This window comes from Georgenia sp. SUBG003, from assembly GCF_000715355.2.
Classification (GTDB): domain Bacteria; phylum Actinomycetota; class Actinomycetes; order Actinomycetales; family Actinomycetaceae; genus Georgenia.
The window spans coordinates 3,742,380-3,956,388 of record NZ_CP180204.1 but is presented as its reverse complement, the minus strand read 5'-3'; the positions used below and the strand labels follow the sequence as shown (position 1 = coordinate 3,956,388).

Below are 214,009 nucleotides of genomic sequence, written 5' to 3'. Positions count from 1 at the left end.
GGCGAACCATCCGGGGCTCGCCGCCACGGGGCAGATGATCGTCTCCCACCCCGCCGTGGTGCTCGTCGAGGCGTCGAAGGAAGCGGCGGTCGTCGTCGTCGGGCGCGCGGGCTGGGCCGCTTCACCGGTCCGCTGCTGGGCTCGGTCTCGCAGAAGGTCGCCGCTCACGCGCACGGGCCGGTGATGGTGGTGCGCGAGCAGGTGGGCAAGCTGCCCGGCCCGGTCGTGGTCGGCGCGGACCCGCTCGACCCGTCCACCGAGGTGCTCCGGTTCGCGTTCGAGGAGGCGCGGCGGCGCGACGTCGGCGTGACCGTGGTCAAGGGCGCGGGACGCCGGTTCGCCGGCGGCGCCCAGGCCCCTGACTCCGCGCGCCTGAAGCTCGCCCGCCAACCGGTCGCAGGCGCCACCGGTGCGGGCGGTGCGTCGACCTCTCCCTCCGTGGCGGTGCCGACCGGGCGCTGTCCGGGGCGGTCTCGGCAGCGCCCGCCAGGTCGGCCGGGATCGGGTTCGTGGTCACGGCACTCATCGGGTCCTCCTGGAGCGGGAAAAGGCTCTGCTGCGTCTCCGGCAGCACGTCCTCGGGCGCGCGGGCGGCGGGGCGGGCACCCGGCGAGGGGTGCGCTGAGGCTCGGGCTGGTAGCGGGCGCAGGCGGGGTGCAGCACGAGCCCTGCTGCGGTGCACCGGGCCAGGCTCAGGTCCTCGAGCCGGGAGACGACCTCCTCCTGCAGGAACTCGGGGTCACGGGCGAACGCCTCGGCGAAGGTGGTGCCGTACTGCTCGACGAGCAGATCCACCGCGCCTGCACCGCGGCCCACGGGACGAGGAGTCCGGGCACGGTGCGGCCGCCGACGTCGGCGACGACGCCGGGGCCGCCGTCGAGTCCTTCGTGAAGGCGATTGCCTCCTCGGCGTTTGAGAACATCCGTTGGCTCCTTGAGGGTAGGGCTGGTGGGTCCGTGGGCGGCGACGCGTTCGGGCGGAACGGCTCCGGCCTGGCGGGCGAGTCGAAGGTAGCCCGCGGCAGTTTCCCGTGTGTCACCCGAATGTGTCCGGCGTGTTACGCGCGACGGCGGAGGGGATGACCCTCGTCACAGGGGGAGGTCGGCGCGAACGGACGCGTCCGTGTCTGTGCGCGTACCCGTGCCGCGTGCCGGGGGCCTTGCGCGTACCCGTGCCGCGTGCCGGGGGCCTTGCTTCCTCCCCGGTAGGCTCGTGCGGTGCCCGACCCCGTGTTCCCGCCTGTCGCCGGCCTCGGGCGACGCGTCCTCGCCCTCGCCGTCGACTGGGCCCTACATGTGCCGAAACATCCATCCGCTGCACAACTTCGCCCCACCCGCCACCACGGACGAGGTTCGCGCAGCGTCGCTGCAGTACGTCCGCAAGGTCGCCGGCATGACGAAGCCGTCGCAGGCGAACCAGGAGGCGTTCGACCGGGCCGTCGCCCACGTCTCAGCCACCCAGGAGCTGCTCGACTCCCTCGTGACCACGGCGCCGCCCAAGGACCGCGAGGTGGAGGCGGAGAAGGCACGCGAGCGTAGCCGCCGCCGCTTCGCGACGCAGCCGGCCTGATTCTGCTCGCGTACGGGACGCAGTCGGCCCTGAGCTGCTCGGGTCCCCGACGCAGTCGGCCTGTTCCGCCCAAGCACGTCACCGGCGTGACATCCGGCCAGCGGGCCCCCCGTTGACCGTCTGGACGTCCAGGCCTCGCAGCGGGCTGTTGTCGGTGCGCCGCTCGGTCACGACGCCGGTCGTCACGCCCTTGCCGTCCACGAGGACGGCGCGCAGGTCGTACAGGCCGTTCGGCACCGTGGTGGTGTCCCACGTGCACGTGTAGGGGGGCGGTCGCGGTCGTGCAGAGGTCGGTCCAGGCGGAGCTGCCCGTGGCGGCGGCCTGGATGGTGACGGAGCGGACGCCCGCCGTGGAGCTCGCCGTCGCCCGCACCGTGACCTGGCCGGCGAGGAAGGCGCCCGGGTCCTCGAGGGAGACCGCGGAGACGGTGTTGTCGACGACGCGGTTGGTCACGGCGGCGGACGTCGTGGTGTTGCCGGCGACGTCGGTGGCGACGGCGCGGAACGAGTAGGCGCCGTCGGCCAGCGTCGTGGTGTCCGCCCGGCTGCCTGCAGGACGACGGCATCCGGTTCCTCGGTTCCGCCATCGCCACGCTCCTGTCGGTCACGCTCTCCACCCTTTTCGGTCAGCGGCGGCTGGACCAGCAGGAGAAGAAGGCCCTCGTCTTCACCGACTCCGTCCAGGACGCTGCGCACCGCGCCGGGTTCGTCCAGAGCCGTTCCCACGCCCTCACACTCCGCGCCCTCATCCGGGCTGCGGTCGGCGAGGAACCGGTCAGCCTCGACGACCTCGTCGAGCGCATCATCGCGGCCGGCGACGACGAGTACCGCCGCTACCGCATCCTCCCGCCAGACCTCGCGACCGGGACGCCTTCGTCGACTTCTGGCAGGCCCCCACCCTCCGGCGGGTGCCGGCCAGTGTCCTACGTCGCGTCCGCCGTCGCCTCCTCCTCGACATCCAGCTCGAGTTCGGCCTCCAGTCCGGCGTCGGCCGCACCCTGGAGCCGGTCTTGTGCACGCCGTCGAACCGGATGATCGGGCTCATGCGCCCATCTTCCCGGGGACCGCCGTCCGCCGCCCGGGGGAGGTCATTCGCCCAGGCTCGCCTGGACCTCGGCGAGGATCTCCTGCAGCTCCTCGGGGCTCTGGTCCGCCATCGAGGCGGTGCCGCCCGCGGACTCCTGCAGCGCCTCGGTCACCTCGGGAGACTTGTGGATCTCGACGAGCTGCTGGAACGTCTCGTTGCCGGCGTCCTCGCGGGCCACCCACACGTTGATGTACGGGCGCGCACCCTCGGACTCGGCGCTGTCGGCGAAGAGCGCGTCCTCCGGCTTCAGGCCGGCGTCGTCGATGAAGTCGTTGTTGACGACGGACGCGTCGACCGAGTCGAGCGAGACGACGGTCTGGTTGGCGTCGACGGGCGTGACCGTGACCTTCGACTCCTCCTCGACGATGTCGGTGGGGTCCGGCACGACGCCTGCGTCGTCGGCCAGCGTGATGAGCCCGGCCGTGGGCGGCGGTCGTGCCGTGGTGCTCGTACCACCAGATGGAGTGGTGGATCTCGCCCTCGCCGGGCGGGGCGTGGCAGTCGGGGGTAGCGGCAGGTGCGGTCGCGGGCGATGATCGCGCGGGTCTGGGCGGGGGGTGAAGAGGCGTTCTTCGCGGCCGGTGTCGAGGATCTGGGGAGTCGGGGGCCGAAGATGACGCGGTGCAGGGCGCCGGCGCAGGTGAGGCGGGCGAGGAGCTGGGGGGGCGAGAGGGGTGCCGTCGGCCAGGGTGGCGGGGTTCGGCGCCGAGGAGGGCGGCGTGGTCGAGGTCGCCGGGGATGACGGACCGTAGGTTGGCGCCGTGGCGCCGTCGTCGTCGCGTGGAGTGGGTCCTCCCGCTCTTCTTCGCGTCCGGTTTGGCTGGCGGGCCGAAGGTGGCACCGGGGTGGTCGGTACTGGGCCGCTGGGCCGCGACGAGCCGGGTCAGGGTGTCGTAGGGGACGTGGACGGTCAGGTGGGGGCGGATGCGGGCGCTGGGTCTGAGGGTGCCGGTGTCGAGGGCGAGGCGGGCGAGGGCGGTCAGGGCGTGGGCGCGGCGTTGCGACCCACGAGCCCGGACGGAGTCGACCTCGAGCTCGTTTCATCAGCGCGACGACGTCGGCCGACGACGCTGGTCCGCCTCGTACCCGTGCGTGGGGCGTCGGTCCGACCCCGCACCGCGAACGGTCGGGGGCGGAGGAACGCGGTAGCGGGCCGCCAGGCCGGGGCAGGACCTTGGCGCCACGCCCACCAGTGCTGAGGGAAGCCGTGCAGGAGCAGCACGGGCTCCCCCTCCCCCGCCTCGGCGACGTGCATGCGGAGGCCTGGCAGGTCGGCGAAGCGGTGCCGCACCCCCTCGAGCGGCGGTAAGGAATCCCGGCCGGCGTCGACGCCGCGGCTTCTGCGCCTCGCGGGCGCCAGGTGCGCTCCATGACCGGAACGGTACTACTCTCGTAGTGCACTGTCACTACTCCTATAGTTACCGACATGACTCCCACCAAAGCCCGTGCCGTCGACGCGGCGGTCGAGCTGCTCAGCGCCCAGGGGCTCCGGGCGTTGACCCACGCACGCGTCGACCACTCAAGCGCGAGGGCATCCACACGGTGGGCGAGCTCGTCGCCCGCTCGGAGGCCGACCTCCTCGACATCCGCAACTTCGGTGCCAAGTCGATCGGCGAGATCAAGGAGAAGCTCGCGGGCCTGGGCCTGAGCCTCAAGGACAGCCCGGCCGACTTCGACCTCGCCAGCCACCCGGGCGCGGCCGACGACGAGGACGCCTACGGCGACATCCAGTTCAGCGACGAGCAGCCCAGCTGACCTGCTCACCCGACACCACTACCAGGAGAAACACATGCTCACCCCCGCAGTCCCCCGTCTGGGTGGCAGCCCCGCGCACGAGCGCCTCATGCTGGCCAACCTCGCCACCGCGCTGTTCGAGCACAAGCGGATCACCACCACCGAGCACCGCGCCAAGCGGCTGCAGCCGGTCGCGGAGAAGCTCATCACGCTGGCCAAGCGCGGCGACCTCCACGCCCGCCGCAAGGTTATGACGACCGTGCGCCGCAAGGACGTCGTCGCCGAGCTGTTCGAGGAGACCGCGCCGAAGTTCGCCGAGCGCAACGGCGGCTACACCCGCATCACCACTGGAGCTTGAAACCGTTGTCCAGGTCCGCGTTCGCGGGGACCTCGAGCCACTGGTCGCGGAACGGCTCGGTGACCGGAAGGTCCGGGTTCCACACCGGCTTGGGCGTGTGGGCCCGCTGCTGCGCGACGCACCCGCCGCAGGCCCGCCACCGCGGAGCCGTGCGTGCCGTCCACCTGGAACTCGACGAGCTCGTCGCGGAAGACTCGCACCGCCCATGAGGAGTTGATCTGGGCGACCGACGGGGTCCGCCCCGGGGTGGTGACCTCGAAGATGCCGTACGCGGCGTCGTCGGCCGTGGCCGTGTAGGGCCGGCCGCGCTCGTCCCAGCGGGTGGGGATGTGGGTGACGGCCTTCGCGGTCACCGCGTCCACCCGGCCGAGGATGCCCTCGAGGACGTAGTTCCAGTGGCAGAACATCGCCGGGGTGGAGCTGCTCGACATCTCCTGCGTGACCTCCGGCCCTGTGCCTCGCCACGCGCCTGGGTGCCGTGCCCGGCTATCGCGTCGTCCTGCTCGCCGCCGCGGGGGCGTCGAGTGCGACTCGGGCCTGTCGCTCCAGGGCCAGGAGTCCCTGCAGCGCTGGACCGCGCCGGTGGACACCGTCGTCGTCTCCGGGGGACTCGGGCACGAGGAGGCGGGCGCCGACCCGCTGATCGTCACCCACGTGCGCCGCATCGCCGCACTGAGCAGGAGGGTGGCCTCGGTGTGCACGGGTGCCACCGTCCTGGCGGCGAGCGGCCTCCTGGACAGGCGACGTTGACGACTGGGAGTCCAGGCGACCACGAAGAACCCGAGCATGGCGACGCCGAGCGCCGCTCGGGGGCTGCGATGAGTGCGGGTCACGGCGGCTCCAGGTCGAGGATGGTCCGAGTGGTGGGTCATGAGCTCCTCGAGGCGGCGCAGGGTGCATGGACGGCCCGCGACGTCGCAGCTCCGCGCCATCGCGTCGCCCCTCCGGTTGCAAGGCGTTCAGCCGGGGGGGGGCAGGACCAGCTTCCTGTCAAGGCCCGCGCGCTGAGCCACTGGTCGATTCGGTGTCAGCGTCGGCCGCGCTTTCACCGCGGATCGCGAGGCGTTCGCCAATCACGGCTCCGGGCGCGAGGTCGCCGTCCATCTCGGGGGCCTGCTGCCCGAGGACGTGCCGGCCGACGTCGCCGGGCTGCTGACCACGGAGCAGCACGGCCGTGCGGGAGCCTTCGCCGGCTGACACGTCCGCGGGACGTCCCCGGTGCCTCGGCGCCGGGGACGTTCCCGTCCCCACGGTCACGTGCTCAGCCATGGCTGCACCTTCGATCGCCCCGTTGCGCCGACGGTCGCAGTAGAACCGGCACGTAGCGGATGTCACCGCTCGAAGGTGAGTCGCTCCGTCCGGATGTCGGTGGCGGGGGTGACGATGGAACGGTCAGGAAGTAGGAAGCGGACGGAAGGGGCTGCCATGGCCGTCGCCACCATGACCGAGATCGAGCCGGACGTCGACGTCTTCGCGGACTGCGTGAGGCTGGTGCGAGGACTGCGACGGGCCCGCGCTGCGGACTCGTTCTGGGAATTTTCGGCACCTTCGCCCTCGGTGCGCACCTGGCGCCGGGCCGCGCCGGCCACCTGGGCATGTGGGCATGGTGCTCGCGGCATTCGGCCAGATGCTCTTCCTGTTCTTCGCCGGGCTCGCGTTCGGCTCGCCCATGGAGGGCCAGGCCTACCTGGCGGGCATGAATCTCGACGCGCTGCCGGAGAGCACCGCCGGAGACCTGCAGACGCTGGTCACGATGGCCGCCATCCTCCTGGGGTTCGTGGGCAACGTGCTGCTCGGTGCGGCGGTGGCGCGGTCGCAGGACCTCCCACTCTGGGCCGGCCTGCTGTGGATCGTCGCGGCCGTCCTGATGTACCCCTTCGGGATAGTCCTGGGTGCGCTCACCACCGGTGCAACGCCTCCCACGGTCCTGATCGGAGCTGGCCTCGTCGTCCTCAGCGGCGGCTGGATCGCCTGGCGCTCGCTCGGGGAGACGATGCCTGTGACGACCACCTTGCTCCGTACCGGCCGTCACGGGGGGCAGGAGCTGCCAGACGAGCTCCGCGGAGGCGCTGCGGGCGCCGGCGGCGGACCACGTCGAGCGCGTCACCGTACTTCGTCGTGGTGGTCACCAGGTGGCCGAGCAACGTCGCGAGCCACGTCAGCTGGGTGTGCAGCAGCCCGTCGTCCAGGTCCGCCACCTCTCCCGGGACGACCTCCAGCACCCCGAGGCGCTCGGCGCCGTCGATCACGGGCACCCAGAGCCGGTGCCCTCCGTCCGACCGCGCCGCCTTGATCTCGATGTCGCGGAAGGCGCGGCCCGCCATCGACCCGTCCACGCCGAGCCGTCGTCCCGCGCGCAGCGGACGCAGCTCGACGTGGTCGTCTGGCGTGGGTGACGGCGAGCGTGCGGCTCCACCGAGCCACCGGGGTACCGTCCAGCGGGTCGACCTCCGTGGCGTCGGCGTGACTCCCGTGGTCGAGCTGTGCGGCGGGGGCGCGGCGCTCACCTGGGCCGGATCGTTCGTCACCGGGGCGGGCGCCGTCCGCACCGTGTCCGAGTCGTGCACCGGGACGCTCCCGGAAGCGGCCGGTCCGGCGTCTCGCCCGTGGGTAGCCGCAGAGAGGCGCGTAGGTGCGCGACGGATCAGGCGCAGCGGGGCAAGGACCGCCCGTCCGGTGCGCATGGTGCGGGAGGAGCGAAGTGCCTGGAGCTGGCGGCGAAGCTCACGGAGCTCGGCCTCTGGCCCGTCGTTGTGGGGGCAGTGGCGGTGGAGCGGAAGGGGGCCGCTCGCCGTTCGACACCATGGTGAAGGTCTCTCTGGTGCTCGGGGGCGGAAATGGGGCGGATCGCTCCGCCCGTCGTCCCGCCGATCGTGATGGGACCTGGGCGGACGGTCGGACCGTTTCGGAAACGCCGAAGCGGGTCCCGGGCCCGGGCCTGAGTCCGGGGGTGGACCAGGCCCGGGCGGGAGCGAGACGGGCATCAGCCCGCGGGGGATGGCGCCATGGAGGAGGACGAGCTGATCGAGGCCCTCGACGGCGTGACGTGCTCGGCATCCGGTCCACCACCCACGTCACGGAGCGGGTGGCTCGCGGCACACCCGGGCCTGACCGCGATCGGCGCCTTCTGCATCGGCACGAACCAGATCGACCTCCGTGCGGCCGCTCGCCGCGGCATCGCCGTGTTCACGCGCCGTTCTCCACCCGCTCGTGGTGGAGCTCGCGGTGGCCGAGATCATCGCCCTCACGCGCCGGCTGACGGTCCGGGACAAGGCCCTGCACGCGGGTGTGTGGGACAAGACCGCATCGGGGTCGCACGAGGTCCGCGGCCGCACCCTGGGCATCATCGGCTACGGCAACATCGGCACCCAGCTCTCCGTGGTGGCCGAGGCGCTCGGCCTGCGCTCCTCGACGACCTCACCGTGCACCGTCTGGCCGTGGCTCGACCAGGTGACCTCGTCACCCTTCTGGAACTTCTCCTCACCCAGAACTCAGTCTGTGCCGTCCGGCCGCCCCCTCGCAGGCGGTCGGATGCGGGGTGCTCGTGGGCAGCACCCCCCGGGTGGGCGGGGGGCCCACGCAACGCCGCCCCGTTCCTACTTCGCGGCCCCGCGCCACGCGCCCCCGTTGTGCCGGCAGAGCGACCGGGCTAGAGGTTGATCCATGTGCCCCGTGAGGCCGTGGAACGCCTCCTGCAGGCTCCCCCCAGCGTCGGGTGCACGTGAACGTTGCGGGCCAGCTCCGCCGCGGTCAGGTCCCACTTCTGCGCCAGGGTCAGCTCGGGCAGCAGCTCGGCGACGTCAGCGCCCACAAGGTGACCGCCGAGCAGCTCGCCGTGGGTGCCGTCGGCGACGAGCTTGATGAACCCGGTGGCGTCGCCGAGGCCCTGCGCCTTGCCGTTGGCGGTGAAGGGGAACTTCGCCACCTTCACGTCGTAGCCCTCCTCGCGGGCCTGCGCCTCGGTGAGCCCGAAGCCATGTCCGACGTCGTGGCCGCCGTCGAGGCGGCCGACGTGGTGGTGGTACTCGTGGACCATTCTGCGTTCCGGACGCTTCCGCGGCCCGACCTGATGGGGAAAAACGTCGTCGACACCCGCGGTCTGTGGGGCGAAGAGTCCGTGGTGACACTCCCGGCGTAGTCCTCAGGTCACCGGAACGAGCGGCGGGGCGTACGTCGCCCTGGTGGCGGCCAGGATGGCGTCGGCCTCCTCCTGCCGGCCGTGCGCCAGCCGCCAGGTCCAGACCCGGTAGCGCCGCGCCGTCTCGGCCGCCGGTCCGTCGGCGACCACCTTGCCCCCTCGAGCCAGATGGCCCGGGTGCACGTCTCCTCGACGGTCTGCGCGGCGTGCGATACGAGGAAGACCGTGCCGGCCTGGGCCCGCGCCTCGTGCCAGGGCGTGTCGGTGGTCCCGATGATCCGAGTACCGGTCCCACGGGATGACGAAGAGCACCGACTTCTCCGTGCGGAGGAACAGCCCGGTCTGGCCGTTGATCCGCTCCCGGGGCACGACGATGTGCACGCCCTTGGAGGCGAGCACCTCGAGGCCCTCGCCCGTCCCGCCCAGCGCCTCGGTCTGCTCCGTCCACACGCCCGTGGCGTTGATGATGTGGGCGCGCACGGTGCGGGACTCCCCCGGTCTCGAGGTCCACCACCACGGCGCCGGTCACGCGGCCGCTCGCGTTCTTGGTCATCTCGACGACCTGGGTCCGGGAGGCTGCGAGCGCCCCGTAGCCGACGGCGGTGCGGATCAGGGCGAGCACCAGGCGCGCGTCGTCGACCCGGGCGTCGTAGAACCGGATCGCGCCGACGAGGCTGTACGAGTGGGGCCGGGAGGAGCTCGGCCGCATCGTCGCGGAGCAGCAGAACGTGGCCGACGAGCTCTACGGGACCGGCACGGACATCACCGAGGCGATGGCGCGCCTGGACAAGGACCCGGCGCGGATGCTGCACGGGACCGAGGCGCTGCGGGCCTGGATGCAGACCACCTCGGACGAGGCGGTCGCCGCGCTGGGCGGCGCGCAGTTCGACATCCCGGAGCCGGTGCGGCGCCTGGAGTGCCTCATCGCCCCGACCCACACCGGAGGGATCTACTACACCGGCCCGAGCGCGGACTTCTCGCGCCCGGGGCGCATGTGGTGGTCGGTGCCCGAGGGCGTCACGGAGTTCGCGACCTGGCGGGAGAAGACCACGGTCTACCACGAGGGGGTGCCCGGTCATCACCTGCAGATCGCGCAGACCGTCTACCGGGCGGAGCTGCTGAACCTCTGGCGCCGCATGTCGTGGGTCAGCGGGCACGGCGAGGGGTGGGCACTGTACGCGGAGCGGCTCATGGCGGACCTCGGCTTCCTGGACGACCCGGGCGACCGCATGGGCATGCTGGACGGGCAGCGGCTGCGCGCGGCCCGGGTGGTGCTCGACATCGGCGTGCACCTGGGCAAGCCTGCGCCCGAGGAGTGGGGCGGCGGCACGTGGGACGCCGCCAAGGCGTGGGAGTTCCTCAAGGGCAACGCGAACATGGCAGAGGGCTTCCTCGCCTTCGAGCTGGACCGCTACCTCGGCTGGCCGGGCCAGGCGCCGAGCTACAAGATCGGGCAGCGGCTGTGGGAGGAGACGCGCCCGCATCAACGGCGGCGGCATCTCCGGCCAGGCCGCGCCCTCCGCATGGGCATCGCCCGCGCCCTCAACGAGATCGACCGCGAGTCGAACCGTCCGGCGCTGAAGAAGGCCGGGTTCCTCCGCCGCGACGACCGTTCGGTCGAGCGCAAGAAGGCCGGTCTGAAGAAGGCCCGCAAGGCCCCGCAGTACTCGAAGCGCTGATCAGCGCCTCGTCCGCGGCCCCGCACCGAGCTGTCTCGGGCGGGCGCGGCGCGTTCCGGCACGTGCGTCCTGCCCGCCGACGAACTGGCACCATGGACGCCGCACAACCCACCCACTCGGAGGTAGAACCATGGCCCGACTCTTCGGCACCGACGGCGTGCGAGGCCTCGCCAACCGCGACGTCAGACGCACGCCAACGCGAGCGCGAGGATGAAGAGCCGTGACTTCGGCAGGGACAGCCCGAGGATTTCGACGGGTCCGGCGAGCCACGCGGGGCGGCGACGTCCACGTTCGGCGCGCCGAAGACGTCCCGGGCCAGCTGCTGGAGCACGAGCGCGACGCCCCAGGTGACCAGGAGCGTGTCCAGGGGCCGGCGGTGCATCCGCGAGATCAGCAGCGTCTCCAGCATCAGCCCCATCAGCCCGCCGACCAGGAAGCCCGCCGGGAGCGCGACGAGCAGGGAGACCCCGGCGTGGCCGACGACCTGCTGAACCACGAACGCGGTGTAGGCGCCGGCCATCATGAACTCGCCGTGGGCCATGTTGATCACCCCCATCTGGCCGAACGTCAGGGCCAGCCCGAGCGCGGCGAGGAGGCTCGTGCCCTCCGGCGAGTCGCTCGCCGGGCGCACCCGGCCGGCGCACCCGCGGGGACTGGTGCTCGCCCCCACCCGCGAGCTGGCCACCCAGATCGCCGAGACCATCACGCCGCTCGCGAAGGCCGCAGGCCTGAGCGTGACGACGATCTTCGGCGGTGTCAGCCAGAACCGGCAGGTGGGAGGCGCTCGACCGGGGCGTCGACATCGTCGTGGCGTGCCCGGCCGCCTCGAGGACCTCATGGGGAGCCAGCGGCTGGTCCACCCTCGACCGCGTCGCCGTCACCGTCCTGGACGAGGCCGACCACATGGCCGACCTCGGGTTCCTGCCCGGTGTCACCCGGATCCTGCGCGCGACGCCCCCGCGGCACCCAGCGGATGCTCTTCTCCGCGACGCTGGACAACGGCGTCGACAAGCTCGTGACCCAGTTCCTCGACGACCCGCTGCACCACGTCGACCCCGCCGCGTCACCCGTCGCAGCCATGGAGCACCACGTCTTCCTCGTCCCCACCACCGACGTCAAGAACGAGCTCGTCCGCACGCTCGCGTCCGGAGCCTCCCGCCGGCTGCTGTTCACCCGCACCAAGCACCAGGCGAAGAAGCTCGCCCGTCAGCTCACCTCGGCGGGCATCCCGGCCGTCGAGCTGCACGGCAACCTCTCGCAGAACGCCCGGGAGCGCGGCCTCGACGCCTTCTCGTCCGGCGAGGTGCGGGTCATGAGTTCAGGCGGCTTGCGGCATGGCTGAAGAGTGCTCCCAATTCTGCTCGGGAGCATGCTGCTCTGCGGATGGCTCGCCTGGTTGTAGGGACGGGCGATGAGGCGCTTGATTACTTGATGCATGCAGAAGTGGTTCTTCGGGAAACGGACTTGCCTCCTGCCGCTGCCGCAGGATTTGCTGGCGCGGCACTTGAGCGGCATCTCCGTCAACTAGTTTTGCAGTTGCGCGGTGACATTGAGGTCGACGGAAAAGCCGCCAAGCTTACTCGCTGGGCAGACCAGTTGAAGAAGGAGGGCGTCTTCACTGCGGCAGACGTCCAACTGGTCGCCAATATCCAGGGTTATCGCGATTCTGCGGCACATGGCTGGATGGAGCGCGTGTCGGCGAACGATGCAGCTTGGGTTATCGAGAACGCTCGGGAAGTCGTTCGCCGGTATCCGCTTGCCGGGCGCTTTCCTTAGTGCAAGCGAGGGATGCGTCCTGAATCGGCGGAGCCATCGACTAGATCGCACAAGAACGTCCCTTCGGACACGCACCTCTCATCTTGAAGGTTTGTTGCCGTTTTACGCTTCCGTCGTGGAGCAAGGACAGGGGGGCGAACAGCAACGACTGGAAGACATGCGCCGGAAGGCACTTGAGCAGGGTCGGAGAGCAGCTGCTTCAGGGGAGTTAACGGAGGATGCGAAGCAGGGCGTTGGACGAGTTCATTGCAAGGGTGCGGCGACAACTGCCACCAGCGGGCGATGAGTGGCGTCGCTCCAACGGTGCGCTACGGGTTCGACGCGGCTTCGCCGTCGCATGGTCGGAGCGCCAGCGATCCTGCTAGCTCGCATCTCCTGTCGCCCTCGACGCCGGATATGGCCTGCATCAGACCAGCGAAACTTATGCGCGGGCATGCGGTCAGAAAACTTTTGAGGGTGGCAGATCCACGGTTGCTAAGACGCGGCGGTGCCTCTCCGGTTAAGAAAGAGGTCATCCCCCCGCCGCGCGATGATGATCAGTTTTGGCGAGCGATATCGTCGCAGCCGAGCGTCACGCCTTACAGCTTCATGCGCTTTACGACCTAGATTGGCATGTTCTCGTAGAGTATTCGAGTCGCCAGCTCGGGCCCTGTTGCGGTAACTACGAAGGCCTCGTTGACCCAGATGACTTTTAAGAGTTGTGAGTCGGAATCTTCATAGAACCAAGTGTAGCCGGATCCGTCATCATAAAGGGCTCCTTCGCCTAGCAGTTCTGCACCGCTGTCCGCATACCCTTTTCGTAATTCTTCGACGTATGCATCCTGACGGGAAGCGGAACGGAACTCCGCCGCAGTTACGTAGACTTTTGATACCCCATTGGTAAAAGTGGCGTGCATGGCATCAAGGGCAGACCCCGGACCTTGCCGATGGCTTGTCCATCCTGGGGGTCGGAGCGTGAAAGCAGTGTCCTGAAGTGCTCCGTCAAGCCGTGCGCGAAGCTCGCCTCGCGAGGAATCGGAACCGACATCCTGCGGTGAAGTGCTGTCGTTGGAACCATTGTAGGCGTGTGCGATTCCGTAAATCATCATTCCTGAGATGATGAGGGCGGCAACGAGGTTCCACCATTTTCCAATGCCGCTGCTGGTCGGCGTATTTGGTACGTCTGAGGCTTGCGACGGACGCGGTTGGCTCGTGTCTCGACGGTGCTCGGCTTCAGGTTGCGAGCTCGGCGCTCCCTGTGTGCCTGAGTTTCTTGGAATGTCTTGGTCACGAGCTTCACGGGCCTCCCGGGCTTCACGAGCCTCCCGGGCTTCACGAGCCTCCCGGGCTTGCCGAGCCCGAGCTTCCCGAGCCTCCCGAGCTTCTCGAGCCTCCCGGGCTTGCCGAGCCCGAGCTTCCCGAGCCTCCCGAGCTTCTCGAGCCTCCACGCCACCGCCCGCGACGGCGACGAGCGCCCGTACCGTCTCCTCGCCCGAGGCCGGGTAGTGCAGGTGCACCCGGTGCTGCACGCCGTCGACGGCCATGCGCGAGAGCACGCCCGGCAGGCCGAAGCAGTGGTCGCCGTGGACGTGGGTAAGGCAGATCCTGGTCACCCGGGAGGAGGCCACGCCGGCGTGGATCATCTGCCGCTGGGTGCCCTCGTCCGGGGTCGAGCAGGCCCTCGCCGTCCCAGCTCAGGAAGTACCCGTTGTGGTTCCGGGCACGGGTGGGCACCTGGGAGGCGGTGCCGAGGACGACGAGCTCGCGCATGCGGCGAGTGTGCCGCACGTCCCCGCACCTGGCCCTGTCACGCCGGTCCGGGAAGAAGTCGGAGGCGGACGGCGTTCAACCGACGTGAGCGGCCGCGGGCCGGCGGACGTACAACCTGTCCGAGGCGGCAGTCGCCGAGCTCCGGGCGAGAGGTGTCGGCGCCACGGTCGTCAACGTCGAGCTCCGCGACGTGGCCCACGAGATCGTCAACGCCATGCTGACCGGATTCCCACCGGTGCGCTGCGGGAGGTGCTGGAGAAGGTGACCGGCGCGGACGGCCTCGTGCTCGTGACGCCGCTGTTCACCACGACCTACTCGGGCCTGTTCAAGTCCTTCGTGGACGTCCTGGACAAGGACTCCCTGACGGACATGCCCGTCCTGCTCGGTGCGACGGGCGGCACGCCGCGTCACTCCCTGGCGCTGGAGTACTCGATGCGGCCGCTGCTGACGTACCTGCGCGCCGACGTCGTGACGACGTCGGTGTTCGCGGCCACGGACGACTGGGCCGGCGAGGCCCGACACCGTCAAACCCCCGCTGCCCGTCGCGCATCCCGCCCGCACGGCGACCGAGAGCACCGGCGTTCTGCATGCTGAACTTCAGGTGGCGGTACCCGGTATAAGAGTCTGTCCGACTCTTATCTCACTCCGGTGCTGGCGAGAACGTGCCGGGCGAGCGCGGCCGCTGCGATGGCGAGCGGGATGCGTTCCTGCTCGACGCGGCGCACCTGGTCCCAGCCGGGTCGGTGAGCCGGTCGTACACGTCCTGCTCGTGGGCGGTGAGCGTGTCGAGCATCTTCGCGGCCGGTACGGGCAGCGGGTTGCCCTTGGCGTCGGTGGTGGCGCCGAACCGTTCGTAGGTCTCGTACGTGGTCAGGTCCATCAAGATGGTGCGCACGGGTACCCCGGACTGCCGGTACTGGTTGACGATCTCGAACCCGGCCGCGTCGATGTCGCCCCAGTAGAGCACGTGCGGGGCGTCGCGGAGCCAGTCGATGGCGGCGACCGCGGCCGCGCTCGCGAACCCGCCGCCCTGCACGGGGACGGACGAACCTCTGGTGTGCCAGTTGTTCCGCCAGGAGCATGGCTGGTTGGCTACGTTCGGAAGGGATAACCGCTGAAAGCATCTAAGCGGGAAGCCTGCTTCAAGATGAGGTTTCCACCACCCTCGTGGTGGGAAGGCCCCCAGCAGACCACTGGGTTGATAGGCCGGACGTGGAAGCGCGGCAACGCGTGGAGCTGACCGGTACTAATTGGCCGACAACTTGCCACAACACCAACACGTGTTGGAAGAAACGAAGAGTGCTACGCGTCCACTGTGCGGTTCCCGAGATACGCACCCCCGACCCGGCCGGTCGGGCACCGATATCTCCATAGAGTTACGGCGGTCACAGCGAGGGGGAAACGCCCGGTCCCATTCCGAACCCGGAAGCTAAGCCCCTCAGCGCCGATGGTACTGCACGGGAGACTGTGTGGGAGAGTAGGACACCGCCGAACACCCATCCCAGAAATGGCCCTCACCACCCGGTGAGGGCCATTTCTGCATCCCCGGCGCATACCCCCGGCCGAAATTCCCACGCCCATACGCCGGTGCGGAACCCCGGACCGCCGAACACGAGCGGACGTCGGGGCCGGAGCGTGAGGCAACCGGATTGCTGCGGACCCGGTCCGAGCGAAGGCGCCAGGCGGCGCGTCATGGAACGATGCGGCCAGGCGGCCCGACATGGAAGTGAGCCGTCCGCGAGACGCTGGGCCCCGGGTAACGCGAACCGCCGGCCGCCGGAGCGTGAGGCAACCGGATTGCTGCGGAGCGGCGACGCCCAGGCTGATCGTCCGGGCGGCGTACCGCGCAGCGGCCTGCGCCACCGCCGCGTCGACGAGCGTGCCGACCCGCACGGCCGCCGGTCCATCGTCAGCCTGCCCTCCTCCGCAGTGGTGACCAGGGAGATGTCCTGGGCCAGCCGCGCCAGACGGGAGACCTGGTCGCGCAGCATCCCGAGGGTCTCCTCGTCGGCGGGGACGACGTCCTGGATGCCCTCGAGGTAACCGTCCAGCGTCGCCACCGGGGTCCGCATCTCGTGGGCGAGGTCGCCGAGCAGACGGGTGCGGGTCTGCTCGATCCGGCCCAGATCGGCGGCCATGGTGTTGAACGAGCGTGCCAGGTCGTCGAACTCTGCCCCCATGCCGACGTCGGGTACGCGGACGGTGTAGTCGCCGTCCGCGACCTGGGCCGCGGCCTGGCGCACCCGGTCCAGCGAGTGCGCGATCCGCCTCGTGAGGAACACGCTGACCACCACCGGGAGGGTGTAGAACCATCCGCGCGTCTGGCCGATGTACTCGACGATGAAGTCGCCCGGGTAGTGGTGCTCGAACCAGTCGCGGTTCTCGAACGGGTAGTGCACCTGGGCGGAACGGCATCGACCCGGAGTCGAACCACACGTCGAGGCGTCGGGGATGCGGCGCATCGTCGACCGGCCCGTCGGGTCGTCGGGTTGGCGGTGAGGTCGTCGATGAAGGGCCGGTGGAGGTTGGGCTGGCCGTCCCGGTCGAGCGGGAGGCGGCCGAAGTCGGCCTCGAGCTGCTGGCCTGCTCGGTCCGGTTGGCCGCGGCCACGAGCGCGTCCTCGGGGTTGTAGACGCCCCTTCTCCTCGTCGGTGAGCACCCGGTCCAGCGCGTGGTCGCGCTCGATCTCCGAGCTCGTTCGCCAGCCCCAGCAGGTGCTGCACGGACGGGAGGAAGACCGACGCCGTCCTCCCCCGCGCGCGCGCACGAACCGCCCCACCGCCTGGGCGAAGAACAGCGGGGTCGAGGTGGCCGTGGCGTAGACCCCCACTGCGAGCCGAGGCACGTCGACCCCCTCCGACACCATGCGGACGGCGACCATCCACCGCTGGTCCCCGGCCGCGAAGTCCTCGATGCGCTGGTTGGCGCGTCGTCGTCGGAGAGCACGGTGACGGCCGGGTCGCCGGTGATCGAGTGCAGGATCTTGGCGTAGGCGCGGGCGGCCGTCTGGTCGGTCGCGATGACGAGGCCGCCGGCGTGGCGGTCTGCGGTCGCCGCGGCCGCGCGGGCGTACCGGCCCGGCCGCGGAACGCCACGCGGACGAAGAGGAAGAGCGTGGGCACCAGGTACAGCACCCAGGCCACCGCCTGGAGCCACGTGGTGGCGGGGGGAGAAGTTGAAGAGGCCCTTCAGCAGCGCGCCGTACCAGGACGACGGCGGTACCGGGCCGAGCGTCGGCCAGCGAGTTCAGCCCCGGCAGATCCCGGCCTCCTGCAGGTCGTGGACGCCGTAGGCGAGCACTCCGGCCGCGATCACGATCAGGAGCAGCCCGGTCCAGGAGAAGAACACCCTGAGGTTGAGGCGCAGCGCACCGTGGTAGACGAGCCAGCCGAGCACGACGGCGAGGGCGAGTCCCAGCACCGCGCCGAGCAGCGGACGGGTCGAGGTGCCGGTCGCCTGCGCGCCGGCCCAGAGGAACAGCGCCGTCTCGAGCCCCTCGCGGCCGACGGCGAGGGTCGCCATGACCGCCACGGCCCACCGGCGAGCGCTGCCCGAGGTCCCGGAGAGCGCACCTGGAGGAGCAGTGGTCCACCCGAGCCGCCCGCCGGAGGGTGGGAGCGACCGGAGAGACCCGGCAGATCGTGGACGAGCCGGCGTGGACCGAAGAGATCCATCACCCGGCCGTCTACGAGAACACGATGGTCGACCCGGGCGTCGTGTGCCCCGGACCTGATTCCGGCGGTGACACCGGTGGGGTCGGCGGTGACACGGGTGGGCCTGGCGTCCCAGGCCTGAGGACCACACGGTTGTCACGCCTCCGGAGCGGGACCTAAGGCACGGCGCAGTCCACCGCTGGGACGCCGTCGATTCCGTCCGGGTGAGCGACGAGGACCGGCAGCGGCACGTCGTCGCTTCCGGGGGGATCCGGCCACCTCCCGCTCGACGGGCTGCTCGTTCGGCGGAACTCGGACGCTCTCGTCGTCTCCCTGCACGGTGCGCTCGAGCGTTCGCTCTACGAGCTGCCCCGCTTCGAAAGGCTCACCACCCTCGCGGCCGGCCGGGCAGAGAAACCTGCTGTTCCTCGCCGACACCACGCGATGGTGGTCATGGCCTTCGACGAGCAGGGGCAGGCGGACACCTACCAGCGCCGCATCGAGGTGTGCGAGCGCGCCTACCGCCTCCTCACCGAACGCGCGGGCGGCGCCGCAGGACATCATCTTCGACCCCAACGTGCTCACGGTCGCGACGGGCATGAGCGAGCACGACCGCTACGCCCTCGACTTCATCGAGGCCACCCGCTGGATCAAGGCCAACCTGCCCGGCGCGCTGGTCAGCGGCGGCATCTCCAACGTCTCGTTCAGCTTCCGCGGCAACAACCCCCGTGCGCGAGGCGATGCACGCCGTGTTCCTGTTCCACGCGATCCGCGCGGGCCTGGACATGGGCATCGTCAACGCCGGGATGCTCGCGGTCTACGAGGACATCGACCCCGGCCTGCGCGAGGCCGTCGAAGCGCGTCGTGGACGGTCGGGACGAACCAGGCGTCCTTCGCCCCGACCGCGAGCGGCGTGACGCGGCCTCCTTCAGCGTGTCGTTGACGGCGATGAAGTCCTCCCAGGTCTCCGGCTCCTCGAGCCCGTGCTCCTCGAAGATGGCGGTGTTGTAGAAGACCTGGATGGTCTGCGCGGCCAGCGGGACGCCGTACAGGCTGCCGTCCCGGCCGCGGCGCCGTCGAGCGCGGCCTCGTCGAAGTCCGCCAGGGCGGGGACGACGTCGTCCAGCGGCGCGAGGTTGCCGCCCTCGACCAGAGGCTGGAGCAGGCCGTAGGAGCGCACCTGCGCGACGTCGGGGCCGTCGGAGCCGGTGAGCCCGGTCTGCAGGATCTGGTTGTACTCGGTGTTCTTGTAGGCCTGGAAGTTCACCGTGATGCAGGGGTTGGCCTCCTCGAAGACGTCGAAGATGGTCTCGTAGGCATGGCGCTCGCCTACCCCGGCTACCTCCAGGGCGTGCACGGCGGCGTGGTCCGGGCGACGGAGAGCCCGCGCGGCTCGGTCTCGGTCGTCATCGGCGGCGGTTCCGGCCACTACCCGGCGTTCGCCGGCTGGGTCGGACCGGGCTCGCCCACGGTGCCGTGTGCGGGAACGTCTTCGCGTCGCCGTCGGCGTCGCAGGTCTGCTCCGTGACCCGGGCGGCCGACAACGGCGGCGGCACGCTTCTGATGTACGGCAACTACGCCGGCGACGTCCTGCACTTCGGTCAGGCCGCCGAGCGCCTGCGGTCCGAGGGGCTCGACGTCCGCACGCTCGCCGTCTCCGACGACGTCGCCTCGAACACGCCCGAGAACCACCTGGACCGGCGCGGCGTCACCGGCGACCTCGTCGTCTTCAAGGTCGCCGGCGCCGCGGCAGAACGGGGGCGACGACCTGGACAGGGTACCGTACTCTCGCCGAACAGCGCCATGCGCCGGCGGCGCGGGCGTCGTCGATGTCCATGACGGCGTCGGTGTCGAGGTTCTCCGCGAGCTGGGCGTTGACCCGCTCCTCGATCTCGCCCAGGACGTTCGCGGGCACCGCGGAGCCGTGGCGGAAGTCGAAGCGCAGCCGCGACGGGGCGTTCTCCGAGCCCGCCTGGGTGGCCTGGTCGCCGAGGTGCTCGTGCAGCGCCTTGTGCACCATGTGGGTGGCCGTGTGCGCGCGGGCGATCGCCTTGCGCCGGGCGGTGTCGATGGACGCGACGCCCTTCTCGTCGAGGGTGAGCGTGCCCTCGGTCAGGCGCCCCCGGTGGACCGAGAGCCCCCGGATCGGGGCCTGGACGTCCGCGACGTCGACGAGGGCGCGGGTGCGTTAGTCGAGTGGTTCGCACCGGTGAGACGGAGCTCCTCGATGTCGAGCTGTGTCTGGATCTGGCGAGCGACGGCGTCATCGATCGTGCCCTTGCGTCTCAGCCGTTGGAGGACCTCGCGTTTGTGGTCGAGAACGGCCAGGTGCAAGCGTGAGTACTGCTCGTTGCGGGTGAGCAGCGAGGGTTCCTGTCCTCTGGCCGGTCCGGGCTCCGGGGCGGCGGTATCGGTTGCGAGTCCGGTCTCAGGCTCTGGCGCGGGGCGCCCGCGGCCGCAACGTCGTGGGCGGGGGAGTCGTCGGGTGTCGACAAGGTGGAGATGATCTCGGTAGTGGTTCGCGAGTCGGTCGCGCACCTCATCGCTGACCTCGTGCTGCGCCGCGAGTCGGGAAGCGCCGCGACGCCGGCCTCGGTAATGGCGCGTTCGGCGAGCCGGACGAGGCGGAGCCCGCTGCCGAGGAGCCCGAGGCGGAGGAGGGAGCCGGTCAGCAGTCTGACGCCGGCGGCTCTCAGCAGTCCGGCCAGCGCCGTGGGCGCGGCGGGTCCCAGCAGACCAGGCAGAAGGCCCAGCCGCGCCAGCAGGGCGGGGCGCAGCGGAAGTCCTCGTCCGGGACGGCGAGGAAGAAGCCGGCGGCGAAGAAGCCGCTGCCGACCCGCCCCCAGCCCTAGTCAACCCACTCGGCCGCGTCCACCACGGACAAGGTGAAGGAGCAGCCTCATGAACGACAAGACAAGCGAGCCCGGACCGGGTCCGGCCTCGCACAACCTGCCGCTTGCCGCGTTGAAGAGTTCTGCGGGCGGGTACGCCCCGCGCGCTGGGCGGCCGCGCCGTCGACAGGCTGACCGGGCGCGTGGGGAACCTGTCCGACCGGCTGACGGCCTATGCGAGCGGCGAGAGCGCCCGCGACCGCGACGACGACGAGGGCGGGGATGCGCCCACTTTCAAGGGTGCGGCCCTGGCCAAGAGTGCCGAGAAGCTCGCCGAAGGTCACCAGCGGCCGCACCTCGGTCACGATCGCGCACCGGCTCTCCACCGCCGAGGCCGCCGACCTGGTGGTCGTCGTCGACGAGGGGAACGTCGTCGAGGTCGGCGGGCACCACAAGCTCCTCGACGCCGGCGCCACGTACGCGAAAATGTACGGATCCTGGGTCGCGCAGACGCGCTGAGCCCGCGCGGCCGGCCGACCGACGGCTGAGCTCGCGCGCGGCCGGCGAGCCCGACGAGGTTGCGAAAACGGTTCGGATCGGGCGTCCCGGCGAACCATCTCCTCAACCTGGTGCTCGGATGGGGCGGCCGACGACGGCGCTCAGCCGGTCACGAGGTGGAGACGCAGTGCGGGCTGGCGTCAGGCCGAGGCTGCCACGGCTCCACGTGGCACCAGGGGCGGCGGAGGTCCTGCGGGAGAGTATGACGTTCCGTGGAGGAGTTGAGGTGCCATGGGTAGTTGACGTGCCACGGGGGGGTTGTCGTGCCATGGAGGAGTTGACGTCTCGCGGAGTAGTTGACCTCTCGCGGAGGGGTTGGCGTCTCGCGGCGAGGGGGCGTCTCACGTGCGCGAGGCGTGCGTGGCAAGATCGTCCGGTGCCCCCGAACACCACCCTCGACCCCGGAATCTCCGCCCGCCTCAAGCGTGACGAGCACGGCCTGGTCTGCGCCGTCGTGCAGCAGCACGACACCGGCGAGGTGCTCATGGTCGGCTGGATGGACGACGAGGCGCTCCACCGCACCCTCACCACCGGGCGGGCGTGGTTCTGGTCCCGCTCGCGGCGGGAGTACTGGCGCAAGGGCCGTCGGCACCGGCTGGTCCGACGGGCGCGGGAGGTCCGCCGGCACCAGGAGAACCGCCCCGGGACAGGTGACGCAGGGAGCGCGCGATCCGGCTCGCTTGTGTGCACGCCACGCCGACGTAACCCGAAACGCGCGCACCCGATGGTGCTTTGTATACAAAGTGCCCTTCGTGCGGCTACCGTTGACCCGTGCGCGCCAGCGAGCGGGTCTACCAGTCCCTCCGGGACGACATCGTGTCCTGGCGCCTGCGCCCCGGTGCGGTCCTCTCCGAGGTGGAGCAGGCGGAGCGGCTCGGCGTCTCCCGCACGCCGCTGCGCGAGGCCCTCGGCCGCCTGGCTGCCGACGGGCTCGCCGTCGTCGGGGAAGGGACGCACGCTCGTGGTCTCGGACCTGCGGGCCGGGGGACGCGAGCATCTCTTCGAGCTGCGGGAGGCCCTCGAGACGCAGGCCGCCCGGCTCGCCGCCCGCCGGCGCGACCCCGCCACCTTCGCCGCCCCTGCGCGAGCGGTTCGCGGCGGCGCCGGGGTGCGCACGCCGCGCGCGCGCACCCCCGCTGATGCACTGCGTCGTCAGAGCGGCGGCGCTTCGGCGGGCGGCAGCCGTTGTGCGCCTGCGGCGTGACGTCCTGGATCGAGCCGACCTCGAGGCCGGTGGCCTGGAGGGAGCGGATCGCGTCTCGCGGCCGGAGCCGGGACCCTTGACGAAGACGTCGACCTTCTTCATGCCGTGCTCCTGGGCGCGGCGAGCGGCGGCCGTCGGCGGCCATCTGCGGCGGCGAACGGGGTCGACTTGCGCGTCGAGCCTGAGCGACCTGGCCCGAGGAGGCCCAGGCGATGACGGCACCGGTCGGGTCCGTGATGGACACGATGGTGTTGTTGAAGGTGCTCTTGATGTAGGCGTGGCCGTGGGAGACGTTCTTCCGCTCCTTGCGGCGCGGCTTGCGCGCCGCGGTCGCCGTACGGGTCTTGGGGGGCATAGAGGGTTCCTACTCCTGTGAGGTCGTCGGACCGGTCCGGGCCGCCAGCCCGAGCAGCGCGAGAACCACCACCGCGACGAGCGCCACGACGCCGGCAGCAGGACCGAGACCAGGACGAGGGCCACCGAGGAGGCGTCCTCGACGGCGGAGCGACCGGCGCCCGTACCGGCCGTCGCCGTGTTCACCAGGGCCGGGCGGTCGCTTGGTGAGATGGATCGCCAGGGCGAGGAGCACCCCGAGCAGGACGGGCACCCACCGCCAGTCCTGCGCCAGCGTGCCCGGGTCGGTCACCGCCGCTGTCTCGGAGGCGGACCCGGCCGCGAACACGACGCCGCCCGCGGCGGGGCGCACGAGCGTCTGCAGGGCGTCGTTGGCGGAGTCGACCACCGGGACCTTGTCGGCGACCACCTCGGTCAGGAGCAGCACCGCGAGGATCACGAGCGCCGGCGTGCTCTCGAGCCACTGCCAGCCCTCGACATCTGCCTGAGAGCCGTCGGCACGGAGACCGAACGCGGCACCAGAGCCGTGCGTCTCGTCGACCTTGGCCGCCGTCGTCTCGTCGACCGCCTCGAGATGGGTCCGTGACGCCACCCAGCTCTCCTCGTCGATCACCAGCGCGACGTGCGGGCGGACCTGCGCTCCGTTGAGATCTGCGCCGACCTGCAACGCCCTCGACGCAAGCATGACGAGCGCGTCGGCGTGGCGTTGCTCACGGGAGCGCGAGTCGGCGGCGAGGGGGCCGGCGACGGTGTCGAGCGCCGTCTCGACCAGCACGCCACCGACTTCGTCGAGCTGCCACCGTCCGGACCGGCCGCCTCCGGCGGACCTCCCGAAGGACACCGACCTCCGACGCCAGGTCGCGTCGAAGGCTTCCTGAGCCGCTTCGGCGTCGATCTTCGCAGCCCGCCGTCGCGCCTCCTTGGCGAGTTCGGGCGCACTGAGGTTCTTGTTCTTCGCGTGCTCGACAAGGTCGGCGGCAACGCCGGAGTCGAGGGCCTTCTTCACCTCGTCGGAAGCACCCTCGCGCACGCGGGCCAACGCCCTCGCATGCTCGATGTTGAGGGCGCCTCGCCGTCGTCGCGGTCCTCGGCGTCTCGGCGATCCTGCTCACTTCCCCGGGCCGCCGCCGGGGCGTCCATCCTCGCCTCCGCGGGCGTCATCTCCCTGGTCGCCGGCCTGGCCGCCCAGACGACGCTCGGCAACGTGTTCGCCGGCCTGCAGCTCGCGTTCACGGACGCCATCCGCGTGGACGACATCGTCATCGTCGAGGGTGAGTTCGGGTACATCGAGGAGATCACCATGACGTACGTGGTGGTCCGCCTCTGGGACGACCGTCGCATGATCATGCCGTGGCGGCGTCCCCGGCGCCTGGGCGAAGGCGATGGACGCCTGCGTCCAGTCCTCCGAGCGAGGGCCGGCACCACGTCGTCACGCAGGAGCTGCTGCATCTCCTCGTCGCTGACGGGGGAGTCCGGGTGGAGGCCGTAGCCGTACGCCCCTTCGCCGACGGCGACCGAGAGCAGCACGTTGTCGGGGCCGAGGTTCGACTGGTTCGCGGTGTCGACGGACCACTGCTCCGCGCTCATGGCCGTACGAGCTGTCGACGAGCGACGAAGACCATCTGGCCCGTCTCGTTCTGCACCTCGTCGAAGGCGGCCTGGATCTCGGTGACGTCGCTGTCGCTGAGGACCTCGGCCGTGTCGGTGACCTGGTCCGCCAGGTTGGTGGGCGGCTCGGCCGCTGCGGGCCCCGCGACGGTGACGGCGGGAACGGTGACGAGGGCGGGGAGACCTCGACGAACATCTCCGGCTGCAGCTCGGAGAGGTACTCGAGAACCGGCTCATGCCGCCGGCCGTGTGGTGCTCCGTGAGGCGCGAGGTCGTGTAGACGAACGGGAAGGTCTCCGAGCGCTCCTGCGGCGGGCTGGGGTGGACCGGGTTGTCGGCCCGGCGGTACTCCACCCGGATGGGGTTGGCCTGCTGCCCGTACAGCGGGTTGCGGAACGGGACTCGACCGGTTCGTAGTGCGTGGGCAGCGGCCCGTCGAGCAGCCCCGTCGGCACGAAGAGCGCGCCCTTGCCGTCGCCCTGCATGATGAAGGCGTCGTCGCCAGATAGGCCCTCCACGCCGTCGGCACCCTCGGGCGGCCGGTAGGACGGCGGCTTGGTGCGCTCGAAGTCCGGCTCGTCGTGGCCGGTCCACCTCCCGGCCTCCTCGTCCCACCACACGTACGCCTTGCGATCGCTCCAGGGCCGGCTCTGCTCCGAGCGCCGTCCGGTGACCGTCGCGCGGCCGCCGTGCAGCACCATGCGGATGTCGCCGGAGACGTAGCGCTGGGTGTCGTCGACGACGTCGAGGGAGTGCTTGAGCGGCGAGAACCACTGGCGTCGTAGACCAGCTCGGTCCAGCGCTGGCCGACGCCCCGCTTGAACCGGGCCTGCTCGCGCTCGACGGTCACGTTCTCCAGCTCCTTGTGCGCGGCGATCAGCGCCATGGCGCCGGGAGCCTCGTAGACCTCACGGGACTTGATGCCCACCAGCCGGTCCTCGACGATGTCGATGCGGCCCACGCCCTGTGCGCCGGCGCGGCGGTTCATCTCCTGGATCGCCTGCAGCGGGTGACGGCGAGCGCATCTCGGGCGTGAACGAGTACGTGCGCCTCGAGCGGGAGCAGCTCGGGCCGATGGGCCGCGGCGGGCGCAACACCCTCATCGCGTTCGCCGTCGCCGTCGCGCTGTGGGTGACGCCCGGTGTCATCGCTCTCTTCACGGGCGGGGAGGGGAGTTCTACGAGAACGTGACCGCGCGGCTGAACGAGGGCGCCGTGGCGGTGGTCGCGGCGAGCCTGCTGTTCCTGCTTCCCATCGACTTCTCGCGCCGCCAGTTCACCATCAGCTGGAACGACGCCGCGAAGATCGACTGGGGCACCATCCTTCTCTTCGGGGCCGGCATCACCCTCGGCAGCCTGCTGGGGTCGACCGGGCTCGCCGAGACGATGGGCGGCGCCCTGAGCGACCTCCTCGGCGTGAGCTCGCTGCTCGGCCTCACGCTGCTCGCCACTGTCATCGCCGTCATCATCAGCGCCGCCCGCGCTGCGTTCGGGGCGTCAGCGCCCGGCGGGTACAGCCGCAGCCCCGATCCACATCCCAGACCACGCCGAACGCCATCGTGCCGACCGGCGTAGCCCCACGATGGCTCCGCTGAGTCCGCCGAGTATCCAGCCGAGCACCGGTCCCAGGACCGCAAGCACGGTCTCCACGAGGCCGGACCAGAGCGCCGCCCGGCCGGTGTGGAAGCGCACCACCATGTAGAAGAACTCACCGATCACGTTGCCGGCCACGTACAGGCCGGCGGGGACGGCGTACGGGCCGATCTCGGAGATGACCCCCAGCGGCAGCGGCACGAGCTCGATCCAGACCAGCGCCAGGGCCGAGGCCGTCCCGAAGAAGGCGGCCCCCCGCGAGCACGGCGCCCACCAGCGGGACCGAGTGCAGGCGCGACCGGGGTCATGCCGGGCGATGACGGGGGGCGCAGCGGGCGAGAGGCACCCAGCCCGGGGGCCCGGGGGGCGGGAGACGGTGGGAGACCGCCCCGGGTACAGGCCGAACTGGTGCAGGCTCATGGGGGGAGGAGAAGCAGGTACGGCGTGCCGATCGAGCCAATGTTCATCATCGTGGCGTCCCGCCCCCACGGCCACGGTGCACGAGGAGACGCTCACCGTCTCCGAGGTCGGCGCCGAGGTGGCACCCGGTGTCCGCCAGGAACGGTGGACCTTCGACGGCACCGCGCCCGGGCCCACGCTGCGCGGCAAGGTCGGCGACGTCTTCGAGATCACGCTCGTCAACGACGGCACGATCGGGCACTCCGTCGACTTCCACGCCGGCGCCCTCGCGCCGGACCGGCCCATGCGCACCATCGCGCCGGGGGAGTCGCTGACCTACCGGTTCACCGCCACCCGCAGCGGCATCTGGATGTACCACTGCTCGACGATGCCGCTGTCCATGCACATCGCCAACGGAATGTTCGGCGCGGTGATCATCGACCCGCCCGACCTCTCCTCACCACACGCGCGCCCGTAGCGGGGACGTGACGAGGCGTCGGCACCGTCACGACGACGCGGCCGGCCTCGGGCCCGACGACGGTCCGTCACATCGGGCGCGGGCGGTGTCCAAGTCGGTGACCGAACCGAGCAGGGCGGCGCCGCACGGCCCGCCCTCGGAGCCGAGGAGCCTGCCGTGTCCACCGTCTATGTCGTCGTCACCGTCTTCGCTGCCCTGTGGGTCGGCTTCTCCGCCGTCTCCCTCCTCCGCGGTGCGAGCTGGGTGACGGACTCGCTCACCGACTACGGCGTGCCCCGTGGCTGGTGGCGGTGGCTGGGCGCCGCGAAGGCCGCCGGGGGCGCTCGGCCTGCTGATCGGCCTGGTCGTGCCCGCCGTCGGCGTCGCGGCGGCCGTGTCCAGGATCGCGGTGCGCGCCTCGCCCGGCCCGGGGAGCACCACGTCGTAGGCGGCGTCGGGTCCGTCCAGCATCCAGGCGACGACGCCGTCCTCGCCCTCGTAGATCGGCGTCGGGGACGTCTGGCCCCGCATGGCCCGGTCGACGGCCTCGACCGCCACCTTGCCGGCGAACGCGCGCGTAGGCCTTCCAGGTCGAGATCTCGCCCTTGCGGGACTGCCGGGTGGCCGTGGTGGTGTGCAGGGCCTGCCCGATCGCGTGGAAGATCACCTCGGTGTCCAGGCCCAGCAGCGTGCCGATGCCCGCGGCGGCGGAGGGGCCGAGGTGGGCGACGTGGTCGATCTTGTGCTTGTGCAGGCTGATCGCCCTCGCGAGGCCGACCTGCGGGCCGGCACGCCGCCCAGCTGCCGCGTGCGACCCGCACCGAGATCACCGGCGGCGGTTCGTGCACCAGCGGTGGGTGCCGGTGCGCAGGGTCGGGCCTCTACGTTCCCGGCGGCCTGGCGGTCTACCCGTCCAGCGTCGTCATGAACGCGGTGGCCGCGCAGGTCGCGGGGGGTGGAGCAGCTCGCCGTCGCGTCGCCGCCGCAGAAGGACTTCGGCGGCCTGCCGCACCCGGTGATCCTCGCCGCCTGCGCACTCCTGGGGGTCGGGGAGGTCTACGCCGTCGGGGGGCCCAGGCCGTCGCCATGTTCGCCTACGGGGCGAAGGTTGAGGACGACGTCGACCGTGCCGACCTGGCCGCGGCCGGCGCTCCGGGCGAGCTGGTGTGCGAGCCGGTCGACGTCGTCACCGGGCCGGGAAACATCTACGTGGCGGCGGCGAAGCGTGCGGTCATGGGCACGGTCGGCATCGACGCCGAGGCCGGCACCACGGAGATCGCCGTCCTCGCGGACTCCACCGCCGAGCTCGTCCAAAAGGTGACGAGACTCGGCGTAGGTGCCGTGGACGGTGTCGCCGCGCAGCTCCGAGTGGTCGGCCACGGCCTGCAGCGTCTTCTCGGGCATGGTGTTGACCACGCCGTCGACGACGAGCTCGTCCACGTACATCGTGTCCGGGTACGCCGGGTCCTTCACGCCCGTGGACGCCCACAGGGGGGCGCTGCGGGTGGGCGCCGGCCGCGGCAAGCTCCTCCCAGCGCGGGGTGGAGAAGATCTCCTCGTACGCCTCGAAGGCGAGGCGGGCGTTGGCGACGCCGGCCCTGCCGCGCAGCGCCTTCGCCTCCTCCGTGCCGATCGCGTCGAGGCGCGCGTCGATCTCGGCGTCCACGCGGGAGACGAAGAAGGAGGCCACGGAGCGGATCCCGCTCAGGTCGATGCCCGCGGCGTGGGCGCGCTCGAGCCCGTCGAGGTACGCGGCGGCCACTGCGCGGTAGCGGTCGAGGGAGAAGATCAGCGTGACGTTGGGACCTGGTGGACGACTACGCCGGTCTGCGCCGGCACGCCGCCGAGCTGGGGGGTGAGTCTCGCGCGATCAACTCCAACGTCTTCCAGGACGACGACTACATGCTCGCCTCCTGTGCAACCCGCGCCGGGTGCGGCGCAAGGCCGTCGAGCACCACCTGCGGTGTGTCGAGATCATGCGGGAGACCGGGTCGCGGGACCTGAAGATCTGGCTCGCCGACGGGCTGAACTACCCCGGGCCAGGACGACCTGCGCGCCCGCCAGGAGCGACTCGCCGAGGGGCTGGCGGAGATCTACGCCGCGCTCGGCCCGGAGCACCGGCTGATCCTCGAGTACAAGTTCTTCGAGCCGGCGTTCTACGCCACCGACATCCCCGACTGGGGCACCTCGCTCCTGCACTGCCTCGCCCTGGGGGAGCGTGCGATGGTGGTCCTGGACACCGGCCACCACGGGGCCGGGCGTGACGGATGCGGGGGAACAGCCCGGTGCACACGATGAGGCTGAGGTCGGCGCCGTCGGCCTCGGCCCGCGCCACGGCCTTCTCCAGCAGGGGCACCGAGTGGCGTGCCCGAACGACGGCCCGATCCGCCGTCGCGCCAGCCGCGAGGTGAGCCGCCCCCCTCCCCGGGCCGGCGCGAGCGCGGCGATCTGGTCGGCGTCGAGGTCGTCGAGCGCGCCGTACTCCCGGATCGTGCACTCCGGGAGCACGGGCGACGATCTCCGGGGTGAGGTCGACGCGGGGGGCCTGCCCGATCGTGACGAGGGCGAGGGTGGTCATGGCGGGTCCTATCGTCGCAGGGTGGAGATGAGGGTGTCGAGCAGCTTCCGGCCGTCCATGCGGATGCCGTCGTGCTGGTAGGCGTTGGTGATCACCGGGCGGGCGCCGCGGATCGCGGCGGCCGTGGCGAGCGAGTGCTCGCGGGGGACGAAGCGCCTGCAGCGCTACCGACCGCCGACCGGCAGCACCTCGATCGCCACCGCGCCGGCTCCGCCGCACGCCCACGCCCCCGGCACCGGATCCGGATCCGTCCCTGAGCAGCCGCTGCAGCCTCGTCGTCGAACATGCGTACAACGTTAGCGGCGGCCTACGACATCGAGTGCTGCACCAACGTCCTCGCAGGTCAGGGCTGTGGAGAGCGTCCGACCGCCCGTAACGAGCCGTGCGGTGACGCGTATGACTCCGGCGCAGGCGACCTCGAACCACACCCGCCGGCGGCTCAGGCGACCTCGAACCGCACCCTAGAGCTCCGCGGCCTGGCGGCGGGCGGCGGAGATCGCCTGGCCCGACAGCGCCGAGGAGTCGGTACGCATGTAGGTGATGAAGCCGTTCTCGTACAGCCCCTGCGCGGTGCGCATGGTCTCCCGGGCGCTCATGCGCAGCTTGCGGGAGGCCTCCTGCTGGAGGGTGGAGGTGGTGAACGGGGCGGCCGGGCGGCGCGTGTAGGGCTTCGTCTCCATCGAGACGACCCGCGCCCGGACCGTCTCCAGCGCGGCGGCGACGTCGGTCGCGAGCGCCTGCTCGAGGTGCACGGTCCCGGCCTTGACGGCGGCCGCCCTGAGCTGGCCGTCGTCGCCGAAGTCGCGGCCGGTGGCCACGCGGCGGCCGTCGAGGGAGACCAGGCGGGCCTCGAAGCTGCGGCGGCGCCAGCCCGAGGAAGAAGACCGATCCCGAAGCGGTCTCGCTCGCCGTCCCGTCCAGCATGCCGGTCACCGCCAGTGTCACCAGCGCACCACCCGGGATGACCGCCCACCACAGCTCGTGCGAGCGCACGTACACCGCCCAGAACCCCAGGCCCCCGAGGCCGAGCAGCAACGCTCCACCTCGGTCGTCCTCGGCTCCGGCGATCTGCTCCCAGGCCATGACGGCGGACAGGCCGAAGAGCCAGCCCGCCGGGATGGCCGCCCACCAGTGCTGCGGCTGCGTGAGGAAGACGTACAGGAAGCCGGCCCCGCCACCCCGAACACGACGGTCCAGAGCGCCCAGGCGTCGGGCAGCACGTCCAGGTAGTCGAGCATGAGGAGCACACCGGCGAGCAGCAGCAGCACGCCCCACACGATGTTCGAGGGCGTCCCCCGTCGGACCGTTCCCGGGGTCCGCTCCGTGTCCTGCAGCCCCATCGCCACCACTTCCTCTCGACCGGCCGGGGAAGGTCCCGGCTCGCCTGCGAGGGCTGCTGCCATCGTCGCAACGGCTGGGAGGCACCGACAGGGGCCAACGTCCCGGAGATGGACAGAGGCCGAGGTCCCGGAGCAGGGCAGCCCCCGACGCCGGTCCGAGGCGCGGGGCTCGGCGGGTTCTGCCGCCGCAGCCGTCACAGGACTGCCCGTACGCAGGCTGACGCGATCGCCGACATCTGCTTTCATCGCCACAGAGCGATGCTAACTGCCGCGGGCGCTCGGCTGCTCAGCGGGCGCTGACCTCCGGCAGCGAGCGCCCCGCGAGCACCCCGGCCAGGCCCAGCACCGCCAGGAACACCAGCGCCACCTCGGCGCCGAGCAGGGCGAGGGCGCTGGAGAGGGCGCCCGCCGCGAGGAGCAGCACGCCCATCGTCGTGTTGGCGACGGCCACGTACTCCGTGCGCCGGTCGCCGTGGGCCAGGTCGACCACGTACGTCTTGCGTGCCACCCGCACCCCGGTGTGCGTGAGCGCGAGCAGCAGGTAGGCCGCGGGGTAGAGCAGCGTCCACCCGCGCGCTCCGGGCACGAGGAGCACGCGGTCCGTGGACGCCGACCTCGTCCTGGCCAACGACCCCGACGCGACCGGTGCACCATGGCGGTGCCCGACCGCAACGTCATCGGAGGGTGGCGTCAGCTCACCGGTGACGAGATCGGCGCGCTGCTCGGCGAGCAGACCGCCGCAGCGGCCGCGTTCGCCGGACGGGGGTCCTCGCCTGCTCGGTGGTGTCGTCGCGGCTGCTCGGCCGGATCGCGCAGGCGCACGGCCTGCAGCACCGGACCACGCTGACGGGGTTCAAGTGGATCGCACGCACCGAGGGCCTCGTCTTCGGGTACGAGGAGGCCATCGGGTACTGCGTCGATCCGGCGGCCGTGCGGGACAAGGACGGCATCTCCGCCGCCGTGCGCATCGCCTACCTCATGCTCGCGTACCTGCCGGCGAGGATGTCCGCCCACGCGGTGGCCAACCTCCGGCGCCTCCTGTTCGACTCCTTCATCGGTGCCGCCTGGCCCGTGAAGGCGTCGGAGCGCGACGGGCAGTTCCAGTCCGTCATGACCACGCACGTCAACTCCACCAGCTACGCGATCATCACGCTCGGCAGCGGGATCTCCGCCGCCCTCGTCTTCACCACGCTGCTGATCTCCGCCTTCGTGCTCAGCCTCCCCGCCGCCGTGGTGCTCACCGTCGTCTCCGCCGGGATCTTCCTGCTGCTGCGCCCCGTGGCGAAGCGGCTGCGGCGGCACGCCGCCGCGCTCAGCGCGGAGAACATCGAGTACGCCAAGGGCGTCCAGGAGGTCGTCCTCATGGCGGAGGAGACGGAGGTCTTCGGCGCCTCGCCGACCTACCTGGACGCGTTCCACCGCCAGATCGACGGGATCCGCCGGCCGATGCTGCGCACGCGTTTCCTCGCCCAGGGCGTGCCGGCTGTACCAGAGCATCGCGCTGTGCGGCGCACCGCGAAGGTCCCGCCCGAGAGGGCGGAGTCGGCGACCAGGTGGTGCGGCGCGCCGTGGGTGACCTCGACCGTGACCATGTCGCCGGGACGGGGCCGGTTCTCGCCCGGCAGGCCCGGGGGCAGCGCGGCGTGCACCAGTCGGTTGTCGGCGGCTCGTCCGGTGACCCGGCGGGTGGCACCGTCCTTGCGGCCCTCCCCCTCGGCCACGAGCACGTCCACGGTGCGGCCGACCTGAGCCTCGTTCTCCTCGGTGGAGATGCGCTGCTGCAGCGCGGCGAGGCGCTGGTAACGCTCGGCCACGACCTCGGCGGGCACCTGCGGCAGGTCGGCGGCGGGGTGCCGGGACGCGGCGAGTACTGGAAGGTGAAGGCGGAGGAGAACCGGCACGCCTCGACGCGTCGAGGGTGGCCCGGAAGTCCTCCTCGGTCTCCCCGGGGAATCCCACGATGATGTCGGTGGTGATGGCGGCGTCGGGGATGGCCGCCCGGACGCGCTCGATGATGCGAGGTACTTCGCCTGCCGGTACGAGCGCCGCATGGCGCGCAGCACCGTGTCGGAGCCGGACTGCAGCGGCATGTGCAGGCTGGGCATGACGTTCGGCGTGGAGGCCATCGCCTCGATGACGTCGTCGGTGAACGCGGCGGGGTGCGGCGAGGCACGACCATCACACCGAAACCGATCGCGAGGTTCCAGTTGCCGAGGCTGGGGACGGGCAGGCTGCCTTGGTCAGATAGGTGAGCACGACGGAGACGAGTCCGAGCACCATGAGGGTCACCATGGTGGGCGCCCACCACCGCGGGCTGGCGGCGGGTGTCGCCGCCGGACGCGGCTGGTCGCCGTTCGGGGTGGCCTTCTTGCGCTTCTTGGACTCCGGCATCCTGCTTCTCCTCACGGACGCTCCCCGAAGGGCCCACGTGTCTGTGCCCGGGGGGGCTCCCGGGCACACTTCACCAGGCGCGACCCTGAGGGCCGTGCCCGATCACCTACCGTAGTGTCGCATGCACGTCACGCGGCTCATCCACGGCGCCGCGTCGCCCGGGAGGAGAACTGTGGGGGGCTTCCGCCGCACCGGTGCCCGGCCGTGAGGTCGGAGGCCGTCCGCGCCGCCCGTGGCCCCGCATCTCCATAGGAACGGGCGTCGTCGGCCTCGTCGCCGGCCTGCTCTTCGCGGCGAACGCCTCTGTCTTCGCCGATGACGGGACACGCCAGCCGCAGCTCGGCCTCGCGCACGGTGGCCTGCTTGGGGCTGACCGGCTCGAGCACGAGCTCGATGACCGCCATGGGGGGCGTTGTCACCCTTGCGCGGGCCCACCTTGGTGATGCGGGTGTAGCCGCCGTTGCGCTCGGCGAACTTCGGCGCGGTCTCCTCGAACAGCTCGGCGACGACGTCCTTGCGGCGCACGGTCGTCATAACCTTGCGGCGGGCGTGGAGGTCGCCGCGCTTGGCCAGCGTGATGAGCTTCTCCGCGACCGGCTGCAGCTTGGCGCGGTGCTCGGTGGTGGTGATCCGCTTGTGCTCGAACAGCGCGGTGGCGAGGTTGGCCAGCATGAGGCGCTCGTGCGCGGGGCTGCCACCCAGACGGGGACCCTTGGCGGGGGTAGGCATGTGTTTCTCCTGGTAGTGGTGTCGGGTGAGCAGGTCAGCTGGGCTGCTCGTCGCTGAACTGGATGTCGCCGTAGAGGACGAGTTCTTCGTCGTCGTCCCCTGGCTACCGCCCTCCACCATGCGCGCGACCACGTGGGGATGGATACACATGGGCCTCGGCGCGCTCGTCCTGCTCGGCCGGCGTCGCGGTCCTGCTCGGGGCAGACCTGGGGCCGGGTCGTCGGCGTCGTGCTGGCGGTGTTCAGCGCGTTCGCCAACTTCATGTTCCATCCCGTACTACCCGCTGTGGTCGCTCGCGATCATCGCCCTCGACATCCTGGTCATCTGGGCTCTGGCGACGGCGCCCATGACGCCAAGGACGTCCAACTGAGGTTCTTCCCGGGCCGCTCGCGCACTGCGGGCCCGGCCTCCTCATGCCCGGCGGGGGGATGCCACGCGGCGGGCGGATGCGGTTCGGTGGGCGCATGTGCAGATGGATGGTGTACTCGGGAGACCCGATCCTCGTGGAGGAGCTGCTCTTCAGGCCGGAGCACTCGCTCATCGACCAGAGCCTGCACTCCCGGATGCGCGACGACCACGAACGGCGCCACCGCCTCCTGGAACCTGGAGCCGCTGTGCGACCCGGACCACGACGTGAAGACCGCAGGCGGGTTCCGTATCGAGACCCGGCTGGAGGGCGTGTACGTCTGGACGGCACCGTCCGGGCACCGGTACGTCAGGGAGGCGGACGGGACTCTCGTGCAGCTGGCGCCGCATTCGTGGCCGGACCCGGAGGAGATTCCCTTCTGATCCGCGATCCGAGTTCACTTGTGACCCTCGGGCGAGACGTGCCCGACCTGCGTGCGAGCCTCCCCCGACCGGCGGGCGAGGCCTCCCCCGACCGCGGGCGAGGTATTCCCGATCCGCGCGCGCATCTCGACGAAACGCTGCAGGGCGACGGTCGACGTCCTGCACCGGCAGCGCCCAGCTGAGGTCGGTCACCACGGACTCAACCGGACTCTGACGCCGCGGAACCGTCCACATCCGGCGGTTCACGCCGCTGACAAGCTGCCCGTGATCTGGCAGCTGCGCCAGAGCGTCGGCCTGCAGCGCGGCATGCTCGTCGCCGGCCTGCTGCTGTGCCTGATGTTCGTCCTCATGGCGCTCCTCGCCCCCGCGCTCGCGCCGTACTCCTTCAACCAGCTCTCCGACGACGGCGGCAGCTTCCCCGCACCGCCCCGCCCAGCGACGCGCATCCCTGGGGCACGACCGTCGGCGGCTTCGACGTTCTCTCCCGGGTCATCTGGGGCGCCCAGACCGCGATCTCGACGGTGGTCATCGCCATCGCCGCCTCGCTCTTCCTCCCTCCCACGAGGACCTCACCCGCTCGCGGGCGCAGGAAGCCGGCGACGACCCTCAGCAGTGTGGTCTTGCCGCTGCCCGACCCGCCGAGCACCGCCGTCGTCCTCCCTTCCGGCACGGTGAGGTCGACATTCTCGAGCACGGCTTCCCGGCCGTATCCGGCCGTCACGGCCCGCACTCTCAGCTCGCTCATCGTTCCTCCAGGATCTGCCGCCGCAGCAGCACCGTCAGCGGTAGGGACAGGGCGATCATCACGGCCGCGTACGGGCTGCCGCGGCGTAGTCGAGCTCGCTGGCCTCGCGCCAGAACGACAGGGCGAGGGTGTCGGTCCCGGTCGGGGCGAGCAGGAGGGTGGCGGTCAGCTCGTGCTGACCGCCAGGGCCACGAGGACGAGCCCGGTGAGCACCGACGGCGCCATGAGCGGCAGCACGACCCGGAGCAGGGTCGCAGGCCCGCGCAGTCCCAGCGACCGCGCGGCCTCGGAGAGCTCCGGCGACGAGACGGCGAGACCGAGGGGTTCTCGAGCTCCTCGCCGCACTCGGCGAGCCAGGCCGCCCAGTCGGTGCGTCGGGGTGACGGCGCAGCAGCGCGCGCCTCTCCCGCTCCGTCATGCCGCCCCACACACCGAACTCGGTGGCGGTCTCGAGCGCCTCGACGAGGCAGGCCTCGCGCACCGGGCAGCTGAAGCACAGCTCTCGCGCGGTGCGCTGCGCGGCTCCACGGACGAAGAGGGCGTCGGGGGCCTGCTGGGCGCAGGCCGCGCGGTTGGTCCACGTACGGTCTTCGGACATCGGGGGTCTCCTGTTACCAGGGGGCTGGCGAGGGGGCGCCTGCCCGTCGACAGGTGACGCTAACGCTGTGACAGCATTCACGGAATACTTGAACCGTAAATGCGCAACTGAGACGGGGTTTCGAGGGCTTCCGAACCGGAACTGCAACGATCCGGAACGTCCTGAAGAAGAATGCGCCGCCGTCGCCGCTCCGTTTCTCCACCGCGCGACCCTGCCCGCCGGGGCACGGCCCGGACCTCCAGCGAGCGCGGGAGGGAGATGAGGATCGAGTTGAGGCCGTACGGCTGGTCCAGCTGCTCCCAGACGATGGTGACCACGACGCCCAGCACCATGGACGTCACGGCGCCCCCACCTGCTGACCCGCCTCCAGAAGAAGATGGCGAGCACCGGCGGGGCGATGGCCACGCCGTAGACGGTGTAGGAGTACATCTGCAGCTCGAGCACCGTCGGGAAGTACCGGCCGAGCACGTAGGCGATCGCGATGCCGAGCACGGCGAGCCGGTGGACCCGCAGTCGCCCGCGGTCGTCCATCTCCCGGCCGAGCAGGCGCTGGGCCCCCGTCGTAGAGACGTTGCCGGCACCGGACAGCAGGAACGACGAGCCGGTGGTGATGATGAAGGCGAGCGCTCCGGCGAGCACCAGCCCGCCGAGGACGGACGGCAGGTGGCCCTCGCCGGCGAGGGACAGACGGTGACGGAGGAGGACGACCTCCGGATCACCGCGATCCGCGAGCTCGAGCAGCCGGAGCACGCCACGCCGGTGACTCCCGAGGGAGATGACGGATGACGGCGGCCCGGGTGCCGGGGGAGCCGGTGACCGTTGGACGGGTGTCCGCCGCACCGGTGTCGCCGGCGAAGGTCCTGGTCGGACGACCACGCTCGGCCCGCTCGTCCGGCATCGTCGGCGACTTGACCCCTATTGTTGACCACAGCACGTCGGCCGAGGGCCGGAGGACTGAGAGACCCAGGAGGTAGCCCTATGACCCACCCCGCAGCAGCGCGCCCGGGCGAGGACGGCGAGCGCAACGACGTCACCAGCACTGCCCGGTTCGGAGCCATCGGCGCGGAGCCCGAGAGCGAGCTGGTCTACCAGGGGCTCAGCGCGACGACGCGGCCGCCGTCGAGGCGCTGCCGCCGGGTTCCGCGCTCCTCATCGTCCAGCGCGGGCCCAACGCGGGGGCCAGGTTCCTGCTCGACGCCGATCGCACCACCGCGGGGCGTCACCCCAGCTCCGACAGTGCGTTCGCAGGCACCACCGAGGTCGCCTGCGGACCCGCCAGGCCGTCGGTGGAGGACCCCGGACCCCCGTCCTGGCCCCCGAGGAGTGCCAGGAGGATGGTGGGACTCCCCGGAGATGCAGGCGTGGCGTGAGGAGCACCGCGCGGAGATGCAGGAGCACCACGAGCAGCAGCGCCGGCGGTATGCACCGTCACGGTGCAGGTGACGGCCCGCGAGCAGGTCACATGTGGGATGGTGCCTGAGTCTGGTGGGAGGTCCGGCCGGGTCGCCCCTGCGGGCGGCCCGGCCCCGGCATGAGGGGGCTGGGATGGCACGGCGGGTCCTCGTCGTCGACGACGAGGCGGGCATCCGACGGGTGCTCCGCGGCTACCTCGAGGCCGACGGCCTCGAGGTGTTCGAGGCGGCGACCGGGGAGAGCGCCACCCTGCCGCTGCTCGACGTCTTCGGCGCGGCGGGTCGCTGAAGTCCTCCTGGTACGGCGACTGCCTGCCCGAGAGCGACTTCCCCATGCTCGTGGACCTCTACCTCCAGGGCCGCCTGCCGCTGGACAAGTTCGTCACCGAGACGATCTCGGCCGACCAGATCGAGGCCGCGCTTCGGCAAGATCCACGACGGCAGCGTGCTGCGTTCCGTGGTGAAGTACTGACGACCGCTCCGGCAGAAGAAGGAGGCGCCATGGCCGCCCGCATCGACAACCTCGTGACGTCCGGGACGTTCTCGCTCGACGGCGGAACGTGGGACGTGGACAACAACGTGTGGATCGTCGGTGACGCCGACGTGATCGTCATCGACCCGGCCCACGACGCGCAGGCGGTCGCCGACGCCGTCGCCGGCCGCACCGTCAGGGCGGTGCTGCTCACCCACGGCCACGACGACCACATCCGCGCGCCTTCGCAGCAGATCTCGATGCCGACGCCCTGCGCTCGATGTACCGGGACATGGTCCTCACGCGCGCGTTCGACACCCAGGCCACCTCCCTGCAGCGCCAGGGCGAGCTGGGCCTGTGGGCTCCGTGCCTGGGTCAGGGCGCCCAGATCGGGTCTGCCCACGCCCTGGCCCCGCGTGACTTCGTCTTCCCCTCCTACCGCGAGCACGGCGTCGCGCTCGTGCGCGGGGTCGACCTGCGCGACCTGCTCCCGCTCTTCCGCGGCACCCGCCACGGCGGCTGGGACCCGAGGGCGCACAACTTCCACCTGTACTCGATCGTCATCGGCTCTCACACGCTCCACGCCGTCGGCTACGCCATGGGGGTGCAGCGCGACGCGGGAGTGCGCACAGGCGGCATGCTACGAGGGATCTAGTCATTGACAAAATGAGAGCTGCGGGCGTACGTTCGTCGCGCTGGCAACTAGCCAGTGCCTAGTTCCCTCGAGGTGGAGGTCCGCATGCAACCGCTCATCGTTCTCGTCGTCGTCACGCTGGGACTCCGCGCGGCGGGGTTCGCCGGCGTCGCTCGACTGTCGTCCTGGCCTCCGGCGTCCGGGGCGGACTTGCGGCCATGTTCGTGATGACCGGCACCAGCCACTTCGTGGGGATGCGCGCGGAGCTCATCAGCATGGTGCCGCCCGTCCTCCCCCGAACCCCGGCCTGCTGGTCACCGTCACCGGCGTGCTCGAGCTGGCCGGGGCGGTCGGCCTGCTCGTGCCGCGCACCGTCCCATGGGCGGCGGGCGGCCTCGCCGCCCTGCTGGTCGTGATGTTCCCGGCCAACGTCTACGCCGCCGTCTCGGGCGCCGCCATGGAGGGAGCCCAGGGCAGCGGGCGGCCGGCGAGGGAGGCGAAGGCTGTGCGCCGAGTTCGCCAGCGTGTTGACCCGGATGCCGAACCACGGCCACCGAGTAGGAGCCCGCCATCCGACCAGGCTGAACGCGACGACGACCGCCGACCCTGCCCACGGCAGCGACCAGGACCCCGAAGTAGGTGACGATGACCGCGGCGATGAACGTCCACAGCAGGAGGAGGAAGCGGCCCTGCTGGACCAGGTAGGCCTTGCAGGTGGTGTAGATGAGCTCGGCGATCTCCCGCATCGAGGGGTGGTCCGGCAGAGCTCGTCCGTCGACCGCTCGCCCACCTGCTCCGCGACCGGCCCGAGCACCTCGTCGAGCGGCCGGTACCCCTTCTCCTCGCGCCCGCGGCAGCACGCGCGCGGACGGAGTAGTGGTTGACGAGATCCACGTCGGTGATCTCGATCCGGGCACGACGACCATGCCTCACAGGGTAACCCCGGCGGGCGACTCATAGGGTTACAGGCTGCCCCTGACGGGCCGTTCCCCCGGTGGAGCGCCGAGCCTGCGCCCCGACTCCCGGAGGGTTGACTCCCGGACGGGGCGGCCTATCGTCGAACCGTCAGTGTGCCGACGACGACGTGGTGGCTGATATGGGCACAACTGCCGCTCCCCCGGAGCGCCTGGCGCGAGGCGTCGTGAACCTGGCGGACGTCGGCCCCACTATGGGTCCCACGGTCGGCGGCAAGGCGGCGAACCTTGGCACCCTGCTGGCGGCCGGGCTGCCGGTGCCGCCGGGGGTTCTGCCTCACCACGGAGCTCTACGACCAGGCCGCGGAGACGGCGGGCCTGGCAGAGCTCGTGGACAGCCTGACCGCACGACCGGCGGCAGGCCCAGGCCGTCGGCGGCGGCCGGGCGGGGAGGCGAAAGCTCGGCCTCCGCAGCTCTCGCCCGGACGGCGCGCGCCCTGGCGGACAGGTCGATGACGACGAAGTCACCGTCCTGGGCCGGACGCTCGACGCCCACGAGGCTCCCGAAGCGCTCCCGCAGCTCGTCGAGCTTCGCGGTCACGTCGTCGTCGCTCACCGCGGCCTGGTCGACGCTGAGCTCGATGCCGTCCAGCCCGGGCAGGGTGATCTCCGGGCGCACGTCGACCTCGGCCTCGAAGACGAGCTGTCGCGGGGGTGCCCGTCACCGCGGGGATCTCGGTGACGTTGATGCTCGGCTGGCCCATCGGGCGCACCTCGGTCTCGGCGACCGCCTGGTTGTAGAAACCGGGGACGGCGTCGTTGACGGCATGCTCGATGACGGCTGTCGACGCCGGCAGCTTCCTGGGGCAGGTCATCCTCAACGAGTTCGTCGCGTTCTCGGACTTCGCGCCCCGCGCCGAGGAGTTCTCCGCGAAGACCCAGGCGGTCGTCACCTTCGCGCTGACGGGGTTCGCGAACCTCGGCTCGCTCGCGATCCTTCTCGGCGGCCTGGGCGGCATCGCCCCCGGCCGGCGCTCCGACATCGCGCGTCTCGGCATGCTGGCGGTGCTCGCGGGCACCCTCGGCAACCTCATGAGTGCCGCCATCGCCGGGATCCTCATCGGCTGAGACGTGAGCGGTGGCGGTCGAGCGGCGCCGCCGCCCGGCGTCAGAAGAGGTCTCGGACGCCCCAGACGGCGAGCACGAGCAACGGCGATCTGGCGGCGACGCCGGAGACGCGTCGGGGTCGACGCCCTACGCTCCCGCCGCCGAACACCTCTCCGGAGAGCTTCAGGAGCACCCGTCGTGGGTGCGTGGTCGCGTCCTGGGTCATGTCAACCTCCTGCGGTGACGGTACTGGCCGTGCGTGGCGCGCCGCTCGCCGGACGCGCCCCTGGTTGCACGGTGGCCCCGGTCCGCAGGACGGACCGGCACGTGGTGCGTCAGTTGCCGACGCGGAAGCGGACGAAGCCGGTGATCGTGCCACCGGCCTCCTCGACGACCTTGCCGACCGTCTTCTTCGGGTCCTTGGCGAACGCCTGGTCGAGCAGGACGTTCTCCTTGAAGTACCCGTTCATCCGGCCCTCGACGATCTTGGTGAGCGCCGCCTCCGGCTTGCCCTCGTTGCGGGCGGTCTCCTCGGCGATGCGGCGCTCGTTCTCCACCGTCTCGGAGGGAACCTCGTCGCGGGTCAGGTACGGCCGGGGAGTACGCGGCGATGTGCATCGCCACGTCGCGCGCCACGGCCGCACCGGCCTCGTCGGAGGCGACGAGGACGCCACCGACGGCGCGCGCGGCGCAGGAGGCCGGCGCGGCCGGGATCCTGCTCATGCCGCCCTACCTCACCGAGGCGGACCAGGCCGGCCTCGTCGAGCACGTGACCGCCGTCTGCTCCGCCACCGACCTCGGCGTCATCGTCTACAGCCGGGGGAACGCGGTGCTGGGCGACCGCGCCGTCGCCGCGGCCGCCGACCGCAGCCCCAACTTCGTCGGGCTCAAGGACGGCGTGGGCGACATCGAGCAGATGACGCGCACCTCCCGCGTCGGGGACCGCCTGATGTACGTGGGCGGGCTGCCCACGGCCGAGACCTTCGCCCTTCCCCTGCTCGAGCTCGGGGTGACGACATACTCGTCGGCGATGTTCAACTTCGTCCCCGAGTTCGCGCTGAGGTTCTTCTCCGCCGTGCGCGCCAAGGACCGCGCTGCCGTCTACGGCCTGCTCGGCGAGTTCGTGCTGCCGTACCTCGACATCCGCGACCGCAGGAAGGGCTACGCGGTCTCCATCGTCAAGGCCGGGCTCGACGTCGTCGGCCGCGACGGCGGCCGCGTCCGCCCGCCCCTGACGAACCTCACGGCCGAGGAGAAGTCGCGTCGTACGCCGCCCGGCTCGTCGGACCCCGGCGTGGCCGGGCTGCTCATCGCCGCCGTCGGGCCGGGCTGGATCTTCGTCATCAACGCGGTCTCGTTCGCCGCGACGATCTTCTCCCTGACCCTCATGCGCACCCCGCGAGCTGAACGCTCTTCCGCACGCACGGCGCGGCAGGGGGCAGGTGCGCGAGGGGATCGCCTACGTGCGCCGTCGTTCCGACATCGTCCTCATCCTGGTGGTCGTGGGGATCGTCGGGGCGTTCGGGCTGAACTTCCAGCTCACCTCCGCGGTCATGGCGCGGGAGGCGTTCGGGCTGGGGCGGGGGAGTACGGCATCCTCGGGTCGATCCTGGCGGTCGGGTCCCTCAGCGGCGCGCTGATGGCGGCGCGGCGCCGGAACCCGCGGGTCGGGCTCGTCATCGCCTCCGCGCTCGCGTTCGGCGTCACCATGGGCGTGCAGGCGCTGATGCCCACCTACGAGCTGTACGCGCTGCTGTGCGTCCCGGTCGGGTTCTTCTCCCTGACGATGATGACCGCCGCGAACACCGGCCAGGTCGACGCCCGCGATCTCCGGCGGCCCCAGCTGCGAGAGGGAACCGGTCACCGGCAGGAGCGTGCCGATCCTCAGCGGCTCGCCCCGAGCCCGTCTCGGCAGGCCCGGCCGTCCCCTCGTCGTCGCCCCCCGCCTCCGGAGCAGGCGGCGAGCGTGATCGACAGCGCGGCGACAAGTGCCAAGGAACGAGCTGTGGTCTTGCGAGTCATGCCTCTCCTCAGGAGCGTGCCACGCCGATCCCCGCGACCGCGCGCGTCTCGTGCGCGCCAACCTAGTGACGGGGGACGCCCCCGTGTCAGTGGGGGTGCCGCCCCCAGCTGTGTCACAGAACGGTCACGATTGTGGCGCACATCACATCGTCGACGGCGAGGCGGGACGAGAACGGCCCCGGCCCCCGGGAAGGGGCCGGGCCGTGACGGCGTCGGTACGCGCCGGGCGCCTACTTCTTGGCGCCGACCTGCTCGATGACCGCGTCGGCGACCTCGCGCATGGTGAGCCGGCGGTCCATGGACGTCTCTGGATCCAGCGGAACGCCTCGACCGGCTCCGCCGTCGCCGAGCAGCTGCTCGAGAACCTCGCGACCTTCCCGCGCGGATCACAAGGTGCTCCCGCGTCAGTACGCCGCCGTCTCCGCCGCCCTCGTCCGGGGCGGCCGAGGACGGCCTCGACCCCGGCCTCGCCCGACGTGTGGGCCACGATCATGGAGGCGACCCCGTGGCTGACCCCCCAGGGCTTCCTGAAGCACCGCGAGCGTGAGCTCCCGGCCCGCCGGCCGGTGGCCGTGCGCATCCTCGACAACCGCGAGGTCTACACCCGCCGCCTCGAGGACTCCCCCGGCGCTGACGCGCCAGGCGAGCCGCTGCATGGACTGCGGCGTGCCGTTCTGCCACAACGGGTGCCCGCTCGGGAACCTCATCCCCGAGTGGAACGAGCTCACCCGCCGCGAGGACTTCGCCGGCGCGATCGAGCGCCTGCACGCGACGAACAACTTCCCCGAGTGGACGGGACGGCTGTGCCCCGCCCCGTGCGAGACGGCGTGCGTGCTGGGCATCAACCAGCCGGCGGTGACGATCACGGTCTCCCGGGTGAGGTTGAAGTCTCTCGAGTGCTTGAGCACCGCGCCGGCCGCGACCTCGTCCAGCCGCTCGCCGGCCAGCCCGAACCGGGCGACCAGGCCCTCGAGCGCGGCGATGAGCATGTCCTTGTTGGTGGCGCCGGCGTAGGCGCTGCCGGCCTTCGCGAACGGGATCCGGTTGGACCCGATGATCGGCGGCCCGGGGGCCGGGGTGGAGGGGTGGAGGTCACGTCGTCGTCCTCTTCCTGCTCGGCGTCGGCCGAAATGGCGCGGCCCGGGACCAAGGTCCGTGGGCGGAACGGTCATTGCGGTACTCACAGTACCTGATACCGTCGGTATCGTGATGTCAGTCACGCCGTCCGACGAACTCCCGGACCTCGCCGCCGCCCCGGACGGGCGCGCCACCCGGTGGGCCGACCACCGGGCCGCCCGCCGGGCCGAGCGGAGTCGATCCCGCTCATCGCCTCGTCGATCATGAGCAAGAAGATCGCGGAGGGCACCGGCTCGCTGGTGCTGGACGTCAAGGTCGGCTCCGGCGCCTTCATGAAGGAGCTCGACAGCGCGCGAGCTCGCCGAGACGATGGTCGCGCTGGGCTCCGACGCCGGCGTGCGGACCGTCGCCCTGCTCACGGACATGTCCACCCCGCTCGGCCTCACGGTCGGCAACGCCCTCGAGGTCCGCGAGTCCGTGGAGGTCCTCGCGGGCGGTGGGCCCTCCGACGTCGTCGAGCTCACGGTCGCCCTCGCCCGGGAGATGCTCGCCGCGGCCGGCCGGGAGGACGTCGACCCCGCCGAGGCGCTCGAGGACGGCCGGGCAATGGACGTGTGGCGCAGGATGATCGCCGCCCAGGGCGGCGATCCGGACGCCGCGCTGGCACCGTGCAGGTGCTGCTCTCCCGCCAGGACGGCCGCGCCGTGGCTGGTCGAGCGCATCGTGCCGCCGCAGGGGCAGGCCTGACGTGCACCGCCTCGTGATCGCGCTGCTCCTCACCCTCTTCTCGGTCGTGGCGGGGGCGCTGACGCTCGTCGTCCTCGTCGACGCCGAGGACCGCCTCGACACGTGCAACGTGGACGGGCCGGGGGTGCGGGTGGAGCTCGCCGGCGAGCCCGACGGGGAGGTCAACGGCTACAGCGGGGCGCAGCTGGCGAACGCGGCCGCCATCATCAACGCCGGCGCCGACCTGGGGCTCTCGGTGCGCGACCAGACCATCGGCGTGATGACCGCGATGGGGGAGTCGGGGCTGGAGGTGCTCGACCACGGGGACGAGGCCGGGCCGGACTCGCGCGGCCTGTTCCAGCAGCGCGACAACGGCGCCTGGGGCACGCTCGAGCAGCGCATGGACCCCACCGCCTCGGCGAGATCGCGATGGCCCGCGAGGGCGGCATCGGCATCCTGCACCGCAACCTCTCCATCGAGGACCAGGCGCACCAGGTGACCGTGGTGAAGCGGTCCGAGTCCGGCATGGTCACCGACCCGGTGACGATCGGCCCGGAGGCCACGCTCGCCGAGCTCGACGCCCTGTGCGGCCAGTACCGCGTCTCCGGGCTGCCCGTGGTCGACGAGCGGGGGCGTGCTGCTCGGCATCGTCACCAACCGCGACCTGCGCTTCATCCCCGGCAGCGAGTTCGGCAGCCGCCGCGTGCGCGAGGCCATGACGCGGATGCCCCTGGTCACCGGGCCCGTCGGCATCAGCTCCGAGGACGCCGCCGCGCTGCTCGCCAAGCACAAGATCGAGAAGCTGCCGCTGGTGGTCCCTACGCCAGCGCGCCGACGACGAAGTAGCGCCCGAGATGACGACCACCCCCGCGAGCGCCATGCCGATGCGGCCGAGGTCCTCCCCGCCCTCGCCGCGCCGGGCGTTGACGGCCATGAGCGCCCGCGACCATGAGACCGAGCACGCAGATGCCGAGGGCGACCCACTTGGTCCACGAGAGCAGCTGGACGAAGCCCTCCATGCCGGGGGGCGCCTCGCCCTGGCCCGGGTCGGGCACGTTGGCGAGGACGAGCGTGGCGGTGGTCAGCGCACCGGCGGCGGAACCGAGCACGTCAGGCCTCCCGGTCCGGCAGGAGGGTGGCGAGGTCGCGGCGCAGCACGCCGACGGCGTGAGGGACGGCGTCGTCGCCGGAGCGCCACGCCTCGACCCACGGCACGGTCCACACCCGCGGCACGCCACCGCCCACGAGCTGGGCGAGGTCGCGCAGGGCGCGGGGGAGCCGGCCGGGGGCGTCGGCCATGAGCACGAGCCCGAGGAGCTCGTCCTCGGCAGGCTCCTCCTCGGCCTCCGCCTGGCTCCGGCCTCCTCGGCCTGGCGCTCCGGCTCCTCGGCAGGCTCCTCCTCCGCCTCCGCCTCGGGCTCGGCCTCCTCGGCCCGGTCCTCCGGGCTCCGCGGCAGGCTCCTCCTCGGCCTGGTCCTCCGGCTCCTCGGCAGGCTCCTCCTCCGCCTCCGCCTCGGGCTCGGCCTCCTCGGCCTGGTCCTGGGGCTGCTCGGCGGCCTCCTCCTCGGCCGGTTCCTCTGCCTGACCCTCGGGCTCCTCCGTGGGCTCCTCGCTCTCGGCCTCCGGCTCCTGCTTCTTCTGCCCGGGCCGGAGCTTGCTCACGACGCTCCGGCCCTTGCCGGCGGTCTTCCCGGCCGTGTCGCGGCCCTTGCCGGCCGTCTTCTCCGCGGCCTCGCGCCCCTCACCGGCGGCCTTCTCCGCGGTCTCCTGCCCCTGCTCCGTAGTCTTCTTGACCTGCTCCTCGGCGAAGCCCCGCCGGCGGCCGAGGCCGCGGCCCCCGCGGCGCCGGCCCCCGCGGCGTCGGCGTCGGCGATCGTGAACATCGCCCGGCAGTACATCGGCACCCCCTACGTCTCGGGCGGGTCGACCCCGGGCGGGTTCGACTGCTCGGGGTTCACCCAGTACGTCTTCGCCCAGGTCGGGATCTCCCTGCCGCGCACCTCCTCGGAGCAGCGCTACGCCGGGACCGTGGTCTCCGCGGCCGAGGCCCGCCCGGGGGACCTGGTGTGGGGCCCGGGGCACGTGGGCATCTACACCGGCAACGGCCAGCACATCGCGGCCCGCGCCCCGGGCACCGCGCTGTACGAGTCCCCGATCTACATTTCCAACCCGGTCTTCATCCGCGTCGGCTGACCGCCCGCACCCTGCCGGGTGCCGCCGCGTGGCCGAGGGCCACGCCCACCAACGCGCCGGCCCGCCCCCACCCCGGGGCCGTCGTCCGCGGCGAGCTCGTGCTCGACGATCCGCGCCATCTCGCGGAGAACGGCCTCCTGGCTGGTGGTCAGCTCGCGCGGCTCCGTGTCGACGATGCACAGGGCACCGACCGGCTCGCCGCCGGGGGCGCGGAGCGGCTCGCCGGCGTAGAACCGTACGCGCAGGTCGCCGACGACGGCGGGGTTCGCGGCGAACCGGTCGTCCTGCGTGGCGTCCGGGACGACCGTCGTACCGGGTCTCTGGATGGTGTGGTGGCAGAAGGCCTCGCTGCGGGCCCCCCGGCGAAGTCTCCGAAGCCGACGCTGGCCTTGTGCCACTGCCGGTCGGTGTCGATCAGCGTGACGGCGGCCATGGGCACGCCGAACACGGCCTGCGCCAGCCGCACGACCCGGTCGAACCTCTCCTCGCGGGGAGTGTCGAGCATGTTCAGCGCGTGCAGCGCAGCCACACGGGCTGCCTCCCCGTCCCCCATGGCGCCAGAATGCCGAATCAGTCGACGTCGCGCGAGAGATAACAGATTGTGTCCGTCCGGTGCGCCGCGCGTCACTACGCGGCTGCGGCCGCGTCCGGACGCACGGGGTCACGGCGACGGCCGTCATCCGTGCCTGGGAGATGGCCACGGCCCTTTCCGCCGAGACGCGTCCGCCTCGTGCGTTCGCGGGGTGCGCACGCCGTTCCGACCGCTTCACGCCCGGCACGTGTCCGTGCCCGAGTTCCGCGCGGAGGTCGCGGGCACCGACGCGTCGTCCTTCAGGGATACCTGCTCCGCAACTTCCCCGTGGCTCAGCGGGTCGGACAAGGTGATCGTCGTCGACCTCTACGACCCGTTCCACCTCGAGAGTCTCGAGGTCCTGCGCAACCACCCCGAGGAGGAACGGGGGGAGCGATGGCCGGGGCGTTGGCAGAGCTCCATGCGCAGCTGCGGAGAGGGGACCTGTTCCTCTGCGCGTCGGAGAAGCAGCGGGACCTGTGGCTCGGGCACCTTGCGGCCGCGGGCCGGATCACCCCGGCGACGTACGACGCGACCCGTCGCTGCGTGAGCTCGTCACCGTGGTCCCGTTCGGGCTCGACCCGCAGCCGCCTGCCCGGAGGGCGCACGCCATCAAGGGCGTGGTCCCGGGGATCGGCCCGGAGGACCCCGTCGTGCTGTGGGGCGGCGGCGTGTACAACTGGTTCGACCCCCTGACCGTGCGCCGACGACGGAGGAGCGGCGCGGGAGTCCTGGGCGTCAGCGTCACCACCGTCACCACCGTCACCACCGCTGCCGCCGCACGCGGCGAGCAGCGGGACGGTGAGCAGTCCGGCGCCGGCCGCGAGCACGCCACGACGGGCCGGGCCGGTCGAAGGTGTGAGGTCCACCCACCCATAGTGCCCTGCCGCGGTGCCGGGGCGCCCCGGCCGCGACCGGCTCTCGTTACGCTGCGGGAGTGATCGCCAACGTGCAGGTGCTGCTGTTCCTCGTGCTCTCCCTGATCCTGCTCGGGATCGAGCTCTGGGCGCTGCTCGACGCCGCCCGGCGCCCCGCCGGTGCCTTCACCTACGCGGGCAAGCGCACGAAGAGGTTCTGGGTCCTGCTGACGGGGGCCGGCGCTCTCGTCGGCTTCATCGCGATCCCCCCGCCGCTGGGCCTCGGCATCTTCGGCACGTTCGCCATGTTCGTCGCCGTCGTCCCCGCCGGCGTCTACCTCGCCGACGTCCGGCGGCGGGACCGAGATCGCCAACCTCGACCTCAACGCCGTCGTCCCGCCGATGACCGCCTACGTGCGTGACGTTCCGATCACCGTCACCGACGGCAACCTCGACATCGACTTCACGGCCACGGTCGACCAGCCGAAGGTCAGCGCGATCGAGGTCATCCCCGCGGCTGATGCCCGTCCTCGCTCCCGGCCCGGCCTGGTCCACCCCCGATCAGGCCGCGGGACCTTCGCGTTCCGAAACGGTCCGCCGTCCGCCAGGTCCCCATACGATCGGCGGGACGACGGCGGAGCGATCCGCCCCCATTTCCGCCCCCCGAGCACCAGAGAGACCTTCACCATGGTGTCGAACGGCGAGCGGCCCCCCTTCCGCTCCACCGCCACTGCCCCACAACGACGGGCCAGAGGCCGAGCTCCGTGAGCTTCGCCGCCAGCTCCAGGCACTTCGCTCCTCCCGCACCATGCGCACCGGACGGGCGGTCCTTGCCCCGCTGCGCCTGGCCCGCCACTACCATTCAGTTATCACCTACAAGGAACTCGCCGACGGCGTCCAGCTCCGGACCGGGGTTCGGACCAAGCAGCTCCTGCACCACTGGATAAGCGACGTTCTTCTGCGCGTCGCGAAGAACTGCGCGGCCCGGGGGGAGCCAAACTTGTCGTCCTGTGTGTAAACGCCGCCGGAAGCGTCGGCGACGGGTATAGCGGTGCCGTCGCCTCTACCACTGGGCAACGGCCTGACGACCCGGACGACCACGCAGCACACGCCCGGCTGAGCTGCTATCGGTACTTCGGCGCCCCACCTTCCTGCGGACGGAGGGGTCCCGGCACTTAGCCCCAACTCGCGAGAACGCGATCGCGGGCGGGTAAGGGCCCTCGGCAGACGCAGATTGTCCTGACCTGCGCGAGTTGTCACATGGCGCTGCCAGCGACGCAGCGGTGCGATCGGTGCGACTAGCACTCCCGCCCCGGCGGGAGCCCTCCCCTGGGCCTCACGCGACGCCGGCATGTGGCGGAACCGCAGGGTGTGACCACCAGCTCGGGTGCGGGCCCGTGGAAGCCGCCGATGTCGCAGCCTGGTTGGGGACGCCGGACAGGCTCATGCCGAGGATCGTGGCGACGTTGTGCCGCAGCGACTCCCACGACGTCGAGTTGTCCCCCGCCCACGTCTGCGCGTAGCGCTGGATGCCGGCGTGCCCGGCACGGCAGACGATGTAGGGACGGACGGTCCGGTTCTTCTCGGCGATGGCGTCTCGCGTCACCCGGCACATCAGGTTCGCCATGACTGTGCGGAGGCCGGGCGATCGTCGCGCCGCGCGCGCCGTCGAAGTCGCAGCGGGAGTCCTTGTCGATGATCCCGTCGTACTCGCAGTTGTCGTTCCAGACCGACGTCGTGCCCTTGTCCAGGACGGCCTCGGTGAGCCAGCGCTTCCACGCCTCCCGCGCGGCGGGCCTCGTGAAGTCGACGAAGCGGCCGGGACCGCCCCACCACGTGCCCACAGCGGGCCCCTCGCCGGCGCTCGCAGCGGCGTCGGCGCTCCGGGTCACGAAGACGTCGGCGGCGGCGAACTCCTCGAGCACCCCCGACCCGCCCGCCGGCACCCCGGCAGCCACCACCCGCTGGGCCGACCTCCTCGCCAACGGCGACCCACCGTTCTGAGGCCCCGGAAGGCAGCGCCGGACCCGCCACGACGACCAACCCCGGCACGCCAGCGCGCCAGCACGCCAGCACGCCGGATAACCCCGGCACGCCCGAAGAACAGAGCATCTCCGCGCGCTACAGAGAACGCGCCGTCTGCACGGCCATCCTCCCGCGCGCGCCAACCGGTGTGCCGCCAGAGACGTCTACGCCCCTCCGACCAACGGCCGGAGCGTAGACGCAGTCCTGGGGCTCAGTTACCGCGGCGTTCGCGAAGGGCGGCGAGGGCCTCCTCCAGGAGGGCGGCACCGTCCTCGTCGGAGCGCCGCTCCTTCACGTAGGCGAGGTGAGTCTTGTACGGCTCGTTCTTGGGCGGCACGGGAGGGTTGTCCTTGTCCTGCCCGGCCGGGAGGCCGCAGCGCGGGCAGTCCCACACCTCGGGGATCACGATGTCAGGCTCCTTGGCGAAGCTCGGCCGGACCTCGTGCCCCGTTGGCGCACCAGTAGCTCACCCACCGCCCGCGCCGCCGTCCCGTCCGGCGCGTCCACCGGCGCGTTCGAGGCGGTCGAGCGCCGCGACGGCGACAGCTCCGCTACCTGGGCAAGGGCGTGCAACGCCGTCGACGCCGTGATCGACACGATCGCCCCCGAGGTGCTCGGCATCGACGCGACCGAGCAGCGCATCATCGACCAGACCCTCATCGGACCCTCCGAACGGACGTCCAGCCAACAAGGGGCAAGCTCGGCCGCGCAACGGCCATCCTGGGCCGTCTCCCTCGCCGTCGCCAGCGCCGCCGAGTCGGCCGGCCTGCCGCTGTTCCGCTACGTCGGCGGCCCGAACGCCTACCTGCTGCCCGTGCCGATGATGAACATCCTCAACGGCGGCTCGCACGCGGACTCCAACGTCGACATCCAGGAGTTCATGGTCGCCCCCCGTCGGCGCGCCCACCTTCAAGGAGGCGCTGCGCTGGGGGCGCGGAGACCTACCACTCCCTGAAGTCCGTGCTGAGTCCCGCGGCCTGGCCACCGGCTGGGTGACGGACGCGCTCGCGACCCGGACGGCCGACCGTATCGTCTTCCGGCTGATCGGGCCGCAGGCCCCGTACGACTTCGTCCCGGAGGACTGAGGCATGGGTCTCCTCAGCGGTCTGCTCACGCTTCCCCTCGCGCCGGTGCGCGGCACCGTCTGGGTCGCGCAGCAGGTGCTCGACGAGGCGGAGCGCGAGTACTACGACGTCGGCAAGATCCGCCGTCAGCTCGACGACGTCTCCCGCGCGCGAGCGGGGGGGAGATCGGCGACGAGGAGGCCGACACGCTCGAGGAGTCGCTGGTGGCGCGGCTGATCGAGGCGAACCGCCGGACCCGACAGGGAGAGGGAAGATGAGCGAGTCCGACACCGGGACGTCCACCCGGCAGAGCTCCCGCCGGCCGGCGGGGGAGGAGTCCACCGGCGAGAAGCACCCCCGCAAGCAGTCGGAAGCGCCCCGGCGCGCCTCCGGCGGTGCGGCCCGGCAGGAATCCTCCCGGTGCAGCTCGGGCGCCTGCGTCCAGGGTCGCCGCCGAGCAGCCGGGCCGAGCCCGAGTCGGCGCGCAGCAGCCCGAGGAGGATGCGGATGGTGGTCGACTTGCCGGCACCGTTCGGGCCGAGCAGGCCGTGCACCTCCCCCTCGGCCACGTCGAGGTCCAGACCGTCGAGCGCGACGGTCGACCCGAACCGCTTGACCACGTCCCGCACGGCGACGGCGCCCATGTCGCCGACGCTACTCCGGGCGCACCGCCGCTACCGGGACTTCGTTCTCACCACTTCGGGACCGCAGCCCCGGACGTCCGGACCGGACGTCCGGACCGGGCGTCCGGGGCCGGGCGTCCGGGCCGGACGCCGATCACCTACCCGAGCTTCGCCATGACCTCCGAGGCGATGAGGTCCAGGTGCTCGAGGTCGGTGATGTCGAGGCACTGCAGGTACACGCGGGTCACGCCGATCTCGGCGAGGGCGGCGATGCCGTCGAGGACCTCCGCGGGGCTGCCGGCGAGGCCGTGCTCGCGCAGCTCCGCGGGCTCGCGGCCGATCGCGCGAGGAGCCTGGCCGTAGTCGGCCGGCTGGCCTGGGCGCCTGGCCGTAGGGCGCCTGGTCCTCGTGCGAGCCGGCCTCGGGGGCGTACGGGTTCTGCTGCTCGCCGTTGGGCGGGACGTAGGACGGCTGGCTCCAGCGGGGCGGGCACGGGCGATGACATGGAGGATCCTTCGTCGTCTGAGGAAATGGCCGACGTCGGGAACGGGTGACGTCGCTGAACGCAACTTTAGCGACGGCGTGTCACGAAAAAGTAACGGCCCTGGCAGGATGGACGGGGACCCGACCGGGCCCACGTGACGACGCCGTCCCCCCGCCACCCGGAGAACAGATGCCCCTCTACGACCTGCCCCTGGCCGAGCTCGAGACCTACCGGCCGGAGGTGCCGGAGCCGGAGGACTTCGACGGGTTCTGGGCCCGGACGCTCGCGGAGGCGCGCACGGTCGAGGTGGACGTGCGGCTCGCACGCGTCGACACCGGGGCTGAGGCTCGTGGAGACCTCCGACGTCACCTTCGACGCCGATCGAGGCGGGGATGAGGCTCCGCAGCAGAGGCCTCGTCCAGTGGCGCCGGTCACTCCGGTCGACGGTCGGGGCGGCGGTCAGGAACGGCCGCACCTCGAGCCACTCGTGGATTCGGCTTGCCGCCGGCGCCCGGAGCGGCGGAGAGTTCCGCGGCGAGCTCGACGGCGCGCGCGTAGCTCTCGACGTCGATCACCATCCATCCGGCGATCAGATCCTTCGTCTCGGCGAACGGCCCGTCGCTGACCGGGGGCCGCCCCTCGCCGTCGTAGCGGACGAAAGCGCCGTCGGGGGGAGAGCGCCTGGGCGTCGACGTACTCGCCCGTCCGCACCAGCCGGGCGGCGAGGTCGTCCATGTACCGCATGTGGGCCGACACCTCCTCGGGCGTCCATCGGTCCATCGGCACGTCGTTGACGGCTGTCGGCGCGCCACGGTAGTGCTTGAGCAGCAGGTACCTGGTCATCGTTCTCGCTCCTCGGTGGTACGGCCCATTGTGTCCGTGCTCACCCCCAGGACGGGGCCGGCACGGCCGTGGTGAGGTGGAGGCGATCGACGTGGCGCCGTCGTCACGACGGACTGCATGGCGCCGATGTCGTGCGTGAGCCGCGACTGGACCTCGCCGCCGCGGGTCCGCGTGAAGAAGTCGAGGGACTGCCGCTGGAGGTGGGTGAAGACGTCCGTGCGCAGTCCGTGCATGACTCGCTGGCCCACGGTCGTGGACAGCCAGGTCTGCAGGACGCCGAGCACGGAGCTGACCACGGTGACGGCGAGCATGCCGCCGACCAGGAGCAGCAGCAGCTGCACGTCCTGCTGGGGGATCGCCTCGTCGATGAGGTGACGGGTGAGGAGGGGTGGCCAGCCCGACGACGGACGCGGCCACGATGAGCCCCACGACGACGGACAGGCGGCCGGCGTACGGGCGGAAGAGCGCGCCGATACGGCGCAGGCTGACCGGGTGGCGTCGAGCTGGGCGAGATCCTGCGGGTCCTTGCGGGCGGGGAGTCCCCCCCGGTGGCCGCTGCGCGGCCCGGCGATGACGTCACTCACGGACATCACCTCGTAGTGGCGTCGAGGTCGGGCACGTCCGGCTTGTGGGGTCGCCATCCGACGCTCAGATGAGTCCGTTCGTCCGAGGGACGGACCCAGGCCCCGTGCACGAGAGCGGCAGACTCGTGGCTCAGGACGACTCGACGGGGCAGCTGCTGGGAGACCGCGACGCACCGGGCGAGCGCAAGGAACTCGCGATGGGCCCAGCGTTCGGCCGGGAGCTCGCTGCTGAGGACGTACGCACCGGTACGTACGCGTACCAGTTCGCCGGCTCGGTGGGCGGATCGAGCGGTGCCGTACCCGATGTCGCGGGACAGCACGACGGTTGGCTGGGGCGGGGTGACGGTATCGGGGGCGGCATCGTGACAGCGTGGCCCGCGTCGAGCCGGGGTGTCGGCTGACCTGTGGAGCGGAACTCGCGTGGCGGAGCCTGTGGACCGGTCCTCCGGAGAGTTCTGCGCCGACGGCCCCCGGGCGCTCCGTCACATGTTCGATGCCCTTGTCTCCGCCAGCTGTCGGTCGTGCTCGACGAGCGGCGGCCGGGTGAAGTAACCGTGAGTGCCCCGGGCCGATGAAGTTGGTCTCGATCGACTTCATCAGCTCAGGCCCACTTACCGTGTCGCTTGGCCGGAAAGCCTTGGCCCGGCGCGCACGGAGCTGCCCGCTCGAGGTGGCCCGGCGTGCACGGAGCTGCCCGCCCCGAGGTAGCGCGGCGCGCCCGCAAGTGCCCGTGCCAGGCCCCGGGGGAGTCCGCTCTCGGGGGGAAAACGGGCGGCCCGGGGCGGTGCAGCGCCGGTATCCTTGGGGGGCAGGAAGTGGCGCCGGCAGTGCCGGGCGCTTCGTCACGTGAGCAACAAACTGGTCCGCGGTCGGGGTGAGCCCCCCGCCGGGCGAGCGCCGCCTCGAGGAGCTCGCGCGCGTCGTCGCGCACGTCGATCCCGACGCGAAGGCCGCCGCGACGGCGTCGGCGGTGATGTCGTCGTGGGTGGGGCCGATCCCGCCGGACGTGAACACGTGCGTGTAGCCGGCGCGCAGGGCGTTGAGCGCCTCGACGATGACCTCGTGGTCGTCGGGCACCACGCGGATCTCGCGCAGGTCGATCCCGACCCGGGTCAGCTCCCCGGCGAGGTGGTACGCGTTGGCCTCGCGGGTGCGTCCGGACAGGATCTCGTCACCGATGACGAGCATGGCGGCGGTGGGGTTCGGCATGGGCTGAGCCTAGGCGGATCGGCGGATGAGGAAGAGGTAGGGTCCGGGACCACTGCCGGAGTGTGGGGGTCGAGTGCCCCGCCGGAGCCTTGACGACCACCGGCGCGGGGAACACCATCGGGAGTTGATCGCACTGGGCGATGAGCGCCCGGCACGATGCCGACTCGGCTGGCGGTGCCCGTGATGAGTCCCTGACCCTCACCACTCCTCGCCGACCTTCTGCTCGTAGAGCACCTGCTCGGGCCGCTGGCGCGCATGGTCGACCAGGTAGTCGGTGATGCTGCGCGCCGGGTCGACCTCGACCGGCGAGGGGTGGTGAACTCGTCCATGCTGTCTCCATCGGCAGAGGGGGCGTCCGTATGGTGCACATTATCGGCCGGAACGGCTCGTCGGCGTGCCTCTCGCACCGAACACGCCGGAGCCGCGAAGATGCCGGCGAGACTTTTGACGAACGAGGTGGGACTTATGCTGACAATCGGCGTTGACATCGGCGGGACCAAGATCGCGGCCGGGGTCGTGGACGAGGACGGGCGGCTGGGCGCGACGGCCACCTTCCCGACGGACCCCACGGACCCGGGGGCGATCGAGCACGCGTGGTCACGGCCGTGGCGCAGCTGCGGGAGCGTGGGTGAGCTACTGGTGCGCCAACGGGCACGAGGTCCGGCCGAGCTTCGCCAAGGAGCCTGACATCCGTGATCCCCCGAGGTGTGGGACTGCCCGCGCTGCGGCCTCCCCGGCCGGGCAGGACAAGGACAACCCTCCCCGTGCCGCCCAAGAACGAGCCGTACAAGACTCACCTCGCCTACGTGAAGGAGCGGCGCTCCGACGAGGACGGTGCCGCCCTCCTGGAGGAGGCCCTCGCCGCCCTTCGCGAACGCCGCGGTAACTGAGCCCCAGGACTGCGTCTACGCCCCTCCGGCCGTTGGTCGGAGCGTAGACGTCTCTGGCGGCACACCGGTTGGCGCGCGCGGGAGGATGGCCGTGCAGACGGCGCGTTCTCTGTAGCGCGCGGAGATGCTCTGTTCTTCGGGCGTGCCGGGGTTATCCGGCGTGCTGGCGTGCTGGCGCGCTGGCGTGCCGGGTTGGTCGTCGTGGCGGGTCCCGCGCTGCCTTCCGGGCCTCAGAACGGTGGGTCGCCGTTGGCGAGGAGGTCGGCCCAGCGGGTGGTGGCTGCATGCGGCGGTCCTCGAGGTCGTCCTGCACCTCGTCGTGGCCGTTGAGCTGCCAGGACCGGTACGCCATCGCGAGCAGGAAGGCGGTCATGCCGAGGGTGATGACGATGGCGGTGAGCACCATGGCCTGCGGCAGGGGGTCGGACATGTCCTCGGGGCGGTCTCGCCGAGCAGCGGAGGACCGCCGGCGTCGCCGCCGGCGACGAGCATGAGCACGTTGACGCCGTTGCCGACCAGGGCGATGCCGATGATGACGCGGCTCAGGGAGCGCTCGAGCAGCAGGTAGACGCCGGTGCCGACGAGCACGGCGACGAGGAGGACCAGGGACAGGTTGGGGGCCATGTCGATGTTCATCGGGCACCTCCTCGCCGGCTGGGCTTCGTCGTCGCGCCGGGCGTCCGGCGCCGGCACGGCGTCGTCGGTCACGTGGGCGGGGTCGTCGAAGGCGACGTCGGGCGCCTGGTTGCCCTCGATCTCGCCGTGGCGGTCCACCTCGGCGCCGAGCGAGCGCAGGATGTCGAGCACGAGACCGATGACCACGAGGTAGACACCGATGTCGAAGAACAGCGCCGTGGCGAGGTGGACGTCGCCGACAAGCGGACCGCATCCCCACTCACGAGGGCGGGGAAGACCCATGAGCCCACATCAGTCCAGAGTTCGCCAGAACGATCCCACGAGGGAGCGCCCTCGCGGGAGGGCGGAAACACCCTCCCGGGCAGCTCCCGCCCACCCTTCCCCGAGGGGCCCAGGGTGGGCCCGGGGGCGCTCGCTGCCCGGCCCGGGTGCCCCCCGTCGGGCTCCCGCCCACGGGCCTGGGCAGACGTCCCTTTCGGGCGTCTCGACAGGCGACTGCGGGTGACCGCATGAGCGCGAAGCCCACCGCCGGTCGGACCGCTCAGGACGTCACGGCGCTGCCCCAGGGCGACGTGGGCCTGCTGCGCTCACCGGTCGCCCAGGCCCTCCTCCGCTCCACCGAACTGGCTCGGGTGGCGTACGTCGCCCACGACGGCACGCCCCGCGTGTTTCCCATGCTGTTCCACTGGAGCGGCACCGAGCTGGTCCTCTGCACGTTCGCGGGCGCGCGCAAGATCCGAGCCATCAGAGCCCGCCCCGGCATCGCGGTGACGATCGACGCCGCGGCCACGCCTCCGCAGGTCCTCCTGCTGCGCGGAGACGCCGTCGTCACGGACGTCGACGGCATCGTCCCGGAGTACGTCCTGGCGCATCGCCGCTACGCCGGCCGGCAGCAGGGCGACGCCAACGTGGCTGCCGTCGACCGCCCGGGCGTCCGCATGGCGCGGATCGCTCTGCGGCCCTCCTGGGTGGGCGTGCTCGACTTCGTGACCAGGCTGCCGGGCGCTGTCTCCCCCGAGGTCTTCGCCGAGCGAGGCAGCGCATGACGAACGGCCGCCGAGGTGTCTCGCGCAGTGGTCCGGCCGCCCCGGCTCCCCCGGGTCCGCCTCGAGCAGGCGGCGCAGCAGCATGGTGAACCACCGGTGCTGGGACGGTGAGCCGAGCGCCAGGAACCACATTCCCCAGTCCAGCCGCAGGTGGTACGGCGCGTACTGGCGTGGCCGGCGGTCGACCCGCCCCGGCTTCCCCTTGAACCCGTACTCGTGCCAGTCCGTGGTGAACGGGTCGTCGTCCTCCGTGCCCTCGACCACCACCTCCGAGCGGCGCCGCGTGATCGACCCGGCGCCGTAGGCACCGACGAGGTGCCACCGGTTGAACGAGGCGTTCATGGCCTGGCGCCTCGAGACCAGATTCTTCGCCGGCCACCAGCTCAGCACCACCAGCAGCAGGCTCACGGCCAGCACCACGACCACGAACCACACCGGCGACGGCGCGTGGGAGGCCTCGCCGAGCGGGAGGACCCGGGCGAGGACGTCGTCGGACACCGCGGAGAACGCCAGGACCATGGTGAGCCAGTTCAGCCACGCGAAGTTGCCGGACGTCGGCCACGCCGGCGAGCTGCACCCCAAGGTGAGCGCGGCGCTGGAGCTGCCGCAGCGGACCGTGGCGTTCGAGCTCGACCTCGACGCCGTCCTCGCCGCCGGCCCGGCCGAGCCGGTCCAGGTGGACCCGGTCTCGACGTTCCCGCTGGCGAAGGAGGACGTCGCGCTCGTGGTCGACGACTCCGTGCCTGCCGCCGACGTGCTCGCGGCCGTCGTCGAGGGTGCCGGGGACCTGGCCGAGGAGGTGCGTCTCTTCGACGTCTACACCGGCGACCAGCTGGGGGAGGGCAAGAAGTCACTCGCGTTCGCGCTCCGGCTGCGGGCCGCGGACCGCACGCTCACGGCGGAGGAGACCGCCGGAGTCCGCAGACGCATCGTCAAGGTCGCCGGCAAGCGGGTCGGGGCGGTGCTGCGTGGCTGACGCTACGGCGGGCGCGTCGCCGGATTGACGTCGCGGAAGGAGTTCTCCGCGAGCTTGGCCAGCTCGGCCGTGCGGGCGTCCGTGAGCAGCAGCTCAGCGTCGCAGAACGTGGCATACAGGTCCCGGGCACGCGCCGCGCGTCGGGGGTGATACCACCGATGATGCGGTCATTGGTGACGAGCTCGACCATGATCCGGCCCGGCAGCACACGCTCGGGGCAGTGCGCGAATCCCACGACGGGGCGTCCCCCCTCGCCGTGCAGCGACAGGTCCGGGCGCGCCCCCAGGATCCGGTCGGCGATCCGCTGCGTCGTCCCCGGCGGTGACGTGGACTCGAGGATGACGAGCTCGCCTCCGCGCAGGACGCCGGCGATAGCGTCCGTGGCCGCGTCGATCCAGGACAGGTCGGCATGGTGGTCGTCGTCGAACGGAGTCGGTACGGCGACGATGTAGACGTCCGCCTGCGGCGTCTGGCGCTGGGCGGTGGGTGGCGCGGCCGGTCGGCGTCTCGGGCTGGCTTTCCATCCGGGGTCATCCTCCCACGTCGACCCCACGACGACGGACGGCGGCGCCCGAGGGTCGCCGCCGTCCGCCGTCGTGGCTGCGGGTCAGATCGCCTGCGGCTGGCCCCGGACTCGACGTTGCTCAGGAGCGACTCGAGGTAGCTCTTCAGGCGGGTGCGGTAGTCGCGCTCGAAGGTGCGCAGCTCGTCGATCTTGCGCTCCAGGAGCGAACGCTCCTGCTCGAGCTGGGTGAGGGTGCGGTTGTGCTGGTCCTCGGCCTCCTTGATGATGCGCGCGCCCTCGGCCTGCGCCTCGGAGACGATCCGCTCACCCTCCTCGCGGCCGTTGTTGACGTACTCGTCGTGCAGGCGCTGCGCCAGGGCCAGCATGCCGGTGGCGGACTCGGGCTCGTTCCCGCCGCCGGCCGGGGCCTGGGTCTGCACGGGAGCGGCCTGCTGAGCATCCCGGGCGATGCCCGCGGCTGGAGCGACCCGCCGCTATCCCACGCAGGTGTGCTGGCGCTTAGGGCTCGATGGCTGGAGGGGCGCCTCGCGCGGCCCGGGCTCGCTGTCGTCCCCCCTCGCTCGGGCATAGACACATTTCGGGCGGCTTCCCGGGCTGCGGGACCCATGCCAGCCGACCACGCAGCTCTCCACCTCTGCTCACGCGTGCGAGTGACGTGCATCCGCTGCGACCGCCACTGGCGCCTGTCCAGCTTGGCGCGTACGTGCGCGCAGGAACGGGTCCCGACGAGGCCTGCTCGCGCCGGTCCTGATTCGCGCACAGTCCGGAAAAGGGTGTTGTCGCCGCGAAATCCGTGAGGCTCTCGCGGCCCTGGCCCGCTAGGCCCGCTAGGGGAGAGGGAGGTGACCGCGCGAGGGAGAGGTTGGTCCGACCGGTCGCTTCCCCCTTCCTGCGGGTGCGGCGGCGGACGTAGCATGCTGTGGCGAATCGAGGTGGCGGTGGGCGTCAGGATCGCGCTGCTCGGTGACTTCTCGGTCGAGGTGGACGGGGAGTCGGTGCCGCACGGGGGTGGTGATCCGCCACCACGACTCCGGCGCGCCCCACCGGCTGGCCCACGCCGGCTGGATCGACGTGCCCGTCCTCAACGCGGGCGACGGCACCCACCAGCACCCGACCCAGGCTCTGCTCGACGCCTTCACCTTGCGCCGCCACCTCACCACGGGCGGCGACTCGCCCGCCCCCGAGGGCTCGTCGCTGGAGGGGGCGTCCGTGATCATCGTCGGCGACGTCCTGCACTCCCGGGTCGCCCGCTCCGACGTGCAGCTGCTGCACACGCTCGCGCGAAGGTCACACTCGTCGCGCCCCCCGACCCTGCTGCCCGTCGGCATGGAGTCCTGGCCCTGCACGGTGAGCTACGACCTCGACGCCGCCATCGAGGAGGCACGCCCGGACGCGGTGATGATGCTGCGGGTCCAGCGCGAGCGGATGTCCTCCGCGGGCGGCGGGTTCTTCCCGTCGCCGCAGGAGTACCACCGCCGCTACGGTCTCGACGGCGCCCGGCTCGGCCGCTCCCGGCACGCGGCCGGGGGCCGTCACGCACTGGATGGCCGCCGACATGCTCGCCGACCGCCATCCTGACGTCGCCATGAACGCCTCCGTCCTGTACGTGGACCACGGCGACGTGCTCACCTCCGCAGGAACGGCGTCGGCGATCGACGCCTGCCTGCATCTTGTCCGCAGCCGGCTCGGGGCCCAGGCGGCCAACCGGGTGGCACGCAGGCTGGTGGTCGCCCCCCACCGCGAGGGCGGGCAGGCTCAGTACATCGAACGGCCTCTTCCCGCACGCTCCACCGACGACCCGGTCTCGCGAGTGCTCGAGTGGGCGTTGCAGCACCTCGACGAGTCGCTGACGGTCGATCGGCTGGCCGCCGTCGCCCACATGAGCAGGCGGAACTTCATCCGCGCCTTCCGTGGCGCTACGGGTGCCACGCCGGCGGCGTGGGTTCGGTCGCGGCGCTGGACGAGGCGCGACGCTGCCCGGAGGCCGACGACGCCTGGAACTACGGCGGCATCGGCGCCGTAGTCGGCCACGAGATCGGCCACGGCTTCGACGACCAGGGCTCGAAGTACGACGGCACCGGCCGGCTCACGGACTGGTGGACGCCCGAGGACCGCGCGGAGTTCGAGAAGCGCACCAAGGCCCTCATCGGCCAGTACGACGCGTACTCCCCCGCGCAGCTCGACGGCAGCCACCACGTCAACGGCGCCCTGACGATCGGGGAGAACATCGGCGACCTCGGCGGCCTGTCCATCGCGATCAAGGCCTACGACATCGCGCTGCGCCAGCAGGGCCTCGGCGGCGTGGACGGCGGTGATCGACGGGCTGACCGGCCTGCAGCGGGTGTTCTACTCCTGGGGCCGGATCTGGCGCTCGAGTCGCGGGACGCCGACGCGATCCTGCTGCTGAACGTCGACCCGCACTCGCCCGCGGAGTTCCGCTGCAACGGGGTGGTGCGGAACATGGACGCCTTGAGGACCCAGATCAGCCCGCCGCCGTCGTCGAGGTTGGACTGGGCGTCGACGAGCAGGTCGGTCAGCTCCTCCTGCCCGCCGTCGTCGGCACGCCACCAGATCAGGGTGCCGTCGCAGACGTCGTCGTAGTCCTCGTCGACCAGCTCGTTACCGGTGGCTTCCGCCACGGCCTCGCGCACCCCAGGGTCGACGTCGTCGTCGTAGAGAAACTCCTGGATCACCTGCCCGGTGGTGAAGCCGAACCTGCTGCCGGCTCCCGCGCCCGCGCTGACTGCCACGTGTGTCCTTACCTTCCCGGCCGGCGGTGCGGCCCGTGCTCCGTGCTTTCCCCGCGTCCGCGGGGGGCGTGTGGTCAAGCCCACCGTAGTGCGCCCCTCGCGCGCAAGCCCGCAGGACGGCGCGAGGACCTCGGGCGGCGCGTGTCAGCAGTCTCACACGTCCGCGTCGACCCAAGGTTCGCCAGCAGCTGGGTCAAGGTAAGACAATGGTCCTACCCTGAACGAAGGTGTGGCACCGCCAGCGTCGTCACCGTCGACGCCCAACGAAAGAGGGAACGCGTGAGTTCACGAGACGAGTCCTCGCCGCTGATCAAGGGACTCCTCAGCCAGGTGAAGGACATCGACACCGACGGGTGCGTCACGGGCCACCTGGACGACGGTCGGGGCGACGGCGAGATAGTCCCGGGCCGCACGGAACTTCGCCTGCTGGCCGGCGCTGACCTCGCCGCTCTCCACCGCGGCCAGCACCCCGGCGAGGGTGCCATGCTTGCGCAGCAGCGACGCGGCGGTCTTCTCCCCCACGCCGGGAACCCCCCGGCAGGCCGTCGCTGGGGTCGCCGCGCAGGGTGGCCATGTCCGCGTAGGCCGCACCGGTCGGCACGCCGTAACGTTCCTGCAGCGCCGCCTGGTCCACGACCTGGAGGTTCTTCACGCCCTTGACCGGGTACAGCACGGTGACGCCGGCGTCGTCGTCGACGAGCTGGAAGAGGTCGCGGTCCCCGGTCACCACCTCCACCGCGCCCCGCTCCCCGTCTCTCGCGGTCACCTCCCGGGCCACGAGGGTGCCGATGACGTCGTCCGCCTCGAAGCCGGGAGCGCCGACGCGCGCGATCCCGAGCGCCGCCAGCGCCTCGACGATGACCGGCACCTGGGCGGTCAGCGCCGCAGGCACCTGCTCGCCGCCGTCGGAAGCGAGCCGGTGCTCCTTGTAGGACGGGATGGCGGCCACCCGGAACGCCGGGCGCCAGTCGACCTCTGGAGCGCCGGCCCCCGGGCGGCGACGGGGACGCGTACGCGGCCGCCCTCGCGCAGCATGGGGTGTACGTGCTGTCCGGACGGTTGTTCGGCGCGCCCGGGCACTTCCGGATCAGCCTGACCGCGACCATGGACACCGTCGAGCGGGCGCTTCCCGCCATGCTGGGCGTGGCCGCGCGGGCCGGCGTGCCTACACCTCCAGCCTGAGGGCCTGGCGCCAGGTGAGCGCGGTGCCGCCCTGCAGCACCGCGCGCTGGTAGACCCGCTCCCCCAGCCGCACCAGCAGGTAGGCCGTGACGGCGGTGACCGCCAGCGAGACCACCGGCTCCCACATCGGCACCTCCCCGCCCAGCATGCGCACGGGCATCGCCACGGAGGAGACCACCGGGACGTAGGACGCCACCGTCAGCAGCGTGCCGGTGGCGAACATGCCCGCGAAGGTCGCCACCATGATCACGCCCATGATGGGGCCGGTGTTGGACTGCAGGTCCTCGCTGCGGCTGGCCAGCGAGCCGAGCACGGCGAACACGGCGGCGAGCGCCACCCTGGTGTCCGGGCTGGCGCTGCAGCTCCTCGACCACGACGTGAAGGTCATCCTGCCGACCTATGCGGTGCTGTTCCTGGTCGCCGTCGCCGTGGCCCGCCTGCCGGACGCCTGGCTGCTGGTGTGCGCCGCCGGGGCGACGGTGCTCGGGCCGCTCGTCTGGATCGCCGGCCAGCGGGGCACAGACTTCGACATGGAGCCCGCGACCCTCGCCAACGCGCCGGCCGAGATCCTCTCCGCCGTGGTCCTCAGCGGGCCCTACCCCGTGGTGACCTGGGTCGCGCCGTTCCTCCTCGGGATGTGGCTCGGCCGCCGTGACCTGACCGACGCTGCGCTGCAGGTGCGGCTCGCCGTCGTCGGGGCGGCTGCGGGGATCGGCGGGATGGTGGTCTCACGCGTGCTCGTCGGGCTGGTGGGCCAGCCGGGTGAGGAGGTGGGGCCGGACCGCCTGGTCTCCGCCGTCGCGCACTCGCAGATGCCGCTGTGGCTGCTCAGCGGGACGGGCAGCGCGGTGCTCGTCGTCGCCGTCGCGCTTCTTCTCGTGCCACGGGCCGGGGCCTGGGTCCGGCCGCTCGTCGCCGTCGGTCAGCTGTCGCTGACCGTCTACGTCGCGCACCTCTTCGTCATCGCGGCCCTGGTGCGGCCGGGCCCCGGGTCGGCCGCCGACGGCCTGGTGTCAGCTTCCACACCTCCTCGCCGAAGGTGCGCACCATCATCAGCGGCCGTGAGCCCGGACGCGCGACCACCAGCAGGAAGACGACGGCGAACAGGGCCAGCAGCCAGCGGACGAAGCGGTGGCTGCCGACGTACCGGACGCCGTCGACGAGGTCGTCGAGGTAGCCGGGGCGCTCGCCGTCGGGGGCGCACCAGGCGCGGGACGGAGAGCACGGCGAGCAGGCCGATGCCGATCACCGCGGTGACGACGTCGACGAAGAAGACCGCCACGATCGAGAAGTTGGCGTAGACGACGGCCGCCGCAGCAGGTGCGAGCAGCACCATGGCGGACTGGATGGTCCCGTTGATGCCGTTGACCCGCATCAGCTTGGCCGTCGGGACGATCTGGGGGGAGAAGGGAGGTGACGGCGGGCGTCTGCACCCCGGCGCCGGCCGAGCGGATCGCGAGCGTGGCGTACACCAGCCACAGGTCCGTCACCCCGGCGAGCATGAGCAGCGCGAGCGCGAGAGTCGAGGCCGCGATGACGGCGTCCGCGGTCATGACCAGCAGCTTGCGGTCGTGCCGGTCCGCCCACACGCCGCCGAAGATCGACACGACGGCCTGGGGCAGGAAGCCGAACAGCGCAGCCAGCGCCATGACGGAGCCCGACCGCGTCTCCGCCTATGTGGCGGACGATCCCTCCCACCATCTCCTGCCGTCCTGCGCCCATCTCCATGGCCAGGTACCTCGATGCGGCCTGGCCCGCGGCCGAAGGAGTCAGCAGACTGACCAAGGTGGCGAGCGCCACGCCGGCACTGACCGACGAGAGCACCGCGGGCCCGCGACGCGACCGACCACGACGTTGAAGGCAAACGCGCGCCACCCTGGACCAGGACGCCGATGCTGCTGAAGAAGGAGTCGCGGACGAGCGTGGGTGTGGTGCGAGTCATGCGGGACTCGACGCCGACGTTCCGTGAAGGGCATGTGACACCGGGCGGACGCCAGCAGGGCGGTTCGAGGCACGGCAGCACCGGGCCCGGGACTCGACGGCCGTGGACACCGGGCGATCCTCTCACGCGGCGCCGACCATGGGGACGCCGCGGTTCCGAGTGGTGCCCGCAGCAATGGGACACTGTTCGCCGACTCCCGCGGCCGAATCGCCCGGGAGCGTCAGCAACCGGAGAGTGAGACGGACGCGTCGGCACGCTGGCGGGCGAGGGCTTCACCGGCGGCGTCGCCGACGACTACACCTCGGGCACCCCGGCCACCACCACGCTGTACTACAACAACCCGGAGCTGCAGGCCACCGCCGAGGAGGTCGCACGCCTCCTGAACATCGGGAACGTGGTCGAGAGCTCGAGCGCCACGCAGGCGATCGCCATCGTCCTCCGGTCGGACTACCAGGGCTGATGCCATGACCCGCGAGGTGCGGGACGCCGTCGTCGTCGGCTCGGGGCCCAACGGCCTGGCCGCCGCGGTGACGCTCGCGCGCGCGGGCCTCGACGTCCTCCTCCTCGAGGCGCAGCCCACGCTCGGCGGCGGGGCACGCACCCTGGACCTCGGCCTCGCGCCCGGGCTCGTGCACGACGTGTGCTCCGCCGTTCATCCTCTCGCCCTGGCGAGCCCCTTCCTGCGCTCGTTCGACCTGCGGGCGCGCGGCGTGGAGGTCGTCGTCGGTCGCCCGGGCGGTGGTCAGGAGGCGGTCCACGTCGCTCGCGGTGCGCACGGGCTCCGCCACCACGGGGCCCACGCCGGGGACGATCTCCACCTCGCGCGGCCAGCTTGAGCGGCACCACGATGTCCGAGAACAGGATCGCCGCGTCGACCCCGTGGCGGCGCACCGGCTGCAGCGTGATCTCGGCCGCGAGCTCGGGGCGCAGGCACGCGTCGAGCATCCCGACCCCCTCGCGCAGGCTCCGGTACTCCGGCAGCGAGCGGCCGGCCTGTCGCATGAACCACACCGGAAGGGTGTCGGGTCGGTCACCACGAAATGCCCGGAGCAGCGCGGGGGCGGGCATTTCCACGGATACGTCGGCGGGGTGGTCGAATTCGTCACGGGGGCCATTGTGCCTGGCCGCCGGCGGAATGGTTCAATGTGGGTCTTGTGGTGCTTCTGATGCTCTCCGCCAACCACCACGACCTGGACCTCGCCGACATCGACCGCCTCAGCTCCGGTGCGAACGCCCTCGGCCGTCAGGTCGTGGCGGAAGACCCTGCCGTCAACGGGGCCGTCGTGCTGGCCACGTGCAACCGCTTCGAGGTCTACCTCGACGCCGACGAGGCCGGGGGCGAGGCCGTGCTGAGCGCGCACGCGGACGAGGTGCTGCCGCCCGAGTGGGCGTTGCAGGTGCCGGCGGACTACGTCGAGGTGCTGAGGTCGCCGTTCCGGGGGCGCTCGCGGCCGCGGGGGTGGACCCGGGTGACGTCGTGGGTGTCGGGACGGACTTCACCGCGTGCACGATGGTGCCGGTGCGGGCGGACGGCACCCCGTTGTGCGAGCTGGAGGAGTTCGCGGGCGCCCGCACGCGTACGTGAAGCTGTGGAAGCACCACGCGGCGCAGGGCCAGGCGGACCGGATCAACGAGCTCGCCCACGCGCGCGGGGAGGCCTGGATCGGCCGGTACGGAGGGTTCATCTCCAGCGAGTGGGAGTTCGCCAAGGGGCTCCAGCTGCTGGAGGAGGACCCGGAGGTCTACGCGGCGATGGACCACTGGGTCGAGGCCGCGGACTGGATCGTGTGGCAGCTGACCGGTGAGTACGTGCGCAACGCGTGCACGGCCGGGTACAAGGGCATCTACCAGGACGGGGCGTACCCGTCGGAGGAGTTCCTCGCGGCGCTCAACCCGGCGTTCGGCTCGTTCGGCTGCCGGAGCACGCGGTCGTCGTCAACACCTCCCGCGGCGGCGTCGTCGACACCGATGCACTCGTCGCGCCCTGCGGTCCGGGCACCTGCTGGGGGCGGGCCTCGACGTCTTCGAGACCGAGCCGCTGCCTGCCGATCACCCGCTCACGCAGTTCGACCGGGTCGTCCTCACCCCCGCACGCGGGCTTCTACACCGAGGAGTCCTACGCGGAGCTCAAGCGGCGCACCGTCCAGAACGTGGTGGACGTCGTCGCCGGACGGCGGCCGCGCAACATCCTCAACCCCGTCCGTCCTCGAGGCGCCCGGTGAGCCACGGCTCGACGCGCCCCCGGGCGTCGCCCCGCTGCCGGAGGTGCTCTGCATCGGGGAGACCATGGCGATGGTGACCTCGACGGACGCCGGCCCGGTCGCGACGGCGGAGACCTTCACCATCTCCGCGGGCGGGGCCGAGTCGAACCTCGCGCAGTACCTTGCCGAGCTCGGCGTTCCGACGGCGTGGATCTCCGCGCTCGGCGCCGACCCGCTCGGCGACCGGGTGCTCGCGGCGATCTCGGCGTCCGGCGTCGACACCCGGTGGGTCGCGCGCGACCCGGGCGCGAACACGGCGGTGTACGTGAAGGACCCCGGCGCGAGGGTCTACTACTACTACCGCCGCGGCTCCGCGGCCTCTCGGCTCGGCCCGATGCACGTCTCGGGCTGGCCGGTCGCGACCGCCCGGTGGGTGCACGTCTCCGGGATCACCCCGGCCCTGTCGGAGACCTGCCGCGCGCTGGTCCCACGGTCGAAGCCACCCTCACGGCGCGGCCCACGCTCGAAGCCGCCCTCACGACGCTCGCCACCACGACGGGCGTCACGGTCGTAACCACCCTCACGCCGACGTTCGCCGGGACCGCTCCCCCGGCCGTAGCTGCCCGCACCCGAACCACCGGACCCATCGGTCCGACGCTCTCGGTCGTCTGGGCGTCGACCGGTGGCTCCGCCACCGTCGCCCCGCCCACGACCACGCCCGCGATCCTCGGACCATGGCCGGTCGGACCGGCCATCCCTGGCACGGCGATCGGGCCCTCGATCGGGACCGTCACCAGAACGTCGGCCGGCATCCCGATGATTCGGCTCCGAACCCTTGCGCTTGTAACCGTCGTCCTGGTTGTTCCCTGACGTGGACATATTTCCTCTCGCGGACTTATTCCGCATGCATCTGTGCTGGATGTTCGAGAAACGCAAGGAGGCCGCAACTGTAAAGTTGCGGCCTCCTTGTAACGGGTGTTCGGCGGTGTCCTACTCTCCCACACAGTCTCCCGTGCAGTACCATCGGCGCTGAGGGGCTTAGCTTCCGGGTTCGGAATGGGACCGGGCGTTTCCCCCTCGCTGTGACCGCCGTAACTCTATGGAGATATCGGTGCCCGACCGGCCGGGTCGGGGGTGCGTATCTCGGGAACCGCACAGTGGACGCGTAGCACTCTTCGTTTCTTCCAACACGTGTTGGTGTTGTGGCAAGTTGTCGGCCAATTAGTACCGGTCAGCTCCACGCGTTGCCGCGCTTCCACGTCCGGCCTATCAACCCAGTGGTCTGCTGGGGGCCTTCCCACCACGAGGGTGGTGGGAGCTTGGCGCCGGCGATCGCGGCGTCGCCGACGCCGCCGCAGCCGATGACGGCGACCGACTCGCCGCGCTTGACCTCGCCGGTGTTGATCGCGGCTCCGATGCCGGCCATGACGCCGCAGCCGAGCAGGCCGGCGACCTCGGGTGCCGCCTGCGGGTCGACCTTGGTGCACTGGCGCTCGTGGACGATCGTCCTCTCGATGAACGCGCCGATGCCGAGCGCGGGGGTGAGCTCGGTGCCGTCGGTCAGCGTCATCTTCCTGCTCGCGTTGTGCGTGGCGAAGCAGTACTTCGGCTCGCCGCGCCTGCAGGCGCGGCACTCCCCCGCACACGGCGCGCCAGTTGAGGACCACGTAGTCGCCGACCGCGACGTGCGTGACGCCCTCGCCGACGGCGGAGACTCGCCCGGCGGCCTCGTGCCCGAGGAGGAAGGGGAACTCGTCGTTGATGCCGCCATCGCGGTAGGAGAGGTCCGTGTGGCAGACCCCGCACGCCTCGATGTCGACGATGACGTCGCCCGGGCCCGGGTCGGGCACCACGACGTCGACGATCTCGACCTCGGACGCTAGCACGGTGCTCGCGTCACGCCGGACGGGTCGCCTTCCCGTCGAGCCAGAGCGTGTCCGACTCGTCGCTGTGCGTCGCGCCGGTTCCGACGTGCTTGGTGCTGATCCGCGGGCCGTTCCTGATGACGTGCCACACGGCCATCGCGTGGCCGCGACCGAGGCCGTAGTCCTCCTTGAGCCAGGCGACGACGTCACCGGCCTTGGCGCCCGGCTGGTCGAGACCCTTGCTGCGGGCGATCTCGAGCAGCTCGCGCGGGGTGAGTCCGGTCTTGTCCTCGATCGTGTCGAGGTAGGCCTGGAACGACATGGTGGAGTCCTTTCTACGACCGAGACGTTGCGGGGGGCGGCCGCAGGGTCGCTACGCGCTCGCCTGCGCCGTCGGGACGTCGGAGAGCTCGGCGATCCGGATGTGGTTGCCGAACGGGTCGCGCAGGCCGAAGTCCAGGCCGTACGGGCGACGCTCCGGCTCGTCGGTGATGTCGACGCCGCGCTCGACCAGCTGCTCGTACATCGCCTGTGCGTCGTCGGTGGTGAAGAAGAGGTGGCCGCCGGCGGCGCCCTTGGTCACGAGGTCCCGGACCTGCTCGGCGGTGCGGTCGTCCATCGACGGCGGACCCGGACGCTCCAGCAGGATCTGGTGGCCGTCGGGCGTCCTCACGGTGAGCCACCGCATGAACCCCAGGTCCTGGTCGTGACCATGGCCGAGTTCCGCCGGGCCACGGGACTGCCGACTGCGACCAACATGATCGCCACCGACTGGCGGCAGATGGCCCACGCCGTGCGCTCGGGCGCCGTCGACATCCCCCTGGCGGACCCGCACTTCTGGACGATGCGCGGATCCGTCCGTGTCGCCCAGCTCTGCCGCGACTTCGGGCTCACCTGGGGCTCCCACTCCAACAACCACTTCGACATCTCCCTGGCGATGTTCACCCACGTCGGCGCGGCCGCGCCGGGTGAGATCACCGCGCTGGACACCCACTGGATCTGGCAGGACGGCCAGGCGCTCACCCGCGAGCCCCTGCAAATCCGGGACGGCCGCATCGCCGTACCGGACCGGCCCGGCCTCGGCGTCGAGCTCGACCGCGACGCCCTCGCCGCCGCGCACGAGCTCTACCTGCAGCACGGTCTCGGCACCCGCGACGACTCCGTCGCGATGCAGTACCTCGTCGAGGGCTGGACGTTCGACCCGAAGCTCCGTGCCTGGTCCGTTGAGCCCCACGTCACGAAGGAGTGCCATGACCGCCGGACCCGCGAGATCGCCGACGTCAAGGGCACGCTCCAGCGAACCGACCCGTCCGACCCGGGCTACGGGCAGATCTTCGCCCAGCTCATGGAGCTGGAGAACCGGCGCCGCTCGCTCAGCCAGGAGTGACCGCCGCCTCCCGGCCGGCGAGCGGAAACGACAAAGGCCCGGAACCGTTGGTTCCGGGCCTTGCTGCTCCCGCGACTGGACTCGAACCAGTAACCGTCCGATTAACAGTCGGATGCTCTGCCTATTGAGCTACGCGGGATCGGCGAGATGAGACTCTAGCAAAGATCCGAGGCCGTCCGACCCACGGGCCGGGGCTCGCTCATGTGGGAAGCCCCACAGCAGATCGGGCGCGTCGCTCGAGGTCGTCGATGAGCTGGCGCTCCGCGTCGTCGCCGCGCAGGGCCCCCTGGACGGTGATCTGCGAGAGCAGGGCGCCGCTGTCGTCCCGGCGGATGTTCACGCGGACGAAGGCCCCGCCGGGCGTGTCCAGGCTCTCGGTGTGCACCACCGAGGACTGGACCCGCTCGCGGAGGGTCGAGGTGAACGGAGCGACCTCGTCGCCCGCGGGGCGCAGCACGAGCGGGGCCACGGTCCCGTCGACCCAGGCGACCGTGAACTCGCCCGCCTCGCAGCAGCGCGGAGCGCGGCTGCGGGTACCGCGAGATGATCTCGGCGGCCTCGGCGCGCAGGCGCGCGTCGGCCTCGGGTGCGAAGGTCTCGCTGGACATCAGCGGTCCACCCTCCCAGGACGGGGTCGAGCGAGGCGAGCGTCACGACGACGTCGGCCAGCTGCCCGCCCTCGCACATGATCGCCGTGGACTGAAGGTTGGAGTACGACGGGTCCCGGAAGTGGGCCCGGTAGGGGCGGGTGCCGCCGTCGGAGACGACGTGGACCCCCATGACGCCCTTGGCGTGCTCGACCGTGACGAACGCCTGCCCGGCAGGGACGCGGAAGCCCTCGGTCACCAGCTTGAAGTGGTGGATGAGGGACTCCATGGAGGTCGACATGATCTCCTTGATGTGCTCCAGGGAGTTGCCCTGGCCGTCCGAGCCGATCGAGAGTTGGGCGGGCCAGCACCGCCCACCCCGCTCACTCTGCGCCGTCGGCCCGGTGCCGGTGGCGGCCTGGCGCTCCGGGGGAGCCCGGGACGACGGCGGCCCTCGCCGCTCTGGAGCTGGCGCACTGGGGGCGTCGCGGCGCCGGGCGGGGAAGACGCATGTCGGCGGAGGGGCACGGCGGCAGCTCGGCCCGGCCCGGCCCTTAGCTGCTTCGGATGCCCCGGCGCGCCCGGGCTACCGTCGACTGACCCTCGAAGTCCCCCGACCTCGCCCACGGCGGAGGAAGGAGACCGGCACGCGTGTACGACCACGATCTGTTCGTCAAGACCCTCTCGGACTTCGTACGCACCCTGGTCGAGCCCTACGACACCGACGCCGTGCTCGACGATCTCGCCACCACCGTCCGGGAGACGCTGCACCTCACCGGCGCAGGTGTCTCGCTCGCCGACGACGGCGGGATCCGGAGAGCCACCGTCATCCCTCCGCACCTGGTCCCCCTCGAGGACTACCAGCAGGAGCACCAGACCGGACCGAGCGTCGACGCCTTCCGCACGAGCCGTCCGGACGTGGAACGGTGGGAGTACGCGAGGGCGCGTCGGCTTCCTCGAATCGTGCGCCAGCCTCCGCGAAACCGCAGCCGGACCGCTCAGTCCTAGCCCAGCGCCAGCCAGGATGGGAACTGAGTCAGTACGCCGCGGGAAGTGGTCCGAGCGCAGAGCCAGACCGGATCGGAACTGAGTCAGCACGCTACGGGAAGCGGGTCCGAACGCGGCGCCCACGCGGCATTCGGGGCAAGGGCTCTGCATATTGCCCCCCAGGTCCTAAGTCGCGCCAATGCCCAGTCCCGGCGCGAGGCGGAAATGGGGGTCTTCGCGGTTTCACGTGAACTCCGCAGCAGCGCCGAGCGCCGAGCGGCCGAGCGCCGGGGCTGCAGGGGCAGTCGGGGGTAGGTATGGCGGCCGTGCGCGTAACAATGGGCGGCTGGAGATGCCGAGACAGCGCTGGTCGAGAACCGCTGATGCCGGCGACCCAGCGAGCTGGCGCCTCGCCCGTCTTTGTTGACGCGGCACCACGGTCTTGGTACCCCAGACCGGCTGCCTTCGCCGTCTATTCGGCCCGGTCGGCGCACGGGGTGGATCGAAGCGAAGACTCAACCGGCGCGGCGTCGGATTCGAGCTGGGTCGGCGACTGTTGCGTTCTCGCATTCTGTTTCACGTGAAACGTGGCGCCGAACAACCTCTCCGAGCGGCCCTGCGAACAGGTGCACACGGGCCCCCGGGTCGCGGTGACGACCCCGACGCCACCCCCGCCGACGCGGCGCTGGCCAGCAGGCCGCCCGCGCCGAGCGTCTCGTCGTCGGGGTGGGCGAAGACGCCGAGGACGCCGCCCGTGACCAGCGGGGCCCGGGAGATCGCGTGCAGGTCCGTCATGCCCCCATCATGGCCCCCTCGTCCCAGGAACGCAGGCGGCCGCCTCTCAGACCTGGGCCGCCCGCTTGTTGCGCGAGGCGGTGCGGAAGCGCTCCTGGGAGTCGAGGATGACCTTGCGGATGCGCACCGCCTCCGGGGTGACCTCGACGCACTCGTCCTCGGCCGCGAACTCGAGCGACTCCTCGAGCGTGAGCCGGCGCGGCGGCACGAGGTTCTCGAAGGTGTCGGCCGTGGAGGAGCGCATGTTGGTCAGCTTCTTCTCCTTGGTGATGTTGACGTCCATGTCCTCGTTGCGGGAGTTCTCCCCGACGACCTGGCCCTCGTACACCTCGGAGGTGGGCTCGACGAAGAACGAGCCGCGCTCCTGCAGGTTGATCATGGCGAACGGCGTCACCGAGCCCGCCCGGTCGGCGACCATCGAGCCGGTGCTGCGCATCTCGATGGCGCCCTGCCACGGCTCGTACCCCTCGGCGATCGAGGAGGCGATGCCGGTGCCGCGCGTGTCCGTGAGGAACCGCGTGCGGAACCCGATCAGCCCGCGCGCGGGCACCACGAACTCCATGCGGACCCAGCCGGTGCCGTGGTTGGCCATCGTCTCCATGCGGCCCTTGCGCGCGGCCATCAGCTGGGTGACGGTGCCGAGGTACTCCTCGGGCACGTCGACGGTCATCCGCTCCATCGGCTCGTGCCGCTTGCCGTCGATCTCCTTGGTGACCACCTGCGGCTTGCCGACGGTCAGCTCGAAACCCTCGCGGCGCATCTGCTCGACCAGGATGGCGAGCGCGAGCTCGCCGCGGCCCTGGACCTCCCAGGCGTCGGGCCGCTCGGTGGGCAGGACCTTGAGCGAGACGTTGCCGATCAGCTCCCGGTCGAGGCGGTCCTTGACCTGGCGCGCGGTGACCTTGGCGCCCTTCACGCGGCCGGCGAGCGGGGAGGTGTTGATCCCGATCGTCATGGAGATGGCGGGGTCGTCGACCGTGATGAGCGGCAGCGGCCGGGGGGTCGTCGGGGTCGACGAGGGACTCACCGATGGTGATGTCCTCGATGCCGGCCACGGCGACGATGTCGCCGGCGAAGGCCTTCTCCGCGGGCACGCGGTCCAGCGCCACGCGCCGGTTGGGCGCGTCGGCGTCGCGTCGGAGCCGGGCCGCCCCGGGCCCGAGCCGCCGTACGGCAACGTCGACGCCCCCGTCTCCGCGGCGTGGCGGTGACGGGGGCGTCGACGAGCTGGACGCGGACGTCGCTCAGGACTCCTCGCGGGCGACGCTCAGGAGAGGAACTCCGAGAGCTGCTCGGTGAACGCCTTCTTCGGCTTACCGCCGACGATCGACTTCACGAGCTCGCCGTTCTGGTAGACGTTGAACGTCGGGATCGAGACGATGCCGTAACGCTGCGCGGTCGCGGGGTTGGCGTCGGTGTCGAGCTTGACGAACTTCATCCTGTCGCCGTGCGCGGCCGCGATCTCGTCGATGATCGGCGCCATCTGGCGGCACGGGGCGCACCAGGTGGCCCAGAAGTCGACGAGGACGGGACGGTCGGAGCTGAGGACCTCCGCGTCGAACGTCGCGTCGGTGACGTCGCTGACGGTGCTCATGGGTTCCTTTCGGTCGGGTGCCTGAGGGTGGAGGGGCGAGCGGGCCGGCACCAGACGTGGGCCGCGCGTGCGCACGCCTCAGACGATCGACTGCTCGATGCTCGAGCCGATCCCGGACACCACGAGGAGCACGAGGGCCGCCACGATCCAGGGCCCGGCGTTGGCCTTGAAGCCCTGCCAGGCGTAGCGGAACGCCTCTCCGACCGACGCCTTGCGCTGCGTGTACGCCTGCTGGGCAGGGGGCGCCACCGGCGCTCCGCCGTAGGCGTAGCCGGGGGGCTGCCCGTAAGCGGGCTGCTGCCCGGCATAGCCCGGCTGGGACTGCCCGTAGGCCGGCTGCTGCCCGGCATAGCCCGGCTGGGACTGCCCGTACGGCCCGCTGAGCTGCCCGGAGGCATAGGCCGGCGACGTCGTCACCCTCCACGGGACCGTCACGCGCGGGGAGCTGGCCCGGCACTACTCCGGCGCCCACGTCTTCCTCTCGCCGTCGCGGCTCGAGGCGTTCGGGATCGCGGCGCTGGAGGCCCGGGCCAGCGGGCTCGCGGTGGTGGCGGGGCGCGGCACCGGGATCAGCGAGTTCGTCGTCGACGGGGTCGACGGGCTCCTCACCCCCGACCGGTCCTCGGGGCTCGGCGACCCGGCCGCCGACGACGCCCTCGTGGGCGCGCTGGTGCGGCTCGCCCAGGACCGCGAGCTGCTGCGCCGGATCCTCGTCCACAACAGGACGGTCCCCCCTGCGGCGGGCTGGCCGGAGGTCCTTGCGGCCGCGCAGGCCCTGTACGGCCGTTCCCGGTCCCTCGTCCGAGACGAGGGTCACACGCCCGACCTCTGAGGGTCGCGGCTTCTGGGACTTTCGGCTTGCGGAGGGGCGATTTGCCCCCAATATCGTTTTCGTGTCAGGACGGATCAGGCAAAGAGCACGATCCGGAAAACTCGCCGGTGGACCCGGCACCTAGTCCGAGAGGGACATCTGCCATGAAGAACGGCACCGCCAAGCTCGCGGGAATCGTCTCCATCGTCGCCGGCATCGTCTTCATCGTCGCCGGAGCCGTCACCTGGGGTCTGATCACCTCCAACCTCGCCGACCAGAACATCACGGTCGCCGAGGACTCCAAGATGCTGCCGGGCGACGACGTCAACGGCCCGTTCTCCGCCTTCGCCCAGGCGCAGATCATCAACGAGCACGCGCTGGCCGGCACCGAGGGCCGCACCTACGCCGAGCTCGGGGACGAGGTCCGCGCCGCCGAGGAGGCCGGTGACACCGCGCTCGCCGAGGAGCTGCAGGGCCAGCGCACCACGGTCATGAACGCCTCGTTCCTCCGGGCGTCGCTGTTCACCTCGGTGGTCTCCTACGGCGTGGCCGCCTTCGTGATGGGCATGGGCGTCCTGATGCTGATCTTCGGCGCCGCGTTCAACTCGCTCGCCAAGGCCGCACCGGCCACCGTCGCCGCCCGCACGGACGACGGCGTGCCCGCCAGGGTCTGATCCCGCTCGCGCGAGCCCGCCACCTCCACGGGTGGCGGGGCTCCGGCGCGTCCCGGGAGCGGGCATCCCGGAGAGGGCCGTCACGCGAGCGGCGGACCGTCGTCGTCGCGCCGCCCACGCTGCAGGAGCGGGACGAGAAGCAGCGCCAGCGCCGCGACCACGAGCACGACGATCACGGACAGCTGCAGATCCAGCTGGTAGCCCAGCCCCGTGGCGAGGGCGCCGAAGCCCGCCAGCGCCAGCACGAGGCCCAGGACGAGCGTCCCGGTCCGGACGCCGCGCGGCGGCGCCGAGGCGGGGGCGGTGGTGGCCGCCGACCAGACCTGCTGGTCCTCCGGCGTGCGGGTCGACGCGGACCACGCCGGCTCGGTGTACGGGCCGGCCGTCCACGACGGTTCCGCCGGCGAGGCGGACCACGCCGGCCCGGCCGGCGGATAGGCGGACGACTCCGGCTCCGGACGAAGCGGTCGCCGGTGGCCTCCAGGTACTTGGCACGCATGGTTCGGGGATCGCCTGGACCTGCATCTCCGTGTACGTCCCCAGGCGCGCGTGAGCCAGCGCCTCCTCGTCGACGTCGGTGGCGTAGATCTTGACCCGTTCGCGCACGGCGTCCATGCCCATCGCCTCGGCGAGGACCATCGCCAGCGAGTACGCCTCCTCGCCGGAGGCGCACCCCCGCGCTCCACACCCCGCACGTCGTGCCCGTCCCGCCGCTGCAGCAGCTCCGGGACGACCGTCCTCGCGAGATAGTCCCAGGCGTCGGGGTCGCGGAAGAAGCCCGTGACGTTGATGAGGATCGTGTTGAACAGCGCCGTGAACTCGCCCGGGTGGAGCATGAGGTGGTCGTGGTACTGGTCGAAGTCCGTCAGATGCTACGCCACCCAGAACCGGCAGGTCGCGGTCAAGAAGCTGGCGCCGCACGCGGACGTGGTTATCGTCGTCGGCTCCGCGAACTCCTCCAACTCGGTCCGGCTCGTGGAGGTGGCCCTCGAGGCGGGCGCCGGGTCGGCCTACCGCGTGGACAAGGCCGACGAGGTCGACCCCGCGTGGCTGGCGGGCGCCACCAGCGTCGGGGTGACCTCCGGCGTCCGTGCCGGAGATCCTCGTGCGTGACGTGATCAACCGGCTGAAGTCGCTGGGCTACACCGGCGTGGAGGAGGTCCGCACGGCGACCGAGGACATCATGTTCTCGCTGCCGAAGAACCTCCGCGGCGACCTGAAGGCCGCGGGCGAGCAGCCCGACCGCCCGCACCGCGCCCGTCGCGCGCGTGACGCCGCAGCCGCCGGGCGCGGCCACCACCGCCGTCACGGCGATGGCGCCGCCGGAGAAGGCAGCCCGGACCGTCTCCGGGAGTCCGCTCAGGAGGACGGCGGTACTGGTGAGGATCCACAGCGCGGTGGCGACTGCGACCGGCGAAAGGTCACGCCACGGACCGACGCCACGTCTTCCCCCATGGGGACAGACCCTATCGACGGGCACTTCCTCCTGCCGTGCTGAAACGGGGGCAGCGGGACGGTAACGTCGCCCGTAACGGCTGCGAAGCCGCGCCGATTCGCTGACCGGGGGGAAGCTATGGGGGCCGGACACGCGCTCGTGGTCGATGATGACGAGACGATCCGTGAGGTGGCGCAGATGGCGCTGGAGCTCGTCGGCGGTTGGCGAGTGACGACGGCGGCGGACGGCGCCGAAGCCGTCGAGCTCGCCCGCACCCACCGCCCGGACGTGGTCCTGCTCGACGTCATGCTGCCGCGGGTCGACGGCCCCGCGATCCTGAGCATGCTCCGCGCGGAGTCCGCGACACGGGACATCCCGATCATCTACCTGACGGCGAAGGCGACCCCGGGCCGCGAGGAGGAATGGTCCCAGACCGGGGCGACAGGGGTGATCGCGAAGCCGTTCGATCCGATGACGCTCGGGCCGGGATCCACCCGGGCGAGCGCGTCGGTCTCCGCGTGGGCCGTGCCCGCCCCCCGGTGGTACCCCTCGCGAGCACGTCGCCGTGCACGCCGAGCAGCACGCACCCCACCCTGGGGTTGCCGCCGGCGAGCGGCCCCCGGGCCGCCAGCTCGGTCGCCCGTTCCAGCGCGAGCGACTCGACGGTCGCACGTGTGGTCGTGGTCGTCGCCACTGCTCCTCCTGCCTCTCGGCACGGGCGGCCGGGCAGGAGGGTGCGACGAATGGTGGCGCCGGACGGACTGGTCCGTCACGGCGCCACGTGCTGCCTCCCATCCGGACTTTCACCGTCGGTCCCGGAGTTCCACCAGGTCAGCCGGTACCGATGCTGCTGGTACCGGGTCGCGGACTGTCACCGCCGGCTCGGAATTTCACCGACCCCGGAGCACGTGCTTGCTCTGCCGGCGATCCTGCCACACGTGCTCCGGCGACCCGCAACCCGGCCCGAGCCGTCCCCACCCGCCGCACGCCGGTACCGTGGCGGCCGTGATGATCTGGCGCGACGGAGTGGTGCGGGGGCGTTCGCGCCTCCTGGGAGGGAGCGGTCGAGCTCGACGTCGAGATCGTGGGCGGTCCGCCGTCGGCCGTGCCGCCCGGGGCCGATCGAGACGATCATCGTCACGACCATGGCGGTCATGTCGGTGCCCGTGAACGCCATGCCCAGGCTGAGGGGGATCATCAGCGCGTACGAGATGACGCTGACGATGACCACCGCCAGCGCCAGGGAGCCGAAGATCCGCCAGAAGTGGCCGCGGGTCAGCGACCACGAACGGCGCAGCGACTCGAGGACGCCGGTCCGCTCGAGCATGAGGGCGGGGGCGGAGAGCGTGAGCCGCACGGCGAAGAAGGCAGCGCCGACGACGGCGGCGAGGATCACCAGGAGGACGACGATCACGGCCACGGCCGGCGCGGCGTCGCCGAGCGCGGCGACGATGCCGCCGACGAGCAGGGCCGTGAGCACCGCGATCGCCACGACCACGACCACCCACCCGACGCCGAGCAGCAGGGGAATCATCCGGAATGGAATGGAATGGAATGGAATGCAAAGCAATGGAATCAACTGTATTGCAATGGAATTGAATGGAATGGAAGGAATAGAATAGAGTGGAATGGAATGGAACGGAATGGAATGGAATGGAATGGAATGGAATGGAATGGAATGGATCCGGAATGGAATGGAATGGAATGGAATGGAATGGAATGGAATGGAATGGAATTAACCCGAATACAATGGAATGGAATGGAATGGAACGGAATGGAGTGGCCACGGCCGCCGGGTCCTCCGCCGGTGCCTCCTCCGGGGTCTCGACCACCGGCGCCGGAGCACGGCGACCGCGCCGGCGCGACCCGCCGTCGTCGGACCCGTGCGGGCGGGACTCGCCGGACCCGGACCGCTCGACGGGCTCCTCGTGCACGATGAACCCGCGCCCGTTGCAATGCTCGCAAGGAGTCGAGAAGGCCTCGACGAGGCCCTGCCCCACGCGCTTGCGGGTCATCTGCACCAGGCCCAGCGACGTCACCTCGGCCACCTGGTGGCGCGTGCGGTCGCGCCCCAGGCACTCGAGCAGGCGCCGCAGCACGAGGTCACGGTTGGACTCGAGCACCATGTCGATGAAGTCGATGACGATGATGCCGCCGATGTCGCGCAGCCTCAGCTGGCGGACGATCTCCTCGGCCGCCTCGAGGTTGTTGCGCGTGACAGTCTCCTCGAGCGTGCCGCCCGAGCCGGTGAACTTCCCGGTGTTGACGTCGATGACCGTCATCGCCTCGGTCCGGTCGATGACCAGCGAGCCGCCCGAGGGCAGCCAGACCTTTCGGTCCATGCCCTTGGCGAGCTGCTCGTCCACGCGGTACTCGGCGAAGACGTCCTTCTCGCTCGTCCAGTGCCGCATGCGGGCACGAGCCTACGGCATATCGGCTGGTCGAAGGCAAGTGTTTCCCGGCACATCGGAATGTCTGGGGCGGGACCTCAGTGCTGAGGACCGTGGTGGCCGCCGGGCTGGGCGACGTGCGCCGAGCCTTCGCGATCACCGCCGCGGCGTGTTGCCACGAGGCTGGTGGCGGTGACCACGGCCAGGATCACCAGGATCACCACCAGCGACAGGATCGTGGGAATCTCCGGGACGCCCGCCCACTCGCCGTGCGCCCAGTGCAGGACCAGCTTGACGCCGATGAAGCCGAGGATGGCCGCCAGCCCGTAGCCGAGGTGCACGAGCTTGCTCAGGGCCCCCTGGAGCACGAAGTACAGCGCGCGGAGGCCGAGCAGCGCGAACGCGTTGGTCGCGAAGACGAGGTAGGGATCGCCGGTGATGCCGTACACGGCGGGCACCGAGTCGACGGCGAACACGACGTCCGTGGCGAAGACCGCCGCGACGACGACGGCGAGGGGCGTGAGCATGCGGCGCCCGCCCTCGACGACACTCATCCGGGGCCCCCGGTAGTCCTCGGTCACCGGCATGAACCGCCGCAGCACGCGAACCGAACGCATCGACGACACGTCGACGTCGTGCCCGCTCCCCGTGAGCTGGTCACGAAGGATCTTGGCGGCGGTCACCAGGAGGATCGCCCCGAAGAGCAGGAAGGCCCAGCTGAAGTTGGCCAGGACCGCCGCCCCCAGCGCGATGAAGATCCCGCGCAGCACCAGCGCGCCCACGATTCCGAACAGCAGCACGCGCTGCTGCAGGACGGCCGGACCGCGAACGCGGAGAGAAGCAGCATGAACACGAACAGGTTGTCGACCGAGAGGGACTTCTCCACGAGGTACCCGGTCAGGTACTCCACACCCGTGGTGGATCCGTAGCGGGCCCAGATCCACCCACCGAAGGCCAGCGGCAGTGCGATGTAGAAGACGCTCCAGCCCACGGCCTCCTTCATGGAGACCTCGTGGGGCCTGCGCGTCACGAGGAAGTCGAGGACGAGCAGGGCGAGGACGAAGCCGATGGTCACCGCCCACAGCGTGGGCGTTCCGATCGTCGTCAGCGCGGGGTCAGCGGGCGCAGTGCTCTCGAGGGGCAGCAAAAGACCCCCCCAACACCCGAACCCCCCCCGGCCCGAAGGCCGGGTTCGGTGCATCTCACGCACGGCCCACCGCCGCTGCGCGGTGCGCATCCCCGCCGGCGCGCCAGCGTCGTCCGCCGGGTCAGTCCTTGAGTGGGTCGTGTCCCCCAGTTCATCAGGGGAGTAGCGCCACCTCGTGCGCTCCACGTCCCCGTCCGGGCGCTGGGCGAGGTGCCGGTGGACGTACCCGACGACCTTGCGCATGTGCGCCTCGTCGTCCTCGTTCAGATCGCCCTTCTTCTTCCGCAGCAGCGTCTCGAGGCGGTACCCCGGGACCTCGGGGACCGTGCTGGGACGGGGGCGACGACGAAGGCGGGCCATGACGCGACCCAAGCACCTGCCGCCCGGCGCGGCGGCCGTCCTCCACAGCCGCGGGCGGTGGGCGCGAGCCTGTGGATCAGTCCTGCGGTACCCGGCGCTGCCACGGCCACCAGGCCGCGCGCCCGAGGTCGTGGATCACGCCGGGCACCAGCAGCGACCGGACCACGAAGGTGTCGACGAGCACGCCCGCGGCCACGATGAACGCCAGCTGCACGAGGAACAGCAGCGGGATGACCGCCAGTGCGCTGAACGTCGCTGCCAGCACCAGTCCCGCCGACGTGATCACGCCCCCCGGTCACGGCCAGGCCACGTTCCACTCCCCTGCGGGTGCCGTGCTGCAGGGACTCCTCGCGCACGCGGGTCATGAGGAAGATCGAGTAGTCGATGCCCAGGGCGACGAGGAAGACGAACCCGTAGAGGGGCACGGTCGCGTCTGCGCCGGGGAAGCCGAGCACGTGGTTGAACACCACCGCGCTCAGCCCCATGGTTGCCCCGAACGAGAGGAGGTTGGCGGCGAGCAGCACCAGCGGCGCGACGATCGAGCGCAGCAGGAGCACGAGCATGAGAAAGATGGCCACCAGCACCACCGGGATGATCGTCCGCAGGTCCTTGGCGGCAGTCTCCTGGGTGTCGAGACGCTGAGCGGCGGCCCCGCCGACGAGGGCGTCCGGGTCGACGTCGTGGACGGCGGCGCGCAGATCCGCCACCGTGACCAGGGCCTGCTGCGTCTCGGCCGCGTCCGCGGTGACGACCCGGATCTGCACCCTGCCGTCGACGACGAGAGGCTCGCCCGCCTGCGCGCCGGCGGGCTGGCCGCTCTCCGCACCGGTCGGTGCCCCGCCCTCGCCCCCCCCGACCAGCATGGTGTCGCCCGGCCGGCCGTAGGCGATGACCCGGTCGCGACGCCGCCGGACATGGTGTCCTTGATGTAGAGCAGGTTGCCGCGCCGCACCGCGAACGTGTCGGTGCCGTTCCCGTCCCAGTCCCCGACCAGGATCTCGTCGTCCGGCTTCCCGTAGTAGATGACCTGGTCGGCGACGCCCGACGTGACGGAGTTCTTGACGTGGTACTCGCGGCCGCGGCGCACGGTGAGGGTGTCGACCCCGTTCCTGTCCCAGTCGCCGACCAGCACGACGTCGCCGGGGCGGCCGTAGACGAACTTCCTGTCGGCCGGGCCGGAGGTGTTGGAGTTGCGGACCTCGAAGTACTGCTGCGTCCGAGCCGCGGGGGTGTCGGAGCCGTTGCCGTCCCAGTCGCCGACGATGATGGAGGAGCCGAGGGCCCCGTAGGAGAAGACCACGTCGGAGGACGCGGTCAGCGCGGTTGTTGAGGTAGACGGAGCGCAGGGGAGAGCTGGGCGCGGGCGTCGCCGGGGCCGGCGCCGTCACGGGCGGGTTCGTCCTGCTCCTGACCGCTGTGCGCATCAGCGCGTCCCGCAGCTGTGCGACGAGCCGGTCCAGCGCGGCACGCCGGTTCTGCAGCTGGGAGCGGTGCTCGGCCGCGACGACCGTCAGCACGCCGGAGACGAGCCGGCCGCCCAGGCGGTCCACCACCCGGCCCCGCTGGACCTCCGAGAACGCGGGCGAGCTCGCCACGTCGAGGGACAGCTCGACCCTGGAGTCCGTGGTGTTGACCCCCTGACCACCGGGGCCGGACGCGCGCGAGAAACGCCACCGCAGCTCGGAGGGGTCGAGACGGACGGTGGAGGTGACGCGGATCGGGCCGCTCACGCGCCGGCGCCGCTTCCGGCGGGGGAGGTGGCGTCGTCCGCGGCCCTCTGCCCGGGGTGGCCCTGCGCGTCCCGCCCAGCCTCCTCCCGGGCCGCACGGCGCCCGAAGGCGAGCGGGGCCACCAGCCAGCCGACGATGACCAGCACCAGCACCGCGCCCGCCACGGCGATAGCCGTGGACCTGCCGACCACCACGTCGAAGACCAGCAGCACCCGTGCCCACCACCACGAGGGCGAGCGAGGAGAGTCCCGCGAGCGCGATCCGGTGCCCGGTCCGGACGGTGACCATCTTCATGCGCCGCTGGAAGAGGAGCCGGTGCAGGCTCACCGGCGCGATCACCAGGATCGTGGTGAGCGCGGCGAGGAGGACCAGGGCGAGATAGATGCCGACCTGGACGTCGTCGAGCTCGTCGAACCTCGACTGGAACGGCAGGGTCAGGAGGAACCCGGTGAGCAGCTGCACGCCCGTCTGCGTGACGCGGAGCTCCTGGAGCAGCTCGTTCCAGTTCCGGTCCGCGCGCTCGTCGGGTGTCTCGTGACGGCCCTTGGTCGTCTCCTCCTCGCCCATCCGCCCGCCCTCCGTCAGACCCCGGTCCGGAGCATCAGCCTAGTGGGGGCGGTTCCTGGTGCACGCGCACCACGAGCACGAGAGGGGCACGGTGCAGCACGCCGCGCGCCACAGACCCCAGCCGCACCGCGCGCAGCCCCCCGCCGCCCGCGGCTCCCGACCACGACGACCGAGGCGCGGTCCGTGACCGACACGAGCGCCTCCACCGGGTGCTGGCGCACGAACACCTCCTCGACCGGCACGCCGGGGTAGCGGGCCGACCAGGCCTGGACCTCCGCGCTCGTGCGCTGCCGGGTCTGGGCGGTCGCCTCCCGCAGGAGGCCGTGCACCTGGTCGTCGGCGTACCCCGGCGGCGCGGACTCCTTCTCCGTCGCCAGCACCACCAGCACACCGGTCCGGCGGCGCACCGCCTCCTCGAACGCGTACTCCATCACCTCGGGCGTGCCGCCGCCCGGGTCCGCGCCGACGGCGACCGGTCCGCCGTCGTCGACGGCCTCCTCGCGCACCACCAGCACGGGCCCGCGGGCGTGCGCCGCCACCTTCTGCGAGACGGAGCCGAGCAGCGGGCCCGCGACCCGCCCCAGCCCGCGGGCTCCGACGACGACGAGGGAGGCTCGTTCCGAGGCCGGCCGCGGTGGGCCATGGCGATGCCCACCTCGTCGAGACCGTCCGCGGCGGCGCCCGTCAGGACGGTGTCCAGGCAGCCGGGATGAGGGACTCCCCGCCCTCGAGGGAGAAGCGCTTCTGCCCGACGTACTTGGTCTGCAGGAAGGTCTCGAACGCCTCGGCCTCGTTGAGCTTGCGCAGGATCCGCAGCTGCTGCTCGCGGGTGGGCTTGGCGTACGGGGTCTCCAGCCGCTCCTGGAACCAGGTGCGCTGGGCGCGGTCGGCGATGTGCATGTACTCGACGCCGATGGTGCGGCAGTAGGAGTCGCGCAGGCGGCCGAGGATGTCGCGCAGCGTCATCCGTGCGGCCTTGCCGAAGCGCCGGTGGGGAAGGTGCGCTCGAGGTCCCACAGGGTGAGGCCGTAGTTGGTGATGTCCAGGTCGGGGTGCCGGCGCTGGCGGTAGGCGAGCGGGTCGGTGTCCGCCATGAGGTGGCCGCGCGAGCGGTACGCGTGGATCAGCTCGGCGATGCGCGCCGGCTTGCCCATCTCGTGCTCGGGGTCGTACTCGACGTCGTTCTTCCACCGCACGGGCTCGTACGGCACGCGCAGGGCGGAGAAGACCCGGTCGTAGAAGCCGTCAGGTGCTGTCCTTGGGGATGTACAGCCCGCTGCCGGAGGGGTGGTCCAGGGCGACGATAATGTCGGCGGTGAAGTCGTCCCAACCCTGGCGCATCGGCTCGTTGAATCGGATCAGGACCGACCGCTTGCGGCCCTTAACCTCCACGCGCAGGTCGCCGAACTCTTCCTTGAGCTCGCGTCGCACGGCGTTCGCGGCGCGCTCCTTCAGCGCGAGCGGACCGCCGTTGCCAGGCCCGTACTCGCCGTCGGGATCCGGGACGACGACGCCGAGATCGACGTCGACCAGGGGGGGTGAGGGCGTCGCCGTGCGCGACGCTGCCGTTGACGTAGGTGCGTGCATGGTCGCCACCCGAGGAGAACTCTTTGCGCAACGCGATGGCGACGGCGGTGCGTCGTCGCTTTGCCTCGGCGATCTCCTCGGGGTGGACCTGAATGCGCTCGAGCGCGTCCGCGACGCCAGGACGACGGCGGCCGCGACGGTGGCGAGGACGGCCGCCGACGCGGTGGCGGCGACCAGGGTGACAGCCGCGCGGTTCGCGGCGGAGGCGGGAGCGCAGGTGGTGCCGGCTCCGCGCCGGAAGCTCGACGCGCTCATCGGGTGATGGGGACGTCGGTGAACTCCGGAAGCTCGTCGAGCACCCGGATGTCCACCGTGTCGATGTCGTCCTCCGGTGCCGCGTAGACGCCCCACCACACCACGGGTTCGCCGTTGGTCACCATGGTGTGCACCGTGTCGGACGACCACTCCGTCGGGGCGCCGCCGACGACGTCGTACTCCTTGAGGTTCTCGCGGTCGACCAGCGTCGGTGCGAAGCGGCCGGCGTGCCCGACGATGTCGTAGATGTTGACCTCCTCCGCGTCGCTGACTGAGGAGAAGTCCGGGGTGAACACGAGGCGCAGCGTCATCACGGCTCCCTCGACCACCAGGGAGTGCACGCCGATGGTCGCCGAGTCGTCGCTCCCGGGCACGTCGTAGGTCTGCTCGGCCTGCACGTCGGCGGGGTCGACGTCCGCCACGCCCGCGCCGGTGGCGTCCGGGGAGCCGCTCTCCGCCGCCCCGGTGTCCTCGCCCTTGCTCGCGGCAGGTGCCGTCGCGGCCCCGGCCGGAGCGGCGTCGTCACCGCCCGCCGAGCACGAGGTCAGCAGGGCCAACGCCATGGCGGTGGCGGTCGCGATCGGGGCGCGGCGCTTCATTCACTTCTCCTTCGGACAGACGGTGCCGAGGGGGAGGGTATCGGACGCGTCGTGTCGGAGACCACGGGGAACCGGTCGGCCGGGCAGCGGGCCAGCCGTGGACCGGTCGGCCGGTCGGCGGGCGCACGCGTTGTGCTGCGCCCAGTACCCGACCGTCGGGACCGGCGAGAAGATCTTGTACAGGGACGCGGTGACGGTCACCACGGTGGCGAACGCCAGCGGCAGCACCACGACCCACAGGTGCTTGAAGGTGCCGCGCTTCGCGACGATCGCCATGACCACGGCCAGCGCGATGGCCGCGAGCAGCTGGTTGGAGATGCCGAACAGCGGGAAGAAGGTGTTGATGCCCCCGAGCGGGTCGGTCACGCCGAGAATGAGGATGTAGCCCCAGCCCGCCACCATGAGCGCGGTGCCGATCCAGGCACCCGGGCGCAGGACGTGTCCTTGAACCTCGGGACGAAGTTCCCGATCGCGTCCTGGAGCATGAACCGGGCCACGCGCGTGCCGGCGTCGACGGCGGTGAGGATGAACAGCGCCTCGAACATGATGGCGAAGTGGTACCAGAAGCCCATCAGGGCGGTCCCGCCGAACCACTGGTTCATGATCGTCGCGATGCCGACGGCGAGGGTCGGGGCGCCGCCGGTGCGGGAGACCACCGACTCCTCCCCGACGTTCGCCGCGAGGCTGGTCAGCGTGCGGGCCGCGCCGGGCGGCCGACCGGCTCGAGGGTCCTAGACACGGGCGCTCCCGGTGAAGCTCGGCATGATCGCCGCCCCGTCCGGCGCGGTGCCGGTCCCGGAGAGCACGACCGCGGCGGTGCGGGCGAGGAGGCGCAGGTCCAGCCAGAACGACCGGGTCTCGACGTAGCGCACGTCGAGCTCGAGCCGCTCGTCCCAGTCCAGGGAGTTGCGGCCGCTGACCTGGGCCAGCCCCGTGACGCCCGGCCGCACCTCGTGCCGGCGGGCCTGCCGCGGGGAGTACAGCGGGAGGTAGTGGGTGCGCAGGGGGCGCGGGCCCACCAGGCTCATGTCGCCGCGCAGGACGTTCCACAGGGTCGGCAGCTCGTCGAGGCTCGTGGCCCGCAGGGCCGTGCCGAACCGGGTGAGGCGCGCGGCGTCGTCGTCGCCGGGCGTCTCGGCCGCGTCGCGCATGCTGCGGAACTTCACCAGCGTGAAGACCTCGCCGCCGCGGCCCGGACGCTCCTGACGGAACAGGACCGGGCTGCCGAGGTCGCGCCGCACGAGGACGGCCACCACGGCCATGACGGGCGCGGCGGCCGCGAGCGCGAGGGCGGCGACGCCGACGTCCATGGCGCGTCTTGGCGGGCGCGCCGCCGCGCAGGGGGACGACGGCGATCACGGGCCCGCGCTCACGTGCCGGTCCCGGGCCGGGCTGCGCCGTCGTCGTCACGCGGCGAGGAGCTCGCGGGCGAGCCGCTCGCGGTCCTCGGGCCCGCCCATGACGGTGCGGGTCACGAGCGCCGCCATGCCGAGGTCCTCGACGGCGGGCGCGAGGTGACGGTCGCTGTCGTCGAGGACGTAGACGTCGGCAAGCCCCGCGTAGAGCCGCGCCACGCCGAGGGCCGAGACCTCGTGGCCCATGGCGCCGAGCATCGCCGCGGCCGGGCCCTTCAGCGCACGCCCGCCCACGATCGGGCTCACCGCGACGCGGCGGGCGCCGACGCCGCGAGACGCTCGCGCACCCCGGGGACGGCGAGCACCGGGCCGATGCTGACGAAGGGGTTCGACGGGCCGACCACCACGACGTCGGCGTCGAGCGCGTCGAGGACTCCCGGCGCCGGCCGCGCTGCTCGACGCCCTCGAGGACGACGCCGAGCACCTCGTCCTGGTGGCGCCGGGCCACGAAGTACTCCTGGAACTCCAGCCGCCCGGCCGGCGTGTCGACGAGGGTGGCCACGGGGGTCGTCCGTCATGGGGAGCAGGCGCGCCCGGACGCCGAGCGCGGCGGCGAGCTGCGCCGTCGTCGCCGACAGCGGCACGCCGGCGCGCAACTGAGCGGTGCGCAGGACGTGGGTGGCGATGTCGCGGTCGCCGAGGCGGAACCAGGTGTCCTGGCCCAGCCGTGTCATCTGCTCGAGCGTGGTGAAGGTGTCCCCCGCGACGCCCCACCCGTTCTGCGGGTCGGCGATCCCCGCGAGGGTGTACATGACCGTGTCGAGGTCGGGACTGACGGACAGCCCGTAGATCTCGGCGTCGTCACCGGTGTTGACGACGACGGTGACGTCGTCGCTCGCGCGGGCGAGCCCCTGGGCGAGCTTGGCCCCGCCCACGCCGCCGGCCAGCAGGGTCACGCTCCGCACGTCTCGCACCCGGGCAGCCTACGGCGCCGGCGCACGCCGGCCGGGGCGCGGCGCGATGCGCGGACGGAAGCCGCCACTACTGTGGCCCCATGCCCGACTCCCGCACCACGTACCTGCTCGTCGACGGCGAGAACATCGACGCCACCCTCGGCATGAGCGTGCTCGGCCGCCGCCCCGCGCCGGAGGAGCGGCCCCGCTGGGACCGGGTGATGCACTTCGCCGAGGACGTGTGGGACGACGAGAACGCGCGCGGCCTGTTCTTCCTCAACGCGACGTCGGGGCAGATGCCCATGGGGTTCGTCCAGGCGCTGCTGGCCATGGACTTCCACCCCATCCCGCTGGCGGGGACGGTGCACGAGAAGGTCGTCGACATCGGTATCCAGCGCACGATGGACGCCATCCTGGAGCAGGGCCAGGGCGACGTGCTGCTCGCCTCGCACGACGGCGACTACATCCCCCAGGTGGAGCGGCTCCTCGACGCCGGCCGGCGGGTCGGCGTGCTGTGCTTCCGCGAGTTCCTCAACTCCGAGCTCGCGGGCCTGACCGAGCGCGGCCTGCGCATCTTCGACCTCGAGGACGACCTCGGCGCCTTCACCTCCGTGCTGCCGCGCGTGCGCATCATCCCGCTCGCCGCGTTCGACCCCAGCCGCTACCTCTGATGGCCCCCCGGCTCCGCCGGATCCGTCCTGCTGAGGCGCGTGCGCCTCGTCCCGGTGGCCGACGGCGGAGCCGAACCGTCCGGGGCGCTTCCGTCCGGGGCGGTCCGGTCGCGGCCCGTCGCGCCGGGCCCCGTCACGCCGGCCCGCACCACCCCGACCGGGGATACCGGTCGGCGTCGTGGACGAGACCGGGCTCAGCGCGCGCGAGAAGGAGGTCGCGCGACTGGTGCTCGTGGGCAAGACCTACCGGGAGATCGGGGAGACGATCTTCATCTCCCCGCGCACCGCCGAGCACCACATCGCCCGGATCCGCCGTCGCCTCGGCGTGGACACCCGGGCGGAGATGCTCACCCGCCTGCGCGCCCTGCTGGGGGAGTAGGTCCCCCCTCACCCCCTTGGTCGTGCCGGGGCGGATCCCCACGCGGTCGCACCTCCGTAGGGGAGGGGCCCCGATGCTTTCCCCCATCGGCCTTCGTACGTTCGTGGGTAGCCGGCCACGAGTGGTCTGGCGCACCACTTCGACGACGAGGGAGACCCGATGACCACGATCGCCAACATGCTCCTCGAGTTCCTGATGAAGATCCTGCGCGACCGGAGGCGGCTGCCGCGTTCCGGAGCGATCCTGACAAGGTTCCGGCCGACGGCGGACGGCTCGAGCTCCGTCAGCGTCGCCCGCCGATCTTCACCGTCTTCCTCAACTCCCTGCCCGCGGCGCTCGACCCGGACGTGGTCCTGCCGCAGGGGGCACTCGTCACCGTGGGGCGGCGGCGCCGGCGGAGGTGAGCTCGGCCGGCGCCGTTACGGGACCCGTCGCGTCCGGCTACGGGACCCGGCGGACGCCGAGGGTGTCGTCCCCGTCACCGTCCCAGTCGCCGACGTAGACCTCGTCGGTGGCCCGGCCGTAGGTGAGCACGAGGTCGGCGGGGCCGCCCGCGATGGTGTTCTTGACGTAGTACGCGTTGCCGCGCCGGACGGCGAGGGAGTCGCCGCCCTTGTCGTCCCAGTTGCCCGTGAGGACCGTGTCGCCTGCGCGGCCGTAGGCGAGGACGAGGTCGGCGGGGCCGCCCGCTGATGGTGTTCTTGACGTAGTGACGCGTTGCCGCGCCGGACGGCGAGGCTGTCGCCGCGTCTGCCGTCCCAGTCGCCCACGAGCACCTCGTCGCCTGCGCGGCCGTAGTAGACGATCCTGTCGGCGGGGCCGCCGCTGATCGTGTTCTTGATGTGGTACGCGTTGCCGCGTCGGACGGCGAGCGTGTCGACGCCGTCGCCGTCCCAGTCACCGACGAGGACGACGTCCGCCCGGTCGTCCGCTAGGTGATGACCTTGTCCGCGGTGCCGCCGCCGAGGCTGTTCCCGTTGCTCGACCAGTTCGGGTTCGGCGGCGAGTGGCACTGGGGAGATCATCGTGACGGCCAGCCGTCATCACCACCATCCCCGATGATCGTCCTCTTCTTCCTCGGCCAGCGGCACTTCGTCGAGGGGATCGCCACCACCGGGGGCGAAGGGCTGAGCCGCCGGGAGAGACCGAGCTCACGACCCACGGCCGGGCCGCCGACACGGTGCGCGCGTCCGCGTTCGCGATGGGCGGTGCGGTGGGCCGTAGGCGTTATCAGAGCCGGTGCGCCTACCACAAGACCCTGAACCCCGCGATTTTCCTCTCAGGAGGCGAGGTGGCCGGAACTGGCACACGATGAGCAACGAGCGCTCAAGTGACCACCACCTCGAGACAAGGACAGGCCATGACGCAAGGACCGACCCCACCGACCGGTTCCGTCGGGAACCCGTTGGGCGAGCCAGTTCCCACCACCTCGGGCACCGCGGGCTACTCCGGAACCGCGGACAGCTCCAGCACCAGGCGATCTCGCCGGCGACCGTGGCCAGCCACGTCTCGCGGCCGGGCACGGCGAGCCACGCCGCCCACTCGCCCCGGGGCCAGGGCAGCCGGTCGGTCCACTGCCAGTCCGCCCCGACTGCGGAGTACAGGCGTCTGCTGAGGTCGGGATCCGGCCGCTCCACCCGTTCGAGCGTGAACGCCGGCCGGGGGGACGACGGCGGTACGAGCGCGGCGGGGTCGCTCGCCTGCAGGTAGGTGACGGTCACGAGCACCCCGACATTCCAGCACAGGGCCGGTGTGCCTGAGCCCACAGGATGGCGTACGCCGTCGTCCGTACGATGGCCGTATGACCGAGACGACGACCGAGACGACCACCGCCACCGCCGACTTCTGGTTCGACCCCATGTGCCCGTGGGCCTGGATGACCTCCCGCTGGATGACCGAGGTGGAGAAGGTCCGCGACGTCGAGGTGCGCTGGCACGTCATGAGCCTGTCGGTGCTCAACGAGGGTCGTGACCTGCCCGAGGACTACGCCTCGCTGATGGAGCGGGCGTGGGCGCCCGTGCGGGTGGTCAACGCCGCGCGCGAGCAGCACGGTGACCAGGTGCTCAAGCCGCTGTACGACGCGCTCGGCACCCGCATCCACCCCGGCGGGCGCGGCGACGACCTGGCCGCCGTCATCGACGAGGCGCTGGCCGAGGTCGGCCTGCCGGCCGAGCTGGCCGGCTACGCCACGTCGGACGAGCTCGACGACTCCCTGCGGGCGTCCCACCAGGCGGCGCTCGACCTGGTCGGCGACGAGGTCGGGACCCCCGTCGTCGCCGTGGACGGCGTCGGCTTCTTCGGCCCGGTGGTCACCCCCGCACCGAAGGGTGAGGCGGCCGGCCGGCTGTGGGACGGGGCCCGTGCTCGTCTCCGCCACGCCCGGCTTCTACCGAGATGAAGCGCACCCGTACCCAGGGCCCGGTCTCCGGCACTGATGTGAGGTCGGCCTCCCGGCCGGGCGCAGCCAGGCGCTCCGGCAGCGTCCGCGCACGGGTGCCGCCCGGCGAGGCGAGGGACCGGAGGAGGTACGGGCTGGCGGCGGCCTCCGTCGATCGCCGCGTCCAGCTCGGCGACCAGGGCGTCAGTAGGCCCGCCGGTCCGGGTCCGTGGTGCTCAGCAGCCCCGGCGCCGCCGCGAACCGCTCGCGCAGGGCGGCGAAGGTGGCGGGGTCGCGCCGGCGGGCGGCGAGCCGGGCGGCCTGCGTCTCGAGGGCCTCCCGCAGCTCGAAGAGATGCTCGACGTCCCCCGGCCCGCAGGTCCGAGACCACGAGCGTGCGTCCCTTCCCGACGACGGCGAGCCCGTCGGCAGCCAGGCGGCCGAGGGCCTCGCGCAGCGGCGTGCGGGAGACGCCGAGCCGCTCCGCCTGCTCCACCTCGGAGAGGACCGCACCGGGGCGCAGGCGCCAGGACACGATGTCGTCCCGGAGGGACTGGTAGACCCGCTCGCTGGCGCGCACGGGTCAACGGTAGCCGCACGAAGGGCACTTTGTATACAAAGCACCATCGGGTGCGCGCGTTTCGGGTTACGTCGGCGTGGCGTGCACACAAGCGAGCCGGATCGCGCGCTCCCTGCGTCACCTGTCCCGGGGCGGTTCTCCTGGTGCCGGCGGACCTCCCGCGCCCGTCGGACCAGCCGGTGCCGACGGAGTCTGCGGCCGGGCGCTCCGGCAACCGTTTGCCACAGATGCTGCGCTTTCGTACGGTTGCCCCACCGGACCCCCGGGGGAGGACGTCGGTGGAGACCAACGGCACCGCCGCGCGGCAGGGCGGCGAGGGAGCGGGCGACACGGCCGACCACCCGCAGCCGCGCGGATCCGCGCAGGAGGTTCCGGGGCCTGCCCGACGTCGCAGCTCGCCGACGATCTACGACGTGGCCCAGGCGGCCGGTGTCGCGCCGTCGACGGTGTCCCGCACGTTCTCGCGTCCGGGCAGGGTCAACGCCGAGACCGCCGAGCGCATCCGCAGGGCGGCCGCCGAGCTCGGGTACCGCACCAACCCGATGGCGCGGGCGCTGGTGACCACCCGCACGGGCCTGCTGGCCGTGGTGGTCCCGGACATCACCAACCCCGTCTACTTCGAGATCATCGACGGCGTCCAGGACGAGGCCGCGGAGGCCGGCTACACGGTGCTCCTCGTGGACTCGCGCGAGTCGGACAGGAGGGAGCGCGAGGCGCTGGAGCGGGCGCTGCCCATCGTCGACGGCATCGTGCTGGGCACCTCCCGGATGTCCGACGCCGCGATCCGGATGATCGCCAAGCAGAAGCCCATGGTCGCGCTCAACCGGGCCGTGCGCGAGATCCCGTCCGTGGTGCCGGACAACCCCCGCGGGGCCCGCCGGGCGCTGGAGCACCTCGGCGAGCTGGGCCACGGGGTCGTCACCTACCTCGCGGGGCCCGAGGCCTCCTGGGCGGACGGCATGCGCTGGCGCGGCCTGCGCGAGGCCTCCCTCGAGCTGTCGGTCCACGTGGCTCCGCGCAGGTGGCCGACTCGGCGGCGCGGCGGCGCCTCGGTGCGCTGCGCACGGAGGTCGGCAAGGCCGTCGTGGGGCAGGACGCCGCGGTCACCGGCCTGGTCATCGGTCTGCTGTGCGGCGGGCACGTGCTGCTCGAGGGCGTGCCGGGCGTGGCCAAGACCCTCCTGGTGCGCACGCTCGCCACGTCGCTGGCCATGGGCACCAAGCGCCTGCAGTTCACCCCCGACCTCATGCCGGGCGACGTCACCGGCTCGCTCGTCTACGACGCCCGCACGGCCGAGTTCTCCTTCCGCGAGGGTCCCGTGTTCACCAACCTGCTGCTCGCCGACGAGATCAACCGCACCCCGCCCAAGACCCAGGCCTCCCTGCTGGAGGCCATGGAGGAGCGGCAGGTCTCCGTCGACGGCGAGCCGCGCCCGCTGCCGGACCCGTTCATGGTGATCGCCACCCAGAACCCCGTCGAGTACGAGGGCACCTACCCGCTGCCCGAGGCCCAGCTCGACCGGTTCCTCCTCAAGCTGATCCTGCCGCTGCCGGAGCGCCACGACGAGATCGAGGTCCTGAACCGCCACGCGCACGACTTCAACCCGCGCGACCTCGCCTCGGCGGGCGTCTCGGCCGTGGCGGGACCGCGGGACGTCGCGGCCGCGCGCGCGGAGGTGGCCGGGGTGCAGGTGGCCCCCGAGGTCCTCGGCTACATCGTCGACCTGGTGCGCGCGACCCGGACCTCCCCCTCGCTGTCGCTCGGCGTCTCGCCCCGCGGTGCGACGGCGCTGCTCGCCACCTCCCGTGCGTGGGCCTGGCTCTCCGGCCGCGGCTACGTCACCCCCCGACGACGTCAAGGCCCTGGCCCACCCCACCCTGCGCCACCGGGTGCAGCTGCGGGCCGAGGCGGAGCTGGAGGGCGTGACCGCCGAGACCGTGCTGGACGGCGTGCTCGGCTCGGTGCCGGTCCCGCGCTGATGGTGCCCACCACCCGCGCGGCGCTGCTCACGGCCGCCGGCGTCCTGCCCGTGCTGCTGTGGCCGCGCCCGCTGACGCTGTGGCTGTGGGTGGCCCTGGTGGTCCTCGCCTGCGTCGTCGACACCGTCCTCGCCGCCTCCCCGAAGCGGGTCGAGGTGGTGCGCACGGTGCCGGCGTCGGTACGGCTGGGCGAGCCGACGGTCTCCACGCTCACCCTGACGAACCCCTGGGGGTGAAAGCCCGGTACGTACCGCTCAACGACGCCTCCGAGCACGGCAAGATCGGCGGCGCCGCACAGAAGCGGTTCGCCTCGGGCGTGGTGCTCCACCACGTGACCATGAGCTACGACATCGACGCGGACAAGATGCTCGACGTGCTGCGCATCGGCCGCGAGAAGCTCTCCGACAAGGGCATCAGGAGCGCGAACAAGCGCGTGGACCCGATGCGGTCCCAGACCGGGATGGCGCGCGAGGACATCGTCGCCGCGTTCGTCGCACACTCCGCGCGCTACGACACCCGGATGTCGGACTACCGGCCCGACGAGCTCGCGCGTGCGGAGGAACTCATGGAGACGAAGTTCCTCAGCGACGGGTGGACCTACCGCGTGCCGTGAGCCCGGCGCGGCCGGCCCTGTCCACGAGGAGGGTTCGTGGAGCGAGTAGGACACTACCCATGGACCATCCGTATGTCACGTTTGGATCACGACCGTGTCTCATGTCACCGAGGCGCCCCCTCCTTCCCCGACACATCGCATCCATATCGAGGCAGGGCAAAGTCCCAGATCACGGGCTTCCGGCCCACGATCAAGCGCTCGCTGACGGCCGGGTCGACGCGGAACTGCCCGTGTCGCGGTAACGGCACCGTGAACCGCGGCACGGAACTCAGGCGTCGTCACGCCGCGGTCATCGGGACGGAGCGCGAACGCGAGCATCCGGACGGTGTTCGGGGCGCTCGTGAGGACGGAGTGAGAGCGCGGTCGGCCGGAGGTGTTCGGGGCGCTCGTGAGGGTGGAGGGATGTCCCCGACGTTGCCAGGGAGGACCGGACGGCGCTGACCGACCGGACCGGACCGGGTCAGCGGGTGACGAACAGGTGCCGCGTGATCTCCTCCGGCACGTCGAGCTCGACGTCGGCGCCGGGCGCGTGGAGCGACACGAGATCGACCCCGTCGCGGACGCGCAGCTCCAGGCGCGGCCGGGGCGCCCGTCGCGTCGGGATCCTCCGCGGCGGACGGGGCAGGTGGCTCCCCGTCGCGGCCGGCGGACGCGTCGTGCCGGTCGGCCTCGCGAGAAGGTGCGGGCGTCACGCCGGGGTCTTCCTGCCGGCGGGCGAGTACGGAGTCGAGGTCCGACATGCCGGCCGGGGTAGTCTCCTGAGGGGTGGCGTCAGCACCGTCGGTGTGGTCGACGGCTCCCCGTCCGGGTGCTCGATGGTCAGTCACACAACGTCCTCACTTCCCCCTGTGCCGCGTTCGTGCGACCCGAGAATGGTAGGACGAGCGCCTGCGCGCGACGACGGTGCGTGCCCAACGTCACCACATCGTTACGGTGCCTGCGGCGTCTCTCCGGCCGCAGAGTCCCGCACCCTGGCGCGGCTACGTCAGCGGCCGTACCCGGCCCAGGTGGTGCACGAGCGCGCCGGCGCCGGTGGTGCCGGGGCGGGCGTCGAGAACCTCGCCGACCACCACGTCGTGGTCGCCGGCGTTGCGGATCCACGCGGTGCGGCACTCGACCCACCCCTGGGCGGCGTCGACGAGGGCGGCCCCGGAGCGCTGCCCACGGTGGTGCGGCACGCCGATCAGCTGGCCGAACGCGGGCCGCCCCGGCATCGCGAGCCGCTCCGCCGCCACGGACGCGGTGGCGTCGAGGATGCTCACCGCCCACGTGTCGACCTCGTCGAGCACCTCACGCAGGCGGGCGTCGCTGTAGACGCAGAACAGCACCATCGGCGGGCGCAGCGACACGGACGCCACGGCGGTCGCCGTCATGGCGAGGTCGAGCGTGCCCTGGCGGATCGAGACGACCGTGACTCCGCCGGGCAGGCGCCCCATCGTCGCCCGGTACCGCTCGACCAGTTCCGCCATGCCGTCGGCGGCCGGAGCGCTCACCCTGCCGCCCGGCCGCGGCGTGGCACCGGGGCGTCGGAGTACCACCGTCGCGGCGTGAGCATGGTGAGCGCGGCCGCCACCGGCAGCCCGAGCAGCCACACGAAGCTGAGCACCTCGTCGGTGACCAGCACATCACCGTTCGGGCTGACGAACGTCATGGTCTGGCTGGTCAGGACGCCGGCGAGGCCGAAGAGGAAGACGCCCACGCCGTCGGCCGCGGACCGGGCGAAGACGCCGCCGACGAGCACGACCACGAGGGCGACCGCGACGCCGAGCGGCAGGCCGTCGGCGGACCAACGGTGGACGAGCGTCCCGGCGGCACCGACGAGGCCGCGGCCGCCGACCGGGAGCGCGCCGAGGACGAGCGCACGCAGCGCGAGCGCGCCATCGCCGCCGTGCGGGCGGAGCTGGAGGAGATCGGCACCGAGCTCGCCGCCCTGACGGACGTCGCCCACCGCGACGAGGTAGCCCGCGCCGAGCAGCGCCTGCGTATCAGCCAGCTCGAGGAGAGGGCCGTCGCCGAGCTCGGGCTGGATCCGCAGGTGCTCGTCGAGGAGTTCGGCCCCGACCGTACTGTCCCGTCGACCGCACCCGTGCCGGAGGGGGAGGAGCCGGCGCCGCCGCGGCCGTACGTGCGCGAGGAGCAGGAGAAGCGGCTGCGCACCGCCGAGCGCGACCTCGCCCGCCTCGGGAAAGTCAACCCGCTGGCCCTCGAGGAGCATGCCGCGCTGGCCGAGCGGCACAAGTTCCTCACCGACCAGCTCGCGGACCTGAAGAAGTCGCGGGCCGACCTCATGGAGATCGTGCGGGAGGTCGACGAGCGCGTCGAGCGGGTCTTCTCCGAGGCGTTCGCCGACACCGCCCGGCAGTTCGACGACGTCTTCCCGCGCCTGTTCCCGGGCGGCGAGGGGCGCCTCGTGCTCACCGACCCGGAGAACATGCTCACCACCGGCATCGAGATCGAGGCCCGGCCCGCCGGCAAGAAGGTCAAACGGCTGTCCCTGCTCAGCGGCGGCGAACGCTCACTGACGGCGGTGGCCCTGCTCGTGGCCATCTTCAAGGCTCGCCCCAGCCCGTTCTACGTCATGGACGAGGTCGAGGCGGCGCTGGACGACGTCAACCTCGGGCGCCTCCTGGAGATCTTCACCGAGCTGCGCGACAGCTCCCAGCTCATCGTCATCACCCACCAGAAGCGCACCATGGAGGTGGCGGACGCCCTGTACGGGGTGACCATGCGCGGCGACGGCGTCACCACCGTGATCTCGCAGCGGCTCGAGAAGGAGCCGCTGCCCGCGTCGTGACGAACGTCACCCCGGACGCGGCGTCCACGGCGGGGCCCCCGGCGGCCGGGGGACGACCCGTAGGCATACTGGGTGCATGACCGGAGCATTCGTCGGAGGTTTCGTCTCGGTCCTGTGCGCGCTCGCGATACTTCTCGTGCTGCTCGCCGGGCGCCGCCCCGAGAGCGGCTGGTCCGACTGGCTGCGGGAGTCCCTCGCCGCCTGGCGCTCGGACGAGCTCAAGGGGGCCGACCTCAGGCCGCGCCGCTCGGACGTGCGCGACACGCCCGTGGAGGACATCTTCAGCCTCGGCGCCCCGGAGGACGTCCCGGCGTACGCGCGGCCCGAGGAGCTCGTGGCCCGGCTCGACGAGGTGCGCGGCCACGCCAGGAGCATGACGCGCCGCTGACCCGCGGCACCGGTACCGACGCCCGCGCGGGCGACCGGCCCGTGCTGCCGGTCGCCGGGGCCGGGGCCGGTGCGCCAGACTGGGGTCGGTGACCGACCTGACCCTGATCCTCATCGTCGTTGCCGCCGCGCACCGACCGGGCCGACGGCGAGCTCCGCGGTCTCGTCGGCAGCCTCCGTGCGCTCTCGCCGGCCGCGACGCTGGCACGGGGGTACGCGGTCCTGCGCACCCACGACGGCGAGGTGGTGCGCGAACCGGCTCAGGTCGAGCCCGGCGACCAGGTGGAGGCCCTGCTGGCGCACGGCCGGCTCGTCCTCGAGGTCGGGTACGGCGACGACGAGGACGCCTGAGGCGTCCCGCGCGAGGAGGACGCCCGGGGCAGCCTGCACGAGTCGGTGCCCGATGGGAGACTGTCCGCCGTGAGCCAGAACGTGTCCGAGCTGCCCGACGTGTCCACCCTGACCTACGAGCAGGCCAGGGACGAGCTGGTCGAGGTCGTCCGCCGCCTCGAGGCGGGCTCGACCTCGCTGGAGGACGCGCTGGCCCTGTGGGAGCGCGGGGAGGCGCTCGCCGCACGGTGCCAGTCCTGGCTCGACGACGCCCGCGCTCGCCTGGACGCCGCCCACGGCGCGGCGGACGGGACGCAGCCGGCCGCCCGCGAGCGCCGGCAGGACCCGGCGGTGCGGCGCGAGCACGCGCTCGAGGACGCCGCAGCCGCCCTGCCCGAGGAGGAGACCGAATGAGCGACGTCCACCGCACCCCGGAGCCGGAGGGGGCGAGGCCGCCCGCGCGTGCGGGCAACGCGCCCGGGGGCGACGGCGGCCCCACGGAGCGGTCCGCCAAGGCCCCGGCGGAGCACGACCCGTTCCGCCCGGAGGGTGACCCCGAGCTCTCGCAGGGGCCCACCGCTCCCACCTCCGCCGCGTACGGCCGCGCCCCGGAGGGCCTGCCGCACGACGACGCGACGGGCTTCGCGCTCGTCGTCGGCGAGGCGCTGGTGGACATCGTCGAGCGGCCCGGCGAGGAGCCGTCCGCGCACCCCGGCGGGTCGCCCGCCAACGTGGCCGTCGGGCTCGCCCGGCTGGGGCGCGACGTCGAGCTCGTCTCGTGGTTCGGCGCCGACGCCCACGGGGGCGCTGCTTCGCTCGCACCTCGAGCTGGAGGAGGTGCGGCTCTCGGCCGCCTCGGCCCGGGCCTCGCGCACCTCCACGGCACGGGCCCGCCTCGACGACTCGGGCGCCGCCACCTACGTCTTCGACCTCGAGTGGGCGCCGCCGGAGCCCGACCCGGCGCTCAGGCCCCGCGTGCTGCACACCGGGTCGATCGCGGCCGTCCTCGAGCCGGGTTCCCGCACGGTCCTGGAGACGGTCGCCCGCCACCGCGCGGAGGCGACCGTCAGCTACGACCCCAACGTCCGCCCCGACCTCATGCCGGACCGGGAGGCCACCCGGGCGGCGGTCGAGCAGCTGGTGAGCCAGGCCGACGTCGTCAAGGCCTCGGACGAGGATCTGAGCTGGCTGTACCCGCAGGAGGACCCGGCCGCCGTCGCCCGCCGGTGGCTCGCGAGCGGACCCGCGGTCGTCGCCGTCACGCGGGGCGCCGAGGGCGAGCGTTCGCCCCGTCGGCGGCGGCCCCACCGACGGCGGCGCCCCGCCCGGCGGGCGGGGCGCACGTGATGCCGTACTCGGTCTCGAGGCCGAAGATCCGCCTGGCGGTCACTGGCCGCCCTTCTGCACGAAACCCTGCACGAAGGTCTCGGCGTTGGCCTCCAGCACGGAGTCGATCTCGTCGAGGAGGTCGTCGACCTCCTGGGTGCGAACCTGCCCGCCGGCGGCGACGGGCGGGTCGAAGGCCTCGGGGCCCGGGTCCTCGCGTCGGGTCGTGCGGCGCTGCTCCTGCTCTGCCATGTCGTGCTCCCTCCCTCGGGTTGTCCTGATCCTAGAACGTCCGGGGCGCCGTGAGGTTCTCGAGGAGCTCCGCGGCGGTGGCCGAGCGTTCGAGGAGGGCGCCGACGTGGTCGCGGGTGCCGCGCAGCGGGTCGTTCATCGGCACCCTGACGAGGTGCTCGTTCTCGGGCACGTCGAGAACCACCGACTCCCAGCTGGCGCCGGCCACCTGGCCCGGGTAGCGGGCGACGACCTGGCCGCGGAACCAGGCCCGGGTGTCGGCCGGCGGGGTGTGCTCGGCGGAGGCGACGTCGGCGTCCGGCACGAGGCGCTCCAGCCGGCCGGCGGCGGCGAGGCGGTTGACGACGGAGCGCTCGGGGCGCAGGTCGGCCCACTGCAGGTCGAGCGCCTGCAGCTTCGGGTGGTCCCACGGCAGCGACTCGCGCCGGCGCATGCCGTCGAGCAGCTGCTTCTTGGCCACCCACTCGACCTCGGCGGCGGCGCTGTCCTCCCACCGCCGGCACACCTCCGCGAGAAAGCCCTCGCCCGGTCCGCTCGCCTCGGTCAGCACCTCGTCCCCGCGGTCGCCGTAGAAGTCCGTCCCGCTGGCCTGGAGGAACCGGACCCTCCGGCGGACGCCGCCGCCGGTCCCGTCGACCGACCGGGCGACCGCCTCGGCCAGCAGCCGCGCGCCGTCGACGCGCGACCGGAGGATCTCCTCCTTGTAGGAGGCAATCCAGGGCAGGCGGCCCAGCGAGGCGCCACCGAGGTTGACGACCACGTCGACACCGTCCAGGGCGGCGCGGTCGAGCGCGCCGGCGGCCGGGTCCCACCGGAACTCCTCCTCGCTCTGCGGCCCCCGCCGGACGAGCGCCGGACGACGTCGCCGCGGCGACGGAGGTGCCGGAGGAGATGGTGCCCCAGGAAGCCGCTGGAGCCGGCGACGAGCACCGTGCGAGTCGGCGCGGTGCGTGGTGCGGCGGGAACGGTGCTCACCGAGGGGGTCGCCATGCGGTCACGCTAACGGCGGTCCGGCGCAGACGCACGGGGCCCGCACCGATGCCGGTGCGGGGCCCCGCGGCAGGGCGGCGCGTCAGCGCGTCACAGGCCGACCTCGGCGTCGAAGGCACCCTCCTCGAGGCGCGCCTTGACGGTGGAGAGGAAACGGCCGGCGTCGGCGCCGTCGACCAGTCGGTGGTCGTAGGTCAGCGACAGGTAGATCATCGAGCGGATGCCGATGGTCTCGTTGCCGTCGGCGTCCGCGACGACCATCGGGCGCTTGACGATCGTCCCGACCCCGAGGATGGCGACCTCGGGCTGGTTGATGATCGGGGTGTCGAGCAGCAGCCCGGCGGACCCGGTGTTGGTGATGGTGAAGGTCGAGCCGGAGAGCTCGTCCGGGGTCACCTTGCTGTCGCGGGTGCGGGCCGCGAGGTCGTTGATCTTCTTCGCGATGCCGCCGATCGTCAGGTCGCCGGCGTCCTTGATGACCGGGACGAGCAGACCGCGCGGCGTGTCGACCGCGATGCCGATGTGCTCGGCGCCGTGGTAGATCACCTGCTCGTCGTCGATCGTGGCGTTGAGCTTCGGGTGCGCCTTGAGCGCCTCCGTCGCGGCCTTGACGAAGAACGGCAGGAACGTCAGCTTCGTGCCCTCGGCCGCCTGGAACGCGGACTTCGCCCGGGAGCGCAGGCCGGCGATGCGGGTGACGTCCACCTCCACCACCGAGGTGAGCTGCGCCGAGGTGTCGAGCGACTCGCGCATGCGCTTGGAGATGACCTTGCGCAGACGCGACATCTTCTCGGTCGTGCCGCGCAGGGGTGACACCTCGACGGGAGCCGGGGTCCTCGTGGGCGCTGCCGCCGCGGGCGCCTGCGCCGGTGCCGTGGCGGCGGCCTTCTCGGCGGCGGCCTTCTCGGCGGCGGCCTCGACGTCCTGCTTGCGGATACGGCCGCCGACGCCGGTGCCCTCAACGGTGGACAGGTCCACGTCCAGGTCACCCTACCCCATCGTGCTGATCTCCTACACGATCGCGTGCTCCGTGTACGAGTCCGCGCAGGACGCGGAGAACGTCAGGGCACTCCTGACCTACATCGCCTCGGAGGACGGCCAGGAGCGGGTCGCCGACCCGCGGGTTGCCGGCTCCGCCCCGATCTCGGACGACCTTCGTTCGCGGGTGATGGCCGCGGTCGACCAGATCCGGGCGGCCTGACAGGGGCCTCTGGACTGTGGCACGGAACCGATGCTCGATCCCTGTGAGCGAGACGACAGGCGCAGTTCACCCTCTGTTAACCCGGCGACCGCCTCACGGACACCGGCGCTGCCTAGAGTTCATGGCGTCGGTCTCGGCGTGCTCGCGTCCGGGTCCTACCACCGTGCGGTGCCCCCGCCGCACGCGCGACTGCCGGCCGGGTGCGAGCACCCAGGCCCAGCGCCCCGGTGCCCGGCCAGCCGCTGCGCACCGTCCACCGACCGCAACCGCTACCACGGCCGGGTCCTCGCCCGACGCCGGGTGGGAGGTCGCCTCCGAGGAGCTGAGCGTCACCGGCCTCGTCGAGGACCCGCCGGCGATCCTCGGCTCCGCCTCCACCGTCCTCGTCCCCCGCGCTCAGGCGGAGGCGTGGGCCGCCGCGGAGCCGGGCGGGCTGCGCTACGACGAGGTGCTGGTGGCGGGCGCCGCCGGCACCGACGACGAGGTGGCCGAGGCGGTGCGCGCGGTGCTGCCGCGGGCCGACGTGCGCACCGCCGTCGAGGAGGCCGAGGCCAGGACCGCGGAGCTGACGGGGCAGGCCCAGACCCTGACCTACTTCGTGCTCGCCTTCGCTGCCGTGGCCATGTTCGTCGCCGCGCTCGTCATCGCGAACACCTTCCAGGTCCTGGTGGCTCAGCGGGCCCGCACGCTCGCGCTGCTGCGCTGCGTGGGCGCGACCAAGGCGCAGGTGCACCGCTCGGTGCTCCTCGAGGCGGGCGTGCTGGGCGTGGTGGCGTCCCTGGCGGGGCTGGTGCTCGGCCTCGCGCTGGGTCAGGGCGCCCTGTGGTTCCTGCAGGGGGCCGACCTTGGCGTCGAGGTCGCCGAGACTGTCCCGCTGACGGTTCCCCTGGTGACCGTCCCGCTGCTGACGGGCACCGCCGTCACCGTGCTCGCGGCGCTCGCCCCGGCCCGTACCGCGACGCGCGTGGCGCCCTGTCCGCGCTCCGTCCGGCGCCGGACCGACGTACGTAGCTGTACATCGATCGATGCTCAAGACGTAACGTAGCTGTAACATCGATCGATGCTCGACGTACGTAGCTGTCATCGATCGTGCTCAGACGTACGTAGCTGTACATCGATCGATGCTCAGACGTACGTAGCTGTACATCGATCGATGCTCGACGTACGTAGCTGTACATCGATCGATGCTCAGACGTACGTAGCTGTCATCGATCGATGCTCGACGTACGTAGCTGTACATCGATCGATGCTCAGACGTACGTAGCTGTACATCGATCGATGCTCGGACGTACGTAGCTGACGTACGAGATCGTCGATTTCGTGCCGCACGAGCGTCTGGTCATGCGAACGGCACAGGGCCCCTTCCCGATGGAGACCACCTACACCTGGACCTCCCAGGGCGAGCGTCCGCTGCCACCCGTACCGCTCGCGCACGAGGAGGCGGTGCCGCCGCCCGACGTCGGGCGGAGCACGACGCCCAGGTGAAGTCGTACGGGGTGCCGGCATGCCGGGCGCGACGCCGCCGTGCAGCACGAGGTGCCGGGGCGGGCTCACGTCCGCGACCGAGAGCGCCACCTCCGGCGCGAGACGGATCTCGTCCCCGGCGGCGACGTCCTGCCACTCCGGCACGACCTTGTCGGCGCTGTAGATGTCGCAGCCGGCGAGGTTCTCGAGCACGTCGTAGCTGTAGAAGCCGCCGCGGCCCTGCCCGAGCTGGGCGATCCAGGGCCAGACGGAGCCCGGCGGGGCCTCGATGTCGACCGCCCGGGTGGCGCTGAGCCCGGCGGACGGGAGGACGTCGTCGCCGGGCAGGGCCTCCGTCACCCGACCGTGCCCACCGGTACTGCGCGCCCGGCCGGCCGCGGCCGTCTGCACCCGCTCGGCTGGTGGGCGTGGGCCGGCGGTGTCGCCGTCGCCCTGACCCGCACCACCAACCCGGTGCTCGTGCTCCTCCTGCTGGCCGCCGTCGTCCTGGTGGTCGCGGTGCACCGCGACGGCTCGCCCTGGGCCCGTGCCTTCGGCGCCTACCTGGTGCTGGGCGCCGTCGTCGTCGCGGTCCGGGTGTTCTTCTACGTGCTGGTCGGGGTCGACGACGCCAGCGCCGTGGTGCTCGACCTGCCGGGCGTGCCGCTGCCCGACCTGCTGGTCGGGGTGGAGCTGCTCGGGCCCGTCCACCTCGCCGGTCTGCTCGGCGCCGTGTACGGCGGGCTCCGCCTGGCGGCGCTGATCGTCGCGTTCGGGGCGGCGAACGCCCTGGCCAACCCCAAGCGTGCGCTGCGCTGCCTGCCCGCGTCGCTGCACCACCTGGGCACCGCCGTCGTCATCGCCGTCACCGTCACGCCCCAGCTCGCCGCCGCCGTCGCCCGCGTCCGCCGGGCGCAGCGTCTGCGCGGTCTCGAGGCGCGCGGGCCGCGCGCCGCCGTCGCCCGCCTGGTGCCGGTCCTCCAGGGTGCGGTCCGACCGATGGTCTCTCCGCGCCCCGTTGGCCTGACGTCCGGTTCCGAGCGCGGGAGGCTGACGCCATGGGAAAATTGACCTTCGCGATGAACGTGAGCTTGGACGGCTACGTCGCCGCACCCGGCGACGACCTCGGCTGGGGCGTGCCGAGCGACGAGCAGTTCCAGTGGTGGTCCGACCGGGTGGGGGCGACGGGCCTGGCGCTGTACGGGCGCAGGCTGTGGGAGGCGATGAGCTCTCACTGGCCGACCGCGGACCAGGAGCCTGGCGCCACACCGGCGCAGATCGAGTTCGCCCGCCGCTGGCGGGACATGCCGAAGGTGGTGTTCTCCTCGACCTGGCGCCGGGCCTCCCCGACGCCACGAGGGCCGCGATCGTGCGCCGCAGCGAGGGCGTGCCGTACTTCGTCGACGAGCTCGCCCGCGCCGCGGCCGACGGCGTCAGCATGCCCGGCACCCTCCGCGACGCCCTCCTCGCCCGCGTGCGTTCCGTGCGCGAGGACACCCTGCAGGTGCTGCGGGCCGCCTCGGCGGCCGGCCTGGAGGTGGACCACCAGCTCCTCGCCGAGGTGGCGGGCCTGCCCGCCCCGCAGCTCGACGCCGCCCTGCGCGAGGCCGTGGACGCCGTCGTCCTCGTGCCTCCGGGACCGGGTACCGGTTCCGTCACGCGCTGCTGTCCCAGGTGCTGCACGACGACCTGCTGCCCGGGGAGCGCGCGCGTCTCCACAGCCGGTTCGCCGACGCCCTGGCCAACCGCCCGGGCCTTTCGGTGGCGAACAGCCACGACCTCATCCACCACCTCTTCGCGGCCCACCGCGTCGACGAGGGCTTCCGCACGGCGCTTGCCCGCGCCGCCGTGCGCACGCCGGCGCACCACCAGGCCCTCGCCCTGTACGAGCAGGCGCTGGAGGTGTGGGACCGCGTCACCGAGCCGGAGTCGGTGGCCGGCACCCTTGACCGGGTGCTGCAGCAGGCGGCGGGCGCCGCCGTCCGGGCCGGCGAGCCGGAGCGCGCGCTGGCGCTCGTGGAGGCCTCGCTCCGGGAGTCCCCGCCCGGGCTGGACCCGGAGGTGCGGGCGAAGCGTCTGGCGCTGAAGGCCCGCGCGATGGGCAACCTCATGCGGGACGGCACGGTCGAGGTGCTGCGGGAGGCCGTCGCGCTGACCTCGCCGGAACGTCCCACCGCCGTCCGGGCGATGGTGCTGGAGCTGCTGAGCACCTACCTCATCCTCACCGGACAGCACGCGGAGGGCCTCACCGTCGCCGACCGGGCCCTCCAGGCCGCCGACGCCGTCGGCGAGACCGCGTACCGCGGCAGCGCGCGCAACTCTCGGGCGATGGCGCTGTGCGCGACGGGCCAGGAGGAGCTCGGCATGGCGGAGATGGAGGCGGCGCGGGCCGACTCCGAGACGCGCCCGCGGACCTCGGTGCGGTTCTGGATCAACTGGTCGAACCAGCTCAACCTCGCCGGCCGCTTCCGTGAGGCGCGCGACGCCGCGCTCGCGGGCATGGACCGCACCCGCGCCGAGGGCCTGGAACGCTCCGGCGGCGTCATGCTCATCGGCAACGCCGCGGAACCGATGATCGCCCTCGGCCAGCTCGACGAGGCCGACCGGATGGTTCGCCGTGCGCTCGAGCAGTCGCCGCCCCCGAACTACGTGCTCCACCTGCGCACCCTCCAGGCGTGGACTGCGCTGTGGCGGGACAGGGCGGACGAGGTCGACCAGGTCCTGGGCGACTACCCCGACATCCTCGCCGGCCGTGGGCAGCCGCAGTTCGTCCACGAGCTGTCCGTCCTCGACGCCTGGCGCCAGCTGCTCGGCGCCCGTCCCGACCCGTCGGCCGCGTGGCGACGGACCCAGCGCGTGCTCGCCGCACCGCAGGGCGCGGCCCCCGCCCCCGGGCCGACGCGCCGAGGCCCGGGCCGAGGGCGCGGCACCGTCGTCGCGTCACGGGCCCGTCACGTCAGAAGCGGACACCGGCACAAATCACACCCCGCTTTCGGAGACGGGCGGGGCCCCGGTGACGCACCATGGGTGTTGCAGATGTGACAGGTGGTACGTGCGCCCGGTCCCCGCCCGCGTTGCCAGCTGGCGAGTTCCGCACACCTTTGTGCCCTAACGGAAGTATCTCCATGCGCGCTCACCCCGTCCGGCTCCTCGCCGGGACCCTTCTCAGCACGGTTCTCGTCGCGCTGCCCGGCACGGCCTCCGCGGTCACGTCCGGCGATGTGCCACCGCAGTCCGGGTCGGCCGCGACGGAGGCATCCGCCGGGGCTCCCGCGACGGCCACGGAGCCGCCGAGCGAGGCCCCCCGCGAGCCCGGCGACGGAGACGCCCGCCGAGGCCCCCACGCCGACACCCTGACGTGGCGGACCGCGACCGCCGCGACGGGCACCGAGCTGCCCGGGGGCGGCCAGCTCGTGCTGCCCGGGAAGACGTACGTGGCGCTGTACGGCACACCGGGCTCCGGCGCGCTCGGGGTGCTGGGCGAGCAGGACGTCCCGGCCACCGTCGCGCGGGCCGCCGAGCACGCCGAGCCCTACCGGGCCCTCACGGACACGCAGGTCGTCCCCGCGCTCGAGATCATCGCCACCGTCGCGTCGAGCGGCCCCGGCGAGGACGGCGACTACTCCGCCGAGCGGAGCGTCGACCAGCTCCGCCCGCTCGTGGAGGCCGCGCACGAGCACGGCCAGTACGTGGTCCTCGACCTGCAGCCCGGACGCACCGACTTCGTCACCCAGGCCAGGCGGTACGAGGAACTGCTGAAGCTGCCGAACGTCGGCCTCGCGCTGGACCCGGAGTGGCGGCTGCGGCCCGACCAGGTCCACCTGCGCCAGATCGGCCAGGTGGACGTCGCCGAGGTCAACCAGGTCGTGACGTGGCTCGCGGACCTCACGCGGGCGAACAACCTGCCGCAGAAGGTCCTCGTCCTCCACCAGTTCCAGGTGCGGATGATCCCCGGCGTCAACGACGTCGACCAGTTCCGTTCGGAGCTTGCCGTCGTCATCCACGCGGACGGGCAGGGCGCCCAGGGGGACAAGCAGACCACCTGGCGAACCCTGCACGCCAACGCCCCTGCGGTGGCCCACTGGGGCTGGAAGAACTTCTACGACGAGGACGTCCCCATGCTCACCCCGGAGCAGACCATGCAGGTCGAGCCGCGGCCCGCCTTCGTCAGCTACCAGTAGTGACCGACGCGCTGCTGGCCGGGGTCGTGGCCGGGTTCGGCATCGCCGTCCCGGTCGGGGCGGTCGCCGCCTACCTGGTCACGCTCGGTGCCCGCCACGGGTGGCGGACGGGGGGCGGCCGGCGGTCTCGGCGCCGGCCCGGATCCGTCTCCCCGCCGTCCGCGCCGGCGGCCGCGGCCCTGTCCCACCGCTCGCGGGAGGCGGCCAGCAGGTCGCGGACCTCGGCGTCGGAGGTCTGGGAGAAGTCGTAGTAGCCCTGGCCCACCCCGTAGAACGGCTCGGGGGCCCAGGCGCAGACGACGTCGTCGGCCTCCCGGCCCACTCCCGCGCAGCTCGATGCCGACCCCACGGGCACGGCGACCACCAGCCGCGCCGGGTGCTGCAGCCGCAGCGCCGCGATGGCGGCCCGCATGGACGATCCGGTGGCGAGCCCGTCGTCGACGAGGAGCACCACCTTGCCCTGCACGGGCAGCGGGGGACGGTCGCCCCGGTAGAGCTCCTCCCGGCGGCGCAGCTCCGCCTTCTCCGCGTCGAGCACCTTGCGGAAGGCGTGCTCACGGACTCCGGTGTGCCCGAGAACGCGCTCGTTGCGCACCACCACCACGTCCTCCCCCACGCCGGTGATGGCCCCCATCGCCAGCTCGGGCTGGCCCGGCACGCCCAGCTTGCGCACGACCACCACGTCCAGCGGCGCCCCGAGCGCCTGCGCGACCACCGCGGCCACCGGGACGCCGCCACGCGGAAGGCCGAGCACGGACGTCGTCGCGCCCGGCGTAGTCCCTCAGCTCGTCGGCGAGCGCCCACCCGGCCTCGCGACGGTCGGCGTACGGCTCCTGGCGCGTCATCGTTCCGTCCCCGGCGCCCGCGAGGCCGCCGGAGCCGACGGCGCCGCCCGCGGGGCCGCTGACGGTGCCGCCAGCGAGGTGCTCCAGGTCCCCGACGTCGACGCCGCCCGGACCCTCCTGGAGGAGCGGCTGCGCCGCGGCGACGTCGTGCTCCTCAAGGGCTCGAACGGCTCCGGCATCTGGCGGCTGGCCGACGCGCTGCTCGAGGGCACCACCGGGAGGACCGCGTCATGATGTCCGTGCTCATCGCGGGGGCGGTGGCCCTGATCGTGGCCATGGCAGGCACCCCGCTGTTCATCCGCCTGCTCGTGGCGAAGAACTACGGCCAGTTCATCCGCCAGGACGGACCGACCGCCCACTTCACCAAGCGCGGCACCCCCACCATGGGCGGGGTCGTCATCATCGGCGCCACGGTGCTCGGGTACGCCGTCTCCAACATCGTCACCGGCCGGCTGCCGAACGCCTCCGGCCTGCTCCTGCTCTTCCTCATGGTCGGCATGGGCCTGATCGGGTTCCTCGACGACTACATCAAGATCTCCCGCCAGCGCTCGCTCGGCCTCGACGAGCGCGGGAAGCTCGTCGGCCAGGCCGTCATCGGCATCACGTTCGCCGTGCTCGCGCTGCAGTTCGAGAACGAGAACTACCGCACGCCGGGCTCCACCCGGATCTCCTTCATCCGGGACACCGGCATCGACCTCGCCTGGGCCGGCGCCGGCCTCGGGCTCGTGCTGTTCGTGCTGTGGGCCAACTTCCTCATCACCGCCTGGTCCAACGCGGTCAACCTCACCGACGGCCTCGACGGCCTCGCCACCGGGGCGTCGATGTTCGTCTTCGGCGCCTACACGGTCATCACGATCTGGCAGTCCAACCAGTCCTGCCAGTACCTCACCGAGCCCGGGCCCGGCTGCTACGAGGTCCGGGACCCGCGCGACCTCGCCATCGTCACGGCCGCCATCGTCGGCGCCTGCTTCGGGTTCCTGTGGTGGAACACCTCACCCGCGCAGATCTTCATGGGCGACACCGGCTCCCTGGCCCTCGGCGGCGCGCTGGCCGGCCTGTCCATCCTCACCCGCACCGAGTTCCTCGCCGTGATCCTCGGCGGCCTCTTCGTCATCATCGTGATGAGCGACGTCATCCAGATCGGCTTCTTCAAGATGACCGGCAAGCGTGTGTTCCGCATGGCCCCGCTGCACCACCACTTCGAGCTCAAGGGCTGGGGCGAGGTCACCATCGTCGTGCGCTTCTGGATCATCGCCGCCCTGTGCGTCGCGATCGGCCTCGGCATGTTCTACGCCGAGTGGGTCTCGGTGGCGCCGTCATGACCGGTGGGGCCCCGCTCGACCTCGACGGCGCCCGCGTGGCGGTCGTCGGCCTCGGCGCCTCGGGGCGCGCCGGCGCTGGACGTCCTCGGCACCACCGGGGCGGCCGCTCGGCTCCGACCTCTCGCGGCTCGGCCGGCACGCCACGCACCGGGGCCGCCCGTCGCCCCGGACCCCGGTCGGGGAGAACCGGCCCCCGCCGCCACCAGGTCCGCCGACCCGTCGGCGGCGCTCCCGCCCACCGGACCGGCGGAGGTGCTCGCGGCCGCCGTCTCGCGTCGTCGGTCCGCCCGGCCCGGCGGGCGAGCGAGATCACCGCGTCCGCGAGCGCGTCGGAACTTGCGGCCGCCGGCTCGACCGTGTCCGCCCCGAGCGACCGGCAGCGCTCCGCCTGGTCCGGGGCGGCGACGAGCACGGTCCGCACCCCCGGCCGCGCGCAGCCGGGCGACCACGGCGCGGTCCACGCCCGGCAGCTCTGCGTCGAGAACGGCTATCCGCCCGAGCCCCGCCGCGGCCGCCGCGAGAACCTCCGGCAGGTCGGCGCAGCGCCGCACGACCCGTACCCCGGAGCCCGGCGAGTCCAGCGCCTGCACCACCTCGCTCTCGACCGGTCCGGCGAGGGCGAGCAGGATCCCCACGCTCACGCGGTGCCGCCCTCCGTGCCCGCCGCGCCGGCGTTCGCGCCGACGAAGGTGGGGACCGCGACGAGCTGTCCGTCGGACGAGAGGGCGGCGAGCACGTCCGGCAGATCGAGCCGAGGGACCAGGAGCTCGACGGAGGTGCCGGTGGAGCTGGCGAGCACCGAGTCGTCCTTCACGATCTCGGCGACGACGAGCTCGGCGGCGACGAGTTCGGGCTCCGGGGCCTCCGCGGCCTGCTGCCCGACCCCGGCGACGGGGGCCGGAGGCGTCAGCCACAGGTCGACCGCGGTGCCGGGGCCGAGGTCGGCGGGAACGGTGAGACCGAGCGGGACGACGACGGGACGCAGGTCGACCGCCGAGGCCTCGCCGACGGCGGATCGCGGCACGAGCGGGCGCAGGCGCTCGTGCAGCGGGCCGAGCAGCGGCAGAACCTGGCGACCGGCCGGACCGTCGTCGCCCTCCTCGGCGCCACCGGGTCGGGCAAGTCGACGCTCTTCAACGCGCTGGTCGGGCGGGAGGTCGCCAGGGCCGCCGCGCGACGGCCGACGACGACCCGCCCCCTGGCGGCGGTGTGGGGAGAGGACGACGCCGCCGAGCTGCTCGACTGGCTCGACGTGCCCGAGCGCACCCGCGCGACGGGCCCGGAGGAGCTCGACGGACTCGTCCTGCTCGACCTGCCGGACATCGACTCCACGGCCCGCGAGCACCGCCGCATCGCCACGCGCATGGCGGGCACGGTCGACGTGCTCGTGTGGGTCCTCGACCCGCAGAAGTACGCGGACGCCGTCGTCCACCGCGGCTACCTCGCACCCATGGCCGCGCACGCCGACGTCACCATGGTGGTGCTGAACCAGATCGACACGCTCGCGCCGGGGGAGCGCGACGGCGTGCTGCGCGACCTCGCCGGCCTCCTCGAGCGTGACGGCCTGACGGGGCGTGGAGGTGCTGGCCGTGTCCGGGCGCACCGGCGAGGGCGTGGCCGAGCTGCGCGGCCGGGGGCAGGCGCCGGACGGCCGGCCGCGGGAGGCTCGGCATGAGCATCGTGGCGCACGACCTCGGCACCAGCGGATGCAAGGCGTCCCTGCACGACGACGCGGGACGCCTGCTCGCCTCCGTCACCGTCACCTACCCGGTCCGGTACGGCCCGGGTGGCGAGGCGGAGCAGGACCCGGAGGACTGGGCAAGGGCCGTCGCCGTCGCGACCCGGCAGCTGCTCGCGACCGCCGGCCGTCCCGCCGACGGCGTCGAAGGGGTGGTGCTGTCCGGGCACATGCAGGGCGCGGTCCTGCTCGACGCCGCGCTGGACCCGGTCCGGCCGGCCATGATCTGGGCGGACCGCCGCAGCACCGCCCAGGCCGGGCGGGTCGCCCGCACCGTCGACCCGGCGGAGGTCTACCGCCGCACCGGCCATCGGCTGTCCGAGAGCTACACCCTCACCAAGGCGCTGTGGGTCGCGGAGGAGGAGCCGGACGTCCTCGCCCGCGCTGACCACCTGGTCCAGGCCAAGGACTTCGTCGTCGCCCGCCTCACCGGGAGGGTCGTGACCGACCCCTCGGACGCCTCCGGGACCAACCTGTACCTGCTCCAGGAACGGCGGTGGTGGAGCGAGCTCGCCGAGGCGACCGGCCTGCCCGCGCGGCTCCTGCCCGACGTCGTCCCCTCCACCACCGTCGTCGGCACCCTCCCGGCCGACGCCGCCGCGGCGACCGGGCTGCGCGCCGGCACCCCGGTGGTGCTCGGCGGCGGCGACGGGCCGACCGCCTCGGTGGCCGCCGGATCCCTCAGTCCCGACGACGACCCGTACGTCTGCCTGGGCTCCTCGGCCTGGCTGGCGCTGGCGGCCGACCGGCCCGCCCTCGACCCCGCCCGGCGGACCATGACGTTCTGCCACGTGGTGCCCGACCGGTACGTGCCGATCGCGACGATGCAGTCGGCCGGCACCGCCCTCGACTGGATCGCCGGCGCGGTGGGCGACGACGTCGCACACCTGCTCGACGAGGCCGCCGGCGTCCGCGCCGCCGACGACGGCCTGTTCTTCCTGCCCCACCTCCTCGGCGAGCGGGCCCCGCTGTGGACCCCGAACGCCCGCGGCGCGTTCGTCGGGCTGACCCCCCCGGCACGGCCGGGCCCACCTGGTGCGCGCCGTGGTCGAGGGCGTGGCGGGTGGGCCACGACCGTGGCGACGGCGACGGGCCGCCCGGCCCGCACGTCGTCGGCAACGTCCCCGAGCTCGGGGAAGTCGGCCTGCGAGACGCGCTCGACGAAGACGTCGAGGATCCCGCCGCACGTCAGGCCGACGGCGAAGGCGGACTCGTCACTGATGCCGTACCGCTCGAGCGTGGGCGTCCCGGAGGCGACGACGTCCTCGCCGGTGGCGTAGACCGCGCCCTCGACGCACCCGCCCGAGACCGAGCCCACCGCCTCCCCGCCTGGGCCGACCAGCATCGCCGCGCCCGGGGGCCTCGGTGCGGAGCTGAACGTGGCGACGACGGTGCCCATCGCCACGCTCTCCCCGGCCCGCCACCACCCCAGGAGCTCGTCCAGGACGTCACGCATTGCCCACCACCTCCAGCAGCTCGGCGAACGTGGCCATCGAGTGGCCCGGGACGAAGACGTCGACGTGCGGCAGCGCGGCGACGATGCCCGCCTGCACGGGCCGGTAGCCGGCCCTGCCGCGGTGCGGGTTGGCCCACACGACGGTGTGCGCGAGGCCGTGGAGGCGTCGCATCTGCTCGGCGAGCACGTCCGGGCCCTGCCGCTCCCAGCCGTCGGAGCAGATGACGACGACGGCCTGGCGGGCGGTCCCGCGCCGCCCCCACCGGTCGAGGAAGGCCGCGAGAGTCTCGCCCAGCCGGGTGCCGCCCGACCAGTCCGGGACGGCCTCCCCCGCCGCGAGGAGCGCGCGGTCGGCGTCGCGCTCGCGCAGGGCGGCCGTCACGCGGGTCAGGCGCGTGCCGAGGGTGAAGACCTCCGTGGTGCGCGGCGCCGCCCGGACCATCGTGTGAGCCAGGCGCAGGAGCGAGTCGGTGTAGGGAGACATGGAGCCGGAGACGTCGAGGAGGACGACCACCCGGCGGGGCCTCGTCGTGCGCCGCCGACGGCGGACCGGGCCGGGCTCACCCATGCTGCGCAGCTGCTCGCGGAGCGTGGCGCGCCCGGCCGGCGGACCGCGGGCAGCTGGTGCGCACGGTGCTGGAGTCCCTCGCCGTCGCCTACGCCCGCGAGGTCGCGGACCTGTCCCGTCTGACCGGGATCAGCCCCGACCACGTCGTCGTCGTGGGCGGCGGGGTGCGCAACACCCTGCTCGTCGAGATGACGGCGGCCGCCTGCCGGCTGCCGGTGGTCGCCGGCGCGGCGGAGGCCTCCGCCGTCGGGTCCGCCCTCGCCCAGCTCCAGACCCTCGGCCACCTCGGGCCCGACGACGGTGCCCGCGTGCTCGCGGCGTCCGTCCCCACCACCGTGACCGAGCCGGGTGACGTCGACGCCGCGCTGCACCCTCTCGCCGACCTCGCCGACGCCACGACCGCGCTGCCGACCGACCGGAAGGAACTGATCTGATGACGCCCGAGGAGAAGGAGCTGCGCGAGCAGATCTGTGACGTCGGCCGGAACCTGTGGCAGCAGCAGATGGTCGCCGCCAACGACGGCAACATCACGGCGCGCCTGCCGACGGGGGAGATCCTGTGCACGCCGGCCTCGGTGTCGAAGGGCTCGCTGACGCCTCGGAAGATCGCCAAGGTCGGGCCGGACGGAGCGGTCCTCGACGTCACCCCGCCCTGGAAGCCGTCGTCGGAGCTGCGGATGCACCTGAAGGTGTACAAGGCCGACGAGCGGGTAGGAGCCGTCGTCCACGCCCACCCCATGTTCGGCACCGTCTTCGCGGTCCGCGGCGAGGCGCTGACACTGCGGATGCTGCCCGAGTCGGTCATCCACATGCCGGAGATCCCGTTGGCCCCGTACGCCACGCCCTCGACCGACGAGCTCGGGGAGGTCGTCGTGGCCTTCGTGCGCGACCACCACGGCTGCCTGCTCGAGCAGCACGGTGCCTTGACCTGGGGGGACCGACCTCAACGACGCCTACCTGGCCATGGAACGCCTGGAGTACACCGCGCGGGTCAACTACCTGCTCAGGCTGGTCGGCGGCGCACGGGAACTGCCCGAGGACGCGATCGAGACGCTGATCGCGCTGCGCACGCAGTACGGCCGGTGAGGAGGACGCGGTGGGGGAGGACGCCGGTGCGACCGGCACGACCGGGGAGAGGAGACCCATGACACGCCGAGAGGTCGTGATGGCCGACGTCGCACGCGCCGCCGGAGTGTCCCTGCAGACCGTCAGCAGGGTGCTCAACGGCTCCGCCGCCGTGCGCGAGTCCACCCGGTCCAAGGTGCTCGGCGTCGTCGACCAGCTCGGCTACCGGCCGAACCTCCAGGCCCGGTCCCTCGCCTCGCGCCGCACCAACCTGCTCGGCGTGCTCGTCGTCGGCACCGTCTACCACGGACTGGCGGCGACGCTGCTCGCCGTGGAGGAGGCGGCCCGCCAGGCCGGCCTGCTCGTGACGATCACCCGGGTGGCGGCCGACGACGCCGAGGGCGTCGCCACCGCGATGGGCAGCATCGCGCTCCAGCGCCCGGAGTGCGTGGTGGTCCTCGCCCAGCACGGCGCGACCGTGCCCGTGCTGCTCGCCCACCACGACGACGTCCCCATGGTCCTGCTCCTCTCGGGCCAGCACGGCCTGCCGGGCGTGTCGACCGTCTCGGTCGACCAGGAGGCCGGCGTCCGCGCGACGCTCGAGCACCTCCGCGCGCGCGGCGCCCGCACCGTCACGCACGTCGCCGGGCCCCGCAGCTGGACCGACGCCACCTCCCGCATCGAGGCCTTCGAGCGGCTCGCGCCGCAGCTGGGCCTGACGCCGGCGGTGGTCGACGCGCACTCGTGGGACGCGGAGGACGGCTACCGGGCGGGCCGGGCCGTCGCCGCCGGCGGGCTGCCGGACGCGGTAGTCGCCTCCAACGACCACCTCGCGCTCGGCGTCGTCGCCGCCCTGCGCGACGACGGCGCGCACGTGCCGGACGACGTCGTCGTCACCGGGTTCGACGACGTCCCCGGCGCGGGGTTCTTCGACCCGCCCCTGACGACCGTGCGCCAGGACTTCGCCGCGCTCGGTACCGCCGCGGTGGCCAACGCGCAGGAGCTGTGCGCCGGCGCGCCCCCGCACGACGTGCGCCTCGCGCCGGAGCTCGTCGTGCGGGCCCCGCCGGGTACGTCTGGCCCACCGGTGGGCGGCCGCACTGGTGCGGGCCTTCGACGCCCCGTCGGCCCCCTGGTCGCCCGGGCACCGCGGCGTCGACCTCGAGCTCGCCGTGGGAGCCCGGGTGGTGGCCGCGGCCGACGGCGTGGTCGCCTTCGCCGGGACCGTGGTGGACCGGCCGGTGGTGTCGGTCGACCATGCCGACGGCGTCCGCACCACATACGAGCCGGTGCGCCCGGCGGTGCGGGAGGGCCAGCGTGTGGCCGCCGGGGAGACGATCGGACACCTCGAGGCCGGCCACTGCCCGGTCCTCCGGCTGACGACCTGCCTGCATCTCGGTGCCCGCACGGCTCCGCGCACCTACGTGGACCCGCTCCGCCTGCTCGGCGCAGACGTCGTCGTCCGCCTGCTGCCCGAGGACATGGACCTCGCCGGGTGAGGACCGCCCCAACGCTCGGCGCCGCGGCGGGTCAGGCGCGCGGGTGCGCCTGGGTGTAGGCGGCGCGCAGGCGCTCCGGGGTCACGTGCGTGTAGCGCTGGGTCGTGGCGAGCGAGCTGTGCCCCAGCACCTCCTGCACGGTGCGCAGGTCGGAGCCGCCGGCGAGCAGGTGCGTGGCCGCGGAGTGGCGCAGTCCGTGGGGGGCGATGTCGTGCACGCCGGCGGCTGCGGTGAGCCGGTGCAGGACCCCGCGCAGGGTGCGCGGGTCGAGTCGCCCGCCGCGCGCACCCAGGAAGAGCGCGGGTCCGCCGGCGGGGCGGCTCAGCCGGGGCCTGCCCCCGCTCCCGCCACGCCGTGACGGCCCGCAGGGCCGGGACCCCGAACGGCACCACGCGCTCCTTGTTCCCCTTTCCCCGCACCCGCACGGTGCGTTCCGCGGGGTCCAGGTCGTCGACGTCGATGCCGACGAGCTCGCTGACCCGCACGCCGGTGGCGTAGAGGAGCTCGAGGGCGGCCCAGTCGCGCAGGTGGACGGGGTCGTCGTCGTCGGCCCGCTCCGCCGCCCTGTCGAGCAGGCCCGCCGCGTCCCCCACCCCGAGGACCACGGGGAGATGCCGGTCGGGTCGCGGGCTGCGCAGCCGGGCCCCGACGTCGGTGCGGAGGTGCCCGGTGCGTGCCGCCCAGGTGCAGAAGGTCCGGACGGCAGCGACGCGGCGCGCGAGGGTGGAGCGGGCCATGCCCCGGCGCTGCTGCCCGACGAGCCAGGACCGCAGGACGGTGACGTCGAGCTCGTCGAGGGCGACGCCGTGCTCCTCCAGGTGGGCGAGCAGCGAAGTGACGTCGCCGAGGTAGGCACGCACGGTGTGCGCGCTGAGGTTCCGCTGCAGGCCGAGGTGCCGGCCGAACGCCTCGAGCACCGCCTCCGTCCCCTCCACGCGCCCACCGTACGCGCGCGGGTCCGCGCCCGCGGCAGCCCTCGCCGGTGCGTCGCGGCGTCACCCCACGCCCCGGCCCGCCGGCACGCTCGGCCGCTGTGGAAGACCGGTTCATGCTGCCGGTGTCCAAGGGGTTCGATCTGCAGCGTGCTGTGGTCGATGTCGAAGTGCTCGGCGACGCAGGCCTGGAGCTGGTCGAGGACGTGCGGGGCATGGCCGTCGTGGAAGCACGCGTCCTCGAGCACCACGTGGGCGGAGAGCACGGGGAAGTCCGGTGGCGATCTGGGAGGCGTGCAGGTCGTGGACGTCCAGACGTGCTCCAGCTCGAGGATGTGCCCGCGTACGGCCTGCAGGTCGAGGCCGCGCGGGGTCGCCTCGAGGAGCACGTCGGTGGACTCCCGGAGCAGCACCAGGGTGCGCGGGACGATGAGCAGGCTGATGAACATGGCCGCGATGGCGTCGGCGCGCTCGAACGACGTGGTCGCGATGACGACCGCGCTGACGATCACCGCGACCGAGCCGAGCGCGTCGTTGAGGACCTCGAGGAACGCGGCGCGCATGTTGAGATTGTCCGTGCGCTGTCGGGCCCTCCACCGCCCGACCAGGACTCCCTCCGCCTGCTCTGCGCCGGGGAAGTGCGTCAGAGTCGCGGTGAGAGACCTCGTCGTGCGGGGTGGTGCGGTCGGTCCGGACGGGAGCGGGTGGAACCTCAGAAGAGTCCGGGAACCACCTCCTCCGCGGTCTCGGCGAAGGCCTGCTCCTGCTCGGTCAGGTACGTCTCCCAGGCCGCGGCGTCCCAGATCTCGATCCGGGTCCCGGCGCCGATCACGGCCAGGTCCCTGGTGAGGCCGGCGTACTTGCGCAGCGCCGGGGGGATCGTGACGCGACCCTGCTTGTCCGGGACCTCGTCGGCGGCGCCGGAGAGCCTGGTGCCGCGCGCCGTCTCCGCCGCCGGTGCCGCGCTCGCCGCCCTCGCCGGACGGCACCGCGCCACGGCCCGGCTCGCCACGGTCAACTCCACCCGGAACCCGCGCCGGACCTCGGCGACCGCCTCCGCGCTCGTCATCGGGGTCGCCCTGGTCGTCATGATGGCCACCGGCGCGGCAACCGCGCGCACCAGCCTGGACCGCGCCCTCGCGGAGACCTTCCCCGTCGACGTCCTTGTCGAGGGCGAGCAGGTCACCGCCGCGCACCTCGACGCCGTGCGCGGCGTCGAGGGCGTGTCTCTGGCGACGCCGGTCACGGCCGCGCCGGTGCGGCTCGGTTCCGGCACTTCCGCCGCGGAGGTCGAGGTTCTCGGGATCGACCCGGCCAGCGCCGTCGAGGTCGTGCGCGACCAGGCCCTGTTCACCGACCTGGACGACGACGTGCTGCTCCTCGGGGACAAGGTCGCCGAGACGGCCGGGCTGGCGAACGGGCAGGACGTCACCATGAGCACCCCGGACGCCCGGGTCAGCCGCACCGTGGTCGTCGTCCCCGCCGGCACGCTGGCGCTCGCGACGGCCGCCACGCTCGACGAGCTGTCGCCCGGGGCGCCGGTCGTGGAGGTGTGGGCCCGCCTGGCCGACGACGTGCCGGCGGCCGAGCAGGTGCGGGAGGTCCAGGACGCGGTGGTGGAGGCGAGCGACGGTGCCGTGCCCTACGTGACCGGGCTGGCCGCCGAGCGGCAGATCTACGCGGAGGTCATCGACACGCTGCTGGCGATCGTGATCGGCCTGCTGGGCGTGGCGGTGCTGATCGCCCTCGTGGGGGTGGCGAACACGCTGTCGTTGTCCGTGATCGAGCGGCGCCACGAGCACGCCCTGCTGCGGGCGGTGGGCCTGACCCGCTCGCAGCTGCGCGGCACCCTCATGGTCGAGGGCGCGCTGATCGCCCTCGTCGGCACGGCGCTCGGCGCGGTGCTGGGGATGCTCTACGGCTGGGCCGGGTCCGCGGTGCTGCTCGGCGCCACGGGCGACGTCACGCCCGCCGTGCCGTGGCTGCACCTCGGCGCGGTGGCCGTGGTGGCCCTGGTCGCGGGCCTGGGCGCGTCGGTCCTCCCCGCACGCTCGGCGGTGCGCACCCCGCCGGTGGCGGCGCTGGCGGCCTGACCGCACGGGCGCGGCACCGTCCGGGCGGGGGCCGTCCGGGCGGGACGCCGTCCGGGCGGGCGACCGTCCGGTCCGTATCCACAACCCTTCGCGGGCGTCCGCGACGGACCCGGGGGGCGAGGGGGCCGAGGTCGAGCCGGGTGGTGCCGCGCTGGCGGAGCAGCTCGGCGAGCACGGGCCGGAGGGGGTGCCGTCCGGGCAGCTCGTCGTCGCGGTAGGTGGCGAGCACGAGCAGCGGCGCGTCCCCGAGCGCGGGGGCGAGGAAGCGCAGCAGGTGCCAGGTGGACGGGTCGCCCCAGTGGAGGTCCTCCACGACGACGAGGAGAGGGCGCCGGCGGGCAGCCCCCTCCAGGACGCGGGCGATGGCCTCGTAGAGGCGCAGCCTCTCCATGCCCGACTCCGACGTCGGCGCGTCCAGCTGCGGCAGGAGGGCGCCGAGGGAGGCCCAGCCGGCGCCCGCCCACTCCAGCACGGCGTCCCGCCCGTGCCGGTCGACCAGCGTACGAAGGATCTGCACGACGGCGGCGTAGGGCATCCCGTCCCCGGCGAAGGCGACGCACTGGCCGGAGACGACGTCGGCCTCCTCGGCGATCAGCTCCGCGAAGCGGGTGACGAGGGTGGTCTTGCCCATGCCCGCCTCGCCGGCGACCAGGACGGTGCGCGCACTGTCCGCGCGGGCGGCGTCCCAGGTGCTGCGCAGCTGGTCGAGCGGGCCGGCGCGGCCGACGACGAGGGGCACCAGGGTGGTCACGGCGCTCATCGTGCCACGCGCGCCTCCCGGCGGGTCGAGGCCGGAGCGACCCCGGTGGTACGCGCGCGCCAGACGGGCCCGGCCGCCGCGGCGGCCCCGGGAGCGTCCTCCGGCCAGGCGCCGTGCTCAGGACCCGGGTGCTGCGCGGTCACAGCCCCGCCAGCCTCGCCTCGCCGCGGGCGGTGAGACGGTCGCGCAGCCGTGCGGCCTCCTCGGGCGGGAGCCCCGGGATGGTGGCGTCCGTCTGCGCGGCGGCGGTGTGCAGACGCACCTGGGCCACGCCGCAGCGGCGGTCCAGCGGGCCCGCGTTGACGTCGACGAACTGCATGCGGCCGTACGGCACGACGGTCAGCGAGCGGAACAGGATGCCCTTGCGCACGAGGAGGTCGTCGTCGGCCTCGGCGTACCCGATGGCGTGCACCTGGCGCGGGACCAGCCACAGCAGCCAGCCCAGCACGGCGAGCACGACGGCGGGGGCCGCCCACGTCCAGCCGCCCACGAGGACGCCCAGGGCGACCGACCCGGCGGCCGGCAGCAGCAACCAGGCGACCACGGTGACCAGGCGGGCGGTCACGAGTCCCCGGGAGACCGGCGTGAACGCGATCCCGGCGGGCTCGAAGGGGTTGCGGGCACCACGGCCGCCGTCGGTCGCGGGCGCGCCGCTCGTCGTCATCTCCTCGGTCACTTCCTCAGCCTGGCAGAGTTCGCGGGCGGTTCCATCATCCTTCGGTCGGAACCTCTCAGGCGGCGGAGGCGCCGTGGTTCGCGCCGGAGGGGTCGTCCTCGTCGTCGGGCGGGACGCGGCACCACCACTCCACCAGCAGCGCGACGGCGACGAGCGCCAGGCCGGCCAGCAGCGCGAGGCCGGCCGCGACGGCCTGCTGCCGCGGCAGCGGGGCGGAGAGGTTGTCCAGGGCGACGAGGACCTGCGCGGCGAAGTAGCCGACGAGCACGGAGCCGACCAGGGAGCTCGCCTTGGCCAGGAGCACCACGCGCGCGGCCCCCAGGGGCGTCATGGAGGTGGGTTCCTGCTGCACCAGGCGCCGCACGCCCCGGCCCAGCCACAGCAGGACGACGGCGAGGAGCGCCGGCCCGAGGGCGGAGACGAGCGGCACCGGCACCGGAAGGAGCCCCCGCGCCTCGACCCCCTCGAGCACCAGGTAGGAGATCAGGCCACCGCCGAGCGCGAGCAGGGCGAGGCTCTGCCAGGAGGTGCGGCTCACCGCGTCCCCTCCACGGCGGCGCTTCCGGCGGTCCTTCCGGCGGAGCTCCTGTCGGCGTCCCGGGCGGGGCGGGGGTCGGTGCGGAGCCAGTCGTCCCCCACCCAGGTGAGCGTGGCTCGGTCGCCGGCCGGGCGGCGCCCCGGCCAGCTCCGCGGCCATCGCCTCGGCCTCCTCGGCGGCGCGGGCGAACTGCCGGTCCGGCGCCAGGTCGGGGCTGTCCAGCCGCAGGTAGTTGGTGAGGACGTTGACGACGTGCGTGGGGTCCTCGGACCAGCGCGGCGCCCCGAGGTCGATCTCCGCGACGGCGCGGTGGCCGTAGACGGCGAGGAAGCCCCGCAGCGCGTGCTGGGCGGTGTCCGGGAGCGATCCCTCGGCGTAGCGCCGGGCGATCTCTCCGGGCTCGGTGCCGCGGAAGAGCGATGCGGACGCCGGGTCGTCGCGCAGGAGGGTCGCGCTCCGCCACAGGGTCAGGTCCATGTCGGTGGTGACGTTGTTCGGCAGCCCGCGCAGCACGGCCGCCAGCTCGCCGCGCCGGGCGCGCGACCCGAGCAGCCACCGGGCGAGACCGAACCAGGCGTATCCGGCCACCGCCGGCGGCAGCTGGTCCAGGACGGCGGTCATCAGCCTCCGGGTGAGCACGTGCTCGACGGCATCAAGCCGCTGCTGCCCGGTGGCGTGCTCGGGCAGCGCGTCCACGATCCGCCGCACGGCGAGCTCGACTCCTCGAGCCGCGCCCGGTCGAGCGTGCCGCTCTGCAGCGCCTCGACGACGCCCGCGTGGGCCAGGGCGTTGTCCGCCGGGTTGAGCAGCAGGTCGGCGCCGGCCCGGAGGGCGGCGACCGCGACGTCGCCCGCGTCCCCGACGGTGGCCAGCCGCCCCCATCCCGAGGCTGTCGGTCACCGTGACGCCGGAGAAGCCGAGGTCCTCGCGCAGGATCCGGTACGCCTCCGGCGAGAGCGAGGCCGGGACGCCCGGGTCCCAGGCGGGAACGTCGACGTGCGCCACCATGACCATCGGAACGCCCGCCTCGACGGCGGCCTCGAACGGCGGAAGCTCGTTCGCGGCGATGTCCTCGGCGCTGCCCCCGTGGACCGGCAGGGCCAGGTGGGAGTCGGTCGTCAGCGAGCCGTGGCCCGGGAAGTGCTTCACCGAGGCGAGCACCCCGCCGTCGAGAAGACCCAGGAACGCGGGGACGACGGCGGCGCTCACCGTGGCGGGGTCGTCGCCGGCCGAGCGGGAGCCGATGGTGACGTCCTGGCCGGGCACCGTGACGTCGGCGACCGGGGCCCAGTCGACGGTGACGCCGGAGGCGCGCAGCTCGCGCGCCATCGCCTCGTGGGCGTCCCGCACGAGCCCCGGCTGTCCCGCGGCGGCGGCCCGTCCGGAGGCGGCGAAGGACGGGAACGTCGTCCACGGCCCGACCGGTCCGGACATGCGCTGGACGGTCCCGCCCTCGTTGTCGGTGCTGACGATGCCCGGCCAGTCCCGCCCGTCGGCGGCGACGGCGTCGTGCACGCCGGCGCTCAGCGCGCGGACCTGCTCGAGCGGCCGGCAGGCGCCGTCGTCGTCCCGGTCCCGGTGGCCGACGCCGCCACCGCCCGGCTCGCCGAGCCGGGGCAGCGGATCGACCTCGTCGCCGCCGGCAGCGACGTCACGGGCGTGGAGGCGCAGGCGCAGGTCGTCGCACGGGACGTCGTCGTGCTGGCGACCTGGACGCCCGAGTCGGGCGGGAGTCTCCTCGAGCCCGGGATGGCGGAGGTCACCTACCTCTACGTTGCGGCGCCCGAGCGAGTCGCTACGGTACTTGTCGGCTCGAGCGCCTGGGCTCCCCTGCGCGCCGTTCTCAGGAGTCCGTGACGCCGGGTCCCCGCGTCACGCCCGACGTGAAGGATGTTGCATGCTTGCTGGTTTCAGGGAGTTCGTCTCCCGGGGGAACGCCGTCGACCTTGCGGTGGGCGTGGTCGTCGGCGCCGCGTTCACCACTGTCGTGAACTCCATCGTCAACTCCCTGCTCAACCCGCTGATCGCCGGGCTGGTGGGCAAGCCGGACTTCACCGAGTTCCTCGAGTTCCGGATCGGCGACGCCCTGGTCCAGCCGGGCGCCGTCATCACCGCGCTCGTCAACTTTCTCCTTGTCGCGGCCGCGATCTACTTCTTCGTCGTCCTGCCCCTCAACAAGCTCGCCGCGCGCCGCAAGGCGCACGACGTCGAGCCCGAGCGCCCGCCGAGGACGTCCGCGTGCTCACGGAGATCCGTGACCTCCTCGCCGCGCAGCAGCGCGGGGGCGACGGCGGGAACGCCGGCGCCGGCAACGGCGCCAGCGGCTCGACCATCACCATCACCCAGCCGAACTAGCGCGGCAGGACGGAGAGCGGGCGGCCCGCCGGCGTCAGCGCCTGCCCCAGTGCGGCGGGACGTCGCGGAGCAGGCGGGCGTCGTTCGCGCCCTCGCCGCCCTCCGGGGTCTTCGACACCTCGACGGGACCCGCGTCACCGCTGTGCAGGGCGTCGACCGGGTCGGCGATCTCCCCCCGCCTCGAGCCGGCGCCGGTCAACGTCCGAGAGCGCGACGACGCGACGGTGGCGCCGGCGCCGCCGCGCCTGGCCGGTACCGCCGGCGTCGTCGGTCATCGTGCCCGCCGGCGCACCACGTGGCCGAGGACGGCGTCCACCTGGGCGCCGCGACGCTTGAGCGCCAGCTCCGCCCGCAGCTCCTCGACGAGGTCCTCGTCGTCCCGGCCGGCTCCGTCGGACTCGATCCACGCGACGAGGTCGTCGAGCTGGTCGTCGCTGTAGGCGGCCAGCGGCAGCCCGCGTACCACGGGAGGGCGCGGGCCGCGCTCGCGCACCGGCACGGGCCTGGCGCGCGGCGCCCCTCCCGGCGCCGTACCGTCGGCCGGGCCGTCGACGGCCGTGGCGTCGGTGCCGACACCCTCGGGCCCGCCGCGCCGTGCTCTCGGGCGCCTGGACGCGGTCGGGCTGCCCACCGCGTCCGCGGGGCGCACCAGCGCCGAGGACCGTGCGGACCTCGGCCTGCCCGCCGCGGCGAAGGTCTGCGTGGTCCTCGTCGACGGCCTCGGCATGCAGATGCTCGTCGAGCGCGGCGGCCACGCACCGTTCCTCCGCTCGCTGCTGCCCGACGCGCTCACCCTGCGCAGCACCTTCCCCTCCACCACCGCGGCCGCGGTCACCGCCGTCGGCACCGGCGAGCTGCCCGGTGCGACCGGCATGCTCGGCTACTCCGTACGGGACCCTGCGGACGGCGGCGTGCTGAACCTCATCCGGTGGGAGGACACCACCGTGCGGCCGCGGGAGTGGCAGCACCGCGACACCCTGGTCGAGCAGCTCGAGCGCCGCCGCGCCGCCGGCGAGGAGCTGCCCGCCGTCGTCAGCGTCGGACCCGCCCGGTTCGTGGGGTCGGGACTGACCGAGTGCGCCCTGCGCGGCATGCGCAACGTCACCGCCGAGTCGCTCGCCGACCGCGTCGACACCGCGGTCGCGCAGCTGCGCCGGCCCGACGTCGCCGCGGTCTACCTGTACTGGGGCGACGTCGACCACGTCGGGCACACCTGCGGGTGGGGCTCGTGGCAGTGGGGCGAGGAGGTCAGCGCGACCGACGGCGAGCTTCGCCGCCTGGCCCGGTCGCTGCCCACCGGCACGCTCCTGGTGGTGACGGCGGACCACGGCATGGTCGACGTCGTGACGCGCACCGACGTCGCCGCCACGCCGGCCCTCGCGCAGGACGTCGAGCTCGTGGCCGGGGAGCCGCGCGCCAACCACGTCTACACCGCCCCGGGCGCCGCCCCGGAGGTCGCGGCCCGCTGGCAGGAGGTGCTCGGCGAGACCGCCTGGGTCGTCGGGCGCGACGAGCTGGTCGCGACCGGGCTGCTCGGGCCCGTCGCGCCCGAGCGTCTGGACGCCGTCGGGGACGTGGTCGCCGTCATGCGCGGCCGGGACGTCGTCGTGGACTCGCGGACCCAGACGCCCGGCTCGATAGGCCTGGTCGGGGTGCACGGCGCCCTCACCGAGGCCGAGATGGCGGTCCCGCTCCTCAGGACGGTGGTCTAGTGGCCCAGCTCGTCTTCTTCTCGGGGACCATGGACTCCGGCAAGTCCACGCTCGCCCTGCAGATGGACCACAACCACGCCGCCCGGGGCCGCGAGGGCCTCATCTTCTCCCGCAACGACCGCGCCGGCGAGGCCGTCCTGTCCTCCCGGCTCGGCCTCGCCGTGCCGGCGGTGGAGGTGCGCGACACGACCGACTTCTGGGTCGAGGTCGTGCGCCGCCGCACCCGGGGCGCCAGGGTCGACTACCTCATCTGCGACGAGGTGCAGTTCTACTCCGCCGAGCAGGTCGAGCAGCTCGCCCGCCTCGTCGACGAGATGGACGTCGACGTCTTCGGCTTCGGGATCACCACCGACTTCCGCACGCACCTGTTCCCCGGCTCGGCCCGGATGCTGGAGCTCGCCGACCGCGTGGAGCGGCTGCAGGTGGAGGCGCTGTGCTGGTGCGGCGCCCGGGCCACCCACAACGCGCGCACGGTCGGCGGCGTGATGGTCACGGAGGGCGCGCAGGTGGTCGTCGGGGACACGGACCGCGCCGAGGACGTCGGTTACGAGGTGCTGTGCCGGCGCCACCACGTCCGCCGGACCACCGCCGCGTCGGCGAGCGCCGCCAGCCTGAGCCCGGAGACTCTGCCGCTGGGGGAGTAGGGCCGCGTGGTCCCGGCGCTACTCCGGGCGGGCGCCGAAGACGATCTCGTCCCAGCTCGGGACGCTGCGACGGCTCGAGCTGCGGCGCGACCGGCGCCGCTCGGCGCCGCGCGCCGGGGGGGCGCGTCGGACGGCCGGCCGTCGGCCGCGCCGGCGCCGGTCTGACCGCTTCCCGTGACACTGCCGTCGCCGTCGCCGTCGCCGTCGCCGGTGCCGTCGCCGGTGGGCAGGGCTGTGCCGTCGGAGCCGGGGTCGGGGGGCAGGACGGTGGCCAGCGGGACGGTGACGTGGACGCGGATGTCGGGGACGGTGAAGCGTTCGCACGAGCGCAGCAGCAGCTGGTGCAGGGGCGGGTACTCCACCCCGGCCGGCGGTGGCGGGCCGTCCGGCGGTGGGTCGTCGGCCGGCGCGTCGGGGCTCGCCGGTGTGTCCGCTTCGCCCGCGCCGGTGGTGTCGCCGCCGCTGCGCGCGGCGCGTCGGCACTGCCGGCAGGCCGGCTCGTGTCGGGGTGGCGGGGTCGGTCGGGCCGGTGGTGCCGGCGATGAGGGCGGCGTGGGTCAGGGCGAGGAGGGCGTCGGCGCGCAGCTGGTCGATGGTGCGCGGGTCGCCGTCGTCGCGGGCCCCGTGCGCGATGGCGTCCAGGGTCAGGTCGATCTGGACGCAGTCCTCGGCCGGGAGCACGGCGTGGATCGAGCCCATCCCGTCCGGGAGCTGGCGGGTGTGGTTGACGTGGCGCCCGGCCCGGGCGCGGGCGTGGCGGGCCTCGGCGTCCTCGGGGTCGACCCGGACCAGGGCCCGGGCCAGGTCGCGGCGGACCTGGGCGGTGGTGCGCCCGTCGGCCTCCTCCAGCACCTCGGCCTCGACCTGGACGGCGACCGGGACCGGGCGAGGTCGTCAGGGTGGTCACGATCGCCCGGGCCCGGGGGTAGTCGATCACCCCGGCGTGCAGGGCGGCGCGGGTCTCGGCGAAGGTGCGGGTCAGGCCCTGCCCGACCCGGATCAGGGTGCGGGCCTCGCGGCGGGAGAGGGCCAGGCGCATCGCGATCTCCTCCCCGGTCACCTCCACCGGCTCCTCGAGCGCGGGATGGGCGAAGAACGTGGCCGCGTCGGCCAGCCCGGCGGCGGCGAGGGCGACCTGCCCGGCGGCCCAGGCCTCGATCCGGCGGTGGGCGGCGAGGACCTCGATGCCCGCGGCCCGCCCGACCCGCCGGGTGTCGGTGCCGGTCAGCACCGCGGCCAGGTCCGCGCCGGCGCGCATCCCGGCCAGGGCCGCGACCCCGACCCCGAGCACCGAGACGTCCTCGCCGCAGGTGTCTGACCACCGCCGGCGGTCGGTCCCGAGGTCGCCGCCGGGCCTGGCCGGGCACCGGTCCCGGGCGGCGTGCAGGCGCCCAGCGCGCACCCGAGCACCAGCGCCACGACGCCGAGGCGGACCGCCGCGGCAGCACCCTCCCGCATCGGACCTCCGTCCCGGCCTCGTGGCGCCCGACGGGCGCGCTGCTCGTCCACCCTGTATTGGTGGTGTCAACTAGGTCACCATGATCACGTAGGGACTGCATGATGGTGGTCCGATCAGGACCGTCTCCGGACGCAAACCCCCGAAGGGGCGCACAGATGGGCAACCATCCTCGGCTCGAGAGCCGCGACGACGTCGTCGCCGGCGACCGCTTCCTCGTGCCCACCGGCCCGGCGATGCCGCAGCGGGGCGTGCCGGCACCGAAGAACGGGCTGCCGGCGCGGGTCCGCACCGAGCGGGCCGCACCCTGGTGGTTCGGCACCCACGGCGGCGCGGGCGAGAGCACCCTCGCGGCGCTGGTCACCGGCTCACGGGCGGCGGACCACGCCTGGCCCGTGCCCCGCGACGTCGAGGACCCGCACCCCGGTGGTGCTCGTCGCCCGCACCAGCGTGCGCGGCCTGGGGCCGCCGCCGACGGCCGGTCCGGGGATACCGGTGCCCGCCGAGCCGATCCCGGCCGGCGGGGCCCCGGAGTCGGTCCACGTGGTGCTGGTGGGGTCGGTCCGGGCCGTCCCCGCCTGGTGCACGCGCGTGGTTGAGGCCCCACCGACCGTGGTGTCCGAGGCCTGGTCCGCCGCCGTGGCGCGGCTGCTGACGGCCGGCCGGCAGGAGGAGGAGCGGTCCGCCCTGCCGGGACAGGTCCGTCTCCGCGACCTGCTCGGAGACGGGCGCGTGGACAGCCCGGACCTCGTGCGGCGGCGGTGGGCCGGCACTGGTCCCGGTCTCTCCGCGCCGCTCGGCGTCGCCGAGGACGGACCGGTCGAGGTGGACCTGGTGGCCCACGGGCCGCACGCCCTCCTGGCCGGCAGCACCGGTTCCGGGAAGTCCGAGCTCCTGCTCGCCTGGCTCCTCGCCCTGGCCGTGCGCCACCCGCCCGACCGGCTCCAGCTCGTGCTCGTCGACTACAAGGGCGGAGCGACGTTCACGGGTCTCGCCGGGCTGCCCCACACCGCGGGCGTGCTCACCGACCTCGAGCCGGCGGCCACCGCGCGGGCGCTGGCCAGCCTCCGTGCGGAGGTCAGGAGGCGCGAGCGGCTCCTCGCCGACGCCGGCGCCAAGGACCTCGCCGCCTACCTCGCGGGCCACCCGGCCGAGCACCTGCCCCGGCTGGCCGTCGTGGTGGACGAGTTCCGGGTGCTGGCCGACACCCACCCGGACGTGCTCGACGCCCTCGTCCGTCTGGCGGCGCAGGGACGGTCGCTCGGCATCCACCTCGTCCTGGCGACCCAGCGGCCCGGCGGAGCCGTGAGCGCAGATCTGCGCGCCAACCTCACGGTGCGGATCTGCCTGCGGGTCCTCGAGGCAGCAGAGTCCCAGGATGTCGTCGGCACCGCCGGCGCGGCCGAGCTTCCGGCGGTGCCGGGACGTGCTCTCGTCCGGACCGACCGCCTTCGCACCGTCCAGGCCCCCTGGTGCGGGGACGACGGCTGGGCGGGGCGCACGGTCCGCGTGGTCCGCGACGCGTGGGAGGAGGCGGACGGCGGAGCGCCGGAGGCCGGGGCACCCGGCCGGCGGGAGGTGCCCGGGAGGCCGTGGGCCCAGCCGCTGCCCCGCCGGGTGGAGCTGAGCACCGTGCGGGCCGAATCCGACGGGAGGGTTGCGCGGCCCGGAGGACAGGTGACCGCGGGCGGTTCGACGGGGGCGGCGGACGAGGGTCTCGTGCTCGGCGTCACCGACCTGCCGGAGGAGCAGCGCCTCGGCGCGTGGGTGTGGGCGCCGTCCGGCCTCCTGGTGGCCGGTGGTCCTGGTACGGGACGGACGGAGACCTTGCGCAGCGTCGTCGCCGCGGCCCTGCACGCCGGCACGGTCGTGCACGTGCTCGCCACGGAGCCGCACCGCTTCGCCGACCTCTCCGGGCCGACGCTGGGCACCGTCGCCGGCGGTGCGGACCCGCGGCGCGCGGCCCGTCTGCTCGAGCTCGTGACGGAGGCGAGGGAGCCGCAGCTGCTCGTCGTCGACGACGCCGAGGCGGTCGCCGAGCAGCTCGACCAGATCGCCGGTCCGGGGCAGGGGCTGCAGCTGCTCGCCCGCGCGCTGCGGGACGGCAGGCGGGCCGGCGTCGCGGCGGTGCTGTCCGGACCACCGTCCCTGCTCGCCGCCAGGTGGACGGAGACGGCGCGGACCCGGCTGGTCCTGGCGCCCAGGGACGAGACCGAGGCGCTCCTCGCGGGCGTGCCCCGTGACCTCCACGGGGGCGACCCCGTGCCCGGCCGGGGCGTTCTGCTCGAGCCGGGCCGGGCCACGCCGGTGCAGGTCGCGCTCGCCGGCGCCTCGAACCTGGGCCCCGCCGGCCCGGGAGTCCTCCGGGTCGCCGCCCTGCCCGACCGGGTCACCCTCGGTGAGCTCGGTCGCACGGACACGGCGGCGGACGCCCTCGCCGGTGGGTCACTCGTCCTGGGTCGTGGCGGGGACGACGCGGCCCGGTACTCGTGCCTCGAGCTGCTCGCGGTCCACCTGCGACGCCAGCCGGGCGAACTCCCGAACGGTGAACGTCCGGCGCACTGCCGCGGGGGCGAGGTCGACCACCTGCGCGCGGTGGTCGCGGGTGAGGGGAAGGACCAGATCGGCGCCGCGCAGCATCTGCTCGGTGACCCGCCGTGCGGCGAAGCCGTCCGGGTCGACGTCCACGCCCCGCAGCAGGTCGGCCATCGGGCCGTGGACCGGCTGCCCGACCAGCGCACCGGTGCCCGCGCTCGCCACCGTGACGCCGCTCGTGGCGCCGAACGCCGCCCGGAAGAGGTGCTCGACGGCGGGGGAGCGGCAGATGTTGCCGGTGCACACCGTGAGGATCGTGAAGTTCTCGCCCGAGCGGTATGCCATGTCCCGTCCTTGTCCGTCAGCCGTGGTGCGGGCCCACGGTAGCCGCACCCGAGGCATCGGGGTGGAGCGGCTCTCAGGGTGAGCGCCGCCGCTCGGGGAGGCCGACGGCGGCCGGTCCCGTCACTGCGGGCACCGTCCGCCGAGGATGGTCGCCGCGTCGCCCTGGTCCTGCGCGGTGACGCCGGGCCACGGTGCGCGCACCCCCTGGAGCCGGTCCGCGATCGCGTTCGCCACCGGCTCGAGCCGCCGCTGCTTCATGTGCCCGCAGGCCCGGTACTGGAGCGAGTGCCCGACCTCGTGCCACGCGGTGTGCTCGATCTTCGCCGCGGACCGGGGTGCCCTGCCGTTCGTCAGCGAGATCCAGATGTACGGCACCGCGGGGCCGAAGCAGCCGACCTTGCCGGCCCCGCACAGGTTGTCCTTCGCCGCGTAGCGCACCGACATGCCGTGGGCGGCGGCGATCTGCTCGTAACGGTTGCGCGGGGCGGGAATCGCGTCGGGCCGGCGGACGCCCAGGGAGTCGGTGCCGTCGCCGTCCCAGTCGCCGACGACGACGGTGTCCCCGTGGCGGCCGTACGCCACCGCCCGGTCCGACCGGCCGCCGGTGAGGGTGTTCTTGACGTGGTAGACGTTGCCGCGGCGCACGGCGAAGGTGTCGCGGCCGTCCGCGTCCCAGTCGCCCACGAGGACGGTGTCGCGCGGGCGGCCGTACGCCACGACCCGGTCGGCCCGGCCGCCGGCGAGGGTGTTCTTGACGTGGTAAGTCCTGCCGCGACGCACGGCGAAGGAGTCGGTGCCGTCGCCGTCCGAAGTCGCCGACGAGGAGGACGTCGCCGGGGCGGCCGTAGGCGAAGACGTGGTCGGCCCGGGTGGTGCAGGGGGTGTCGGAGGCGTAGATCGTGCGCCCGCGCCGCACGGCCAGGGTGTCGGTGCCGTCGCCGTCCCAGTCGCCGACGAACGTCTCGTCGTTGACGCGGCCGTAGGGGAGGGCGCAGCGGCCGAGGGCGTAGAGGTTCCCGCGGCGCCAGATCACGGCGTCGCGGCCGCTGCCTGTGAAGTCGCCGGTGTAGACACGGTCGTAGTGGTTGCCGACGACGACGGAGGCGTCGTGGGTGGGGTCCCAGCCGTTGTTGAGCAGGTAGGTCTTGCCGGTCGGGCCGTCGGTGGCGCCTGCGCAGCGCGTCGCTGGGGCGCCGGATCCAGCCGGGCCGCTCGACGGCGCCGTGCACGCCCTCGAGGAGGTCGAGATGGCGGGCGGGGTCGAGCCGGTCGAGCTCGACGACGAGGTCGTCGGCCCCGGGGACGTCGCGCAGCCTGGCGCCCCGCCCGATCCTGGCGGTGGCGTGCTGGGTGGCGACACCGTAGCCGTAACGGCCGTAGATCCCGGTCTCGGCGGCGTAGAGCGCGGAGAGGACCTCCCCGCGGGCGAGCGAGCGCGCCAGGTGGGACGTGACCATCGCGCGGGCGAGCCCGCGCCGCCGGTGCGCGGGGTGGACGCCCACCCAGGTCAGTCCCGCGGTCGGGGAGACGGGCGCCGCCGGGGACGGGCAGCTCGAAGGCGAACGAGGAGTGGATCGCGGCGAGGCGGGCCGCGGAGGGATCACGTTCGTCCCACACGCCCACGGTGCGGCCGGGCTCGAGCTCCCAGACGGCCACCGCCTCGTCCTCGGGCGAGAGCTCGTAGGCGAACGCCCACCGGTCGAGGTCGATCACGGCGGCGCGGTCCGCGACGTCGTCGAGCTCGGCGAGGCGGTAGCCGGCCGGCAGGGCCGGCGTCCCGGGTCCGTCCACGGCGTCGGCGGAGGTCACGGGGGCGTCGCCGGGGGAGGTGACCGTCGCGGCCACGGAGTCAGTCATCGGGCCAGCGTGACAGGGATGCCCCGGCGCTGACGAGGGTTTTTCCGGGTCAGCGGGTCACGGTGGCGGTGCGCGCGGCGAGGACGACGGCGAGGGGCACGAGGACGACGACGGTCGCCGGCACCGCCGCCAGCAGCACCACGGCGGCGGCCACGAGGAGACCCTGGACGAGCCACCGGCGCAGCTCACCGGGACTGTCGGCGCCGCGCTCGGCCACCGCACGGGCGCGGGCGTTCTCGCCGGCCTCGCCGGGCGTGAGGAGCACGGCCCGCCAGGTCCGGGCGCGCGCCAGCGCTGCGCCGGCCCCGGCGGCGAGCCACGTGGCCCCGGCCACGAGCGCACCGGTCCAGCTGCCGGCGAGCAGGGCGACCGCGAGGGCCGCGGGCGGGGTCAGGGCCGCGGAGGCGAGCGCAGCGGTCACCACGCACGTGCGGCGGACGTCCGACGGCGCGCGGCACCCGCCACGACGAGCGCCAGGACGGTCACGACGAGCCAGCCCACGGCGGTCAGTCCCGCGGCGGCCAGTGCGTGGGCGGGGCCTTCGACGACGGAGGCCAGGAGCACCGTCACGACCAGCGCCACGGCCGCGATCGACGCCATCCGGACCGCCCGCGCACGCGCCCGGGCCCGGGAGGACTCCACCAGCGCCCTGACGTCGAGGTGCTCGTGCGGGACGGAGTCGTCGCAGTGCTCGCACCGGGAGGAGTGGGCGGTGGGCTCGGGGACGTCGGTGGTGTGCGCGGTCATCGTGCTTGCGATGATACGGGGGTGAACCAGGACCGGACGGAGCTCGCGGAGCTCGTGCTCGACGTCGCCGACCAGGTGCCGCGCGGGGCGGTGACCACGTACGGCCTCGTCGCCGAGGCCGTCCGTGCCGTCACGGGGCACGGGCACCCGCGCCATGTGGGATCCGTCATGGCCGCCTTCGGCGCCGAGGTGCCGTGGTGGCGCGTGGTCCGCGCCGACGGCACCCTGCCCCGGCAGCTCCGCGAGCGTGCGCTGGAGCACTACCGCGACGAGGGCACCCCCCTGACGCCGCTCGTCCCCGTCCGCGTCGACCTCGAGCGTGCCCTCTGGGACGCGCCGTCGCGGTGGAGGGCGCCCGTGGCAGGTCCGCGTGCCTGAGGGCCACACCGTCCACCGGCTCGCTCACGCCTTCCTGGAGCTCTTCGGCGGCCGCCGGCTCTCCGTCGCCTCGCCCCAGGGCCGGTTCGCCGCCGGGGCCGCCCTCCTCGACGATCACGTGCTCACCGCCACCGAGGCCCACGGCAAGCAGCTGTTCCTCGGCTTCTCGCCCGGCGCCGCCCGCGCCGCCACCGACGGCACGCCCACGGACGCGGACCGCGCCGCCTCCGACAGCGCCGCCGCGCGGGCGCGCCGACGTCGTCGTGCGCTGGCACGACGCCTGAGAGCCCGGTCAGCGGGCCTGCGGCCGCCCGCGGCGGGAGTTCCTGGCGACGACGGCGAGGCACAGCGCGGCGAGCAGCGTGAGGGCGGCCAGCATCGCGACGTAGTCGAACCATCCCGCCAGCGCGGCCATCACCGTGGGCGCGAGGAAACCGAGGTAGCCGAGCGAGTAGAAGACCCCGGTCAGAGCGCCGAGGTCGCCGGGACCGGCGATGCGCTGCACCTCCTGCAGGCCCGAGACGATGTTGAGCCCGTAGGAGGCGCCGAGCACCACCGAGCCGACCATGCCCAGCCAGGGGCTGAGGCTCAGCGCCGTCAGCGTCGTCAGGACCAGCCCCAGCACCACCACGGCGAGCGCGACGAGCAGCGCGCGGGCCCTGCCCGGGTCGTCCAGGCGCCGGGCGAGGGGCTGCACCGCCAGCCCCGCGCCGAAGGTCAGCGCGATCAGCAGGGTGGCGTACGCGAGGTCGTGCCCGGCGACGGCCGCCGAGAGGAGGAGCGGGACGACGGCGATCGAGACCGCGTTGACGCCGAACACCCAGGGGGCCGCCGGCGGGTCGTCGAGCACGCGCAGCTGCTCGCCCCGGACCAGCCCGCCCGGTTCGCCCGGCTCGGCGTGGTGGCCAGCGTGCAGCCGGCGCACCTGCTCGACGACCGGGACGTCTCCGAGCGGTCCTGGCCGGGCAGCGGCGGGCGGAGCTTCCCGCTGCGCTCCCTGGTCGACGCCGGCGCACGCCTCGCGTTCGGCTCCGACGCCCCGGTGGCGCGGCTGGACCCGTGGCTCGCGATGGCCGCGGCCGTGCACCGCAGCGGCGACGACCGCGCGCCCTGGCACCCCGAGCAGCAGCTCACCGTTGCGGAGGCGCTGGCGTCCTCGACCGACGGCGTGGGCACGCTGCGCCCGGGGGGCACGGGGGCGACGTCGTCCTCCTCGACGCCGACCCGCTGGCAGGGCCGCACGAGCACGCCCGGGAGCCGGGTGCCTCCGGCCCGGCCGGCGGCGACGTCGTGCCGTCGGCGGGGGTGGCCACGCACCTGCGGTCGATGCCGGTCGCCGCGACCTTCGTGGCGGGGCGCTCGACGCATCCGCTCTGACCGCGTGCGGGCTAGCCGCGCCGGCGCCCTCTCGGGACGCCCGGGCGGCCCCCGCCGGCGGATGCCTCTCGCCCGCGGCGGGCGGCGTGGCCGCTACCGTGGGGCGCGTGAACGAACGCCGCTTCTCCCAGGTCGACGTCTTCTCCCCCCGTGCCCTTCGCCGGCAACCCGGTGGCGGTGGTGGTCGACGGCGACGGCCTCTCCGACGAGGACATGCAGCGCTTCGCCACGTGGACCAACCTCTCCGAGACGACGTTCCTGCTCCCGCCCACCACCGACGAGGCCGACTACCGGGTCCGGATCTTCACCACCGAGGGTGAGCTGCCGTTCGCCGGGCACCCCACGATCGGCTCCGCGCACGCCTGGCTCGAGGCGGGCGGAACCCCGCGCACGCCGGGCCGGCTGGTGCAGGAGTGCGCCCAGGGCCTGGTGCCGCTGCGTCAGTCGGACGGCCGGTGGGCGTTCGCCGGCCCCGGGCTCACCAGGTACGAGCCTCCGTCGCCGGAGGAGCTGGGCCGCGCCACCCGTGGCCTCGGCCTGACCCCCGACGACGTGCTCGACGCCTCGTGGCTCGTCAACGGCCCCGAGTGGCTCGCGGTCCGCGTGGCCACGGCCGACGTCGTGCTCGCCCTCCGCCCGCGGCACGCCGAGCTCGGCGACCTCTTCGTCGGCGTGGTCGGACCGCACCCCGCCGACGACGGCGCACCCGGCGAGGACGACCGGCCCACCTTCGAGGTGCGTGCCGTCATGGGGACCGGCGCCGAGGACCCGGTCACCGGCAGCCTCAACGCGGGCCTCGCCCGCTGGCTGCGCGACACCGGGATCGCCCCCGCGTCCTACGTGGCGGCTCAGGGCACGGTGCAGGGCCGGGCCGGCCGCGTGCACGTGAGCGAGGAGGACGGCCGGATCTGGGTGGCGGGCGACGCCGTCACCGGCGTGAGCGGGACGGTGCGGCTGTGAACGGGCTGCCGCGCGAGCTGCGTGACGCCGGCGAGGACCTCCCGCAGCGGCACCGGCGACCCGTGTGGCACCGCGTCCTGGCGGCCGTGGTGGTCGCGGCGATGCTGCTCTCGGTCCTCTTCTACTCGGCCGCGGCCGTCCTGTAGAGCGGCGCCGCCCACGGCCCGCAGACCCTGCCGCCGCTGCGCGCGCGGCTCAGATGGCCATCGCGGCCCGCACCCGCCCCGGCCGCGGCCGTTCCGCCGTCGCCCGTCTCGACGACCCGGCCGGCGGCGAGCACGGCGTACGTCCGCGCGGCCGACACGGCGAAGCCACGTGCTGCTCGACGAGCAGCACCGCCATCTCCGTGGCGGCGAGCTCGAGGATCGCGGCCTCGATCTCGGCGACGACGGACGGCTGGATGCCCTCCGTCGGCTCGTCGAGGACCAGCACCCGCGGGCCGGTGATCAGGGCCCGGGCGATCGCCAGCTGCTGGCGCTGCCCGCCGGAGAGCAGCCCGGCCCGCCGGCCCAGCACGGCCGCTGGTCCCCGGCCCGCCCGTGCGGGAGCCCTGAGCGGGGCGGAACCCCCGACCCGGGGCGGAGCGGTGCCCCGGGCCACCCGCCCCTCGCTCCGGCGGCCGCCGTCACGACACCCCTCAGGCCAGCCGGCCCCGGACGATGCTGTCGCCGCTGTGCGCGGGGTCGCCGTCGTAGGGCTCGTCCGAGACGTCGACCACCGGGTACTCCGTCAGGTCCAGGTCCGCGGGGAGCTCGAAGGTGCCCGAGGCGCCGGTGAGCACGCCCAGGCTCACGAGCCGCTGGGCGTCCGCGTCCAGGAGCCAGACCTCCAGGAAGCCCGTCGGCCCCGCGTCGTCGAGCCGGAGGTCGAGGACCCGGCGGCCGTCCGCCTCGTGCACGGACGCCGTACCGGTCGCGTCCCGGCCCGGAAGAGGGTCGAGCGCTGCGCTGGCCACCACGGGGCCCTGCGGCTCGCTCTCGGTGAGGTTGAGGGCCAGCACGGTGCCGCCGACGCCGGCGAGGAAGCTCGCCGCCGCGACCCACGCGGTGCGCCGTCGCCACACCGGCCCGCGGCCGGGGGCGGAAGGAGCCGCCGCGACCGGAGTGCCCGGTTCCGCCGTGACCGGGGTCCCCTGCTCCGCCGCGACCGGCGCCCCCTGCTCCGCGGACCTGCTCCGCGAGCAGGGCGCCACCCGGGTGCAGGTGTGGACGGTGCAGGCCGACGAGTCCCGGACGAGGTTCCTGAGCCAGGCGGGGTTCGCCCCGGCCGGCCTGCGCCGCTCGCTGGACGTGGGCGGCGAGGAGGTCGTCGAGATCTGCTGGTACGCCGAGCTGTAGCCCGGCGCCTCGCCCGCCCGGGCGGCTCCGGGCCCGGCACGACCCGGGTGCGTCAGCCCAGGTCGAGCACCTGGTCGAGACCGAGGGTGAGCCCCGGCCGGCGGACCACCTCGCGCACCGCGAGCAGCACGCCGGGCATGAAGCTCGAGCGGTCGAACGAGTCCGTGCGGATGGTCAGCTGCTCGCCGGGGTTGCCCAGCAGGATCTCCTCGTGGGCCACGAGTCCGCGCAGCCGCACCGCGTGCACGTGCACGCCGTCGACCACGGCGCCGCGGGCACCGTCGACCTGCTTCTCGGTGGCGTCCGGCACGGCCCCGAGCCCGGCCTCGGCCCGGGCGGCCGCGATGTGGCGCGCGGTGGTCAGCGCCGTGCCGGAGGGCGCGTCGACCTTGTCCGGGTGGTGCAGCTCGACCACCTCCACCGACTCGAAGAAGCGGGCGGCCCGCTGGGCGAACGTCATGGCCAGGACGGCCGAGAGGGCGAAGTTCGGGGCGATCAGCACGCCGAGGCCCTGCTCCCGGCCGGCGTTGACGCGGTCGAGGTGCTGGCGGACCCGGCCCAGCGACTCGTCCGTCCAGCCGGTGGTGCCGACGACGGCGTGGAGGCCGGCGTCGAGGAGGTCGTGGACGTTGCCCTCCGTGGCGGAGGGCACGGTGAAGTCGACGCCGACGCTCGCGCCCGAGGCCTCCAGGGCCGCGACGTCGTCGTCCTCCCCGAGCCGGGCCACCAGGTCCAGGTCCGCCGCGCCGTCGACGGCCTCGCAGACCGCGCGTCCCATGCGCCCGGAGGCGCCGATCACTGCCACACCGAGGTTCGTCACGCCGGGCAGCCTAGTTGCGCGGCGGGGTCGGCGGCGCGCCCGCGCAGCATCCGGGCGGGCCACCTCACCGGTGGCCGCCACCTCACCGGTGGCCGCCGTAGCCTCGGGTAGCCTCACGCCCTGCACCACCTCCCGAGCGGTGACGGGACCCGGTGAACGGAGAGCGATGAGAGAGACAGCAGACGTCGTCGAGCTGCCGACCCCGCACGGCCCCGCTCGCGCGCACCTCTCGGTGCCCGCCTCGCCGCGGGCGGCCCTGATGCTCGGCCACGGCGCCCCGCCGGCCGCTGGCACGCGGTCACCTCCGCCGAGACGCCGGACGACCCCGGCGAGAGACCTGCCCGATGCCCCGGAGGGTGCGCCGTCGGCCCGTCCCGGGGGCTGGTCGGGGCTGTCGCTCTCCGACTGGCGCCGGCCGGGCCGGGGCTGAGCGGGAGGGCTACCCCTGCCGCGTCCTCTCGAGCACCTGCCGCATCCGGTCGTCGAGCGAGCGTTCCAGCTGCGCGACGCAGGAGTCCTTCGCCTGCTGCGTGATCGCCCCCGCCATGCACTCCGAGTAGGCGCCGTACTCGCGCCAGAGCACCACCTGCCCGGACGCGGCCAGGCTCATGAACGCCGCCAGGATCAGCCCGACGACGAGCACCGGCGTCACGGACCCGCGCACCTTCGCGGCGCGCACCTTCACGAGTGCGACGATCCCCACGGTCAGGGCCGCGAGGCACAGGAGCCCGGGCAGCAGCAGCCACGGCCAGGGCAGGGCGACCAGGCCGAGCCCGAGCGCGACCACGAGGGTGAGGCCGAACAGGCGCACCCACCGCAGCGCGTCCGCCCGGGCGGCTTCGCCCGTCACGGGTCCACCGGGCCCGCCGCCGGAGGATGGTCGTGGACGCGTCAGCCGGTCGCCATCGGCAGATCCGAGGGAGGGCGGACGACGGCGCCCGGGCCACTCGCGGCACCGGCCCGGCCGTCGTCGACCGGGCCCGTCACGCCCCGGCCCGTGGCTTCGCCTGGCAGGGCCGCGGCACCGCCGGACCTGCCGTGGAAGCGCCCGATCGGGACGACCATGGGCGAGCCGCACACCGGGTCGGCCAGGATTCTCGCCTCCAGGCCGAAGGCCTGGAGCACGAGCTCACGGGTGAGCACCTCGGCCGGCGCTCCCGTCGCCACGACCCGTCCGCCGGCCATGACCACGAGGTGGTCGGCGTAGCGGGCCGCCATGTTGAGGTCGTGCAGGACCATCACCACGGTCGTGCCGCGCTCCCGGTTCTGCTCGTGGAGCAGGTCGAGGACGTCGACCTGGTGCGTGACGTCGAGGAACGTCGTCGGCTCGTCGAGGAGCAGGATGTCCGGGTCCTGGGCGAGCGCCATCGCGATCCACACGCGCTGACGCTGGCCGCCGGAGAGCTCCTCGACCCGTCGCGCGGCCAGGTCGAGGGTCTCGGTCGCCTCGAGCGCGGAGCGGACGACGGCGTCGTCCTGGGACGTCCACTGACGGAACCAGCCCTGGTGCGGGTACCGGCCGCGGCCGACGAGGTCGGCCACCGTGATGCCCTCCGGGGCGGTCGCGGACTGCGGCAGGATGCCGATGGTGCGCGCCACCTCCTTGGCGGGACGGTCCTGCACGGCACGACCGTCGAGGACGACGGCGCCCGAGCGCGGGCGCAGCAGGCGCGAGAGACCGCGCAGCAGGGTCGACTTCCCGCACCCGTTGGCACCGACGATCGCGGTGATCCGGCCGGCGGGGACGTCCAGGTCGAGGTCGCGGACGACGAGGTCGCCGTCGTAGGCCAGGCAGAGCGACTCCGCCCGAAGCTCGTGCTCGGGCCTGCGCCCGTCGCGTCCCTCGCGCCCGGCGCTGCGCCCCGGGGCCGCGGTGCCGCGTGCTCCGTGCTCGGGTCTGCGTCCGCTCATGCGCCGCGTCCTTCCCGGTTGGCCGTGGCCAGGAGCCACAGCAGGTACGGGGCCCCGAGGACCCCGGTGACGATGCGACGGGCACCTGCAGGCCGAGCAGGTGCTGGCCCACGAGGTCCGCCCCGACGACGAGCGCGACCCCGACGAGCGCGGCGGGCACCAGGGCGAGCCCCGCCGTCGGGAGCAGGCGCCGCGCGATCGGCGCGGAGACGAACGCGGCGCCGCGCGCGAGGCGGGCGCCGACGTCGTCGTCGCCAACGTCCACTGGGGCGTCGAGTACACCCACTCCCCCGTCGACGAGCAGCTCCGGATCGCCGCCGAGCTTGCCCGCGGCGGCCAGGTCGACGTCCTCAGCAGCCACTCGCACCGTGCCGCAGCCGATCGACCGCCTGCCGGGGGCCCCGGGCGAGGGCATGTGGGTCGTCTACTCGATGGGGAACTTCCTCTCCAACCAGGACGAGGCGTGCTGCACCATGGAGACGGCCACCGGGATCATGACCACGGCGACGGTCCGGGTCGCCGCCGACGGGCCGGCCGCCGTCACGGCGCTCGACTGGGCCCCGGTCACGGTGGATCGTGCCGACAGCCGGCGCATCTACCCCCTGGACGTCCTCTCCGGCGCCCCGCCGCTGCGGCGCGCCCTGCGCCAGCTCGCCATCGGCTACGGCGCCGCCGCGGTCACGTACGTCCTCGGCCTGGCCTTCGGCACCACGATGGTCTGACCTCGGCCGTAGGCTGCGACGCACCCGTCGAGGCGCGGCGGAGACTGGGCGGGGGAGGCACGCCGCGCGAGGTCGCGGCGCGCTGCGACGTCGTCGTCACGGTGCTGCCGGACCTGCCCGAGCTCGCCGCCGTACTCGAGGGCGACGACGGACTGGTCGCCGGCCTCGCCCGGGCCCTCCCGTGGCTCGAGCTGCTCGGCACCGCCGTGCACCTCGGGCCGGTCGGCGCCGGCCAGGTGGCCAAGGCGTGCAACCAGCTCGTCGTCGCCGCGGCCCAAGGACCTCGCCTTCGCCGCGGCCCAAGGACCTCGCCTTCGCCGCGGCCGAGGCGGCGAGCACGGGCACCGCGGTCGAGCAGCTGCCCGTGCTGCAGCGCGTCTACGAGGCGATCACCGAGCGGGGCCTGGGCGACCTCGACAGCTCGGTGGTGCAGCGCTACGTGGACGAGCGCTCCACCTGACCGGGGGCGCGCAGGAGGTGAGCCGGCGGGTCCGCCGGCGCATGAGTACCCGGCGGGTCAGCGGGCCCGGTGCGCCACCAGCGTCTCCGGGGCCCGCGTCCAGACGAGGGCGGCGAGCACCGTGATGGCGCCGGTGAGGGCGAACGCTGCGCCGTAGCCGGCGTGGTCGACGAGGAGTCCGGCGAGAACCGGCCCCAGGATCTGGCCGGCGTCGCTGGACATCTGGAAGGTGGCGAGCACCGGTCCGGCCGTGCGTCCGCTGCCCACGACGTCGGCGACCGTCGCCTGCTGGGCGGGGTTGAGCATGCCCGCCCCCACGCCGGCCAGCACCGACACCACCAGCATGGGGACGAGATCGGTCGTGAGGGCGAGCGCCGCCGTGAGCACGCCGTTGACGAGCAGCCCGGCGACGAGCAGCGGCTTGCGCCCGCGCGTGTCCGAGGCCCGGCCGGCCGGGGTCGAGCGCGAGCGCGTTGCCGACGCGTACGGGGGGGTGGGTCACGATCGGTGAACCTCGCTTTCCAGGGCGTCGAGCATGGTGGACAGGGCGAGCAGGCCGCCGTCGTCGGAGGGGGACGGGCCGTAGAGGAGGTCGGAGACGTCCCCGGCCTCCCGGCCGGTGGCCCGGGCGACGGCGTCGGTCAGGGCGGCGGCGTCGGCCGAGCGGGGCACGCCCAGCGCACGGGCCATCCGGTTCGCCGCTCCCGCCCGGAGCGCCGCGGCGGCGTGGCCCTGGGCGGCGGAGCGCCGGTAGAGCCGGCCCCGCCCGCGGGTCGTCTCGGCCGAGCGCACCACGACCGGCATGACCTCGGTGACCACCCGCCCCAGTCCGCGCGCCTGCCCGAGAGCGAGGACGACGGCGGCCGCCAGGAGCATCCACAGGGTCATTCGGCACCGGCGTGGGGACCGCGGGGACCGGCTCCTCGACGGCGGTGCCGGTGTCGAGGGCGGAGGGCAGGTACCAGACCAGGTCCTCGTGGTGGCCGAGCATCCGCAGCGTCAGGGCCGCGTTGCCGTCCTCGGACAGGTACTCGTTGGTCATCAGCCGCGGGTCGGCGAGGTAGCGCACCGTCCGCCGCCCGTCGGACCAGACGGCGTAGGCCCCCGCGCCCTCGTCGTCCACCGGGAAGCAGACGACGACGTCGGCGCCCGGCTCGGCGGAGACCGAGCCGGAGGAGAACGAGATCCGGGACGCGGCGTCGGCGTCCGGGTCCGCGCAGCGCGCCTGGACCCGGTCGCCCGCGCCGGCACCACCGGGCACGAGGGGGACGCCCAGGCCGTCGAGGTTCGTGAAGGCGCGTTCGCTGTCCGAGCGAGCGCGAGTGGCGGAATAGGCAGACGCGCACGGTTCAGGTCCGTGTGCCCGAAAGGGCGTGGGGGTTCAACTCCCCCCTCGCGCACAGCAGAGAGTGGCGGGATCCCGGCGATGCTGGGGCCCGCCACTTTTTCATGCTCTGTTGTGGGTGAGTCTGTCGTCCTCACATGGCCGGAACTCTTGATCACCTTGGCCCTGTGGCCCTCGCACGACACCTCTCCGCTGCATGGCGTCTTCCGGTGCGTGATGGTCGCCGTCGCCGGGGTGGTGGTGCTGGTGGCGCTCGTGCCGCCCGCCCGGCGGCCACGGCTGCCGGGTCCGGTGCGGCAGTGGTCCCCCGGCCGGCGGGCGCGATTCGCCGGAGCCGACGACGGAGGAGCCGCCCGCCGAGGAGGAGCCGCCGGCCGAGGAGCCGCCCGCGGACGAGGAGCCGCCCGCGGAGGAGGAGCCGCCCGGCGAGGACCAGCCGGGCGCTCCGGAACCTCCCGGCAACGGCGGCGACAACGACGCCGCCGCGCGCTGGTGGGAGAGCTTGACCGGCACCAACAGCTGACCCTGGCGGCCCCTGGCGGTTCGCGCAGGGAGGTGCCCGCGCCGCCCGCCAGTGCCCGCACGGCCCGAGCACGCCCCGCCTGACGGTGCTCGTGCCGCCCGACGGTGCCGCACGGCCTGCGCCCGACAACGGTGAGGATTCGATGCCCATGAGGCATCAAATCCTCACCGTTGTCGCGTCTGCACCCGCCGCCGGGTTGTCGGGTTGCCTCGGGTCCGAGGCGGCGGAGCGGGTTGCCGTGTCGGAGCGTCCGGTCGCGCCGGGGAGCCTCAGTCGCGCGCTCGCCTGGAGGTACAGGTCGACGGGGCCCGCAGGGCTTGGGTCCGGGCGAAGTCCCGCTGCGCCGTCGTCCACAGGCGTGACGCCGCCCCACAGGGGTGTGACGAGGTTCGCGGTCCGCCCGGCGGCGCCGCTACGGTAAGGTTGTCCGTTGGTCCCCAACGCCCGCGCACCCGTGCTGGCGTGCGGGACCGAAGCACGCATCAACCCTCCTGTCACGGAGAGACCGTGACCGCCTAGTCCAGAGGAGGTGGGTACCAAGCATGCGCCAGTACGAACTGATGATTATCCTCGACCCGGAGGTCGACGAGCGTACGGTCGCCCCGTCGCTCGACAAGCTGCTCGCGGTCGTCAAGACCGGCGGCACCGTCGACAACGTCGACATCTGGGGCAAGCGTCGCCTTGCCTACGACATCAAGAAGCGTTCCGAGGGCATCTACGCCGTGGTCAACATGACCACGACGCCGGACGTCGCCCAGGAGCTCGACCGCCAGCTCGGCCTGAACGAGGCCGTCCTGCGCACCAAGCTCATCCGCCCGGACGCTCACTGAGCACTCGCTCGGTGAGCCCCTTCTGACCCAGGGAGCACACGCATGGCAGGCGAGACCGTCATCACCGTCGTCGGGAACCTGACGGCGGACCCCGAGCTGCGTTTCACCCCGTCGGGGGCGGCCGTGGCCAGCTTCACCGTGGCGTCCACGCCGCGCACCTTCGACCGCCAGGCCAACGAGTGGAAGGACGGGGAGACCCTGTTCATGCGCTGCTCGATCTGGCGCGAGGCCGCGGAGAACGTCGCCGAGTCGCTGACCAAGGGCACCCGCGTGATCGTGCAGGGACGGCTCGTGCAGCGGTCCTTCGAGACCCGTGAGGGCGAGAAGCGCACGGTCGTGGAGATGCAGGTCGACGAGGTCGGTCCTTCCATGCGTTACGCCACGGCCAAGGTCACGCGGTCGCAGCGCGGTGGCGGCGGCTTCGGCGGCGGCTCCGGCGGTCAGGGCGGCTACGGAGGTGGCCAGGGCGGCTACGCCGGGGCCGGCGTCCAGCAGGGCGGCGGGTACGGCGGCGGCCAGCAGGGTGGCGGCTACAACGCTCCCGGCGGCGGCCAGGCCGACGACCCCTGGGCCACGGGCGGCTCGAGCGCGTTCAACGACGAGCCCCCCTTCTAAGTCAGACCTTCGGGAGTGGCGCACGGCGCCCCCGCCCGCGATACATCGAGGAGCATCAACTATGGCGAAGCCCGTTCTTCGCAAGCCCAAGAAGAAGGCCAACCCGCTCAAGTCGGCCAAGATCGAGAACGTCGACTACAAGGACACCGCGCTGCTTCGGAAGTTCATCTCCGACCGCGGCAAGATCCGCGCCCGTCGCGTGACCGGCGTGTCCGTCCAGGAGCAGCGACTCATCGCCAAGGCCGTCAAGAACGCCCGCGAGATGGCCCTGCTGCCGTACTCGAGCTCGGCTCGCTGAGGCAAGGGAGGCACATCATGGCAAAGCTGATCCTGACCCACGAGGTCTCCGGTCTCGGTACCGCTGGCGACGTGGTCGAGGTCAAGGACGGGTACGCCCGCAACTACCTCGTCCCGCGTGGCCTGGCCACCCGGTGGACCAAGGGCGGCCAGAAGCAGGTCGACCAGATCCAGGCCGCACGCAAGGCTCGCGCGATCCACACGATCGAGGAGGCCCGCGACGTCCGCGACCGCCTGCAGGCCGCGCCGGTCACCGTCGCCGTCCGCGCCGGGGAGAACGGCCGCCTCTTCGGCGCCGTGACCACCTCGGACATCGCCGAGGCCGTCAAGGCCGCCGGCGGCCCGCAGCTCGACCGCCGCAAGATCGAGGTCCCGGCCCCGATCAAGGCGATCGGCGAGCACAAGGTCCACGTGCGTCTGCACGAGGACGTCCAGGCCACGGTCGACGTCAAGGTCGTCCCCGCCCAGTGACACCGGCGGGCTTCCCGACGGCGTGAGTCGCCGGGACTTCCGTCACCGGCTCCGGCCCGGTCCCGCAGGGGGCCGGGCCGGAGCGTCCGTGCGCCCGGCCCGGGCCCCGCTGACGCCCCGTGGACGACACCGAGGACCCGCTGCTGCGCCGCCTGCTCGACACCGGCCGCGCCCGGCTGCACACCCGCCGGGCGGCCGACGGCACCGCCGTCGCGACCCGCACGCTGGACGTCACGGCGGACAGGTACCTCCTGCTGGACGCCACGGGGAAAATGGACGAGCGCGTCGTCGCCCTCGGCATCCCGGCCGGCGACGTGCAGCCCGGCTCCGCGATCGGAGCGACGCCCGGGATCCCGTCGCCGCTCCTCGCCGGGGCCGACCGTGCCGCCGCGCAGGTGCTGGAGCTCGTCCGGCCGGGCGTGGTCGTCGCCTGACCGCGCACGCCCCTCTTCGTTCCCCGCCCGTCCCGCGGGGTGTCACTGGAAGCGGGACGGGTCGCCGGCGCCGACGCGCAGCACCTCCGGCGCCCCGGTGGTCAGGTCCACCACCGTCGTGGGCGCGGCCGAGTCCACGTCGGAGTCGACGATGACGTCGAGCAGCCCCTCGAGCTCGTCCTTGACCATCCAGCCCTCGGTCATCGGGGCGTCCCGGCCCGGCATGATCAGGGTGCTCGACAGCAGCGGCTCGCCGAGCTCCGCCAGCAGCGCCTGGGTGGTCCGGTGGTCCGGGATCCGGACCCCTACCGTGTGCTTCCTGGGGTGGAGCAGGCGCCTGGGCACCTCCTGCGTCCCGCGCAGGATGAACGTGTACGGACCGGGCGTCGCCGCCTTGATCTGCCGGAAGACCGTGTTGTCGACGATGACGAACTGGCCGAGCTGGGCGAAGTCCCGGCACACGAGGGTGAAGTGGTGCTTGTCGTCCAGGCGGCGCAGCGCCTTGATCCGGTCCAGACCGTCCGTGTTCCCGAGCGCGCAGCCGACGGCGTACCCGGAGTCGGTCGGGTAGGCGATCAGGCCGCCCCGGCGGATCACCTCGACGGCCTGCGCGACGAGCCGGGGCTGGGGGTCCTGGGGGTGTATCTCGAGGTAGCGCACCATGCGGCCATTGAAGCGGCAGAGCCGGGACCCGGCCACCGCGACGGGGACGGGCGCTCAGCCGGCGGCGTCGCGCAGCGCCTGGGGCCCTGGCGGCCGAGCTCACGGCGGCCGCCGAGTGGCTGGGGCTCGGCGACGTCGTCGTGGACCCGGACGCCGGTGGCGACCTGGCCGGGTGGCTGGCCCGGCGGACTGCGGGGTGACGGGCCGCCCGCAGGCCCCGGGTTCCCGGGGCGGCGTCCGCATGTGCGCGGCCCGCGGGCACCCCCGGGGTTTCCCGCGGGCGGCGTCCACAAGGTGCGCGCGAGCCCGCGCCGCCTGCGCCTACCATGGTGACGGGTGCGCCCTGCCGTGGGGCGGCCCCGCCGTGGCGGACGTCGCGGCGGAGACGAACGATCAGGAGTGCTGCGTGCCTGCGATCCTCGACAAGATCCTTCGGATGGGCGAGGGCCGCGTCCTCAAGAAGCTCACCGCCATGGCGGCCCAGGTGGACGCGCTGGAGGACTCCTTCTCCGCGCTCACCGACGCGGAGCTGCGCGAGGAGACGGACCGCTTCAAGGCGCGTCTCGCCGACGGCGAGTCCCTCGACGACCTGCTTCCCGAGGCCTTCGCCACCGTGCGGGAGGCGTCCGTCCGCACGCTCGGGCAGCGTCACTACACGGTCCAGGTCATGGGTGGTGCCGCGCTGCACCTGGGCAACATCGCCGAGATGAAGACCGGTGAGGGCAAGACGCTGGTGGCCACGCTGCCTAGCTACCTCAACGCGCTGACCGGCAAGGGCGTCCACGTCGTCACGGTCAACGACTACCTCGCCGGCTACCAGAGCGACCTCATGGGACGCGTGTACCGCTTCCTCGGCATGACGTCCGGGACGGTGCTGTCCGGCCAGTCGCCCGACGAGCGCCGCAGGCAGTACGCCGCCGACATCACCTACGGCACCAACAACGAGTTCGGCTTCGACTACCTGCGCGACAACATGGCGTGGTCGGTCGAGGAGCTGGTCCAGCGCGGCCACCACTTCGCCATCGTCGACGAGGTCGACTCGATCCTCATCGACGAGGCCCGGACGCCGCTGATCATCTCCGGCCCAGCCTCCGGGGACGCCAACAAGTGGTACGCCGAGTTCGCCCGCCTCGTCACCCGCCTCACGCGCGAGGAGGACTACGAGGTCGACGAGAAGAAGCGCACCGTCGGCGTGCTGGAGCCCGGGATCGAGAAGGTCGAGGACTACCTCGGCATCGAGAACCTCTACGAGTCCCTCAACACCCCGCTCATCGGCTTCCTCAACAACGCCGTGAAGGCCAAGGAGCTGTTCAAGCGCGACAAGGACTACATCGTCAAGAACGGCGAGGTGCTCATCGTCGACGAGCACACGGGCCGGGTGCTCGCGGGCCGCCGCTACAACGAGGGCATGCACCAGGCGATCGAGGCCAAGGAGGGGGTGACCATCAAGGCCGAGAACCAGACCCTCGCCACGATCACCCTGCAGAACTACTTCCGGCTCTACGACAAGCTCTCCGGCATGACCGGCACCGCCGAGACCGAGGCGGCCGAGTTCGCGAGCACGTACAAGATCGGCGTCGTGCCGATCCCGACGAACAAGCCGATGCAGCGCATCGACCAGTCGGACTACATCTACAAGGGTGTCAAGCAGAAGTACGCCGCCATCGTCGAGGACATCGCCGAGCGGCACGAGAAGGGCCAGCCCGTCCTGGTCGGGACGACGAGCGTGGAGAAGTCCGAGGTGGTCTCGGCGCTGCTCAAGAAGAAGGGCGTGCGCCACCAGGTCCTCAACGCCAAGCAGCACGAGCGGGAGGCCGCCGTCGTCGCCATGGCCGGGCGCAAGGGCGCGGTCACGGTGGCCACCAACATGGCCGGCCGCGGCACCGACATCATGCTGGGCGGCAACGCCGAGTTCATCGCGATCGCGCGGCTGAAGGAGCGCGGGCTCGACCCGGCGGAGACGCCGGAGGAGTACGAGGCGGCGTGGCCGGAGGCCCTGGCCGCGGCCAAGGACGCCGTGGCGGCGGAGCACAACGAGGTCGTCGAGCTCGGCGGGCTGTACGTGCTCGGCACGGAGCGGCACGAGTCACGCCGCATCGACAACCAGCTGCGCGGCCGCTCCGGCCGTCAGGGCGACCCGGGGGAGTCCCGGTTCTACCTCTCCCTCGAGGACGACCTCATGCGCCTGTTCAACTCCGGCCTGGCCATGCGAGTGATGGACTCCGCGTCCTACCCCGACGACATGCCGCTGGAGCACAAGTTCGTCTCCAAGGGGATCCAGAGCGCCCAGGGGCAGATCGAGGCCCGCAACTTCGAGATCCGCAAGAACGTCCTGAAGTACGACGACGTCCTCTCCCGCCAGCGCACCGTGGTGTACGAGGAGCGACGTCGCGTGCTCGAGGGCGAGGACCTCGAGGACCAGGTCAAGAGCTTCATGGCCGACGTCGTGGCGAACCTCGTGGCCGAGTACACCTCCGAGGGTGCCCCGGAGAACTGGGACCTCGACGCGCTGTGGACCGAGCTGAGGAACACCTATCCGGTCTCCATCACCCCCCGACGACATCGTCGCCGAGGCCGGCAACGCCACCCGCGTCACGGCGGAGATGCTGGTGGAGGAGCTGCAGTCCGACATCCGCCTCGCCTACGAGGCGCGCGAGTCCGAGCTCGGTGAGGAGGTCATGCGCCAGCTCGAGCGTCGCGTGGTGCTCTCGGTGCTCGACCGCAAGTGGCGCGAGCACCTCTATGAGATGGACTACCTCAAGGAGGGCATCGGGCTGCGTGCCATGGCGCAGCGCGACCCGCTCGTCGAGTACCAGCGCGAGGGCTACCAGCTCTTCCAGGCCATGAACGAGGCCATCAAGGAGGAGTCGGTCCAGTACCTGTTCAACCTCGAGGTCAGGCGCCCCGACGAGCAGCAGGAGCAGGCCGGTCCCGTCGTCACCGCCGCGTCCGCGGCCACGACGGCGGCGAGCGCGCGGGCGGGCGCCACGCCCCGCTGAGCCCTCGCGGCGCGCCGCCCGGGCGGGCCGTCACCGCAGATCGTCGGCCGTCACCGCTGCCAGGGCCCCATCCCGCCGACCCGGGTCACGGTGATGTGCAGGACGAAGCCGGGCGGCGGGTCGGGCATCGGCGGGAAGGTCGTCCCGGGGCCGACGTAGGTCTGGGCGAGGCGGTGCAGCAGCTCCGGGGCGCCTCCCTCGACGATCCGGGCCCGCCCGTGGACGACGAGGTGGTCCCGCATCCCGACGGCGTTCGCGCCCGTCCCCTCGAAGGAGAGCGCGACCCGCGGGTCCCGCCGGACGTTGGCCAGCTTCCGCTGGCCCGCCATGAGGTGTGCGGTCACCAGCTCGTCGCCCTCGATGCCCACCCACACCACGCTGACCTGGGGCGAGCCGTCGTCGTCGACGGTGACCAGGTGCCCGAGCGCGCCGGACTCGATCAGCTCCCGGGCCGCGTCGCCGAGCAGTGCCATGGGCCACTGTCCCACCGGCTCGGACGCGCTGGCGAGCGTTTCGGGGGCCACGTGCCCTGGCCGCCGCGCCGCCTGTTCGCCCGGCCCGCAGGCCGGGGCCCTCCTGTTCGGCCCGGCCGTCTGTTCGCCCGGCCCGCAGGCCGAGGCCCGCACTGGCCCGGTCGTGCTGGGGGATCCCGACGCTGCGTCGCTGAACCTCGCCACGCGGGCCGGGACGAGGCACGGCCCGGCCCCGGTCCTGCCGGACGCCGCGCGTCCTCAGATCTCGGGCGACGGCTCGTGCGGCGGGGGCATCGACGCGCCCAGGGCCTGGAAGAACTGGACGCCGGCGGACAGGCCGGCCTCCACGAGCTCGACGAGCTGGCGGTCCGTCGCGCCGGCCCCGACGTCGGCGAGGATCTCCGTGCGCACGGTGGTGCCGGACTCGTCGGACACCGTGAAGACGGTCGGCCAGATCTTGTCCCGGTTCCAGTCGTTGACGGCCTGGGCGACGGCGCTGTCCATCTCCTCGGGCACGGCGCGTCCCCAGGTGCCCAGGACGCTGAGGTAGTCCTGGGAGCCGCCGGTGAGGCGCAGCTGGAACGGGTAGCCGTCCCACAGGCCCGTGAGCGACGCGTCGGGCTCGACCCGCACGTGGTAGCCGCGGGCCGCCACCACGTCGCGCAGCCGCCCGGGCGTGACAGGTTCCGTGCTCTCGACCCGACGGCGTAGCAGCGCGGGAGGGCGCGCCGTGGTGTCCGGGCGCGCGCCCGAGCGCGCGCAGGCCGGTTCCTGCCACGAGGAGCTCGCCCGCCAGCAGGCCCCAGGGGCGGGGCAGGTTCTTGCGGTACGTCGTGACGCGTCCGCGCAGCACCAGCGGCAGCCGGTTGGACCCCGCCGACGACGCACCGACCCGGTGCCGGAACATCGCCTCCGGGCACACGCGCGGCGACCAGCCGGCACGGCGGGCGCGCAGGCACAGATCCGCGTCCTCGCCGTAGAGGAAGAAGTCGGGGTCGAACCCGTCCAGCGCGTCCCACGCCGGCCGCTCCACGAGCATCAGCCCCCCGCTGACCACGGGGACCTCCCGCTCCTCGCCGCGCCAGCGGTCGGAGGACTCGGGGTCGAGCAGCGGGGACCCGGGAACGAGGCTCGACAGGCCGGACGCGAAGCAGAGGGCCGACCACAGGGTCGGCCTGCCGAACCAGGACCGGGCGTCGGTCGCGCCGTCCTCGGTGACGCAGCGACCGCCGACGATGCCGGCCTCCGGGTGCCGCTGCGCGCAGGCGAGCAGCGCCTCGACCGCGCCGGGGTCGACCACGGCGTCGGGGGTTGACGAACAGCAGCCGGGGCGGCCGCGGAGCGCCGGGCGCGGGCGTGGCAGCCGGCGGCGAAGCCGTCGTTGACGTCGCGCAGCACGAGCTCGAGCCGGTCGGACACACCGCCCACCGCGGCCGCGAGGTCGTCGCCGGAGCAGTTGTCGACCACGACGATCCGGGCACCCGGGACGCGGGCGAGCGCGGTGTCGAGGGCCGCCGCGCTCGGCCTGCCCGAGCGCGTCCGTGCTGGACCGGGCGCGCCGGGCCGCGCAGGAGGCCGGCCTCGAGCCGGGCGAGCCGGCGCCCTGACACCAGACCGGCTTGGACCGTCGCCGTCGTGCCGACGGCCGGTCTCCTGCGCCGCGGTCGTCTCTTGACTGCCGGCGCCGTGAACGGGTGTCAGCGCCTCGATGTCTCCTCAGAGCCGGCTCTGGTCTCGACGCGTTGGCCACCTTCATCCCCTCGCGGGTGCGTAGCCGGATCAGATCGGACTCAAACTCCGCAACCATGGCGAGCACATTGAACAGCAGTCTGCCGACCGCGTCGGTGGGGTCATAGACCGACCCGCCCAGACTCAGGCTGACCTGACGGGTAGTGAGCTCGTCGGCGATCGCCCGGGCGTCAGGAAGCGACCTGGCGAGGCGATCGAGCTTGGTGACCACCAAGGTGTCGCCCGCCCGACAAGCGGCGAGCGCCTCGCGCAATCCAGGTCGCTCACGATTGGTGCCGGTCAGGCCGTGATCGACGTATATCCGGTCAGCACCGACGCCGAAGCCGAGCAGAGCATCGCGTTGAGCTGTCAGGTCCTGTTCATCGGTGGAGCATCGGGCGTATCCGACAAGCAGCGCGCTCACGGCGCACCTCCAGAAGCTAGGCCCGCCCGGGGCTACGGGACGCGGCCGGGACGAGCATCGGGCAGCACCCGACTCCACCAGCAGGTCCCTTCCCTCTCTCGGCTGCAAGGGCGGCCCGCCCCGGAACGGGAGCGGTGAGCGGAAACTGCCGAGTACCTAAGGATTCCGCCCTCGCTGCACGACGTCTTGCCAAGCAATCGTTCCTCGGCGCGGTGGGAGAATGCGGCGGTATGCCCACTGTCACTCGCTTGGTGACCGTCGTTGACCTCGACGACCGCATCGTTCCTGCCGAAGTCCGCGATGCCCCTTTCATCGATGGCCCTCCGCCGGATGGCTTCGGTCCTGCGGCAATCCCCATCGTCCACGGGGAACCGGTCTACGACGCCAGCGAGATGTCGTTTTCTGCGTTGCACCTAGCTGTCCTCGACGACGGTCGGCGCCTGACCTTGCTCGATGACCGGGGCTGGAGCGCGCACGGTGCTCCCGACCTCTGGAAGCAGACAACCGTCGAGGACATCGCGGACGACGCTCGGACGGTGGTCGGACCAGACGAGGCGTTCGGCAATCACTCTCAAGAGGACATGGCCGCGGAGCACTGGGCCGGTCTTGCCAGCACACTCCGAAAACATGGCGCGCTTGTTGATCCCGTGGAACTGAGCCGCCTTCCACACGACGTGGAGCTCACGAAGCGAGTGCGAGACCGCCTCACTCACGCATGACGCCGCCCACGCCCGCCGAAAGCGGATCCTCCTCCGGTCCCCGAATGGACTGACCGTACTGGCAGCTTCCGGAGCCGGTGACGTGATCCAGGAAGTTGGATGCGGTCGAAGGTCCTGAGGGCGTGTGGACCTGGTGAGGAGTCGCGGCGGAAGCACGTGGATCGTATGTCGGTTGCCCCGTGCGCCCTGAGTTTCGGTTCAGCTCGGCGGACGACACGTGGTTCGATAATCAGTCTCAGGCGCGAGCGACCTCGAAGTAGGTTCTGTCCTCGGCCAGTTGTAGACGGAAACCAAGCAGCGTCGAGTACGGGGCAACCATTGGCCAGGGTGCCGCTCGCAACGGTGCAGCGGTTGGCGGGGCGGACCCTGGCGCTGGAGGCGAACAACGGCCTGGAGCCCCAGCGAATGGGTGCAGGCCAAGCCACAACGGCTCGGCCTCGGACGCGTTCTGTGCATGGTGGCGGGGGCAGGTACGCGCGCCGCTGCTCCTCGGTGCACCATGTGCAGGATTGACCGTACGAACGTACGGTAAATTCATTGCGTGGGTGGTGTTGACTTGGCCGGCGTCCACTTCCGAGGTTCACCGAAGTGCTCTCGCGCGTTGTCGATTGCCAAGAGCGCGTGGCTCGCAAGGTCGTACCTAAGCGGATGTATTGATAGCCCGACAAGGCTGTCGCCGTCCGCCTCAGCCTGGAAGGCTGCGAACGTGACCGGCCCCTCTGGCTGTTCATCGATGGTGTTCATCACCTCGCGGCATAGTCCAAATATGAGGTCCGCCGCGTTACCGATGCGCTCTTCGTTGTGTGCGATCACTGCGAAAAGGACGCGCTCGCACGCATCGATTGCACTGGAGACGAGTTCCCATACTGAGGGTCCTTCCGCAAGCCGGTCACGTGCAATCCTGGACCATCCGTAACCTGTCGCCGCTACGGCTGCAGGGGCAATCGACCACTCCGTACGGCCATCGAAATTTGATTCGTCCGCGTGAAGGTGTGTGATGTGCAAAGGGTTCACGTGATGCTGAGCGGCATTGCGCCAATCCCAGCACGCCCGAAACTCCGGATGCTCGTCATACAGCCTCTGAAAGTGGCTCGCAGCGTGATCGTGTGCAGACTGCCCAAGCGCCAGGCCAACCTCACGCTCTGTTCGACGTCGGAACATCGCCAGGTGCATCAGCCACTCATCAAGAGCCATACTCCACTCGGCGCGGAATTCTAGGTCGGCCGCTCGGTCGCTATATTGCAAGGCGCCTGTGGTCACGGAGCCAAGGCGATTCGTGCTCTTGATGAGTGGTCCGATCAGGTTGTGCCCGGTCATCGTGGTCACGACCGCGCTCGCCTCCTTGAGGCCTCCGACTTCTGCGGGGCTCATCGAACGGATGCCGAGCACCTGCTTGGTGTCTCCGGCGACGAGCCGCGCCAACATCCAACCTTCGTCCACAATGGCGAGCATCCCACAGGTGCTACCGCTGTCAGGCGCCTGATCTGCTGGTTCCGCGCCGGATCGCGCAACCGCCAGGGCAGGGCGAAAGGTGCTGTGCGACAGCCTCATTCCCCGATTGGAAACCTCGGTCCCACGGACAAATGTCGTCACCTCGCAGGAACATCGGGTTGCACGTCAGAACGCGGTGCGCGACCTGGCCGCTGAGCTGAGTGGAACGCGGAACATGACGGAACCGACGACTGAATCGAGGTGGTCTTCCGACTCTGCTTGAGCTGAAACCGGCAGTGGCACGGGGACCCGTACCAGGCGAGGCGCGGGTTCCAGGCCGCCGCGCGGGCCGACTTTGTAGCGACGACTGGGGTAGGGCCGCGCCACTGCATGCCATGTTCAGTGAGTGGTTCGTTAGCGTTGCACGACGTCCCGGAACGCTTCCTCGAGGGCGGCGAGCACGGCCAGGGTGGTCAGCGCGATCTCGGCGCGGTCGGTCATGGTGGTCCTACGGGCGTGGTCTGCCAGCCACATCGGCGCGCGGCCGCGGCGAAGCCCTCCGCTCACGAACCGTCCACCGGCCGCCCGGGCGTGACGTCGCGGGCGAGCGGGTGCCCGCGGCTCTCCGGGGCGTGCCCGGGGCCCAGCCGCGGCGAGGCGCGCATACCCGGCCCGGAGGGGCCGTTACCGTGAGCACGTCACGGAGTCTGGGGTGCCGGAGAACGGGAGCGCAACAAGACACGACCGCCGGTGGGTCGTCGCCGTCGTCGTCGTGCTGGCCGTGCTCGCTCTCGCGGGCCTGTGGGAGGCCGGCCGGCGAGGGTGGGACTGGGCGGTGGACGCGTGGACGTTCCTCGGCGAGTTCGTCACCTCGGCCGGCTTCGGCGCGATCGCCGCGCTCATCGCCGCCGGAATCGCGTACAGGAACTTCCGGGCCGGCCAGGAGCACGAACGCACAGAGGCCGAAGCCCGCCGCAAGCACGAGGCAACGCTCGACGCGACCCGGCACCGCGAGGCGGTCGCGAACCAGTTGCGCGGCCAGCGGTGGGGGATCGCCTTGCGAGACGCCTCTCCAGTTCCGCTCAGCTGGGCTGCATCATTGCGGCCCAGCTGACGCAGCCGTAACGGCGCGCGCCTCGCAGCAGAGTCGAATGGCTGCGCGCTGCCGCCGGGCAGACGCTACTTCGCCTTCCCAGAGGAGTTGCTGTTCGTAGCCTTGGCGCCGGGAGCTGTTCCCTTCGGTGGCGGCGATAGCTTGGTCACGGGCTTCGACGACGATCCGTAGCCGCCCCGCTTCTCCGACCTCATGGAGCGCGGCGGGGTCACGGACTTGTCAGACTTTGCGGCCACGGTTGCTCCCTAGGCGTCGATGAACTGAAGGTACTCGACCTCCTCCCATCGTACGAGCAGTCCGCCGTCCTGAAGCCTGACGTTCCCGGACTCGTCGAAGAGGAACTCTCCTGTGCCGGGGTCCACCTCAACGGTCGTCGCGAGGAAGAGGTCCTGCTCTTCGGGGTAGCCGGCGGTGTAAGACCGTAGGCCAGTCTCGGAGGTGGCGTAGGCGCCGCCGACCCATGTGCCCGACTTCAGCCTCAGCCGGACCCAACCATCCCTCTTCCCTTGGAACAGGTGGTCCCAGGCACGCGGCGCGGGGTCGGGTCCCGTGAAGAACAGCGCCCATCCCGACCCCGTCCGAGTCGCACAGCCGATCCACGATCCCGCCAGCAGCGGCAGGGCCACGTACCCCATCGCGAGTGCCCACAGCCACCAGGACGGGTCGTCCTGCTGGCGAAGCCGGGGCCACTGCGTCGACCAGAACCAGTAGGTCGCCGGCGCCAGGAGGGCGTGGATGATGGCCGACGCGCCGACGAAGCGGAAGATGCGGTCGCTCAGACCGATGCCCCACCGGCCGGCCTGCCGCTCGAACGACCAGATGTACAAGGCACCAGGCACCAGCGCGAGGACGAGAACTGCCGCAGCTTGAAACGAGGTCGGCATCTGCGCAGTGTCTCAGCCGAGATCCCCGGTCCCCGGAACCGACCTCGGCGAGGCGCCGACTCCGCCGATTCGCGGAGCCGCTCCCTCTCCAGGACAACAGACTTCCCAGCTGTCGAAGGAAATAAGAACCAGCCGCCGTTTGCAACATTGTCTCGCTTGGGATCCGCTTGCGGTGACGGCGACATGCCTCAGAGTGGCGGACTCGGCATGCCAACCGATGCCGCATCCCTCTGCGGGCGCACCTACTGCCAGGGGAGGATGGCGGGGTCGACAACTTGGGATCGCTTCATCGCGATGAGCTGCAGGTGTCCGATCTTCAGTCATCCGTCGATGCCTGGGCTTACCCGGGAGGCAACCACGCTTTCCCAGTCGGACCAGCATCCGACGCTCTCCTGTTAGCCGTCATCCTCGCTCAGGCGGTACAACTCGCCCCATAGCAATTCCGGCACGGCGTCAATCGCCGAGTCGAGCAGGAACTCGATCCTCGACGCGATCTGGCTGTCGGCGAGGGTGAGCGTTTCCGTCCACCTGCTGGGGGCGTACCTCGCGAGCATCGATAGGGCATAAAGCACGGTCCACCACGACATCAGGGGCCGGAGTGCTCGTGCGCTCTCCCCGGCACTAGGCAGGAGAATAGCCGTCCGCCTGTAGTAGTCAGCGCCTTGAAGTTCCGCGATGCCGGGTACATCACGGCTCTTTAGTTGATCAGGGCTGGCGACGAGCACCAGACAACGACCCTCATTGTGGCTCCAGCGAACATTGCCTTCGTCGTCAAGGGCAACTTCGAGGTCGCGCAAAGCAGGGTACCGAGCGAGAAGCGCACGGACTACTTCGGCCGTCAAGTCCTGGCCGTTCGCGGGGTCGGGAACCCGGATCTCGAGTTCAAAGGGGAACGTCTTGTTGTGAACGTTGTAAATTTGCGCATCGGTGATAGGGCGGGCGTACCCGTGAGGCTCCTCAAATGCCATCGTATAGTCGACCAACTGGTTCATTGCTGCTCCGAACTCGATAGCATTGAAGTCGAGTGGCGAGTCGATCGCGATGGAAACACGCGAGAAGAGGTCTCGCGTACCTCCATCCTGCTTGATCGGCGTTGCCAAGACGCCGTCGGGGACACCGATGTCGTACTTGAGGCCATGCCCGTTGGCCTGCCACTGGTGATTCGTCCCGCGTCCGAGCAGGCGCGACCCAGCGGCGATTGCTCGACCGGCCTGAGAGAGCCCGTAGAATAGGTTCAGCGGGCGACTCTCATATCCGATCCGCTCCGCGGCAGCGAACTGCTGCTGGGCCTGTTCAAGTGCCATGTGGAGCTCGCGTCGCCGCGAGTTGTCACTCCGTAGGACGCGATCAAGCGACCCCTGGGGGTTCTGCCCTGATCGTACGGATCGACCGCCAGGATTCCGGGGCGGTCATCAGGCTCATTGAGTAGAACGTTGTCGGCACAAGCTCAGCGTACTAAGCCTCGATCCACCGATGGATGGGCCGTGTGTAGGTGGCGGGGCGAGTGAGAATGCCCCGTCTGGCCTGGGAATATATGACTTGTCTATTCGTATCGCCGTTCAAGAAGGTGTCATGGTGCAACCGGTGAAGGCGCGCAGGGCGAGCCTAGGTCGAGGATGCATAAGCGCGGTTGGGCTCGTCGAAGAGCGCAGAGACGGCCGGGTATTATCCGCGTCCGGTCCCGACCACTAACGGCGTGGGAACGTCGCGTCCTCGTGCTGCCAGCGGCGGCCGTCACTGGCGGGCTGGCTGCCAGTGGCTGCACGTCGGGTACGAGCCTCAATTGGAGACGCTAGACATCCACTCCTGCAAATTCCGAAAGAAAGCCCCGGACCTCCTCAATGACAACCAGTAGACGATCGTTAAACGGCCGCGGTGCGTAGCGAAGCGGGGCAGCACGCAGCGTCGGGCTGGATGCTCGTCGGCAGCTATCTGCGGCGAAGTGACTTCTCTCGGCTTCGTTAACCTCGCTGTGAACTCGTAACGTAGGTAATGTGAATCGAGATTACGTTGTCGACGCCCTATTGGGGCTCGGCGTGCCATCCGCCATCGTGGCCGACTTCCCGGATCTTCCAGCCGATGCACGAGCGCTATTGGTCTACGGGAGCCAGGCACGCGGGGACGCGGTCGCGGGCTCTGACGTCGACCTGCTCGCCTTAGTCGACACGCCCCGGCCAAGCACATACGCGGCCGACGTGAACATCAGTTACTACACCGGCAACCAACTCACGACCGGCATCGGCACGCTATTCGGCGCCCATCTCAAGCGTGACGCTCGAATCCTCTGGGATCCCGAAGGCGAGCTTGCCGCTCACCTCGACGCACTGGGCGAGGTCGACACTGAGCGCTTGCTGCGGCGTGCCTGGAAGATGTCCGAGCTCTTCACAACTCCCCGGCAGGACCTTCCGAAGTACCTGCCCGGTCTACTACGGGAAGCCCGCTACTTACTCCGCAGCTGCCTCTATGCCCAAGCCATAGCCGCTGGCCGTCCATGCTTCTCGGTCCGAGAGCTCGCCACCAGGCACAACGATCCCCACCTCGCCCTCCTGCTGGCATCGAGACACTCAAGGGACGCGTCCATTGAGGACCTGGACGAGTGCCTGTCTCGGCTCCGGCAGATCATCGGTGGGTTCCCACCAAGCACGAACGGCTCGCTCGAAGCCACCATCGTGAATGAGTGGGAGCGGCCTGGAGACTTGCTCTCAGTTGCATTCCTGGCATTAGGCATTACTGGACAAGGTACTGACTACGCCGAGGTGGAGAAGATCCTACTGTGAACGTCGAGCTAGCATTCATAGGTGACGTGCATGGCAACCTGCGTGCGCTTCGAGGTCTCTGGGATGTTCTCGTCCACCGTGACGTGCCGCATATGGTCTTCCTCGGTGATTACATCAACAAGGGCGCACGATCTGCCGACGTCATGCAGGATCTGATCTCGCACGCTGAAAGCGGACGCGCCACGCTGCTCGCTGGTAACCATGAGACAGCGCTTCTCGACGCGTTGGACCGGCGTGACTTGAGCGGCTTCCTCAAGATGGGTGGCGCAATGACCATCCGTTCCTACGTTGGTGGGCGAGTTGAGGCCGACGTCCTTCGCCACTTCATAACCAGCTTCCCCCCCTCAACACTTCGAAGCACTTCGCGCCATGCCAACGACTTATGAGACCAAGGACCTGATCGCGCAGCACGTCCCCCCCGAGGTCACCAACGCCCAAGTTCTGTGTCAGCGCGCACCTGCCAGTCGGGGACCTGCCTCGCATCGGGCACCGCTCGGCCCACTTGGACACCGGCTGCGGGAGTGACTCGGGGCGGCTGACCGCGCTGCTGTGGCCCTCGCGGACCCATGTCCAGGTGGACAGCAACGGCACCGAGATCACCGGCTGAAGTGATTGGGAGGAGTCAGTCGGGTAGGTGGTCGAGAAGCCATTGCGCCTTCTCGGCGCCTCGGGCATCCCCCATCGACTCATTGAGTGCGAGGCAAGCTCGCGCATGTGCTCCCGCGTCGGCGCGTCGGCCCGCCTCTCGACAGCATTGAGCAAGTACCAGTAACGAGATGGCTTCGCCCTGTCGGTTCGCAATCAGACGGTTCATGGAAAGTGCCCACTCGGCGTGCGGGATGCCTTCGGCCGGGCGACTCTGACGAAGCCGCACCTGCGCCATGAGCACCTCGGCATTGGCACGCACGCCGGAGGGTGGCGTCTCGCGCAGCACGGTGATCACCTCCTCCGAGTATTCGGCTGCGGTCGCTAGATCGCCGGCCGCCACTTCGAGTCTCGCGAGATTGATCAAGGACTGGGAGACCTCCCTTTTTTGGCCAGCCTCGCGCCTAGCCTGCAAAGCTGTTTCAAAGTTGCGCCGCGCGCTCGCCAGGTCGTCGACCTTCCTGTAGGCAAGCCCGAGGTCGTCATGGATCCGGCAGCGGACCGCCCGGGCGTAGGCGTCGTCTGCCACAACCAAAGTCAGCGCGTGCTCAAGTTGACCTACGGCATCATGGTTGCGCCCCTGGGCGCTGAGCACCTTAGCCTGAGCGGAGAAGGCGTCCGCCGCGAGCGTTGAATAGATGGGGGCCCCTTCTATGAAGTGGTCGACTGCCCTCTGTGTCTCCGCGTATGCGCTCTCCAAGTCACCTGATCGTCGGAGGAACCGTGCGTACGCCAAACGCTCAGCTGGGCCACCAAGAACGGCGGCCTCATGGAGCGAGGCGCGGCCAGCATCAGCCTGGCCAAGGTCGATGAGCTTCTCGCCCTGGAGTCGCAGATTTGCCGCCCGCAGAACGTCCTTCCCCGACGACGGCAGCAAGTCGACATGCTGCGGGATCTTGGTGCCCGCGAGCTCCTCCCACGACTTGAGACGATCAGTTAGCTTTTCCTTCAAATCTCGTAGGCCGCTGATCGATTCGAACATCACCGAGTGTCGGTCGATGATCTCCTGTCGCAACTTGACGATGCGCCTATCGGGGTCAGAGTCGTCGACGAAGCCGACCCATAGATCTCGCATGGGCTGCTCGATCTGTCCTAGTTCGAGGAGGCCGGTGAAGAACTCTTCCTCGGTGCCCGAGGTATAACCCCAGGGGCTGCCCGGCGCGCTGCCCCCAAGCACGCTTGAACAATACGATCATGAAGTGGCTCTCGGCGATCAGTTCGTTGATCGCCTCTTGGGCCCGGCGCGCGGTGCCGCGCACACGGTTCCATTCCACAACCTCGTACGTCACCCTGCTCTCGCCAGTCTGACGAGCGTTGTGCTCATCGACGCACGCACGCACGGTGGACCGCTCATCTTCTAGATCACCGGGCGAAGCGAGAAAGATACGGAGCGGGAGCGCGTCAACCATGGGACGAACGATAGTCATCGTCCAAGATGCGGCTAAGTCGCAGGGCCGGACGCCAAGATGTCCACCCGGGCTAGCGCAGGAAACGTCCCAGTAGAGGAACCCCTCGCGGGGACGGTGCAGGTCATCCGGCGCCTCCCAGGGTCGAGTGTCCGCAGGACCCGTCCGCGAAAGTGCCCGGTGACGGCGCGTCTTGCGGACATACCTGTCGTCAGAGGGTGCGAACTCCGGCACGCCCCGCCCCACGATGCTCGGGGAAGCGCTCAGGGGTCTCCACCGTTTGCAGCTAGGAGACGTCGAGCCGTCGACGGCTGATGAAGGCCCGGGGCCCACACAGTTCGGGTGGGCCCCGGGTTCTCCAGTTCGGCCGTTGGGCTCGCCTCATGACAGCCACCCGAGTGCGGTGGTGCCTGCGGACGTAGGGTCGGAAGCATGGACCAGCAGCGGACCAGCACGACCGAGGAGTACCCCGAGCACAACGAGGGCGGCCGGTACACCACCAAGGGCAAGGAGTACACGCGGGACACCCGGTACATCGAGACCCGCATCACCGCCGACGGACGTGACGGCTACCCGGTTGAGGCCGGCCGCTACCGGCTGGTCGCGGCGCGCGCGTGCCCGTGGGCGAACCGCACGATCATCGTGCGCCGCCTTCTCGGCCTGGAGGATGCGATCTCCCTCGGGCTGCCCGGCCCCACGCACGACGCCCGCTCGTGGACGTTCGACCTCGACCCGGACGGCAAGGACCCCGTACTCGGCATCCACCGGCTGCAGGAGGCCTACTTCGCCCGCGTGCCGGACTACGCGCGCGGCATCACGGTCCCGGCGATCGTCGACGTGCCGACCGGTGCCGTCGTCACCAACGACTTCGCCCAGATCACCCTCGATCTGGGGAGCGAGTGGACCGCGTTCCACCGCGAGGGTGCGCCCGACCTGTACCCCCAGCACCTCCGGGACGAGATCGACCGGGTGAACCGCAAGGTCTTCACCGAGGTGAACAACGGCGTCTACCGCTGCGGCTTCGCCGGGTCCCAGGAGGCCTACGACAAGGCGTACGACCGGCTCTTCGCCGCGCTCGACTGGCTGGAGGAGCGGCTGACCGACCAGCGCTACCTCGTGGGCGACACCATCACCGAGGCGGACGTGCGCCTGTTCACCACGCTGGTGCGCTTCGACGCCGTCTACCACGGCCACTTCAAGTGCAACCGCAACAAGCTCAGCGAGATGCCGGCGCTGTGGGCCTACGCGCGCGACCTCTTCCAGACCCCCGGGTTCGGCGACACGATCGACTTCCAGCAGATCAAGGAGCACTACTACATCGTCCACACGGACATCAATCCCACCCAGATCGTGCCGAAGGGCCCGGACCTCTCGGGCTGGCTCACGCCGCACGGGCGAGAGGCGCTCGGCGGGCGCCCGTTCGGGGACGGCACTCCCCCCGGGCCCCGTCCGGCCGGAAGAGGAGGTCGACCCCGCGCACACCGCGGCCGCCATGCGCGGCTGAGCGGTGCCGCGGCCTTCCCATCCCGCCCACGAGCGCCGCGGCCTAGCGAGGCGGACGACGGCGGAGGGCGGAGCGGGCACCGACGCGCGTGTGCGGCAACGCGCCTGCGTGCCCGCGCCGCGCCCTACGCTTCGACCATGAGCACCGTCTCCCCCGTGCCTCGCACCGATCCGGACGTGTGGCCGCCGCCCCGGTGGGAGCTGCGGCTGCGGGCGAGAGAGGTCGAGCTGCCGGAGTGGGCGGAGGACGCACCGGACCGGGCGGTCGTCGTCGCCACGGACCGCGGCGTGCTGCAGGTGCACTCCTTCGAGGTCTCCACCGGCCGGCTGATCCCGGCCACGGACCGCGCGCAGGGAACGACCACGTGCGCGATCGACCCGCGCGGGGCGTGGGTGTGGTGGTTCGACGACACCGACGGCGACGAGTTCGGCCGGTGGCGGCGCCAGCCGTTCGGCTCCCCGCCCGGTCAGGGCGTGCAGGCCCCGATCGCCCTGCCGGACGCCTACCCGGCCGGGCTCCTGCTCGCCCGGGACGGCACCGCCGTCGTCGGCCGCACCGACGAGCGCGGCACCACGGTGCACCAGGTGGTGGTCGGCGGCACCGAGTACGGCACGGACACGCCCGTGCTCCTGTACCGCCACCCGAACGACGCCGTCGCCGCGGCGCTGTCCCACGACGGCAACCTCGTGGCGATCGAGCACTCCGAGCGCGGCGACAACCGGCACCCCGCGCTGCGCGTGGTGCGCACCGACACCGGCGCCGTCGTCGCCGACCTCGACGACGGGCCGGGCCGCGCGCTGAGCGCCATCGACTTCGCCCCCGGTGGACGGGGACCTCCGGCTCCTGGTCGGGCACGAGCGGCGCGGCCCCGGGTGGCGGGGCGGGTCCTGCTGGTCGGCGACGCCGGCGGGTACATCGACGCCCTGACCGGTGAGGGGATCTCGCTCGCGCTGGCGCAGGCGGAGGCGGCCGTGGCAGCGGTCGCCGCCGGGCGGCCGGAGGACTACGAGGCGCGGTGGCGCGAGATCGTGCGACGCTACCGCCTGATCACCGAGGCGCTCGTGGTGGCGGCGTCGGTCCCGCCCCTGCGCCGGGCACTCGTGCCGGCGGCCCGGGCCCTGCCGCCGGTGTTCGGCGCGGCCGTGCGGCAGATCGGCCGGTGAGGTTCAGCTCCAGACGAGCACCTGCGACGGGTCCTCCAGCACCTTGGCGACGTCGGCGAGCACCCTGGCCCCCAGACCGCCGTCGACGAGCCGGTGGTCCATGGACAGCGCCAGCTGCGTGACCCACCGCGGCCTGACCTGGCCCTTGTGCACCCAGGGCAGGCGACGGATCGCCCCGAACGCGAGAATGACGGACTCGCCGGGGTTGAGGATCGGCGTGCCGGTGTCGATGCCGAAGACCCCGACGTTGGTGATCGAGATGGTGCCGTCCGACATGTCCTGCGGCGTGGTCCTCCCCGCCCGCGCCCGGGCCGTGAGGTCCCCGAGCGCTACCGCGAGCTCGTGCAGCTTCATCCGGTTGGCGTTCTTGATGTTCGGCACCACCAGGCCCCGCGGCGTCGCGGCCGCGATGCCGAGGTTCATGTAGTGCTTGTAGACGATCTCGTTCGTCTCGTTGTCCCACGAGGCGTTGACCTCGGGGTGGCGGCGCACCGCGTGGATGAACGCCTTCATGACGACGAGCAGCGGCGTGACCCGCACGTCCGCGAACTCCTTGTCCTGCTTCAGGCGCTCGACGAGCTTCATCGTGCGCGTGACGTCGACCGTGTGGAAGACGGTCACGTGCGGCGCCGTGAACGCCGACGCCACCATCGCCTCCGCCGTGCGCTTGCGCACCGACTTCGCCGGCACCCGCGTCTGGCGGCCGTCCACCGAGACGGTGCCGCCCGCCAGCCACGGCTCCTCGTCACCCGGGTAGGTGGCCAGCGGCTGGGCCTCGGTGCGGGCCTGCTGGGCCACACGTCCTCGCGCGTGATGATCCCGCCGGGACCGCTGCCGCCCACCGTGGTCAGGTCGACGCCGAGGTCCTTGGCGAGCTTGCGCACGGGCGGCTTCGCGAGCACCCGTACGCCGCCCGCGGCCGAGGGGCTCGGCGCGGACGCCTGCCGGCGAGCAGGGCCACCAGGGCCACCCGGACCCGGCCGCCGGCCTCCTCGAGGACGTCCGCGCAGCGCCCGGGCTCGCGGCCGGTGGCCTGGACGAGCATGCGCACGGTGCGGGCACGCAGCTTCTGGTTGGTCGGCCGCACCTGGATCATGAGGTTCGAGAAGGTCTTGCCCAGGCGGACCATGACCGCGGTCGAGAACGTGTTCAGCACCATCTTCTGCGCGGTCGCGGCCTTCATCCGGGTCGAGCCGGTCACCACCTCCGGCCCGGTGTCCACCAGGACGGCGACGTCGACCTGGCCGGCCAGCGGTGCCGCCGGATTGGTGGACAGCAGCGCGGTCGCGGCGCCGAGGCCGCGGGCCGCCTCGAGCGCACCGGCGACGAACGGGGTGCGACCGCTCGCGGTGAGCCCGACGACCAGGTCCAGCCGGGTGAGCTGGCTGCCGAGGGCCCGGCCGGCGTCGGCGTCGTCCTCGGCGCCCTCGACGGCGAGCATCATGGCGCCCTCGCCGCCGGCGAGGTGCGCGCGGAAGGCCTCCTCGCCGACGTCGTAGGTGGGCAGCAGCTCGACGGCGTCGAGCACGCCGAGACGGCCCGACGTTCCGGAGCCGACGTAGTGGACGCGCCCGCCCGCCGCGATCGCGGCCACCGCGCGCTCGACGAGCTCGGCCACCGGCCCGGTCACCGCCGCGACCGCGTCGAGGACGGCTCGGTCCTCCGCCATCACCAGGGAGACGAGCTCGCGGGCGGGCAGCTGGTCGATCGCCCGGGTACGCGGGTTGCGCTCCTCGGTGGGCGAGCGGAGGCCGATGACCTCGCGCCAGTCGCTGTCGGTGCGGCTCATCGCTGCTCCAGGGACCTCGGGCGCGGGGGCCCCGCGCGAACCGCCGCCGCGGGACCGGCGGGCCGTCGCGGTGGTTGGATGGGACGGAACCGTCCGGGTGATAATTTCCGCCTGCTGTACTCAGTTGGAAAGTTACCACCGTCTTGCGAGGTGTGGAATACCGTGCCCTCTCCTCTGCGCACCGTCGTCGGCCTCGACGTGGGCGGCACCTCCTCCACCGCGGGCGTGCTCACCGACGACGGCACGGTCCTGGCGGTCCTCGACGGTCCCGGGGCGAACTTCCGGTCCTCGCCGGGGGCGGTGGCCGAGCACGTCGGCTCGCTGCTCGCCGCCGTGGCGGCGCGCGTCCAGGAACGGATCGGTGCGGGGGCGACCTGGACGGCCGACGCCCTCCTGGCCGGGGTCCCGGGGGCGCGGCCTGCGCGGCCCTCTCGTACCACCGACGCTCCCGGCCTGGCGCACCCGCGCCGACAAGTTCGACGACACCGTTCTGCTCTGCGTGCGCCGGCTCGAGAAGCGCTGGCCGAAGGAGCTCGCGGGCGTGGAGTTCGCGGTCGAGGAGGTGCCGCCGTCGGACCCGGCGCCGTGGGAGCACCGCACGGTCGCCCTGGGCCGCTACTTCCCCGCCGACCCCGCCGCCGGGCTCAGCCACCGCATCGTGGTGTACCGCCGCCCGGTGCTCGCGCGCGTCGAGGACGCCGAGGAGACGGAGATGCTGGTGCGCATCGTCCTGGTCGAGCAGGTCGCGGGGATCCTCGGCCGTTCCCCCGAGGAGATCGACCCGGAGTACCCGGGCGACTGACGCCGGGGAGCGCGCCGAGCTGTCAGCGCACGTCGACGTGCACCGAGCGCGCGGCGTGCGGGTCGGGCGAGAGCGGCAGGACGCCGACCAGCTCGCCGTCGCCGGCCTCGGCCGTGAGCACGCTCGCCGCGAGGACGCCCGCCCGACCCTCGGTGCGGACCTGGACCGCGGCCGTGCCGTCGGCGAGCTCGGCCGCGTCGGTGGTGACGGTGCTGCGGCCCGGCACAGTGACGGCGACCGGATCGCCGAGCGCTCCTCCCTCGCCCACCGGGACGAGCTCGGCCTCGACGTCGTCCTCGCCGGGGTTGGTCAGCACGAGCGTGGCGGCGTCGACGAGGTCCCCCAGGCCCGGGGTGACCAGTACCCCGGAACGGGCCGGCTCGGCCGACGGCGACCACGCGCGCTCGACGGGTGCCACGTCGGGGTCGATCTCGCCGGGCTCGCCGACGCGCGCGAGCACCACCGCGCCGGTCACCGGCCGGTCGCCGGTAATCTCGACGGCGTACGCGCCTGGTGCGACGCCGGCGAGCGTGAGGTCGAGGACCGCACCGGGGTCGAGCACGACGTCCTCCGCACCAGGGACCGCGACCTCGCCGCCGGGCCCGAGGAGCCGGACCGTGGCGGTGGCCGTCTCCTCGCCGGGGTTGACGAGGCGGACGGCGGAGGAGGCCGGGTCGTCCATGGAGGACTCGGCCAGCACCACCCCGGGAACGGTGACGGTGAGAGCCGGCGGGGCGGCGGGGGTGACGACGTCGGCGCCGGCGGCGACGAGCCCGTCGAGCTGGACGTCCTGGACGCGGGCGGCCACCTGCCCGCCGCTCGCGTCCACCCGCAGGGCGAGCGCCGGGTCCCCGGTGGCGACGCCCTCGAGGAGCACGGCCGTCTCGCTCTGCGGGGCGACCACGATCTCGGCCAGCCGCGCGGCGTCCGCCAGGCCGATGGTGGTCCACATGGTCGCGGTGACCGTGGCGGGGGGTGTCGCCGGTGTTGGTGAGCACCAGCTGGGCGCTCTGCCCCAGATCCGTGCCGCCGCCCACCAGCCAGCTGGTGCTCCGGGGCGCTGGCACGGGGCGCGACGAGGCCGCGCAGGTCGCCGGCGTTCGCGCGGGTGAGCGTCGCGACGCCGTGCTGCCGCCGCTGTCGGCGACCGGCACCCTCATCTCGCTGCGAACCCACCGCGGCCGGGTGCTCACGCCGGCCGAGCTCGTCGAGGGCGGGACCGTGCCGGCGGGGCTGCTCCCGGTGCTCCGGGCGCTGGTGGAGCGGCGCGCCAACGTCCTGGTCTCGGGGGCCACGGGATCGGGAAAGACCACGCTGCTGGCCGCCATGCTCTCCCTGGTCGGGCACGGCGAGCGGATCGTGTGCATCGAGGAGTCGGCGGAGCTGCGCCCGGACCACCCGCACGTGGTGCACCTGCAGGTCCGCCGGGCGAACGTGCAGCACGTCGGCGAGGTGCCGCTCGCGGAGCTGGTGCGGGCGGCGATGCGCATGCGGCCGGACCGCATCGTCCTCGGTGAGTGCCGGGGCGCCGAGGTGCGGGACGTGCTGGGGGCGCTCAACACCGGGCACGACGGCGGCTGGGCGACCGTGCACGCCAACACGTCCGCGGACGTGCCGGCACGGCTGGTCGCCCTCGGTGCGCTCGCCGGGATGACCGGCGCGACGATGACGGCGCAGGCGGTCAGCGCCCTGGACGCGGTCGTGCACCTGCGGCGGGACGACGCCGGTGTCCGCCGCCTCGCGGAGATCGGTGTCCTGGAGAGGGCGGAGGACGAGCTCGTCTGCCGGCCGGCCCTCACGGTGGACGGGGGCGGCACCGTCACGCGAGGGCCCTCGTGGTCGCGGCTGGCCGCCCGTCTCGGTCTCGCCGATCCGGTGCACGGGGCGACGCCGGACGGGTCGCCTCCACCGGCGGCCGGACCTCCGCAGCGGCCCTCGGCGCGGGACGGCCGATGGCCGCGGCGAGCGCGGGCGCCTGCATCAGGGTGACCTCGAGGTCCTCCTCCTCGTCGGGCTGCGGTGAGAGGTGCAGACCGGCGTGGTTGTCACGACCGGCGTCCACGTCCTCGAGGGGGCTGCGCAGCGCGGACGCCAGGACGATGCCGCCGCCGACCGGCAGCCACTCCTCCGCCGTCGTGCCGTCCGGCGAGGCGGTGATGGTGAATCCCTCGGCGCCGGGCAGCACGGCCTCCCGCCACGTCGTGTAGCCGGTGCCGCACACCTCCTGCTCGCCCACCCGCACGGTGACCTCGCCGCGCACCAGCACACCGAGCCCGGACGGGTGCGCCTCGACCATGGCGAAGGACGGCAGCGTGCGGATGCCACGCCCGGCGAGGTGCTCCACCCACGTGCCCAGACGCGAGCCGGAGCGGGTCAGCCGCCACAGGTCGCGGGCCGCCGGCGCCCCGATCTCGGGGTGCAGCAGCGCGACGGCACCCTCCGCCCACGATGGCGATCCAGCCGCCGGCGCGGTACTCGTGCACGTTCATCGTCCGCTCTCCCCCGGCAGGGTGGTCCCGGCCTCGTCCTCGTCGTCGGCGGCGGACCCGGGCGTGCGCGCGGTCGTGCCCGCGACGCTTCCCTCGTCCGGGGCGTCGACGACGACGACCGTCACGTTGTCGCTCGCACCGCCCGCGACGGCGTGGCACACCAGCGCCTGGGCCGCCTGCGCGGCGCCGCCGACGGTCGACAGGATCTCCGCGATCCGCGCGTCGTCGAGCTCGCCGACGAGCCCGTCGGTGCACAGGAGGATGCGCTCGCCCGGCTGGACCCGGAGCATCCAGAAGTCCACCTCCGCGTCCGCCCCGGTGCCGATCGCCCGGGTGATGACGTTGCGTCGCGGGTGCGTGCGCGCCTGCGCGGCGTCGATCGTGCCGGCGTCGACCATCTCCTGGACGAGCGAGTGGTCGACGCTCACCTGCTGCAGCCGTCCGCCGGAGAAGCGGTAGACGCGGGAGTCCCCGACGTTGAGCACCAGCCAGTACGGCTCCCCGTCCTGCTCGGTCAGGACCACCCCCGCGACCGTGGTGCCGGCCACCGCGTCCCGGCCGTCCGTCTCGGCCCAGCCGGCGACGGCCTCCTCCTGCATGGTGCGGCGGATCCCGGCGGCCGCGCCGCGGACGACGTCGTCCACGTCCTCGGCCGTGATCGGGCCGGTGCCACGACCCGCGAGCGCACGGAAGGCGTCGACGACGGTCCGGCTGGCCATCTCACCGCGGGCGTGCCCGCCCATCCCGTCGGCGACCACGAACACCGGCTCCTGCGCGAACGCGGCGTCCTCGTTGACGCTCCGCCGGCCACCGGCGTCGGTGGCCATCCCCCACTGCGTCAACGTGCGCTCCCTCTTGCGTGCGATCTGCCACCCCATAGGGTGCCACGCCGCCGGGGCGGCCCCGCACGACGTCCACGCCGCCCCGTGCTCACAGCACCGCCGGGTACACGCCCCAGTACGCGGCGGATACGAGCAGCACCAGGCTGCCCGCGACGACGCAGGCTACGCACGCCCTGCCCAGGGCACCGCTCGGGCGCGCCCCGCGGCTCCCGGCCTGCCGCGCCGCGCACGCGACGGTCATGACGACCATGACGGCCGCGAGGATGCCGACGAGCTGGACGGCGAGCCAGCCGCCCTGGACGAGGAACGAGTCGTGCTGGTAGTTCAGCGCGAGGTTCGCCACGCCCATGAGGTAGGAGGCGTAGACGATCCAGGTGGCGAGCGTCGCCATCGCCAGCCCCGCGGCGTACCGCCCGAGGGGGGCGGCCGTGCCGCTCGCGGCCCGGCCCGCCAGGCGCGGGACCTGACCGCGGGGATCCTCGCCGGTGACCTCGCCCTCGTCGCGGCCGTCCGCGCCGTCGCCTCCTGCGGCGCCCCGCCGGAGACGGTGGAGCGGCTGCTCGACCTGCTCGACCGCACGGTCCACGCCACCGCCGCCGGCGAGCTCACCGACGTCGGGCTCGGTCTGGGACTCGAGGCCGACGCCGTCTCCCTCGGCGACGTGCTGACCATGAGCGAGCGCAAGACCGCCGTCTACAGCTTCGTGCTGCCGCTGCAGGCCGGGGCGCTGCTGGCCGGCGCCCCGACCGAGAAGGTCGAGCGGCTGGGCGAGATCGGCCGGCTCCTCGGCATCGGCTTCCAGCTCGTCGACGACCTCCAGGGCGTCTTCGGCGACGAGGCCGTCACCGGCAAGTCCGCCCTGACCGACCTGCGCGAGGGCAAGCTCACCCCGCTCATCGCCCACGCACGCACCACCGACGCCTGGGCGGGCATCGCCGTCCACCTCGGCGACCCCGACCTCGACGACGCCGGCGCCGCCCACGTGCGCACGCTGCTGACCGAGTGCGGCTCGCGCGCCGTCGTGGAGGAGCTCGCCCAGCCTCGCCCGGGACCGCGACCGCGGCCTCCCACAGGGCGTACACCTGCTCGGCGCTCTCGTGCGGGTCGACCGTGAACTGCCAGCGCTCGACGTCCTCCTCGGGCACCGTCAGCGAGGTGACCGGCGGGCGGCCGGACATCCGCCAGCAGAAGATGTCGTCCTCGCACACCGCCAGATGCTTGAGCAGCCCGCCGACGGTCAGCTCGGAGGTGGGGACGGCTCGCGCCCGGAGCTGGTCCACGTCCAGGTCGGTGCCAGCGTGGTGCACGCGGGCAGCGTCCTGTCCCGCGCCGTCGCGGCCTGGCTGGCCACACCGACCCGCAGCGCCCGTACCCGTGACGCGGCGCGGCCCCATCGGGCGATCGTGACCCGCGCGGCGCTCGGCTCCGCAGCGGGCGTCGTCATGGTGGGCCTGCTCGGGTTCCTCCTGCGTGAGCTGCTGGTGCCCGCCCCTGCGGGCGTGGCTCTCCTCACCACGCCGGTCGCGGCGAAGACGGCGGCTCTCACGGAGCTGCGCAACGCCGTCGCCCTGGCCGCAGCCGTCGTCGTCACCGGGACGGCGGCGGGGAGCCTTCTCTCCGGCGCCAACCGCATCCACGCGGCCGCCTGGCAACCCGCGCCGGTCCCGCCCCGCCCGTGCGACAACGGGGAAGGTCCGGCCGAAAAGCGGCAGAATGGCACCATGCTCCTCGTCCCCGCGCCGGCCAGGAACTTCCTCGACCCTGCCGACTACCGGCGGGACTGGACCACCTACGGCTCGATGATGATCCGCCGGCAGGTGGCCATGCGGACGCTCCTTCCCGGGTACGCGGACCTGGGCCGGCTCGGCATCGGCGTGCTCGCCTGGGTGGTGTCGCTCGTCGGTGCGACGCTGCTGCGGGCCGGTGCGGGCGACGAGACCGCGCTGGGCCTGACCGGGCTGCCGGCCGCCGTCGCCGGAGGCCGGCCCTCCTGGACCTGGACGACCCCGTGCCGGGCCGGGTCACCGCCGTGCCGTGCGGTCACGCAGCGTCAGCTCCGCCCCGGACGCCAGGTGCCGGGCCACCACGTCGGCGTAGTCCATCCGGTACACGGCGTCCGCGGCGACGACCAGCACGACCTCCGGCTCGTGCCTGCGGATGGCGTCCGCGCGCCGCGCCAGCGCGTCGGCCGTGCCGGTGTGCTGGTCGCCGGCCTCCGGCCCCACCACCGTCAACCCGCCCCGCGTGCGGTCCAGGTCCCACGGCCGCCCGCCGGCCAGGTGCTCGGTGACCGAGACCGGGTGGTGCTGCTCCAGCACCCACACGTCCGAGATGCCGCTGTTCGCGGCATGGGACAGCGGGAAGTCGATGAGCCGGTGGGTGCTCCCGAACGGCAGCGCGGCCCTGGCGCGACCGTGGGTCAGCGTCTCCAGCCCCGAGCCGGCGCCGCCGGCGAGGACGACGAGCAGCGTGCGGGTCGGTGCCATGGCATCTCCTCGGGACGGTTATGGCTCGGGCGACGGCGGATCCGGCTCAGGTGAGGCCGGCCCCCCGCGGCCGGGCGACGGTCTCCTGCGCGCGCAGGCCCGCCTCCTGGGCGCGCAGGGAGCGCAGGAGGTCGTCGCGGGCCTCCAGGAGCAGGCGGCGCAGCGCGGCGGGTGCGTCCGCGTTCTCGTCGAGCCACCGGGTGGTGCGCTGGACCACCGGGTCGTCCTGCGGTGCGCGGCCCGGGACGGCGTCCTGGTGCGACGGGTACAGGCGCCGGACGAGCCGGGACGCGATCTCGATGCTGTGCCGCTGCCAGATCCCGCGCAGCGAGTCGAAGTACCGGTCGGTGAACGGCGCGGTCAGCTCGGCGTGCCAGGGCTGGGTGAAGCCGGTGAGGGTCGCGTCGACGTGGTCGTTGCTCAGCGCGCCGGGCGTCAGCAACGTCTCCCACGACGCCGCCTTGACGTCGGCGTCGGGGAACGCGGAGACCGCAGCGAGGTGCTGGGTGGTCCCGTCCGCCGTGCGGTCCTTCGCGAGCTCCTCGTCCAGCTCGGCGAACGACGCCGCGCCGAGCGCCGCCAGGGCCTGCCACAGCGACCACCGCAGCTCGGGATCCATCGGCAGCCCGGCGACCGTCTCCGCCCCGGTGAGCAGGCCGCGCAGGCGGGGTGCGGCCTCCGGTGTGGTCGCGGCGGCGCGGGCGAGGGAGCGCGCCCACACGAGCTGGGCGTCAGAGCCCGGCACGGAGTCGTGCAGGTGCGCCACGGAGCCGCGCCCGAGGGTCAGCCGCAGCTCGTCCCGGCGCGACGGCGGGGCGTAGCGCTCCACGGCCGTGGACGCGTTGACGGTGAGGCCGGCGAGAACCGCGCTGTCCGTCTCCGAGGGGCCGTGCCGCAGCACGAGGTCCAGGTAGTCCGCCGCGGGCAGCACGGCGTCGCGCGTGGCGTTCCACAGCGCGGACCACACGAGCGAGCGCGCCAGCGGCTCGCGCAGCCGGCCGAGATGCTCGCGCACGGTGGCGAGGGAGTCGCGGTCGAGGCGCACCTTGCCGTAGGTGAGGTCGTCGTCGTTGACCAGCACGAGGGCGGGACGGGGCAGGCCGGCGGCCATGGGGACGGTGACGCTCTCACCGGTGAGCTCCACCTCGAACCGGTGGGAACGGACCAGCCCGGCTCCGTCGTCGTCCTCGTGCAGGTCGTACAGGCCGACGGCGAGACGGTGCGGGCGCAGCACCTCCTGGCCGGTGCGCGGGTCGGTGGCGTGCTGGCGGACGGTGAGGGAACGGATGCGGTCGCCGTCGGCCTCCACCTCGGCACGGAGGGTGGGCGTGCCCGCGGTCTGGAGCCACAGCCGGGACCACTCCCCCAGGCTGCGGCCCGAGACGGCCTCGAGCGCGCCGAGGAGATCGTCCAGCGACGTGGACCCGTAGGCGTGCTCCGCGAAGTACCGGCGCGCACCGGCGAAGAAGGCGTCCGTCCCGACGTAGGCCACCAGCTGCTTGAGGACGGCGGCGCCCTTGGCGTAGGTGATGCCGTCGAAGTTCTGCTTCGCCGCCTCGAGGTCGGGGACGTCCGCGACGACCGGGTGGGTGGTGGGCAGCTGGTCCTGGGTGTACGCCCAGGCCTTGCGGCGGTTCGCGAAGGAGACCCAGGCGTCGGCGAACTCCGTGGCGGCGACCGAGGCGTGGGCGCCCATGTAGTCCGCGAACGACTCCTTCAGCCACAGGTCGTCCCACCAGCGAGGCGTCACCAGGTCGCCGAACCACATGTGGGCCATCTCGTGCAGGATCGTGTTGGCGCGGCCCTGGTACTGCGCCCGCGTCGCCGCGGAGCGGAAGACGTAGGCCTCGGTGAACGTCACGCAGCCCGGGTTCTCCATGGCGCCCAGGTTGTACTCGGGGACGAAGACCTGGTCGTACTTGCCCCAGGGGTACGGCGTGCCGAAGTGCTCGTGGAAGAAGTCGAGCCCCTGCCGGGTCACGGTGAGGATCGCCTCGGCGTCCAGATGCCCGGCCAGGGAGGCGCGGCAGAGCGCCCCGAGGGGGACCTCCAGGGTGCCGCCGCCCGGGAGCGCCCCCCGACCAGTGACCGTCCACCCGGTGGTACGGCCCCGCGACGACGGCGGTGAGATAGCTGGAGACGGGCGGGGTCGGCGCGAACTCGGTGCGCGACGTGCCGTCACCACGGTCCGACACGGTGGTGACCGGCTGGTTGGAGAGCACCTGCCAGCCGGACGGCGCGACGACGGCGAAGGTGAAGCTTCCCTTGAGGTCCGGCTGCTCGAACACCGCCATGACCCGGCGCGAGTCCGCCGGCTCGAACTGGGTGTACAGGTACGTCTCGCCGTCGGCGGGGTCGACGAACCTGTGCAGCCCCTCCCCCGAGCGGGAGTAGAGCGCGTCCGCCACGACCGTCACCTCGTTCTCGGCCACCAGCCCGTCGAGGGTGATGCGCGCGCCGTCGTAGCAGGTGGCGGGATCGATCTCGCGCCCGTTGACGACGACGGAACGGACCTCGCCGAGGAGGTCCAGGAACGTCGCGGGTGCGGTCGAGGTGAACCGCACGGTCGTCGTCGAGCCGAAGGTACGGCTGCCGACGTCATGCGCGCGGCTCAGGTCGAGCTCGACGCGGTAGTCGCTCACGGTGAGGCGGTCGGACCGCTCGGCGGCCTCCGCGCGGGTCAGGTTCGCGGTCGTGGTCACCACCGCAGGTTAGCCATGCCCCACGCGGGTGCCGCACGTCGGCGCCGGGGACCAGGGGGCCGCCGGCGACTGCCGCGGACCGTTCCCGTCCGCGGTGTGTCGCCGGCCCGGCGGCGGCAGACTGGGCCGCGGAGCGGCGCCGTGCCGTGAGATTCTCCCAGCACGGCGGCCGGGCCTCGGCCGAGGTACCGGTGCCGCCGGCCGCGGTTCGAGGAGGAGGACACGGATGGAGACGCTGGACGTGCCGGACGGTGCGGTCGTCGTGGGTGTCGACGGCTCGGCGCGCGCCGGACGCGCGCTCGAGCTCGCGGCGCAGGAGGCCGCGAGGCGTGGCGCAGGCCTGCACGTGGTGTACGCGTTCCCCTGGCTGGCCACGGCGCACGGGTGGGAGTTCGCCCCCGAGGCCGACGCGCTGGACGTGGCCGAGCGCGTCGTCGCCGACGCGTGGACCGGGCCGCGCCGTCCGGGCGGACGTGCCGGTGACGGGACAGGTGGTCGTCGACGACCCCGCCCGGACCGCCTGGCCCAGGGCCTGTCCATCGCCGACCAGCAGATCGTCGAGATCGCCAAGGCCATCTCCCGCGGCGCCCGGATCCTGGTCATGGACGAGCCGACCGCGGCGCTCTCGGGCGTCGAGGTGGAGCGGCTCTTCACCGTCGTGCGGGCTCTGCGGGACGACGGCGCTGCGGTTCTTTTCATCTCCCACCGGTTCGACGAGATCGAGGCCCTGTGCCGCCGGGTCACCATCCTGCGCGACGGCGCCTTCGTCTCCTCCCACCTGGTCGACGAGATCACCGTGGACGAGATGGTGCGCCGGATGGTCGGCCGCGAGCTGTCCGCGCTGTTCCCGAAGAAGGACGTCGAGCCGGGCCAGGTGGTCCTCGAGGTCGACGGCATCAGCCGGGCCGGGGTGTTCTCCGACGTGAGCTTCACCGTCCGCGCGCAGCTTGGCGGCCGGGGCCCGCCGTCCCGGGCTGCGCCGTCGTCCCGTGGTTCACAGCCAGTGGTGCCGCTTGAAGACGACGTACAGGACCACGCCCATCCCCAGCATCGCCAGCAGCGCGAACGGGTAGCCCAGCGCCCAGCCCAGCTCGGGCATGTGCCGGAAGTTCATGCCGTAGATCGTGCCCACCAGCGTCGGGGCGAAGAGGATCGCCGCCCAGGACGAGATCCGCTTGACCTGCTCGCTCTGGAGGTAGCTCGCCTCGGTGACGCGCCGCATCTCCTCGTTCTGCTCCTGCGCCACCAGCGTCGCGTTGACCGTCAGGGCGTTCTGGAGCAGCGCCCGGAACGCCCCCCACGCGCTCGACCACGCGGATCGTGTGGTCGTGGACGTCACGGAGCCGGTGCCGCAGCTCCACGTCGACGCCGTAGCGGTCGAACCCCTGCTCAAGGTTCTCGAGCATGCCCAGCAGCGGGTGGGTCGCCCGCTGGAAGGCCATCACCTCGCGCGAGAGCTCGTAGATGCGGCGGGAGACCGTCGGGTCGCTCTCGAAGAGCTGGTCCTCGATCTCGTCGATGTCGTTCTCCAGCCCCGCCACCACCGGGCCGTACTGGTCGACGACCTCGTCGAGGATCGCGTAGAGCACCGCCTCGGGACCTTGGCGGAGCGTCTGAGGGTCGCCCTCGAGCCGGCGTCGGACCCGTCCGAGGTTCGGGGACTCGGCGTGGCGGACGGTCACGACGAACCCGGGCCCGGTGAAGACGTGCAGCTCGCCGAACTCCACCTTCTCGACCCGCCGGGTCGGGGGCCTGCGCGGGCGGTGCGGCGCCCGCGGGAGAGGTGGCGCCGGGCTGGTCCGGAGTTGCGGGGGCAGTCACGTGTGGCCCTCCCGGGCTGCGTCGTCGGATGCGGACGCCGCGGGACGGACGCCACGAGGCCATTGTCACGAACGGAACACACCGCCACCAATCCCGGGGCGGGGCGCGGGCAGGTGGCACCCTCGTGGGGAGAACCTCGAGGAGGACCCATGGTTGAGCTCGAACTGCTCGGGCTGCACGGTGACGGTGAGCACCTCACGCTCACCGACGAGGACGGACGTCGCTACCGGGTCGCGATCGACGACGCCCTCCGTGCGGCCGTGCGCCGGGACCGCCCCAAGCTGCAGCACCTGCCCGCGGACCCCGGCGAGCCGCTGCGGCCGAAGGACATCCAGGCCCTCATCCGCGCCGGCGCCTCGGTGGCCGAGGTGGCCGAGCGTTCGGGCATGGAGGAGGCGCGGGTGCGCCGCTACGAGGGCCCGGTGGTCGCCGAACGGACGTGGGTGGTGCAGCAGGCGCAGAACCAGCGTGTCGGCCACGAGCCGGACGCTCCCCGCCTCGGCGACCTGGTGCTCGACCGGCTCGCCGCGCGCGGCGTGGAGACGCGCTCGCTGGAGTGGGACGCGGTGCGCCACCCCGGCGGGCCCTGGGAGGTCGTGGCGACCTTCGTCGCGGGAGAGCGCGAGCGCGAGGCGCGCTGGGAGGTCGACCTGGGGACACGGACGCTGCACGCCGTCGACGACGAGGCGCGCTGGCTGTCGGAGACGGAGATCGGCACCTCGGCCCACCCGCGCCGCCACCTGAGCCCCCGTCGGTGCGCGCTCCCCGCGTCTTTGACCAGCTCGCGGAACCGGGCGGCCAGGGCGCCCAGGGCGGGGCCGTCGAGCCCGGCCAGGGCGGGGTCGGTGCGCAGGATCTGCTCGAGCACCGAGCTCCACCACGCCAGGTCCAGCTCCGCGCCGACCTGGGCGGTCGGCACCCGGCGCTGGGCGAGGTCGTCCACGAGCCCGTCGAGGCCGCGTCGCGCAGCTCGCCGACCAGGCGGGTCCTCTCGGGCAGCAGCCGGAGCGCCGGGGCGTCGAGGCCGAGCTCCTTCATCCGGCCGGCGAGCTCGACGATCGGCAGCCCGAGCAGGTCGTCCTTGCCCGCGCCGGAACCGATGACGCGCTGCAGCTCCTCCACGTCCGCGCGGACCTCGGCCTCGGTGGTCCTGATCTCGGCGAGACCGTCGGGCAGCCGCGGCCAGCCGCCGGCGGGGTTGTGGCGCCGCCAGATCTCGCGCTGCTCCTGCACCCGGACCAGCTCGGCGTGCAGGTCGGCGACCGGGCGTCCGGGCCGCAGCAGGTCCTTCGCCTGCTTGCGCAGGCGGCGCCGCACGGAGCCCTTCATGGACACGCCGTGCTCCTTGCGCCACGCGGAGGTGGCGGTGGCGATGACCATGTCGGCGGCGGAGCGCTCGAAGATCTGCGGGAGGAAGACGTCGAGGGCCTCCGCGACGCCGTCGAGCATGCGCAGCTGCTCGCTCCAGGCGTCGAGGCTCGTGGCGCGCTCCAGACCCGTCTGGGCGGCGACGCGCTCGACCTGCCCGAGCAGGGTGGGCAGGGTCAGCTCACCCAGGCGCTGCGTGCGCTCCAGGGCCGCCGACGCGGCGGGCCCGTCGGTCAGGCGGGCGCCGTACCACGGCGTGTCGTGCGGACGCAGGGTGAACGCCCCCAGGGCCGCCGCGCGGGCGAGCGACTCGCGGACGTCCTCCAGCCCCCCGTCGGCCAGGCGCCGCAGGGTGGCGGCGCCGAGCCGCACCCGGGTGCGCGGGCCGGGCCGGGGCGGGCGGTCAGGCGGGCCAGCGCCTGCAGCGCGTCGTAGGCGGAGACGTCCCAGGCTTTTGGGGTTTTAAACCCCAAATTTTCCCCGGGGAAATTTTCCCCGGGGAAATTTTGGGGCCCCTTTTCCCCAAAGGGGAAACCCCGGGGTTTTAAACCCCGGGGTTTTAAAGGGGCCCCTTTTGGGGTTTTAAACCCCAAATTTTCCCCGGGGAAATTTTCCCCGGGGAAATTTTGGGGCCCCTTTTCCCCAAAGGGGAAACCCCGGGGTTTTAAACCCCGGGGTTTTAAAGGGGCCCCTTTTGGGGTTTTAAACCCCAAATTTTCCCCGGGGAAATTTTCCCCGGGGAAATTTTGGGGCCCCTTTTCCCCAAAGGGGAAACCCCGGGGTTTTAAACCCCGGGGTTTTAAAGGGGCCCCTTTTGGGGTTTTAAACCCCAAATTTTCCCCGGGGAAATTTTCCCCGGGGAAATTTTGGGGCCCCTTTTCCCCAAAGGGGAAACCCCGGGGTTTTAAACCCCGGGGTTTTAAAGGGGCCCCTTTTGGGGTTTTAAACCCCAAATTTTCCCCGGGGAAATTTTCCCCGGGGAAATTTTGGGGCCCCTTTTCCCCAAAGGGGAAACCCCGGGGTTTTAAACCCCGGGGTTTTAAAGGGGCCCCTTTTGGGGTTTTAAACCCCAAATTTTCCCCGGGGAAATTTTCCCCGGGGAAATTTTGGGGCCCCTTTTCCCCAAAGGGGAAACCCCGGGGTTTTAAACCCCGGGGTTTTAAAGGGGCCCCTTTTGGGGTTTTAAACCCCAAATTTTCCCCGGGGAAATTTTCCCCGGGGGAAATTTTTGGGGGCCCCCTTTTCCCCCAAAAGGGGGAAACCCCCGGGGGTTTTTAAACCCCCGGGGGTTTTAAAAGGGGGCCCCTTTTTGGGGGTTTTTAAAACCCCCAAATTTTTCCCCCGGGGGAAAATTTTTCCCCGGGGGAAAATTTTTGGGGGCCCCCTTTTTCCCCCAAAAGGGGGAAAACCCCCGGGGGTTTTTAAAACCCCCGGGGGTTTTTAAAAGGGGGCCCCCTTTTTGGGGGTTTTTAAAACCCCCAAAATTTTTCCCCCGGGGGAAAATTTTTCCCCCGGGGGAAAATTTTTTGGGGGCCCCCTTTTTCCCCCAAAAGGGGGAAAACCCCCGGGGGTTTTTAAAACCCCCGGGGGTTTTTAAAAGGGGGCCCCCTTTTTGGGGGTTTTTTAAAACCCCCAAAATTTTTCCCCCGGGGGAAAATTTTTCCCCCGGGGGAAAATTTTTGGGGGCCCCTTTTTTCCCCCAAAAGGGGGAAAAGACGGCGGCGAGCTCGCCGGCCGCCGCGCCGCAGGGCACCTGCGGCGCGCAGACCACCAGCAGGGCGTCGTCCAGGGAGTCGTCGAGCCCGGTGACGCCCGCCGGGTTGCCGGGGGGGACCACCAGGACGGGGTGGTTGAGCGCCACGAGGGTGGGCTCGCCCACGGCCCCCGCCTCGACGGCGCGGCCCATGGTGGTCTCGTCGGCGGTGACGAGGACGTCGGCCGGTGCGCCGGCGAGGACCTGGGCGACGAGGTCGGACGAGCCCGCGAGCGACAGGGTCACGGTGAGGTCGGGGTGCCGGGCCTCCACGGCCGCCGTGACCTGCTCGGCCACGTCCACGAGGGAGGCGGCCGCGAAGACGGTGAGCTCACCGGCCGGTCCGCCGGCGTCCGCCGCGGTTCGGGCGGCGCCGCCGCTCCCGGCGGAGCAGGACGCGAGCACTCCCGCGGAGGCCAGCAGCACCGCCGCCTGCACCACCGGTCCCCTGGTCACGGGCGGGCCGGGGGCGTCTCGACGATGACGTTCGTCGCCTTGACGACGGCGGTGGCGAGCGAGCCGGGCTCGAGACCGAGCTCCGAGGCTGCCTCGCTGCTCATCAGCGAGACCACCCGGTACGGGCCGCACTGCAGTTCCACCTGCGCCATGACGCCGTCGGCGACGACGCGGGTGACGAGGCCGGTGAACCGGTTGCGGGCGGAGCGGCCCACACCGTCGCCGGACCCGCGCCCGGCTCCCCGGGCGGCGAGCTCCTGCGCATGGCGGGCGAGCGCGGCGCCGTCGACCACCTTGCGGCCCGCCCCGTCCACGGACGACGGCAGGCGGCGGTCGTCGACCCAGCGGCGGACGGTGTCGTCGCTGACCCCCAGAAGCTCGGAGGCCTCACTGATCCGGTACTGCGGCACAGATCGCATGCTAGTCCCGCGTCTGCGGCTGCGGAAGCCTCGGACCGCCGATAGTGCGTCGCTGTGGGGTCCCGCCCGCGAGGTACTAGATAGACAGGCTGGCTAAGTAGTGGGACTATGTAGCCGTGACGGGTTCGGTCTGGCCGGGAGACTGGCTGCGAGGCGTCCTCGAGGTCTGCGTCCTGCACACGCTCGCCCAGGGGCCGAGCTACGGGTACGCCATCGCGGCCCAGCTCGAGCGGGCAGGTCTCGGGACCATCAAGGGCGGCACGCTCTACCCGCTGCTGACGCGGTTCGAGAAGGCGGGCCTCGTCGGGACGAGCTGGTCGACCGGCGAGAGCGGGCCGGCACGCAAGTACTACGCGCTGACCGACGCCGGCCGTGCGGAGCGCGACATGCTCGCGTCCCGCTGGGCGGAGTTCGCGCGCACCGTGGAGGGGCATCTGGAGGGCGGTTCCCGCCCCGGCACCGAGGGAGAGACATCATGAACGAGACCAGGCAGAGTCGCACGTGGGAGACGGACTTCGTCGTCGAGCTGCGGCTCCTCGACGTCTCCGGGCGGCACATCGGCGATGCCGTCGAGCAGGTGCGGTCGCACTGCGCCGAGTCCGGCGAGGACCCGTACGAGGCCTTCGGCGCGCCCGCCGACTACGCCCGCAGCCTCGGGCTGCCCGCCCAGGAGGTCCGCCCCGCCGGGATGCTCCTGAGCACCGCGGGCGGCCTGGCCGGGATGGTGGTGGCGACGTGGGGGTTCGCGTCGTGGCTCGACGGCGAGAGCCTGGCCCTCACGCTGGGGCTGGCCGTGGCCACCGCCGTCCTCGTGCTGCTCGCGCCGCTGCTCCTGCGCACGCTTCGCCTCGTGCTCGAGCACCCGTGGACGGCGGCGGGGCTCGCGGGGCTCGCGCTCGCCGTCGTCGTCGGCGCACCGGTGGTGCTGACCCAGACGCTCGTGCACGTGCCCGCGGCGGCCGTGACGGTCGGTGGCCTCCTCCTGGTGCTGGGCACCGCCGTGCGGGACCACCTGCACGGGTCGTACGACGACCCGGTCGTCGGGCCGGTCACCGGGGCGCCGGACGGCGGGGCCGAGGACGACGGCGGCGTGCGCCGGCGCGGCGGTCTGGCCTGGGCGGCGTGGCTGCTTCCGTCGGGCACCCTCGCCGTCATGGGTCTCGTCTGGGTGCTCCACGCGCTGCGCTGACCCGCCCCGGCGTCAGCCGCCGTGCCCGCCGAAGGCGGCGGTGATGATGGCCCGCACCTCGTTCTTGCCGACGTGGCGCGGATTCTCGAACGGCAGCGTGGCGCTCACCCGGTCGACGGCCTCGTCCAGCTGCCGCGGGAGCAGCCCGAGCTGCGCGAGGGTGCGCGGCGCGCCGACGGAAGCTGCCAGAGCCCGCAGTCCGCTCACCGCCTCCTCGGCCTCCAGGGCGCGGGCGATCCGGGCGGCGGCCTGCGGCACGGCCGGGGCGTTGAACGCCAGGACGTGGGGGAGGACCACCGCGTGCAGGGCCGCGTGCGGCAGGTTGAACGTGCCGCCGAGGGTCTGGCAGATCTTGTGGTGGAGCCCCGCCCCGGCCGACGCGAACGTGGCCCCGGCAAGGTAGGCGCCGTAGAGGAGCTGCTCGCCCGCGGCGGTGGGGGTGCCCGCCCACACCGAGACCGGATCCGTCAGCGCCTTCTCCGGGGCCTGCGCCTCTGCGAGGCTGTCGCGCCCGATCCCGCGCAGCCCGGTGGCGAGCGCGTGCACCGCCTCGTCCGCCATCGCGGAGCCGATGGGGCTGGCACCCGGCGCCCAGTGCGCCTCCACCGCACGCGCGAGGGCGCTCAGACCCGACGCCACCGCGAGGTCGCGCGGCAGGCGGTCCGTCAGGTCCGGGTCGAGAACGACGGTGCGTGGCCGGACCGCCGGGTCGGAGCCGGTCTCCCGGCGGCCGTCGCGGGTGGTGCCCCAGACGGGCGTCGCCTCGGAGCCCGAGTACGTGGTCGGCACGGCGAGGATCGGCAGGTGCAGGTCACGGGCGACGATCTTCGCGGTGCCGGTGGTCGAGCCGCCGCCGATGCTCAGCAGCGTGTCCGCCCGGACCTCGCGCGCGAGCGCGACGGCCCGCGCCCCGACGGGGGCGGGCACGTGCTCGGCGACCTCCGTGAAGACGGAGACCACGGCGTCGCCGAAGGGTGTGGCCACCGAGTGGGCGAGAGTCTGGTTGCGCGGAGCGGTGACCACCATGATCCGGCGCGCCCCGAGACGGGCGAGCTCCGCGGCGAGCGCCGTGCGTACGGTCCCGCGGCCGAAGACCACTCGGGCGGGCGCGGTCTCGAAGGTGAACTGCACCGGTCAACCTCCTCGTCGCTCGGTCGGGGCGCACCGGACGGTCCGGCCCGCCTGCCTTCCATCATGGCCCGAACGGCGCGGACGTGGTGGAGGTGCGGGCGTGCCGCGGGGGGCGCCGGACCAGCCGGCGCCCCCCGCGGGCAGCTTCTCCGAGCGGTGCGGTGGGCTCAGGTGTTCGTGCTGGTCGGGCGCCGCCGGTCGCGCGGGGCGACGCTGGGCTCCCAGCCGCGGCGAGGCCCGCGCGCTCCGGCCGCGCTCGACTCCTCCCGCGAGCGGTAGACGATGTACGGCCGGGTCGAGTACTGCACCGGCGCCGAGAACGCGTGGACCAGCCGGGTGAACGGCCAGACCATGAACAGCAGGAACGCGGCGGTGATGTGCAGCTTGAACGACAGCGGCACGTCCGTCATCAGCTCCGGCATCGGCTGGAAGTACAGCAGCGAGCGCAGCCAGGGCGAGATCGTCTCCCGGTAGTCGTAGCCGTGCGCGCCACCGAGCAGCTGGAGCTGGATGGTCGCCCACATGCCCAGGAGGATCGGGATCGCGAGCATGACGTACATGAACTTGTCCACCCGGGTGGTGGCCAGGAACACCGGTCCGGTCACGCGCCGGCGGTAGATCAGCAGCACCAGCCCCACCAGGGTCACCACCCCCGCGACCGACCCCATGTACGTGGCGATGAAGTGGTACGCCGTCTCGTTGAAGCCCACCGCCTCGGTCCAGTCCTTCGGGATGAGCAGCCCCATGAAGTGCCCGAGACCGACGAAGATGATCCCGAAGTGGAACAGGGGGGAGCCGAGGCGCAGCAGCGTCTTCTCGTACAGCTCGGACGAGCGCGTGGTCCAGCCGAACTTGTCGTAGCGGTACCGCCACACCATCCCGACGACGAAGACCGCCATCGCCACGTACGGGAAGACGACCCACAGCAGGATCTGACCCGCGCTCATACCCGGACCTCCTTGTCGGCGCCCCCGCCGGGGGCGAAGGGCTCGAGCGGCCCCAGTGCGCTGAGACCGACCATCTCCGTCGGCGGGCCGGCGGTGATGAGCCGCAGCAGCCGGTCCTCGACGTCGGCGCTGGCGCGCGGCAGCACGAGGCAGACCGCCTCGACGACGGCCGCGTAGGGGCTGCCCATCGACGTCAGCGCCGAGCGCAGCACCTCCACGCCCTCGCGGTGGGCGGCGAGCAGGGCGGTGCCCAGCTCGGTGTCCGCGACGGCGGTGAACTCCAGCACCACCGGCAGGAAGTCGGGCAGCTCCTCGCGGCCGACCTCCCACCCGGCCGCCCGGTACGCCTCCACGAACCGCACGAGCGCGGTGCCGCGACGTCGGGTGTCGCCCGTGAGGAAGTACGACAGGTACATCGAGCACTTGCGCCTCAGGTCGAACGTGTCGACGTAGTGCCGCGCGAGCACCTGCGGGTCCTGGGCGAGGGCGTGGGCGACGAAGCCCTCGAGCCGCTCGCGCACCGGGTCCGGCAGGCCGGCGACCGCGGCGCCCACGGTGCGCAGGCGCTCGAGCTGGTCCGCGCTCGGGTAGTCCAGGAGGACGGACGCCGCCATGCAGGCGACGGCGCGCTGGCGCTCGGTCACGTGCACCGGCGCCAGCGGCGTCATCGAGGGGACTCGGACGAAGGAGCTCATCGGGTCCCCTCCCCGTCCGGGCGGCCGTCGGGCGCGGGGCGGTCGGGCGCTCCGCTGCCGTCCCCGGCGGCGCTCGCGCAGTGACCGACGACCCCGCCGCACCGACCGAGCACACCGGCCTGCTCGGCCCGGCCGACGTCCGCCGGCTCTCCGAGGCCCTCGGCGTCCGGCCCACCAAGACGCTCGGCCAGAACTTCGTCCACGACGCCGGAACCGTGCGTCGCATCGTCCGCTCGGCCGCCGTCGGCCCCGAGGACGTGGTCCTGGAGGTCGGCCCCGGCCTCGGCTCCCTCACGCTCGCCCTCCTCGAGACCGGGGCGCGCGTGGTCGCCGTCGAGATCGACCCCCCGCTCGCCGCGGCGCTTCCGGTCACGGTCGCCGCCCGCATGCCGGAGGCCGCCGGACGGCTGGCCGTGCTGCGCGCCGACGCCATGACCGTCACGGGTCCGGAGATCCTGCCGGTTCCGCAGGAAGGGACGGACGGCGCGTCCGCCGTCGCCCCCGCCAAGCTGGTCGCGAACCTGCCCTACAACGTCGCGGTGCCCGTGCTGCTCACGCTGCTGGAGAACCTGCCCAGCCTGCGCGAGGTGCTCGTCATGGTCCAGGCCGAGGTGGCCGACCGGATCGCCGCCCCGCCCGGCTCCCGCACCTACGGCGTGCCGTCCGCCAAGGCGGCCTGGTACGCCGAGGCCGCACGCGCGGGCACCATCTCGCGGAGCGTCTTCTGGCCCGTGCCCAACGTGGACTCCGCGCTCGTGCGGCTCACCCGCCGCGAGCCGCCGGCGACGACGGCGACGCGCGAGGAGGTCTTCGCCGTCGTCGACGCCGCCTTCGCCCAGCGTCGCAAGACCTGCGCGCCGCCCTGGCCAGCTGGGCGGGATCCGCGGCCACCGCCGAGGAGGTGCTGCGCGCCGCCGGCATCGATCCCGGTCTGCGCGGCGAGCGGCTCGGGATCGCCGACTTCGCCCGGATCGCCCAGCACGCCGGGTCAGCGGGTGCGCAGGGCGCCACGTCTGGCACGCTGGGCGCGTGAGCGCCGTCCACGTCCGGGCCCCGGGAAAGATCAACCTCGCACTGCGCGTGGGCGCGCCCCGGCCGGACGGCTACCACCCGCTCGCCACGCTCTTCCAGGCGGTCTCGCTCTACGAGGACGTCGTCGCGCGCCCGGCGGACGACATCACGCTCGAGATCCACGGCCGCGGCGCCGACCTGCCCACGGACAGCGGCAACCTCGCCGTCCGCGCCGCGGCCCTGCTGCGCGAGACGTCCGGCACCGAGGCCGGCGTGCACCTGACACTCACCAAGCAGGTACCGGTGGCCGGCGGCATGGCGGGCGGGTCCGCGGACGCGGCCGCCACCCTGCTCGCCTGCGACCAGCTCTGGGGCACCGGCCTGGGGCGGGAGGAGCTCGGCGAGCTGGCCGCCGAGCTCGGGGCGGACGTCCCCTTCGCCCTCACCGGCCTGTCGGCGATGGGGACCGGCCGCGGCGACCTTCTCACGCCCGTCATGAGCCGCGGACAGTACCACTGGGTGCTCGCGGTCCAGGCCGAGGGGCTGTCCACGCCCGCGGTCTTCCGCGAGTTCGACGAGATCCACGCCTTTCCCGCCGGCACCCCGGAGACCCCGGACACGCCGGACGCCCCGCGCCTCGACGGCGGGATCGTCTCGGCGCTGCTGGGGGCCGACCCGCTCGTGCTGGCCCGGTCCCTCCACAACGACCTCGAGGAGGCGGCGCTGTCCCTGCGCCCCGAGCTCGGTGACGTCCTCGCCGCGGCCGACCGGGCCGGAGCCCTGGCCGCCATCGTCTCGGGGTCCGGGCCGACGGTCGCTGCCCTCGCGCTGGACGCCCCGCACGCGGCGAGCGTCGCCGGGGGTGATGCGCAGCGCCGACGTCGCCGCCGAGATCCTCACCGTCACGGGCCCCGTGGCCGGGGCGCGCGTGCTCGAGCACGTCGGCCGCCGCCCGTAGCGGCGCCGCCGTCTCGCCGGGGTCCGGCGGCGGCCCCGCGGTTTGCGACACTGGAGGACGTGCTCGAACTTCACCTCCCTTCCTCCGCCCACGGAGGCCGTCCGTGGCCCATCTGATCGGCATGGAGGGCATGGGCGTCACGCTCGGCGCCCGCCCCATCTTCGCCGACGTCACCCTCGGTCTCGACGACGGCATGCGCGTCGGCGTGCTGGGCCGCAACGGCGCCGGCAAGTCCACCCTGCTGAAGATTCTCGCCGGCACGGCAACGGCCGACGCCGGGCGGGTCACCCGCGCCGGCGGCACCCGCGTGGCCGTCCTGGACCAGGCCGACGCGCTCCCCGCCGGCACCAGCGTCCGCGACGTCGTCCACCCCGGCGTCGACGAGCACGTCTGGGCCTCGCAGGCCAGCGTGCGTGACATCCACGCGGGCCTCCTCGCGGACGTGTCCCTCGACGCCGACGTCGCCACCCTCTCCGGCGGGCAGCGACGTCGCGTGGCGCTCGCCCGGGTCCTCACCGAGGACGCCGAGGTGCTCATCCTCGACGAGCCCACGAACCACCTCGACGTCGAGGGGGTGGACTGGCTCGCCCGCCACGTGCAGGAGCGCTACCGCCGCGGCGAGGGCGCGCTCGTCGTCGTCACCCACGACCGCTGGTTCCTCGACGCGGTGTGCACGCGCGTGTGGGAGGTCGTCCCCGGGCGACGACCGGGCCCCCGCGGCCGCGCGCCCGGTGCCCGGCCGCGTCGAGACGTACGACGGCGGGTACGCGGCCTACGTCCTGGCACGGGCCGAGCGGCAGCGCACCGCCGCGCTCGCCGAGGAGAAGCGCGCCAACCTCCTGCGCAAGGAGCTCGCCTGGCTGCGTCGCGGCGCACCCGCCCGCACCTCCAAGCCGAAGTTCCGCCTCGACGCCGCGGCCGAGCTCATCGCCGACGAGCCGCCCCCGCGCGACCCGCTGGAGCTCACCCGCCTCGCCACCACCCGGCTCGGCAAGGACGTCCTCGACCTCGAGGACGTCACCGTCACCTACCCGCTCCGCCCCGGGGGAGAGGGCCGACGGCGCGGCCGGGCCGTCCGGCAACGGGTCCGGAACGCCGGTCGGCACGGACGACGGCGGCACCCGGACCGTCCTCGACGACGTCACCTGGCGCCTGGCACCGGGAGAGCGGGTGGGGCTCGTGGGCGTCAACGGCGCCGGCAAGTCGACGCTGCTGCGCCTCCTGGCCGGCACCCAGCAGCCGACCGCCGGCCGGGTGCGGCGCGGGAAGACCGTGCAGGTGCGCACCCTCTCGCAGGAGACCCACGAGCTCGACGAGGTCGCCCACCTGCGGGTGATCGAGGCGGTGGAGGAGGTCCGCGGGCGCGTCGAGGTGGGCGGCAGGGAGCTGACCGCCGGCCAGCTCGTCGAGAGGCTCGGGTTCACGCGCGAGCGCGCGTGGACGCCGGTGGCCGACCTCTCCGGCGGGGAACGCCGGCGCCTGCAGCTGCTCAGGCTCCTCGTCGCCGAGCCGAACGTGCTGCTGCTGGACGAGCCCACCAACGACCTGGACACCGACACCCTCGCCGCCGTCGAGGACCTCCTCGACGGCTGGCCCGGCACGCTCGTGGTGGTCTCCCACGACCGGTACCTCCTCGAGCGGGTCACCGACCATCAGCTGGCGCTGCTCGGCGACGGCCGCCTGCGCGGCCTGCCCGGCGGCATCGACGAGTACCTGCGGCTGCGCCACGAGCTCGAGGCCGCGGCCCGGCGGGGGTCCGGAGCACCGCCGCGCGGGCGGCGTGCTCGGGCGAGCATCAGCGTGGCGACGACGAGGAGCAGGACCGCGAAGCCGGCCATGAGCGCCGCGCCGCCGACAAGGAGCGAGAGCGCGGCGCCCGCGACCGTTCCCACCGTGGCCAGCAGCGCGAACCCGGCCCCCGCCCGCCAGCGGACGTTGCCCGCGCGTGCGTGGGGGATCAGTGCGGTAAGGGACGTGGCTCCCACGATCGCCAGGGAGCTCGTTGCCGCGACGTGCGGGTCCTGGTCGAGCATGTAGACGAGGATCGGGACGGTCAGGACCCCACCGCCCCCGCCCAGGGAGCCGACGACGAGACCCACCACGGCCCCGACGAGCAGGGGCGCGATCACCGCCTCCACGGGGCCGGCTCCGCTCGTCGCGCGCGGCCGGCAGGGGAAGGGGCAGCCATTCGGTCACGTTATCCCGGGGACGCGACACGGACCGCCGGCGTCCGTGTCGGCGGTCCGCGTCGCGCAGCGGGTCTGTGGGCGTTCCACCGGCTGCGGGGTCGCTCGGCACCCGGGGCGCTCAGCGCAGCCAGGCCGAACCCGGCCTGCCTCGCTCAGCCGGCGCCCGGCGCCCGGCGCCCGGTGCCCGGTGCCCGGTGCCCGGTCGCAGGATCACTGCCTGGTCTGCTGCTCCGGCAGGGTGTCCCAGAACGACGTGTCCGCCGTCTCGATGGAGCCGTCCGCGATCGCCCGCGCGGTGGCCTCGAGCGTGACCACGGTCTGACGGATCAGGTAGCCGTTGCTCTTCTGGCCGAGGATCGCCCACTCACCCTCGTGGTCGGCCATGCCCCTCATCTCGAACAGCAGCGTGGCGATGCCGTACTCGGCCGCGATTCCGTTGCGTCCGATGGTGTTGGCGGTGCCGCCGACGTACTTGCCGATGTGCCCCCAGCCGGTCGGGTCGACGGCGTCGTAGACGACCGAGCCCAGCCGCTTGGAGCTCTCGACCAGCTCGGGCGAGACGGAGCTCGTGGTCGGGTAAAGCATCGACCCGGAGACCAGCTGGCCGTCGACCTCGCTCTGGGTGCCCTGGTGGTGCAGGTCGATCATGTAGTCGATGTCGTACTTGCCCAAGACGTTCTTGTGCAGCGCCTGCGTCTCGGGCCGGAGCTTGGCGACGTGGTCACGATTGAGGTCCACCCCGCGTCTCGTGGCCGTTGTAGCTGGGTCCCTCCCCGGCGATCGCGGGGGAGGCGAGGCCGGCGCCGGGCGCGACGGCGCCAGTGAGGGTGAGCGCCTTGGTGGCAGTCTTCACGGTGGTTGCTCCCGTATGTCGGTTCCCGCCCGCCGGCGGAGGTCGGCCCCGCCGCGCGGCGGAGGTTGGCCCCGGGGATCCGCGGGACCGACCGTGTCGCGCCCCGTTCCCCGGGTGCTGTCGATGCTCGCCGGGCAGGCCGCCGGGCGCCAGGACTTCCGCAGGCCGGAAGCGGACATGGCCGGTTGTGACCTCGGGGGCCAGGTCGCCGCCGGGCGGGAACAGTTTTTCCACGACATCCCGCCTAGCTCGGCTCGTGCGCAGCCAGATCACGTCAGTCGGGCCTGGAGCGCGGCGGCGCGTGTGGCGGGAGTGCGGCGTGCGGGGGTGGCGTGGGGCGTGCCGGGAGTTGCGGCGGCGCGCGTGGTGGGAGTGCGCGACGGGGCGGGAGACGAGCGCGCCGGCGGCGCCGGCGTCCAGCGCCCGGGTGACGTAGTCGTGGCCGTCCACGTGCTCGCCGGCGAAGGCGGCGAAGAGGGCCCCGGGGGCGACGGCACGGGAGTCGGTGACGACGTCGCCCGTGACGGGCACGCCCTCCTGTCCCGCGAGCTCGCCGCCCGTCACGGCGGCGACCTGCGCGAGCGTCATGGTGATCATCAGCTGTGTCCTCCGGCGCGCTGCACCAGGGCGGCACGCACCTCTTCGCGGTCGTCCAGGTGGTGGTCCACGCCGGCGATCTCCTGCACGGTCTCGTGGCCGCGGCCGGCGACGAGCACCGTGTCGTCCTCGCCGGCCTCGAGGACAACGGTACGGATGGCCTCGGCCCGGCTCCCAATCTCGCGCACGGTGGCGTCGGGCACATGCGCCCGCGCCGCCGCCAGGACCTCGGCCCGGATCTGCTCGGCCGGCTCGTCGTGCGGGTCGTCGTCCGTGACGACGACGACGTCCGCCCCGTCGACGGCGATCCGCGCCATCTCGGGGCGCTTGGACCGGTCGCGCGACCCGGTGGCACCGAAGACGAGCACCAGCCTCCCCGCCGTCGTCGGGCGCAGCGCGGCGAGGGCCTTGGCGAGCGCGCCGGGGTTGTGGGCGAAGTCGACGATCACGCGCGGCGCGCCGGCGAGCTGCTCCAGACCCGTAGCCCGGCGGCCCGCACGGCGGGCCCGCCGGCACCGGCAACGGCGACGCCGCCGAGCTCCGTCGTCGGAGGCGTCATGGAGCGAGTGTGGCGCACGACTCGGTCGCCCGGCCACCCCCGAGGTGCCGTATCGGCCACCGTCACCGAGAATTGATCCATGAATGTCGTGCTCGCCGGTCGTTACGAGCTGGACCAGAAGCTCGGCCGGGGCGGTATGGCGGAGGTGTGGCGGGGGCGCGACCTCGTCCTCGGCCGGCGCATCGCCGTCAAGACCGCCAACGTCGTCGACGCCACCGACCACACCCTCGGGGACCGGTTGCGCCGCGAGGCCGTCGCGACCGCGGCGCTGGACCACCCGGACATCGTCACCATCCACGACGCGGGCGTCGACGGCGACACCGCCTTCCTGGTCATGGAGCTCGCGTCCGGCCGCACGCTCGCGGCACTCCTCGCGGAGGGGCCGCTGCCCCTGACGGAGGCGGTGCGCATCGGCGGACGCGTCGCGGGCGCCCTCGCCGCCGCCCACGCGGCCGGCATCGTCCACCGCGACATCAAGCCGGCGAACATCATCGTCGACGGCGAGAAGATCACCGTGGTGGACTTCGGGATCGCCGCCATCGAGTTCCAGGCGGTCACCTCCCTCACCGCGCCCGGCACCACGCTCGGCACCGCCGAGTACATGGCGCCCGAGCAGGCCCGCGCGGAACCCGCGACCTCCGGCACGGACATGTACTCGGTCGGCTGCCTGCTCACCACGATGGTCGCCGGGCGGCCCCCCGTTCACGGCGGAGTCCCCGGTGGCTATCCTGCAGCACCACGCCTACATCCAGCCGCCGCGCCTGCGCAGCCTGCGGCCCGACGTCCCCGACGAGCTCGACGCCCTGGTCGGCGCCCTGCTGGACAAGTCGGCGGACGCCCGACCCACCGCCGTCGAGGCGCACGAGTGGCTGGCCCGCATCGCGGAGCAGCTCACCCCCGCGGCATCGTCCCCGCCGTCGGCCGGCCCGACGCTCCCGGCCCGACGCACCGTGCCGCCCTCCCCCGGCGGCGGAGATGTCGCCCCCCACGGCTGCCGGCCCGGCGCTGAGGGGGAGCGAGGCTGCCCGGAACGGAAGCCCGTCGCGGCCCGCCCCGGAGGGAACGGCACCGCAACCCTGCCGACGACGACGCTCGCGCCGTCGTCCAGCGCGACCAGACCGGTGCTGCGCAGGTAGTGGGCGAAGACCCGCACCCGTTCCCGCACATCTCCGCGAGCGAGCCGTCCGCGTTGCGGTAGTCCATGAACCACTCGGCGTCCGGGGCCTGGGCGAGCACGGCGGCCCCTCGGGCAGCGCGCGCGAGCGCACCACCCGGATCAGGCCGTCGGCACCGATGCCGGCGTGGCGGTCGCACACGGCGGCGACCTCCTCCGCACGGATCAGGAGAGTCCCCTCGAGGTCGGGCACCAGCACGAAGTCGTTCTCCGTGCCGTGGCCGGTGGTCAGGGTGCGGCCGGCCAGCACGCCGAAGCTCGTGGTCATGGCGCCAGGATATGCAGCGCTGCGGCGAGGAGGTCGTCGGCGTCCGCCGCCGCGCCGAGACCCGCGCGGCGGTGGGGCCTTCCGGGACGCGCTCGCCCTGCTCGACCGCGTCCGGCCCGCGGCGACGGGGGAGGAGCTGGCGGACCTGCTGACCCTCAGGGCCGACATGCTCAACGCCGCCGGGCACCCCGACGCCGTCGACGCGCACCGGGAGGCCCTCGCCCACGCCGCCGACCCGGCGAGGGTCCGGCACCTGCGCACCAACCTCTCCAAGGCCGCGCTCGTCACCGGAGACCTGGACACGGCGGCCCTCGCCCTGGAGGGCCTCGAGCCGGACGGCGAGAACCAGGCCGCCGACGCCGAGCTCATCCTCGCCCGCGGCCACGTCCACCTCTTCACCGGCGACCTGGACGGGGCGCGCGACGACGCCGAGCTGGCCAAGCGGCAGATCGTCCTGGCCGCCGGCTCCCCCAACGCGGCGTTCGACCTCGTGGCGTTCGAGGCGCTGCTGGCCCACTACGACGGGCAGTTCTTCCACCGGCTGCACGCCGAGCTGCGCCGGGGCGCCGAGCGGCCGCAGCTGGCGACCGGCCTCTTCGACTCCCACCTGTGCGTCGCCGAGTACGTGCTGTACGGGCCGACACCGTACGAGGAGGTCGTGGCGCTCGCGGACGCCTGCGGGCCTCCGCGGAACGGTCCGGGGTGCGGCGTGCGATCGCCTTCGCCGCCACGCTGGGCGGGGAGGCAGCGCTGCTGAGCGGCGACGTCGAGGCCGCCGACCGGCGGCTGAGCGAGGCGGTGGACCTCCACCACGGCATCGGCTCGCTCGTCGGGGAGTCCCACACGCTGCAGCGGCTCGCCGAGGTGCGTATCGCGACCGGCGAGCCGACGGCGGCCCGTCGTCTGCTCGCGCGCTCGCTGCCGCTGGCGCGCTGGTCGCACATGGCGCGCTGCCTCCTCCCGCCGATCTACGGGACGCAGATCGCGCTGGCCGCCGACGGCGACGGCGTCGCGACGATCGACGAGGCGGTGGCCGCCCTGGGGGCCGACGACCACTGCTTCTTCTGCTCGATCATGCTGAACCTGCCGGCCGCCAAGGCCTACCGACGACCTCGGCCACCGCGACACCGACGGCGCGGGCGACGGCGTCGTCGCGGCGGTCAGGTCGGCCCCGAGGAGGCACGGCACGGCCGCTGGACGACCTCGTCGACGGTGAGCCCGCCGAGCACCTCGCGCAGCGCCACCTGGGCGGCGAGGTAGGTGTGCCCGACGGGGTCGGCCGCACGCTCGACGAACGCCACGGCGTCGGCCACCGACCAGCGCACGACGGCGCTGGCCTTCACCGCGACGCCGTCGGCCGTGGGGATCTCCTGCGGCGCCAGCGCCAGGAGCTGGTCACGAAGGTCGACCATGACGTGCCGGGCGCCCCAGACGCGCGGGTGCCGGCCGCTCCCGAGCACCACGTCGAGGCGGCCGTGGCGGTACCGCAGCGCGCACTGGCGCGCGGGCACCGTGACGGTGAACAGCGACATGTCCCTTCCCTCCTTCTCCAGCTCGGACCTTCTCCAGCTTCGTGCTTCTCCGTATGCCGCGGGCACGGACCCGGGCGCACGGACGCCGCCGTCCGGACGCCTCCTGGGCACGGCGGACGCCGCCGGCCGGCGCGGCCGTGCGCGGGGGCCGGACCTCGTTCGGACGGTTCCGGACCGCTGGCGCACGACCGCGGAACCCGGCGGGCGACGTCCTGACGGGGAGTTGAACCCCAGGTGCGTCAGGCACCGTGCCGAGTCTGCTCCGCAGGCAGACGGCCCCAGCGGGCCCACCCGCAGGACCGGGACCCGGCACACCGGGCCGGCTGCTCGCTCGCCGGGAGCGTGAGCATGGCACGGCGCCTGTCGCGTCGGCCAGGGATTAATCGGCGGTGGGGACCGGGGCGGCGGCGGTAGCGTGGCCGTCGGACGAGAGGAGCGCGACGATGCGCCAGATCTACGCCTTCCTGCTCACGAGCCTCGACGGCTACCACGCCGATCCCGGCGACGGCCTCGACTGGTTCCGCACGGACGACGAGTTCGAGCAGTACTCCCGGGGCCAGTCGGACCTCATCGACACGATCGTCATGGGCCGGCGGACCTTCGAGATGATGGCCGCGTACTGGCCGACCGAGGAGGCCGCCCGGGAGGACCCGGTGGTGACCGGCTTCATGAACGCCCTTCCCAAGATCGTCGCCTCCCGCACCCTCACCACCCACCCGTGGGGGCCGACGACGTTCGTGGCCGACGACGTCGCCGGGCATCTTGCGGCGGTCAAGGAACGGCCGGGCAAGGACATCGCCATCTTCGGCAGCTCCACGCTGGTCGGGGACCTGCTGCCCAGCGGAGTGATCGACGAGCTGCGCGTGATCGTCAACCCGGTGGTGCTCGGCGCGGGGCGACCGGTGTTCGCGGGCGCCGCAGGGCCCGTGGGCCTGCACCGCACCGCGGTGCGCGAGTTCGGCAACGGCAACGTGCTGCTGACCTACCGCCTCGACGCGTGAGGCTCGTGATGTCTCGCGGAGCTTTGACGTCTCGCGGAGCTCTTGCCGTCTCGCGGAGCTCTTGACGTCTCGCGGAGTTCTTGACGTCTCGCGGAGCTCTTGACGTCTCGCGGAGCTCTTGACGGGTCGCCGCGCGTGCGGGGGTCACCACGGGCGGGTGGCGGCCCCCAGCAGCTCCGGCCGCGTGTGCGCCAGGGCGGCAGCCTCGCCGCGCCCGCCGACGCCGAGCTTGGCGAGGATGTTGGAGACGTGCACGCTCGCCGTCTTGGTGCTGATGAACAGAGCGGCGGCGATCTCGCCGTTGCTGCGTCCCTCCGCCACCAGGGCGAGCACCTCGCGCTCGCGGTCGGTCAGTTCCGTGGGCCCCGCCGTCCGGCGCCGGGGGCGGCCAACGATGCCGGCCCGGCGGCTCGCCGGGAGCGTCCGTGGTCGGCGCCTCGCCGGAGGTGGCCGTCGGCACCTCGACGCGCCGCATCCACTCCTCCGGACCCTCGGCCGCCCGCGCCGTCCGGGCACGCTCCGCCTGCTCCCGCAGCACCGTCAGGGCGAGGGCGGCGTCGAGATGGTGGGCAACCGGCGTGACGGGCCCCGGTACGGAGTGCGCGTGGAGGTTCGCCACGCCGAACGCGCGCTCGAGCGGTCCCTGCGTGATCGCCAGCGACTGGGTGCGCTCGTGAGGCACCACCACGAGGTGGCGCGAGAGTCGGCCGCCGCGCATGAGGAGCGCCGTGCGGGTGATGCGCAGTCCGTTGCGCCGCCAGGTGAGCGGGTCGAGCCAGCGCACGCGGCGCGGGCTGGTCCGGAAGTCGGCGGTCTCGCCGGAGCCCTCCAGGGCTGCGTCGAGGAGGTCGCGGGCGTCGTCGGCACCGAGGTCGGGCAGCACCAGCCACAGCGCGGTGAGGGCGTCCCCGCGGGGGCCGACGGGAAGGAGGACCGTCTCGACGGCACCCCTGCCCGTGGGATCGGCACCGTACCCGGCAACGTTCACCTCGACGCGCCACCAGTCGAACCGCCGCCACAGCAGCGCCTGGGTCAGCCGCACGGCCTGGACGCGCCCGGGCGGGAGGGTCTGGGTCCGGGTCTCGAGGAGCCCGTGCCGCAGCCGGATGCCGTCGGGCGAGATCGCCGCCCGGAACCCGAACTCGCCGGCGAACCGGTTCCAGAGGTACCCGCCCCAGCCCAGCAGCGCCGGCACCGCTCCGAGGATCGGTGCGAACGTGCCGGTGACCACGGCCGCGACGGCGAGACCGATCATGACGAGCACGAACAGCGTCAGGCTGCCGGAGACGGCGAGCGAGGCGACGAGCCGGCCCGGCGGCACCTGGAGCAGCTCACGCTCGGGGGCTGCGGCGACGGCGGGCGGGACGGCCCGGCCGGCGGCGGCGTCCCCGGCGGCGACGGTGTCCAGGTCGGGCCGCGTGGTCGCCGGCCAGGTCAGCACGGGGACGTCGCCCAGCCCAGCGTTGCGTGCCGCGTCGGCGGCCTGAGCGGTGGCGGTCGCGAGCTCGGTGTCCGACCCGGTGTGCGCGAGCGCGGCGACGTCGGCGTCCGCCCACGGCAGCAGGGCCACCTCCCGGCCCCGGCGCGGAGCCCATGGCGGTGACGGCGTCGAGGAGCGCCGACCAGCCGGCGGCCGGCTCGGCGTCCGACGTCCGGAGCCCGGCTCGGGGTTGTCCGCAGCCGTCGGGCCGGCGTCGCCCTGCGCGGGCGAGGTGGCACCGTCGGCCGCAGGTGCGCCGTGCGTCACCGGGGGTGTCTCCCGGAGCCCCCGCCCGTCCCGGTAGCGCCGTCGGAGGCCGCCGCCCCGACGGCGGTGCCGATCTCCCCGGCCGCGCGGCCAGGAGCGAGCCGTCGACGGCGGCGGTCACGCCGGGCCGGTCGACGGCGTCCAGCAGGTCCAGGAGGCGGGGTGCGGCGGCGTCGCCCACGGTGGTGCCGGCGAGGGAGGCCTCGGTGCGCTCGTGCGCCGTCGGGGTGATCGGGACCAGGACGCTGACGGGCGTGGGCTCGACGTCGACGTCCGGGTACCACAGGAGGATGCTGCGGTCGCGCCGGCGAGGTCGGCGCCGGAGGTGTCGTTGACCGCGGCCTCGACGCCGTGCGGGCCCCACGCCGCCGACGACTCGCTCAGGCCCAGCTCCTCGGGGGCGATCTCCACGGAGAACGTCGCGCTCGCGCCGGCGGGGATCTCTTCGAGCTCCTCGCGGGCGAGCACCACGGTGGTGGAGAAGGAGCCGGGCTCCATCCAGCGTTGCAGCGCCGTGCGCGAGACCGGGGTGTAGCGCTGGAGCCGTAGCCGCAGCACCGGCGAGGTCGCGTCCTCGTCCGAGAGGTTGGCGATCGTGCCGCGCACGTCGAGGGTCTGGCCGGGCCGCAGCACGGGGGGCCCGAGGTCGGTGATCTCGACCTCGAGGTCGGCCCCGTCCGCGGCCGTCGTCGTGGTGGCGACCGGCGCGCCCGCCGCCGCAGCGGGCCCGCCGGTCGCCCACCACCGTGGCGCCGTGGCGCCGGAACGGCGGACGCCGAGCCCGACGCCGAGCACGGCGAGCCCTGCTCCCCCGGCGAGCGCACCGACGTCGCGCCGGACCCCGCCGCGAGGGACGCGGTCAGCATCGCCAGGAGGAAGCCGCCCACGGCGAAGGCGCCGGTGCCGTAGCTGTCCAGACGCATGCGGCGGGTGGCGCCGTAGACCAGGGCCAGGCTGACGAGCGTCAGCCCGAGCGGCGGCAGCGACACCTCGCCCCCGCCGACGGTCATGGAGCCGCCGTGGGCGAGGAGCCAGAGGGAGGTGCCGGTGCGCGCCGCCACGTGCCAGTCGGCGCTGCCGAGGGCGGGGGCGGCGGCCGTCGCGACGTAGGCGGCGACGGCAGGGACCACCAGGGTCAGCCAGCTGAGCACCGCCGCCTCCACGCCGCCGACCAGTCCCCGTAGCCAGCCCTCCGGCAGGCGGCGGGCGGGGGTCGTCGCCGTCGGCACGTCGATGACGTGCGGGACGCGGGCGGAGTCGGTCGAGGCGGGCATCGGATCCATGGTCCGGCGTGCGGAGCCGTCGGCGCCGTTCCCCGTGCGGCGTGTCGGGCCGACGAGCGACGCTCGGGCACCTGGCAGCACCGGGCGTCAACTCGTGTTGACAGGTAGGGCCCGTCAACCTAGATTGACACCATGACGCTCAGCGAGACGGCCCGTGCGGCCCAGAGCCCGGACCCGGCGACCGGGCTGCGCGCGGTCGGCGCCCTGCGGGAGCTGGCGGAGCGCCTCGAGGTCCTTCAGGTGGAGCGGGCCCGCACGCTCGGCTGGTCGTGGCAGGACATCGCCACGGAGCTCGGCGTGAGCCGGCAGGCGGTGCACAAGAAGCACGGCCGACGACGGCCGTGACCTCAGCTCGAGGAGGAGAGATGTTCGAACGCTTCACGAAGGACGCCCGCCAGGCGGTGGTGCTCGCCCAGGTGGAGGCCCGCGGTCTGCGCTGCTCGTGGATCGGGGCCGAGCACGTCGCGCTCGGCGTGCTGGCGGCCGGCGGACCGGCCGTGCACGCCGTGAGGGACGCAGGAGCCGACCCGGCCGCCATGGCCGACGAGCTCCGCCGGGTCGCGACCGGCGCCCTGGACGGCGAGGCGCTCGCCTCGCTGGGGATCGATCTCGACCGGGTCAGCCGCAGCGTCGACGCGGTGTTCGGCGAGGGGGCGCTCGAACGGGCGGGCCGCCGAGGCCGGCGCCGTCCGGGCGCGCACGTCCCGTTCACCGGCGCCGCCAGGAAGTCTCTCGAGCTCGCGCTGCGGGAGGCGCTGCGCCTGGGCGAGAGAGAGATCTCCGACCGGCACGTGCTCCTGGGGGTGCTGCGCGGCGGAGGGCCGGCGGCCGAGATCCTCACGGGACCCGACCGCGCGGCCGTGCAGGCCGTGGCCGGAGCGACGAAGGTGCTGGCCGAGGCCGGCGTGCCGTCCCCGGCGGTGGACGCCCGCCTGCTCGCCGAGCACCTCCTCGGCGGTCCGCTCGTACTCGCGCCCGAGGTCCGCGCCGATCTGCTGGCCCGCTACGCGGACCTGGTCCGACGGCGCAGCCGCCGGATCCCGCTGCAGCACCTGACCGGCACGATGGCGTTCCGTCATCTCGTCCTGGAGGCGGCTCCGGGCGCGTTCGTCGTGCGTCCCGAGACCGAGGTCGTCGCGGGCGCGGCGATCGAGGCGGCCCGGGAGGTCCGCGGTCGCGCCCCCGTGGTCGTCGACCTGTGCACGGGCTCGGGGGCGATCGCCCTCGCCGTGGCCACGGAGGTGCCTGCCGCGCAGGTGCACGCCGTGGAGCTCTCGCCGGAGGCCCTGGCCGTCGCCCGCCGCAACGTCGACGCGCTCGCCCCCATGGTCCGTCTCGTCGCCGGCGACGCCGCCACTGCCCTGCCCGAGCTGGACGGCACGGTGGACGTCGTCGTCTCCAACCCGCCCTACATCCCGCCCGACCAGGTGCCGGTCGACGTGGAGGTGCGCGAGCACGACCCGGACCTCGCGCTGTACGGCGGCGGGCCGGACGGGCTCGACGTGCCGCGCGCCGTCGTCGCCTCGGCGGCCCGGCTGCTGCGGCCGGGCGGGACCTTCGTGATGGAGCACGCGGAGGTCCAGTCGGAGGCCGTACGCGGCATCGTGGTGGACGCCGGCCTCGTCGACGTCGCTACCGGGACGGACCTGACGGGCCGCGACCGGTACGTCCGCGCGCGCCGTCCCTGACGTCGCCGGGTCGTCGCGCGGGAGCGGGGTGGCCCACCGCCTCGCCGGCGGGTCCGCCGGCGGCAACGGCGCGACCCGCGAGCCACCACGCCGCCAGCGCCCCGAGGCCGACCCCGACCACGTCCGCGACGACGTCGAACGGGTCCCCGCTGCGCCCGGGCAGCACCAGGTGCTGCAGGAGCTCGCTCAGGGGCGCGTGCGCCGCCCCGAGACCGAGGACGAGGGCGGGGGGAGAGGCCGGCCCGCAGCCCGGCGAGGGTCACCGCCCCGAACACCGCCGCGTGGACCAGCTTGTCCCCACCGGGGACGGCGACGGCACCGACGTCCGGCAGCCGGGGGGCGTAGAGGACGACGAGCTGGACGGTCAGAGCCACCGCGAGGGCGAGGGACCAGGTGCGTCGGCGGGCGGTGGGGCTCATGTCACCGGACAGGATGTCACGTCGGCCGCCGGAGGCGTGAAAGACTCGTGCGCGTGAGTGTGTACGACTGCCAGGACCCGGAGGGTCGCAGCGCGGGGCTCGACGAGGCCGTCAACGCCCTCGGCCGCGGCGCGCTCGCCGTCATCCCCACCGACACCGTGTACGGCATCGCCGCCGACGCGTTCGACCCCCGTGCCGTCGCCGCCCTCCTGGCCGCCAAGGGCCGCGGCCGGCAGCAGCCCCCGCCGGTGCTGGTGGGCAGCGCCGCCACCCTGGACGGGCTCGCCACCGAGGTGCCGGGCGTGGTCCGCGACCTCGTCGCGGCGTTCTGGCCGGGCCCCCTGACGATCATCTGCCTCGCCCAGCCCTCCCTCGCCTGGGACCTCGGCGAGACGGACGGCACCGTCGCCCTGCGGATGCCGGCCGACGAGACCGCGCTGGCGCTCCTGCGCCGCACCGGCCCGCTCGCCGTCTCCAGCGCCAACCTGACCGGGCAGCCCTCCGCCACGACGGCGGCCCAGGCCGTCGGCTACTTCGGGGACGGCGTCGCCGTCTACCTCGACGCCGGGCGCGCCGGGGGCGGGGTCGCCTCGACGATCGTCGACGCGACGGCGGAGCGGCTGACGATCCTGCGCCAGGGTGCCCTCAGCCGCGAGGAGCTGGCCGCCGTCGCCCCGGAGCTCGCCCCCGGCGGCGACGTCGAGGGGACGGTGCGCGACGCCGGGGCGCCGGTAGGTGACGAAGCTCCCGCCGCCGGGGGAGAGACCGCCCGGACCACCGACGACCCCGGGGAGGGTGACGGCCCCCAGTGAGGGTCTACCTGCTCGTCCTGCTGACCGCGGCGGCGATCACGTTCCTCGCCACGCCGCTGGTGCGCCGCGTCGCGCTCGCCACCCGCGCCCTGACCCCCGTGCGGGCACGGGACGTGCACACCGTCCCGACGCCGCGACTGGGAGGCGTGGCGATGCTCGTCGGGCTCGCGTCCGCGCTCGTCGTCGGCTCGCAGGTGCCGTTTCTGCACGAGGTCTTCTTCGAGACCTCCGGGATGTGGGCGATCCTCGGCGGGGCCACGCTCGTCTGCCTGCTCGGCGTGGCCGACGATGTCTGGGACCTCGACTGGATGACGAAGCTGGTCGGCCAGGTGCTCGCGGCGGGGTTCATGGCGTGGCAGGGCGTGCAGCTCATCACCTTCCCGATCTTCGGCCTCACGATCGGCTCCTCGCGTCTGTCCCTCTTCGCGACCATCCTCGTGGTGGTCGTCGCGATCAACGCCGTGAACTTCGTGGACGGCCTCGACGGCCTTGCGGCCGGCATGATCGCCATCGGCGGGGGAGCGTTCTTCGTCTACACCTACCTGCTCACCCGTGACGCCTCGCCCGGCAACTACGCCAACCTCGCCACCGCCGTGATCGCCGCCGTCGTCGGTGTCTGCGTGGGGTTCCTGCCCCACAACTTCAACCCGGCGAAGATCTTCATGGGCGACTCCGGCGCGATGCTGCTCGGGCTCACGGTCGCCGCGGCCGCGATCGTGGTGACCGGGCAGATCGACCCGGCCACCGTGAGCAGCTCCCAGGTCCTGCCGGCGTACGTGCCGATCCTGCTGCCCGTGGCCGTCCTGCTGCTGCCGCTGCTGGACATGACCCTCGCCGTCCTCAGACGCGTGCGCGCCGGCCACTCGCCGTTCCACCCCGACCGCATGCACCTGCACCACCGGCTGCTCGATCTCGGGCACAGCCACCGGCGCGCGGTGCTGATCCTGTACATGTGGACGGCCGTCGTCTCCTTCAGCGCCGTGGCGCTCGCCGTCTACAGCCCCACCCAGGTGGCCGTGGGGGCGGTCGGCGCCGTGGCCGTGGGGGTCGCCGTGACGGCCACCCAGCTGCCCGGCCTGCGCGGGCGTCGCTCCGGGCGCGCGACCGGGCCGGACGGGCCGACGGCGCAGCCGGACGGGCCGACGGCGCAGCGGGACGGGGCGGACCGCGGCGGTCCGGCCGTCATGCGGAGCTCGGCCGTCCTGGCCGGTGCGGGCGGGGCGTCCTGGGCGCGCTCGTCGTCGTCGGGACGCTCAGCGAGCGCACCGGAGACCCGGCCCAGCTGCTCGCCGACGTCGCCGGACCCGCGCACCCGCCCGTGCAGCTGGCCGTCTCCTCGGACACGCTGCGCATGGCGGAGGCGCCGACCGCGACCGAGGAGGCGCTGACCTGGCTGCGTGAGAACGGCTGGGCGGCTCCGCAGTACCTGCCCGTCGGCGCGGACGTCAGCCACGTCGGCACCACGGAAGCGCCCGGCGAGCAGGTGCTCACCGTCGAGATCGAGCGCGACGGGCGCACCGCGCAGGTGGTGGAGGGCCACGGCGTCCTGGAGCCGTCCGACCTGGCGGAGCTGGCCGTGGTCGACGTGGGCGACCACACCGTCCACGCGCTGCCCGGCCCGGGCACCACGGTCGTCCTGCAGTGCGACGGCATCACGGTGCTCGTCACCAGCACGGACGCGCCGGACCTCGTGCACGACATCGCCGGCACCTTCCCCGTCACGCCGCCGGGCTCCGGTGTTGCTGACCGCATCGACCGCGGCTGGCAGACTCTGGTGGGTTGGACCGACCTGCTCGTGCAGTCCCGGTGACCGCCGGCCGGCCCGGCCCGGAAGGAGAGCCATGACCCCCCGACGAGCAGCCACCCGTGCCCGGCGGCTCGTCAGAGCCGGACCGGCCGCCCGCGGCGGGCCGACGACGGCGGGCGGACGCCGGCTGACGGCGTCGGGCTCCCTCGCCGTGCAGGGCGCGCGTGCCCGGGTGGCGCGGGCGTCGCGTATCTGGGTCGAGGGTCGCCACGACGCGGAGCTGGTGGAACGCGTGTGGGGCGACGACCTGCGCGTGGAGGGCGTCGTCGTCGAGATGCTCGACGGGGTCGACAACCTCGAGGCGGTGCTCCGCGACTTCCGTCCCGGACCCACGCGCCGGGCCGGCGTGCTCGTGGACCACCTGGTCGCCGGGTCGAAGGAGTCGCGCATCGCCGCGAGGGTGACCGCCGGAGCGGCCGGCGACCACGTCCTGGTCCTCGGGCACCCGTACGTGGACGTCTGGCAGGCCGTCCACCCCGAGCGCGTGGGGCTGCGCGCGTGGCCGGACGTCCCGCGCGGGACGGACATCAAGGTCGGCACGCTCCGGGCGCTGGGGTGGCCGCACGAGGATCAGGCGGACGTGGCACGCGGGTGGAAGCGGATCCTCGGCCGCGTGCGCGACTACAAGGACCTCTCCCCCGCTCTCCTCGGCCGGATGGAGGAACTCATCGACTTCGTCACGGCGGTGCCCGAGCACGGCTGACCCGCCCGCCACGGCGGGCCGTGGCCGGGGCCCGGCAGCACCGACGGCGCACGGCCGGGCACTGGGCCCGGCGCCTCAGCCCTGGACGTCGACGGGCTCGGCCGCTGCGCCGTCGGCCTCGGGCCGGTCGACCGCGGGCCCGCCCAGCGCGTGACCCTCCCAGGTGAGAGCGGTCCAGCCCTCCGTCGGGCTGCCCTCGAGGACGACGCGCCGGTGTTCGTCACGGGATGGGTGGCCGCGTGGTCGATGCTGACGTTGTCGGTCCGGGCGGCGACCCAGGACCGGATGGCGGCACCGTGGCTGACGACGACGGCGGTCTCCACGCCGGTCGCGGCGACCTCGGCGACCACCTCGTCGTAGCGGGCGAAGAACTCCCGGCCGCTCTCCGCGCCGGGCACCCGTGCATCGAGGTTGCCGGCGCTCCACTCGAAGACCGTCTCGAGGTAGGTGCGCACCGAGGCCATGTCGCCGCGCATCTCGAGGTCACCGGCCCGGACCTCCCGCACGCCCGGCCGCACGAGCGTCTCCAGCCCGACGGCGGTGGCCAGGGGGTGCGCCGTCTGCTGCGTGCGCACCAGGGTCGAGGCGACGACGAGGTCGACCGGCTCGTCCCCGAGCGCCCCCGGCAGGGCCGCTGCCTGCTCCCGGCCGAGGTCGGTGAGGTCGGCCCCGGGCTCGGCGGTGTCGAGGAGCCCGCCGACGTTGGAGCTGGTCTGTCCGTGGCGCACGAGAATCAGTCGCATGCAGCCATCATCGCCGACGGCCGCGGGCGCCGGTAATCGGCCTCAGCGGTCCTTGAGCTGGTCGAGGACCTCAGCGAGGACCTCGGTCGGGGTGCCGACGTTGTGGACCTTGAAGCCTTCCTCGTCGGGCTCGAGCTCCTCGAGCGTGTCGATCTGCGAGTCGAGCAGGCTGGCGGGCATGTAGTGGCCCTTGCGACGGTTCATGCGCTCGAGCGTGAGGTCGACCGGCGGTGCCATGTGCACGAAGATCGTGCTGCCCTCGGCGCCGCGCAGGACGTCGCGGTACTTGCGCTTCAGGGCCGAGCACGTGACCACGGTCGAGTGCCCGACCAGCGCCTCGGCGGTCATCCACTGCTGGATGGACTCGAGCCAGGGTGCCCGGTCGTCGTCGTTGAGCGGGGTGCCCGAGCGCATCTTCTCGCGGTTGGCCTCGCTGTGGAACTCGTCGCCCTCCGCGAGGACGTACCCGAGCTTGCCCGCGAGCATCATCGCGATCGTCGTCTTTCCCCCGCCGGAGACACCCATCACCACGACGTGGCGCGGACCGCGCGACCTCTTCGGCCACGGCGACATGGTGGCGGCGGTGCTGGCCTCGGTCATTGGGTGCTCCGATCGGTGGTGGTGCTCCGACCGTACCCGGCACGTCCGGCAACCTGCCAACGCCCCCCCTCATGGCGGGCAGGGGGCGCAACAGGACAATTGCGGAGGATCGGTGCCGCTCGGCGGGAGTTCTCCTGCCGGTGTCCGGGTGAGATTCGGCACGGGCTCCGCTACCCGGTGAGGTACGGGGCGAGATGCTCGGCCCAGCGGGCGTACCCGTCCGGCCCGGCTGCAGCCCGTCGGCGGAGAAGTCCCCGGGACCGAGGGCGAGGTGGCCGACCGGGAGCGAGCGCCGCACGACCTGCCGGCAGCCCGCCGCAGCTCGCGCGCGAGGTGACCGGCCATTCCCGTCTCGTAGGTGGGCGCACCGGTACCGGCCGCCGTCGACTCCCCCAGCCCCACCAGGGGTGCACGGCGCCCTCGGCGGCGAGCAGGCCGCGGTCCACCCCGAGGAGCTCGTGCTTGAGGTCGCTCGCGTAGGGGACGACGCCGCCGCGCAGCACCTCGGAGGCACCGGGCACCGTGACCAGGGCCGCGGTGAGGGCCCCGCCGGTCAGCGACTCAGCGACGGCCAGCGTCGCCCCGCGGGCCCTCAGACCCGCGACGACGCGCTCCACCAGCTCCTGCCGCGGTGAGGCTGCGCCGGACCGTCCGCGGGCCGCCCCGGACCGTCCGCGGGCCGCCCCGGACCGGTCCGGCACCCGGCCGGGCCCCACGCGGGCCACCCCGGACGGGCCGGGCACCGGCCCGCGCCGCTCGGGCATCAGGTGCGGGTGGCGCCGTCGTCCTTGGCGGACGCGGCGATGCGGACAGCCTGGACGACGTAGTCGATGCCGGTGATCACGGTGACCGCCACGGCGAGGAGCACGATGACGAGGGTGACGACCGAGATGGCGTCCACCACGCCGTTGGACAGGATCCCGTCCCAGGGCACGAGAAGCAGCAGGATGAACGCGATCTGCAGGGTGGTCTTGAGCTTGCCGCCCTTGCTCGCGGCCATCACGGCGCGCCGGATCATGAAGAAGCGGAGCACCGTGATGCCGAGCTCGCGCACGATGATGACCACCGTCACCCACCACGGCAGGAGCCCGTCGGCCGACAGCAGCACGAGCGCGGAGATGACCAGCGCCTTGTCGGCGATCGGGTCGGTGATCTTGCCGAAGTCGGTCACCAGGCCGCGGCTGCGGGCCAGCGACCCGTCGAGCTTGTCCGTGGCCGCGGCGAGCGCGAAGACGGCGGTGGCCCACAGTCTCGTGGTCGTGGTGTCCTGGAGGAACAGGTACACGAACACGGGCACCATCGCGATGCGCGCCATCGTCAGGACGTTGGCCACGTTCCAGAGCGGTACGGGCGCGGGCTGCCCCGCACCGGCGGGCGTCGTCGCAGGGTCGGTCGTCACGGCCCCACCTTAGGGCGGCTGGAGCCCGTCGGCCGCCCGACACGGGGAACGTCCCGAGACTGCACCGCCCGGAGTCCGCGAGGACAGCCCGACGGCGCTCCCGAGACTGCACCGCCCGGGGTCCGCGAGAAGGGACCAGCGGCGCTCTAGGCTTCGCACGTGGGTCCCTCACGTCGCCAGCGCGCGCAGCGGCGACGCCTGCGCCAGGAGCGCACGCTCGCGCTCGGCGCCGCCGGCGTGGCCCTCGCCTCGGTCGTCGTCGGTGTCGGCGTGGAGGCCGGTCCGTCCGGCGCGGAGAACCTCGACGGCGGTGACGACGGCACAGCCCTCCGCCGCCCGGGTGGCGCGGCGCCGGGAGGCCGCCGGTCCCCGCATGACCCAGGTGCTGCGTGAGCACCGGCGGGTCTTCACCACGCTCGGCGCGGCCGTGCTGCTGGTGGGGGCGGTGCGCGGGGCGCGGCAGACCGTCCTGCCGCTGTGGGGCGAGCACCTGGGCCTGGACCCGGCCACCACCTCGCTGATCTTCGGTCTCGCCGGCGGCGTCGACATGCTGCTCTTCTACCCGGCCGGCAAGGTCATGGACCGCCTCGGCCGGCTGTGGATCGGCGTGCCGTCGATGATCGTCATGGGGGGCGGCCATGCTCGCGCTGCCGTTCACGGCGTCGGTCGCCGGCATGTCGGTCGTCGCCGCCCTCATGGGGCTGGGGAACGGGATGAGCTCGGGCATCCTGATGACCCTCGGCTCCGACGTCGCGCCCGCGGAGGGCCGGGCGCACTTCCTGGGGATGTGGCGGGTGCTCCAGGACTCCGGCGGGGCGCTCGGGCCGCTGATCGCCTCCGCCGGGGCGGCTCTGGGCTCGCTCGCCGCGGGCATCTGGGTCACCGGCGCGCTCGGCGGCGCGGCCGCGGCCGCCCTGGCCCGCTGGGTGCCGCGCTGGTCCGTGCACGCCAACCGCACCACCAGGCGCCGGGCCGGCCTCATCTCCTGAGCGCACACCCCGCGGACCGGTGCGTGTTACGCCCTCCGGTGCCCGTCGCAGCCGGAAGAAGCAGCGCGCACCGGCAGGCCGAGGCCGGGGCGTGCGCTCGCCGGACGCGCCGGGACGAGGCCGCCGCGACGAGGGGCGCCGGAACTCAGAACAACGACGCCGTCACGAGGCTCCCGTAGTACCGGTTCCCGTTCGGCCGCAGCGGGTCGCCGGCGAACCCGTAGTCGGGGTTGTCCCGGTTGTAGCCCTCCACGAGCTCGCGGAACCTGGCGACGGTGCGCACGCCGTGACCCTCGGGGCAGGTCCCGCCCTGCAGGCACAGGGCGAGCGCGCCGGCCGTCACCGGGCTGGCGAAGCTCGTGCCGGAGCGGGCGGGCGAGTACGTGCCGCCGGGGGGCGGTCGAGGTGATGCAGGCGCCGGGCGCCGCGACGGTGTGGTGCCGGTCCGCCGCCGAGACGGCGAAGTTGGAGAAGGGGGCTGCGGCGTCGTCGTCCATGGGGACGGTCGAGGACGGGCAGGCGTCCTGGCCGTCCCCACCCGGCCGTCCGTCGGTGTCGGCCAGAGCGGTGACGGCCAGCACCTCGTCGTAGGAGGCGGGGATGTCGAGCGCGAGGTCGTGCGAGGCGTTGCCGGCGGCGACGACGTACGCCACCCCGCTCCGCACCGAGCCGCAGATCGCGGCGTGGAGGGCGTCCTGCGACCGACGTCCGCAGCTGCCGTCGTCCCGGCCGGAGCCGGCGATGCTGATGTTGGCCACGGCGATGTCGTTGGCCGGGTCCGCGTCGGTGCGGGTGGACGTCACCCAGTCGACGGCGCAGACGAGGCCGGAGACGGTGATGCGGCCGTTGGCGTCGGCGACCCGGACGGACCAGACCGGCGCTCCCGGCGCGGTGCCGACGACGCCGAAGCCGTTGTCACGGGCGGCGAGCACCCCGGCGACCAGCGTGCCGTGCCCCAGCTGGTCGCTCAGGCTGGCGCCGGGTGCGGCGGGGCGGCCGCTCGAGCAGTCGACGCCGCCGCGGACGTCGAGGTCGGGGTGCGGCCTGGTCGACGCCGGAGTCGACGACCGCCACGTTGAGCCCCACGGCCCCGCCAGGTGGGCGAGGTCCGCCCGGGTGGCGAGCTCGGCCGCGGAGGTGCGCCGCTCGGCGACGAACGCCCGGTCGACGAGGAACTCCTCGACGAGCCCGAGCTGGCCGACGGACGGCGTGCGCAGCGTGGTGCCGACGGCGCGCGCCCCCTCGACCACCTCGGCCTCCTCCACCATGGCCCGCGTGGCCGGGTCCGCCTCGTTGTAGACGCAGGCGAGCTGGGTGCGCTCGTAGACGCGGGCCTTGTCCGCCCGGTAGGCCTCGTAGGAACCGTGCCAGTCGATGTGGTCCGGCGCGATGTTCAGGCAGGCGCTGGCCTGGGGGCTGACGGAGTGGGTCGAGTGGAGCTGGAAGCTGGACAGCTCCACCGCGAGCACGTCCGCCTCCCCGGCGGCGGCGACACGCACGATCGGCGTACCGACGTTCCCGACCGCCGGCGCCACCTCGCCCGCCGCCGTCAGGATGGAGGCGAGCATCGAGACGGTGGTGGTCTTGCCGTTGGTGCCGGTCAGCGTGAGCCACGGGGCACGCGTGCCGTCGGGCCGGCGCGCCTGCAGCCGCCACGCCAGCTCCACCTCGCTCCAGACGGGCACGCCGGCCGCGGCCGCGCGCACGTGCAGGGGCGAGACGGCGGGTACGCCCGGCGAGACGACGACGAGGTCCGGCTTCCCGGCGAGCACCTGCTCCGCGAGGTCGGCGGGGTCGGCGGCGGCGGCGAGGTGGACGCGGTCCGGCACCTCCCCGCTCTCGCGTGCGGCGTCCAGCGCGGCGGCTCGTCGTCGGGAATCGGGTGCTCGGCGGTGAAGCGTACGGTGCCCTTGGAGAGGGAGTGGCCAGCCAGGTCGGCGCGCACGGCGTCGATCGCCGCCGGGGAGAACGGGAACAGGGAGAGGTGCTTCGCAGCGGCGACGACGCTGACGAACGGCTTGCCCCCACCCGGAGCGCGGGCATCCCGTAGCTCATGCCGTCCTCGGCGCGGGAGCGAGCCGCCGCGCGACATCGATGACGTGCTGCATCGCCTCGCCGGCTCACCGAGGTGCTCAGGCGCACCGAGGAGGACTGACCCGGAGGCGCGCCGCGCGTCCGCGACTACTCCCGCTCGAGGAACTCGCCCGCCCCGGTACACCGTTCCGCTCAGCACCACGACGCCCGGCCCCGTTCCTCGGGGACCGGGCCGTCTCGTCACCGGGGACAGGTCGCTCCCGCGCGAGTCGCTCGCCCTGCACTCCTCGGTGCACGTCCTTGGTTCGGCGCGTGCACGACGCCCGGACCGAAGGAATGCGCACCGAACCCCGATCACCCTGGCACCGCCGCTCGTCAGGCCGCGGGCGGACGGGAAGCCTGCGGGGGCAACCCGTGAAACGCAAGAAGGTCCTCGCCTGTGCAGACGAGAACCTTCTCCGTGGTACCCCCAGCCGGATTCGAACCGGCGCCGCCGCCGTGAGAGGGCGGTGTCCTAGGCCACTAAACGATGGGGGCGTGATCTTTGGTTGTCGGTCTCCTTGCGGCGACCTCGGAAGACATTACCAGAGGGGCGCCGAGGTATCGACCCGAGAGCGTGGACGGGCCTGTGACGTCAGGCACAGCGCCGGCGCGACCGGCTCCCCGTGTCGAGGCCCGCCGGTCCGACGGAGCACGAGACCCGACCGGGCGCCACATGCCCCCCCGCGCGCGCCGGCACGACGGCGGCCAGCAGCATCAGCGCGAGCACGAGGTCGGCCAGGGACAGGTTCACCAGCGACCCGCGTCCGGGGGGGTAGAAGTGCACCGGGAGCGCGACGACGGTCAGCTCCACGAGCGAGAGCCGCAGGCGGACCGCGACCACCGTCGCCGCCACGGCACCGAACGCGACGGCCGCCGCGGTCAGCACCATCGAGCCGCCGGCCGCCGCGGAGGGCACGGTGGCGAGGCACAACGAGAGCACGAGGACGGGCACCGTCGTGCCCCCTCGCGGGCACCGCAGGGCTACCGCACCCATCTCACGACCCGCTCGCGGCCGGCTCGACGACCGCGCCGGTCCGGCGGATGGACTCGTACTTGGCCGCGACGACGCCGGTCTCGTAGCGCAGCAGCGCCGGGTCCGGGCGCAGCCCCAGGGCCGAGGCGAGCAGGAACGTCGGGGCGTCGGCCCCGGCGACGTGCATGAACGGGTAGCCACCGCCGAACCTGGGGTTGACGTCGATGACCCACAGCACGCCGTCGCGGTCGCGGATGAGGTCCATGTCCACGGTCCCGGTCGCCCGCAGGGCGGCCCCGAGGCGCGCCACCACCGGCGCGAACGGCGCGGCGTCCACCGTCACCGCCTTGTCGGTCTCCCCGGAGCGCATGCGGACCTTGCGGCGCGCGAGCGTGCCGTGGAGCACCCCCGCGGGCTGCCCGAGGCCGAACACGCCGTCGACCCCGAACTCCTGCCCGACCAGCCGCGGCTGGACCACGACGGCGTCGCTCGCCCGCAGGGCGGGGCGGCCGTGGATGTCGGTCGCGGAGCCGGAGGCCGCCTCCACCGCGGCGGCCAGGCCGTCCCGGTCGGTCAGCCGCAGGCCGGACGAGCCCGACCCGAACCGGTGCTTGACGACGTACTGGGTGCCGGCGGCGCCGTCGCCGGCCACGAGGCTCTCCCACCGGGAGCCGAGCACGGTGCGCGGCACCGCCACGCCGGCCCGGTTCAGCAGCCGGGACATCAGGTACTTGTCCGACGCCTGCTCCTGCCCGGCGCGAGAGAGACCGACGACGGCGCACCCGGTCTCCCGCAGCCGGTCGGCCAGGCCCTCGGACAGGACCTGCAGCTCGTAGTCGTTGACCGACACGAACAGGGCGGGCCGCTCGCGGGTGAAGAGGTCGACCATGGCCGGGGCGTACGCGGCGTCGCTGTAGGCGGGCATCACCACGCCGCGGTCGGCGAAGCCGAAGCTCGCGCTGGTGGGGTCGTGCTCGGTGGCGAGGACCTCGCCGGCCAGGCCCAGCCGCGCGAGCGCGTCCCGGAACCACTCGATGAGGTACAGCCGCCGGCCCGCCGAGCCGATGACCACGGTCACGGGCGCACCGCCCGCCGCGGCGGTCACCGCGCACCCGCCGCACGCAGGGGCCGCGTCCCGGCGGGGGTGACGCCGACCGGGGGCACGGCCCGCACGGCGGCCGGCTCGGCCCGGAGGCTGCGCCGCTGGAGGAAGGCCCGTACCGTCTCCACGACCCGCGCCCGCTCGGCCACGCCGAGCGCGGAGCCGGACGGCAGGGCCACGCCGCGGGCGAAGAGGCGCTCCGCCGTCGCCCCTCCGTAGACCGCGGAGCCGGCGAAGACGGGCTGGCGGTGCAGCGGCTTCCACATGGGCCGGGCCTCGATGTCCGCCCGGGCGAGGGCGGCGACGAGGTCGGCCGGCGCCCACCCGGCGACGTCGGGGTCCACGAGCACCGTGGTGAGCCAGAAGTTGTCCCGGGTCAGCTGCGCGCGGCGGCTCGGCCGGCGCAGCGCCTCCGGGCCGAGGTCGGCGCCGTCGGGGACGCCGAGCAGCTCCACGCCGGGGACGTCGGCGAACAGCTCGCGGTAGGTCAGCCGCACGGCGCGGCGCCGTTCGATCATCTCGTCGAGCCGGGCGAGCTGGGCACGTCCGAGGGCCGCGAGCAGGTTCGAGAGCCGGTAGTTGTAGCCGATCTCGGTGTGCTCGTAGTGCGCCACGGGCTGGCGCGCCTGCGTGGCGAGGTACCGGGCCCGGGCGGCCACGGCGCCGTCGTCGGTGACCAGCGCGCCGCCGCCCGAGGTGGTCATGATCTTGTTGCCGTTGAAGGAGATCGCCGCCGCGTGCCCGAAGGACCCGGCCGGCCGGCCGCCCCGCAGCGCGCCGAAGGACTCCGCGGCGTCGGAGACGAGCGGGATGCCCGAGTCGGCGGCGACGTCCAGCAGCTCCTCGTACGCGGCGACCTTGCCGAGCAGGTCCACCGGCAGCACCGCGCCGACCCGGCGTCGCCGGCGGCGCTGGTCCGTGATCGCGCGCTCGAGGAGGCCGGGGTCCATGTTCCCGGTCTCGTCGCTGTCGACGAAGACCGGCTCGGCACCGCAGTAGCGCACCGCGCCGGCCGTGGCGACGAACGTCAGGGTCGACGTCACGACCACGTCGCCGGGACGCACCCCCACCCCCAGCAGGGCGAGGTGGAGGGCGGCGGTCCCGCTCGAGAGGGCGACGGCGTGGCGCCGGCCGGCCCGCGCGGCCACCTCGGCCTCGAAGGCGTCCACCTCCGGGCCGAGCGGGGCGACCCACCCGGAGTCCAGGGCCCGCTGCACGGCCGCGGCCTCGGCGGGCCCGCAGTCGGGCGCGGACAGGAAGATCGGGTCTCTCATCGGTGACGTCCTCCCTCGGGCAGCTGGCGCCGCAGGTACTCGTCGTGCCGGGCCCACAGGTCCGGGCGGGAGAAGTTGGTCCGGACCCACCGGCGGCCGGCGGCACCCATCCGCCGGGCCAGCGCCGGGTCGTGGTGGAGGGCCCGCAGGGCACGGGCGAGCTCGGCGGGGTCGGCGGGCGGGACCAGCAGGCCCGTCTCGCCGTCGGCGATGCTGTCCACGGCACCGGTGGCGGTGGTGGTCACCACGGGGATCTCCATGGCCGCCGCCTCGAGGCACACGTTCGGCATGCCCTCGCGCAGGGTGGGCAGGCACAGCACGTCCATGAGCCGGTAGTACGGGCGCGGGTCCTCGGCCCGGCCGACGCGGTGGACGTGCGGGGCGGTGAACGGGTCGTAGCCGTCGGCGTCCTCCTCCCCCACCACGAGCAGGCACGCCCGCACGCCCTCGTCCGCCAGGATCCGCATGGCGGCGTCGAGGGTGCCGAGGCCCTTGTCCGGGGTGATCCGGCCGACGTACCCGACGACGAACCGGTCCGGCTCCAGCCGCGCGCCCCGGGCGGCCTGCCGGACCGCGGGGAGCCGGACGAGCGACGGGTCGAAGTGCTGCGTGTCGACGCCGGAGGAGCTGCCCCGGCCGATCAGGTCCACCGCGCGCGGCCCGGCGAGGCCGGCCTCGGCGAACTCGTCGGACAGGCTCGCGCTGACCGACAGCACGCGGGTGGCCGCGCGGGCGGTGGCCTTCTCGGTGACGGTCAGCACCCGCCGCAGCAGGCCGGCGGTGGTCTCCAGGCGCAGGCCCCACAGGTGGTAGACCCGCACCGGCACCCCGGTGAGGCGGGCGGCCACGAGCCCGAGCAGCGCCGCCTTGGGCGTCGCCGCGAGCACCGCGTCGGGGCGCAGGCTCCGCAGCAGCCGCACCCACGCCACGAGGCCGCGGGCGCACCGAGCGGGCTCGGGTCGCGCCGCATCGCCACCGCGTGGACGCGCCGCCGGCCCGTCCTGCCGCCGCGGCGAAGGCCGCGAGCATGGCTCGGGCCCGGTCCGTCTCGGCGCGACGACGGCGGTCCAGCATCTCCGCGCGTTCGGCGGCGTCCTCCCGGCGTCGGCGTGCCCATTCGTCCACGTCCCCACCGTACGGCTGGGTGCGGGTACGCCGCGTCCTACCCTGGAGCCCATGCCCGACCAGACGTTCGCCAGGATCCGCCCCGCCAACGTGCTCGACGCGCCGGCGATCGCGGCCGTGCACCTGCGCTGCTGGCGCGAGACCTACGGCGAGAAGGTGCCCGAGGACGTCTACGCCGAGCGCGAGGCGCAGGGCCCCGGCGAGTGGGAGCGGCTGCTCTCCGACCCCGACGGCCCCACCGTCTGGCTCGCGCAGCGGGACGGTGAGGCTGTCGGGTTCGCGCTGGCGGTCGCGCCCGGTGCGGGGCACGTGCGCCCGCTGGAGCTGCGCCTGCTCTACGTGGTGGCGGACGAGCAGGGGCGCCGTACCGGCACGCACCTGCTCCAGCTCGCGATCGGGGACGCGCCCTGCCAGCTGTGGGTGGAGGAGGGCAACGCCTCCGCGCAGGGGTTCTACCGGCACCACGGGTTCGAGCTCGACGGCGAACGCCGCACCGTCGTTGCCCACGGGGCGCTCTCCGAGGTCCGGATGCTGCGCTGAGTGCCCGTCTGGTCGCGCGCCCGCGTCGGCGTCGTCGCGACTCTCGACGAGCTGGGCGTCGACCGCGTGCGTGCGGAGCGCCGTCCGCGCCGCGACGACGGGTCTGTCGCTCACCCCGGCGGCGGGGGCGGCGGTGCCTCCGGCTCGCGGACGGCGAGGAGCCCGCGCATCTCCTGCAGGTAGCCGGTGATCGACTCGCGCTGCCGGGTGAGCTCCTCGACCTGACGCTGCGCCGTCGTCCTCATGGCCTCGGCGGCCTCCTCGGCCTCCTCGCGCAGCCGGCGGGCCTCGGCCCGGGCGTCGGCGAGCGTGCGGGTGGCCTCCTCGTCGGCCTCCTTCATCCGCGCACGGGCCGACGTGTCCGCCTCGACGAGGGCGCGCTCGGTACGGTCCAGGGCCTCGGCCAGCCGCCGCTCCGCGTCCGCCGCCCGGGCCTCCGCCGACTTCGCACCCGCGTTCCGCATCGCCCGGCACGCGGGGCTGGCCGGGGTGCCGCACGGCGGCGAGCTGCTGGGACCCGAGCACGTCCGCGACGTCGTCGCCCACCTCAAGCCCGCCCGTCTCGGGCACGGCGTGCGGTCCGCCGAGGACCCGGAGCTGCTCGCCCGCCTCGTCGACGCCGGCGTCGCCCTGGAGGTCTGCCCCTCCTCCAACGTCTCGCT

At 73.0% G+C, this 214,009-nt stretch carries 207 protein-coding genes, 3 tRNA genes, 2 rRNA genes, 119 pseudogenes, 1 riboswitch and 2 other annotated features (2 of these 334 only partly in view); of the genes and pseudogenes, 157 read left to right on the top strand and 174 right to left on the bottom strand.

What is annotated here, in order from left to right:
• The 3 genes from DA06_RS21370 to DA06_RS21360 all read left to right on the top strand — a co-directional run.
• Positions 1–184, top strand: partial view of a hypothetical protein gene (locus DA06_RS21370; protein WP_418608364.1) — the 3' end only. It extends 233 nt beyond the left edge of the window; the window shows 184 of its 417 coding nt (coding positions 234–417); its start codon lies beyond the left edge, outside the window; the stop codon is at positions 182–184.
• Positions 112–891, top strand: a complete 780-nt coding sequence (locus DA06_RS21365; RefSeq protein WP_418608145.1) for a hypothetical protein — start codon at positions 112–114, stop codon at positions 889–891. Before DA06_RS21370 ends, DA06_RS21365 begins: the two co-directional genes overlap by 73 nt.
• Positions 892–1,293: 402 nt before the next feature.
• The gene (locus DA06_RS21360) at positions 1,294–1,569 is read left to right on the top strand and encodes a DUF2277 domain-containing protein (protein ID WP_043504544.1); all 276 of its coding nucleotides are present in this window, start codon (positions 1,294–1,296) and stop codon (positions 1,567–1,569) included.
• Between the two features lie 78 nt (positions 1,570–1,647).
• On the opposite strand, the gene DA06_RS21355 is transcribed toward DA06_RS21360, so the two are convergent.
• Positions 1,648–1,806, bottom strand: coding sequence for a hypothetical protein (locus DA06_RS21355; protein ID WP_418605974.1), 159 nt, complete (start codon positions 1,804–1,806; stop codon positions 1,648–1,650).
• A gap of 44 nt (positions 1,807–1,850) precedes the next feature.
• Between DA06_RS21355 and DA06_RS21350 the strand changes: the two genes are divergently transcribed.
• The gene (locus DA06_RS21350; RefSeq protein WP_418605972.1) at positions 1,851–2,081 is read left to right on the top strand and encodes a hypothetical protein; all 231 of its coding nucleotides are present in this window, start codon (positions 1,851–1,853) and stop codon (positions 2,079–2,081) included.
• Between the two features lie 576 nt (positions 2,082–2,657).
• Here DA06_RS21350 and DA06_RS21345 read toward each other — a convergent pair.
• Positions 2,658–3,497, bottom strand: coding sequence for a MetQ/NlpA family ABC transporter substrate-binding protein (locus tag DA06_RS21345; RefSeq protein ID WP_418605969.1), 840 nt, complete (start codon positions 3,495–3,497; stop codon positions 2,658–2,660).
• Positions 3,498–4,159: 662 nt separating this feature from the next.
• Here DA06_RS21345 and DA06_RS21340 point away from each other — a divergent pair.
• A pseudogene (locus DA06_RS21340) lies at positions 4,160–4,411 on the top strand (DNA-directed RNA polymerase subunit alpha C-terminal domain-containing protein); the annotation flags it as partial.
• Between the two features lie 34 nt (positions 4,412–4,445).
• Positions 4,446–4,736, top strand: a pseudogene (gene rplQ / locus DA06_RS21335) (50S ribosomal protein L17); the annotation flags it as partial.
• On the opposite strand, the pseudogene DA06_RS21330 reads toward rplQ (DA06_RS21335), so the two are convergent.
• Positions 4,735–5,164 (bottom strand): annotated as a pseudogene (locus DA06_RS21330) (gfo/Idh/MocA family oxidoreductase); the annotation flags it as partial. The pseudogenes rplQ (DA06_RS21335) and DA06_RS21330 overlap by 2 nt on opposite strands.
• A gap of 4 nt (positions 5,165–5,168) precedes the next feature.
• Between DA06_RS21330 and DA06_RS21325 the strand changes: the two are divergent.
• Positions 5,169–5,498, top strand: coding sequence for a DJ-1/PfpI family protein (locus DA06_RS21325; RefSeq protein WP_418608143.1), 330 nt, complete (start codon positions 5,169–5,171; stop codon positions 5,496–5,498).
• A 240-nt stretch (positions 5,499–5,738) separates the two neighbouring features.
• On the opposite strand, the gene DA06_RS21320 is transcribed toward DA06_RS21325, so the two are convergent.
• From DA06_RS21320 to DA06_RS21310, 3 genes are all read right to left on the bottom strand, one after another.
• Positions 5,739–5,918, bottom strand: a complete 180-nt coding sequence (locus tag DA06_RS21320) for a hypothetical protein (protein ID WP_418605968.1) — start codon at positions 5,916–5,918, stop codon at positions 5,739–5,741.
• 161 nt (positions 5,919–6,079) lie between these two features.
• Positions 6,080–6,367, bottom strand: a complete 288-nt coding sequence (locus DA06_RS21315) for a hypothetical protein (RefSeq protein WP_418605967.1) — start codon at positions 6,365–6,367, stop codon at positions 6,080–6,082.
• A gap of 333 nt (positions 6,368–6,700) precedes the next feature.
• A complete protein-coding gene (locus DA06_RS21310; protein ID WP_418605966.1) occupies positions 6,701–7,255 on the bottom strand; it encodes a hypothetical protein in 555 nt (184 codons plus the stop codon).
• Positions 7,256–7,753: 498 nt separating this feature from the next.
• Between DA06_RS21310 and DA06_RS21305 the strand changes: the two are divergent.
• A pseudogene (locus DA06_RS21305) lies at positions 7,754–7,876 on the top strand (hypothetical protein); the annotation flags it as partial.
• Between the two features lie 28 nt (positions 7,877–7,904).
• Positions 7,905–8,408, top strand: coding sequence for an NAD(P)-dependent oxidoreductase (locus DA06_RS21300; RefSeq protein WP_418605965.1), 504 nt, complete (start codon positions 7,905–7,907; stop codon positions 8,406–8,408).
• Here DA06_RS21300 and DA06_RS21295 read toward each other — a convergent pair.
• A pseudogene (locus DA06_RS21295) lies at positions 8,345–8,721 on the bottom strand (hypothetical protein); the annotation flags it as partial. The gene DA06_RS21300 and the pseudogene DA06_RS21295 sit on opposite strands and share 64 nt — an antisense overlap.
• A 412-nt stretch (positions 8,722–9,133) precedes the next feature.
• Positions 9,134–9,553, bottom strand: a pseudogene (locus DA06_RS21290) (FAD-dependent oxidoreductase); the annotation flags it as partial.
• 10 nt (positions 9,554–9,563) lie between these two features.
• Here DA06_RS21290 and rpsI point away from each other — a divergent pair.
• Positions 9,564–10,565: pseudogene (rpsI, locus tag DA06_RS21285) on the top strand (30S ribosomal protein S9); the annotation flags it as partial.
• Between the two features lie 349 nt (positions 10,566–10,914).
• Here rpsI and DA06_RS21280 read toward each other — a convergent pair.
• Positions 10,915–11,106, bottom strand: a pseudogene (locus DA06_RS21280) (ABC transporter permease subunit); the annotation flags it as partial.
• Between DA06_RS21280 and DA06_RS21275 the strand changes: the two are divergent.
• Positions 11,105–11,880 (top strand): annotated as a pseudogene (locus DA06_RS21275) (DEAD/DEAH box helicase); the annotation flags it as partial. The pseudogenes DA06_RS21280 and DA06_RS21275 overlap by 2 nt on opposite strands.
• Positions 11,881–11,948: 68 nt before the next feature.
• Positions 11,949–12,341, top strand: a complete 393-nt coding sequence (locus tag DA06_RS21270; protein WP_418605963.1) for a hypothetical protein — start codon at positions 11,949–11,951, stop codon at positions 12,339–12,341.
• A 1,415-nt stretch (positions 12,342–13,756) separates the two neighbouring features.
• Here the strand turns inward: DA06_RS21270 and DA06_RS21265 are convergent.
• Positions 13,757–14,090 (bottom strand): annotated as a pseudogene (locus DA06_RS21265) (MBL fold metallo-hydrolase); the annotation flags it as partial.
• Between DA06_RS21265 and DA06_RS21260 the strand changes: the two are divergent.
• On the top strand, positions 14,031–14,684 hold the full coding sequence (locus DA06_RS21260) for an NAD(P)H-dependent oxidoreductase (RefSeq protein WP_418605962.1): 654 nt from the start codon (positions 14,031–14,033) through the stop codon (positions 14,682–14,684). The pseudogene DA06_RS21265 and the gene DA06_RS21260 sit on opposite strands and share 60 nt — an antisense overlap.
• Positions 14,685–14,730: 46 nt before the next feature.
• On the opposite strand, the gene DA06_RS21255 is transcribed toward DA06_RS21260, so the two are convergent.
• Entirely contained in the window at positions 14,731–15,084 is a 354-nt protein-coding gene (locus tag DA06_RS21255) for a Wadjet anti-phage system protein JetD domain-containing protein (protein WP_418608141.1), read from the bottom strand.
• Between the two features lie 20 nt (positions 15,085–15,104).
• Positions 15,105–15,348, top strand: a sequence feature (23S ribosomal RNA rRNA prediction is too short).
• A gap of 119 nt (positions 15,349–15,467) precedes the next feature.
• On the opposite strand from DA06_RS21255, the gene rrf (DA06_RS21250) reads away from it, so the two are divergent.
• A 5S ribosomal RNA gene (rrf, locus tag DA06_RS21250) occupies positions 15,468–15,584 on the top strand.
• A gap of 20 nt (positions 15,585–15,604) precedes the next feature.
• Here rrf (DA06_RS21250) and DA06_RS21245 read toward each other — a convergent pair.
• From DA06_RS21245 to DA06_RS21235, 3 genes and pseudogenes are all read right to left on the bottom strand, one after another.
• Positions 15,605–16,552, bottom strand: a complete 948-nt coding sequence (locus DA06_RS21245) for a HAMP domain-containing protein (RefSeq protein WP_418605961.1) — start codon at positions 16,550–16,552, stop codon at positions 15,605–15,607.
• Positions 16,553–16,661: 109 nt separating this feature from the next.
• Positions 16,662–17,168: pseudogene (locus DA06_RS21240) on the bottom strand (DEAD/DEAH box helicase); the annotation flags it as partial.
• A 168-nt stretch (positions 17,169–17,336) separates the two neighbouring features.
• On the bottom strand, positions 17,337–17,612 hold the full coding sequence (locus tag DA06_RS21235; RefSeq protein WP_418605960.1) for an FTR1 family protein: 276 nt from the start codon (positions 17,610–17,612) through the stop codon (positions 17,337–17,339).
• A 572-nt stretch (positions 17,613–18,184) separates the two neighbouring features.
• Here DA06_RS21235 and DA06_RS21230 point away from each other — a divergent pair.
• A pseudogene (locus DA06_RS21230) lies at positions 18,185–18,600 on the top strand (dihydropteroate synthase); the annotation flags it as partial.
• Here the strand turns inward: DA06_RS21230 and DA06_RS21225 are convergent.
• Positions 18,592–18,765: pseudogene (locus DA06_RS21225) on the bottom strand (extracellular solute-binding protein); the annotation flags it as partial. The pseudogenes DA06_RS21230 and DA06_RS21225 sit on opposite strands and share 9 nt — an antisense overlap.
• Positions 18,766–18,905: 140 nt before the next feature.
• Positions 18,906–19,010 (bottom strand): annotated as a pseudogene (locus tag DA06_RS21220) (sugar ABC transporter sugar-binding protein); the annotation flags it as partial.
• A 51-nt stretch (positions 19,011–19,061) separates the two neighbouring features.
• On the opposite strand from DA06_RS21220, the pseudogene DA06_RS21215 reads away from it, so the two are divergent.
• A pseudogene (locus DA06_RS21215) lies at positions 19,062–19,447 on the top strand (dihydroxyacetone kinase subunit DhaK); the annotation flags it as partial.
• A gap of 83 nt (positions 19,448–19,530) precedes the next feature.
• Here DA06_RS21215 and DA06_RS21210 read toward each other — a convergent pair.
• Positions 19,531–19,922 (bottom strand): annotated as a pseudogene (locus DA06_RS21210) (alanine--tRNA ligase); the annotation flags it as partial.
• A 970-nt stretch (positions 19,923–20,892) separates the two neighbouring features.
• Between DA06_RS21210 and DA06_RS21205 the strand changes: the two are divergent.
• The 3 genes and pseudogenes from DA06_RS21205 to DA06_RS21195 all read left to right on the top strand — a co-directional run.
• Positions 20,893–21,093, top strand: coding sequence for a hypothetical protein (locus DA06_RS21205; RefSeq protein WP_418605958.1), 201 nt, complete (start codon positions 20,893–20,895; stop codon positions 21,091–21,093).
• Positions 21,094–21,508: 415 nt separating this feature from the next.
• Positions 21,509–21,751 (top strand): annotated as a pseudogene (locus DA06_RS21200) (phosphoribosyl-AMP cyclohydrolase); the annotation flags it as partial.
• Positions 21,752–21,903: 152 nt separating this feature from the next.
• Positions 21,904–22,204, top strand: a pseudogene (locus DA06_RS21195) (GntR family transcriptional regulator); the annotation flags it as partial.
• A gap of 97 nt (positions 22,205–22,301) precedes the next feature.
• On the opposite strand, the pseudogene rpsK reads toward DA06_RS21195, so the two are convergent.
• Positions 22,302–22,691 (bottom strand): annotated as a pseudogene (rpsK, locus tag DA06_RS21190) (30S ribosomal protein S11); the annotation flags it as partial.
• A gap of 9 nt (positions 22,692–22,700) precedes the next feature.
• On the bottom strand, positions 22,701–23,720 hold the full coding sequence (locus tag DA06_RS21185) for a DUF4126 family protein (RefSeq protein ID WP_418605957.1): 1,020 nt from the start codon (positions 23,718–23,720) through the stop codon (positions 22,701–22,703).
• Between the two features lie 62 nt (positions 23,721–23,782).
• Between DA06_RS21185 and DA06_RS21180 the strand changes: the two are divergent.
• Positions 23,783–24,041 (top strand): annotated as a pseudogene (locus tag DA06_RS21180) (mechanosensitive ion channel family protein); the annotation flags it as partial.
• A 432-nt stretch (positions 24,042–24,473) separates the two neighbouring features.
• On the opposite strand, the pseudogene DA06_RS21175 reads toward DA06_RS21180, so the two are convergent.
• Together DA06_RS21175 and DA06_RS21170 are read right to left on the bottom strand one after the other, a co-directional pair.
• Positions 24,474–24,951, bottom strand: a pseudogene (locus tag DA06_RS21175) (formate dehydrogenase); the annotation flags it as partial.
• A pseudogene (locus tag DA06_RS21170) lies at positions 24,946–25,307 on the bottom strand (argininosuccinate synthase); the annotation flags it as partial. The pseudogenes DA06_RS21170 and DA06_RS21175, both read right to left, overlap by 6 nt.
• A 23-nt stretch (positions 25,308–25,330) precedes the next feature.
• Here DA06_RS21170 and DA06_RS21165 point away from each other — a divergent pair.
• The gene (locus DA06_RS21165; RefSeq protein ID WP_418605955.1) at positions 25,331–25,489 is read left to right on the top strand and encodes a hypothetical protein; all 159 of its coding nucleotides are present in this window, start codon (positions 25,331–25,333) and stop codon (positions 25,487–25,489) included.
• Positions 25,486–25,872: an SLC13 family permease gene (locus tag DA06_RS21160; protein ID WP_418605953.1), complete on the top strand. Its 387-nt coding sequence runs from the start codon at positions 25,486–25,488 to the stop codon at positions 25,870–25,872. Before DA06_RS21165 ends, DA06_RS21160 begins: the two co-directional genes overlap by 4 nt.
• On the opposite strand, the gene DA06_RS21155 is transcribed toward DA06_RS21160, so the two are convergent.
• Positions 25,795–26,310, bottom strand: a complete 516-nt coding sequence (locus DA06_RS21155; protein WP_043504398.1) for a hypothetical protein — start codon at positions 26,308–26,310, stop codon at positions 25,795–25,797. The two genes, DA06_RS21160 and DA06_RS21155, sit on opposite strands and share 78 nt — an antisense overlap.
• Positions 26,311–26,389: 79 nt before the next feature.
• Between DA06_RS21155 and DA06_RS21150 the strand changes: the two are divergent.
• A pseudogene (locus DA06_RS21150) lies at positions 26,390–26,743 on the top strand (multicopper oxidase domain-containing protein); the annotation flags it as partial.
• Positions 26,744–27,139: 396 nt separating this feature from the next.
• Here DA06_RS21150 and DA06_RS21145 read toward each other — a convergent pair.
• Positions 27,140–27,527: pseudogene (locus tag DA06_RS21145) on the bottom strand (MmgE/PrpD family protein); the annotation flags it as partial.
• Between the two features lie 8 nt (positions 27,528–27,535).
• Here DA06_RS21145 and DA06_RS21140 point away from each other — a divergent pair.
• A pseudogene (locus tag DA06_RS21140) lies at positions 27,536–28,051 on the top strand (histidinol dehydrogenase); the annotation flags it as partial.
• Here the strand turns inward: DA06_RS21140 and DA06_RS21135 are convergent.
• Positions 28,049–28,547: pseudogene (locus DA06_RS21135) on the bottom strand (transaldolase family protein); the annotation flags it as partial. The pseudogenes DA06_RS21140 and DA06_RS21135 sit on opposite strands and share 3 nt — an antisense overlap.
• On the opposite strand from DA06_RS21135, the pseudogene DA06_RS21130 reads away from it, so the two are divergent.
• Positions 28,547–29,005 (top strand): annotated as a pseudogene (locus DA06_RS21130) (rhamnose isomerase); the annotation flags it as partial. The pseudogenes DA06_RS21135 and DA06_RS21130 overlap by 1 nt on opposite strands.
• Positions 29,006–29,060: 55 nt before the next feature.
• Here DA06_RS21130 and DA06_RS21125 read toward each other — a convergent pair.
• From DA06_RS21125 to DA06_RS21110, 4 genes and pseudogenes are all read right to left on the bottom strand, one after another.
• Positions 29,061–29,324, bottom strand: a pseudogene (locus tag DA06_RS21125) (hypothetical protein); the annotation flags it as partial.
• Positions 29,325–29,788: 464 nt separating this feature from the next.
• Positions 29,789–30,214, bottom strand: a pseudogene (locus tag DA06_RS21120) (DNA topoisomerase); the annotation flags it as partial.
• 51 nt (positions 30,215–30,265) lie between these two features.
• On the bottom strand, positions 30,266–30,664 hold the full coding sequence (locus DA06_RS21115; protein WP_418605951.1) for a hypothetical protein: 399 nt from the start codon (positions 30,662–30,664) through the stop codon (positions 30,266–30,268).
• A 286-nt stretch (positions 30,665–30,950) separates the two neighbouring features.
• Positions 30,951–31,259, bottom strand: a complete 309-nt coding sequence (locus tag DA06_RS21110; protein ID WP_418605949.1) for a hypothetical protein — start codon at positions 31,257–31,259, stop codon at positions 30,951–30,953.
• On the opposite strand from DA06_RS21110, the pseudogene DA06_RS21105 reads away from it, so the two are divergent.
• Positions 31,231–31,642 (top strand): annotated as a pseudogene (locus DA06_RS21105) (phospho-sugar mutase); the annotation flags it as partial. The gene DA06_RS21110 and the pseudogene DA06_RS21105 sit on opposite strands and share 29 nt — an antisense overlap.
• 422 nt (positions 31,643–32,064) lie before the next feature.
• On the opposite strand, the pseudogene DA06_RS21100 reads toward DA06_RS21105, so the two are convergent.
• From DA06_RS21100 to rplQ (DA06_RS21090), 3 genes and pseudogenes are all read right to left on the bottom strand, one after another.
• Positions 32,065–32,832 (bottom strand): annotated as a pseudogene (locus DA06_RS21100) (radical SAM protein); the annotation flags it as partial.
• Between the two features lie 10 nt (positions 32,833–32,842).
• Positions 32,843–33,055, bottom strand: coding sequence for a cell division protein CrgA (locus DA06_RS21095; protein ID WP_418605948.1), 213 nt, complete (start codon positions 33,053–33,055; stop codon positions 32,843–32,845).
• 137 nt (positions 33,056–33,192) lie between these two features.
• Positions 33,193–33,784, bottom strand: a pseudogene (gene rplQ, locus DA06_RS21090) (50S ribosomal protein L17).
• Positions 33,785–33,809: 25 nt separating this feature from the next.
• On the opposite strand from rplQ (DA06_RS21090), the pseudogene DA06_RS21085 reads away from it, so the two are divergent.
• From DA06_RS21085 to DA06_RS21075, 3 genes and pseudogenes are all read left to right on the top strand, one after another.
• A pseudogene (locus DA06_RS21085) lies at positions 33,810–34,115 on the top strand (DUF7144 family membrane protein); the annotation flags it as partial.
• Entirely contained in the window at positions 34,013–34,573 is a 561-nt protein-coding gene (locus DA06_RS21080) for a hypothetical protein (RefSeq protein WP_418605947.1), read from the top strand. The pseudogene DA06_RS21085 and the gene DA06_RS21080, both read left to right, overlap by 103 nt.
• A 210-nt stretch (positions 34,574–34,783) precedes the next feature.
• Positions 34,784–35,127 (top strand): annotated as a pseudogene (locus tag DA06_RS21075) (ABC transporter permease); the annotation flags it as partial.
• Positions 35,128–35,141: 14 nt separating this feature from the next.
• On the opposite strand, the pseudogene DA06_RS21070 reads toward DA06_RS21075, so the two are convergent.
• The 3 genes and pseudogenes from DA06_RS21070 to DA06_RS21060 form a co-directional block, all read right to left on the bottom strand.
• Positions 35,142–35,318: pseudogene (locus DA06_RS21070) on the bottom strand (ATP-binding cassette domain-containing protein); the annotation flags it as partial.
• Positions 35,319–35,483: 165 nt separating this feature from the next.
• Positions 35,484–35,663, bottom strand: a complete 180-nt coding sequence (locus tag DA06_RS21065) for an ABC transporter permease subunit (RefSeq protein WP_418608140.1) — start codon at positions 35,661–35,663, stop codon at positions 35,484–35,486.
• 106 nt (positions 35,664–35,769) lie between these two features.
• Positions 35,770–35,916 (bottom strand): annotated as a pseudogene (locus tag DA06_RS21060) (WhiB family transcriptional regulator); the annotation flags it as partial.
• 258 nt (positions 35,917–36,174) lie between these two features.
• Between DA06_RS21060 and DA06_RS21055 the strand changes: the two are divergent.
• From DA06_RS21055 to DA06_RS21035, 5 genes and pseudogenes are all read left to right on the top strand, one after another.
• The gene (locus tag DA06_RS21055) at positions 36,175–36,702 is read left to right on the top strand and encodes a hypothetical protein (RefSeq protein ID WP_418605946.1); all 528 of its coding nucleotides are present in this window, start codon (positions 36,175–36,177) and stop codon (positions 36,700–36,702) included.
• Positions 36,703–37,028: 326 nt separating this feature from the next.
• Positions 37,029–37,151, top strand: a pseudogene (locus DA06_RS21050) (FHA domain-containing protein); the annotation flags it as partial.
• Positions 37,152–37,461: 310 nt separating this feature from the next.
• Positions 37,462–37,617 carry a hypothetical protein gene (locus DA06_RS21045; protein ID WP_418605944.1) on the top strand — a complete coding sequence of 52 codons (156 nt, stop codon included), beginning with the start codon at positions 37,462–37,464 and terminating at the stop codon, positions 37,615–37,617.
• A 212-nt stretch (positions 37,618–37,829) separates the two neighbouring features.
• Positions 37,830–38,042: pseudogene (locus DA06_RS21040) on the top strand (MBL fold metallo-hydrolase); the annotation flags it as partial.
• A 2-nt stretch (positions 38,043–38,044) separates the two neighbouring features.
• Positions 38,045–38,434 (top strand): annotated as a pseudogene (locus DA06_RS21035) (thiamine pyrophosphate-dependent enzyme); the annotation flags it as partial.
• Between the two features lie 133 nt (positions 38,435–38,567).
• Here DA06_RS21035 and DA06_RS21030 read toward each other — a convergent pair.
• Positions 38,568–39,248 carry a hypothetical protein gene (locus tag DA06_RS21030; protein ID WP_418605942.1) on the bottom strand — a complete coding sequence of 227 codons (681 nt, stop codon included), beginning with the start codon at positions 39,246–39,248 and terminating at the stop codon, positions 38,568–38,570.
• Between the two features lie 437 nt (positions 39,249–39,685).
• Complete coding sequence (locus tag DA06_RS21025; RefSeq protein WP_418605940.1) at positions 39,686–40,027, bottom strand: hypothetical protein; 342 nt, start codon at positions 40,025–40,027, stop codon at positions 39,686–39,688.
• 155 nt (positions 40,028–40,182) lie between these two features.
• On the opposite strand from DA06_RS21025, the gene DA06_RS21020 reads away from it, so the two are divergent.
• The gene (locus tag DA06_RS21020) at positions 40,183–40,476 is read left to right on the top strand and encodes a nucleoside transporter C-terminal domain-containing protein (RefSeq protein ID WP_418605938.1); all 294 of its coding nucleotides are present in this window, start codon (positions 40,183–40,185) and stop codon (positions 40,474–40,476) included.
• Between the two features lie 40 nt (positions 40,477–40,516).
• On the opposite strand, the gene DA06_RS21015 is transcribed toward DA06_RS21020, so the two are convergent.
• Both DA06_RS21015 and tsf read right to left on the bottom strand, forming a co-directional pair.
• Positions 40,517–40,681, bottom strand: coding sequence for a hypothetical protein (locus DA06_RS21015; RefSeq protein WP_418605937.1), 165 nt, complete (start codon positions 40,679–40,681; stop codon positions 40,517–40,519).
• Between the two features lie 109 nt (positions 40,682–40,790).
• Positions 40,791–41,127 (bottom strand): annotated as a pseudogene (gene tsf, locus DA06_RS21010) (translation elongation factor Ts); the annotation flags it as partial.
• Between tsf and DA06_RS21005 the strand changes: the two are divergent.
• Both DA06_RS21005 and DA06_RS21000 read left to right on the top strand, forming a co-directional pair.
• Positions 41,096–41,710 (top strand): annotated as a pseudogene (locus tag DA06_RS21005) (dihydrodipicolinate synthase family protein); the annotation flags it as partial. The pseudogenes tsf and DA06_RS21005 overlap by 32 nt on opposite strands.
• A gap of 11 nt (positions 41,711–41,721) precedes the next feature.
• Positions 41,722–42,262: pseudogene (locus tag DA06_RS21000) on the top strand (MFS transporter); the annotation flags it as partial.
• Positions 42,263–42,707: 445 nt separating this feature from the next.
• On the opposite strand, the pseudogene DA06_RS20995 reads toward DA06_RS21000, so the two are convergent.
• Positions 42,708–42,817: pseudogene (locus DA06_RS20995) on the bottom strand (ANTAR domain-containing protein); the annotation flags it as partial.
• Positions 42,818–42,968: 151 nt separating this feature from the next.
• On the opposite strand from DA06_RS20995, the pseudogene gltD reads away from it, so the two are divergent.
• A pseudogene (gene gltD / locus DA06_RS20990) lies at positions 42,969–43,341 on the top strand (glutamate synthase); the annotation flags it as partial.
• Here the strand turns inward: gltD and DA06_RS20985 are convergent.
• Positions 43,302–43,649: pseudogene (locus DA06_RS20985) on the bottom strand (hypothetical protein); the annotation flags it as partial. The pseudogenes gltD and DA06_RS20985 overlap by 40 nt on opposite strands.
• Positions 43,650–43,778: 129 nt before the next feature.
• On the opposite strand from DA06_RS20985, the pseudogene DA06_RS20980 reads away from it, so the two are divergent.
• From DA06_RS20980 to DA06_RS20970, 3 genes and pseudogenes are all read left to right on the top strand, one after another.
• Positions 43,779–44,229: pseudogene (locus tag DA06_RS20980) on the top strand (thymidine phosphorylase); the annotation flags it as partial.
• Between the two features lie 73 nt (positions 44,230–44,302).
• Positions 44,303–44,779 carry a hypothetical protein gene (locus tag DA06_RS20975; protein WP_418605936.1) on the top strand — a complete coding sequence of 159 codons (477 nt, stop codon included), beginning with the start codon at positions 44,303–44,305 and terminating at the stop codon, positions 44,777–44,779.
• Positions 44,710–45,126 (top strand): IMP dehydrogenase, encoded by a 417-nt coding sequence (locus DA06_RS20970; RefSeq protein WP_418605935.1) that lies wholly within the window; start codon positions 44,710–44,712, stop codon positions 45,124–45,126. Before DA06_RS20975 ends, DA06_RS20970 begins: the two co-directional genes overlap by 70 nt.
• Here DA06_RS20970 and DA06_RS20965 read toward each other — a convergent pair.
• Both DA06_RS20965 and DA06_RS20960 read right to left on the bottom strand, forming a co-directional pair.
• Positions 45,099–45,389 (bottom strand): hypothetical protein, encoded by a 291-nt coding sequence (locus tag DA06_RS20965; protein WP_418605933.1) that lies wholly within the window; start codon positions 45,387–45,389, stop codon positions 45,099–45,101. The genes DA06_RS20970 and DA06_RS20965 overlap by 28 nt on opposite strands.
• Before the next feature lies 1 nt (position 45,390).
• On the bottom strand, positions 45,391–45,942 hold the full coding sequence (locus DA06_RS20960) for a hypothetical protein (RefSeq protein WP_418605931.1): 552 nt from the start codon (positions 45,940–45,942) through the stop codon (positions 45,391–45,393).
• A 213-nt stretch (positions 45,943–46,155) separates the two neighbouring features.
• Here DA06_RS20960 and DA06_RS20955 point away from each other — a divergent pair, with 213 nt between their 5' ends.
• Positions 46,156–46,473, top strand: a complete 318-nt coding sequence (locus tag DA06_RS20955) for a C40 family peptidase (RefSeq protein ID WP_052436522.1) — start codon at positions 46,156–46,158, stop codon at positions 46,471–46,473.
• On the opposite strand, the gene DA06_RS20950 is transcribed toward DA06_RS20955, so the two are convergent.
• Positions 46,437–46,871, bottom strand: coding sequence for a GAF domain-containing protein (locus tag DA06_RS20950; RefSeq protein WP_418605929.1), 435 nt, complete (start codon positions 46,869–46,871; stop codon positions 46,437–46,439). The two genes, DA06_RS20955 and DA06_RS20950, sit on opposite strands and share 37 nt — an antisense overlap.
• Positions 46,872–47,523: 652 nt before the next feature.
• Between DA06_RS20950 and DA06_RS20945 the strand changes: the two genes are divergently transcribed.
• Genes DA06_RS20945 through DA06_RS20935 form a run of 3 tightly spaced genes read left to right on the top strand, consistent with a single transcriptional unit; the run spans position 47,524 to position 48,669 of the window.
• Positions 47,524–47,985: a hypothetical protein gene (locus DA06_RS20945; RefSeq protein ID WP_418605927.1), complete on the top strand. Its 462-nt coding sequence runs from the start codon at positions 47,524–47,526 to the stop codon at positions 47,983–47,985.
• The gene (locus DA06_RS20940; RefSeq protein ID WP_418605926.1) at positions 47,982–48,323 is read left to right on the top strand and encodes a DUF2516 family protein; all 342 of its coding nucleotides are present in this window, start codon (positions 47,982–47,984) and stop codon (positions 48,321–48,323) included. The genes DA06_RS20945 and DA06_RS20940 overlap by 4 nt, the downstream gene beginning before the upstream one ends.
• Complete coding sequence (locus DA06_RS20935; protein WP_418605925.1) at positions 48,304–48,669, top strand: hypothetical protein; 366 nt, start codon at positions 48,304–48,306, stop codon at positions 48,667–48,669. The genes DA06_RS20940 and DA06_RS20935 overlap by 20 nt, the downstream gene beginning before the upstream one ends.
• Before the next feature lie 568 nt (positions 48,670–49,237).
• Here DA06_RS20935 and DA06_RS20930 read toward each other — a convergent pair.
• From DA06_RS20930 to DA06_RS20920, 3 genes and pseudogenes are all read right to left on the bottom strand, one after another.
• Positions 49,238–49,528 carry a TIM-barrel domain-containing protein gene (locus tag DA06_RS20930; RefSeq protein ID WP_418605924.1) on the bottom strand — a complete coding sequence of 97 codons (291 nt, stop codon included), beginning with the start codon at positions 49,526–49,528 and terminating at the stop codon, positions 49,238–49,240.
• Between the two features lie 136 nt (positions 49,529–49,664).
• Positions 49,665–49,793 (bottom strand): annotated as a pseudogene (locus DA06_RS20925) (hypothetical protein); the annotation flags it as partial.
• A 344-nt stretch (positions 49,794–50,137) separates the two neighbouring features.
• Positions 50,138–50,396: pseudogene (locus tag DA06_RS20920) on the bottom strand (RNA polymerase-binding protein RbpA).
• A gap of 2 nt (positions 50,397–50,398) precedes the next feature.
• Between DA06_RS20920 and eno the strand changes: the two are divergent.
• Both eno and DA06_RS20910 read left to right on the top strand, forming a co-directional pair.
• Positions 50,399–50,915: pseudogene (eno, locus tag DA06_RS20915) on the top strand (phosphopyruvate hydratase); the annotation flags it as partial.
• A 99-nt stretch (positions 50,916–51,014) separates the two neighbouring features.
• A complete protein-coding gene (locus DA06_RS20910) occupies positions 51,015–51,227 on the top strand; it encodes a gas vesicle protein GvpG (RefSeq protein WP_418605923.1) in 213 nt (70 codons plus the stop codon).
• A gap of 200 nt (positions 51,228–51,427) precedes the next feature.
• On the opposite strand, the pseudogene DA06_RS20905 reads toward DA06_RS20910, so the two are convergent.
• A pseudogene (locus DA06_RS20905) lies at positions 51,428–51,634 on the bottom strand (ATP-binding cassette domain-containing protein); the annotation flags it as partial.
• A gap of 137 nt (positions 51,635–51,771) precedes the next feature.
• Positions 51,772–52,182 carry a hypothetical protein gene (locus DA06_RS20900; RefSeq protein ID WP_418608363.1) on the bottom strand — a complete coding sequence of 137 codons (411 nt, stop codon included), beginning with the start codon at positions 52,180–52,182 and terminating at the stop codon, positions 51,772–51,774.
• Positions 52,183–52,286: 104 nt separating this feature from the next.
• On the opposite strand from DA06_RS20900, the gene DA06_RS20895 reads away from it, so the two are divergent.
• Positions 52,287–52,493 carry an acetylxylan esterase gene (locus DA06_RS20895; RefSeq protein ID WP_418605922.1) on the top strand — a complete coding sequence of 69 codons (207 nt, stop codon included), beginning with the start codon at positions 52,287–52,289 and terminating at the stop codon, positions 52,491–52,493.
• 46 nt (positions 52,494–52,539) lie between these two features.
• On the opposite strand, the pseudogene DA06_RS20890 reads toward DA06_RS20895, so the two are convergent.
• A pseudogene (locus DA06_RS20890) lies at positions 52,540–52,940 on the bottom strand (YciI family protein); the annotation flags it as partial.
• A complete protein-coding gene (locus DA06_RS20885) occupies positions 52,937–53,524 on the bottom strand; it encodes an ABC transporter transmembrane domain-containing protein (RefSeq protein ID WP_418608139.1) in 588 nt (195 codons plus the stop codon). The gene DA06_RS20885 and the pseudogene DA06_RS20890, both read right to left, overlap by 4 nt.
• A gap of 125 nt (positions 53,525–53,649) precedes the next feature.
• On the opposite strand from DA06_RS20885, the gene DA06_RS20880 reads away from it, so the two are divergent.
• Together DA06_RS20880 and DA06_RS20875 are read left to right on the top strand one after the other, a co-directional pair.
• Positions 53,650–53,925, top strand: a complete 276-nt coding sequence (locus tag DA06_RS20880) for a hypothetical protein (protein ID WP_418608361.1) — start codon at positions 53,650–53,652, stop codon at positions 53,923–53,925.
• A gap of 473 nt (positions 53,926–54,398) precedes the next feature.
• Entirely contained in the window at positions 54,399–54,548 is a 150-nt protein-coding gene (locus tag DA06_RS20875) for a hypothetical protein (RefSeq protein WP_418608360.1), read from the top strand.
• Here DA06_RS20875 and DA06_RS20870 read toward each other — a convergent pair.
• Positions 54,524–54,712: pseudogene (locus DA06_RS20870) on the bottom strand (molybdopterin-binding protein); the annotation flags it as partial. The gene DA06_RS20875 and the pseudogene DA06_RS20870 sit on opposite strands and share 25 nt — an antisense overlap.
• Positions 54,713–55,198: 486 nt before the next feature.
• Here DA06_RS20870 and DA06_RS20865 point away from each other — a divergent pair.
• Both DA06_RS20865 and DA06_RS20860 read left to right on the top strand, forming a co-directional pair.
• Positions 55,199–55,321: pseudogene (locus DA06_RS20865) on the top strand (ROK family protein); the annotation flags it as partial.
• A 40-nt stretch (positions 55,322–55,361) separates the two neighbouring features.
• Positions 55,362–55,623: pseudogene (locus tag DA06_RS20860) on the top strand (RNA polymerase-binding protein RbpA).
• A 151-nt stretch (positions 55,624–55,774) separates the two neighbouring features.
• On the opposite strand, the pseudogene DA06_RS20855 reads toward DA06_RS20860, so the two are convergent.
• A pseudogene (locus tag DA06_RS20855) lies at positions 55,775–56,247 on the bottom strand (Na(+)/H(+) antiporter subunit C).
• Between the two features lie 132 nt (positions 56,248–56,379).
• A pseudogene (locus tag DA06_RS20850) lies at positions 56,380–56,505 on the bottom strand (MnhB domain-containing protein); the annotation flags it as partial.
• A 263-nt stretch (positions 56,506–56,768) separates the two neighbouring features.
• Here DA06_RS20850 and DA06_RS20845 point away from each other — a divergent pair.
• A complete protein-coding gene (locus tag DA06_RS20845) occupies positions 56,769–57,305 on the top strand; it encodes a pyridoxamine 5'-phosphate oxidase family protein (protein ID WP_052436257.1) in 537 nt (178 codons plus the stop codon).
• A gap of 111 nt (positions 57,306–57,416) precedes the next feature.
• Here DA06_RS20845 and DA06_RS20840 read toward each other — a convergent pair.
• Positions 57,417–57,695: pseudogene (locus DA06_RS20840) on the bottom strand (lipase maturation factor family protein); the annotation flags it as partial.
• Between DA06_RS20840 and DA06_RS20835 the strand changes: the two are divergent.
• The gene (locus DA06_RS20835; RefSeq protein ID WP_418605920.1) at positions 57,646–58,281 is read left to right on the top strand and encodes a hypothetical protein; all 636 of its coding nucleotides are present in this window, start codon (positions 57,646–57,648) and stop codon (positions 58,279–58,281) included. The pseudogene DA06_RS20840 and the gene DA06_RS20835 overlap by 50 nt on opposite strands.
• A 17-nt stretch (positions 58,282–58,298) precedes the next feature.
• Here the strand turns inward: DA06_RS20835 and DA06_RS20830 are convergent.
• A pseudogene (locus DA06_RS20830) lies at positions 58,299–58,765 on the bottom strand (UDP-N-acetyl-D-mannosamine dehydrogenase); the annotation flags it as partial.
• 1,005 nt (positions 58,766–59,770) lie between these two features.
• Here DA06_RS20830 and DA06_RS20825 point away from each other — a divergent pair.
• The 3 genes and pseudogenes from DA06_RS20825 to DA06_RS20815 all read left to right on the top strand — a co-directional run.
• Positions 59,771–60,310 (top strand): annotated as a pseudogene (locus DA06_RS20825) (aspartate carbamoyltransferase); the annotation flags it as partial.
• 52 nt (positions 60,311–60,362) lie between these two features.
• Complete coding sequence (locus tag DA06_RS20820) at positions 60,363–60,830, top strand: AraC family transcriptional regulator (protein ID WP_418605919.1); 468 nt, start codon at positions 60,363–60,365, stop codon at positions 60,828–60,830.
• Positions 60,746–61,237: pseudogene (locus DA06_RS20815) on the top strand (M13-type metalloendopeptidase); the annotation flags it as partial. The gene DA06_RS20820 and the pseudogene DA06_RS20815, both read left to right, overlap by 85 nt.
• A 47-nt stretch (positions 61,238–61,284) precedes the next feature.
• Here the strand turns inward: DA06_RS20815 and DA06_RS20810 are convergent.
• Positions 61,285–61,500, bottom strand: a pseudogene (locus tag DA06_RS20810) (DUF3052 family protein); the annotation flags it as partial.
• A gap of 405 nt (positions 61,501–61,905) precedes the next feature.
• Positions 61,906–62,527 (bottom strand): annotated as a pseudogene (locus DA06_RS20805) (5'-3' exonuclease); the annotation flags it as partial.
• A gap of 5 nt (positions 62,528–62,532) precedes the next feature.
• Here DA06_RS20805 and DA06_RS20800 point away from each other — a divergent pair.
• Complete coding sequence (locus DA06_RS20800) at positions 62,533–62,739, top strand: aminotransferase class I/II-fold pyridoxal phosphate-dependent enzyme (protein ID WP_418608137.1); 207 nt, start codon at positions 62,533–62,535, stop codon at positions 62,737–62,739.
• On the opposite strand, the gene DA06_RS20795 is transcribed toward DA06_RS20800, so the two are convergent.
• Entirely contained in the window at positions 62,723–63,127 is a 405-nt protein-coding gene (locus DA06_RS20795; protein ID WP_418605918.1) for an ABC transporter permease, read from the bottom strand. The genes DA06_RS20800 and DA06_RS20795 overlap by 17 nt on opposite strands.
• On the opposite strand from DA06_RS20795, the gene DA06_RS20790 reads away from it, so the two are divergent.
• The 3 genes and pseudogenes from DA06_RS20790 to DA06_RS20780 form a co-directional block, all read left to right on the top strand.
• Complete coding sequence (locus tag DA06_RS20790) at positions 63,117–64,040, top strand: acyltransferase family protein (RefSeq protein ID WP_418605917.1); 924 nt, start codon at positions 63,117–63,119, stop codon at positions 64,038–64,040. The two genes, DA06_RS20795 and DA06_RS20790, sit on opposite strands and share 11 nt — an antisense overlap.
• Positions 64,041–64,937: 897 nt before the next feature.
• Positions 64,938–65,141, top strand: a complete 204-nt coding sequence (locus DA06_RS20785; RefSeq protein WP_418608135.1) for a LytR C-terminal domain-containing protein — start codon at positions 64,938–64,940, stop codon at positions 65,139–65,141.
• Positions 65,142–65,145: 4 nt separating this feature from the next.
• Positions 65,146–65,403: pseudogene (locus tag DA06_RS20780) on the top strand (FAD-dependent oxidoreductase); the annotation flags it as partial.
• A gap of 24 nt (positions 65,404–65,427) precedes the next feature.
• Here the strand turns inward: DA06_RS20780 and DA06_RS20775 are convergent.
• Positions 65,428–65,749 (bottom strand): annotated as a pseudogene (locus DA06_RS20775) (uroporphyrinogen decarboxylase family protein); the annotation flags it as partial.
• Here DA06_RS20775 and DA06_RS20770 point away from each other — a divergent pair.
• The 4 genes and pseudogenes from DA06_RS20770 to DA06_RS20755 form a co-directional block, all read left to right on the top strand.
• A pseudogene (locus tag DA06_RS20770) lies at positions 65,722–65,970 on the top strand (hypothetical protein); the annotation flags it as partial. The pseudogenes DA06_RS20775 and DA06_RS20770 overlap by 28 nt on opposite strands.
• 84 nt (positions 65,971–66,054) lie before the next feature.
• Positions 66,055–66,592: pseudogene (locus DA06_RS20765) on the top strand (ribulokinase); the annotation flags it as partial.
• Positions 66,483–66,980 carry an NAD(P)-dependent oxidoreductase gene (locus DA06_RS20760; RefSeq protein WP_418608133.1) on the top strand — a complete coding sequence of 166 codons (498 nt, stop codon included), beginning with the start codon at positions 66,483–66,485 and terminating at the stop codon, positions 66,978–66,980. The pseudogene DA06_RS20765 and the gene DA06_RS20760, both read left to right, overlap by 110 nt.
• Positions 66,947–67,456 carry a PfkB family carbohydrate kinase gene (locus DA06_RS20755; protein WP_418608132.1) on the top strand — a complete coding sequence of 170 codons (510 nt, stop codon included), beginning with the start codon at positions 66,947–66,949 and terminating at the stop codon, positions 67,454–67,456. Before DA06_RS20760 ends, DA06_RS20755 begins: the two co-directional genes overlap by 34 nt.
• Before the next feature lie 403 nt (positions 67,457–67,859).
• Here DA06_RS20755 and rrf (DA06_RS20750) read toward each other — a convergent pair.
• From rrf (DA06_RS20750) to DA06_RS20735, 4 genes and pseudogenes are all read right to left on the bottom strand, one after another.
• A 5S ribosomal RNA gene (gene rrf / locus DA06_RS20750) occupies positions 67,860–67,976 on the bottom strand.
• A gap of 221 nt (positions 67,977–68,197) precedes the next feature.
• Positions 68,198–68,768, bottom strand: a pseudogene (locus DA06_RS20745) (alcohol dehydrogenase catalytic domain-containing protein); the annotation flags it as partial.
• A gap of 10 nt (positions 68,769–68,778) precedes the next feature.
• Positions 68,779–69,069, bottom strand: coding sequence for a DUF4287 domain-containing protein (locus DA06_RS20740; protein WP_043499233.1), 291 nt, complete (start codon positions 69,067–69,069; stop codon positions 68,779–68,781).
• A gap of 51 nt (positions 69,070–69,120) precedes the next feature.
• Positions 69,121–69,435: a VOC family protein gene (locus tag DA06_RS20735; RefSeq protein WP_418605916.1), complete on the bottom strand. Its 315-nt coding sequence runs from the start codon at positions 69,433–69,435 to the stop codon at positions 69,121–69,123.
• Positions 69,436–69,459: 24 nt separating this feature from the next.
• Here DA06_RS20735 and DA06_RS20730 point away from each other — a divergent pair.
• Positions 69,460–69,974: pseudogene (locus tag DA06_RS20730) on the top strand (enolase C-terminal domain-like protein); the annotation flags it as partial.
• Between the two features lie 226 nt (positions 69,975–70,200).
• Here the strand turns inward: DA06_RS20730 and DA06_RS20725 are convergent.
• The 3 genes and pseudogenes from DA06_RS20725 to DA06_RS20715 form a co-directional block, all read right to left on the bottom strand.
• A tRNA-Asn gene (locus DA06_RS20725) sits at positions 70,201–70,273 on the bottom strand.
• Between the two features lie 60 nt (positions 70,274–70,333).
• Positions 70,334–70,474, bottom strand: a complete 141-nt coding sequence (locus tag DA06_RS20720) for a hypothetical protein (protein ID WP_418605915.1) — start codon at positions 70,472–70,474, stop codon at positions 70,334–70,336.
• A gap of 278 nt (positions 70,475–70,752) precedes the next feature.
• Positions 70,753–71,088, bottom strand: a pseudogene (locus DA06_RS20715) (NADH dehydrogenase subunit D); the annotation flags it as partial.
• A 284-nt stretch (positions 71,089–71,372) separates the two neighbouring features.
• Between DA06_RS20715 and DA06_RS20710 the strand changes: the two are divergent.
• Positions 71,373–71,729, top strand: coding sequence for a hypothetical protein (locus DA06_RS20710; protein ID WP_418605913.1), 357 nt, complete (start codon positions 71,373–71,375; stop codon positions 71,727–71,729).
• A 555-nt stretch (positions 71,730–72,284) separates the two neighbouring features.
• Here the strand turns inward: DA06_RS20710 and DA06_RS20705 are convergent.
• From DA06_RS20705 to DA06_RS20690, 4 genes and pseudogenes are all read right to left on the bottom strand, one after another.
• Complete coding sequence (locus DA06_RS20705; RefSeq protein WP_418605912.1) at positions 72,285–72,503, bottom strand: hypothetical protein; 219 nt, start codon at positions 72,501–72,503, stop codon at positions 72,285–72,287.
• A 46-nt stretch (positions 72,504–72,549) separates the two neighbouring features.
• A pseudogene (locus DA06_RS20700) lies at positions 72,550–73,609 on the bottom strand (translational GTPase TypA); the annotation flags it as partial.
• A gap of 161 nt (positions 73,610–73,770) precedes the next feature.
• Positions 73,771–74,097: a thioredoxin gene (gene trxA, locus DA06_RS20695; protein WP_043504064.1), complete on the bottom strand. Its 327-nt coding sequence runs from the start codon at positions 74,095–74,097 to the stop codon at positions 73,771–73,773.
• 78 nt (positions 74,098–74,175) lie between these two features.
• Positions 74,176–74,532: a hypothetical protein gene (locus DA06_RS20690; protein ID WP_418605910.1), complete on the bottom strand. Its 357-nt coding sequence runs from the start codon at positions 74,530–74,532 to the stop codon at positions 74,176–74,178.
• Between the two features lie 10 nt (positions 74,533–74,542).
• Between DA06_RS20690 and DA06_RS20685 the strand changes: the two genes are divergently transcribed.
• The gene (locus tag DA06_RS20685; RefSeq protein ID WP_418608130.1) at positions 74,543–74,929 is read left to right on the top strand and encodes a glycosyltransferase; all 387 of its coding nucleotides are present in this window, start codon (positions 74,543–74,545) and stop codon (positions 74,927–74,929) included.
• Between the two features lie 143 nt (positions 74,930–75,072).
• Positions 75,073–75,582 carry a hypothetical protein gene (locus DA06_RS20680; protein ID WP_043504050.1) on the top strand — a complete coding sequence of 170 codons (510 nt, stop codon included), beginning with the start codon at positions 75,073–75,075 and terminating at the stop codon, positions 75,580–75,582.
• A gap of 561 nt (positions 75,583–76,143) precedes the next feature.
• Here DA06_RS20680 and DA06_RS20675 read toward each other — a convergent pair.
• Positions 76,144–76,197: pseudogene (locus DA06_RS20675) on the bottom strand (hypothetical protein); the annotation flags it as partial.
• Positions 76,198–76,452: 255 nt separating this feature from the next.
• Between DA06_RS20675 and DA06_RS20670 the strand changes: the two are divergent.
• Together DA06_RS20670 and DA06_RS20665 are read left to right on the top strand one after the other, a co-directional pair.
• Positions 76,453–76,846, top strand: a pseudogene (locus DA06_RS20670) (4-hydroxy-3-methylbut-2-enyl diphosphate reductase); the annotation flags it as partial.
• A gap of 309 nt (positions 76,847–77,155) precedes the next feature.
• Positions 77,156–77,485 (top strand): annotated as a pseudogene (locus DA06_RS20665) (response regulator); the annotation flags it as partial.
• A 309-nt stretch (positions 77,486–77,794) separates the two neighbouring features.
• A riboswitch (FMN riboswitch) is annotated at positions 77,795–77,929 on the bottom strand.
• Here the strand turns inward: DA06_RS20665 and DA06_RS20660 are convergent.
• From DA06_RS20660 to DA06_RS20615, 10 genes and pseudogenes are all read right to left on the bottom strand, one after another.
• Positions 77,889–78,551 (bottom strand): glycerophosphoryl diester phosphodiesterase membrane domain-containing protein, encoded by a 663-nt coding sequence (locus tag DA06_RS20660; RefSeq protein WP_418605909.1) that lies wholly within the window; start codon positions 78,549–78,551, stop codon positions 77,889–77,891. It overlaps the preceding riboswitch by 41 nt.
• Before the next feature lie 247 nt (positions 78,552–78,798).
• A pseudogene (locus DA06_RS20655) lies at positions 78,799–79,431 on the bottom strand (ribonuclease E/G); the annotation flags it as partial.
• Between the two features lie 74 nt (positions 79,432–79,505).
• Positions 79,506–80,204 carry a TerC family protein gene (locus DA06_RS20650; RefSeq protein ID WP_418608129.1) on the bottom strand — a complete coding sequence of 233 codons (699 nt, stop codon included), beginning with the start codon at positions 80,202–80,204 and terminating at the stop codon, positions 79,506–79,508.
• Positions 80,087–80,914 (bottom strand): DUF3140 domain-containing protein, encoded by an 828-nt coding sequence (locus DA06_RS20645; RefSeq protein WP_418605908.1) that lies wholly within the window; start codon positions 80,912–80,914, stop codon positions 80,087–80,089. The genes DA06_RS20650 and DA06_RS20645 overlap by 118 nt, the downstream gene beginning before the upstream one ends.
• Before the next feature lie 76 nt (positions 80,915–80,990).
• Positions 80,991–81,759: pseudogene (locus tag DA06_RS20640) on the bottom strand (MMPL family transporter); the annotation flags it as partial.
• A 585-nt stretch (positions 81,760–82,344) separates the two neighbouring features.
• Positions 82,345–83,211: pseudogene (locus DA06_RS20635) on the bottom strand (DUF6328 family protein); the annotation flags it as partial.
• 14 nt (positions 83,212–83,225) lie between these two features.
• Positions 83,226–83,717: a universal stress protein gene (locus DA06_RS20630; RefSeq protein ID WP_418608128.1), complete on the bottom strand. Its 492-nt coding sequence runs from the start codon at positions 83,715–83,717 to the stop codon at positions 83,226–83,228.
• 6 nt (positions 83,718–83,723) lie between these two features.
• Positions 83,724–83,822: pseudogene (locus tag DA06_RS20625) on the bottom strand (universal stress protein); the annotation flags it as partial.
• Positions 83,823–83,836: 14 nt separating this feature from the next.
• A pseudogene (gene kgd / locus DA06_RS20620) lies at positions 83,837–84,458 on the bottom strand (multifunctional oxoglutarate decarboxylase/oxoglutarate dehydrogenase thiamine pyrophosphate-binding subunit/dihydrolipoyllysine-residue succinyltransferase subunit); the annotation flags it as partial.
• Positions 84,457–84,798: a hypothetical protein gene (locus DA06_RS20615; protein WP_418605907.1), complete on the bottom strand. Its 342-nt coding sequence runs from the start codon at positions 84,796–84,798 to the stop codon at positions 84,457–84,459. The gene DA06_RS20615 and the pseudogene kgd, both read right to left, overlap by 2 nt.
• On the opposite strand from DA06_RS20615, the gene DA06_RS20610 reads away from it, so the two are divergent.
• Complete coding sequence (locus DA06_RS20610; RefSeq protein WP_418605906.1) at positions 84,797–85,060, top strand: hypothetical protein; 264 nt, start codon at positions 84,797–84,799, stop codon at positions 85,058–85,060. The genes DA06_RS20615 and DA06_RS20610 overlap by 2 nt on opposite strands.
• On the opposite strand, the gene DA06_RS20605 is transcribed toward DA06_RS20610, so the two are convergent.
• From DA06_RS20605 to DA06_RS20585, 5 genes and pseudogenes are all read right to left on the bottom strand, one after another.
• The gene (locus DA06_RS20605; protein ID WP_043504007.1) at positions 85,050–85,652 is read right to left on the bottom strand and encodes a hypothetical protein; all 603 of its coding nucleotides are present in this window, start codon (positions 85,650–85,652) and stop codon (positions 85,050–85,052) included. The two genes, DA06_RS20610 and DA06_RS20605, sit on opposite strands and share 11 nt — an antisense overlap.
• Before the next feature lie 126 nt (positions 85,653–85,778).
• Positions 85,779–86,344 (bottom strand): annotated as a pseudogene (locus tag DA06_RS20600) (carbon starvation CstA family protein); the annotation flags it as partial.
• A 39-nt stretch (positions 86,345–86,383) separates the two neighbouring features.
• Positions 86,384–86,962, bottom strand: a complete 579-nt coding sequence (locus DA06_RS20595) for a sugar transferase (protein WP_052437031.1) — start codon at positions 86,960–86,962, stop codon at positions 86,384–86,386.
• A gap of 96 nt (positions 86,963–87,058) precedes the next feature.
• On the bottom strand, positions 87,059–87,313 hold the full coding sequence (locus tag DA06_RS20590; protein WP_418605904.1) for a hypothetical protein: 255 nt from the start codon (positions 87,311–87,313) through the stop codon (positions 87,059–87,061).
• Complete coding sequence (locus tag DA06_RS20585; RefSeq protein WP_418605902.1) at positions 87,310–87,963, bottom strand: 2-phospho-L-lactate transferase CofD family protein; 654 nt, start codon at positions 87,961–87,963, stop codon at positions 87,310–87,312. Before DA06_RS20585 ends, DA06_RS20590 begins: the two co-directional genes overlap by 4 nt.
• Positions 87,964–88,061: 98 nt before the next feature.
• Between DA06_RS20585 and DA06_RS20580 the strand changes: the two genes are divergently transcribed.
• The 5 genes and pseudogenes from DA06_RS20580 to DA06_RS20560 all read left to right on the top strand — a co-directional run.
• Positions 88,062–88,631, top strand: coding sequence for an NYN domain-containing protein (locus DA06_RS20580; RefSeq protein WP_043503992.1), 570 nt, complete (start codon positions 88,062–88,064; stop codon positions 88,629–88,631).
• A gap of 178 nt (positions 88,632–88,809) precedes the next feature.
• Positions 88,810–89,010, top strand: a complete 201-nt coding sequence (locus DA06_RS20575) for a helix-turn-helix domain-containing protein (protein WP_043503987.1) — start codon at positions 88,810–88,812, stop codon at positions 89,008–89,010.
• Between the two features lie 159 nt (positions 89,011–89,169).
• Positions 89,170–89,703: a hypothetical protein gene (locus DA06_RS20570; RefSeq protein ID WP_418605900.1), complete on the top strand. Its 534-nt coding sequence runs from the start codon at positions 89,170–89,172 to the stop codon at positions 89,701–89,703.
• Positions 89,704–89,948: 245 nt separating this feature from the next.
• A complete protein-coding gene (locus tag DA06_RS20565) occupies positions 89,949–90,272 on the top strand; it encodes a hypothetical protein (protein ID WP_418605899.1) in 324 nt (107 codons plus the stop codon).
• 539 nt (positions 90,273–90,811) lie between these two features.
• A pseudogene (locus DA06_RS20560) lies at positions 90,812–91,434 on the top strand (DsbA family protein); the annotation flags it as partial.
• A 157-nt stretch (positions 91,435–91,591) separates the two neighbouring features.
• Here the strand turns inward: DA06_RS20560 and DA06_RS20555 are convergent.
• Both DA06_RS20555 and DA06_RS20550 read right to left on the bottom strand, forming a co-directional pair.
• Positions 91,592–91,900: an FCD domain-containing protein gene (locus DA06_RS20555; RefSeq protein ID WP_052437030.1), complete on the bottom strand. Its 309-nt coding sequence runs from the start codon at positions 91,898–91,900 to the stop codon at positions 91,592–91,594.
• A pseudogene (locus DA06_RS20550) lies at positions 91,836–91,967 on the bottom strand (GntR family transcriptional regulator); the annotation flags it as partial. The pseudogene DA06_RS20550 and the gene DA06_RS20555, both read right to left, overlap by 65 nt.
• A 227-nt stretch (positions 91,968–92,194) precedes the next feature.
• Between DA06_RS20550 and DA06_RS20545 the strand changes: the two are divergent.
• The 4 genes and pseudogenes from DA06_RS20545 to DA06_RS20530 all read left to right on the top strand — a co-directional run.
• A pseudogene (locus DA06_RS20545) lies at positions 92,195–92,899 on the top strand (LacI family DNA-binding transcriptional regulator); the annotation flags it as partial.
• Between the two features lie 89 nt (positions 92,900–92,988).
• Positions 92,989–93,946: pseudogene (locus DA06_RS20540) on the top strand (AAA family ATPase).
• Positions 93,946–94,182, top strand: a complete 237-nt coding sequence (locus DA06_RS20535; protein WP_418605898.1) for a hypothetical protein — start codon at positions 93,946–93,948, stop codon at positions 94,180–94,182. The pseudogene DA06_RS20540 and the gene DA06_RS20535 overlap by 1 nt, the downstream one beginning before the upstream one ends.
• Positions 94,173–94,559, top strand: a pseudogene (locus tag DA06_RS20530) (lipoate--protein ligase family protein); the annotation flags it as partial. The gene DA06_RS20535 and the pseudogene DA06_RS20530, both read left to right, overlap by 10 nt.
• A gap of 980 nt (positions 94,560–95,539) precedes the next feature.
• Here the strand turns inward: DA06_RS20530 and DA06_RS20525 are convergent.
• Positions 95,540–96,052, bottom strand: a complete 513-nt coding sequence (locus DA06_RS20525; RefSeq protein ID WP_418605896.1) for a flavin reductase family protein — start codon at positions 96,050–96,052, stop codon at positions 95,540–95,542.
• Entirely contained in the window at positions 96,049–96,306 is a 258-nt protein-coding gene (locus DA06_RS20520; protein WP_418605895.1) for a hypothetical protein, read from the bottom strand. The genes DA06_RS20525 and DA06_RS20520 overlap by 4 nt, the downstream gene beginning before the upstream one ends.
• Here DA06_RS20520 and DA06_RS20515 point away from each other — a divergent pair.
• The 6 genes and pseudogenes from DA06_RS20515 to DA06_RS20490 all read left to right on the top strand — a co-directional run.
• A pseudogene (locus tag DA06_RS20515) lies at positions 96,244–97,353 on the top strand (chromosome segregation protein SMC); the annotation flags it as partial. The gene DA06_RS20520 and the pseudogene DA06_RS20515 sit on opposite strands and share 63 nt — an antisense overlap.
• A gap of 76 nt (positions 97,354–97,429) precedes the next feature.
• Entirely contained in the window at positions 97,430–97,741 is a 312-nt protein-coding gene (locus DA06_RS20510; protein ID WP_043503947.1) for a hypothetical protein, read from the top strand.
• 119 nt (positions 97,742–97,860) lie between these two features.
• On the top strand, positions 97,861–98,091 hold the full coding sequence (locus DA06_RS20505; protein WP_418605894.1) for an exodeoxyribonuclease VII large subunit: 231 nt from the start codon (positions 97,861–97,863) through the stop codon (positions 98,089–98,091).
• 69 nt (positions 98,092–98,160) lie between these two features.
• A complete protein-coding gene (locus DA06_RS20500; RefSeq protein WP_418605893.1) occupies positions 98,161–98,484 on the top strand; it encodes an exodeoxyribonuclease VII small subunit in 324 nt (107 codons plus the stop codon).
• Positions 98,481–98,861, top strand: a pseudogene (locus DA06_RS20495) (PfkB family carbohydrate kinase); the annotation flags it as partial. The gene DA06_RS20500 and the pseudogene DA06_RS20495, both read left to right, overlap by 4 nt.
• 16 nt (positions 98,862–98,877) lie before the next feature.
• Positions 98,878–99,417 (top strand): PfkB family carbohydrate kinase, encoded by a 540-nt coding sequence (locus DA06_RS20490; RefSeq protein ID WP_418608127.1) that lies wholly within the window; start codon positions 98,878–98,880, stop codon positions 99,415–99,417.
• Between the two features lie 39 nt (positions 99,418–99,456).
• Here DA06_RS20490 and DA06_RS20485 read toward each other — a convergent pair whose 3' ends face one another.
• The 3 genes and pseudogenes from DA06_RS20485 to sucB form a co-directional block, all read right to left on the bottom strand.
• Positions 99,457–99,648, bottom strand: coding sequence for a ubiquitin-like protein Pup (locus DA06_RS20485; RefSeq protein WP_043503932.1), 192 nt, complete (start codon positions 99,646–99,648; stop codon positions 99,457–99,459).
• Between the two features lie 31 nt (positions 99,649–99,679).
• Positions 99,680–100,429 (bottom strand): annotated as a pseudogene (locus DA06_RS20480) (proteasome accessory factor PafA2 family protein); the annotation flags it as partial.
• A 299-nt stretch (positions 100,430–100,728) separates the two neighbouring features.
• A pseudogene (sucB, locus tag DA06_RS20475) lies at positions 100,729–101,616 on the bottom strand (2-oxoglutarate dehydrogenase, E2 component, dihydrolipoamide succinyltransferase); the annotation flags it as partial.
• Between the two features lie 22 nt (positions 101,617–101,638).
• On the opposite strand from sucB, the gene DA06_RS20470 reads away from it, so the two are divergent.
• Positions 101,639–101,839, top strand: a complete 201-nt coding sequence (locus DA06_RS20470) for a hypothetical protein (protein ID WP_043503919.1) — start codon at positions 101,639–101,641, stop codon at positions 101,837–101,839.
• Positions 101,840–101,960: 121 nt separating this feature from the next.
• Positions 101,961–102,884: an FtsX-like permease family protein gene (locus DA06_RS20465; RefSeq protein WP_418605892.1), complete on the top strand. Its 924-nt coding sequence runs from the start codon at positions 101,961–101,963 to the stop codon at positions 102,882–102,884.
• Between the two features lie 143 nt (positions 102,885–103,027).
• On the opposite strand, the gene DA06_RS20460 is transcribed toward DA06_RS20465, so the two are convergent.
• Positions 103,028–103,663, bottom strand: a complete 636-nt coding sequence (locus DA06_RS20460) for a hypothetical protein (protein ID WP_418605891.1) — start codon at positions 103,661–103,663, stop codon at positions 103,028–103,030.
• Positions 103,664–103,669: 6 nt separating this feature from the next.
• On the opposite strand from DA06_RS20460, the gene DA06_RS20455 reads away from it, so the two are divergent.
• Both DA06_RS20455 and DA06_RS20450 read left to right on the top strand, forming a co-directional pair.
• Complete coding sequence (locus DA06_RS20455) at positions 103,670–104,374, top strand: hypothetical protein (protein WP_418605890.1); 705 nt, start codon at positions 103,670–103,672, stop codon at positions 104,372–104,374.
• Positions 104,362–104,634: pseudogene (locus tag DA06_RS20450) on the top strand (dihydrofolate reductase family protein); the annotation flags it as partial. The gene DA06_RS20455 and the pseudogene DA06_RS20450, both read left to right, overlap by 13 nt.
• On the opposite strand, the gene DA06_RS20445 reads toward DA06_RS20450, so the two are convergent.
• Positions 104,535–104,849: a hypothetical protein gene (locus DA06_RS20445; RefSeq protein ID WP_418608358.1), complete on the bottom strand. Its 315-nt coding sequence runs from the start codon at positions 104,847–104,849 to the stop codon at positions 104,535–104,537. The pseudogene DA06_RS20450 and the gene DA06_RS20445 overlap by 100 nt on opposite strands.
• Positions 104,850–104,977: 128 nt before the next feature.
• On the opposite strand from DA06_RS20445, the gene DA06_RS20440 reads away from it, so the two are divergent.
• The gene (locus DA06_RS20440) at positions 104,978–106,345 is read left to right on the top strand and encodes a hypothetical protein (RefSeq protein WP_418608357.1); all 1,368 of its coding nucleotides are present in this window, start codon (positions 104,978–104,980) and stop codon (positions 106,343–106,345) included.
• 83 nt (positions 106,346–106,428) lie between these two features.
• Positions 106,429–107,484 carry a hypothetical protein gene (locus tag DA06_RS20435; protein ID WP_418605889.1) on the top strand — a complete coding sequence of 352 codons (1,056 nt, stop codon included), beginning with the start codon at positions 106,429–106,431 and terminating at the stop codon, positions 107,482–107,484.
• Positions 107,485–107,554: 70 nt separating this feature from the next.
• Here the strand turns inward: DA06_RS20435 and DA06_RS20430 are convergent, their stop codons facing one another.
• A complete protein-coding gene (locus DA06_RS20430; RefSeq protein ID WP_418608126.1) occupies positions 107,555–108,199 on the bottom strand; it encodes a phosphoribosyltransferase in 645 nt (214 codons plus the stop codon).
• Between DA06_RS20430 and DA06_RS20425 the strand changes: the two genes are divergently transcribed.
• Together DA06_RS20425 and mraY are read left to right on the top strand one after the other, a co-directional pair.
• A complete protein-coding gene (locus DA06_RS20425; protein ID WP_418608355.1) occupies positions 108,150–108,563 on the top strand; it encodes a hypothetical protein in 414 nt (137 codons plus the stop codon). The two genes, DA06_RS20430 and DA06_RS20425, sit on opposite strands and share 50 nt — an antisense overlap.
• Positions 108,560–109,651, top strand: coding sequence for a phospho-N-acetylmuramoyl-pentapeptide-transferase (gene mraY, locus DA06_RS20420; RefSeq protein ID WP_043503868.1), 1,092 nt, complete (start codon positions 108,560–108,562; stop codon positions 109,649–109,651). The genes DA06_RS20425 and mraY overlap by 4 nt, the downstream gene beginning before the upstream one ends.
• On the opposite strand, the gene DA06_RS20415 is transcribed toward mraY, so the two are convergent.
• Both DA06_RS20415 and DA06_RS20410 read right to left on the bottom strand, forming a co-directional pair.
• Complete coding sequence (locus DA06_RS20415) at positions 109,618–110,292, bottom strand: hypothetical protein (protein WP_418605888.1); 675 nt, start codon at positions 110,290–110,292, stop codon at positions 109,618–109,620. The genes mraY and DA06_RS20415 overlap by 34 nt on opposite strands.
• Positions 110,289–110,675: a hypothetical protein gene (locus DA06_RS20410; RefSeq protein ID WP_418605886.1), complete on the bottom strand. Its 387-nt coding sequence runs from the start codon at positions 110,673–110,675 to the stop codon at positions 110,289–110,291. Before DA06_RS20410 ends, DA06_RS20415 begins: the two co-directional genes overlap by 4 nt.
• 18 nt (positions 110,676–110,693) lie before the next feature.
• On the opposite strand from DA06_RS20410, the gene DA06_RS20405 reads away from it, so the two are divergent.
• Positions 110,694–111,326, top strand: a complete 633-nt coding sequence (locus DA06_RS20405; RefSeq protein ID WP_418605885.1) for a GTPase — start codon at positions 110,694–110,696, stop codon at positions 111,324–111,326.
• Positions 111,323–112,669, top strand: coding sequence for a xylulokinase (locus DA06_RS20400; RefSeq protein WP_418605883.1), 1,347 nt, complete (start codon positions 111,323–111,325; stop codon positions 112,667–112,669). The genes DA06_RS20405 and DA06_RS20400 overlap by 4 nt, the downstream gene beginning before the upstream one ends.
• 2 nt (positions 112,670–112,671) lie before the next feature.
• Here DA06_RS20400 and DA06_RS20395 read toward each other — a convergent pair.
• Both DA06_RS20395 and DA06_RS20390 read right to left on the bottom strand, forming a co-directional pair.
• A pseudogene (locus DA06_RS20395) lies at positions 112,672–112,788 on the bottom strand (XdhC family protein); the annotation flags it as partial.
• 49 nt (positions 112,789–112,837) lie between these two features.
• Positions 112,838–113,461: pseudogene (locus DA06_RS20390) on the bottom strand (vWA domain-containing protein); the annotation flags it as partial.
• Between the two features lie 8 nt (positions 113,462–113,469).
• Between DA06_RS20390 and DA06_RS20385 the strand changes: the two are divergent.
• The 4 genes and pseudogenes from DA06_RS20385 to DA06_RS20370 all read left to right on the top strand — a co-directional run bounded on the left by DA06_RS20385 (position 113,470) and on the right by DA06_RS20370 (position 115,976).
• Complete coding sequence (locus DA06_RS20385; protein WP_043503848.1) at positions 113,470–113,847, top strand: FGGY-family carbohydrate kinase; 378 nt, start codon at positions 113,470–113,472, stop codon at positions 113,845–113,847.
• A complete protein-coding gene (locus tag DA06_RS20380; protein ID WP_418605881.1) occupies positions 113,847–114,560 on the top strand; it encodes a class II aldolase/adducin family protein in 714 nt (237 codons plus the stop codon). The genes DA06_RS20385 and DA06_RS20380 overlap by 1 nt, the downstream gene beginning before the upstream one ends.
• A pseudogene (locus DA06_RS20375) lies at positions 114,557–115,480 on the top strand (LacI family DNA-binding transcriptional regulator); the annotation flags it as partial. The gene DA06_RS20380 and the pseudogene DA06_RS20375, both read left to right, overlap by 4 nt.
• Before the next feature lie 100 nt (positions 115,481–115,580).
• On the top strand, positions 115,581–115,976 hold the full coding sequence (locus DA06_RS20370) for a peptidoglycan DD-metalloendopeptidase family protein (RefSeq protein ID WP_418608125.1): 396 nt from the start codon (positions 115,581–115,583) through the stop codon (positions 115,974–115,976).
• A 31-nt stretch (positions 115,977–116,007) separates the two neighbouring features.
• Here DA06_RS20370 and DA06_RS20365 read toward each other — a convergent pair whose 3' ends face one another.
• The 4 genes and pseudogenes from DA06_RS20365 to DA06_RS20350 all read right to left on the bottom strand — a co-directional run bounded on the left by DA06_RS20365 (position 116,008) and on the right by DA06_RS20350 (position 117,998).
• On the bottom strand, positions 116,008–116,220 hold the full coding sequence (locus DA06_RS20365; protein WP_418608124.1) for a tyrosine-type recombinase/integrase: 213 nt from the start codon (positions 116,218–116,220) through the stop codon (positions 116,008–116,010).
• Between the two features lie 151 nt (positions 116,221–116,371).
• Positions 116,372–116,836, bottom strand: a pseudogene (locus DA06_RS20360) (site-specific integrase); the annotation flags it as partial.
• A 215-nt stretch (positions 116,837–117,051) separates the two neighbouring features.
• Positions 117,052–117,516: pseudogene (locus tag DA06_RS20355) on the bottom strand (cation diffusion facilitator family transporter); the annotation flags it as partial.
• A 104-nt stretch (positions 117,517–117,620) separates the two neighbouring features.
• Positions 117,621–117,998, bottom strand: coding sequence for a division/cell wall cluster transcriptional repressor MraZ (locus tag DA06_RS20350; RefSeq protein ID WP_418605880.1), 378 nt, complete (start codon positions 117,996–117,998; stop codon positions 117,621–117,623).
• Here DA06_RS20350 and DA06_RS20345 point away from each other — a divergent pair.
• Entirely contained in the window at positions 117,997–119,001 is a 1,005-nt protein-coding gene (locus tag DA06_RS20345; protein ID WP_418605879.1) for an ABC transporter permease, read from the top strand. The genes DA06_RS20350 and DA06_RS20345 overlap by 2 nt on opposite strands.
• 238 nt (positions 119,002–119,239) lie before the next feature.
• Here the strand turns inward: DA06_RS20345 and DA06_RS20340 are convergent.
• The 3 genes and pseudogenes from DA06_RS20340 to DA06_RS20330 all read right to left on the bottom strand — a co-directional run.
• Positions 119,240–119,761: pseudogene (locus tag DA06_RS20340) on the bottom strand (ATP-binding protein); the annotation flags it as partial.
• A 139-nt stretch (positions 119,762–119,900) separates the two neighbouring features.
• Positions 119,901–120,425: a PH domain-containing protein gene (locus DA06_RS20335; RefSeq protein ID WP_043503825.1), complete on the bottom strand. Its 525-nt coding sequence runs from the start codon at positions 120,423–120,425 to the stop codon at positions 119,901–119,903.
• Positions 120,426–120,492: 67 nt separating this feature from the next.
• Positions 120,493–122,490, bottom strand: a complete 1,998-nt coding sequence (locus DA06_RS20330) for a DUF3180 family protein (protein ID WP_418605878.1) — start codon at positions 122,488–122,490, stop codon at positions 120,493–120,495.
• On the opposite strand from DA06_RS20330, the gene DA06_RS20325 reads away from it, so the two are divergent.
• Entirely contained in the window at positions 122,485–122,832 is a 348-nt protein-coding gene (locus DA06_RS20325) for a hypothetical protein (protein ID WP_418605877.1), read from the top strand. The two genes, DA06_RS20330 and DA06_RS20325, sit on opposite strands and share 6 nt — an antisense overlap.
• Positions 122,833–122,872: 40 nt before the next feature.
• Positions 122,873–123,139, top strand: a pseudogene (gene mscL, locus DA06_RS20320) (large conductance mechanosensitive channel protein MscL); the annotation flags it as partial.
• 225 nt (positions 123,140–123,364) lie between these two features.
• Here mscL and DA06_RS20315 read toward each other — a convergent pair.
• Positions 123,365–123,529 carry a hypothetical protein gene (locus DA06_RS20315; RefSeq protein WP_418605876.1) on the bottom strand — a complete coding sequence of 55 codons (165 nt, stop codon included), beginning with the start codon at positions 123,527–123,529 and terminating at the stop codon, positions 123,365–123,367.
• A gap of 72 nt (positions 123,530–123,601) precedes the next feature.
• The gene (locus DA06_RS20310) at positions 123,602–123,796 is read right to left on the bottom strand and encodes a hypothetical protein (RefSeq protein WP_418605875.1); all 195 of its coding nucleotides are present in this window, start codon (positions 123,794–123,796) and stop codon (positions 123,602–123,604) included.
• Between the two features lie 100 nt (positions 123,797–123,896).
• On the opposite strand from DA06_RS20310, the gene DA06_RS20305 reads away from it, so the two are divergent.
• Together DA06_RS20305 and DA06_RS20300 are read left to right on the top strand one after the other, a co-directional pair.
• Positions 123,897–125,042 (top strand): alkaline phosphatase family protein, encoded by a 1,146-nt coding sequence (locus tag DA06_RS20305; RefSeq protein WP_418605873.1) that lies wholly within the window; start codon positions 123,897–123,899, stop codon positions 125,040–125,042.
• Positions 125,042–125,686: a thymidine kinase gene (locus DA06_RS20300; RefSeq protein WP_043503806.1), complete on the top strand. Its 645-nt coding sequence runs from the start codon at positions 125,042–125,044 to the stop codon at positions 125,684–125,686. Before DA06_RS20305 ends, DA06_RS20300 begins: the two co-directional genes overlap by 1 nt.
• Before the next feature lie 18 nt (positions 125,687–125,704).
• Here the strand turns inward: DA06_RS20300 and DA06_RS20295 are convergent.
• Positions 125,705–126,553, bottom strand: a pseudogene (locus tag DA06_RS20295) (DUF222 domain-containing protein); the annotation flags it as partial.
• Between the two features lie 76 nt (positions 126,554–126,629).
• On the opposite strand from DA06_RS20295, the gene DA06_RS20290 reads away from it, so the two are divergent.
• From DA06_RS20290 to DA06_RS20280, 3 genes and pseudogenes are all read left to right on the top strand, one after another.
• The gene (locus tag DA06_RS20290; RefSeq protein WP_418605872.1) at positions 126,630–127,004 is read left to right on the top strand and encodes a hypothetical protein; all 375 of its coding nucleotides are present in this window, start codon (positions 126,630–126,632) and stop codon (positions 127,002–127,004) included.
• Between the two features lie 296 nt (positions 127,005–127,300).
• Complete coding sequence (locus DA06_RS20285) at positions 127,301–127,741, top strand: hypothetical protein (protein WP_418605871.1); 441 nt, start codon at positions 127,301–127,303, stop codon at positions 127,739–127,741.
• Positions 127,638–128,429, top strand: a pseudogene (locus tag DA06_RS20280) (FtsK/SpoIIIE domain-containing protein); the annotation flags it as partial. The gene DA06_RS20285 and the pseudogene DA06_RS20280, both read left to right, overlap by 104 nt.
• Positions 128,430–129,587: 1,158 nt before the next feature.
• Here the strand turns inward: DA06_RS20280 and DA06_RS20275 are convergent.
• From DA06_RS20275 to DA06_RS20255, 5 genes and pseudogenes are all read right to left on the bottom strand, one after another.
• Positions 129,588–130,022 (bottom strand): hypothetical protein, encoded by a 435-nt coding sequence (locus DA06_RS20275; RefSeq protein ID WP_418608121.1) that lies wholly within the window; start codon positions 130,020–130,022, stop codon positions 129,588–129,590.
• Between the two features lie 120 nt (positions 130,023–130,142).
• Positions 130,143–130,802, bottom strand: coding sequence for an FG-GAP repeat domain-containing protein (locus DA06_RS20270; RefSeq protein WP_043503781.1), 660 nt, complete (start codon positions 130,800–130,802; stop codon positions 130,143–130,145).
• Positions 130,803–131,434: 632 nt separating this feature from the next.
• Positions 131,435–131,524 (bottom strand): annotated as a pseudogene (locus DA06_RS20265) (hypothetical protein); the annotation flags it as partial.
• 404 nt (positions 131,525–131,928) lie between these two features.
• Positions 131,929–132,300, bottom strand: a complete 372-nt coding sequence (locus DA06_RS20260; protein ID WP_418605870.1) for a hypothetical protein — start codon at positions 132,298–132,300, stop codon at positions 131,929–131,931.
• On the bottom strand, positions 132,297–132,626 hold the full coding sequence (locus DA06_RS20255; RefSeq protein WP_043503767.1) for a hypothetical protein: 330 nt from the start codon (positions 132,624–132,626) through the stop codon (positions 132,297–132,299). The genes DA06_RS20260 and DA06_RS20255 overlap by 4 nt, the downstream gene beginning before the upstream one ends.
• 21 nt (positions 132,627–132,647) lie before the next feature.
• Here DA06_RS20255 and DA06_RS20250 point away from each other — a divergent pair, with 21 nt between their 5' ends.
• Positions 132,648–133,004, top strand: a complete 357-nt coding sequence (locus tag DA06_RS20250) for an MGMT family protein (protein ID WP_043503766.1) — start codon at positions 132,648–132,650, stop codon at positions 133,002–133,004.
• A gap of 292 nt (positions 133,005–133,296) precedes the next feature.
• Here the strand turns inward: DA06_RS20250 and DA06_RS20245 are convergent, their stop codons facing one another.
• The gene (locus DA06_RS20245; protein WP_418605868.1) at positions 133,297–133,929 is read right to left on the bottom strand and encodes a hypothetical protein; all 633 of its coding nucleotides are present in this window, start codon (positions 133,927–133,929) and stop codon (positions 133,297–133,299) included.
• Here DA06_RS20245 and DA06_RS20240 point away from each other — a divergent pair.
• From DA06_RS20240 to DA06_RS20225, 4 genes and pseudogenes are all read left to right on the top strand, one after another.
• Positions 133,861–134,112: pseudogene (locus DA06_RS20240) on the top strand (amidohydrolase family protein); the annotation flags it as partial. The gene DA06_RS20245 and the pseudogene DA06_RS20240 sit on opposite strands and share 69 nt — an antisense overlap.
• Positions 134,064–134,381: a hypothetical protein gene (locus DA06_RS20235; protein ID WP_418605867.1), complete on the top strand. Its 318-nt coding sequence runs from the start codon at positions 134,064–134,066 to the stop codon at positions 134,379–134,381. The pseudogene DA06_RS20240 and the gene DA06_RS20235, both read left to right, overlap by 49 nt.
• Before the next feature lie 150 nt (positions 134,382–134,531).
• On the top strand, positions 134,532–135,341 hold the full coding sequence (locus tag DA06_RS20230) for a PhzF family phenazine biosynthesis protein (RefSeq protein ID WP_052437024.1): 810 nt from the start codon (positions 134,532–134,534) through the stop codon (positions 135,339–135,341).
• Positions 135,338–135,487 carry a hypothetical protein gene (locus DA06_RS20225; protein ID WP_418605865.1) on the top strand — a complete coding sequence of 50 codons (150 nt, stop codon included), beginning with the start codon at positions 135,338–135,340 and terminating at the stop codon, positions 135,485–135,487. Before DA06_RS20230 ends, DA06_RS20225 begins: the two co-directional genes overlap by 4 nt.
• A 49-nt stretch (positions 135,488–135,536) precedes the next feature.
• Here the strand turns inward: DA06_RS20225 and DA06_RS20220 are convergent, their stop codons facing one another.
• Positions 135,537–135,857: an ATP-binding cassette domain-containing protein gene (locus DA06_RS20220; RefSeq protein ID WP_418605864.1), complete on the bottom strand. Its 321-nt coding sequence runs from the start codon at positions 135,855–135,857 to the stop codon at positions 135,537–135,539.
• A 121-nt stretch (positions 135,858–135,978) separates the two neighbouring features.
• Positions 135,979–136,404 (bottom strand): anti-sigma factor domain-containing protein, encoded by a 426-nt coding sequence (locus tag DA06_RS20215; protein WP_418605863.1) that lies wholly within the window; start codon positions 136,402–136,404, stop codon positions 135,979–135,981.
• Between the two features lie 55 nt (positions 136,405–136,459).
• On the opposite strand from DA06_RS20215, the gene DA06_RS20210 reads away from it, so the two are divergent.
• Complete coding sequence (locus tag DA06_RS20210) at positions 136,460–136,678, top strand: hypothetical protein (protein WP_418605862.1); 219 nt, start codon at positions 136,460–136,462, stop codon at positions 136,676–136,678.
• A gap of 52 nt (positions 136,679–136,730) precedes the next feature.
• On the opposite strand, the gene dapB is transcribed toward DA06_RS20210, so the two are convergent.
• A complete protein-coding gene (gene dapB, locus DA06_RS20205) occupies positions 136,731–137,498 on the bottom strand; it encodes a 4-hydroxy-tetrahydrodipicolinate reductase (protein WP_043503742.1) in 768 nt (255 codons plus the stop codon).
• Between the two features lie 166 nt (positions 137,499–137,664).
• On the opposite strand from dapB, the gene DA06_RS20200 reads away from it, so the two are divergent.
• Positions 137,665–137,928 carry a hypothetical protein gene (locus DA06_RS20200; protein ID WP_418605861.1) on the top strand — a complete coding sequence of 88 codons (264 nt, stop codon included), beginning with the start codon at positions 137,665–137,667 and terminating at the stop codon, positions 137,926–137,928.
• Between the two features lie 9 nt (positions 137,929–137,937).
• Here DA06_RS20200 and DA06_RS20195 read toward each other — a convergent pair whose 3' ends face one another.
• Entirely contained in the window at positions 137,938–138,348 is a 411-nt protein-coding gene (locus DA06_RS20195; protein ID WP_043503738.1) for a hypothetical protein, read from the bottom strand.
• A gap of 41 nt (positions 138,349–138,389) precedes the next feature.
• Complete coding sequence (locus DA06_RS20190) at positions 138,390–139,409, bottom strand: ABC transporter ATP-binding protein (RefSeq protein WP_418605859.1); 1,020 nt, start codon at positions 139,407–139,409, stop codon at positions 138,390–138,392.
• A gap of 100 nt (positions 139,410–139,509) precedes the next feature.
• Here DA06_RS20190 and DA06_RS20185 point away from each other — a divergent pair.
• Positions 139,510–139,719, top strand: a pseudogene (locus DA06_RS20185) (hypothetical protein); the annotation flags it as partial.
• Positions 139,720–140,017: 298 nt separating this feature from the next.
• Positions 140,018–140,131, top strand: a pseudogene (locus tag DA06_RS20180) (rubrerythrin family protein); the annotation flags it as partial.
• A gap of 517 nt (positions 140,132–140,648) precedes the next feature.
• Here the strand turns inward: DA06_RS20180 and DA06_RS20175 are convergent.
• The 3 genes and pseudogenes from DA06_RS20175 to DA06_RS20165 form a co-directional block, all read right to left on the bottom strand.
• Positions 140,649–140,993 (bottom strand): MFS transporter, encoded by a 345-nt coding sequence (locus DA06_RS20175; RefSeq protein ID WP_418608119.1) that lies wholly within the window; start codon positions 140,991–140,993, stop codon positions 140,649–140,651.
• A gap of 96 nt (positions 140,994–141,089) precedes the next feature.
• Complete coding sequence (locus tag DA06_RS20170) at positions 141,090–141,479, bottom strand: hypothetical protein (RefSeq protein ID WP_052437022.1); 390 nt, start codon at positions 141,477–141,479, stop codon at positions 141,090–141,092.
• A 109-nt stretch (positions 141,480–141,588) separates the two neighbouring features.
• A pseudogene (locus DA06_RS20165) lies at positions 141,589–141,870 on the bottom strand (DUF4350 domain-containing protein); the annotation flags it as partial.
• Between the two features lie 37 nt (positions 141,871–141,907).
• Between DA06_RS20165 and DA06_RS20160 the strand changes: the two are divergent.
• The 7 genes from DA06_RS20160 to DA06_RS20130 all read left to right on the top strand — a co-directional run bounded on the left by DA06_RS20160 (position 141,908) and on the right by DA06_RS20130 (position 145,106).
• Positions 141,908–141,991, top strand: a tRNA-Leu gene (locus DA06_RS20160).
• Between the two features lie 104 nt (positions 141,992–142,095).
• On the top strand, positions 142,096–142,542 hold the full coding sequence (locus tag DA06_RS20155) for a hypothetical protein (protein ID WP_418605858.1): 447 nt from the start codon (positions 142,096–142,098) through the stop codon (positions 142,540–142,542).
• A gap of 459 nt (positions 142,543–143,001) precedes the next feature.
• Positions 143,002–143,289 carry a 30S ribosomal protein S6 gene (rpsF, locus tag DA06_RS20150; protein ID WP_043503720.1) on the top strand — a complete coding sequence of 96 codons (288 nt, stop codon included), beginning with the start codon at positions 143,002–143,004 and terminating at the stop codon, positions 143,287–143,289.
• A gap of 42 nt (positions 143,290–143,331) precedes the next feature.
• Positions 143,332–143,904: a single-stranded DNA-binding protein gene (locus tag DA06_RS20145; protein ID WP_043503718.1), complete on the top strand. Its 573-nt coding sequence runs from the start codon at positions 143,332–143,334 to the stop codon at positions 143,902–143,904.
• Positions 143,905–143,965: 61 nt separating this feature from the next.
• Positions 143,966–144,202 carry a 30S ribosomal protein S18 gene (gene rpsR, locus DA06_RS20140; protein ID WP_043503716.1) on the top strand — a complete coding sequence of 79 codons (237 nt, stop codon included), beginning with the start codon at positions 143,966–143,968 and terminating at the stop codon, positions 144,200–144,202.
• A gap of 17 nt (positions 144,203–144,219) precedes the next feature.
• Entirely contained in the window at positions 144,220–144,672 is a 453-nt protein-coding gene (gene rplI / locus DA06_RS20135; RefSeq protein ID WP_043503715.1) for a 50S ribosomal protein L9, read from the top strand.
• A 119-nt stretch (positions 144,673–144,791) separates the two neighbouring features.
• Positions 144,792–145,106 (top strand): hypothetical protein, encoded by a 315-nt coding sequence (locus DA06_RS20130; RefSeq protein ID WP_043503711.1) that lies wholly within the window; start codon positions 144,792–144,794, stop codon positions 145,104–145,106.
• Between the two features lie 42 nt (positions 145,107–145,148).
• Here DA06_RS20130 and DA06_RS20125 read toward each other — a convergent pair whose 3' ends face one another.
• On the bottom strand, positions 145,149–145,769 hold the full coding sequence (locus DA06_RS20125; protein ID WP_043503709.1) for an L-threonylcarbamoyladenylate synthase: 621 nt from the start codon (positions 145,767–145,769) through the stop codon (positions 145,149–145,151).
• Between DA06_RS20125 and secA the strand changes: the two genes are divergently transcribed.
• Positions 145,768–148,440 carry a preprotein translocase subunit SecA gene (secA, locus tag DA06_RS20120; protein ID WP_418605856.1) on the top strand — a complete coding sequence of 891 codons (2,673 nt, stop codon included), beginning with the start codon at positions 145,768–145,770 and terminating at the stop codon, positions 148,438–148,440. The two genes, DA06_RS20125 and secA, sit on opposite strands and share 2 nt — an antisense overlap.
• A complete protein-coding gene (locus DA06_RS20115) occupies positions 148,379–148,768 on the top strand; it encodes a hypothetical protein (protein WP_418605855.1) in 390 nt (129 codons plus the stop codon). Before secA ends, DA06_RS20115 begins: the two co-directional genes overlap by 62 nt.
• A gap of 50 nt (positions 148,769–148,818) precedes the next feature.
• On the opposite strand, the gene DA06_RS20110 is transcribed toward DA06_RS20115, so the two are convergent.
• The 4 genes and pseudogenes from DA06_RS20110 to DA06_RS20095 form a co-directional block, all read right to left on the bottom strand.
• Positions 148,819–149,241: a PPOX class F420-dependent oxidoreductase gene (locus DA06_RS20110; protein ID WP_043503705.1), complete on the bottom strand. Its 423-nt coding sequence runs from the start codon at positions 149,239–149,241 to the stop codon at positions 148,819–148,821.
• A gap of 258 nt (positions 149,242–149,499) precedes the next feature.
• Positions 149,500–150,129, bottom strand: a complete 630-nt coding sequence (locus tag DA06_RS20105) for a YbjN domain-containing protein (protein ID WP_418605854.1) — start codon at positions 150,127–150,129, stop codon at positions 149,500–149,502.
• A 43-nt stretch (positions 150,130–150,172) separates the two neighbouring features.
• Positions 150,173–150,997, bottom strand: a pseudogene (locus DA06_RS20100) (hypothetical protein); the annotation flags it as partial.
• Positions 150,980–151,393, bottom strand: a pseudogene (locus tag DA06_RS20095) (recombinase family protein); the annotation flags it as partial. The pseudogenes DA06_RS20095 and DA06_RS20100, both read right to left, overlap by 18 nt.
• 251 nt (positions 151,394–151,644) lie before the next feature.
• Between DA06_RS20095 and DA06_RS20090 the strand changes: the two are divergent.
• Positions 151,645–152,112, top strand: a complete 468-nt coding sequence (locus DA06_RS20090; protein ID WP_418605853.1) for a hypothetical protein — start codon at positions 151,645–151,647, stop codon at positions 152,110–152,112.
• A 534-nt stretch (positions 152,113–152,646) separates the two neighbouring features.
• Here DA06_RS20090 and DA06_RS20085 read toward each other — a convergent pair.
• On the bottom strand, positions 152,647–153,564 hold the full coding sequence (locus DA06_RS20085; protein WP_418605852.1) for a hypothetical protein: 918 nt from the start codon (positions 153,562–153,564) through the stop codon (positions 152,647–152,649).
• Positions 153,565–153,957: 393 nt separating this feature from the next.
• Positions 153,958–154,110, bottom strand: coding sequence for a hypothetical protein (locus DA06_RS20080; protein ID WP_418605850.1), 153 nt, complete (start codon positions 154,108–154,110; stop codon positions 153,958–153,960).
• 145 nt (positions 154,111–154,255) lie between these two features.
• Between DA06_RS20080 and DA06_RS20075 the strand changes: the two genes are divergently transcribed.
• Positions 154,256–154,657, top strand: coding sequence for a hypothetical protein (locus DA06_RS20075; RefSeq protein ID WP_043503689.1), 402 nt, complete (start codon positions 154,256–154,258; stop codon positions 154,655–154,657).
• 245 nt (positions 154,658–154,902) lie between these two features.
• Here the strand turns inward: DA06_RS20075 and DA06_RS20070 are convergent, their stop codons facing one another.
• The gene (locus tag DA06_RS20070; protein WP_043503688.1) at positions 154,903–155,541 is read right to left on the bottom strand and encodes a DUF6338 family protein; all 639 of its coding nucleotides are present in this window, start codon (positions 155,539–155,541) and stop codon (positions 154,903–154,905) included.
• Between the two features lie 395 nt (positions 155,542–155,936).
• Positions 155,937–156,848: pseudogene (locus tag DA06_RS20065) on the bottom strand (YaaC family protein); the annotation flags it as partial.
• A gap of 744 nt (positions 156,849–157,592) precedes the next feature.
• Here DA06_RS20065 and DA06_RS20060 point away from each other — a divergent pair.
• Together DA06_RS20060 and DA06_RS20055 are read left to right on the top strand one after the other, a co-directional pair.
• Positions 157,593–158,318, top strand: a complete 726-nt coding sequence (locus DA06_RS20060; protein ID WP_418605848.1) for a nucleotidyltransferase domain-containing protein — start codon at positions 157,593–157,595, stop codon at positions 158,316–158,318.
• Positions 158,315–158,704: a metallophosphoesterase gene (locus tag DA06_RS20055; RefSeq protein WP_418605846.1), complete on the top strand. Its 390-nt coding sequence runs from the start codon at positions 158,315–158,317 to the stop codon at positions 158,702–158,704. Before DA06_RS20060 ends, DA06_RS20055 begins: the two co-directional genes overlap by 4 nt.
• A gap of 236 nt (positions 158,705–158,940) precedes the next feature.
• On the opposite strand, the gene DA06_RS20050 is transcribed toward DA06_RS20055, so the two are convergent.
• The gene (locus DA06_RS20050) at positions 158,941–160,140 is read right to left on the bottom strand and encodes a tetratricopeptide repeat protein (protein ID WP_418605845.1); all 1,200 of its coding nucleotides are present in this window, start codon (positions 160,138–160,140) and stop codon (positions 158,941–158,943) included.
• Positions 160,141–160,801: 661 nt separating this feature from the next.
• On the opposite strand from DA06_RS20050, the pseudogene DA06_RS20045 reads away from it, so the two are divergent.
• Positions 160,802–161,873, top strand: a pseudogene (locus DA06_RS20045) (glutathione S-transferase family protein).
• Between the two features lie 137 nt (positions 161,874–162,010).
• Positions 162,011–163,036, top strand: coding sequence for a hypothetical protein (locus tag DA06_RS20040; RefSeq protein ID WP_418605844.1), 1,026 nt, complete (start codon positions 162,011–162,013; stop codon positions 163,034–163,036).
• Between the two features lie 3 nt (positions 163,037–163,039).
• Here DA06_RS20040 and DA06_RS20035 read toward each other — a convergent pair whose 3' ends face one another.
• The 3 genes from DA06_RS20035 to DA06_RS20025 are packed head-to-tail and all read right to left on the bottom strand — an operon-like array spanning position 163,040 to position 164,825.
• Positions 163,040–163,687, bottom strand: a complete 648-nt coding sequence (locus DA06_RS20035) for a 2-oxo acid dehydrogenase subunit E2 (protein ID WP_418608117.1) — start codon at positions 163,685–163,687, stop codon at positions 163,040–163,042.
• A complete protein-coding gene (locus DA06_RS20030) occupies positions 163,654–163,920 on the bottom strand; it encodes an E3 binding domain-containing protein (RefSeq protein ID WP_418605843.1) in 267 nt (88 codons plus the stop codon). The genes DA06_RS20035 and DA06_RS20030 overlap by 34 nt, the downstream gene beginning before the upstream one ends.
• A complete protein-coding gene (locus DA06_RS20025) occupies positions 163,884–164,825 on the bottom strand; it encodes an N-acetylmuramic acid 6-phosphate etherase (RefSeq protein ID WP_418605842.1) in 942 nt (313 codons plus the stop codon). Before DA06_RS20025 ends, DA06_RS20030 begins: the two co-directional genes overlap by 37 nt.
• A gap of 361 nt (positions 164,826–165,186) precedes the next feature.
• On the opposite strand from DA06_RS20025, the gene DA06_RS20020 reads away from it, so the two are divergent.
• Positions 165,187–165,627: a metallopeptidase family protein gene (locus DA06_RS20020; RefSeq protein WP_418605841.1), complete on the top strand. Its 441-nt coding sequence runs from the start codon at positions 165,187–165,189 to the stop codon at positions 165,625–165,627.
• Between the two features lie 22 nt (positions 165,628–165,649).
• On the opposite strand, the gene DA06_RS20015 is transcribed toward DA06_RS20020, so the two are convergent.
• On the bottom strand, positions 165,650–166,648 hold the full coding sequence (locus tag DA06_RS20015; RefSeq protein WP_418608116.1) for a DUF5719 family protein: 999 nt from the start codon (positions 166,646–166,648) through the stop codon (positions 165,650–165,652).
• On the opposite strand from DA06_RS20015, the gene DA06_RS20010 reads away from it, so the two are divergent.
• Entirely contained in the window at positions 166,618–167,616 is a 999-nt protein-coding gene (locus tag DA06_RS20010) for a CpaF family protein (protein WP_418605840.1), read from the top strand. The genes DA06_RS20015 and DA06_RS20010 overlap by 31 nt on opposite strands.
• Positions 167,617–168,112: 496 nt before the next feature.
• On the opposite strand, the gene DA06_RS20005 is transcribed toward DA06_RS20010, so the two are convergent.
• Together DA06_RS20005 and DA06_RS20000 are read right to left on the bottom strand one after the other, a co-directional pair.
• A complete protein-coding gene (locus tag DA06_RS20005) occupies positions 168,113–168,958 on the bottom strand; it encodes a protein phosphatase 2C domain-containing protein (RefSeq protein WP_043503654.1) in 846 nt (281 codons plus the stop codon).
• Positions 168,959–169,046: 88 nt separating this feature from the next.
• Entirely contained in the window at positions 169,047–169,544 is a 498-nt protein-coding gene (locus tag DA06_RS20000; protein WP_418608354.1) for a hypothetical protein, read from the bottom strand.
• Here DA06_RS20000 and DA06_RS19995 point away from each other — a divergent pair.
• Positions 169,434–170,072 (top strand): polyprenyl synthetase family protein, encoded by a 639-nt coding sequence (locus tag DA06_RS19995; RefSeq protein ID WP_418608114.1) that lies wholly within the window; start codon positions 169,434–169,436, stop codon positions 170,070–170,072. The two genes, DA06_RS20000 and DA06_RS19995, sit on opposite strands and share 111 nt — an antisense overlap.
• Here the strand turns inward: DA06_RS19995 and DA06_RS19990 are convergent.
• The 5 genes and pseudogenes from DA06_RS19990 to DA06_RS19970 form a co-directional block, all read right to left on the bottom strand.
• A pseudogene (locus tag DA06_RS19990) lies at positions 170,071–170,352 on the bottom strand (DUF664 domain-containing protein); the annotation flags it as partial. The gene DA06_RS19995 and the pseudogene DA06_RS19990 overlap by 2 nt on opposite strands.
• A 395-nt stretch (positions 170,353–170,747) precedes the next feature.
• The gene (locus DA06_RS19985; protein ID WP_418605838.1) at positions 170,748–171,002 is read right to left on the bottom strand and encodes a hypothetical protein; all 255 of its coding nucleotides are present in this window, start codon (positions 171,000–171,002) and stop codon (positions 170,748–170,750) included.
• A complete protein-coding gene (locus tag DA06_RS19980; protein ID WP_052437018.1) occupies positions 170,980–171,444 on the bottom strand; it encodes a sugar phosphate nucleotidyltransferase in 465 nt (154 codons plus the stop codon). The genes DA06_RS19985 and DA06_RS19980 overlap by 23 nt, the downstream gene beginning before the upstream one ends.
• Before the next feature lie 46 nt (positions 171,445–171,490).
• A complete protein-coding gene (gene pepN / locus DA06_RS19975) occupies positions 171,491–173,626 on the bottom strand; it encodes an aminopeptidase N (RefSeq protein ID WP_418605836.1) in 2,136 nt (711 codons plus the stop codon).
• Positions 173,627–173,630: 4 nt separating this feature from the next.
• Positions 173,631–173,852, bottom strand: a pseudogene (locus tag DA06_RS19970) (hypothetical protein); the annotation flags it as partial.
• Between the two features lie 520 nt (positions 173,853–174,372).
• Between DA06_RS19970 and DA06_RS19965 the strand changes: the two are divergent.
• Positions 174,373–174,543 (top strand): annotated as a pseudogene (locus DA06_RS19965) (universal stress protein); the annotation flags it as partial.
• 597 nt (positions 174,544–175,140) lie between these two features.
• Here DA06_RS19965 and DA06_RS19960 read toward each other — a convergent pair.
• Positions 175,141–175,879 (bottom strand): annotated as a pseudogene (locus DA06_RS19960) (magnesium and cobalt transport protein CorA); the annotation flags it as partial.
• Between the two features lie 237 nt (positions 175,880–176,116).
• Here DA06_RS19960 and sepH point away from each other — a divergent pair.
• Positions 176,117–177,070 carry a septation protein SepH gene (sepH, locus tag DA06_RS19955; protein ID WP_418608113.1) on the top strand — a complete coding sequence of 318 codons (954 nt, stop codon included), beginning with the start codon at positions 176,117–176,119 and terminating at the stop codon, positions 177,068–177,070.
• 97 nt (positions 177,071–177,167) lie between these two features.
• Entirely contained in the window at positions 177,168–177,770 is a 603-nt protein-coding gene (locus DA06_RS19950) for a hypothetical protein (protein WP_418605835.1), read from the top strand.
• A gap of 856 nt (positions 177,771–178,626) precedes the next feature.
• Here the strand turns inward: DA06_RS19950 and DA06_RS19945 are convergent.
• Positions 178,627–179,544 carry a substrate-binding domain-containing protein gene (locus DA06_RS19945; protein WP_418605833.1) on the bottom strand — a complete coding sequence of 306 codons (918 nt, stop codon included), beginning with the start codon at positions 179,542–179,544 and terminating at the stop codon, positions 178,627–178,629.
• Positions 178,889–179,020 (bottom strand) — a sequence feature (His leader region). (Overlaps the previous gene by 132 nt.)
• Positions 179,541–179,954, bottom strand: coding sequence for a TOBE domain-containing protein (locus tag DA06_RS19940; protein WP_043503614.1), 414 nt, complete (start codon positions 179,952–179,954; stop codon positions 179,541–179,543). Before DA06_RS19940 ends, DA06_RS19945 begins: the two co-directional genes overlap by 4 nt.
• Positions 179,955–180,079: 125 nt before the next feature.
• On the opposite strand from DA06_RS19940, the gene DA06_RS19935 reads away from it, so the two are divergent.
• On the top strand, positions 180,080–180,442 hold the full coding sequence (locus tag DA06_RS19935) for a PadR family transcriptional regulator (protein WP_043503610.1): 363 nt from the start codon (positions 180,080–180,082) through the stop codon (positions 180,440–180,442).
• Positions 180,439–181,152 carry a hypothetical protein gene (locus DA06_RS19930; protein WP_043503608.1) on the top strand — a complete coding sequence of 238 codons (714 nt, stop codon included), beginning with the start codon at positions 180,439–180,441 and terminating at the stop codon, positions 181,150–181,152. Before DA06_RS19935 ends, DA06_RS19930 begins: the two co-directional genes overlap by 4 nt.
• 12 nt (positions 181,153–181,164) lie before the next feature.
• Here DA06_RS19930 and DA06_RS19925 read toward each other — a convergent pair whose 3' ends face one another.
• From DA06_RS19925 to DA06_RS19910, 4 genes are all read right to left on the bottom strand, one after another.
• Positions 181,165–182,283 carry a maleylacetate reductase gene (locus DA06_RS19925; protein ID WP_043503606.1) on the bottom strand — a complete coding sequence of 373 codons (1,119 nt, stop codon included), beginning with the start codon at positions 182,281–182,283 and terminating at the stop codon, positions 181,165–181,167.
• 167 nt (positions 182,284–182,450) lie between these two features.
• Complete coding sequence (gene narI, locus DA06_RS19920; RefSeq protein ID WP_043503604.1) at positions 182,451–183,230, bottom strand: respiratory nitrate reductase subunit gamma; 780 nt, start codon at positions 183,228–183,230, stop codon at positions 182,451–182,453.
• Positions 183,227–183,925 (bottom strand): nitrate reductase molybdenum cofactor assembly chaperone, encoded by a 699-nt coding sequence (gene narJ, locus DA06_RS19915; RefSeq protein ID WP_043503602.1) that lies wholly within the window; start codon positions 183,923–183,925, stop codon positions 183,227–183,229. Before narJ ends, narI begins: the two co-directional genes overlap by 4 nt.
• Positions 183,922–184,128 carry a hypothetical protein gene (locus DA06_RS19910; protein ID WP_418608352.1) on the bottom strand — a complete coding sequence of 69 codons (207 nt, stop codon included), beginning with the start codon at positions 184,126–184,128 and terminating at the stop codon, positions 183,922–183,924. Before DA06_RS19910 ends, narJ begins: the two co-directional genes overlap by 4 nt.
• Between DA06_RS19910 and rsmA the strand changes: the two are divergent.
• The 3 genes and pseudogenes from rsmA to DA06_RS19895 all read left to right on the top strand — a co-directional run.
• A pseudogene (gene rsmA / locus DA06_RS19905) lies at positions 184,045–184,958 on the top strand (16S rRNA (adenine(1518)-N(6)/adenine(1519)-N(6))-dimethyltransferase RsmA). The gene DA06_RS19910 and the pseudogene rsmA sit on opposite strands and share 84 nt — an antisense overlap.
• Positions 184,955–186,010, top strand: a complete 1,056-nt coding sequence (locus DA06_RS19900) for a 4-(cytidine 5'-diphospho)-2-C-methyl-D-erythritol kinase (RefSeq protein WP_418605830.1) — start codon at positions 184,955–184,957, stop codon at positions 186,008–186,010. Before rsmA ends, DA06_RS19900 begins: the two are co-directional and overlap by 4 nt.
• Positions 185,998–187,760: pseudogene (locus DA06_RS19895) on the top strand (ABC-F family ATP-binding cassette domain-containing protein); the annotation flags it as partial. The gene DA06_RS19900 and the pseudogene DA06_RS19895, both read left to right, overlap by 13 nt.
• Here the strand turns inward: DA06_RS19895 and DA06_RS19890 are convergent.
• From DA06_RS19890 to DA06_RS19875, 4 genes and pseudogenes are all read right to left on the bottom strand, one after another.
• Positions 187,703–187,993, bottom strand: a pseudogene (locus DA06_RS19890) (TSUP family transporter); the annotation flags it as partial. The pseudogenes DA06_RS19895 and DA06_RS19890 overlap by 58 nt on opposite strands.
• 300 nt (positions 187,994–188,293) lie before the next feature.
• A pseudogene (locus DA06_RS19885) lies at positions 188,294–188,824 on the bottom strand (carboxypeptidase); the annotation flags it as partial.
• The gene (locus DA06_RS19880) at positions 188,805–189,524 is read right to left on the bottom strand and encodes a Mur ligase domain-containing protein (RefSeq protein WP_418608111.1); all 720 of its coding nucleotides are present in this window, start codon (positions 189,522–189,524) and stop codon (positions 188,805–188,807) included. The pseudogene DA06_RS19885 and the gene DA06_RS19880, both read right to left, overlap by 20 nt.
• An 8-nt stretch (positions 189,525–189,532) precedes the next feature.
• Positions 189,533–189,982, bottom strand: coding sequence for a glutamate ligase domain-containing protein (locus DA06_RS19875; RefSeq protein WP_418605829.1), 450 nt, complete (start codon positions 189,980–189,982; stop codon positions 189,533–189,535).
• A gap of 189 nt (positions 189,983–190,171) precedes the next feature.
• On the opposite strand from DA06_RS19875, the gene DA06_RS19870 reads away from it, so the two are divergent.
• Positions 190,172–191,101 carry a serine/threonine-protein kinase gene (locus DA06_RS19870; RefSeq protein ID WP_052437017.1) on the top strand — a complete coding sequence of 310 codons (930 nt, stop codon included), beginning with the start codon at positions 190,172–190,174 and terminating at the stop codon, positions 191,099–191,101.
• Between the two features lie 69 nt (positions 191,102–191,170).
• Here the strand turns inward: DA06_RS19870 and DA06_RS19865 are convergent.
• Positions 191,171–191,534 (bottom strand): annotated as a pseudogene (locus tag DA06_RS19865) (diaminopimelate epimerase); the annotation flags it as partial.
• Between DA06_RS19865 and DA06_RS19860 the strand changes: the two are divergent.
• Positions 191,479–192,291, top strand: a complete 813-nt coding sequence (locus DA06_RS19860) for a hypothetical protein (RefSeq protein WP_418608351.1) — start codon at positions 191,479–191,481, stop codon at positions 192,289–192,291. The pseudogene DA06_RS19865 and the gene DA06_RS19860 overlap by 56 nt on opposite strands.
• Positions 192,237–192,794, top strand: coding sequence for a hypothetical protein (locus tag DA06_RS19855; protein ID WP_418605827.1), 558 nt, complete (start codon positions 192,237–192,239; stop codon positions 192,792–192,794). The genes DA06_RS19860 and DA06_RS19855 overlap by 55 nt, the downstream gene beginning before the upstream one ends.
• Here the strand turns inward: DA06_RS19855 and DA06_RS19850 are convergent.
• Entirely contained in the window at positions 192,695–193,066 is a 372-nt protein-coding gene (locus tag DA06_RS19850) for an SPFH domain-containing protein (RefSeq protein ID WP_418605826.1), read from the bottom strand. The genes DA06_RS19855 and DA06_RS19850 overlap by 100 nt on opposite strands.
• 443 nt (positions 193,067–193,509) lie before the next feature.
• On the opposite strand from DA06_RS19850, the gene DA06_RS19845 reads away from it, so the two are divergent.
• A complete protein-coding gene (locus DA06_RS19845; RefSeq protein WP_043503572.1) occupies positions 193,510–194,067 on the top strand; it encodes a dihydrofolate reductase family protein in 558 nt (185 codons plus the stop codon).
• A 144-nt stretch (positions 194,068–194,211) separates the two neighbouring features.
• Here DA06_RS19845 and DA06_RS19840 read toward each other — a convergent pair whose 3' ends face one another.
• The 4 genes and pseudogenes from DA06_RS19840 to DA06_RS19825 form a co-directional block, all read right to left on the bottom strand.
• On the bottom strand, positions 194,212–194,388 hold the full coding sequence (locus DA06_RS19840) for a LuxR C-terminal-related transcriptional regulator (protein ID WP_418608109.1): 177 nt from the start codon (positions 194,386–194,388) through the stop codon (positions 194,212–194,214).
• 241 nt (positions 194,389–194,629) lie between these two features.
• Positions 194,630–195,322: pseudogene (locus tag DA06_RS19835) on the bottom strand (PH domain-containing protein); the annotation flags it as partial.
• 609 nt (positions 195,323–195,931) lie between these two features.
• On the bottom strand, positions 195,932–196,609 hold the full coding sequence (locus DA06_RS19830; RefSeq protein WP_418605824.1) for a DUF6049 family protein: 678 nt from the start codon (positions 196,607–196,609) through the stop codon (positions 195,932–195,934).
• 29 nt (positions 196,610–196,638) lie between these two features.
• Positions 196,639–197,088, bottom strand: a pseudogene (locus DA06_RS19825) (DUF6350 family protein); the annotation flags it as partial.
• A 141-nt stretch (positions 197,089–197,229) separates the two neighbouring features.
• Between DA06_RS19825 and DA06_RS19820 the strand changes: the two are divergent.
• The 6 genes and pseudogenes from DA06_RS19820 to DA06_RS19795 all read left to right on the top strand — a co-directional run.
• Positions 197,230–197,442, top strand: coding sequence for a helix-turn-helix domain-containing protein (locus DA06_RS19820; protein WP_043503548.1), 213 nt, complete (start codon positions 197,230–197,232; stop codon positions 197,440–197,442).
• Positions 197,443–197,462: 20 nt separating this feature from the next.
• On the top strand, positions 197,463–198,785 hold the full coding sequence (gene prmC / locus DA06_RS19815; RefSeq protein ID WP_418605823.1) for a peptide chain release factor N(5)-glutamine methyltransferase: 1,323 nt from the start codon (positions 197,463–197,465) through the stop codon (positions 198,783–198,785).
• A 472-nt stretch (positions 198,786–199,257) separates the two neighbouring features.
• Complete coding sequence (locus DA06_RS19810) at positions 199,258–200,016, top strand: L-threonylcarbamoyladenylate synthase (protein ID WP_418605821.1); 759 nt, start codon at positions 199,258–199,260, stop codon at positions 200,014–200,016.
• Positions 200,013–201,404 carry an MraY family glycosyltransferase gene (locus tag DA06_RS19805; RefSeq protein ID WP_418605819.1) on the top strand — a complete coding sequence of 464 codons (1,392 nt, stop codon included), beginning with the start codon at positions 200,013–200,015 and terminating at the stop codon, positions 201,402–201,404. The genes DA06_RS19810 and DA06_RS19805 overlap by 4 nt, the downstream gene beginning before the upstream one ends.
• On the top strand, positions 201,368–201,826 hold the full coding sequence (locus DA06_RS19800; protein ID WP_418605818.1) for a hypothetical protein: 459 nt from the start codon (positions 201,368–201,370) through the stop codon (positions 201,824–201,826). Before DA06_RS19805 ends, DA06_RS19800 begins: the two co-directional genes overlap by 37 nt.
• A gap of 118 nt (positions 201,827–201,944) precedes the next feature.
• Positions 201,945–202,526 (top strand): annotated as a pseudogene (locus DA06_RS19795) (DUF3097 family protein); the annotation flags it as partial.
• On the opposite strand, the gene DA06_RS19790 reads toward DA06_RS19795, so the two are convergent.
• The 5 genes from DA06_RS19790 to DA06_RS19770 all read right to left on the bottom strand — a co-directional run bounded on the left by DA06_RS19790 (position 202,445) and on the right by DA06_RS19770 (position 205,817).
• Entirely contained in the window at positions 202,445–203,269 is an 825-nt protein-coding gene (locus tag DA06_RS19790) for a histidine phosphatase family protein (RefSeq protein WP_418605816.1), read from the bottom strand. The pseudogene DA06_RS19795 and the gene DA06_RS19790 sit on opposite strands and share 82 nt — an antisense overlap.
• Before the next feature lie 42 nt (positions 203,270–203,311).
• Positions 203,312–203,869, bottom strand: coding sequence for a gluconokinase (locus DA06_RS19785; protein ID WP_418605815.1), 558 nt, complete (start codon positions 203,867–203,869; stop codon positions 203,312–203,314).
• Positions 203,870–204,039: 170 nt separating this feature from the next.
• Positions 204,040–204,633, bottom strand: coding sequence for a CinA family protein (locus tag DA06_RS19780; RefSeq protein ID WP_418605813.1), 594 nt, complete (start codon positions 204,631–204,633; stop codon positions 204,040–204,042).
• Positions 204,633–205,268, bottom strand: a complete 636-nt coding sequence (gene pgsA / locus DA06_RS19775; protein ID WP_043503507.1) for a CDP-diacylglycerol--glycerol-3-phosphate 3-phosphatidyltransferase — start codon at positions 205,266–205,268, stop codon at positions 204,633–204,635. The genes DA06_RS19780 and pgsA overlap by 1 nt, the downstream gene beginning before the upstream one ends.
• A gap of 168 nt (positions 205,269–205,436) precedes the next feature.
• The gene (locus tag DA06_RS19770; protein ID WP_418605812.1) at positions 205,437–205,817 is read right to left on the bottom strand and encodes a hypothetical protein; all 381 of its coding nucleotides are present in this window, start codon (positions 205,815–205,817) and stop codon (positions 205,437–205,439) included.
• 89 nt (positions 205,818–205,906) lie between these two features.
• On the opposite strand from DA06_RS19770, the gene DA06_RS19765 reads away from it, so the two are divergent.
• A complete protein-coding gene (locus DA06_RS19765) occupies positions 205,907–206,257 on the top strand; it encodes a hypothetical protein (RefSeq protein WP_418605811.1) in 351 nt (116 codons plus the stop codon).
• Positions 206,258–206,283: 26 nt separating this feature from the next.
• Here the strand turns inward: DA06_RS19765 and DA06_RS19760 are convergent, their stop codons facing one another.
• The 6 genes from DA06_RS19760 to DA06_RS19735 form a co-directional block, all read right to left on the bottom strand.
• Positions 206,284–208,086 carry a S8 family serine peptidase gene (locus DA06_RS19760; protein WP_418605810.1) on the bottom strand — a complete coding sequence of 601 codons (1,803 nt, stop codon included), beginning with the start codon at positions 208,084–208,086 and terminating at the stop codon, positions 206,284–206,286.
• Between the two features lie 666 nt (positions 208,087–208,752).
• A tRNA-Glu gene (locus DA06_RS19755) sits at positions 208,753–208,828 on the bottom strand.
• Between the two features lie 97 nt (positions 208,829–208,925).
• Positions 208,926–209,327, bottom strand: coding sequence for a hypothetical protein (locus DA06_RS19750; protein ID WP_418605809.1), 402 nt, complete (start codon positions 209,325–209,327; stop codon positions 208,926–208,928).
• Position 209,328: 1 nt separating this feature from the next.
• On the bottom strand, positions 209,329–210,411 hold the full coding sequence (locus tag DA06_RS19745) for an ATP-grasp domain-containing protein (RefSeq protein WP_043503488.1): 1,083 nt from the start codon (positions 210,409–210,411) through the stop codon (positions 209,329–209,331).
• On the bottom strand, positions 210,408–211,682 hold the full coding sequence (locus DA06_RS19740; RefSeq protein ID WP_418605808.1) for a DegT/DnrJ/EryC1/StrS family aminotransferase: 1,275 nt from the start codon (positions 211,680–211,682) through the stop codon (positions 210,408–210,410). Before DA06_RS19740 ends, DA06_RS19745 begins: the two co-directional genes overlap by 4 nt.
• Entirely contained in the window at positions 211,679–212,860 is a 1,182-nt protein-coding gene (locus DA06_RS19735; protein ID WP_418605807.1) for a glycosyltransferase, read from the bottom strand. Before DA06_RS19735 ends, DA06_RS19740 begins: the two co-directional genes overlap by 4 nt.
• Here DA06_RS19735 and DA06_RS19730 point away from each other — a divergent pair.
• Positions 212,859–213,347 (top strand): GNAT family N-acetyltransferase, encoded by a 489-nt coding sequence (locus tag DA06_RS19730; protein ID WP_043503484.1) that lies wholly within the window; start codon positions 212,859–212,861, stop codon positions 213,345–213,347. The genes DA06_RS19735 and DA06_RS19730 overlap by 2 nt on opposite strands.
• A 110-nt stretch (positions 213,348–213,457) precedes the next feature.
• Here the strand turns inward: DA06_RS19730 and DA06_RS19725 are convergent, their stop codons facing one another.
• A complete protein-coding gene (locus tag DA06_RS19725; protein WP_418608349.1) occupies positions 213,458–213,811 on the bottom strand; it encodes a hypothetical protein in 354 nt (117 codons plus the stop codon).
• Here DA06_RS19725 and DA06_RS19720 point away from each other — a divergent pair.
• Positions 213,705–214,009 carry the 5' portion of an adenosine deaminase family protein gene (locus DA06_RS19720; RefSeq protein ID WP_418605806.1) on the top strand. The gene runs 271 nt beyond the window's last position, so 305 of the gene's 576 nt are visible here — the first part of the coding sequence; it begins with the start codon at positions 213,705–213,707; the stop codon falls past the right edge of the window. The two genes, DA06_RS19725 and DA06_RS19720, sit on opposite strands and share 107 nt — an antisense overlap.

Coding starts and splice junctions, on each gene's coding strand:
- DA06_RS20610 (WP_418605906.1), top strand. CDS start 84,797: ATGGTCGCCACCCGAGGAGAACTCTTTGCGCAACGCGATGGCGACGGC.
- prmC (WP_418605823.1), top strand. CDS start 197,463: ATGTTCGAACGCTTCACGAAGGACGCCCGCCAGGCGGTGGTGCTCGCC.
- narJ (WP_043503602.1), bottom strand. CDS start 183,925: ATGAGCTCCTTCGTCCGAGTCCCCTCGATGACGCCGCTGGCGCCGGTG.
- DA06_RS20570 (WP_418605900.1), top strand. CDS start 89,170: ATGACCACGATCGCCAACATGCTCCTCGAGTTCCTGATGAAGATCCTG.
- DA06_RS21315 (WP_418605967.1), bottom strand. CDS start 6,367: ATGCCGCGAGCACCATGCCCACATGCCCAGGTGGCCGGCGCGGCCCGG.
- DA06_RS19735 (WP_418605807.1), bottom strand. CDS start 212,860: ATGGGCTCCAGGGTAGGACGCGGCGTACCCGCACCCAGCCGTACGGTG.
- DA06_RS20125 (WP_043503709.1), bottom strand. CDS start 145,769: ATGGTGCGCTACCTCGAGATACACCCCCAGGACCCCCAGCCCCGGCTC.
- DA06_RS20580 (WP_043503992.1), top strand. CDS start 88,062: ATGCCCGACTCCCGCACCACGTACCTGCTCGTCGACGGCGAGAACATC.
- mraY (WP_043503868.1), top strand. CDS start 108,560: ATGATGTCCGTGCTCATCGCGGGGGCGGTGGCCCTGATCGTGGCCATG.
- DA06_RS19750 (WP_418605809.1), bottom strand. CDS start 209,327: ATGGGTGCGGTAGCCCTGCGGTGCCCGCGAGGGGGCACGACGGTGCCC.
- DA06_RS21055 (WP_418605946.1), top strand. CDS start 36,175: ATGAGGATCGAGTTGAGGCCGTACGGCTGGTCCAGCTGCTCCCAGACG.
- DA06_RS20350 (WP_418605880.1), bottom strand. CDS start 117,998: ATGACGACCAGGGCGACCCCGATGACGAGCGCGGAGGCGGTCGCCGAG.
- DA06_RS19790 (WP_418605816.1), bottom strand. CDS start 203,269: ATGCGACTGATTCTCGTGCGCCACGGACAGACCAGCTCCAACGTCGGC.
- narI (WP_043503604.1), bottom strand. CDS start 183,230: ATGAGCGCGGGTCAGATCCTGCTGTGGGTCGTCTTCCCGTACGTGGCG.
- DA06_RS20145 (WP_043503718.1), top strand. CDS start 143,332: ATGGCAGGCGAGACCGTCATCACCGTCGTCGGGAACCTGACGGCGGAC.
- DA06_RS21045 (WP_418605944.1), top strand. CDS start 37,462: ATGGCACGGCGGGTCCTCGTCGTCGACGACGAGGCGGGCATCCGACGG.
- DA06_RS20930 (WP_418605924.1), bottom strand. CDS start 49,528: ATGGCGAACCTGATGTGCCGGGTGACGCGAGACGCCATCGCCGAGAAG.
- rplI (WP_043503715.1), top strand. CDS start 144,220: ATGGCAAAGCTGATCCTGACCCACGAGGTCTCCGGTCTCGGTACCGCT.
- DA06_RS20025 (WP_418605842.1), bottom strand. CDS start 164,825: ATGAGCCGCACCGACAGCGACTGGCGCGAGGTCATCGGCCTCCGCTCG.
- DA06_RS21235 (WP_418605960.1), bottom strand. CDS start 17,612: ATGGCGACCCTCGCCGTCGGCCGCGAGGGGCTCGAGACGGCGCTGTTC.
- DA06_RS20070 (WP_043503688.1), bottom strand. CDS start 155,541: ATGCCGACCTCGTTTCAAGCTGCGGCAGTTCTCGTCCTCGCGCTGGTG.
- DA06_RS20110 (WP_043503705.1), bottom strand. CDS start 149,241: ATGGCACTGCTCGGCGACGCGGCCCGGGAGCTGATCGAGTCCGGCGCG.
- DA06_RS20170 (WP_052437022.1), bottom strand. CDS start 141,479: ATGACCCTGTGGATGCTCCTGGCGGCCGCCGTCGTCCTCGCTCTCGGG.
- DA06_RS21115 (WP_418605951.1), bottom strand. CDS start 30,664: ATGGGGCTGCAGGACACGGAGCGGACCCCGGGAACGGTCCGACGGGGG.
- DA06_RS20845 (WP_052436257.1), top strand. CDS start 56,769: ATGAGCGCGAAGCCCACCGCCGGTCGGACCGCTCAGGACGTCACGGCG.
- DA06_RS19740 (WP_418605808.1), bottom strand. CDS start 211,682: ATGAGAGACCCGATCTTCCTGTCCGCGCCCGACTGCGGGCCCGCCGAG.
- DA06_RS21015 (WP_418605937.1), bottom strand. CDS start 40,681: ATGACCCAGGACGCGACCACGCACCCACGACGGGTGCTCCTGAAGCTC.
- DA06_RS20645 (WP_418605908.1), bottom strand. CDS start 80,914: ATGGCCCGCCTTCGTCGTCGCCCCCGTCCCAGCACGGTCCCCGAGGTC.
- DA06_RS20895 (WP_418605922.1), top strand. CDS start 52,287: ATGCCCCTCTACGACCTGCCCCTGGCCGAGCTCGAGACCTACCGGCCG.
- DA06_RS20795 (WP_418605918.1), bottom strand. CDS start 63,127: ATGACCTTCACGTCGTGGTCGAGGAGCTGCAGCGCCAGCCCGGACACC.
- DA06_RS19880 (WP_418608111.1), bottom strand. CDS start 189,524: ATGACGCTCGCGCAGGTCGCCGCCGTGACGGGCGGCGAGCTCGCGGGA.
- DA06_RS20255 (WP_043503767.1), bottom strand. CDS start 132,626: ATGACCGCGCACACCACCGACGTCCCCGAGCCCACCGCCCACTCCTCC.
- DA06_RS19800 (WP_418605818.1), top strand. CDS start 201,368: ATGGCGGAGGCGCCGACCGCGACCGAGGAGGCGCTGACCTGGCTGCGT.
- DA06_RS20035 (WP_418608117.1), bottom strand. CDS start 163,687: ATGGTGGCGTCGGCGTTCACGGCGCCGCACGTGACCGTCTTCCACACG.
- DA06_RS19780 (WP_418605813.1), bottom strand. CDS start 204,633: ATGCCCGAGCGGCGCGGGCCGGTGCCCGGCCCGTCCGGGGTGGCCCGC.
- rpsF (WP_043503720.1), top strand. CDS start 143,002: ATGCGCCAGTACGAACTGATGATTATCCTCGACCCGGAGGTCGACGAG.
- trxA (WP_043504064.1), bottom strand. CDS start 74,097: ATGAGCACCGTCAGCGACGTCACCGACGCGACGTTCGACGCGGAGGTC.
- secA (WP_418605856.1), top strand. CDS start 145,768: ATGCGGCCATTGAAGCGGCAGAGCCGGGACCCGGCCACCGCGACGGGG.
- DA06_RS20605 (WP_043504007.1), bottom strand. CDS start 85,652: ATGAAGCGCCGCGCCCCGATCGCGACCGCCACCGCCATGGCGTTGGCC.
- DA06_RS20400 (WP_418605883.1), top strand. CDS start 111,323: ATGAGCATCGTGGCGCACGACCTCGGCACCAGCGGATGCAAGGCGTCC.
- DA06_RS20735 (WP_418605916.1), bottom strand. CDS start 69,435: ATGCGGTGGCTCACCGTGAGGACGCCCGACGGCCACCAGATCCTGCTG.
- sepH (WP_418608113.1), top strand. CDS start 176,117: ATGGTTGAGCTCGAACTGCTCGGGCTGCACGGTGACGGTGAGCACCTC.
- DA06_RS20275 (WP_418608121.1), bottom strand. CDS start 130,022: ATGGCATACCGCTCGGGCGAGAACTTCACGATCCTCACGGTGTGCACC.
- DA06_RS20910 (WP_418605923.1), top strand. CDS start 51,015: ATGGGTCTCCTCAGCGGTCTGCTCACGCTTCCCCTCGCGCCGGTGCGC.
- DA06_RS20465 (WP_418605892.1), top strand. CDS start 101,961: ATGGCGTCGGTCTCGGCGTGCTCGCGTCCGGGTCCTACCACCGTGCGG.
- DA06_RS20680 (WP_043504050.1), top strand. CDS start 75,073: ATGAAGAACGGCACCGCCAAGCTCGCGGGAATCGTCTCCATCGTCGCC.
- DA06_RS21360 (WP_043504544.1), top strand. CDS start 1,294: ATGTGCCGAAACATCCATCCGCTGCACAACTTCGCCCCACCCGCCACC.
- DA06_RS20835 (WP_418605920.1), top strand. CDS start 57,646: ATGGCCTGGCGCCTCGAGACCAGATTCTTCGCCGGCCACCAGCTCAGC.
- DA06_RS19765 (WP_418605811.1), top strand. CDS start 205,907: ATGCTCGCGCTGCCGTTCACGGCGTCGGTCGCCGGCATGTCGGTCGTC.
- DA06_RS19730 (WP_043503484.1), top strand. CDS start 212,859: ATGCCCGACCAGACGTTCGCCAGGATCCGCCCCGCCAACGTGCTCGAC.
- DA06_RS20535 (WP_418605898.1), top strand. CDS start 93,946: ATGGTGCCCACCACCCGCGCGGCGCTGCTCACGGCCGCCGGCGTCCTG.
- DA06_RS20040 (WP_418605844.1), top strand. CDS start 162,011: ATGAGCACCGTCTCCCCCGTGCCTCGCACCGATCCGGACGTGTGGCCG.
- DA06_RS19930 (WP_043503608.1), top strand. CDS start 180,439: ATGAACGAGACCAGGCAGAGTCGCACGTGGGAGACGGACTTCGTCGTC.
- DA06_RS20435 (WP_418605889.1), top strand. CDS start 106,429: ATGCGCGCTCACCCCGTCCGGCTCCTCGCCGGGACCCTTCTCAGCACG.
- DA06_RS20485 (WP_043503932.1), bottom strand. CDS start 99,648: ATGGCAGAGCAGGAGCAGCGCCGCACGACCCGACGCGAGGACCCGGGC.
- DA06_RS20740 (WP_043499233.1), bottom strand. CDS start 69,069: ATGTCGTTCCAGGCCTACCTCGACACGATCGAGGACAAGACCGGACTC.
- DA06_RS20615 (WP_418605907.1), bottom strand. CDS start 84,798: ATGCACGCACCTACGTCAACGGCAGCGTCGCGCACGGCGACGCCCTCA.
- DA06_RS20935 (WP_418605925.1), top strand. CDS start 48,304: ATGACCGCCTACGTGCGTGACGTTCCGATCACCGTCACCGACGGCAAC.
- DA06_RS20660 (WP_418605909.1), bottom strand. CDS start 78,551: ATGATTCCCCTGCTGCTCGGCGTCGGGTGGGTGGTCGTGGTCGTGGCG.
- DA06_RS19845 (WP_043503572.1), top strand. CDS start 193,510: ATGCGCCAGATCTACGCCTTCCTGCTCACGAGCCTCGACGGCTACCAC.
- DA06_RS19725 (WP_418608349.1), bottom strand. CDS start 213,811: ATGCGGAACGCGGGTGCGAAGTCGGCGGAGGCCCGGGCGGCGGACGCG.
- DA06_RS20565 (WP_418605899.1), top strand. CDS start 89,949: ATGACCTTGTCCGCGGTGCCGCCGCCGAGGCTGTTCCCGTTGCTCGAC.
- DA06_RS20335 (WP_043503825.1), bottom strand. CDS start 120,425: ATGACGACGAGCGGCGCGCCCGCGACCGACGGCGGCCGTGGTGCCCGC.
- DA06_RS20820 (WP_418605919.1), top strand. CDS start 60,363: ATGCTCGCCGACCGCCATCCTGACGTCGCCATGAACGCCTCCGTCCTG.
- DA06_RS21095 (WP_418605948.1), bottom strand. CDS start 33,055: ATGCCGGAGTCCAAGAAGCGCAAGAAGGCCACCCCGAACGGCGACCAG.
- DA06_RS21155 (WP_043504398.1), bottom strand. CDS start 26,310: ATGAGCCTGCACCAGTTCGGCCTGTACCCGGGGCGGTCTCCCACCGTC.
- DA06_RS20595 (WP_052437031.1), bottom strand. CDS start 86,962: ATGGACGTCGGCGTCGCCGCCCTCGCGCTCGCGGCCGCCGCGCCCGTC.
- DA06_RS19980 (WP_052437018.1), bottom strand. CDS start 171,444: ATGGCACCGACCCGCACGCTGCTCGTCGTCCTCGCCGGCGGCGCCGGC.
- DA06_RS20380 (WP_418605881.1), top strand. CDS start 113,847: ATGACGCCCGAGGAGAAGGAGCTGCGCGAGCAGATCTGTGACGTCGGC.
- DA06_RS20345 (WP_418605879.1), top strand. CDS start 117,997: ATGATGGCCACCGGCGCGGCAACCGCGCGCACCAGCCTGGACCGCGCC.
- DA06_RS21245 (WP_418605961.1), bottom strand. CDS start 16,552: ATGCGCCGCATCCCCGACGCCTCGACGTGTGGTTCGACTCCGGGTCGA.
- DA06_RS19850 (WP_418605826.1), bottom strand. CDS start 193,066: ATGTCGCTGTTCACCGTCACGGTGCCCGCGCGCCAGTGCGCGCTGCGG.
- DA06_RS19820 (WP_043503548.1), top strand. CDS start 197,230: ATGACGCTCAGCGAGACGGCCCGTGCGGCCCAGAGCCCGGACCCGGCG.
- DA06_RS21020 (WP_418605938.1), top strand. CDS start 40,183: ATGACGGCTGTCGACGCCGGCAGCTTCCTGGGGCAGGTCATCCTCAAC.
- DA06_RS20705 (WP_418605912.1), bottom strand. CDS start 72,503: ATGACGGACCTGCACGCGATCTCCCGGGCCCCGCTGGTCACGGGCGGC.
- DA06_RS20190 (WP_418605859.1), bottom strand. CDS start 139,409: ATGAGCGGACGCAGACCCGAGCACGGAGCACGCGGCACCGCGGCCCCG.
- rpsR (WP_043503716.1), top strand. CDS start 143,966: ATGGCGAAGCCCGTTCTTCGCAAGCCCAAGAAGAAGGCCAACCCGCTC.
- DA06_RS20085 (WP_418605852.1), bottom strand. CDS start 153,564: ATGCTCGCCATTGTGGACGAAGGTTGGATGTTGGCGCGGCTCGTCGCC.
- DA06_RS19770 (WP_418605812.1), bottom strand. CDS start 205,817: ATGTCGACGCCGCCGGCGAGACCGAAGATCAGCGAGGTGGTGGCCGGG.
- DA06_RS20510 (WP_043503947.1), top strand. CDS start 97,430: ATGACCGGAGCATTCGTCGGAGGTTTCGTCTCGGTCCTGTGCGCGCTC.
- DA06_RS20285 (WP_418605871.1), top strand. CDS start 127,301: ATGGGCAACCATCCTCGGCTCGAGAGCCGCGACGACGTCGTCGCCGGC.
- DA06_RS19870 (WP_052437017.1), top strand. CDS start 190,172: ATGAATGTCGTGCTCGCCGGTCGTTACGAGCTGGACCAGAAGCTCGGC.
- DA06_RS21270 (WP_418605963.1), top strand. CDS start 11,949: ATGGCTCGCCTGGTTGTAGGGACGGGCGATGAGGCGCTTGATTACTTG.
- DA06_RS20200 (WP_418605861.1), top strand. CDS start 137,665: ATGAGAGAGACAGCAGACGTCGTCGAGCTGCCGACCCCGCACGGCCCC.
- DA06_RS20970 (WP_418605935.1), top strand. CDS start 44,710: ATGGCCCGCGAGGGCGGCATCGGCATCCTGCACCGCAACCTCTCCATC.
- DA06_RS19785 (WP_418605815.1), bottom strand. CDS start 203,869: ATGACCGAGGCCAGCACCGCCGCCACCATGTCGCCGTGGCCGAAGAGG.